This is a genomic window from Pseudoalteromonas sp. KAN5, from assembly GCF_022846535.1.
Lineage (GTDB): Bacteria > Pseudomonadota > Gammaproteobacteria > Enterobacterales > Alteromonadaceae > Pseudoalteromonas > Pseudoalteromonas haloplanktis.
Map to the genome: position 1 here is coordinate 1,326,447 of NZ_AP025589.1, position 230,686 is coordinate 1,557,132.

Annotated in this window: 184 protein-coding genes, 2 tRNA genes and 8 pseudogenes (2 of these 194 only partly in view); 81 read left to right on the forward strand and 113 right to left on the reverse strand. The window is 40.9% G+C overall.

The window, feature by feature from the left end; all coding sequences use genetic code 11:
- From KAN5_RS05840 to KAN5_RS05890, 11 genes are all read left to right on the forward strand, one after another.
- Positions 1-108: the end of a hypothetical protein gene (locus KAN5_RS05840; RefSeq protein WP_244390711.1), read on the forward strand. It extends 219 nt beyond the left edge of the window; the window shows 108 of its 327 coding nt (coding positions 220-327); the start codon falls outside the window, past its left edge; the stop codon is at positions 106-108.
- A gap of 20 nt (positions 109-128) precedes the next feature.
- Positions 129-473, forward strand: coding sequence for a hypothetical protein (locus KAN5_RS05845; protein WP_244390712.1), 345 nt, complete (start codon positions 129-131; stop codon positions 471-473).
- Complete coding sequence (locus KAN5_RS05850; RefSeq protein WP_244390713.1) at positions 433-3,309, forward strand: tape measure protein; 2,877 nt, start codon at positions 433-435, stop codon at positions 3,307-3,309. Before KAN5_RS05845 ends, KAN5_RS05850 begins: the two co-directional genes overlap by 41 nt.
- 54 nt (positions 3,310-3,363) lie before the next feature.
- A complete protein-coding gene (locus KAN5_RS05855; protein WP_244390714.1) occupies positions 3,364-4,155 on the forward strand; it encodes a hypothetical protein in 792 nt (263 codons plus the stop codon).
- An 85-nt stretch (positions 4,156-4,240) separates the two neighbouring features.
- Positions 4,241-4,846, forward strand: a complete 606-nt coding sequence (locus KAN5_RS05860; RefSeq protein ID WP_244390715.1) for a hypothetical protein — start codon at positions 4,241-4,243, stop codon at positions 4,844-4,846.
- Positions 4,846-5,436 carry a hypothetical protein gene (locus KAN5_RS05865; protein ID WP_244390716.1) on the forward strand — a complete coding sequence of 197 codons (591 nt, stop codon included), beginning with the start codon at positions 4,846-4,848 and terminating at the stop codon, positions 5,434-5,436. Before KAN5_RS05860 ends, KAN5_RS05865 begins: the two co-directional genes overlap by 1 nt.
- Positions 5,420-5,830: a hypothetical protein gene (locus KAN5_RS05870; protein WP_016709739.1), complete on the forward strand. Its 411-nt coding sequence runs from the start codon at positions 5,420-5,422 to the stop codon at positions 5,828-5,830. The genes KAN5_RS05865 and KAN5_RS05870 overlap by 17 nt, the downstream gene beginning before the upstream one ends.
- On the forward strand, positions 5,823-14,483 hold the full coding sequence (locus KAN5_RS05875; protein WP_244390717.1) for a hypothetical protein: 8,661 nt from the start codon (positions 5,823-5,825) through the stop codon (positions 14,481-14,483). The genes KAN5_RS05870 and KAN5_RS05875 overlap by 8 nt, the downstream gene beginning before the upstream one ends.
- A 27-nt stretch (positions 14,484-14,510) precedes the next feature.
- Complete coding sequence (locus KAN5_RS05880; RefSeq protein WP_244390718.1) at positions 14,511-17,393, forward strand: hypothetical protein; 2,883 nt, start codon at positions 14,511-14,513, stop codon at positions 17,391-17,393.
- The gene (locus KAN5_RS05885) at positions 17,383-18,033 is read left to right on the forward strand and encodes a hypothetical protein (RefSeq protein ID WP_244390719.1); all 651 of its coding nucleotides are present in this window, start codon (positions 17,383-17,385) and stop codon (positions 18,031-18,033) included. Before KAN5_RS05880 ends, KAN5_RS05885 begins: the two co-directional genes overlap by 11 nt.
- A 38-nt stretch (positions 18,034-18,071) precedes the next feature.
- The gene (locus KAN5_RS05890) at positions 18,072-18,416 is read left to right on the forward strand and encodes a hypothetical protein (protein WP_244390720.1); all 345 of its coding nucleotides are present in this window, start codon (positions 18,072-18,074) and stop codon (positions 18,414-18,416) included.
- Positions 18,417-18,938: 522 nt separating this feature from the next.
- Here the strand turns inward: KAN5_RS05890 and KAN5_RS05895 are convergent.
- From KAN5_RS05895 to KAN5_RS05910, 4 genes are all read right to left on the reverse strand, one after another.
- Positions 18,939-19,313, reverse strand: coding sequence for a hypothetical protein (locus tag KAN5_RS05895; protein WP_244390721.1), 375 nt, complete (start codon positions 19,311-19,313; stop codon positions 18,939-18,941).
- Positions 19,314-19,509: 196 nt separating this feature from the next.
- Positions 19,510-20,082 (reverse strand): tRNA-(ms[2]io[6]A)-hydroxylase, encoded by a 573-nt coding sequence (locus KAN5_RS05900; RefSeq protein WP_016709733.1) that lies wholly within the window; start codon positions 20,080-20,082, stop codon positions 19,510-19,512.
- Positions 20,083-20,204: 122 nt separating this feature from the next.
- Positions 20,205-20,837: a sulfotransferase family protein gene (locus tag KAN5_RS05905; RefSeq protein WP_016709732.1), complete on the reverse strand. Its 633-nt coding sequence runs from the start codon at positions 20,835-20,837 to the stop codon at positions 20,205-20,207.
- A gap of 123 nt (positions 20,838-20,960) precedes the next feature.
- Positions 20,961-21,335 carry an MAPEG family protein gene (locus KAN5_RS05910; RefSeq protein ID WP_016709731.1) on the reverse strand — a complete coding sequence of 125 codons (375 nt, stop codon included), beginning with the start codon at positions 21,333-21,335 and terminating at the stop codon, positions 20,961-20,963.
- Positions 21,336-21,480: 145 nt separating this feature from the next.
- Here KAN5_RS05910 and KAN5_RS05915 point away from each other — a divergent pair, with 145 nt between their 5' ends.
- Positions 21,481-22,839 carry a DUF2254 domain-containing protein gene (locus KAN5_RS05915; protein ID WP_244390722.1) on the forward strand — a complete coding sequence of 453 codons (1,359 nt, stop codon included), beginning with the start codon at positions 21,481-21,483 and terminating at the stop codon, positions 22,837-22,839.
- A gap of 4 nt (positions 22,840-22,843) precedes the next feature.
- On the opposite strand, the gene KAN5_RS05920 is transcribed toward KAN5_RS05915, so the two are convergent.
- From KAN5_RS05920 to ggt, 3 genes are all read right to left on the reverse strand, one after another.
- Entirely contained in the window at positions 22,844-23,557 is a 714-nt protein-coding gene (locus KAN5_RS05920; RefSeq protein ID WP_244390723.1) for an SIMPL domain-containing protein, read from the reverse strand.
- A 107-nt stretch (positions 23,558-23,664) separates the two neighbouring features.
- Complete coding sequence (locus tag KAN5_RS05925; RefSeq protein ID WP_244390724.1) at positions 23,665-25,359, reverse strand: NAD-dependent malic enzyme; 1,695 nt, start codon at positions 25,357-25,359, stop codon at positions 23,665-23,667.
- Between the two features lie 161 nt (positions 25,360-25,520).
- Positions 25,521-27,311, reverse strand: a complete 1,791-nt coding sequence (ggt, locus tag KAN5_RS05930; RefSeq protein ID WP_244390725.1) for a gamma-glutamyltransferase — start codon at positions 27,309-27,311, stop codon at positions 25,521-25,523.
- An 88-nt stretch (positions 27,312-27,399) separates the two neighbouring features.
- Between ggt and rrtA the strand changes: the two genes are divergently transcribed.
- The gene (gene rrtA / locus KAN5_RS05935) at positions 27,400-27,987 is read left to right on the forward strand and encodes a rhombosortase (protein ID WP_016709726.1); all 588 of its coding nucleotides are present in this window, start codon (positions 27,400-27,402) and stop codon (positions 27,985-27,987) included.
- A gap of 23 nt (positions 27,988-28,010) precedes the next feature.
- Here rrtA and KAN5_RS05940 read toward each other — a convergent pair whose 3' ends face one another.
- The 6 genes from KAN5_RS05940 to KAN5_RS05965 all read right to left on the reverse strand — a co-directional run bounded on the left by KAN5_RS05940 (position 28,011) and on the right by KAN5_RS05965 (position 36,326).
- Positions 28,011-30,503 carry a prolyl oligopeptidase family serine peptidase gene (locus tag KAN5_RS05940; protein WP_244390726.1) on the reverse strand — a complete coding sequence of 831 codons (2,493 nt, stop codon included), beginning with the start codon at positions 30,501-30,503 and terminating at the stop codon, positions 28,011-28,013.
- A gap of 105 nt (positions 30,504-30,608) precedes the next feature.
- Entirely contained in the window at positions 30,609-31,742 is a 1,134-nt protein-coding gene (locus KAN5_RS05945; protein ID WP_244390932.1) for an endonuclease/exonuclease/phosphatase family protein, read from the reverse strand.
- 35 nt (positions 31,743-31,777) lie between these two features.
- Positions 31,778-32,713, reverse strand: coding sequence for a putative sulfate exporter family transporter (locus KAN5_RS05950; protein ID WP_244390727.1), 936 nt, complete (start codon positions 32,711-32,713; stop codon positions 31,778-31,780).
- Positions 32,714-32,907: 194 nt separating this feature from the next.
- Positions 32,908-34,056 carry a 5-(carboxyamino)imidazole ribonucleotide synthase gene (locus tag KAN5_RS05955; protein WP_244390728.1) on the reverse strand — a complete coding sequence of 383 codons (1,149 nt, stop codon included), beginning with the start codon at positions 34,054-34,056 and terminating at the stop codon, positions 32,908-32,910.
- A 1-nt stretch (position 34,057) separates the two neighbouring features.
- Positions 34,058-34,540: a 5-(carboxyamino)imidazole ribonucleotide mutase gene (purE, locus tag KAN5_RS05960; protein ID WP_138555726.1), complete on the reverse strand. Its 483-nt coding sequence runs from the start codon at positions 34,538-34,540 to the stop codon at positions 34,058-34,060.
- A gap of 199 nt (positions 34,541-34,739) precedes the next feature.
- Positions 34,740-36,326: an ABC-F family ATPase gene (locus KAN5_RS05965; protein WP_080571550.1), complete on the reverse strand. Its 1,587-nt coding sequence runs from the start codon at positions 36,324-36,326 to the stop codon at positions 34,740-34,742.
- 333 nt (positions 36,327-36,659) lie between these two features.
- Between KAN5_RS05965 and KAN5_RS05970 the strand changes: the two genes are divergently transcribed.
- Complete coding sequence (locus KAN5_RS05970; RefSeq protein ID WP_138555727.1) at positions 36,660-37,871, forward strand: porin; 1,212 nt, start codon at positions 36,660-36,662, stop codon at positions 37,869-37,871.
- A 56-nt stretch (positions 37,872-37,927) separates the two neighbouring features.
- On the opposite strand, the gene KAN5_RS05975 is transcribed toward KAN5_RS05970, so the two are convergent.
- A complete protein-coding gene (locus tag KAN5_RS05975; protein WP_016709717.1) occupies positions 37,928-38,125 on the reverse strand; it encodes a hypothetical protein in 198 nt (65 codons plus the stop codon).
- Positions 38,126-38,234: 109 nt separating this feature from the next.
- Between KAN5_RS05975 and KAN5_RS05980 the strand changes: the two genes are divergently transcribed.
- Positions 38,235-38,756, forward strand: a complete 522-nt coding sequence (locus KAN5_RS05980; protein WP_016709716.1) for a TetR/AcrR family transcriptional regulator — start codon at positions 38,235-38,237, stop codon at positions 38,754-38,756.
- 453 nt (positions 38,757-39,209) lie between these two features.
- Here the strand turns inward: KAN5_RS05980 and KAN5_RS05985 are convergent, their stop codons facing one another.
- Both KAN5_RS05985 and KAN5_RS05990 read right to left on the reverse strand, forming a co-directional pair.
- Positions 39,210-40,085 carry an alpha/beta hydrolase-fold protein gene (locus KAN5_RS05985; RefSeq protein WP_244390729.1) on the reverse strand — a complete coding sequence of 292 codons (876 nt, stop codon included), beginning with the start codon at positions 40,083-40,085 and terminating at the stop codon, positions 39,210-39,212.
- Between the two features lie 81 nt (positions 40,086-40,166).
- The gene (locus KAN5_RS05990; protein WP_158217510.1) at positions 40,167-40,658 is read right to left on the reverse strand and encodes a GNAT family N-acetyltransferase; all 492 of its coding nucleotides are present in this window, start codon (positions 40,656-40,658) and stop codon (positions 40,167-40,169) included.
- 94 nt (positions 40,659-40,752) lie between these two features.
- Here KAN5_RS05990 and KAN5_RS05995 point away from each other — a divergent pair, with 94 nt between their 5' ends.
- Together KAN5_RS05995 and KAN5_RS06000 are read left to right on the forward strand one after the other, a co-directional pair.
- A complete protein-coding gene (locus tag KAN5_RS05995; protein WP_016709713.1) occupies positions 40,753-40,965 on the forward strand; it encodes a hypothetical protein in 213 nt (70 codons plus the stop codon).
- Positions 40,966-41,240: 275 nt separating this feature from the next.
- A complete protein-coding gene (locus KAN5_RS06000; protein ID WP_244390730.1) occupies positions 41,241-42,758 on the forward strand; it encodes a hemolysin in 1,518 nt (505 codons plus the stop codon).
- Between the two features lie 69 nt (positions 42,759-42,827).
- Here KAN5_RS06000 and htpX read toward each other — a convergent pair whose 3' ends face one another.
- The 5 genes from htpX to bioB form a co-directional block, all read right to left on the reverse strand.
- Positions 42,828-43,688: a protease HtpX gene (htpX, locus tag KAN5_RS06005; protein ID WP_244390731.1), complete on the reverse strand. Its 861-nt coding sequence runs from the start codon at positions 43,686-43,688 to the stop codon at positions 42,828-42,830.
- A gap of 180 nt (positions 43,689-43,868) precedes the next feature.
- Positions 43,869-44,552, reverse strand: coding sequence for a dethiobiotin synthase (gene bioD, locus KAN5_RS06010; protein WP_244390732.1), 684 nt, complete (start codon positions 44,550-44,552; stop codon positions 43,869-43,871).
- Positions 44,549-45,352 carry a methyltransferase domain-containing protein gene (locus tag KAN5_RS06015; protein WP_244390733.1) on the reverse strand — a complete coding sequence of 268 codons (804 nt, stop codon included), beginning with the start codon at positions 45,350-45,352 and terminating at the stop codon, positions 44,549-44,551. Before KAN5_RS06015 ends, bioD begins: the two co-directional genes overlap by 4 nt.
- A complete protein-coding gene (locus KAN5_RS06020; protein ID WP_244390734.1) occupies positions 45,349-46,491 on the reverse strand; it encodes an 8-amino-7-oxononanoate synthase in 1,143 nt (380 codons plus the stop codon). Before KAN5_RS06020 ends, KAN5_RS06015 begins: the two co-directional genes overlap by 4 nt.
- Positions 46,491-47,531, reverse strand: coding sequence for a biotin synthase BioB (gene bioB / locus KAN5_RS06025; protein WP_244390735.1), 1,041 nt, complete (start codon positions 47,529-47,531; stop codon positions 46,491-46,493). The genes KAN5_RS06020 and bioB overlap by 1 nt, the downstream gene beginning before the upstream one ends.
- Before the next feature lie 95 nt (positions 47,532-47,626).
- Here bioB and bioA point away from each other — a divergent pair, with 95 nt between their 5' ends.
- Positions 47,627-48,916: an adenosylmethionine--8-amino-7-oxononanoate transaminase gene (bioA, locus tag KAN5_RS06030; RefSeq protein WP_244390736.1), complete on the forward strand. Its 1,290-nt coding sequence runs from the start codon at positions 47,627-47,629 to the stop codon at positions 48,914-48,916.
- Between the two features lie 63 nt (positions 48,917-48,979).
- Here bioA and KAN5_RS06035 read toward each other — a convergent pair whose 3' ends face one another.
- A complete protein-coding gene (locus KAN5_RS06035; RefSeq protein ID WP_244390737.1) occupies positions 48,980-49,414 on the reverse strand; it encodes an AAA family ATPase in 435 nt (144 codons plus the stop codon).
- Between the two features lie 287 nt (positions 49,415-49,701).
- On the opposite strand from KAN5_RS06035, the gene asnS reads away from it, so the two are divergent.
- The 3 genes from asnS (at position 49,702) to KAN5_RS06050 (ending at position 52,950) form a co-directional block, all read left to right on the forward strand.
- On the forward strand, positions 49,702-51,099 hold the full coding sequence (gene asnS, locus KAN5_RS06040) for an asparagine--tRNA ligase (protein ID WP_016709703.1): 1,398 nt from the start codon (positions 49,702-49,704) through the stop codon (positions 51,097-51,099).
- A gap of 296 nt (positions 51,100-51,395) precedes the next feature.
- On the forward strand, positions 51,396-51,869 hold the full coding sequence (locus tag KAN5_RS06045; RefSeq protein WP_244390738.1) for a hypothetical protein: 474 nt from the start codon (positions 51,396-51,398) through the stop codon (positions 51,867-51,869).
- Entirely contained in the window at positions 51,829-52,950 is a 1,122-nt protein-coding gene (locus tag KAN5_RS06050) for a methyl-accepting chemotaxis protein (RefSeq protein WP_244390739.1), read from the forward strand. Before KAN5_RS06045 ends, KAN5_RS06050 begins: the two co-directional genes overlap by 41 nt.
- A gap of 142 nt (positions 52,951-53,092) precedes the next feature.
- On the opposite strand, the pseudogene KAN5_RS06055 reads toward KAN5_RS06050, so the two are convergent.
- From KAN5_RS06055 to KAN5_RS06110, 12 genes and pseudogenes are all read right to left on the reverse strand, one after another.
- Positions 53,093-53,322 (reverse strand): annotated as a pseudogene (locus KAN5_RS06055) (IS3 family transposase); the annotation flags it as partial.
- A 364-nt stretch (positions 53,323-53,686) separates the two neighbouring features.
- On the reverse strand, positions 53,687-55,096 hold the full coding sequence (locus KAN5_RS06060) for an arylsulfatase (protein ID WP_244390740.1): 1,410 nt from the start codon (positions 55,094-55,096) through the stop codon (positions 53,687-53,689).
- A gap of 513 nt (positions 55,097-55,609) precedes the next feature.
- The gene (locus KAN5_RS06065) at positions 55,610-55,924 is read right to left on the reverse strand and encodes a hypothetical protein (RefSeq protein ID WP_244390741.1); all 315 of its coding nucleotides are present in this window, start codon (positions 55,922-55,924) and stop codon (positions 55,610-55,612) included.
- A gap of 411 nt (positions 55,925-56,335) precedes the next feature.
- Positions 56,336-57,412, reverse strand: a pseudogene (locus KAN5_RS06070) (alpha-amylase family glycosyl hydrolase).
- Positions 57,413-57,539: 127 nt separating this feature from the next.
- On the reverse strand, positions 57,540-58,082 hold the full coding sequence (locus KAN5_RS06075; RefSeq protein ID WP_244390742.1) for a hypothetical protein: 543 nt from the start codon (positions 58,080-58,082) through the stop codon (positions 57,540-57,542).
- A 132-nt stretch (positions 58,083-58,214) separates the two neighbouring features.
- Positions 58,215-58,976: an SDR family oxidoreductase gene (locus KAN5_RS06080; RefSeq protein WP_016709697.1), complete on the reverse strand. Its 762-nt coding sequence runs from the start codon at positions 58,974-58,976 to the stop codon at positions 58,215-58,217.
- Positions 58,977-58,979: 3 nt separating this feature from the next.
- The gene (mmsB, locus tag KAN5_RS06085; protein ID WP_016709696.1) at positions 58,980-59,870 is read right to left on the reverse strand and encodes a 3-hydroxyisobutyrate dehydrogenase; all 891 of its coding nucleotides are present in this window, start codon (positions 59,868-59,870) and stop codon (positions 58,980-58,982) included.
- Between the two features lie 4 nt (positions 59,871-59,874).
- Positions 59,875-61,020: an enoyl-CoA hydratase/isomerase family protein gene (locus KAN5_RS06090; protein WP_138555395.1), complete on the reverse strand. Its 1,146-nt coding sequence runs from the start codon at positions 61,018-61,020 to the stop codon at positions 59,875-59,877.
- Positions 61,020-61,799, reverse strand: coding sequence for an enoyl-CoA hydratase (locus KAN5_RS06095; protein ID WP_244390743.1), 780 nt, complete (start codon positions 61,797-61,799; stop codon positions 61,020-61,022). Before KAN5_RS06095 ends, KAN5_RS06090 begins: the two co-directional genes overlap by 1 nt.
- A 10-nt stretch (positions 61,800-61,809) precedes the next feature.
- Entirely contained in the window at positions 61,810-62,967 is a 1,158-nt protein-coding gene (locus KAN5_RS06100) for an acyl-CoA dehydrogenase family protein (RefSeq protein WP_244390744.1), read from the reverse strand.
- A gap of 126 nt (positions 62,968-63,093) precedes the next feature.
- Positions 63,094-64,584 carry a CoA-acylating methylmalonate-semialdehyde dehydrogenase gene (locus KAN5_RS06105; protein ID WP_138555394.1) on the reverse strand — a complete coding sequence of 497 codons (1,491 nt, stop codon included), beginning with the start codon at positions 64,582-64,584 and terminating at the stop codon, positions 63,094-63,096.
- 95 nt (positions 64,585-64,679) lie between these two features.
- Positions 64,680-65,861 carry an acetyl-CoA C-acyltransferase gene (locus KAN5_RS06110; RefSeq protein WP_244390745.1) on the reverse strand — a complete coding sequence of 394 codons (1,182 nt, stop codon included), beginning with the start codon at positions 65,859-65,861 and terminating at the stop codon, positions 64,680-64,682.
- Between the two features lie 329 nt (positions 65,862-66,190).
- On the opposite strand from KAN5_RS06110, the pseudogene KAN5_RS06115 reads away from it, so the two are divergent.
- From KAN5_RS06115 to KAN5_RS06155, 9 genes and pseudogenes are all read left to right on the forward strand, one after another.
- Positions 66,191-66,626: pseudogene (locus KAN5_RS06115) on the forward strand (MerR family DNA-binding transcriptional regulator).
- Between the two features lie 57 nt (positions 66,627-66,683).
- Positions 66,684-67,859, forward strand: a complete 1,176-nt coding sequence (locus KAN5_RS06120) for an isovaleryl-CoA dehydrogenase (protein WP_244390746.1) — start codon at positions 66,684-66,686, stop codon at positions 67,857-67,859.
- 11 nt (positions 67,860-67,870) lie between these two features.
- Positions 67,871-69,484, forward strand: coding sequence for a carboxyl transferase domain-containing protein (locus KAN5_RS06125; RefSeq protein ID WP_244390747.1), 1,614 nt, complete (start codon positions 67,871-67,873; stop codon positions 69,482-69,484).
- 10 nt (positions 69,485-69,494) lie between these two features.
- Positions 69,495-70,265, forward strand: a complete 771-nt coding sequence (locus tag KAN5_RS06130; protein WP_138555391.1) for an enoyl-CoA hydratase/isomerase family protein — start codon at positions 69,495-69,497, stop codon at positions 70,263-70,265.
- Between the two features lie 8 nt (positions 70,266-70,273).
- Positions 70,274-72,250 carry an acetyl/propionyl/methylcrotonyl-CoA carboxylase subunit alpha gene (locus tag KAN5_RS06135; protein ID WP_244390748.1) on the forward strand — a complete coding sequence of 659 codons (1,977 nt, stop codon included), beginning with the start codon at positions 70,274-70,276 and terminating at the stop codon, positions 72,248-72,250.
- Positions 72,225-73,166, forward strand: a complete 942-nt coding sequence (locus KAN5_RS06140; protein WP_244390749.1) for a hydroxymethylglutaryl-CoA lyase — start codon at positions 72,225-72,227, stop codon at positions 73,164-73,166. The genes KAN5_RS06135 and KAN5_RS06140 overlap by 26 nt, the downstream gene beginning before the upstream one ends.
- A 35-nt stretch (positions 73,167-73,201) precedes the next feature.
- Positions 73,202-73,900, forward strand: a complete 699-nt coding sequence (locus KAN5_RS06145) for a CoA transferase subunit A (protein ID WP_016709684.1) — start codon at positions 73,202-73,204, stop codon at positions 73,898-73,900.
- 10 nt (positions 73,901-73,910) lie between these two features.
- On the forward strand, positions 73,911-74,567 hold the full coding sequence (locus tag KAN5_RS06150; protein WP_016709683.1) for a CoA transferase subunit B: 657 nt from the start codon (positions 73,911-73,913) through the stop codon (positions 74,565-74,567).
- Between the two features lie 370 nt (positions 74,568-74,937).
- Positions 74,938-75,817: pseudogene (locus KAN5_RS06155) on the forward strand (LysR family transcriptional regulator).
- Between the two features lie 53 nt (positions 75,818-75,870).
- Here KAN5_RS06155 and msrA read toward each other — a convergent pair.
- Positions 75,871-77,160, reverse strand: coding sequence for a peptide-methionine (S)-S-oxide reductase MsrA (gene msrA, locus KAN5_RS06160; protein ID WP_029216216.1), 1,290 nt, complete (start codon positions 77,158-77,160; stop codon positions 75,871-75,873).
- Positions 77,161-77,332: 172 nt separating this feature from the next.
- Here msrA and KAN5_RS06165 point away from each other — a divergent pair, with 172 nt between their 5' ends.
- From KAN5_RS06165 to KAN5_RS06190, 6 genes are all read left to right on the forward strand, one after another.
- Complete coding sequence (locus KAN5_RS06165) at positions 77,333-78,859, forward strand: leucyl aminopeptidase (RefSeq protein WP_016709680.1); 1,527 nt, start codon at positions 77,333-77,335, stop codon at positions 78,857-78,859.
- Between the two features lie 169 nt (positions 78,860-79,028).
- A complete protein-coding gene (gene pxpB / locus KAN5_RS06170) occupies positions 79,029-79,694 on the forward strand; it encodes a 5-oxoprolinase subunit PxpB (RefSeq protein WP_016709679.1) in 666 nt (221 codons plus the stop codon).
- A complete protein-coding gene (locus KAN5_RS06175; RefSeq protein WP_016709678.1) occupies positions 79,691-80,620 on the forward strand; it encodes a biotin-dependent carboxyltransferase family protein in 930 nt (309 codons plus the stop codon). The genes pxpB and KAN5_RS06175 overlap by 4 nt, the downstream gene beginning before the upstream one ends.
- Before the next feature lie 115 nt (positions 80,621-80,735).
- The gene (pcp, locus tag KAN5_RS06180; RefSeq protein ID WP_016709677.1) at positions 80,736-81,404 is read left to right on the forward strand and encodes a pyroglutamyl-peptidase I; all 669 of its coding nucleotides are present in this window, start codon (positions 80,736-80,738) and stop codon (positions 81,402-81,404) included.
- A 155-nt stretch (positions 81,405-81,559) separates the two neighbouring features.
- Complete coding sequence (asnB, locus tag KAN5_RS06185) at positions 81,560-83,230, forward strand: asparagine synthase B (protein ID WP_244390750.1); 1,671 nt, start codon at positions 81,560-81,562, stop codon at positions 83,228-83,230.
- On the forward strand, positions 83,217-84,062 hold the full coding sequence (locus tag KAN5_RS06190; RefSeq protein WP_244390751.1) for a PhzF family phenazine biosynthesis protein: 846 nt from the start codon (positions 83,217-83,219) through the stop codon (positions 84,060-84,062). The genes asnB and KAN5_RS06190 overlap by 14 nt, the downstream gene beginning before the upstream one ends.
- Before the next feature lie 4 nt (positions 84,063-84,066).
- Here KAN5_RS06190 and egtD read toward each other — a convergent pair whose 3' ends face one another.
- From egtD to KAN5_RS06245, 11 genes and pseudogenes are all read right to left on the reverse strand, one after another.
- A complete protein-coding gene (gene egtD, locus KAN5_RS06195; protein ID WP_244390752.1) occupies positions 84,067-85,038 on the reverse strand; it encodes an L-histidine N(alpha)-methyltransferase in 972 nt (323 codons plus the stop codon).
- 2 nt (positions 85,039-85,040) lie between these two features.
- On the reverse strand, positions 85,041-85,613 hold the full coding sequence (locus tag KAN5_RS06200) for an SUMF1/EgtB/PvdO family nonheme iron enzyme (RefSeq protein WP_244390753.1): 573 nt from the start codon (positions 85,611-85,613) through the stop codon (positions 85,041-85,043).
- Positions 85,549-86,307, reverse strand: coding sequence for a DinB family protein (locus KAN5_RS06205; RefSeq protein ID WP_244390754.1), 759 nt, complete (start codon positions 86,305-86,307; stop codon positions 85,549-85,551). Before KAN5_RS06205 ends, KAN5_RS06200 begins: the two co-directional genes overlap by 65 nt.
- Positions 86,308-86,556: 249 nt before the next feature.
- A pseudogene (locus tag KAN5_RS06210) lies at positions 86,557-89,632 on the reverse strand (efflux RND transporter permease subunit).
- 3 nt (positions 89,633-89,635) lie between these two features.
- The gene (locus KAN5_RS06215) at positions 89,636-90,652 is read right to left on the reverse strand and encodes an efflux RND transporter periplasmic adaptor subunit (protein ID WP_016709671.1); all 1,017 of its coding nucleotides are present in this window, start codon (positions 90,650-90,652) and stop codon (positions 89,636-89,638) included.
- Between the two features lie 373 nt (positions 90,653-91,025).
- The gene (locus KAN5_RS06220) at positions 91,026-91,655 is read right to left on the reverse strand and encodes a hypothetical protein (protein ID WP_244390755.1); all 630 of its coding nucleotides are present in this window, start codon (positions 91,653-91,655) and stop codon (positions 91,026-91,028) included.
- Positions 91,656-92,251: 596 nt separating this feature from the next.
- A complete protein-coding gene (locus KAN5_RS06225) occupies positions 92,252-93,094 on the reverse strand; it encodes a response regulator (protein ID WP_244390756.1) in 843 nt (280 codons plus the stop codon).
- Positions 93,069-95,306, reverse strand: a complete 2,238-nt coding sequence (locus tag KAN5_RS06230; RefSeq protein WP_244390757.1) for an ATP-binding protein — start codon at positions 95,304-95,306, stop codon at positions 93,069-93,071. The genes KAN5_RS06225 and KAN5_RS06230 overlap by 26 nt, the downstream gene beginning before the upstream one ends.
- 226 nt (positions 95,307-95,532) lie before the next feature.
- Positions 95,533-96,741 carry an ABC transporter permease gene (locus tag KAN5_RS06235; RefSeq protein WP_244390758.1) on the reverse strand — a complete coding sequence of 403 codons (1,209 nt, stop codon included), beginning with the start codon at positions 96,739-96,741 and terminating at the stop codon, positions 95,533-95,535.
- Positions 96,734-97,522, reverse strand: coding sequence for an ATP-binding cassette domain-containing protein (locus KAN5_RS06240; protein ID WP_244390759.1), 789 nt, complete (start codon positions 97,520-97,522; stop codon positions 96,734-96,736). Before KAN5_RS06240 ends, KAN5_RS06235 begins: the two co-directional genes overlap by 8 nt.
- Positions 97,519-98,328, reverse strand: coding sequence for a DUF3025 domain-containing protein (locus KAN5_RS06245; protein WP_244390760.1), 810 nt, complete (start codon positions 98,326-98,328; stop codon positions 97,519-97,521). The genes KAN5_RS06240 and KAN5_RS06245 overlap by 4 nt, the downstream gene beginning before the upstream one ends.
- A gap of 108 nt (positions 98,329-98,436) precedes the next feature.
- Between KAN5_RS06245 and KAN5_RS06250 the strand changes: the two genes are divergently transcribed.
- Together KAN5_RS06250 and KAN5_RS06255 are read left to right on the forward strand one after the other, a co-directional pair.
- Positions 98,437-100,062, forward strand: a complete 1,626-nt coding sequence (locus KAN5_RS06250) for a M28 family metallopeptidase (RefSeq protein WP_244390761.1) — start codon at positions 98,437-98,439, stop codon at positions 100,060-100,062.
- A gap of 69 nt (positions 100,063-100,131) precedes the next feature.
- A pseudogene (locus tag KAN5_RS06255) lies at positions 100,132-101,303 on the forward strand (putative manganese transporter).
- Between the two features lie 64 nt (positions 101,304-101,367).
- Here the strand turns inward: KAN5_RS06255 and KAN5_RS06260 are convergent.
- The 7 genes from KAN5_RS06260 to seqA all read right to left on the reverse strand — a co-directional run bounded on the left by KAN5_RS06260 (position 101,368) and on the right by seqA (position 109,233).
- Positions 101,368-101,727, reverse strand: coding sequence for a DUF805 domain-containing protein (locus KAN5_RS06260; RefSeq protein WP_016709663.1), 360 nt, complete (start codon positions 101,725-101,727; stop codon positions 101,368-101,370).
- A gap of 131 nt (positions 101,728-101,858) precedes the next feature.
- Positions 101,859-103,424 carry a dihydrolipoyllysine-residue acetyltransferase gene (locus KAN5_RS06265; protein ID WP_244390762.1) on the reverse strand — a complete coding sequence of 522 codons (1,566 nt, stop codon included), beginning with the start codon at positions 103,422-103,424 and terminating at the stop codon, positions 101,859-101,861.
- A gap of 8 nt (positions 103,425-103,432) precedes the next feature.
- The gene (locus KAN5_RS06270; RefSeq protein ID WP_244390763.1) at positions 103,433-104,410 is read right to left on the reverse strand and encodes an alpha-ketoacid dehydrogenase subunit beta; all 978 of its coding nucleotides are present in this window, start codon (positions 104,408-104,410) and stop codon (positions 103,433-103,435) included.
- Complete coding sequence (locus KAN5_RS06275; protein ID WP_244390764.1) at positions 104,410-105,624, reverse strand: thiamine pyrophosphate-dependent dehydrogenase E1 component subunit alpha; 1,215 nt, start codon at positions 105,622-105,624, stop codon at positions 104,410-104,412. Before KAN5_RS06275 ends, KAN5_RS06270 begins: the two co-directional genes overlap by 1 nt.
- A gap of 247 nt (positions 105,625-105,871) precedes the next feature.
- Positions 105,872-106,924 (reverse strand): succinylglutamate desuccinylase, encoded by a 1,053-nt coding sequence (gene astE / locus KAN5_RS06280; RefSeq protein WP_244390765.1) that lies wholly within the window; start codon positions 106,922-106,924, stop codon positions 105,872-105,874.
- A gap of 73 nt (positions 106,925-106,997) precedes the next feature.
- Positions 106,998-108,635: a phosphoglucomutase (alpha-D-glucose-1,6-bisphosphate-dependent) gene (gene pgm, locus KAN5_RS06285; RefSeq protein ID WP_138555375.1), complete on the reverse strand. Its 1,638-nt coding sequence runs from the start codon at positions 108,633-108,635 to the stop codon at positions 106,998-107,000.
- 10 nt (positions 108,636-108,645) lie between these two features.
- The gene (seqA, locus tag KAN5_RS06290) at positions 108,646-109,233 is read right to left on the reverse strand and encodes a replication initiation negative regulator SeqA (RefSeq protein WP_016709657.1); all 588 of its coding nucleotides are present in this window, start codon (positions 109,231-109,233) and stop codon (positions 108,646-108,648) included.
- A 141-nt stretch (positions 109,234-109,374) separates the two neighbouring features.
- Here seqA and KAN5_RS06295 point away from each other — a divergent pair, with 141 nt between their 5' ends.
- The 5 genes from KAN5_RS06295 to fur all read left to right on the forward strand — a co-directional run bounded on the left by KAN5_RS06295 (position 109,375) and on the right by fur (position 111,911).
- Entirely contained in the window at positions 109,375-110,139 is a 765-nt protein-coding gene (locus tag KAN5_RS06295) for an alpha/beta fold hydrolase (RefSeq protein WP_244390766.1), read from the forward strand.
- 99 nt (positions 110,140-110,238) lie between these two features.
- On the forward strand, positions 110,239-110,460 hold the full coding sequence (locus KAN5_RS06300) for a DUF2788 domain-containing protein (RefSeq protein ID WP_016709655.1): 222 nt from the start codon (positions 110,239-110,241) through the stop codon (positions 110,458-110,460).
- Between the two features lie 2 nt (positions 110,461-110,462).
- Positions 110,463-110,741, forward strand: a complete 279-nt coding sequence (gene ybfE, locus KAN5_RS06305) for a LexA regulated protein (protein WP_016709654.1) — start codon at positions 110,463-110,465, stop codon at positions 110,739-110,741.
- Positions 110,742-110,755: 14 nt separating this feature from the next.
- The gene (fldA, locus tag KAN5_RS06310; protein WP_016709653.1) at positions 110,756-111,283 is read left to right on the forward strand and encodes a flavodoxin FldA; all 528 of its coding nucleotides are present in this window, start codon (positions 110,756-110,758) and stop codon (positions 111,281-111,283) included.
- Positions 111,284-111,470: 187 nt separating this feature from the next.
- Complete coding sequence (gene fur / locus KAN5_RS06315; RefSeq protein ID WP_016709652.1) at positions 111,471-111,911, forward strand: ferric iron uptake transcriptional regulator; 441 nt, start codon at positions 111,471-111,473, stop codon at positions 111,909-111,911.
- An 88-nt stretch (positions 111,912-111,999) separates the two neighbouring features.
- Here the strand turns inward: fur and glnS are convergent, their stop codons facing one another.
- Complete coding sequence (glnS, locus tag KAN5_RS06320) at positions 112,000-113,661, reverse strand: glutamine--tRNA ligase (RefSeq protein ID WP_016709651.1); 1,662 nt, start codon at positions 113,659-113,661, stop codon at positions 112,000-112,002.
- A gap of 414 nt (positions 113,662-114,075) precedes the next feature.
- Between glnS and KAN5_RS06325 the strand changes: the two genes are divergently transcribed.
- A complete protein-coding gene (locus KAN5_RS06325; protein WP_016709650.1) occupies positions 114,076-115,146 on the forward strand; it encodes a DUF3083 family protein in 1,071 nt (356 codons plus the stop codon).
- 4 nt (positions 115,147-115,150) lie between these two features.
- Here the strand turns inward: KAN5_RS06325 and KAN5_RS06330 are convergent, their stop codons facing one another.
- From KAN5_RS06330 to sdhC, 9 genes are all read right to left on the reverse strand, one after another.
- Positions 115,151-117,001, reverse strand: coding sequence for a GGDEF domain-containing protein (locus tag KAN5_RS06330; protein WP_244390767.1), 1,851 nt, complete (start codon positions 116,999-117,001; stop codon positions 115,151-115,153).
- 397 nt (positions 117,002-117,398) lie between these two features.
- Positions 117,399-118,271, reverse strand: a complete 873-nt coding sequence (gene sucD / locus KAN5_RS06335) for a succinate--CoA ligase subunit alpha (RefSeq protein WP_016709648.1) — start codon at positions 118,269-118,271, stop codon at positions 117,399-117,401.
- Positions 118,271-119,437 (reverse strand): ADP-forming succinate--CoA ligase subunit beta, encoded by a 1,167-nt coding sequence (gene sucC, locus KAN5_RS06340; protein WP_016709647.1) that lies wholly within the window; start codon positions 119,435-119,437, stop codon positions 118,271-118,273. The genes sucD and sucC overlap by 1 nt, the downstream gene beginning before the upstream one ends.
- A 177-nt stretch (positions 119,438-119,614) precedes the next feature.
- Positions 119,615-121,135: a 2-oxoglutarate dehydrogenase complex dihydrolipoyllysine-residue succinyltransferase gene (gene odhB, locus KAN5_RS06345; RefSeq protein WP_016709646.1), complete on the reverse strand. Its 1,521-nt coding sequence runs from the start codon at positions 121,133-121,135 to the stop codon at positions 119,615-119,617.
- A gap of 3 nt (positions 121,136-121,138) precedes the next feature.
- The gene (locus KAN5_RS06350) at positions 121,139-123,961 is read right to left on the reverse strand and encodes a 2-oxoglutarate dehydrogenase E1 component (protein ID WP_016709645.1); all 2,823 of its coding nucleotides are present in this window, start codon (positions 123,959-123,961) and stop codon (positions 121,139-121,141) included.
- An 86-nt stretch (positions 123,962-124,047) separates the two neighbouring features.
- Positions 124,048-124,764 (reverse strand): succinate dehydrogenase iron-sulfur subunit, encoded by a 717-nt coding sequence (locus tag KAN5_RS06355; RefSeq protein ID WP_016709644.1) that lies wholly within the window; start codon positions 124,762-124,764, stop codon positions 124,048-124,050.
- A gap of 10 nt (positions 124,765-124,774) precedes the next feature.
- The gene (gene sdhA / locus KAN5_RS06360) at positions 124,775-126,547 is read right to left on the reverse strand and encodes a succinate dehydrogenase flavoprotein subunit (RefSeq protein ID WP_016709643.1); all 1,773 of its coding nucleotides are present in this window, start codon (positions 126,545-126,547) and stop codon (positions 124,775-124,777) included.
- On the reverse strand, positions 126,548-126,895 hold the full coding sequence (sdhD, locus tag KAN5_RS06365) for a succinate dehydrogenase, hydrophobic membrane anchor protein (RefSeq protein ID WP_016709642.1): 348 nt from the start codon (positions 126,893-126,895) through the stop codon (positions 126,548-126,550).
- Complete coding sequence (sdhC, locus tag KAN5_RS06370; protein ID WP_080571547.1) at positions 126,886-127,263, reverse strand: succinate dehydrogenase, cytochrome b556 subunit; 378 nt, start codon at positions 127,261-127,263, stop codon at positions 126,886-126,888. The genes sdhD and sdhC overlap by 10 nt, the downstream gene beginning before the upstream one ends.
- A 411-nt stretch (positions 127,264-127,674) precedes the next feature.
- Between sdhC and KAN5_RS06375 the strand changes: the two genes are divergently transcribed.
- The 3 genes from KAN5_RS06375 to KAN5_RS06385 all read left to right on the forward strand — a co-directional run bounded on the left by KAN5_RS06375 (position 127,675) and on the right by KAN5_RS06385 (position 130,735).
- Positions 127,675-128,961, forward strand: coding sequence for a citrate synthase (locus tag KAN5_RS06375; protein WP_016709640.1), 1,287 nt, complete (start codon positions 127,675-127,677; stop codon positions 128,959-128,961).
- Positions 128,962-129,090: 129 nt separating this feature from the next.
- Positions 129,091-130,305, forward strand: coding sequence for a SufS family cysteine desulfurase (locus KAN5_RS06380; protein WP_138555198.1), 1,215 nt, complete (start codon positions 129,091-129,093; stop codon positions 130,303-130,305).
- Between the two features lie 13 nt (positions 130,306-130,318).
- Entirely contained in the window at positions 130,319-130,735 is a 417-nt protein-coding gene (locus tag KAN5_RS06385) for a SufE family protein (protein ID WP_016709638.1), read from the forward strand.
- Here the strand turns inward: KAN5_RS06385 and tcdA are convergent.
- The 7 genes from tcdA to KAN5_RS06420 are packed head-to-tail and all read right to left on the reverse strand — an operon-like array spanning position 130,732 to position 137,959.
- A complete protein-coding gene (gene tcdA / locus KAN5_RS06390; protein ID WP_244390768.1) occupies positions 130,732-131,532 on the reverse strand; it encodes a tRNA cyclic N6-threonylcarbamoyladenosine(37) synthase TcdA in 801 nt (266 codons plus the stop codon). The genes KAN5_RS06385 and tcdA overlap by 4 nt on opposite strands.
- Positions 131,533-132,204 (reverse strand): TIGR01621 family pseudouridine synthase, encoded by a 672-nt coding sequence (locus tag KAN5_RS06395; RefSeq protein ID WP_016709636.1) that lies wholly within the window; start codon positions 132,202-132,204, stop codon positions 131,533-131,535.
- Positions 132,197-132,970 carry a 3-deoxy-manno-octulosonate cytidylyltransferase gene (kdsB, locus tag KAN5_RS06400; RefSeq protein ID WP_016709635.1) on the reverse strand — a complete coding sequence of 258 codons (774 nt, stop codon included), beginning with the start codon at positions 132,968-132,970 and terminating at the stop codon, positions 132,197-132,199. The genes KAN5_RS06395 and kdsB overlap by 8 nt, the downstream gene beginning before the upstream one ends.
- Positions 132,958-133,155 (reverse strand): Trm112 family protein, encoded by a 198-nt coding sequence (locus tag KAN5_RS06405; protein WP_016709634.1) that lies wholly within the window; start codon positions 133,153-133,155, stop codon positions 132,958-132,960. Before KAN5_RS06405 ends, kdsB begins: the two co-directional genes overlap by 13 nt.
- On the reverse strand, positions 133,145-134,125 hold the full coding sequence (gene lpxK / locus KAN5_RS06410) for a tetraacyldisaccharide 4'-kinase (protein WP_016709633.1): 981 nt from the start codon (positions 134,123-134,125) through the stop codon (positions 133,145-133,147). Before lpxK ends, KAN5_RS06405 begins: the two co-directional genes overlap by 11 nt.
- Positions 134,122-135,867, reverse strand: a complete 1,746-nt coding sequence (msbA, locus tag KAN5_RS06415) for a lipid A export permease/ATP-binding protein MsbA (protein ID WP_016709632.1) — start codon at positions 135,865-135,867, stop codon at positions 134,122-134,124. The genes lpxK and msbA overlap by 4 nt, the downstream gene beginning before the upstream one ends.
- A 58-nt stretch (positions 135,868-135,925) precedes the next feature.
- Positions 135,926-137,959 carry a DNA internalization-related competence protein ComEC/Rec2 gene (locus KAN5_RS06420; RefSeq protein ID WP_244390769.1) on the reverse strand — a complete coding sequence of 678 codons (2,034 nt, stop codon included), beginning with the start codon at positions 137,957-137,959 and terminating at the stop codon, positions 135,926-135,928.
- 225 nt (positions 137,960-138,184) lie between these two features.
- Between KAN5_RS06420 and KAN5_RS06425 the strand changes: the two genes are divergently transcribed.
- The gene (locus tag KAN5_RS06425; protein ID WP_138555201.1) at positions 138,185-138,691 is read left to right on the forward strand and encodes a DUF2062 domain-containing protein; all 507 of its coding nucleotides are present in this window, start codon (positions 138,185-138,187) and stop codon (positions 138,689-138,691) included.
- Between the two features lie 96 nt (positions 138,692-138,787).
- Here KAN5_RS06425 and KAN5_RS06430 read toward each other — a convergent pair whose 3' ends face one another.
- From KAN5_RS06430 to KAN5_RS06535, 21 genes and pseudogenes are all read right to left on the reverse strand, one after another.
- A complete protein-coding gene (locus tag KAN5_RS06430; protein WP_016709629.1) occupies positions 138,788-140,524 on the reverse strand; it encodes a DUF3466 family protein in 1,737 nt (578 codons plus the stop codon).
- 11 nt (positions 140,525-140,535) lie between these two features.
- Positions 140,536-142,450 (reverse strand): annotated as a pseudogene (locus tag KAN5_RS06440) (ABC transporter ATP-binding protein).
- 9 nt (positions 142,451-142,459) lie between these two features.
- Positions 142,460-142,702 (reverse strand): glutaredoxin family protein, encoded by a 243-nt coding sequence (locus tag KAN5_RS06445; protein WP_016709627.1) that lies wholly within the window; start codon positions 142,700-142,702, stop codon positions 142,460-142,462.
- A complete protein-coding gene (gene rlmKL, locus KAN5_RS06450; RefSeq protein ID WP_244390772.1) occupies positions 142,695-144,812 on the reverse strand; it encodes a bifunctional 23S rRNA (guanine(2069)-N(7))-methyltransferase RlmK/23S rRNA (guanine(2445)-N(2))-methyltransferase RlmL in 2,118 nt (705 codons plus the stop codon). Before rlmKL ends, KAN5_RS06445 begins: the two co-directional genes overlap by 8 nt.
- Before the next feature lie 90 nt (positions 144,813-144,902).
- A complete protein-coding gene (locus KAN5_RS06455) occupies positions 144,903-145,433 on the reverse strand; it encodes a cell division protein ZapC domain-containing protein (protein ID WP_016709625.1) in 531 nt (176 codons plus the stop codon).
- Positions 145,434-145,554: 121 nt separating this feature from the next.
- A complete protein-coding gene (gene pyrD / locus KAN5_RS06460; RefSeq protein ID WP_244390773.1) occupies positions 145,555-146,565 on the reverse strand; it encodes a quinone-dependent dihydroorotate dehydrogenase in 1,011 nt (336 codons plus the stop codon).
- A gap of 114 nt (positions 146,566-146,679) precedes the next feature.
- Complete coding sequence (locus KAN5_RS06465) at positions 146,680-151,521, reverse strand: NAD-glutamate dehydrogenase (protein ID WP_016709623.1); 4,842 nt, start codon at positions 151,519-151,521, stop codon at positions 146,680-146,682.
- Positions 151,522-151,731: 210 nt separating this feature from the next.
- Positions 151,732-154,056 carry an MMPL family transporter gene (locus KAN5_RS06470; RefSeq protein WP_244390774.1) on the reverse strand — a complete coding sequence of 775 codons (2,325 nt, stop codon included), beginning with the start codon at positions 154,054-154,056 and terminating at the stop codon, positions 151,732-151,734.
- A complete protein-coding gene (locus KAN5_RS06475; protein WP_016709621.1) occupies positions 154,056-155,057 on the reverse strand; it encodes a YCF48-related protein in 1,002 nt (333 codons plus the stop codon). Before KAN5_RS06475 ends, KAN5_RS06470 begins: the two co-directional genes overlap by 1 nt.
- Positions 155,058-155,188: 131 nt before the next feature.
- A complete protein-coding gene (locus tag KAN5_RS06480) occupies positions 155,189-156,553 on the reverse strand; it encodes a DUF1329 domain-containing protein (RefSeq protein WP_244390775.1) in 1,365 nt (454 codons plus the stop codon).
- 10 nt (positions 156,554-156,563) lie between these two features.
- Positions 156,564-158,665 (reverse strand): annotated as a pseudogene (locus KAN5_RS06485) (DUF1302 domain-containing protein).
- 237 nt (positions 158,666-158,902) lie between these two features.
- Entirely contained in the window at positions 158,903-159,124 is a 222-nt protein-coding gene (locus tag KAN5_RS06490) for a DUF2835 domain-containing protein (protein ID WP_016709618.1), read from the reverse strand.
- Between the two features lie 3 nt (positions 159,125-159,127).
- Complete coding sequence (gene pepN, locus KAN5_RS06495; protein WP_138555208.1) at positions 159,128-161,722, reverse strand: aminopeptidase N; 2,595 nt, start codon at positions 161,720-161,722, stop codon at positions 159,128-159,130.
- A gap of 44 nt (positions 161,723-161,766) precedes the next feature.
- Positions 161,767-163,230, reverse strand: coding sequence for a Na+/H+ antiporter NhaC (nhaC, locus tag KAN5_RS06500; RefSeq protein WP_016709616.1), 1,464 nt, complete (start codon positions 163,228-163,230; stop codon positions 161,767-161,769).
- 337 nt (positions 163,231-163,567) lie between these two features.
- Positions 163,568-165,598 carry a carboxy terminal-processing peptidase gene (gene prc / locus KAN5_RS06505; RefSeq protein ID WP_016709615.1) on the reverse strand — a complete coding sequence of 677 codons (2,031 nt, stop codon included), beginning with the start codon at positions 165,596-165,598 and terminating at the stop codon, positions 163,568-163,570.
- A 27-nt stretch (positions 165,599-165,625) separates the two neighbouring features.
- Positions 165,626-166,276: an RNA chaperone ProQ gene (gene proQ, locus KAN5_RS06510; protein WP_016709614.1), complete on the reverse strand. Its 651-nt coding sequence runs from the start codon at positions 166,274-166,276 to the stop codon at positions 165,626-165,628.
- A 15-nt stretch (positions 166,277-166,291) separates the two neighbouring features.
- Positions 166,292-166,570, reverse strand: a complete 279-nt coding sequence (locus tag KAN5_RS06515; RefSeq protein ID WP_016709613.1) for a hypothetical protein — start codon at positions 166,568-166,570, stop codon at positions 166,292-166,294.
- Positions 166,567-167,028 carry a GAF domain-containing protein gene (locus KAN5_RS06520; RefSeq protein ID WP_016709612.1) on the reverse strand — a complete coding sequence of 154 codons (462 nt, stop codon included), beginning with the start codon at positions 167,026-167,028 and terminating at the stop codon, positions 166,567-166,569. Before KAN5_RS06520 ends, KAN5_RS06515 begins: the two co-directional genes overlap by 4 nt.
- 125 nt (positions 167,029-167,153) lie before the next feature.
- Complete coding sequence (locus KAN5_RS06525; protein ID WP_016709611.1) at positions 167,154-167,549, reverse strand: hypothetical protein; 396 nt, start codon at positions 167,547-167,549, stop codon at positions 167,154-167,156.
- 142 nt (positions 167,550-167,691) lie between these two features.
- Positions 167,692-167,782: transfer RNA gene (locus KAN5_RS06530), tRNA-Ser, on the reverse strand.
- 53 nt (positions 167,783-167,835) lie between these two features.
- A tRNA-Ser gene (locus KAN5_RS06535) sits at positions 167,836-167,926 on the reverse strand.
- A 253-nt stretch (positions 167,927-168,179) separates the two neighbouring features.
- Between KAN5_RS06535 and KAN5_RS06540 the strand changes: the two genes are divergently transcribed.
- The 9 genes from KAN5_RS06540 (at position 168,180) to KAN5_RS06580 (ending at position 173,447) form a co-directional block, all read left to right on the forward strand.
- Entirely contained in the window at positions 168,180-168,845 is a 666-nt protein-coding gene (locus KAN5_RS06540; protein ID WP_016709391.1) for a Bax inhibitor-1/YccA family protein, read from the forward strand.
- A 55-nt stretch (positions 168,846-168,900) separates the two neighbouring features.
- Positions 168,901-169,254, forward strand: coding sequence for a sulfurtransferase complex subunit TusD (tusD, locus tag KAN5_RS06545; RefSeq protein WP_016709390.1), 354 nt, complete (start codon positions 168,901-168,903; stop codon positions 169,252-169,254).
- The gene (tusC, locus tag KAN5_RS06550) at positions 169,251-169,607 is read left to right on the forward strand and encodes a sulfurtransferase complex subunit TusC (protein WP_016709389.1); all 357 of its coding nucleotides are present in this window, start codon (positions 169,251-169,253) and stop codon (positions 169,605-169,607) included. The genes tusD and tusC overlap by 4 nt, the downstream gene beginning before the upstream one ends.
- On the forward strand, positions 169,604-169,870 hold the full coding sequence (locus KAN5_RS06555; RefSeq protein ID WP_016709388.1) for a DsrH/TusB family sulfur metabolism protein: 267 nt from the start codon (positions 169,604-169,606) through the stop codon (positions 169,868-169,870). The genes tusC and KAN5_RS06555 overlap by 4 nt, the downstream gene beginning before the upstream one ends.
- Positions 169,871-169,873: 3 nt before the next feature.
- Positions 169,874-170,203, forward strand: a complete 330-nt coding sequence (locus KAN5_RS06560; RefSeq protein WP_016709387.1) for a TusE/DsrC/DsvC family sulfur relay protein — start codon at positions 169,874-169,876, stop codon at positions 170,201-170,203.
- A gap of 2 nt (positions 170,204-170,205) precedes the next feature.
- Complete coding sequence (locus KAN5_RS06565; RefSeq protein WP_036981173.1) at positions 170,206-170,910, forward strand: pseudouridine synthase; 705 nt, start codon at positions 170,206-170,208, stop codon at positions 170,908-170,910.
- 302 nt (positions 170,911-171,212) lie between these two features.
- Positions 171,213-171,779, forward strand: a complete 567-nt coding sequence (locus KAN5_RS06570; RefSeq protein ID WP_244390776.1) for a hypothetical protein — start codon at positions 171,213-171,215, stop codon at positions 171,777-171,779.
- Positions 171,780-171,880: 101 nt separating this feature from the next.
- Entirely contained in the window at positions 171,881-172,813 is a 933-nt protein-coding gene (locus tag KAN5_RS06575; protein ID WP_016709384.1) for a M14 family metallocarboxypeptidase, read from the forward strand.
- Positions 172,814-173,006: 193 nt separating this feature from the next.
- Positions 173,007-173,447 (forward strand): hypothetical protein, encoded by a 441-nt coding sequence (locus KAN5_RS06580; RefSeq protein ID WP_244390777.1) that lies wholly within the window; start codon positions 173,007-173,009, stop codon positions 173,445-173,447.
- Positions 173,448-173,551: 104 nt separating this feature from the next.
- Here the strand turns inward: KAN5_RS06580 and KAN5_RS06585 are convergent, their stop codons facing one another.
- On the reverse strand, positions 173,552-174,100 hold the full coding sequence (locus tag KAN5_RS06585) for a TIGR00645 family protein (protein ID WP_016709382.1): 549 nt from the start codon (positions 174,098-174,100) through the stop codon (positions 173,552-173,554).
- Positions 174,101-174,315: 215 nt separating this feature from the next.
- Between KAN5_RS06585 and KAN5_RS06590 the strand changes: the two genes are divergently transcribed.
- Entirely contained in the window at positions 174,316-174,558 is a 243-nt protein-coding gene (locus tag KAN5_RS06590) for a hypothetical protein (protein ID WP_016709381.1), read from the forward strand.
- A gap of 128 nt (positions 174,559-174,686) precedes the next feature.
- Here the strand turns inward: KAN5_RS06590 and topA are convergent, their stop codons facing one another.
- Both topA and KAN5_RS06600 read right to left on the reverse strand, forming a co-directional pair.
- On the reverse strand, positions 174,687-177,374 hold the full coding sequence (topA, locus tag KAN5_RS06595) for a type I DNA topoisomerase (RefSeq protein WP_244390778.1): 2,688 nt from the start codon (positions 177,372-177,374) through the stop codon (positions 174,687-174,689).
- Positions 177,375-177,623: 249 nt separating this feature from the next.
- The gene (locus KAN5_RS06600) at positions 177,624-181,604 is read right to left on the reverse strand and encodes an Ig-like domain-containing protein (protein ID WP_244390779.1); all 3,981 of its coding nucleotides are present in this window, start codon (positions 181,602-181,604) and stop codon (positions 177,624-177,626) included.
- 205 nt (positions 181,605-181,809) lie between these two features.
- Here KAN5_RS06600 and KAN5_RS06605 point away from each other — a divergent pair, with 205 nt between their 5' ends.
- Entirely contained in the window at positions 181,810-183,141 is a 1,332-nt protein-coding gene (locus KAN5_RS06605; protein ID WP_016709378.1) for a dicarboxylate/amino acid:cation symporter, read from the forward strand.
- A 76-nt stretch (positions 183,142-183,217) separates the two neighbouring features.
- Here the strand turns inward: KAN5_RS06605 and sohB are convergent, their stop codons facing one another.
- Complete coding sequence (gene sohB, locus KAN5_RS06610) at positions 183,218-184,234, reverse strand: protease SohB (protein WP_244390780.1); 1,017 nt, start codon at positions 184,232-184,234, stop codon at positions 183,218-183,220.
- Positions 184,235-184,328: 94 nt separating this feature from the next.
- Positions 184,329-186,791, reverse strand: a complete 2,463-nt coding sequence (locus KAN5_RS06615; protein WP_244390781.1) for a VolA/Pla-1 family phospholipase — start codon at positions 186,789-186,791, stop codon at positions 184,329-184,331.
- A gap of 229 nt (positions 186,792-187,020) precedes the next feature.
- On the opposite strand from KAN5_RS06615, the gene KAN5_RS06620 reads away from it, so the two are divergent.
- Positions 187,021-187,764: a YciK family oxidoreductase gene (locus tag KAN5_RS06620; RefSeq protein WP_138554531.1), complete on the forward strand. Its 744-nt coding sequence runs from the start codon at positions 187,021-187,023 to the stop codon at positions 187,762-187,764.
- Positions 187,765-188,064: 300 nt separating this feature from the next.
- A complete protein-coding gene (locus KAN5_RS06625; RefSeq protein ID WP_244390933.1) occupies positions 188,065-188,514 on the forward strand; it encodes a hypothetical protein in 450 nt (149 codons plus the stop codon).
- A 1-nt stretch (position 188,515) separates the two neighbouring features.
- Here the strand turns inward: KAN5_RS06625 and icd are convergent, their stop codons facing one another.
- The 7 genes from icd to KAN5_RS06655 form a co-directional block, all read right to left on the reverse strand.
- Positions 188,516-189,775 (reverse strand): NADP-dependent isocitrate dehydrogenase, encoded by a 1,260-nt coding sequence (icd, locus tag KAN5_RS06630; RefSeq protein WP_244390782.1) that lies wholly within the window; start codon positions 189,773-189,775, stop codon positions 188,516-188,518.
- Between the two features lie 176 nt (positions 189,776-189,951).
- On the reverse strand, positions 189,952-192,654 hold the full coding sequence (locus KAN5_RS06635; RefSeq protein WP_244390783.1) for a 7TM diverse intracellular signaling domain-containing protein: 2,703 nt from the start codon (positions 192,652-192,654) through the stop codon (positions 189,952-189,954).
- Positions 192,655-192,684: 30 nt separating this feature from the next.
- Positions 192,685-194,955 carry a TonB-dependent receptor gene (locus tag KAN5_RS06640; RefSeq protein WP_016709371.1) on the reverse strand — a complete coding sequence of 757 codons (2,271 nt, stop codon included), beginning with the start codon at positions 194,953-194,955 and terminating at the stop codon, positions 192,685-192,687.
- A gap of 118 nt (positions 194,956-195,073) precedes the next feature.
- Entirely contained in the window at positions 195,074-197,308 is a 2,235-nt protein-coding gene (locus KAN5_RS06645) for an NAD(P)-binding protein (RefSeq protein WP_244390784.1), read from the reverse strand.
- A 10-nt stretch (positions 197,309-197,318) separates the two neighbouring features.
- Complete coding sequence (locus tag KAN5_RS17555; protein ID WP_347881513.1) at positions 197,319-197,450, reverse strand: hypothetical protein; 132 nt, start codon at positions 197,448-197,450, stop codon at positions 197,319-197,321.
- Positions 197,438-198,274 (reverse strand): acetoacetate decarboxylase, encoded by an 837-nt coding sequence (locus tag KAN5_RS06650; RefSeq protein WP_347881514.1) that lies wholly within the window; start codon positions 198,272-198,274, stop codon positions 197,438-197,440. The genes KAN5_RS17555 and KAN5_RS06650 overlap by 13 nt, the downstream gene beginning before the upstream one ends.
- 76 nt (positions 198,275-198,350) lie before the next feature.
- The gene (locus KAN5_RS06655) at positions 198,351-198,905 is read right to left on the reverse strand and encodes a dienelactone hydrolase family protein (RefSeq protein WP_016709370.1); all 555 of its coding nucleotides are present in this window, start codon (positions 198,903-198,905) and stop codon (positions 198,351-198,353) included.
- A 416-nt stretch (positions 198,906-199,321) separates the two neighbouring features.
- On the opposite strand from KAN5_RS06655, the gene KAN5_RS06660 reads away from it, so the two are divergent.
- Complete coding sequence (locus KAN5_RS06660) at positions 199,322-199,489, forward strand: hypothetical protein (RefSeq protein ID WP_016709369.1); 168 nt, start codon at positions 199,322-199,324, stop codon at positions 199,487-199,489.
- A 128-nt stretch (positions 199,490-199,617) separates the two neighbouring features.
- Positions 199,618-200,475, forward strand: a complete 858-nt coding sequence (locus KAN5_RS06665; RefSeq protein ID WP_244390785.1) for a TIGR02285 family protein — start codon at positions 199,618-199,620, stop codon at positions 200,473-200,475.
- Between the two features lie 36 nt (positions 200,476-200,511).
- On the opposite strand, the gene KAN5_RS06670 is transcribed toward KAN5_RS06665, so the two are convergent.
- The 5 genes from KAN5_RS06670 to KAN5_RS06690 form a co-directional block, all read right to left on the reverse strand.
- A complete protein-coding gene (locus KAN5_RS06670) occupies positions 200,512-201,090 on the reverse strand; it encodes a YceI family protein (RefSeq protein ID WP_016709367.1) in 579 nt (192 codons plus the stop codon).
- Between the two features lie 3 nt (positions 201,091-201,093).
- Complete coding sequence (locus tag KAN5_RS06675) at positions 201,094-201,648, reverse strand: cytochrome b (RefSeq protein ID WP_244390786.1); 555 nt, start codon at positions 201,646-201,648, stop codon at positions 201,094-201,096.
- 143 nt (positions 201,649-201,791) lie between these two features.
- Positions 201,792-202,625 carry a ScpA family protein gene (locus tag KAN5_RS06680; protein WP_244390787.1) on the reverse strand — a complete coding sequence of 278 codons (834 nt, stop codon included), beginning with the start codon at positions 202,623-202,625 and terminating at the stop codon, positions 201,792-201,794.
- 12 nt (positions 202,626-202,637) lie between these two features.
- Positions 202,638-203,258, reverse strand: coding sequence for an L-threonylcarbamoyladenylate synthase (locus tag KAN5_RS06685; protein WP_016709365.1), 621 nt, complete (start codon positions 203,256-203,258; stop codon positions 202,638-202,640).
- Positions 203,251-204,108: a PHP domain-containing protein gene (locus KAN5_RS06690; RefSeq protein WP_244390788.1), complete on the reverse strand. Its 858-nt coding sequence runs from the start codon at positions 204,106-204,108 to the stop codon at positions 203,251-203,253. The genes KAN5_RS06685 and KAN5_RS06690 overlap by 8 nt, the downstream gene beginning before the upstream one ends.
- A 424-nt stretch (positions 204,109-204,532) precedes the next feature.
- Here KAN5_RS06690 and KAN5_RS06695 point away from each other — a divergent pair, with 424 nt between their 5' ends.
- From KAN5_RS06695 to trpA, 6 genes are read left to right on the forward strand one after another with little or no spacing between them, the layout of a single operon-like run.
- A complete protein-coding gene (locus tag KAN5_RS06695) occupies positions 204,533-206,101 on the forward strand; it encodes an anthranilate synthase component 1 (protein ID WP_016709363.1) in 1,569 nt (522 codons plus the stop codon).
- Between the two features lies 1 nt (position 206,102).
- The gene (locus KAN5_RS06700; RefSeq protein WP_244390789.1) at positions 206,103-206,720 is read left to right on the forward strand and encodes an aminodeoxychorismate/anthranilate synthase component II; all 618 of its coding nucleotides are present in this window, start codon (positions 206,103-206,105) and stop codon (positions 206,718-206,720) included.
- Between the two features lie 53 nt (positions 206,721-206,773).
- The gene (gene trpD / locus KAN5_RS06705; RefSeq protein ID WP_244390934.1) at positions 206,774-207,802 is read left to right on the forward strand and encodes an anthranilate phosphoribosyltransferase; all 1,029 of its coding nucleotides are present in this window, start codon (positions 206,774-206,776) and stop codon (positions 207,800-207,802) included.
- Positions 207,795-209,159, forward strand: coding sequence for a bifunctional indole-3-glycerol-phosphate synthase TrpC/phosphoribosylanthranilate isomerase TrpF (gene trpCF / locus KAN5_RS06710; RefSeq protein WP_138554540.1), 1,365 nt, complete (start codon positions 207,795-207,797; stop codon positions 209,157-209,159). Before trpD ends, trpCF begins: the two co-directional genes overlap by 8 nt.
- A 7-nt stretch (positions 209,160-209,166) precedes the next feature.
- Positions 209,167-210,351, forward strand: coding sequence for a tryptophan synthase subunit beta (gene trpB, locus KAN5_RS06715; RefSeq protein WP_029216190.1), 1,185 nt, complete (start codon positions 209,167-209,169; stop codon positions 210,349-210,351).
- Entirely contained in the window at positions 210,348-211,178 is an 831-nt protein-coding gene (gene trpA, locus KAN5_RS06720) for a tryptophan synthase subunit alpha (RefSeq protein WP_016709358.1), read from the forward strand. Before trpB ends, trpA begins: the two co-directional genes overlap by 4 nt.
- 35 nt (positions 211,179-211,213) lie before the next feature.
- Here trpA and KAN5_RS06725 read toward each other — a convergent pair whose 3' ends face one another.
- Positions 211,214-211,792, reverse strand: a complete 579-nt coding sequence (locus KAN5_RS06725) for a type 1 glutamine amidotransferase domain-containing protein (RefSeq protein ID WP_138554541.1) — start codon at positions 211,790-211,792, stop codon at positions 211,214-211,216.
- Between the two features lie 137 nt (positions 211,793-211,929).
- Positions 211,930-212,199: an HU family DNA-binding protein gene (locus KAN5_RS06730; RefSeq protein WP_016709356.1), complete on the reverse strand. Its 270-nt coding sequence runs from the start codon at positions 212,197-212,199 to the stop codon at positions 211,930-211,932.
- A gap of 175 nt (positions 212,200-212,374) precedes the next feature.
- On the opposite strand from KAN5_RS06730, the gene KAN5_RS06735 reads away from it, so the two are divergent.
- Together KAN5_RS06735 and KAN5_RS06740 are read left to right on the forward strand one after the other, a co-directional pair.
- Positions 212,375-212,968, forward strand: coding sequence for an inner membrane-spanning protein YciB (locus tag KAN5_RS06735; protein WP_244390790.1), 594 nt, complete (start codon positions 212,375-212,377; stop codon positions 212,966-212,968).
- 60 nt (positions 212,969-213,028) lie between these two features.
- Positions 213,029-213,670: a CPBP family intramembrane glutamic endopeptidase gene (locus KAN5_RS06740; RefSeq protein WP_244390791.1), complete on the forward strand. Its 642-nt coding sequence runs from the start codon at positions 213,029-213,031 to the stop codon at positions 213,668-213,670.
- 77 nt (positions 213,671-213,747) lie between these two features.
- On the opposite strand, the gene KAN5_RS06745 is transcribed toward KAN5_RS06740, so the two are convergent.
- Complete coding sequence (locus KAN5_RS06745) at positions 213,748-215,172, reverse strand: sodium-dependent transporter (protein WP_016709353.1); 1,425 nt, start codon at positions 215,170-215,172, stop codon at positions 213,748-213,750.
- 213 nt (positions 215,173-215,385) lie between these two features.
- Here KAN5_RS06745 and KAN5_RS06750 point away from each other — a divergent pair, with 213 nt between their 5' ends.
- The 5 genes from KAN5_RS06750 (at position 215,386) to KAN5_RS06770 (ending at position 218,577) form a co-directional block, all read left to right on the forward strand.
- On the forward strand, positions 215,386-215,688 hold the full coding sequence (locus KAN5_RS06750) for a YciI family protein (protein WP_016709352.1): 303 nt from the start codon (positions 215,386-215,388) through the stop codon (positions 215,686-215,688).
- Between the two features lie 216 nt (positions 215,689-215,904).
- Positions 215,905-216,168: a PepSY domain-containing protein gene (locus tag KAN5_RS06755; protein WP_016709351.1), complete on the forward strand. Its 264-nt coding sequence runs from the start codon at positions 215,905-215,907 to the stop codon at positions 216,166-216,168.
- A 3-nt stretch (positions 216,169-216,171) separates the two neighbouring features.
- Positions 216,172-216,846: a response regulator transcription factor gene (locus KAN5_RS06760; protein ID WP_016709350.1), complete on the forward strand. Its 675-nt coding sequence runs from the start codon at positions 216,172-216,174 to the stop codon at positions 216,844-216,846.
- Positions 216,840-218,177 carry an ATP-binding protein gene (locus KAN5_RS06765; RefSeq protein WP_016709349.1) on the forward strand — a complete coding sequence of 446 codons (1,338 nt, stop codon included), beginning with the start codon at positions 216,840-216,842 and terminating at the stop codon, positions 218,175-218,177. The genes KAN5_RS06760 and KAN5_RS06765 overlap by 7 nt, the downstream gene beginning before the upstream one ends.
- On the forward strand, positions 218,164-218,577 hold the full coding sequence (locus KAN5_RS06770) for a hypothetical protein (protein ID WP_244390792.1): 414 nt from the start codon (positions 218,164-218,166) through the stop codon (positions 218,575-218,577). The genes KAN5_RS06765 and KAN5_RS06770 overlap by 14 nt, the downstream gene beginning before the upstream one ends.
- A 44-nt stretch (positions 218,578-218,621) precedes the next feature.
- On the opposite strand, the gene KAN5_RS06775 is transcribed toward KAN5_RS06770, so the two are convergent.
- A complete protein-coding gene (locus KAN5_RS06775) occupies positions 218,622-219,662 on the reverse strand; it encodes an AI-2E family transporter (RefSeq protein ID WP_016709347.1) in 1,041 nt (346 codons plus the stop codon).
- Positions 219,663-219,821: 159 nt separating this feature from the next.
- Between KAN5_RS06775 and KAN5_RS06780 the strand changes: the two genes are divergently transcribed.
- The 5 genes from KAN5_RS06780 (at position 219,822) to KAN5_RS06800 (ending at position 228,335) form a co-directional block, all read left to right on the forward strand.
- A complete protein-coding gene (locus KAN5_RS06780) occupies positions 219,822-220,724 on the forward strand; it encodes a TIGR01777 family oxidoreductase (protein WP_244390793.1) in 903 nt (300 codons plus the stop codon).
- Between the two features lie 104 nt (positions 220,725-220,828).
- Positions 220,829-221,959: a GGDEF domain-containing protein gene (locus KAN5_RS06785; protein ID WP_244390794.1), complete on the forward strand. Its 1,131-nt coding sequence runs from the start codon at positions 220,829-220,831 to the stop codon at positions 221,957-221,959.
- A gap of 279 nt (positions 221,960-222,238) precedes the next feature.
- Positions 222,239-225,211 (forward strand): TonB-dependent receptor, encoded by a 2,973-nt coding sequence (locus KAN5_RS06790; RefSeq protein ID WP_244390795.1) that lies wholly within the window; start codon positions 222,239-222,241, stop codon positions 225,209-225,211.
- A gap of 90 nt (positions 225,212-225,301) precedes the next feature.
- Positions 225,302-226,837: a tryptophan halogenase family protein gene (locus KAN5_RS06795; protein WP_138554545.1), complete on the forward strand. Its 1,536-nt coding sequence runs from the start codon at positions 225,302-225,304 to the stop codon at positions 226,835-226,837.
- Between the two features lie 7 nt (positions 226,838-226,844).
- On the forward strand, positions 226,845-228,335 hold the full coding sequence (locus KAN5_RS06800; RefSeq protein ID WP_244390796.1) for a tryptophan halogenase family protein: 1,491 nt from the start codon (positions 226,845-226,847) through the stop codon (positions 228,333-228,335).
- A 126-nt stretch (positions 228,336-228,461) separates the two neighbouring features.
- Here KAN5_RS06800 and KAN5_RS06805 read toward each other — a convergent pair whose 3' ends face one another.
- A protein-coding gene (locus tag KAN5_RS06805; RefSeq protein ID WP_244390797.1) for an exo 1,3/1,4-beta-D-glucan glucohydrolase crosses the window boundary here: on the reverse strand, positions 228,462-230,686 show its 3' portion. The gene runs 358 nt beyond the window's last position; 2,225 of the gene's 2,583 nt are visible here — the last part of the coding sequence; the start codon falls outside the window, past its right edge — the gene reads right to left on this strand; the stop codon is at positions 228,462-228,464.

The following is a 230,686-nucleotide window of genomic DNA, read 5'->3' on the forward strand; positions in this document are numbered from 1 at the left end:
CCTTTTGATAAAAGCACCCTTGAAGAAATGTTGGCGTACAGCGGCATTACTGCCCGTTTAAGTGTTGAGTGCATTAACGCCCAGTACCGTATTACTGAAAAAAACTAGCCGATGTTGCTAGGTGGTTTTTGGGCGACCTAGCAGCAGACAGTAAAACCCTTGATGATGACGAAGCCCATTTTGGCGCACCTAAACAGGTTGTGCCACAAGTTGAAGAAACATTATTTGTATTACCCCCTAACCACACGGCTGTATTGGCATTAACGACCGCTAGTAGCCAGTGGCAACGGGATAACGACGGGGTTGAAATTGCCCTTGATTATGCCAGGGCTGATATAGCCTGGCGCTATGCAAATATAACCCTTAACCCCGATGATTTTGCAAAACTGCAAACCCTAGAGCGCACCATAATTGGACTAATAAGGCGACCCGATGAGCAACAACTTGAATTTGGCGTTACGCTTAAGTTATGACGGTAAAGCTGTTACCACCGGTGCGCGCCAAAACGTAAATGAACTAAACCGCATTCCGCAAGCGGTACAACGCCAAATAGCCGCTAACCAGCAATTGGGGGCCAGCCAAGCCCGTATTATGCAACAGCAAGGCGCGATGACGCGCCAGCTTGGGTTAATGAATACAGCCTACGGGCAAATAGGTGCAACGCTCACTACCTTGGTGGGTATTGGCACCGCGACCATGTTTGTGCGTGATACGGGCGCTGCCCAGTTGCTAGATACCCGCTTAAAAGGGCTAACTGGCTCAGCTGAAAACTACGCCAAAGTACAAGAATATCTATTTGCCACATCAGACCGGTTAAACACCGGTTACACCACCCTTGCCGATTCTTACAGTAAAATTTTAACCCTACAAGAGGTTGGCGTTGTTACCCAAACCCAAGGTAAAGCCATTTTAGAGGGTATGGCTAACGCGGCCGCTAAAACAGGTGCGAGCAATGTGCAGCTTGGGCAGAGTTTGTTTGGTATGACACAGGGCATGACTGCCGGCGTTTTACGCGCGGAAGAGTTAAACCAAGTAACCGAACCCATGCCAGGGCTTTTACAAAAACTAGATAAAGCAGCAGGTAAAGCCGCCGGTGGTTTTAGGCAAATGGTGAACGATGGCCAAGTAACCAGCCAGATGTTTAAAAACTACCTGATCAAAGCGCTAAACGATTATGCCGGTGCGGCCGAAGCTACCGAAGGTAAAATAAACGCCAGCTTTGCGGAAATGGGGAATGAATACCAACGCTTAATACGTAAATACGAAGAGCCAGTAAACTTTGCTGTTACTAGTGTGGTTGACTCAATCACCGATACCATGGCGTATTTACGCCAAAACGAAGACGCTGTAGATAATTTGGTATTTGCAACCGGTGCTTTGGCTACGGTATTAACGGGGCATTTAGTAGCTGGTTTAAGTGCCAGTGCGGCAGGCTATGTTGCTAATGTGGCCGCTAAGAACCGCGCGTTAATTGCTGATGCAGCGCTTGCAAAACAAAACCAGGCTAATGCTGTTTTAGAGCTACAACGCGCCGCACAAATGAAAGTATATGCACAGCACACGCTTGCTGTGGCTAATACAACCAATTTACGAACTGCTGCAGTTGCCCGCTTGGCTGCTGCGAATACGCGCTATACAGCAACTCAAGCAGCCGCTACTACTGCTACCAATATTTATACTGCCGCCGCTGGGCGGGCAACCTTAGCAGCGCGGGGCCTTAGCACTGTAATGGGATTGCTAGGTGGCCCTGTTGGATTACTGGTTACTGCTGGGCTTGGCCTTGCCTACTTTGCAAGCCAGGGGGATGACGCGACTGATTCAGTAAATAAACTTAAAGAAGCCAGTAAGGATCTAAACCCTTATGCCAATTTAACTGGTAGCCAAGCACAAGGCCTATTGTTAATGGCTCAGGGGCGTATTAAAAACGCGATTCAACTTGCTGATGAAGCACGGGATCGTTTTAACAATCCATTCTTAAAAGGTAAGTTCTCAGACGTTGAGGCCGCTGAAAAGCGCGTTACTGATTTAAAAAATGAAATTGTGGCTCTGCAACAAGTACTCGCAATTAAAGAAACTGAAAAGCCTAAGCCAGTTGTAACAAGTACTGCCCTGCCCGACAACATCAAGCGTTTAGAAGTGAGCTTAATGGGTGAAGAAGCCCGCTTAAAAGATAGCTACGAAAAACGTAAACAAATGGTGATCGTTGCTCGTGAAAACGATGCAGCTAATAAAGTTAAGTACGACGCTATTTTAAAACAGCTAGATGTGGCATACGGTGAAGACTTAAAAACTATTGCGCAAAAGCGTGAAACCGAAAAAACACGGATACAAAACCAAGCTGAAGAAAAGCGCAAAAACGACTTACAGGCTGACTTAGAAAACCGTATTGCTGTTGTTAAGGGCTTTGCTGGGCGTGAAGCACTGGCCGCTTATAATAACGAACTGAGTGTTGAGCAAGCTCGTCAACAAGCACGCGTTGATGCCAAGCGCCGAGCGCAAATAGGCTTAGCCGCCAATGATGATGCGGGCGAACTTGAATACAACACAGATAATCAGATCCGTGATTTAGAACGCCAAACTGAACTAAATTCAGCGGCCGGCTATTACAGCCAACGCGAGGCTGATGAAGCAGCACACCAAGAGCGGCTATTTCAAATAAAAAACCGCTACGCAGGTTCACTGCAAAGTAACATTGTGGCGTTTGCTAACTTTGAGAAGCAAACGGAAGCGGACAAAGCCAGTGCTATTGTTGGTTTAGGTGCAGCCACGTTTAAAACGATGGCAGGCCAAAGTAAAACGGCGTTTAAAGCTTATAAAGCCTTTGCCATTGCACAAGCGGTTATTAACACTTACCAAAGTGCTACTGCCGCGTTTAACTCATTGGCGGGCATTCCTATTGTAGGGCCTGTACTCGGTGGTGTTGCTGCAGCAGCGGCCGTTGGTTTGGGGATGCAGCAAGTTAGGCAAATTAAAGCTCAGCAACCAGCGGGTATTGCGCACGGTGGTTTAGATTATGTGCCGAATGAGTCTACCTATGTATTACAACGTGGTGAGCGCGTATTAAGCCCGAAACAAAACACTGAAATTAGCCAAATGGCACGACGTTACAATGCAGGCGGCGCGGCTAATGATGGTGGTAACAGTGGTGTAAATATACAGATTACTAACCAAATTACCGTGCAAGGTGGCGCTGATGAACAAACCTCGCAAGCAGTTGGCCAAGACATAGCCAGCCAAGTTGTGGGGGTTGTAGTGGCTAACATTCAAGAAAATGGCTCAATTATTCGTGCAGTACGCGGTGCAGCTTAGTTGTTAAGTAGTTGAGATTAGTGTAAAAAGGATTTTTAAAGCGAGGGAATGTAGATGAGTAAAGAGAAAGCCCCATATATTTTATTAGCAGTGTTAGCCATTATTTTGGGAATTATTATTTTTAATTTTTATATTGCGTTCCCTTTCCGCAGTAATAGTCAGGATTCCTGGTTGAATACTGCAGCTATAATTAACGGGCTAGTAACACCAATCCTAACATCGTTCAGTATTATACTTATTTGGATGACCTGGCAAACAAGTAAGAAAGAGCTTAACGCTACTAATGGAATTTTAGAGTTGGATAAAGCCATTAAAATACTTTCTGTGATGATGGAAACTACTAATAAAATATTAAACACAAATATACCGTATAGCCAGTCTCAGTATGCTATACAAATTGTACTTGGTAAATGCCGCAATAAACAATACGGAGTTTTAAATTATTACCAATCAAATGACGATGGAGTGCTATTTAAAGAATCTGTAAAGTTACTTGAAGACATATTAAATATTCCTATGACTCATATGAATTTTATTGAATCAGGTCTAGGTTCATTAACTTACCCCACAAGTCATGAGGAAACTTCTGATTTTTTAAAAAAAGCCGTGATATATGAGCTAAAAGGCATGTACCACAATGAAATTGAATATGAAGATTTACCAAGACCAATAAAAAAACTCTTAAAAATTTTTGACTTTATTAATATGTATAACGATAGAGAAATCATTAAAGACACTCTGATTGATTTGTTTTTATGTAATATTGACGATAAAGTATTAGACAGAATGAAAATTAATCCCTTTATAAAAAATAATGAAATTTTCATAGAAGCCTGTAACCAGTAGGACAATGTAAACCCCTTTCCAGCCGAAAGCTTACTCGCTAAATTTTATACTCGTTACCAGTGTTTTATTACGAAACTTGGTAACGATGCAACCACTCCCCCTACCCAAACGGCCTAAACTCTCTAACTTTACGTTAGTACCTAATAGCCAAATACATTTAAATAAAGCCAATAACGCGACCGAGGTTTACGACCTTGAAGGTGCGTATTGGGAGTTTGAAATAGAGCTTGCCAATGTGCCTGAGCGTGATGCGTTGGCCCTTGATGGTTTTATTGCCAGCCTGCGCGGCCAAGTGGGCACCTTTACTTTAGTTGATTACCGCCGTGAGCAACTTGATAAAGATTTTGTGGGCTATGTACGGGGTGAAAACCAAGACGGTAATATTTTAACTGTTGATGGCCTACCCGCTAACCAAACCTTGCTGGTTGTTGGCGAACGTATGCAAGTAGGTGTTGGCCAAAACACCGAACTCAAAGTATTAACCCAAGACTTAGTGACGGACTCACTTGGCCGCGCCACAGTAATATTTGAATCCCCACTGCGTAAAATACCTGCAGACAACACCCTAATTACTTTTAAACAACCAGTTGGTTTATTCCGCCTTGCTGATAACAAGCAAGGGCTTGCCAGTGCCCAGTATAAAAACGGCATTGTAACCAGCTGGAAAATTAAAGGACGGGAGGCGTTTTAATGGAAAGCCTAAACGCCGCCCTGCTTGCTGATTTAGCCACCAGTGGCCGTGCTCGCTTTTTTGTACGCCTGGCGTTTAAAAGCGGCGATGTACTTTTACACACTGGGGTTGGTGAGCGCCGCTTTGCTAATTTAACCTGGTACGGCGTAGGCATGCTTGGCACCGTGAGTGAAATACCCGCCAACGATAAAAACGACAGCGCCCGTATACGTTTAACCCTGCATACCCAAGACCAGGCTGTATTAGCTGAGGTAGCCGAAAACGACCCCATTAGCCAGGGCTGTGAAATTTACTTGGTAACCGTTGATGAGCATTACCGCGTTAGCCAAAGTCAGCTACTTGAAAGCGGCTACATTGTGGCGTGTGACGTAGAGCGCGGCGATGTATCGCAAATTCAGCTTAGCGTTGCAGGTGAAAGCGAGCGCTGGAAAGAAGCCCGTTTAAATCAACGTTGGAACGACGCCACCCAAAAATCACTTTACCCGGGTGATGTATTTTTTAGTGAACAAACCACCGCGAACAAACAAAACCTACCCGATACACAACCTGGTAACTACATAGGAGGCAACCGCAATGAACGTCGCCGCTAAGCTTGCTGCTTTTATAAACCAACGTAACTGTGAACCGTTTAAATGGGGCAAAAATGATTGTTGCCTTTTAGTCGCTGATTGGGTGTTGTTTGCAACCGGTAACGATGTAGCTGCCGATTTTAGGGGTAAATACCGCACTGAAAGTGGTGCGTTTAAACAACTATTTAAACGTGGTTTAAACGATGTTGAAAGCGTGTTTAAAGAGCGTTTAAACCCAGCGATAGCGCTTAGTTACGCCCGCCGAGGTGATTTGGCGTTAGTTGAATTTAAAGGTGAGCTTGTGGGCGGCATAGTCACTGTTAACGCAGTAGTGTGCGTGGGTGAATACGGTTTAGTTACTTTGCCCATGACTGCTGTAAAAGCGGTGTACCCTTTGGAGCCGCGTAATGTCTAAGGTTGTTGATGCTGTTGTTGATACGGGCGGCGATATATTTGGCCTAGGCCGCAGTGTATTTGATAAAACTGTGGGCGCTTTATGGGATTCACTCTCCCCTGACCTGCCCGAAAATGATTTAGCCACCCTTGGCCAAGGCTTACAAAAAGGCATAGACCAACCCCGCCGTATTACCTTTGGCCGCGACTTAGTGGGCGGTGTTATTGCCCACCAAGCTGAGGTTGAAAAGAACGATAAAAAATGGATGCAGTTAATTGTTTTAATTAACGGCGCGCCCATTGATGCGCTCGAAGAAATCTATATTGCTGATAAAAAGCTAAGCGAATACCCAAGTGAAAGCTGGGATTATGAGTTAAGCGATGGCCGCCAAACTACTGCCAACGCTAAAGCGGTGGCTAAAATGGCGGGCTGGACGAGCGAACACGTTGGCTTTGGCCAAAGTTATATATTTATTGAAATTGAAAATAATCGCGAAGTGTTTGAAGACGGCATTGGCGATATGGGATTTTTAATACGCGGTGCTAGAGTGTGGGACCCACGCGATACAGCCCAAGACCCTGACGATGAAAGTACCTGGCTTTGGACACAAAACGCTGTGTTATGTGCCCTGCACTATGTGCGGTTTTATGGCGCGTATGAGGTGCCGTTTAGCCGTTTGCCAATGCAGTGGTGGATTGCAGCCATTAACGTATGTGATGAAGACGCAGAGTTTACCGACGCTCAGGGCGTTGTTACGACTGAGCCGCGCTACACAACCAATGGCAGCTTTACCTTTAGCACCAAACCAAGTGAGGTGTTAAACCAGTTAGAGGCCTGCTTTGCGGGTAAAATTTTTAGACAAATGGGCCAGTGGTATGTACGTGTTGGTGCCTGGTATGGCAACCCAACGTACACAATTAACCAGGATGATGTACACGGCAATATTAAAATTAAATGGCATGCTGATTTACGCGACCGCGCCAATGTTGTTAGAGCCACATTTACAGACCCTGAGCAAAACTACGACCGTACAGACGCCCCGCCCGTTGTGTCTGCTGGGTATCAAACCATTGATAATCAGGTATTAGAAAAGTCGATTTCTCTGCCATTTGTACGCAGTAGCACCACAGCGCAGCGCTTAGCAACAATCCACTTAGAACAAACCCGCCTTGGTGAGATAGAGCTACCCCTTAAACATAAAGGCTTAGCGGCTGCCGTTGGCCGTACTGTGCTTTTAAACTTACCCCGCGAGTCGATTAACAATAAAATTTACCGTGTAACCGAGCGCCGCTTTAGATTAGACGGCGGCGTGACCTTGATGTGTGTTGAAGATGGCCCCGATTTATGGGCTGATAACATAATTCCTGGTGCGCAAGATTTAACCCCCAACAGTGACTATTTGGTGGGTAAACCTCAGCCTGTTTTTGATGTACGGGTAACAATAGACGGTGACGGTAACGGCATAATCAAATGGAACCACCCGACCCCGCTTGCAGTAAACGAATACGATGTTGAGTTTATTAATACTGCGGCTAACGAGCCGGTATTTAAAACCTCTGTTACGTATACGCAAGTTGTAATACCTAATTTGCAGTTAGGTGAGTACACCGCGCGTATTAGCGCTAAAAACATATTTGGCCAACGCTCACAGCTTGTTGCTGTGCAATTTAGTGTACTCACCCCGACCTTACCGACTGTGTATGTAACGGCGGATTACAACCAAATTACGTTGACCGCTGAGATTGCTGCAGCTGGCATTGGCACCGCGTTTGAGTGGGAGTTTTTGGGCACTGCAGCACAACCGCAAAGCGGCGAACGTGTGCTAGCACAAATTTATAACCGCATTGGTTTAAAAAGCGAAACTGAGTATAAATTTAGAGTGCGCAGCGTTAATCACTTGGGCGCAAGTGACTGGGTTAATGTGTCGGCAACCACCACAACAGTCGATTTAACCGAGTACATTAATGAATTACCGCTCACTAAATTAAGCGAAGACGCCCAAACCCTTATTGCAGACATAAACGCTCAAGTTGATCGCCTGCGCCCTGAAACCGAAAACAACTTACCGTCTTTAATCGCACAAAACATTGATGCTATCACGGGGCTTAGCACTAAAGTTGAAGTACTCGACACAGAGAACCCCAACGGTATACCGTTTAAGATTGATAAGCTTGAAAATATTGTTGAAGTACTCGACGCAGAGAACCCCAACGGTATCCCGATTAAGATTGATCAGCTTGTTGATATTGTGGATGTTATTAACGCTGAAAATCCAAACAACTTACAACAGCAACTAGCTGACTCAAACAGCAAGATAAATGATTTAGAGCGTGTTACCGAGGTATTAAACGAATCAAATCAAAACAGCTTACCCGCACTGATTAAAATCAATAATATTGCGATTGAGCAGCAGCGGTTAGAGCAACAAAACCTCGGCTTAAGTTTATTAAACGTAACCAGTGCATACACAAACTGGCGTAGCGAGTACGAACGCCGCACGTTTAATAACGAGCGTTTAATTGATGCCGCCGTGTATGTTGATCCGGATACGGGCACCATCGTTAACCGCGCCTATGCCATTGCCGAAGAAAGTTTTAATAGCGCCGCGCTAATGATTGAGGGTGTGAATAGTAAAATTACGCTGGCGTCACAACAAATTACTCAGTCTCAAAACCGCATAAGCAAAGCCGAGGCGCAGCTTATTGTACAAGCCGCGCAAATAAATCAAAAAGCCACCTTTGCTGAGGTTGAGGGGCAAATAGCCGGTGCATTAGCGGCACTGCAACCAGCCTATAGCTGGCAATTTAATACAAGTGATGAAGGGTTTGATCCGGATAGCCATAACGCAACCGGCTACATCGTGGCCACCGCCCAGATTAGTAGCCCCATCATTAGCTATAACGCGGATGAAAACCCCATGTTTCGCCTGCGCGTTCGTAAACATGTGGGCACAACCTGGCGCGGCGATATTAAATTTAATGGTGGGTCCACTGCCCTACATTTGCCTGAACCTACAAGTAATGATTTTGAGACCTTAACCCTCGATGCCACAGGCACAGCAGGCTATACAGGCACCATTACCAGCTTAGAGTTTGACTTAGGGCCGTGTGATATTGATTTTATCGAGGTTGGTAAACGCGGCGCAAATGATTTAGCCCTTGCTGATATAACCGCCCGCACCACAGAGCTTGAGCAAGACATTAATGCGGCCACAGGTATTATGGCTCAGTATGCCACAACGGCTTGGGTTAACGCACTGGGCTATCAAACACAAAGCAACGTTCAAACGCTGATTGACTCGTTTAATACTCAGTATAGCATTGCAGCTACTCTGCAAGAGTTTAACGACCAAGACATCATAGTAAAAGCTAACGCAGCGCAAACGTGGATCGACGGTGCAAACGCCACGATTCGCGACCAAGTTACCAGCATTTTAAACAGTGACGATGGCGTAAACCAACGTATTAGCACAGCTGAACAAACAATAGATGCCATTGCAGGTGAAATTAGCCAAAGCGTTACCCAAGTCAGCGGTTTAGAGCTTGATGTAAAAGAGCTGGGCTTAAATGAGGTTATTGCCGCATACAACAAAATGCAGCAAGACCAGGAACTGGCCGAGCAAAGCTTTAGCTTATCTGTAGCTAACCAAAAGCTTACTGCAGTAAGTAACGATGTTGAATCACTGGCAACGCAAACGCTCGAACTTGCTGGCTTATACGGCCAAAACGCCGCGTTTTTAACAAGCCTAAATCAAGCATTTGCAAACGAGCGTACAGCGCGTTCAAGCTCTGAACGTGAATTAAGAGCTGAAATAACCCGCGAAGGTACGCGCTCTGTTGCTCAAGCCAACGAACGGGTTGATGCCATTGTTGGTTACTGCGTAGATGCAGAGGGTAATAAAGTTGATGAAGTTGACGCCCTAGCATGTATTGCCGCTGGCCATGAATGGGTTGATGGCCCCCTTGTACAGTTAATTAACGACTACACCACCGTTTTTGTTAATAGCAAAGCCTATCAAACAGCGGCAAATGTTCAGCAGTTCATTAGCACGTTTGACGGTGAATACAACATAACAGCGACTATCCAGCAGATTAACGATGAGGGCATAATCACCGCCGCCAAAGAGGCGCAGCAGTGGATTAACGCAGCGGATGGCACCATCGAAAACTTGATCACCCAGTTTGTTGATAAACCAAACGGTATTAACGACAACATTTCATTTGCGTATGATTTAATACAAGCCAATGCCGATGATCTAACTGTTACGGCCAACGCACAGCAGCAACTATCATTACGAATGGGCAGCGCTGAGGCTGATTTAAATCGCCTTGATGAATTGGTGATCACCGAGCAGCAAGCCCGTGCAACGCTAGGCAGTCAATTACGCATTGAATTTCAAACGCAAGATTTAGCCATGCTTGCCACAGCGAATGAATTTACTCGGGCAGTAACCGGCTATTGTGTTGATGAAAACGGCGAACGTGTCGATGAAGACGATGCCGTTGCATGTGAGGCGGTAGGACATACCTGGATTGACGGCCCCGCCGTGCAACGCGCCGTTGAAATTGGTGCTGCATGGGTAACGCTGCAGGGCTATCAAACGCAAAGTAACGTTCAAACACTGATAGACACGTTTAATACTCAATACAGCATAACAGCCACGCTGCAAGAGTTTAACGACCAAGACATCATAGTAAAAGCTAACGCAGCGCAAACGTGGATCGACGGTGCAAACGCCACGATTCGCGACCAAGTTACCAGCATTTTAAACAGTGACGATGGCGTAAACCAACGTATTAGCACAGCTGAACAAACAATAGATGCCATTGCAGGTGAAATTAGCCAAAGCGTTACCCAAGTCAGCGGTTTAGAGCTTGATGTAAAAGAGCTGGGCTTAAATGAGGTTATTGCCGCATACAACAAAATGCAGCAAGACCAGGAACTGGCCGAGCAAAGCTTTAGCTTATCTGTAGCTAACCAAAAGCTTACTGCAGTAAGTAACGATGTTGAATCACTGGCAACGCAAACGCTCGAACTTGCTGGCTTATACGGCCAAAACGCCGCGTTTTTAACAAGCCTAAATCAAGCATTTGCAAACGAGCGTACAGCGCGTTCAAGCTCTGAACGTGAGCTGCGAGCCGAAATAACCCGCGAAGGTACGCGCTCTGTTGCTCAAGCCAACGAACGGGTTGATGCCATTGTTGGTTACTGCGTAGATGCAGAGGGTAATAAAGTTGATGAAGTTGACGCCCTAGCATGTATTGCCGCTGGCCATGAATGGGTTGATGGCCCCCTTGTACAGTTAATTAACGATTACACCACCGTTTTTGTTAATAGCAAAGGCTATCAAACCGCCGCCAATGTACAGCAGTTCATTAGCACGTTTGACGGTGAATACAACATAACAGCGACTATCCAGCAGATTAACGATGAGGGCATAATCACCGCCGCTAAAGAAGCGCAGCAGTGGATTAACGCGGCTGAGGGTACCATTGAAAACCTGATCACCCAGTTTGTTGATAAACCCAATGGTATTAACGACAACATTTCATTTGCGTACGATTTAATACAAGCCAATGCAGACGATATAACCGTTACAGCCAACGCACAGCAGCAACTATCATTACGAATGGGCAGCGCTGAGGCTGATTTAAATCGCCTTGATGAATTGGTGATCACCGAGCAGCAAGCCCGTGCAACGCTAGGCAGTCAATTACGCATTGAATTTCAAACGCAAGATTTAGCCATGCTTGCCACAGCGAATGAATTTACTCGGGCAGTAACCGGCTATTGTGTTGATGAAAACGGCGAACGTGTCGATGAAGACGATGCCGTTGCATGTGAGGCGGCAGGACATACCTGGATTGACGGACCAGCCGTGCAACGCGCCGTTGAAATTGGTGCTGCATGGGTAACGCTGCAGGGCTATCAAACGCAAAGTAATGTACAAACGCTGATAGACACGTTTAATACTCAATACAGCATAACAGCCACGCTGCAAGAGTTTGACGACAACGAAACGTTAACTAAAGCCAATAATGCTCAGCAGTTTATTAACGGCGCTGAGCTTTATATTGCCGACCGCATTACAGCCTATAACGCCGCTGAGGGTGGCGTTGATGCCAAATTTACAGATGTGCAGCAACGCTTAGATGCGGCCGAGGGCGCGGTAACAACGAGCATTGTACAAATACAAGGCTTAGAGCTTGAGCAGCAAGCACAGGGCTTAAATGACGTTGTTGCCGCGTATAACAAAATGATGCAAGACCAGGACTTGGCAACGCTCAATGTTAAAGCGTCACTTGCTAACGAAAAGCTGCAAGCACAAACAACAGACCTTGAAAGTTTGGCTCAACAACAGCTTGAGTTAGCAGCCATTTTTAACAACAGCAACGCAATTATTACGTCACTAAACAAGGCGGTAGCTAATCAATATCAATCAAGCGTAGTACGTGATCAGCGTTATCAAGCCACGTTTGATAACGTAACCGCTCGTTTTAGTGATGTAACCACAGCTATTGCCACCATTGATGAAGCCAACACCCTGCGTGATGTTGAGTTTGAATCGTTTGTTGCAGACACAATCGCCAGCTTTGACGAAGTAAGCGAAACATTCGCAAGCCAAAACCAAGCGTTTAGCACGTTACAACAAACGCTTACCAGCAAAATCGAAACGGACACAGAGGCTGCTAAAACAGAGGCTATATCTAAAGCGCAAGAGTACACCCGTACTGCCGTGGGTTACTGCTTAGATGCCCAAGGCCAAATCACCAGCGAAAATGACGCGGTGCAATGTGTTGCCGATGGTGGCTCTTGGGTGAATGGCCCATTGGCTGAATTTATCGCAAACATGCAGATCAGCGACGGTGAAAACAACGCCAGCATTAAACAGCTACGTCAACTGTTTACCACGGTTGATGGCAAGCTCGTTGCTCGCGGTGGCTGGACGTTGGATAACAATGGCCGTGTAACGGGTATTGCGGGCTATAACGACGGTGAAATTGCCAGCCTTGATTTAGTGGGTGATGTTATCCGCCAAGGCGTGATGGTGGGTGACACGTTTGTTCCCACGTCCTATGTTGATAACTCTGATCCGTTAAACCCAGTACACATATTTAAAGGCCGTTTAGTACTTGGTGATGGGCACCAAGTTAGCTCACTAGATGACATTAAAGCCCAAGATGGCGCGGATGGTAGAGACGGTGTTGATGGTCAGGATGGCGTTGACGGTGCCACTGGCCCGCAAGGTATTCAGGGGCCAAAAGGCGATGACGGTTTAACTACGTACACATGGTTAAAATATGCTGATAATGCCAGTGGTGCGGGGCTTAGTAACTCCCCCACCAACAAAGAGTATATTGGCTTTGCTTACAATAAAACCACGGCCACAGAGTCAACCAACCCCGCTGATTACACATGGTCAAAAATTAAAGGTGAAGATGGCGCTAATGGTAACGACGGTGTGCCTGGTGCCAAAGGCGCTGACGGCAAAACGACCTACACTTGGATTGCATACAGCGACAACGCCAACGGTTCTGGCATGTATCAAACCCCTAACAGCAACACTAAATACATAGGTATTGCGGTAAATAAAATCACGGCTACAGAGTCAACCAACCCAGCTAATTACACATGGTCATTATTTAAAGGGGCAGATGGTCAAAACGGTGCGACTGGACCACAAGGCCCAAGAGGATACACAGGGTTAACGGGTGCAAATGGTAGCCGTGGCGCTGGCCGCTACACCATAGGCAATACAAATGGTACATGGTATGACGGTACAGCTAACAGCGCGGTACCAAGTGGTATACCCGTTATTGACGATATTGTTACTATTTATAAAAACAGTGACCCAACGGTTGAAACTACCAAAAAATACAATGGATCAACGTGGGTTGGTTATACGCTGTTAGTCAATGGTAACGCGTTTATCAAAGGCTCTGTGGATGGGGATTCTTTTAAAGCGGGAACTAAAATCACATCACCAATAATTATGGGTGGTGAGGTAGTAATCACAGAGCCGAGTTCAAATTATTTGGATATTGTTGGACGCTCCACACCGTTCGGGCCAAGCACCGATTTAATATCCTGGTACGGGCCAAAAATAAACGGCGTCACTTGGAACGCTACAACACAAGAGCCAATTTACTCAGGCATGAGTAAGAGCAACGCAGTTAGCTATAAAACCAACACCGGCAGCTTTTATTTTGGGGGCACGTTTCAGGCGGGCACGCTATCTATATCTCGACAAGCGACGAATACAACAGGTGCGCTTAGCGTACTAACAGGCCCCTTCACAATACCTGGCGGCACCACATCAATAACTATTGCGGCAAGCGTCTCGGCCACCGGCAGTGGCTTTGGCAGTGGCACCTGCCCTGCAGCGCCATATAAACCCAATTCCGTCATAACTATAGAACGGTTAGTTGGAAGCACGTGGCAATCACTAGCGGGTAATAATGCTGCGGGTACAGCTCATTGTTCGCAAGAAGGACCAGAGATGATTATTACAGTCTCTGCGGGAGCATCTACAAATACGAGTTTGGCCGTCACTGCAGGTCAGCCATTACAGCTTAGGGCAGTAGCGAATACCGTGGCATTTCCGTACGCCGAAGGTAGCACAACAATATCAGGCTCACGCTCTGTATCTATTGTCGTGACAGGTAGTAACTAAATTAATTTAATCAACGAGGACTAAACCATGGCAGCATTTACAGCCAGTCAAGCCAGCGTGACCAACGGCTTTAAAGTGGTCACAATCAACAGCGGTGAAAGTATCGCTAATATTAGACAGGGTGATTTTTTATTCTTAGCAGGGTTTTTAGTTGAGATAAATCGCGGTTATGTTGGTTCATCCAATCAGCAATACATAGAGCTGGTTAAAAACTGGGCTAACAGTAACCAGTCAAGCCAACCCGCCACGGTTATTCCCACCACCGGTGATTTTAGGGCCGCCGTGGATGCTATTAACAACGCCAATAAAAACGTCAATGACAACTTTGTGGCCATGCAAAACTGGCAAACGGATATGGGTACCGTCACGTTCACTAATCAAGACGGCACCACAACAACGGTTAAAACGTTAAAGCAAATTGAAGCTGACAACGCCGCACAGATGGATGCATACCATCCTTATCCGTGGGCAATGCGTAAAGTCGAGTTTGAAGCCCGCCGCGCTGCGAACAATGAAAAGTTTGCTGCAAGTGGGTTTGTGCATTTTGGTAAGCATGGTGGTGGTACTGCTTTCTCTATTGTAAATGAGGGGGTAATGACCAGCGGTTCTTCGGGGATATCTCTGGATGGTCAAATAGGACTAGGGATGGGGAGTGGCTACACAGGGGTAGTTTCAGGCAAGAGTAAAAGTTACCCATCAATAATCCATATTGCTGGGTGTATGACTATCTTGGAGAGCCTAAAAACGGATGCCTATGGTGTTAGGGTGCTACTTCCCGAAGCCGAAGATGGTACACGTACTTATGACAGCGCTACAGGAATTAGTGTTACACATGCCACTGCCGCAATCGCGTTTGCCAGTGAAACTGAAACTAATAAGGTTGTGACTAACCGCGTTGATATGTGTGGCTTTGAAGCGTTCTTGCGTGAGATTAACGATGCTGACCCGTTTGTTTACAAGTACGGATTAATCCAAAGCCAAGCAACGGATATTAATGGCGTTGCTACAGGTTTAATTAGCAGTTTACGCCCTAATTCTTATTTTGCATGGTACGAAGGGGATGCTTCGAGCCGTGGTAGAGGGATTAACTGGCAAACTGCGAGTGAAGCACAGCGCAGAGTAATCGTAAGTGACCCTGAGAATAATATCTACTTTGATGATGCTACGGGTAAATTTTACCAGTGGTGTGTTCGTGGGCGTAGTCTTGCTGGTGCTGGTAATGGGGATTGGCCTTTGATTGATAGTTATCTATTGCATGGGGGGTTTGATACTAAGTCTCGACTAAAGGTGCAAGGTGCAACAGATGATGATACAGCTTTTGAAGGAAACAGCTCCTTTAGCCATTACAGGGGATATTTAGGGACAAGCAATAAACTACCAACTGTAGGTGCTTTTACAGCACATGCAAATACTGCGGGCGCAAAAGCCGTTAACGGCGAATGCTACTTCTATGTTTGTGGTACAGTAAATCGCCTAAATACAGGACTATACCATCCTTCATTCAATCCATTAGGCGCTACTAAGGCTAGTGATGATAAAGACTGGTCACAAACAAGTGTTTCGTTTGTATCTAAAGCGGATTGTTTTGACTCGGCTAAATTACTGGCGGGTTCAGGCTCTATTGCAAGCGGTAAAAATGGTCGTCCTGATGGTCGTTACTACGACGCAATTTACGCCAGCGGCCAAGGCGGTGTATGTCGTGATATGCGTTACTCAGCGTGGGGTTTAACTCAAGAAGATTTTGCAGAGGCCGATTTAGCAATTAAGGCGGGTGAATATCGTGGGTTAGAACTACCCAAAATCAGTAAGGTTATTGATAATGAATATTGGTTAACATCTACCCACACCAACAAAACATCTAAATGGATAAATTATCAAGGGAGTCTTGTTTTATACATGGACACCTCCGATTTTGGAGTTATAAATGGTGATAGTATTATTGTTGTAGATCGTACAAAAGATCTAATCTTTAAATTACAAAAGATGTATGACAGTAACAATTCAACAGTTAAGTGCTTATTAAGTGATACCTTAGTCATTCAAGGTGAGTTTCCAGACGGAAGCGGTGCCCTATCTTCCGAGGTATATCTTATCCATGAGTCAAACTCTACCAGTTCTATAAGTGATGACTATTATCATACTGATGTGCAAGGCCCACCGTCAGAAATATTACTTTGTGATGATTTAAAAGATGGCTGGTGTGGTAGTTGGTTACCCGACTTGCCTGATGGCGCAAAGGGTGAGTTTCAGCTTACTAGACCGTATACGGGAACAGGCACAGATATTACTCGCACACATACGTTAAATAGTGGCGCAACGTGGTCTCAATCCACCACCAACATTGATAAGTCGGCAAAGAACACTATGACTTCTTTTGCAAATATGCCTGCAAATCAAGTAACTATTTGGCAGTATAAAACCAAAGCAAAAACGATGAATAATAGTATGAACTCGGACGTTTACGGGCCGTTAGGGGACATCTATTTTGGATCTCGATGCCTTGATATTGCGGGTCGTTCTTTTGCATTTGATTTAATTTCAAAGATACCCACCGACTCACAAAGTGATTTACTTACGTATGGCTCAATACCTTTATCTGGATTTTCAATATTTGATAATAAATTACTTTCAAGCCGAGGTGGTATGACTCACGACACCCTCCAATTAGTCTCTCCAAATAATGCTAGCCCTGCTTTCAAAGCCCTCAATTATAACGTTGTTGTAAACCAACAAGGCTTTATCAATTACGCTTACACCGAGCTTAAACATGACGGCACTGATTGGGGCGATGATAGCAAAATTCACATCGTAGATAATCAAAGCACAATGCTGGACGAAAACGGTAACACTGTTTTGGTCGGTACTGCGCGTTGTGTTGAACCATTGGGATGGATTAAAAATGACAAATAAACTCGATGCTATTTTAGATTTTATCGTCCTAGATGACGAGCAAGCCCCTGTTCTTAACGAACAGGGTTTACCAACCCTTAAGCAAGGGCCAATAGTAAAAGACTTGGCCCAGCTTATCGCTAAAGGCAAGGTTCAGCACATCGAACGTTTTGCCGAAATTGCAGCGCAAGGCGAACAATGGCAATGGGCGCGTGACTACTACGATTATTTGGTTGAGCTAAACCGAGTTAACGAGTACAACGCTAACGTGCCAGAGCCGGTGGCGAATGAAGATGGGAGTTTAACCGAGGTCGAGCCACGGCCAGAGCCAACAGCACCAGAGCGGCCAGCGCTTAAAACCGCGCTTGAAGTGCTAGAACCGTATGCCATTACTATCTTTAAGTTACGACGCCAAGCGGAGATTGATAACGCAAAAGTTACCACGGCCAGCGGCAAATGTTTTGATGCTGATGAAACCAGTATCACGCGCTTAGCCAATGCTTTAATAAAGCACTGGACGCTAGAACCCACGGACATTATTCCGTGGTCAACTGCGGACGTGGGAACAGGTGTAATGGTTGATTGCACAAAAGCCGAGATAATCGAAGCGCACCAGCTCGCCACAGATAACTTTGCTGCAACGTGGAAAATACCGAATTAACAACAAGGGGCTTTTTAGCCCCTTACTTTTGAGGTTAAATGATGATCACGATACTAAAAACACTAACAACACTACTCGGTTATGTGCTCTGCGGCTTGTTATTTATCGCCCCGTTTATCGTCCTGTCGTTATTTGCGTTATGCGGCAGTAATTGGGCGTTTAACAGTTTGTACAGCATAGATATAACTATCTGCAGCATTTGCCACGGCACACGGCTTGAGTCGATATCGGCGCGAAGTTACAGGCTAAGGGATGATCCACGCTATTACACTCAAATGCTGATCATCGACTGGTTAGCCAAACCGTTTGATGGTGACAACCACTGCAAACGCGCACATAAGTGGGAAAGTAAAGTTATTACAACATTTAATAGCAACGCTTAAATTTAAAAAGGGTTTAAACAGTGTTTAAACCCTTTCATCTTCAAAGCCACATTAAACACCATTCAAACAATGTTTAAATCAAAGCAGATTGACCTTAAACAAAGTAAAACAGCTTCTATTTAACATAATTCATATATTCTAAAATCTACCGTATTTTTTTCTAAATTCCTTCGGCGGCTTACAGTATTGTCGGTATTTCCCCGCTCAATGTTAAGTTGTTTATATCGCTATTAATCAGTTTTCCACTTGTGGCATCACTATTGGAACCCGACAATCAATAAGTAATTCAGAATTGACTACTGAATCTTGGGTGTATGATAACCCGAATGGTGATGGTAAGTTACTACAGTTCAGAATCTACGGCGCTGTGTAAAATCATAAATCGTGGGATGGTTTTTATTTTTGCTATGATGGTTATTTATCTGTGGTCACTACACGCTAAACATGGCTTTCAGCCATCGAGCTAACTCCCTAATTTAGTAAAGGTTAATATCATGAGCGCCCACAGCAAAACACCTTACTTCACTGACTTGCGACCAATTGAAACTCTTCTCGATTCTCTAAGTACTTTTTAAAGGTAATGCGAGCATGCCAAAGCTGTTCTTCAGATTGTGTTAGGTAAATTAATGGCCCTGAGGTTTCTTCTTTTGCTAAGTGCAGCAGCTTGCTGTATTCGCGGGCGTCTATTTTGCCATCGGCAAAATAAGATTCGGCAACATGAATAAACTCATGGTCGTTATAAACGTCCATGTGCCAAATAAGCGAACGATACATATTAGCTGTCACCTCGGCAGATGCTGTGGTTTTGTTAAACAGCTGAACTTCGCTGTAAATTGAATTTCCCGTGATTGCTATACCAACTAAAGATAAAGTTGTGAGTGTCATCATCCATTTCATGCTCAACGCCTCATCATTACGTATGAGTATAAGTATAGAAGATGAATATTACATTTGATGTTTATTTAATCAATTAAGCTGCTAACGGCTATTTTTATAATTAATGGGTCTTGTTTTTACAGGTAATATTATGGAATGAGCTATTTATTGTTCCTGCGTAACTTTTTACAAGAAAAACAATAAATAGCTGATTTTACTAATGAAGTGCAGCGGTAAAGGGAATACTCTGGCAAATCTCGGCTTCCGCTATGAGTATTTCTTCTAAGCGGGTATCTACGTCATTTTTATCAAAATATTCGTAGGCTAATTCAACGAAGAGGTTTTTATGTTTTTCTTCTGATTTAGCAATAGCGACATAAAAATCTTTCTCTTTTCCAGCTGGCAGTGCTTGTGCAACTAAAGAGAAACGTTCATGTCCCCTCGCCTCTATCACTGCGCCAACGAGTAGCCTATCCATTAAAAACTCGTCACGGCCATTTCTAAAAACAGCACGTATTTGTTTTACGTAGGGATCTTTTTGGTCGTTACCTAGGTTAACGTCGCGGTCAAGGAGTAGTTTTAGCACTTGCTTGAAATGAATCATTTCTTCTAGTGCTAAATCGGTCATTGCTTTAACAAGCTTTCGGCGATCAGGGTAATGAGACAGCATAGACATAGCCATGCCAGATGCTTTTTTTTCTGCCGCGGCATGATCCTGTAAAAAGGTATCAAAATCCGCTAGCACGGCTTCGGTCCACGAAAACGGTGTATGGTATTTTAATTCAAACATAATTATTTTACCTAAAAACTAATGGCGCGATTTTAACGTAATTGAATTGCAAAATCTTGTAGTTGAGGCAATTTAACTAGCTATGATGCCTATTATCTACAATGGTTCTGCTACATTTAGTTTTATGGGTATAATTGTTTATCAATTTTACCATTTGCTGTTGATGAAATTTTCAGAGGGTGCTTTATTGCATTCCAAGCTGTGACCTTGCCACCTATATTCATTTTTTCAAACTGAGTGAGTGTTGTGCCTATTTGTAAGAATGCACAAAGTGCTGCAAAGCTATGCTTATCCGCGATATCAATAGACAAAAAGTCTTCCGGACGATTTGAAAAATAACGCTGGGCAGTATCTTTGTGTTCATCATAGCATCGTTGTAAGTAATCATCAGTTTCAAGATCATGGCTCGAAAAGTCACCAAAGGTATTTAAATAACAGCGCTTAATGTGTGGGTTGAACCCCCCATCCTCTCGCGTTAGGTTTTTATGCATGCGCTGCAATAGTTGGCGGATTGACGGCAACCATTTATCAAACGCTCGTTCTAAATAAATAAACTTTGCGTGTGGGTAAAGCTTATCAAGTTGTTGATAGTCATTAAAAATGGGCGTGTCAGCTATCACTTGTGCATCGGAGAAGGTTTTTTGAATGTATGCCGTATGCGCACATCTAAAACCTAACTGTAGAAATGCATGACAAACACTGGTGGTTCCAGTTCGCGGCAAACCAATAATAAAAATTTTAGTTTTTGATTCCATAAGTGCTATTTATTGAGTCGGTTATCTTTTAAGTGTGAACCAAAAAGCCAGTGTGAGTAACAACAGTGGATAGCAATTATTCTGCTCATGCTCTTGTTCTGGCTTAGGATAAATAATTTAGTATTAAAAAAATCGACCTAATAGTAAAGCAAGCGCGCTTAGCGCTAATGTCGCAAACGTAGCTAACATACCAATGACTCTCAGCTTTAGGGTGTTGTCGTAAATGGCAATGCTATGACAAACGCGACCAAACACCAGTAACATCCCTAAAATATGGCAGTAGTGACTGCTTAGCCCTTGAAACTCTGCTAAAAATATTAATATTAGTGCAAAAGGCACGTATTCAATAAAGTTCCCATGCGCGCGTGTAGCCCTTAGTAACTGCGGGTTATCATCTGTGCCGAGTGAAATTTGATTAGATTTTCGCACTTTCACTACATTTATACTTAAATAAATATACATAAAAGCTAATACAGCTGCGTAGAAAGATATGATCACAAGAATAGTCCCCAATAGTTTTTACCATGATAACACAAGATTTATTCACGAATACCCAGCAGTCATGTTGATTTGTATGCTAACGTATTGTTTGTTTAACTTTCTAGGTTAACAGCCCTTAATTCACCAGATAAAAAGGATTGCCATGTTTACACCACGTAAAATTGCAGATAACTACCGAGAAATGATCAATAGTATTGGGTTTTACCCTTCAATGCTGGCTGTTGTATTTTTGTTGTTTGCGGTGTTCACTATGTCGATTGAATACACTGAAATAGTAAAAACGATAAAAAAATACTTGTCGGTTGTATTAGTGGATAGTGAAGAGAATGCGCGGACCATTTTAAGCACTTTGGCTGGCAGTATTATCTCGCTGACGGTGTTTAGCTTCTCTATGGTCATGATTGTATTAAATAGCGCCAGTGCAAGCTTGTCGCCTCGTGTTGTCCCTGGCCTTATTACTCGCAAGTCACATCAAATGGTGCTTGGGTTTTATTTGGGGAGTATAATTTATTCAATTATTATGCTGATCAACATCAAGCAGCTTGACGATAATACAGTGGCTATTCCGGCCCTTGGGGTTTTATTTTCGTTAATTTTTGGGCTGATCTCACTGGCACTGTTTGTGTATTTTATCCACTCAATTTCTAAAGCAATTCAAGTAGATAATGTGTTAAATGATTTATTTAAGCACACTAAAAATGTCATACAGCAAATTATTACGCGCCAGCAGCAACATAAAATTGATAACTTCCCTGATTTTGAGCATTGGTATTCTATCGGCAGTAGTACCGAAGGTTATTTTAAAGGGGCGCACAGCGATAAGTTATGTGCCATTTTGGCGGAACATAAGATTGAGTTATATATTGTGGTTAACCAAGGTTTTTTTACCGTTAAAGGTTACCCATTTTTAAAATGTAATCATGATTTAAGCCAAGATCCTGAACTACTCGAGAAGCTACTTAACTGTTTTATATTTTATATAGAAGAGTATATTAGCGACCATTATCGCTATGGGTTGACACAAATATCTGAAATAGCAGTTAAGGCAATGAGCCCAGGTATTAACGATCCTGGTACTGCGGTTAAAGCAATTGATATGCTGAGTATTTTACTGATTGAACGGTTAAAAATTAGTGATACTAATTACTCACTAAAACACAGTGATGGCTCACCATTATTGTATTTACACGAGACTTCATTTGATGAGCTGCTGCATGATAATTTCACCCCGATTCGTAATTACGCTAAAACCGATGGCTATGTAATGACCAATGTCTTAGAGGCGTTTAAAAACATACTGTTTATTGCCCATACAAATGACTCTGCAACCAAGAGTTTATTTAATTACTTAACGGCAATTGTTGATGATATAAACGAGCATATTAGTAATCAATATGACCGAAAAGAAGTGACTAATATGCTCAAAGCAATCGTTAGGATCAGCCCTGAACAAGGAGAGCAGTTGCTGGTGCGGTTTAAGCACCAGCATGAAAATAGCTAGTCGCTTATTTATCCTCAATTAAGTAAATCGCATAACTAGAAGCGCTAATTACTAACTCACCAGCATGGTAAGCGTCTGGCACAAAACTCCCCGATTCAGCGTCTACCATGTTGGCCATTTTGGCTCGCATATAAGGTTGTACATTCGTCTCTATTGGACTCATTGATGCACTGTATAGACCTTTAATTTTTACATCAAAGTCAGATGCAAACTCTTCGGCAGCACTTTTTGCATCTTTAATTGCCATTTTTTGTGCTTGCTGCTTTAATTCTTGAAATCTGCTAGATACAAATTGAGTTTGATTTATTTCGTTAATACCGCCACTGACCAAGTTTTGTAACAGCTGCGGGTATTTATCAATTTCTTTTAACGTCAAAGATAAACTGCGTGAGACTCTAAAACCAACAAATTCTTGTTTATTGGTTTCGCGATTGTATTGGTTTTCTCGATGAATGCTTATTTGCCCAGCGTTAATATCTTTGTCTAATACACCGGCTTGTTTTGCAAGTTTAATTGCTTTAGCCATGGTTGTATCTGCTTGTTGTTTTGCGGCCATAAGATCTTTATTCACCTCAACAATACCAACATCAAGCATAACATTATCAGCAGCGGTCGTAATTTTTGCTTGGCCTTGAATATAAATGTGTGGGGCATCTGGTGTACTGGCAGCAAATACATTGAAACTAAATGCTGCGGCTAACAATGGTAAATAACGCATAAATATCCTTAATAGTTTTAGTTTAGTTATTAGATACGGTACGCGGTTAATTTAAAATGAACAAGCCTAAAAAAACAGGCCGAAGCCTGTTTTTAATCATTCACACATTAAATGCTACAACGTTTGTAATTACGATATTTTGGTAACCAATAATTTTTATTGATTGCTGCCCATAACATGTCATCACTTATCTCTAGTGCTGCGCCCTCTTCGATGGCTTTTTTAGCAACGCCGAACGCAATGCGCTTACTCAATGTTTCAATTTCGGTGAGTGCTGGTAACAAGCTACCTTTACCTGTGTTTGCGCGTGGCGACGACTCCGCTAATATTTCGCTCGATACCATGAGCATTGCATCGGTAATGCGCGTCGCTTTTGCTGCGATCACACCTAAGCCAATACCAGGGAAAATATAGCTGTTATTACACTGCGGAATGACAAATGTCTCACCATTGTATACAACAGGTGCAAATGGACTGCCGGTAGCAACAATAGCACAGCCCTGAGTCCAATTAATTACGTCTTCAGGCAATGCTTCAACTTGTTTAGATGGGTTACTTAATGGGAAAATGATCGGTTGCGCGCAACTTGTGTGCATAGCACGAATAACTTGCTCAGTGAATAAACCGGGTTGCCCTGACACACCTATTAAAATATCAGGCTCACCGCAGTGCATTACATCAAGTAGTGAGGCGTATTCCCCGCTGTATGTCCAATCAGCTAACTTATCTGCTGGCTGTGCAAGTGCTTGTTGGAAATCACGTAATCCTTCCATACCTTGGGTTAACAAGCCAAAACGGTCAACCATAAATACTTGACTGCGTGCTTGTTCATCTGAAATACCTTCTGAGATCATTTGCGTAATGATTTGTTCAGCAATACCACAACCTGCAGAACCTGCTCCAACAAAAACTACTTTCTGCTCAGACAGCTTTACGTTCTTCACTCGACATGCAGCAAGTAAAGACCCAACCGTCACTGCGGCAGTTCCTTGGATATCATCATTAAAGCTACAAATTTCATCGCGATAGCGTTTTAATAATGGCATTGCATTCGGTTGAGCAAAATCTTCAAATTGTAATAACACATTTGGCCAACGGCGCTTAACGGCTTTAATGAATAGATCTAAAAATTCATCGTATTCATCTTGTGCAATACGTTTATGACGTGCGCCCATATACATAGGATCATTGAGTAATTTTTCGTTATTCGTACCCACATCTAACATCACTGGCAGCGTATACGCAGGGCTGATACCACCACATGCGGTGTACAATGATAATTTACCAATTGGGATCCCCATACCACCAATACCTTGGTCGCCAAGGCCAAGAATACGTTCACCATCGGTAACAACAATCACTTTTACTTTACCTTTGGTGGCATTACGTAAAATATCGTCAATCTGATAGCGATCTTCGTATGAAATAAATAGACCACGGGCACTGCGGTAAATATCTGAGAATTTCTCACAGGCATCCCCCACCGTTGGGGTATATATAATTGGCAACATCTCTTCAAGATGATCGCGTACTAAGCGATAATAAAGCGTTTCATTATTATCTTGAATCGCACGTAGATAAATGTGTTTGTTTAAATTGTCCTGAAAGCTTGAATATTGTTGGTAACAACGTTCAACTTGTTCTTCAATTGTTTCATAGCGAGGAGGCAGTAATCCTGCTAGGTTGAAACTTTCACGCTCTTTTTGTGTAAATGCGCTGCCTTTATTAAGTAGTGGTGTTTCAATCAGACCAGGGCCTGAATGGTGGATATAAAGATAATTTGGGTCTGTATTTGTAGTCATAAGTCCAAGCTTAACGATGTCTTTAAGTTGCGATCTGCCATTATTGCCGTTGCATATTAAAAAGCAATGACATTCAACCTTGTCAGACCATTAAAAGAAAACACTCGATGTGTGCTTAACACACGAATAAGTGGTAATTGTACATTAATTCACGACGTCTATTAAGGCTTATTAGCAGGCATTTCATGCTCTTTAAGCACAAAATTGTGCTCACTTAAAGCCACCCCTTCGCGACGCGGATCAGCAGCACCAAATAAGGTATCGTTAGTTACTTCAACGGCATGAAGTCCAGAGTTTAAATCGACTACTTTCACTGTGTGTCCACGTTTTTGTAGTTCAGGAACAATGGCTTCTAACGCAGTCCCTTTCTCTACGCTGGTGTAGCTATTACGGTTGGTTATTCTTGGTAAGTCGATTGCTTGTTGCGCAGTTAACTGCCAATCTAAGACGCCTATCACTACTTGCGCTACATAATTGATGATACGACTACCACCAGGAGAACCAACGACTAAGCGTAAGCTGCCATCTTGATTAAACACCATCACAGGTGACATGGAACTACGTGGGCGTTTTCCCGCTTCAACACGATTTGCTAATAATTTGCCATTTTTACGTGGTGATAATGCAAAATCGGTTAGTTGGTTATTTAGAATATAGCCGTTTACCATGACAGTTGAGCCAAATGCCATTTCTATTGAGCTGGTCATGGATACTGCATTACCTTCACTATCAACTATCGATACATGAGTGGTCGATGGTAATTCATAGGCGTCATCTTGTGCGTAACTAAGCTGTGGACGTGGTTGACCTGCAACGGCTTTTTCATCCCGTTCAGTGATCAGTTTTGCTCGTTGCTCTACATAGCGTTTATCAAGTAACTCGTGAGTGGGAATATCAGCAAAGTCAGGATCGCCCATATACACATTACGATCAGCAAACGCTAACCGTGACGCTTGGCTAAAGTAATGCAAAGCCTGCGCTGAATTAGGTTTAAACTGCCCCATGTTCTTATCTTCAAGTAGCGCTAGTATTTGTAAAACAGCGACACCACCGCTGCTAGGTGGTGCCATAGAGCACACTTTATAGGCATGATAAGGAGTGCACACGGCATCGCGTTGCTTACTTTGATAGTTGGCCAAATCAGTTAAGGCTAACGTGCCTGGTGCAACGGGTGAATGAGTAACAGCATTAACCATCTGCTTGGCGTTGTCGCCTTTATAAAAAGCATCAATTCCTTCAATGGCTATCCGTTTATATAAATCGGCTAGCGGTTGATTCTGCTTAATTGTACCTATCGCAAGTGGCTTGCCATCTGGAAAAAAATAATCACGGATCACCGGTAATTTAGTCACCCCTGGGTTTATTTGCTTGGCTAGTAACGCATGTAACCGTGGTGAAACTACAAACCCCTGTTCAGCAAGTTCAATGGCCGGTTTAAATAACTCAGCCCACGCAAGTTTGCCATATTGTTTATGAGCTTTAGCAAAGGCATGTAATAAACCAGGTACACCCACTGAGCGCCCCCCGACCACAGCTTCTATCCACGGTGCCGCGTTGCTATTTTTATCTAGAAATAATGTTTCATCAGCATGACTTGGGGCCGTTTCGCGACCATCGAAACTGGTCAGTCTATTGTCCTGTTTGTCATAATGCAGCATAAAAGTACCGCCACCAATTCCTGAGGATTGTGGCTCGACTAAAGTGAGTACAAGTTGCGTTGCTATTGCAGCATCTACAGCGCTACCACCTTGAGCAAGTATTGCTTGCCCTGCTTTTGCTGCATACGGATTTGCCGCAGCAACCATAAACTGTTTACCCGTTACCTGCTGTTTATATTGATGACCGGTTGCCGCTTCTGGTTCGCGAATTTCTCTCGGGGATTGGCTGGCTAAAATGGGTAAAGCAAGCAGCGTTAAACTAAAGGCAACACTACGCTGAAAAGGTAAAGACATAAAAAAGCCTGATTTGCATTGAGATATTTGGCATCTTAAAGTTAAACGGGCACAATATGCAAAATTTTACTATGAAAATAAGAATAAAATGGTCAATTTACCACTGCAACCGCGTTATATTTTACCCCCTTTATGTTTAATGGCATTGAGTGCTTTATTAGCGGCATTGAATTTAAACGATGTTTTAGAGTTTAATCGCCAATTAATTGAGCAAGGCCAAGTTTGGCGCTTGTTGACCAGCCAATACGTTCATGCAAATTGGCCTCACCTAGGGCTAAATTGTGCGGGCATTATATTGATATGGGCGCTGCATGCCGAGCATACAAAACCGACGCAGTATGCACTACACACTGTGTTTTTGGCTGCTTGGTGCGGGATTGGTATTTATTACTTTTGCCCAGACATTCGCATTTATACCGGTTTGAGTGCGCTATTACATGGTGTTATTGTTTGGGGAGCAATTAAAGATATTGATGCGGGTATGAAAACGGGCATATTACTTTTTATTGGTATTTGGCTCAAAATTGCCTACGAACAATTGAATGGCCCAAGTGCGGAAGTTGGAAAACTAATCGCTTCACGGGTAGCCATTGATGCGCACCTGATCGGCGCAATAGGTGGAATTGTGTTAGCACTGCCTCTCGTTATGACTTATTTAAAAAAACGCCAAGCTTAAGCTTGGCGTTTTTATTTAACGGTTTATAAAGTTTCTTTAAATAACTTATAAATACGACGATATTCATCTAACCAACTTGAAGGCTGAACAAAACCATGAGGTTCAACTGGGAAGATAGCCGTTTCAAAGTTTTCTTTTTCAAGCTCAATCAAGCGTTGTACTAAGCGTACTGAGTCTTGGAAAAATACATTATCATCAACCATTGGTGCATTGATCAATAAGCGATTTTTAAGTCCCTCAGCATAATAAATTGGTGAGCTTTTTTCGTACGCAATAGGATCAACATCTGGATGGTTTAAGATGTTTGAAGTGTATGGGCCATTATAATGTGCCCAATCTGTTACAGGGCGCAGTGCAGCACCTGATTGGAATAAATCCGGTTGAGTAAACAAGGCCATAAACGTCATAAAGCCACCGTACGACCCCCCATAAGTGCCAACTGAGCCGGTATCAACATTAGCATTCTCAGCCATCCAGCTGACACCATCGGCTAAATCTTGAATTTCCGGTGTGCCCATTTGACGGTAAATTGCAGTACGCCAGTCACGTCCATAGCCTTTTGAAGCGCGATAATCCATATCCATTACCACATAACCTTCAGAGGCTAATAGAGAATGAAACATAAACTCACGGAAGTAACCAGACCAACCCATGTGCGAGTTTTGCAAATAACCGGCGCCATGATTAAAAATAACGGCTTTACGGTTTTTGCCGCTTTCTCCTTCTACGTAATCAGCAGGATAGTACACTTTCGCGTAGATTGGTTGTTCTGTATGACTTGATGGAACCGCAACAATTTTTGGCGCGATCAATTGCTTTGCTAAAAACTCATCAGATACGGTATGTGTAAGCTGGGTGACTGTTGTATTAGCTTTCGCATCTGCGACATATAACTCTGGAGGCGACATGACCTTTGAGTGCGTTAACAATAACTTACTTTGATCAGGGCTTAACTTATAATCAGTCATGCCGTCTAAATTAGTCACTTGCTCAGACGTTGCATTAGCAGGGTCTACACGATAGATCTCATAAAGGCCTGGATGCTCAACGTTCGCTTTGTAATAAATTGCGCTGTCGTCAGTTGTCAGAGTAAGATTTGATACGACAAACTGACCTTTGGTAAGTTGTGTTGCTTTACCATTAAGTGGTTTTTTATAAATGTGGCTATAACCTGATTCTTCAGATAAATAATACAATGTATCTGAGTTATTTAACCAACCGAAATCATTATACGCATAGTTAACCCATGCATCATCATGTAAACGATGTTGTGAAACAAGTGTTGAGTTTTCAAAATCAACGGTGGCTAACCAGCGATCTTTGTTATCCCAAGCTTCGAGCATAATGGCAACTTGAGTTCCGGCTTTGTTCCAAACAATCGCACTTTGGTTCCACCCCCAATCCATCATCAAGTTAATAGCGCGTGGTGATTTTTTCGATTCGTAGGTTTTGCCTTCACGAGCGAAGTTTTCTTTTTTAACTGCCGCTAACACATCTTCATCAAAGCCAGGTAAAGTATCGTATGCCAGTGTAGATTGCTTTTTCTCAACTAAATCAATATAAATAACTTCCGATGAGATTGGTTTTTCATCAGCAACACGACGACGTACTTTTTCAGCTTTGACACCTGCATCACCGGCAATATAATTTGGCATTATATCGCTTTCATCTCGCCATGCGCGACTTTCTTTAACCACGGCAATTAAGGCTTTGCCATTAGGTGATAGTTGCACATCAGCCAGCTCATTACCTTTGCCTAAATAAAATTGTGCATTTGCAATCGATGAGTTTTGTGCATTAATTTGCTCTTTACGAGCTTGTTTATCTTTTTTGTTTTTGTGCGTCAGCGCAATGTAATCGATGAGTTTATGTTGCTCTTTGGCAATATAAGTTGCAGGCTCAGCAATACCTTGCGGCGCATCACTTAAGTGTAAATTAACAATTTCCGTTTGTTGCCCTGTTGCTAAATCCACTTTATAAAAAGTGTTACCTTGGCGGTACGCTAAATTACCATCGGTTAAAAATTGTGGCTTAGATTGTTTAGCGCTGTCGTGTGTAATTTGTGTAATAACACCCGAATTGATATTTTTAACAAATATGTTGCCTTCAAATACATAAGCTTGAATCGTGCGATCTGCCGAATAAACAGCATTTGCCGCGCCTAATGTATGTAATTTATTTAGCGCGACTTGGCTGGCAGCTTGGCTATTCACTGCTTGAGTGTATAAATCTCTTAGCTCATTACCCTGTTGTTTTTGCGCATACACAACCGTTTTTGAATCTGCGCTCCAAAAAGCACGTTCAGCTTGGCGACCTAACCAATCAGGGTGAGCCATTGCTTGCTCGAGCGTAATTGCTGCAGTGCCGGTATGAGCAGGTGTTGCCACAACCGTTGCGATTGCAGCCTGTGGCTGCTCAATTGGCGTAGATGCGGTTGATTGACAACCCGCTAAGATAAAGCTTGATGCAATACTTAATGCAACTAAGGTTTTTTTAGTAGAAGATTTAAAAATCATAGGGCTTCTGTAAGGTTATTGGAATTGCCTTAATTTAATCAGAAGCACCTATGTAATAGCAATTATTTCAGATAAATCGCCAAACTTTGCTGTTTAATAACAAGCTTACTGCAATGAAATATCTAACCACACCATACGGTGATCTGATGAAGCATTACGATCTTTAATTAATCGGTATAACTCACTACTTTTAACAGGCCAAAATACCCCACCATCGTGCACATCTATTCCATATGTAGAAGGTAATACATAATCTACACGAGCTTGCCAATAAGCAGTATAAGCCGCTGCATATTTTTCACTGTAGCTGGTTTTAGCCCCCTTGCTGGTTGGCACGAATTGACTATTTATCAATGGGTTTTTTAACAATTGGTCTGTTGTATTAGGCCGCTTTTTATCCCCCTCCGGGGCTGCGTTTAAGTCCCCTACAACCACAAACCGTGATTGTGGAGCTAAGCCTCCTTTTACACCGTTGTCATCGTATAAGTAGTCTGCATTAGCAATATAATCTTTAATTAAGCGTACTTCATCATGATTACGTTTGCCGTTTCGGTCTTCATCACCATCAAATACTGGCGGCGTAGGATGTGAAGCCAGAACATGTAAGGTTTTTCCTTTAACTGTAATTGGTAAATCCCAAAATGATTTGGAGCTTAACCGTAATTCTTGCCATTGCTCTTGGTTATACCAATTTTCGCCTGTCTTAGGGTCAATAGGCATTTGGGCATTTGGCATATCTTTATATTTAAATGTTTGTAATGTCCTGACTTTATCGAAATCTATTGGATAACGAGAAAGTATCGCCATGCCATAATGGCCTTCAAAAAAGCCAAAACCAAAGGCATCCCCTTTAGTACCGCTGGCTTGGCCATCGTGGTCTAAATCAAATGGGGTTTTTAAGCCCGTATTTACAGGGGCAATATAGGTATACGGATAATTAATAGCGGGTTGTTTATTTTGGCTTACTGCTAGGTAGTTGGCCTTAAAGTAATCAATACCTTGCGCTTTACTGATGTAATCAAACTCGTTTAATAGCAATATATCAGGGCGAATACGTTGAATGATCTCAGCAATGTTTTTAATTTGTGGATGCTTATTTTGTAGTGCATTTGTCAGTGCATCCGGCTCTACTGCTTGACCTTGCACGGTATAGTTTGTTGCATCCATACTGACATTGAATGTTGCCACTCTCAGTGTATTTGCGGCTTCTGCACTGTTTATCAAACCATTAAAAAGCATGACACTTGTCAGTGCAGCCATACAAAACTTACTGTTCATATTATGAATCCATCTACAATTAATAATAAAATCACACTACTGACCACTATCCATAAAATAATAGCCATTATAAAGGGCTTAAGTCCTGCTTGTTTCAATACCGAAATTGATAAACCACTACCTATTAAGAATAACGTCATAACTAATAATTGTTTTGCCATAGTGTTAATAAGTTGCCATGTGTCGGTAAACTGTGGCAAATAGGTATTGATCAACGCAGCGGCTAAAAAGCCAATAATAAATAAAGGAATACTGGCTTTCTCTTCAGAGCGCCAAAACACCCCAGCAATGCTCGTGTAAGGAATGATCCACATCGCTCTGGTCAGTTTTACCGTTGTGGCAATACTTAGCGCTACTGCACCATACGCGGCTGATGCTCCGACTACACTACTGGTATCATGAATTGCCAATGCAGCCCATAAACCAAATTGTTCTTGGCTTAAATTAAAGTAATGGCCAATTGAAGGAAACAGTAATAAGCCCACGCCATTTAATAAGAACACCACGCCAAGTGCAACAGCCACTTCGTGATCTTTGGCTTTAATTACTGGTGCCATAGCCGCAATGGCACTGCCGCCACATATCGCAGTACCAAAAGAAATTAACACCCCAGTATTACGATTTAACTTAAATACTTGCGTTAATATTTCACCTAAGCCAATAATGGCTGTAATACTGACAATAGTTAATACCAAAGAACTGCGGCCAACTTCAATGACTTGATTAAAATCAACTGCAAAGCCGAGGCCGACAACAGCCGCTTTAAGCATCCATTTACTGGCTTTTTGTGATAATTCAGAAAAGGGGTTACCTAATATAATGGCAAACAAGGCACCAAGAATGAGCGCTGTACCACCGCCTATCATGGGTGTAATACATAAGCCCAATAAAATGAGATAAAAAGGTTTTTTATTGCTGTCTGAGAAAAGCATACTGTTCCTTAGAAACAAACTTTACTGTTAGTGTAACCAAAATGAAAAGCACAGGCTGAAATATAAACTACCAACAGCTAAAAATTGCAGTATCGAATGCGATGCAGCCTGACATAAATAACGCCATAAAAAAAGCAAAGACGATAACGCTGCGAAGATCAATAAAAAGCCGAGATAAACTCGGCTCTTTATGGTTAATTTAAAATCAGCGCAGTACTAGCGGCTAATACTCCGGGGTACTTATCCTCAGGAAGGTACTCTGTAAGCTTCGCTAAACGCTCTCCAAGTTCATGGAGGTTATTTGCTGAGACATTAATATGCCCCATTTTGCGTCCCGGCTTAGCCGTTTTGCCATACCAGTGACTGGTGACACTAGGCACACTCAGTACTTGAACAGGGATAGCTGACTGCCCAAGCACATTGATCATCGCAGTGACCCGCTGAAGTTCAGTGCAACCTAGTGGTAGACCTGCAACTGCGCGCATGTGATTTTCAAACTGACTGCAATGTGCGCCCTGCTGTGTCCAATGACCTGAGTTATGTACACGTGGTGCAATTTCGTTAACTAATAGCTGGCCGTCAACATCAAAAAACTCGATAGCTAACACGCCAACGTAATCAAGTTCGCTGGCAAGCTTATTAAATGCATCTTCAGCTTGTTGTTGAATTGCTGATTTTTCTTTACCAGCCACTGATAGCGTTAAAACACCATTGGTGTGCTGGTTTTCAGTGAGAGGATAAATTGCAGTATTACCACGTTTATCACGTACACCAATGATAGATACTTCACGGTCAAATGGGATCATCTGCTCAGCAATAATTGAGTGCGGAGCTTGCGGTGTTCCTGAGGCAATAAAATCAGCCATTTCAGACCAGATCTGTTCAATTTGATCGTCAGATTTTAAGCGCCACTGCCCTTTACCATCGTAACCTGCTTGACAGGTTTTGATCACTAGAGGCTTACCTAAGGTAGCAACTGCTAGCTCTAGATGCGCTTTTTCAGTAATTAACTGATATGGTGCACATTGAACACCCGTTTTGCTAAGTAACGCTTTTTCCAGAGCGCGATCGCCTCCAGTTTTGATTGCCGCTTTACCTGGATAAAACTTATTACTGGCACAACATTGTGTAAGTACATCATCAGGAATATGTTCAAACTCAGCTGTGATTGCATCCGCGTCCACGATTGCTTGTGCCAAAGTTGTCTCAAACACCTGTCCAGTAAGTGGATGAACAATTTGTTCGCTGCCCACATCATAGGCAACTACATTTAAATTCAGTGGCGCACCAGCCAAGCTCATCATACGAGCTAATTGGCCAGCGCCTAAAATTAAGATAGTCATATTACTCTGCTGGATTAGGATTAGCTAAAATAGTCTCGGTTTGTTCTTTACGGAATGCTTCAACTTTGGCAAAAATTTCAGGTTGCTGACAACCTAAAATTTGTGCCGCAAGTAAACCTGCATTGGCAGCACCTGCATCACCTATCGCTAAAGTGCCAACAGCCACACCTTTTGGCATTTGGCAAATAGACAACAACGAATCAATGCCATTTAATGTTTTAGACTTCACAGGAACACCAAGAACAGGTAAAGAAGTAAATGCAGCAGCCATACCCGGTAAGTGCGCTGCACCACCGGCACCAGCAATAATCACTTTTATACCACGTTCTGCAGCTGAGCTTGCGTAATCAGCTAGAAGTTGAGGAGTACGGTGAGCTGAGACAACTTTAGTTTCGTATGCTATACCAAACTTTTCTAGCATGGTTGCTGCGTGTTCCATCGTTGGCCAATCTGATTTGGAACCCATAATAATGCCAACAGTCATAAATACTCCTCAGTAATAGTTTTAATACTTATAGCGGACTAATGTCCGCATTTATGGTCGGTATTATATACCCAAACCTCCTCAAGATGCGAGGTTCAGTTAGCATTAAAAACCACTTAGACAAGGCAATAATTATGAATTTGCAACCATTAGACAATAAAAAAGCCATGACATGCATGGCTTTATTAATAAATAACTCTTAAGCTTCTTTACTCGCTAAATACTCAGAGTAAGTGCCTCGAAAATCGATGATTTTACCGTCTTTTATTTCCCAGATACGGGTGGCAATTGACGATACAAATTGACGATCATGAGAAACAAATAACAGAGTGCCTTCATAGGCTTCAAGTGCAAGATTGAGCGCTTCGATTGATTCCATATCCATGTGGTTAGTTGGTTCATCCATCAACAAGATATTTGGCTTATGCATCATGATCTTGCCAAACAACATACGACCTTGCTCACCACCAGAAATCACTTTTACAGACTTTTTAATATCATTTTGTGAAAACAACATACGGCCTAAGAAGCTACGAACAACTTGCTCATCATCACCTTCTTGTTGCCATTGTTCCATCCACTGGAATAAATTCATATCTGTTGCAAATTCATCAGCATGATCTTGTGCATAATAACCAATATTATGGTTTTCAGACCATTTATATTCACCTTGCTTTGGTGCTAAACGCCCAGCTAGCGTATTTAATAATGTGGTTTTACCAACACCATTTTCACCAATGATCGCAATGCGCTCACCAACTTCAACTAAGCCTTCAAGACCAGAGAAAAGCATGTCATCAAAGCCTTGTGCTAGATTGGTTAACTCTAGGGCATTACGGAATAATTGCTTTTCTTGTTCAAAACGAATAAACGGCGTTTGGCGAGAAGATGCTTTCACTTCATCCAACTGAATTTTATCAATCTGTTTAGCACGCGATGTCGCTTGTTTCGCTTTTGACGCATTGGCTGAGAAGCGTGATACAAATTGTTGTAGTTCAGCTATTTGGCTTTTCTTCTTCGCATTTTCGCTTAATAAACGTTCACGCGCTTGAGTTGCTGCAAACATATACTCATCGTAGTTTCCTGGGTAAATACGTAGCTCACCATAGTCAATATCTGCCATGTGCGTACAGACAGAGTTTAAAAAGTGACGGTCATGGGAAATGATGATCATAGTGCAATCACGTTGATTCAATACATCTTCAAGCCACTTGATTGTGTAAATATCCAAGTTATTGGTAGGCTCATCGAGTAACATGATGTCAGGATCTGAAAATAGTACCTGAGCAAGCAATACACGTAATTTAAAACCTGGAGCGATTTCAGACATTGGGCCATAATGCTGTGCCGTATCGATACCCACACCCATCAGTAACTCACCAGCTTTAGACTCGGCAGAGTAACCGTCCATTTCAGCAAATTCGGTTTCTAGATCAGCAACACGCATACCATCTTCTTCGCTCATTTCAGGTAAGCTATAGATGCGGTCACGCTCTTGTTTGATCGCCCACAATTCTTTGTGGCCCATGATCACAGTATCAACAACAGAATATTCCTCGTAAGCAAACTGATCTTGATTCAGCTTGGCAACGCGTTCATTAGGATCGGTACTGACATTACCAGCAGAAGGCTCAAGCTCACCGCTTAAGATCTTCATAAATGTTGACTTACCACATCCATTTGCACCAATTAAACCATAACGGTTACCTTCGCCAAATTTAGCAGAAATATTCTCAAATAATGGTTTAGCACCAAATTGCATGGTGATATTAGCTGTACTAATGATAGCGCTACCCTCCAACGGGGAAATCATAAAATAAAATTGGCCGAAGTCTATATGATTATGGTCAATTTTTCCATGTATTATTAGCTGGGCTACAAGTCCACTTCCCCTAACTTGTAATTAAAAAGTAAAGCACTAAACTGATGTCAACGCGCTTTAGTAATCATCATTTTAACCCTTAATTTGTTACACTTGCTTACAGAATAGTCGAAAAGTGGTTTTCAAATTTCCTCTATTGTTTTTTGATGATATTTTTTCACTTTACCCTAAATTTAGCTTTGTTAGGCTGCGCCCATACCTATAAAAGATACGAATTTTAGTACAAGGCAAAACGGAATGAAGAACAAGTTAGCACGGCTGATCCTCACCTCTAGCATCGTAGTAGCTCCAAATGTAAGTGCTGTTGAGCTATACGACGACGGCACAAATAACGTGACCATTGGCGGGTTTATCGACGCCCGAGTCATTCATACTCAGGGACAGACAGAAATAGTTAACGGTGCATCACGGATCAGTTTTGATTTTAGTCGCAAACTTAAAAATCAATGGACTGCACTGGCATTACTTGAATGGGGGGTAAACCCTGTTGGTAGTAGTGATATCCTGTATAACAATCGCTTTGAATCTATTCAAGATGAGTTCTTATACAACCGCTTAGGTTATGTGGGTATTGCCCATGAAAAATATGGTCAAGTAACCGTTGGAAAACAATGGGGCGCATGGTACGACGTTGTGTACAGCACCAATTACAGCTTAGTTTGGGATGGTAATGCCGCCGGTGTTTACACTTATAATAAAGATGATGGCGCAATTAACGGCACCGGACGAGGCGATAAGTTATTGCAGTATCGAAATAATTATGGCGATTTTAGCTTTGTAGCTCAGGTGCAGTTTAAAAATAATGACTTTTACACTTGTGATATTGAGGCTATTTCAGAGTCTGCTTGCCAAACATTGTGGGAAAATGGCAGCAATATTGCCCAACAAGTAGAGTTTAATTCTACCTATGGAGCTGCTGTTACCTACTCTGTAAACACAGACTTGAAACTCACCGCAGGGTTTAACCGCGGCGAGCTAAATGTTAACTACACAAGTGGTCGACTTCAATCAGTCAATGATTTTATTTATGGCGCAGGGGTAACCTGGGGAAACTTTGACAGTAAAGGTATCTATTTTGCGGCTAATATTAATAAAAACGAGAATCACGATACCGATAATTTAGGCCGATTGATCAAAGATGCAGTGGGTTTAGAGTCGTTACTTTCCTATCGATTTGAAAATGACATTCGTACATTTGTCGCTTATAACATATTTGATGCTGGGACAGATTACGTTATACAACCGAACTTTAATGCCGATCCTAATGACAATTTTAAACGTCAATTTAGTGTTTTTGGCATCCACTATTTATTTGATGCAGACACCATAGTGTACATAGAGGCACGTAAAGATTTTAGTGACTTCACAAGTGCAGATAAAGAGCAAGAGTATCAAATGGGTTTATCAGAAGACGATGGTATTGCGATCGGGTTCCATTACACTTTATAAGCTTTAGCAGTTAGGCTGGCTATTATACTAAACCAGCCTAACTGTATAAAACGTGCCTATTTTTTTCGGTTATTTTGATTAAAAAATGCCTGTTTAAACGCCAAACACCCCGCTTTTGGACCAAGTATTAACCACAACAACAGCATGCCACCGGGCAATAAAATTGCTTTCAGTACAGGTCCTAACATGTAAGAATAAAAAATAATAAACGGAACAAATAACAGGTAACCTATGATGAGCTTAATAGTATTCATATGACATCCTTTTAAAATTGAGCGTGCTCACAAATATAATTGAGCGCAGTCATTTTTACAATATATAATCCATTACTATGCTGTATTAAATTTTAAGATGCTGAAATAAATGAATAAAAAAGAAAAGACTTACAATAAAATTTTAACGAGTGCGTGGTTGTTATTTTTAGAACAAGGTTATGAGCAAACATCAACACGAGAAATAGCCAAAGCAGCAAACGTTGCAGTAGGTACGGTATTTAGTCATTTTGAGAATAAGATTGACATACTTAAAGCGGGTATGCAGCAACAAATTAACGTTATTATTCATCAGTCAAGCCTAACAGATACCCAGCATGCCCCGCGTTTAAAACTGCGACATTATGCCTTAGCGTTGTTTGAATTTTATTGCAACAATAAAGAGTTTAGTAAGATATTAATAAGCGATATGATTTGGCAAACTACTTTTTTCGAGCAGCAACTAAATGAGTTCAAACAGCGTTTGTTCAGTGAACAACCTGAGTTTGATGATATTAAAGCAACCGTTATGTTGGATTGTTACTTTATGACGGTAATTTCAGGGTTAAATGAACAAAACCCACAACCGGAAAAAATGTTACGTCAGCTCACTAATAAGCTCTCTGTCATTTGATCAAATACGATGAGTTAGATTCAATAAAGTGATCGTTGCTAACTCTAACGCTACTACTCCTTTATAAATTGCGCGGCGCATAACGTCATACTAATAATTTTATAGCTAACGGTGCTCTACTTATAAATTATTTACCCTCGCCGTTCGCGCTTTTTTACGAAATAGGTTAGTTAATTACTCAGTATTACTTTCATTTCGTTAAGTAAAGACTTGTTAGCGCAGGCTGTTGTAATTTTACAGTACTGCGCTGATACTGAGTATAACTTAATCTGTATGCCGCATTTATAGTAGGAGTTTTGTCAGGGTTGCTGGAAACTTTTACTCTTCTTCCCCTACTCTGATCACTTTAATAATTTAATTACCTTCTTTTGATAACTAACGTCATTATTAGGTTTGTAGTTAAGATTTCAGGTTAGAATATATGGTATGATGTGTTCTTTGAAATAATTCATATCATTGCGAATTATAAACAGCTAACGCTGGTCTTACACTATGTATTGGGTTGGTAGAATGATTCAGGCCTTTATTAACCTTACTATACCAGGAAATGTTCGAAGCATTCATAGTAAGTTTCTCTTGCAGCAAATTAAACGCACTCAACATTAAAGGGTGCTCATCACCACCTACAGTAAGATATAAAAATAAGGGCTGTGTACTAGCTTGTTGAGCTTTACGCTCTAATAAGAACTGGTTGAATTCTGTCACTACAGTCATATCGTCATACCAAGCCGCTGGGCTAAATGCAAAGTAACCATTAAACAACCAAGGCTTAGTGCTCATCGTGTATAAAACAAAACTGCCACCAGCTGAATAACCAGATAATACGCGATTATTAGTTAAATTGTAGTGAGACTCTAAATAAGGTAATAATTCACTATCTATAAAAGTTAAAAACTTATCAGCTTGACCAAATATTTCTGGCGCATTTTCATTTGCAGGTCTCGGCTGGGTATTTACATCTTGGCGTGCATACGGCGGGACTAAATCACGATTTCTCGTATCGGTCCAAAATTGATTAGGGATCGACACTAAAATTGTGTCTTGCTGAGCGGGTAACTCAGCCATTACAGAATCCCATTGCGCTAAATTAAAGTTACCGTCGGTTCTAATAATCAAGGAGTAACGTTTTTTTGGCTCAAAATTACTCGGTAAACGAATAAATACTTTTCTATTTTCGTTCAACACCTGCGAATAAATAGTCACATCTTTGAAATTTGAAGTGTAATGTGCCTTATATTTATAAATAACAACGGCAGCTGCAGTCAGGGTTACTATACACAAAACACGACTAATTAAAGTTCGATTAAATTTTTCCAATAAAGTCATCATAACGCTTAGGTGTAGATTGATTTAAAAAATGTACCCTTTCTGTACTCTGACTTAAACAAAAGTTATGTAACAAAATATGATTTAAAATGTATACATCCAATGCTTACTCTCTATATGTGTGAATTTAAAGCGACGCAGTAATTGCTGACTTTGGCTATTTTCCAGTGCCACTTTTGCATGTAGATTCATGATATTTAAGTTATCGTTGTTTAACAGCCCTGTCACGGTTTTCATATTTGTTAGCATAAATGCTAATGCTTCAGACATAAAGCCATTTCCCCAATATTCTGGAGACAATTCAAAACCTAACCAAGCACTCTCCTGCTCAATATCATATAAACCAATACAGCCAATTAAAGTGGAGGTATTTATTAAATACAATGCAAACCGTAAAGAGCGCCCTTCATACATACCTGTAATATCATCTTGGATCAATTGCTTTACCTCATTTCGTGTAATTGGTACACAATAGTCATTATATTGAGCAACTAGCGGATCAGATAAAATCCCCCAAAGCGCACTACAGTCTTTGTGAGTAATTGGCTTTAATGTAATTCGGGATAGTGCAAACACAGGGTTCATAAATAAAATTAAGTTACAGCTTTAAAGCACACTATTATTGCCTTAAGATACCGTGCATACAAGTTAATAACACAGCAATCAATTTATGAGCGATGAATTTAAAGTAATACAACCTACAACAACTGTTTATTGCCCTGAACGTGGTGAAGGGTGGACTTTAACGGGTATCACCAGCATTGATGAGTTTACATCTGTTATGTTTGATGGTGTGCGTTACACATTATCAGCACGTGAAATAATAGAGCAACTCCTACCTAATCAACTTGCACGCGAACAACACACCACAAAAAACACCTAAATCAGAAACAAAAGCAGTTCTTTAGTCTTAATATCGGTTGCGTTTTTGCCAGCATTTTGTGTCTAAATTGCAACTCATTGAGCGCATCTGTTGATTTTGCAGCCAAGCATTAGGATAATTACTCCATACCTTGAGGTTAATAACGGATGCGCTCGGCTTATAGGAATTAAGCAATACAGTTTTGGGATTAAGGATAGACCAGCTATAAACCATACTGTAATTACCTCAAACTAACTATAGCTGTATCGATGGACGTTAGTTTAAGGCTACACACTATGAAATCAGCACTAAAAATGACGACAGTTGCTGTCGCTCTCCTTTCATCTTTGCAAGTTGCGCAAGCAAATCAATGTACAGGACAACTCTATGGTATAAATGCAGGCCGTGGTGACACCGGTATTGTATTTAAACTCGATGAGTACACACAACAAACTCAAGCACATTCGCGAGCAAAGTACAGTTCTTCTGCACTTGCCCATGTAACAGACACGAATCGCTTGTATTATATTTCTGCTCCACGTCCAATGGAATACCAAGTTGACGTAGAACACCTAAACTTTAACTCTACTGAATTAAAATCATTACCTATTAGTGGCAGTAAATTTAAATATATTAAATTAGCCTATGTTGATTTAGACACCAACGAACATGTTGAAGTTGGTAGAACTAGCAACATGTATCGTTTAGTGTTTGATCAACAAAATAATCGCTTACTCGGTTCGTATAAAAACAAGTTGTATAGCATTGCTCCTGATACCGCAGAAACGGTATTACTAGGCGAAATATCAGGCCTTGAAAATGACCAAGGTATTTGGCGTGGCGATATGGTGTTTAAAAATGGCGAACTAATTTTAGTAACCAGCACGTCTTTATACTCTGTTGATGTTAATAATTTAGCTGCAACAAAATTGTCTGATCACAACTTAACAACCGTAACAGGTGCTGCACTTGATCAACAAGGCGATATTTTATTAAGCCGTACGATCTTAACTGATCTTGGGCACTCTAATAAATCTCAGGTATATAAAGTAAATAAAAACACCGGTAATACCTGCCATGTTGCTGATTTTCCAGTGCGTATCAACGACCTTGCCACAAACTTTAATGAGTCAGTAGCATGTTATGCCGCTCCTGTTTGTACTGTATCTGATATCCCAGATTTTACTTTAACAGCCATTGCAGACTCAGTTGATGAAGGTAACGCACTATCTTATCAACTTAAACTGAGTAATAGTTATGAGCAAGACAGTGAAATCTATGTATCAACAACGGTTGGAACGGCCACTCACAGCGATTACAGTTTTTCAGATCAAACCGTGACTATCCCCGCGGGTGAAACAACTGCCACGATAACAATTCCAACAGTCGATAACGATGAATACAGTGAAACTAAAACATTTACTATCAACACCGTTGCACAGCTTAATGTTACCGGTTCTAACTCATTACCTGCTGAGATTTTAAATGATGACGCTCAATGTGTGCCTGAAGATTACACACGCATCCAGTATACATTTATATCTGAAAATTCAGCTTTTAATAATGATTGGGGTATCAAGGTTAACAACCAGTATATTAAACTATTAGATGAGCGAGGTGCTGCTGGCTATTACGATGTTAAGGCAAGTGACTCAATCACTTATGTGTTAGCCGTTGATGGCAAATCCAACAATCTTAAAACTTCCTATAAAAAATATGGTAATAAACAATATTGGGAAGATCAAAATGGCAAAGACTACAATGACTTTGTTGTGAATGTAACAACACAACCAATTCAAAAAGGCTGTAACTAGATAATAATTAGTAAATTTACATCACAAAAAAAGCCAGCATTTTGCTGGCTTTTTACTACTTTAAGCTGATTAACGTAGCGCGTTAATTCTCTCATCCAGTGGTGGATGCGATGAAAATAACTCAGCAACCCCTTTACCGCTTGCAATACCAAACGCCATCATTGATCCCTCTAACTGTGAAGGGTGATTCTGTTTAAGTCGTTCAAGTGCGGAACGCATTTTTTGTGCACCCACTAAATGTGCGGCACCTGCATCAGCTGCAAATTCACGTTTACGACTATAATAAGCAACAATAACGCTTGCTAATACACCAAATAGAACTTGGAATATCATATCAAACAAGAAATAAGTCCAACTGCTGCCGCCCTCTTCTTCGTCACTATTGATAAAATTGTCAACGATTCCCGCAAGTACTTTTGCGATAAAAATGACAAAAGTATTCACTACACCTTGGATCAATGTAAGCGTCACCATATCACCATTAGCAACATGTGAAACCTCATGGGCCAGCACCGCTTCAGCTTGATCTTGATTCATGTGTTGTAATAAACCAGAGCTTACTGCAACTAATGAATTATTTTTACTTGGCCCTGTTGCAAACGCATTCATTTCAGGGCTGTCGTAGATCGCCACTTCTGGCATGGCAATACCAGCTTTTTTAGCCTGCGCAGCAACTGTATTTACTAACCAATGTTCCGTTTCGTTACGCGGTTGCTCGATAACATACGCACCCGTGGATTTTTTCGCCATCCATTTTGACATAAATAAAGATATAAAAGAGCCACCAAAACCAAATACTGTGGCAATCATTAATATCCCGCCTAAACTGCGATTACTAATGCCAAACACACTCATTAAAATAGATAACACTATGCCTAAAACAAGCATAACGGCTAAGTTAGTAAGTAAAAACAACACAACACGTTTCATAATTTCCTCAGTGTAACTTCAATTGTATTAAGTAACGACCTAGTTAAAAAATAATATTTAAAACCGTTACTTAATAAAATTATAAATCTGAGAATAGTCAGATAGTAAACTGAGCCATTTAAAAAGCAATCATTTTTAGTGAAATAATGACAAACTATGTCAACTATCCATTTTCAATAACTATGGGCGCAGCTTTAAAATATCAAGCAAAGTTTGATAAATTTTTAGTTTAGGTGTGCCAGTACTGTATGGGCTTATCGCTAATAGCGGAAAAGGCAGGCGTTGTTGCAATGATTTAAGATTAGCGTCGTACTCAGCCATGTTAGCATCAACTTCGTTAGCAACCCAGCCTACACAATTAACGCCTAAAGCACGCATATGTGCCGCGGTTAAGAATGCATGGTTTAAGCAACCCAATTTCATACCCACCACTAATATTACAGGTAACTGCTGTGCTTTTACCCAATCATACAAATACTCATCGTCGTTTATTGGTAGTGCCCAGCCACCAGCGCCTTCGGTAAGTATATAGTCAGTGTCTTTTTGCTTTAACTGACTATATGCTTGGCTAATTTTTTCAACTGAAAGTAGCTCATTTACCTTTGCTGCGGCAATATGAGGGGCAATTGGTGGGGCAAAAACAAACGGATTAACTTCTTTATAGAACGCAGAAACACTGGCACTTTCCATTAACGCCAATGCATCCTCATTAACCAATTCGCCAAAGGCATATTCTGCACCTGCGGCTAGGGGCTTAAAGCCTAACGCGCGTTTTTTATGTTGCGCTAATAATTTTAATAATAAACAACTAACGTGAGTTTTACCGGCATCGGTATCAGTGCCTGTGACAAAAAATTCATTCATACTTTGGTTAATTCCATTAAAACAACCTGATAACTCACCACGGCTTGCTTATCTGTTAATGGGTAAGCTGCACACACTTGCTGTAACGCATGACGCGTTAATAACCCTTGACGTTTCTGTGTTCTTAATTGATTAGTTGCTCCAATCGCTTTTAATGAACGCAGTGCAGCCATTGGCGATTGATACGCATCTTGATAACACACCTGATCACAACTATTAATTATGAACCCAGCTTTAGCACTGTATTTTTTTAACTGAGCAACGCTATGAAACGAGTTAACATGACTTTGTTGATCTACTTCTGCAAATGCAGTGGCTATTTCAGCCAGTGAACCATCAACCACGCAACTTAAGTAAACCCGCCCTTTTTGTTTGAGCACTCGGTTAAGCTCTTGTAACAGCTCAGCTAAATTACTCGACCATTGTACGGCAAAATTACTGAATATGACATCGACACTGTTGCTTAGTAATGGTAACGCATCCATATCAGCACATAATGACGCAGTTGAGTTATTCGCTAGTTTGAGCATTTCAAAACTAAGGTCAACAGCATAAACCTGAGCAAAATGTTGCTTAAGTTGGCTGATATTAACACCTGGTCCTGCCCCAATATCTATGCACACTTCACCCATCGTGTGATTACTTTCAACATTAGCTATTTTTTTTAACAGCGCCGTAGCAGCACGTTTTTGCACATTCGCATGTTCTGCGTAAGCAACCACTGCTTTCGAAAATTTATCTGCAGTGTGCTTTTTTTGTTGCTGTTGATTAACAACAACAGGTATCGATACAGCCATCATAGTGCATTCACCAAAGCAGCGAGCAAGCACTCAATATCCGCTTTAGTATGTGCTGCAGTTAAGGTGATACGTAAACGCGAGGTGTTAAATGGCACGGTTGGTGGGCGGATCGCCGTAAGCCAAATTCCCGCCTCCTTAAGTGTGTTTGCGACAGCTAAAGTGTGCTCAGCACAGCCTAGCACAATTGGCTGGATAGCACTGGTTGAAGGCATCACAGCAAGACTATGCTGAGTTGCCAATAATTTAAAGTAGCTAATGTTATCGGCTAATTGTTGGCGCTTCTGCGATCCTGTTTCTGATCTTATTTGCTGTAGCCGTGTTAATGTGAGCTCGGCTACTAATGGCGACATCCCCGTTGAATAAATATAATCACGATTAAATTGTAAAAGGTAATCAATCACCTCTTTGCTGGCTAATACACACGCCCCACTACTTGCAACGGCTTTACCAAAGGTGATCACCAGAAGCTCTGGTTTAATTTGCTCACAACTTCCCAGACCGTTTTCACCTAATACGCCAAAGCCATGCGCATCGTCTATCATAAGCCAGGCATTATAACTGTTCGCTATATCGCGCAGTGTTGCAATGGGTGCATGATCGCCATCCATCGAAAATACCCCTTCGCTGATGATCAACTTATTTTTCGCTGTTGATTTTTCTAAACGTGAGGTTAAATGCCGAGTATCATTATGGCTAAAGCGAACCATGGCGGCCTGAGAGTGTAAAGCACCATCAATTAAACTGGCATGGTTGAGTTTATCTTGAAAAATAGCGCTATTTTGTGCTGTCGCCTTATCTTGAAACAACGCTTTCAGCACGCTGCTATTAGCACTAAAACCACTATTAAACAGCAAGGCACTTTGATAGCCAAGCTGCTCACATAGATAACGCTCTAATTGATGTTGACTCTGTTGATAACCTGTTACAAGCGGCGAGCTATGACTTCCCAATGCTTGTGTATGTAGCAAACTAGACGGTTGTTCAGCAAACCCTAAATAATCATTACTGGCAAAATTTAGATAGTGTTTACCCGCAACCGTGATTTCACGAGCCGTAGCGTGAGTAATTAAATGGCGTTGACGAAGTAACGCATCTTCGCGGCGAGTTTGAAGATGCGCTTGTAAATATGAAAATGCCATTATGCTTCGTAAAACAGCTCTGAAGTTGCTTTATCTGCCACCGCAGACGATAACGATGCTTCATAGGCTTCATCTGAGTAGTCATGACGTTTTTCAGGATTCATGCCTAACTTTTTAATTAAGTTCATATCAGCATCAGCTTCTGGGTTTTCAGTGGTTAGCAATTTATCACCATAGAAAATTGAATTAGCACCAGCAAAAAAACACATTGATTGCATTTGTTCATTCATTGCAGTTCGTCCTGCTGATAAACGAACATAGCTATGTGGCATCATAATACGCGCAACGGCTATAGTACGAATAAACTCAAAGTGATCTAAGTCATCGACATTTTCCAGTGGCGTGCCTTTAACTTTCACTAACATATTTATTGGCACACTTTCAGGTTGTTGCGGTAAATTAGCCAATTGCATTAATAAACCAAAACGGTCGGCTGCTTGCTCACCCATACCAACAATACCGCCCGAGCATACTTTCATACCCGCATCACGTACATTACCAATGGTTTCTAAACGATCTTGAAAGGTACGAGTTGTGATGATTTGTTGATAATATTCTGGCGAGGTATCAAGGTTATGGTTGTAATAGTCAAGCCCGGCCTCTCGAAGTGCATGAGCTTTTTGATTATCCAGCATGCCTAATGTCATACAGGTTTCAAGACCCAGCTCTTTAACTTCTTTAACCATCTGCGAAATATAAGGCATATCTCTGTCTTTAGGATCTGACCACGCAGCCCCCATACAAAAGCGAGTTGCGCCTTTTTGTTTTGCTAAACGCGCTTGTTCAACCACTTTTTCTACTTCAAGGAGACGCTCACGCTCTAGATCTGTTTTATAATGGCCTGATTGCGGACAGTATTTACAGTCTTCAGGGCAAGCGCCTGTTTTAATTGATAGTAACGTAGATATTTGCACTTCGTTAGGATTAAAGTTAGCACGATGCACAGATGCCGCTTTAAACAATAAATCGTTAAACGGCATTTCAAATAAGGCTTTTACTTCTTTATGTGTCCAATCGTGGCGAACAGCTGCAAACTCCATAATTCTCTCTTTTTATTTTTCATGACGGTGATATTGGCTTAGTCTACGACTTGGCGTAACATTGTCAACGAACTCAAACGACATTAAGTTTACCAATGAACAAAAAACACCCAGTAGACCTTGATTTTGATCGCCAACACATCTGGCACCCCTACACATCAATGACTCAGCCTTTGCCTGTGTACCCTGTTAGTCACACACAAGACAATCGTATTTTCTTAGCTACAGGCGAAATACTAATTGATGGAATGGCTTCTTGGTGGAGTGCCATTCATGGCTACGGCCACCCGGTATTAAAAAATGCCGCGATTGAGCAAGTAGATAAAATGAGTCATGTAATGTTTGGCGGACTCACCCACGCACCTGCTGTAGAGCTGTGTAAAAAGCTTATTGCAATCACACCAAGTCAACTTCAAAAAGTGTTTTTAGCAGATAGCGGTTCAGTGTGTGTTGAGGTGGCAATCAAAATGGCGTTGCAGTATTGGCTTAGCCAAGGGATCACGACTAAGCAAAAACTAATGACGCCGTTAAAGGGCTACCATGGTGATACTTTTGCGGCCATGAGTGTTTGTGACCCTATTAACTCAATGCACTCGCTATACCAAGGCTTTTTACCAGAGCATGTGTTTGTACCCGCGCCGCAAAGCCAGTTTGGTGAAACGTTTGATCAACATGAAGCAGATGAGCTTGCTCAGCGCTTTGCGCAGCACCATCAACACATCGCCGCGTTTATTATTGAGCCAATTGTGCAAAATGCCGGTGGCATGAATTTTTATCACCCCGAATATTTAAAAACCGTGCGAGCATTGTGTACGCAATATGATGTTTTATTAATTTGTGACGAAATAGCCACAGGCTTTGGCCGTACTGGTAAATTATTTGCTGTTGAACACGCAGAGATAGAGCCTGATATTTTATGTATAGGCAAAGCGCTGACAGGCGGAATGATGACCTTATCTGCCACCTTAACCACAGATAAAATAGCCATTGGTATTAGTGAAGGTGAAGCCGGTGTATTAATGCATGGCCCGACTTTTATGGGGAACCCTCTCGCCTGTGCAGTGGCCTGTGCAAGTATTGATTTATTAATGGAACAAGATTGGCAAGCGCAAATAGCCCATTTAAATGATGCTCTGCAAGTATTACACCGTTGTAATGAGCTGGAACAGGTTGTTAATGTCAGAACACTTGGTGCAATTGCCGTGGTAGAGCTTGATTGTGTAATCGATGTTGCCAAAATCCAAGCTTTCTTCATTAGTCAAAATGTCTGGATCCGTCCATTTGGTCGGCTTATCTATTTAATGCCACCCTATATTAGCAGCAAAGCGGATATAACCTTGTTGGCAGATGCGATTTATACCGCAATCGCCGCTAAGCATTACTAAAGATGAGTAATATAGCGCGCTTTCAAACTTTGCTGGTTTTTAGCCTACGAGAGTGTGAGCGTGTTACCACTCAAACATGTAAGCCATTTTGCTGATCATTTTGAGTGGTATGTTGTGGCTATTACGTTTGGCGTACAAATGCTGCATTGATTTATCTTTAACCTCACCCACTATTACCTCTTTAACTTGGTAACCCAGAGCTATCGCAGCTTGGCTATAAGCTATGAATTCCCATTTTTTTATATTGGTGTTATCAACAATGACCAGTGGGATATTTTGCGCCAACGCATTTATAAAACGAGCTAAATTCAAGTTGTGGTATTGCGACAATTTAAACTTATCAAATTGATAGTCGCCTTGTTCATTATAAAAATAATCATCAGTCGAACAAATTAAGTATTGGCTTTGATCGCCTGCGACCATTTCATCCGCTAGGCTTTGCGCATAATAAGACTTACCGCACCCTGGTAAACCACGTAAAATAAAGACTTGTTTCATAATACCTATATATTTAGCAAGTTAATTTAAATACCGTAATTTGACATAATGCCACAAAATCCATTTTGATCGCAGTGAAAATCACCTTTAAATTATGATCTCAGTGATTTTTTATCACGAAAATTTAAAGTTACAGGTTTTAAACGACAAAAAATCACAAAAATGCAAAAGAATAAGCAAAGAGTTACCTTTGAATGTTTTTTTATTTTACATTCAAAGGTAAGATACACCGTTCAAGTGCAATGGCGCACATATTAATGTAGGCAACTTATATCATTGGAGTGAAGATGAGCCACTTAGCGATTTCAGAGCTATTAAAAGGCAAGGTTGCGGTAGACAGCCAAGTAACAATTAAAGGCTGGATCCGTACACGCCGCGATTCAAAAGCAGGAATTTCATTTTTAGCCGTTCATGACGGTTCGTGTTTTGATCCTATTCAGGCGGTAGTCCCTAATTCACTTAATAATTATGATGAAGTTACTCGCCTAACCGCTGGTTGCTCGGTGTCAGTTACTGGTGTTTTAGTACAATCAGCAGGTCAAGGTCAATCATATGAAATTCAAGCAAACAGCGTACAAGTGCTTGGCTGGGTAGAAAACCCAGATTCATACCCAATGTCGGCTAAGCGCCACAGCATTGAGTATTTACGTGAACACGCTCACCTTCGCCCACGTACTAACATGATTGGTGCAGTAACACGTGTACGTAACTGTTTAGCGCAAGCTATTCACCGCTTTTACCATGAGCAAGGTTATTACTGGATCAGTACCCCTATTATCACTGCAAGTGACTGTGAAGGTGCAGGTGAAATGTTCCGCGTATCAACGTTAGATATGCAAAACCTACCACGTACAGATAAAGGCGAGATTGATTACAGCGAAGATTTCTTCGGTAAAGAAGCGTTCCTTACTGTATCAGGTCAGTTAAACGGTGAAACTTACGCTTCAGCGATGTCAAAAATTTATACTTTTGGTCCAACTTTCCGTGCTGAAAACTCAAACACATCACGCCACCTAGCTGAATTTTGGATGGTAGAGCCTGAAGTGGCTTTCGCTGATCTAGAAGATATCGCCAAATTAGCTGAAAACATGCTTAAGTACGTATTCAAAGCGGTACTTGAAGAACGCCGTGATGATATGGAATTTTTTGCGCAACGCGTTGAAAAAACGGCTATTACCCGCCTTGAAGAATTTGTTGAGAAAGATTTTGCCCAAGTTGATTACACAGACGCGGTTGAAATTCTTAAAAGCTGTGGTAAGAAATTTGAATACGCCGTTGAATGGGGTGTAGATTTACAATCTGAGCACGAGCGCTATTTAGCTGAAGAACACTTTAAAGCACCAGTAGTTATTAAAAACTATCCGCGCGATATTAAAGCATTCTACATGCGCCAGAATGAAGACGGTAAAACCGTTGCTGCAATGGATGTTGTAGCACCAGGTATTGGCGAAATCATTGGTGGTTCGCAACGTGAAGAACGCCTTGATGTACTTGATGCGCGTTTAGACGAAATGGGCTTAAACAAAGAAGACTACAGCTGGTACCGCGACCTACGTAAATATGGTTCAGTGCCTCATTCTGGTTTTGGCCTAGGTTTCGAACGTTTAGTTGCTTATGTTACTGGTATGGGCAACGTACGTGACGTAATCGCCTTTCCACGTACTAAAGGCAGTGCAACTTACTAAAATCGACTAGAACTCGGTTTATGCAAATAGCCAACCTTAGGGTTGGCTTTTTTAATGGTTGATTTATGACCTTATAAGACCAATCGACTTAAATATTTAACCATTCTAGCGGGCTAAATAAAGTGCTAACTGCGTAATAAATTTTTCATGTAGAACAACTATGCCTTGTTATCACTCCATTTATCTGTAGCTATAAATGGTCAGTAACTTAACACGACTGGTATAAGACCTTTTAATAATTGATTTTGCCGGATTTATGTTCAAGACTGAAATTAAAATAAAAAAAGGCCAATGCCATGAACTTAAACCTAATCTTTTATACATTGTATTGCTGTATTATTGCTGTGCTGTACTTTTTTGCACAATTGACCCTTGTAAGCGCGCTGTTAATAACAGCATTAAGCGCACTGATGGTTTTTAGAAACAAGTTCTCCCCTCAAAACCCCAAAACAGAAGTTGAGATAGATCCACACGCAACAATCACAAACGTTGCAGATAATATTACTAAGGCAACGTCGAAAAACGCCATCGGTGCGGCAGAAGTTGCATTCTATGTTGACAGTTTAGCCAAAGAAATTGATGGCTGTTATAGCGAAAGTGAATCTGTAAACCAAGCAACACAAGCCTTATCTCACAACAGTAGCGAGCTGACAAACAATATAACCACCGTTAACCAAGCAATGATCCAAACGGCAAAAAGCCTCGACCTCTGCAGATCAACGCCTGCAATTGGCCACAGAGCAAATAGACTCGTTATCAAGCTCCATTGATAAAGTTGCAAACCAACTTGACCTACTTTTACAAAGTGCCACAGATATTCAAAGTATTACCCAAGTAATTCAAACCATTGCCGAGCAAACTAACCTACTCGCTCTTAATGCAGCAATTGAGGCGGCTCGCGCTGGCGAGCAAGGCAGAGGTTTTGCTGTTGTTGCTGATGAAGTTAGGAATCTTGCCAATAAAACCAATCAAGCAACGAAACAAATTGCTGATATGCTAACTGAAATAAATACCAATAGCCTGCAAACAAATGACGATATGAAGCAAGTATCAACACGCAGTGAGTCAGTTAAACAAGAACTCGAAAACGTCACTCAATCATTTTTAGCAATCAACCATGATATTAGTGAATCATCTTCAACACTTGAAAACATGCAGCACGCGGTCAGTGCTTTTCAACAAGCAACCGCACAGATCAACACCTCGGTTGGGAGCATTAGCCATCTACTCGCAGAAGTGGCGACAAAAAGTACCTCAATCTCAGATCAAGCGTCTAACTTATCACTCGGATCTGAAACTATTTTTAGAGAGCTTAATAAAGTTGAGCACGATGCATTCTTTAAACCGATTTTAAACGTCGCATTAGCAGCAAGTTCAGCCATTTCGGCGAAATTTGCAGAGTTACTGGCAACATCACAACTGAGTGAACAGCAGCTGTTTTCTCAAGATTATAAAGAAATACCTAATACTAAGCCTACCAAGTACAGTACCGACTACGACAGCTTAACCGATAAAATTTTACCACCAATTCAAGAACCCATTCTTGAAAATAAACAAATCCTGTTTGCTGGCGCCGTTGATAAAAAAGGCTACTTCCCTACTCACAATAAACGTTACAGCCAGCCACTAACCGGTAACTACCAACAAGATTTAGTGAATAACCGCACTAAGCGTATTTTTAACGATGCTACAGGCAGCCGCTGCGGCAGCCACACCGAAAGCTTTTTATTACAGACCTACAAACGAGATACCGGCGAGATTTTACATGACCTATCAGTACCCATTTATGTAAACGGGAAACACTGGGGCGGTTTTAGCCTACAAACGAGATACCGGCGAGATTTTACATGACCTATCAGTACCCATTTATGTAAACGGGAAACACTGGGGCGGTTTTAGAATTGGTTTTAAAAGCAGTTGAAGGCAAAGCTGTAAACGATATGATCTGACCCCGCTAAAAAAGTAGACACGGGGTTTAATTTATTGATTCATATTACATGGGGCTCACATTGCCTAACGCTCCATGCATTCTCACTGATTGCTCATCCATTCTTTTTTATACTGAGCAAAGAAGCTTTCTGAGCACGCATTATCCCAGCAATTTATTTTTCTAGACATGCTAATCGTTACATCTCATTTGTTCAACCACGCTCTCATTTCTTTTGCTAGATATTAACTCCCTTGGTCTGAATGAAACAATAGGCTATTTCCATCTGGTTTACGTGCATGCTACGCTTTGTAATAAACGCTCCACACGACCTTTACTGCAATCAAACCCATTGGCTACGGCGGCTTCCCACAATTTTCTGTAACCAGCTATACAGTGATCTTTACTACTTCTTTTTCAAAAAATGAAGTAATGAGTCGTTTTTATTCACTCTATAAGCCACTCTCTACGGTGATCATAGTTTTTCCCCGTGTGTCGATGTTTTTTGCATGATGTGAAAGCGAATAAGGCAGATTGCTTTTCATTGATATAAAAAATGCGGATTTCTTTGCGACTCTCTACACAAACTCAGTTTAAAATAAAAACGGCCAATCATACAATCAGCCGTTTTATAATTGATTCTATGGCTTTAGCTTCATATTAGCCTTTTGGCTTATATGGATCCGGTGTACCTAGCTTAATAGGCGGCTCTTTAACTAAAGTTTTATTAAACTCTATTACTTTTTTCATGACCACTGGTAATACCCAAGTACTATCTGGAGCAATGTTATAACTCTCTTTTGGATCTTTGGTCAGGTTATAAATATGAGGCACATTTAATTTTTTAGGCGTACCAAACATACTATTTAGCTCTATAAAATGAATTTTCCAATCACGCCATTTGTATGCATACATTTCATCACCGTTGTATACAGGAAAACCTTCTCGAGCACTCTTACCATTTTCGTTAAACAATACTCCAGTTTGAACTACCCCATCAATAATACGATCATCAGGTAATTCAAAGTCCATAATTTTAGCAAATGTTGGTAACAAGTCAGTCATATGAATGATTTCATTACTAACAGTGCCTGACTTTATCTTATTTGGCCAACGAACAATAAATGGCGCACGTAACGACCCTTCAAGCGCTGTAAAGTAGTGACCACGCCAATAACCCGAAGTACCATGATATGCTGCAACTTCTTCTGGCCCATTATCACTAGCAAAAATAACAATGGTGTTATCAGTTACACCAAGCTTTTCAAGCGCTGCGACCATCTCACCAACGTGGTGATCCATTTCAACAACTGAATCTGCAAAGTCACCATTGCCAGTTACACCAATAAAATCAGGGTGTGGTAATGTCGGTAAATGAACTTGTGTTAAAGGAACATAGGCAAAAAATGGTTTGTCAGCCTTAACTTGACGTGTCATAAAGTCGATTGCTTTAGCAGTTAAGTCTGTATCAATTTGTCGACGCATATCTAAGTCATAAGGGGCTATGTCCGTCGGGGTTTTATTACGCTTAGCTTCCTGCACTACAGGCTTAAGGCCCACTTTCCCATCATACTTATATTGAGAACTATATTGCGACTCATCGGTAGTATTTGCAATACCGTACCACTCATCAAAGCCTTGGTTTGTCGGAAAACGGCCATCGGTATCACCCAAATGCCATTTACCAAACATTCCCGTAGAATATCCTTTCTCTGAAAGCAGTTCAGGTAACGTTTGCTCCCATTGAGTTAAACCATATAACATACCCCAAACAACTTTTGTGGTTCCTGAACGGATTGGGTGCCGACCGGTCATCAAAGCTGAACGACTTGGCGTACATTGTGGTTCAACATTAAAATTAGTTAACCTAAGCCCCTGTGCAGCAAGTGTATCTATATTGGGTGTTGGTGCACCACGTAAAGAACCACCGCCATAAACACCCAGCTCGCCATATCCTAAGTTATCAACCATAATCATCAAGACATTCGGCTGAGTTTTAGCAAAAGCAGAACCTATAAACAGAAATAAACAAGTACAACAACTAAATATAAATATTTTAATATTATTCATACATTAATCCTTTTTCTAAGTTATTGTACTTATAGCTTACAGAACCCATTAGCACAAAGTTGATTTTTACTTAGAACTCTCCAGTCGTTATAAACGTATACCGCCGTCTATTTCAATTACACGACCTGTGAAGAAGTCGTTTTGAACAATTTGCTATTCACCGAAAACTTCAAGTGAGTTTTGCAGTAACAACAAAGCTCCAGATAAACCAGAAAAGATTAACAACCAATGTAAAGTAAAGCTTAATAGTCGATCAAACTTTGTTATGTGTTTAAACAAAATGCTTGTAAAAAGTTGAGTAACTTGGAAGGGGTTTTAAGCAACAAATATAATTTAGAGATTTATTTTTTATCAAAGACTTAAGTAAGCTGCCAAATTTGTGTACTGTTGACTAAATTGCTAACAACCTTAGCTATAGCCAAAGTAAACATGTCTGTTTAGAGTTGGCTGGGAGTGAGTAAGACTTTCAAAAGGTATATTAATTCTTGTTGGCAAAGTTAAGACGCATATGTATCAGAGCAACCAACCCCAAACCATACAAACTAACGCTAGTATTAACCCGCTAGATAATACCCCTTGCTGTATTCTAGGATCAACCAATGCCTGAAGTTTAAATGCTGGAGAAAAAATCTGCTTAAACGGAGTAAAATAGATTTTCGGCGCAAGCCCTGTACCGACCAAAATTAAAAATACAGCTATTGTACTAGTAAAGTCTAACCATGAAAGATCATTAAAAATGAAATCATAGATACCGATAATTAAGAATAGAAACCCTATGAGCCAACACACAACTAATACTATTTTTTCTTTAATTAGGGTCCCATCCATTAACTACTACTCCATGTTACTCTAACGAGTTTGCAGAACGGCTCGTTTAATTTATTTTTTTATTGATGCATTAACCATAGCCGAGTTCCTACTTTGATTCAATCGGTTACTTCTATTTCATTGAAATATAGTAAGAAGACTTGGTGTGATTTAATTTTTTTGAAGTGCAGCAAGTAAGAGTAGATAAATGGACGGACTAGATAAATGGACAGGCATATTTTATTTATCGTCTAACATCAAAAACCTCCTAAGGAACGACTAATCCCCCTGCATTTATACACTATCAATTTCTTCATTTGTTGATTTATAAGTTTTACATTTTTGGGTATGGTGTTAAACAGCAGAGTAAAGTTTTGCTAGACGGATACTTTATAGGTGAGATTATTTTTCAATTACTAGATAAACTTAGTGCTAACCTACCCCTTTATACCATTTGACATCGTTGGTTGCCGCATGCTGCTTTAATCGTTGTTTACTGCCAGCAAAATTTGAATATTGATGTCTAAATCGCTTTACGGATTCAAGCCATTGCGCTTCTTCTATATTCAAAGTAAGCAGCGCTTTAGGGACTGTGTGGTTTATATGCCCTTTTTTCTTTGGATCTATGTGACGACCACTCCAGTCCACTAATTCAATGTAATCTAGCAAGGCAAAGGGAATTGTATGTTTGATGTCATTACCACCAAATGGCTTTAGCTGTGCAGGTTGGCTTTCATGTTGGATATTATCCTTTTGCTTGAGGGACTTATTCGCTTTCATTACGTCTGCGGTAAAAGCTTTGAAATGTGCTATACGCTCTTGAATTGAGGTGAAATCACTGTTTTCGAGGGTATCGGCTATATTGGCTCTGATAGGATTTAAATCAACATACGCCATGCAACTTAGCACTGCGGCTTGATCTAATAACGCTTGTGACTTATAGCGCCCTTCCCACAAATTTATAGGGAATAAATTTGAATGCCGTTAGGCAGCCCGAAGGGTGAGTGCCAAGGATGGCAGCGAATAATACTTTCCGGTGCAGTTATCTTCTTTATTGGCCTCGCGGGCTATATATTCATTGAGGTTTTTCATATACCAGCTGATGTCATACAACCTTTCTCGCCATTTTGAGATAATTTCATTGAAGAAAAGTAACCTAGACTTATCTAATTGCTCACCATTTAAGTAACGGTCAACCAGCATGTGACCATTATAGAGTTGATACCAGCGCTTAATTACTTCTTCATCAGACCACTCAAGGGCTTGTTGCCTATTCACATTTACAACGAGATGGTAATGGTTGCTCATAATCGCGTAGGCCGCGATTTCGATGGCAAACACGCTACTTAATAACTTTATTCGCTCTATAAGCCACTCTCTACGGTGATCAAAGTTTTTACCCGTGTGTTTATCATTACCACACAAGTATGCTTGTCTGACACAACGAGCTATTAAGTGGTAATAGGATGTAGATGATAAATCAATCAAGCTTTTTCTTGCACGAGTCATAAAGTATCAGCTCCAGTTAAACTGTATATAATAACAGTAGTTGATATTATGGTTTTTGCAAAAAAATGTACGCCTGTCCTGTTTTGAGAAAAGTGTCAGCCTTAGCTAGACCCATGTACTGTAACTTTCATTGTGTAAGTTCCTCACATGTCCAAACTGGTTTTTCAAATTTGAAAAGGACCAGTGCGACGAGCAATAAAGCACCGCCAAAAGCCAACCACGATGATATGACTTGCGAAGCATAAAACCACCCGATTGCAGCGGCTATTACAGCAATGAGCACGTGTAACATAAGGGGTACTTTGCCTTGGGTACCGTAAGTTAGCTGATACGCTTTAACAACTTTGTCTGCCACCAAGAACTCGCAGGTAGTTATATTTTTTGTCAGCCCTTTAGCTTGTAGCTTGATTTTCGCTGTTTTATTATCCACCCTAAATTCATGGCACGATTTGAACCTATAATTTTTAGATTCACTGACTATCTCGCCATCTATTTTTACGATTTCTTTTCCTGACACTGGCGAGCAATCATAAGTGATCTGCTTATTATTGAAATAAAATTTAAAATGCATCCCTTTACTCGCTGAAACTTGTACATTTTCATTCGCCGTAACCATATTCCCTTGCCCTGTAATATTTTTTAATACTATGTTTTTAGTGATTTTAAACAAGCAGCAAAATAGTAATACTTTGCACGCAAACAGCTGTATTTAATACTAGTTTGTTGACTAATTAAACATTTAAAAATAAAAAACGGCAAGCCTTGGCTTACCGTTTTAATTTTTAATATTCAAAAAATGCGGCTACAAACGAATACCGCCGTCAATCTCAACCACGCGACCAGTGAAAAAGTCATTTTCGATAATATACTGAGCAGTATGCGCAATTTCATCAGCTTCGCCAAAGCGGCCTACTGGGGTGACTGCGAGCATACGCTGCTTAGCTTCTGGCTTCATGGCGTCGGTCATATTAGTGCGGATAACGCCCGGTGCAATAGCACCTACACGAATACCGAAACGGCCAAGCTCTTTTGCCCAACCTGTGGTCATAGCAACCACACCCGCTTTAGAAGCTGCATAATTGGTTTGGCCAATATTCCCCGCCCGCGCAACGCTCGACATATTGACAATTACGCCGCCTTTGCCCGATTCAATCATATGGGATGCTGCTTCTCGGCCCGCTAAAAATACGCCTGTTAGGTTCACATCAATCACAGATTTAAATTGATCTAGGGCCATTTTAGCAACGACTTTACCTTCTTTGGCTTTGATAAACATGCCATCACGTAAAATTCCGGCATTATTAATTAACACGCCAATGTGACCAAAGTCTGTGTTAATGGTATTAAAAGTATCGACCATAGCTTGTTCATCAGTGACGTTCGCCACATAGGCTTTAACCGTAGTGCCTTGCTGACTAAGCTCTGCAACTGCCGCATCTAATAAATCTTGCTGCATATCAATTAACGCCAGATCAGCACCAAGCGACGCAAATTTATGCGCCATTGCAAAGCCTAGGCCTTGTGCACCGCCTGTGATCACCACGGTATTATTTTTAATTTCCACCTGTTACTCCTTCGAGAATAGTTTAAAAATGGCGCTAAAATCGTCGCTACCCGCACCTTGATGTTGCAGCATGGTATAAAGGTTTTTCGCCATTGAGCCCATTGGGGTTGCTGAGTTACTTTGCTGCGCGGCTTCCATTGCCAAACCTAAATCTTTAGCCATTAAATCAACCATAAAACCTGGCTTATAATTATTGCTGGCAGGGGCTGTTTCCATAACACCAGGGCATGGGTTATAGAGTTCAAGCGTCCAGTTACGGCCCGAGCTTGCTGTCATTATATCGCTCAGCACTTTTGCATCTAGGCCATTATTAATACCCATTTGAATTGCTTCACTGGTGCCTGCCATTAAAATGCTCAGTAGCATGTTATTACAGATTTTTGCGACTTGCCCTGCACCAATTGCTCCAGCATGAAAAATATTTTTGCCCATATCTGCAAGCACATGCTGCGCTTGACTAAAGTGGGCATCGTCGCCACCGACAATAAAGGTCAATGTACCCGCAGTTGCCCCTGCAACCCCACCCGATACCGGCGCATCAACAAAAGCAATGCCTTGTTCACCAAGTTCAGCACCCACTTCACGCGCGGATGCAGCATCTATCGTAGAACAATCAATAACCAGTGTATTTTTAGCCAATACATGAATAAGGCCAGTATCACCTAAATAAAGCGATTTAACATGCTTACTAGCAGGTAACATGCTGATCAACACATCAATGTCGGTGGCACAGTGTTTAGCATCTGTCGCTGCTAGTGCGCCGTTACTGGCCAAGTCATTTACGACCGACTGGTTTAAATCAAACACTTTGACTTGATGACCCGCTTTTACCAGATTGGCAGCCATAGGGCCACCCATATTACCTAAACCGATAAAACCAATTGAAAGTGACATAACCTTATCCTTGTGTGAGTTGTTTTAATGGATGCGTATCAGCAGTCCATCGCAGTGTGAAAAAGCTCTCTATTAGCTCTTCAGGCAGTGCTGCTATTGATTTGAACTGCCAGTTAGGCGCGCCATCTTTATCAATTAACAACGCTCTTACCCCCTCTTGGAATTCGCCTACTTCACCACAGCGTACAGACATCCCGAGTTCCATTTGGAAACACTCGCCAAGGCTTTTGCCTTGTGAGTTAGCAAGCTGGCGCTCAACTAAAGCACAACTTAATGGGCAACCATGCTTTAATGATTTTTGTGCTCGTGTAAGCCAAACGTCATCAGTGTCTAGGTTTAGAATGTAATTAACTTTATCTTTTAAATCAGTAAACTCACCGAGTTGTTGAATTGTCGCTAAATTCGCTTTTACATTGCCTTTTGGCATGCGCCCAGAAATGTTATCAAGCTCGGTTAATAATGAAGTGAGTTTATCGTGATTTAACGCAGCCGTTTTTCCCCACTTGATAGCGATAAGTTGCTCAATCATACTGTCGTACTTATCAGCTTTAACAAAATGATCCGCCAGCGATACAAACATCGCATCGTCGCAATTAATAGACGCTGCGGTTAGCCCTAAAAACAAGCCAACCTGCTCAGGCATTTTGTGTAAAAAGTAGCTCCCGCCTACATCAGGGTATAAGCCAATGGTCAGCTCAGGCATAGCAATACGCGATGTTTCGGTGACAACGCGATGACTCGCACCGGCCATTAAACCAAGTCCACCGCCCATCACAATACCGTTACCCCACACCAAGATCGGCTTGTCGTAACAATGGATTAAATGATCAAGGCGATACTCTTGGGTAAAAAAGTCTTCGATTAGATTAGCAGGCTCACCACTTTTCATGGCTGTGTGCAGGCTGACCACATCACCACCGGCGCAAAATGCTTTCTCTCCTGCACCTTTGATAATGACCATAGCAATGTTGCTATCTTCAGCCCATGCTAACAACTGAGGCTCTAATAGTTTGATCATGGCAAAATTCAGTGCGTTTAATGACTTTGGCGCATTAAGGGTGGCAAAACCAATTAATGAGCCGTTTGCAGCGGCCGCGGTTTCAAACACCACTGGCGCATCAGGCGAATTTAATTGTGTTAGTTCAACCATTAGCCGTTCACCCAATTTGCTTTGCGTTTTTCTAAGAAGGCATTGACGCCTTCACGTTGGTCCTCAGAATCAAATAAGCCAACAAATAATTCACGCTCAAGGGGTAATACATGTGCCATTGGCTGAGTACGGCCTTTTTGAATTAATGATTTACATGCAGATACTGCAACAGGACTTTGATCGGCCACTTGATTAGCCAGCTTAAGTGCGGCGGCAAAACTTTCACCTTGTGCAACGACTTCTTCAACTAAGCCGATTAGCAGGGCTTTATCAGCTTTTAGGCGTTCACCGCATAAGATCATCCGTTTTGCCCAGCCTTCACCTACTAACCATGCAAGGTTTTGTGTGCCACCAGCACAGGGTAATAAACCCACTTTTGCTTCAGGTAGTGCCATTTGGGCTTGTTCTTCAGCAATACGAATATCGCACGCTAAAGCGACTTCTAAGCCGCCACCCATGGCATAACCATTAATTGCCGCAATTGATACGCCTCTAAAAGCAGTCAGTGCTTCAAACGCTTCACCAAACACTTGCGACATGGTCGCGGCAACACCTTTATCGCCATCAGCAAATACATTTAAGTCGGCACCGGCACTAAAAAACTTGTCGCCTTCGCCGGTGATCACTAACGAATAGATATTTTTATTATCGTTAAGCTCATTAACGGTAGTTTTTAATGCAATTAACGTGTCTTTAGTCCAGGTATTTGCTGGCGGGTTAGACATAGTTAAAATAGCTACATGACCTTCAATGGTTAAATCAATACTTGGGTTTGACATGACGTGCTCCTTATAAAATATCAGCGGCTGATTCGGCTAAAATACGACGTGCAATGATCACACGCATAATTTCGTTAGTGCCTTCTAAGATTTGGTGTACGCGCACATCTCGAACATGGCGCTCAAGTGGGTATTCTTTAATGTAGCCGTAACCACCATGAATTTGCAGTGCGTCGTTACAGACTGTAAAGCCAACATCAGTGGCAAAACGTTTTGCCATGGCGCAATAAGTGGTTTTTTCACTGTCACCAGAGTCAAGTTTAAACGCAGCTAATCGCACCATTTGTCGTGCTGCCACCAGCTCAGTATTCATATCAGCAATTTTAAATTGCAGCGCCTGAAAAGCAGCCAGAGGCTTACCAAACTGCGTACGCTCCTTTAAATATTCGCGGGCCGTTTCAAGCGCCGCTTGCGCCGTACCAATTGAACAGGTAGCGATATTTATTCGCCCGCCATCTAAGCCTTGCATGGCAAATTTAAAGCCTTCGCCCTCAGCACCTAGTAAGTTGTGCGCAGGAATTCGCACATCTTCAAAACTAATTAAGCGCGTAGGTTGTGCATTCCAGCCCATTTTCTCTTCAGCTTTGCCGTATTCAACGCCTTTAGCATCAGCCGGTACAACAAACGCTGAAATACCCGCTGCGCCTTCGCCGCCAGTACGTGCCATAACCACTAGCACTTCTGTTTCACCGGCACCCGAGATAAACATTTTTGAGCCGTTGATCACGTACTCATCGCCGTCAAGCACAGCTTTGGTTTTTAGTGATGCAGCATCAGAGCCGGAGCCTGGCTCTGTCAAACAATAAGAGGCTAATAACTCGCCCATCACTAATTGTTCACAATACTGCGCTTTAGTTTGCTCAGTGCCAAAGCTTGCGATCATCCAGGTGGCCATATTATGAATGGTCAACATTGCAGTAGTTGCAGTACAGCCCATCGCAAGTTGTTCAAAAATAATGCTTGAATCTAAACGCGATAAGCCTAATCCACCGGCTTCCTCTGGGGTGTATAAACCGCAAAAACCAAGTTCGCCTGCGGCTTTGATAGTCTCTTTTGGGAAAATATGTTCACGGTCCCATTTGGCGGCATGAGGAGCAAGTTCTGACTGCGCAAATTGGCGCGCCGTATCTGCAAATGCTTGCTGATCTTCTGTTAAATTAAAGTCCATTGGCGACCTCTTTATAAAATATGTTGTCAATTTAGATATTCGTGAAGAGCAGCGAAGGCAATGATATTGTGTGTGAAATCGCCTTCGCGCCCCTCTTTTTTATTATGTGGAGTTAGTTTAAATTAATTACTTAAGGTTGATGCTCATATTAGGGCCTGAGGCAATATCGTCTTCAAACCAACGTGAGGTAATGGTTTTGGTTTCTGTATAAAAACGAATGCCTTGCTTACCGTAAGTGTGCGTATCCCCGTAGAACGAACCTTTCCAACCAGTAAATGAGAAAAATGGCAGTGGTACAGGGATTGGTACGTTAATACCTACTTGACCGACTTCGATTTCGTGTTGGAATTTACGGGCAGCTGCACCGCTTGAGGTAAATAATGATGTTCCATTACCATAAGGTGACTCATTGATCAGTGCGATTGCTTCATCCAGAGAATCAACAAACATACACGCCAGTACTGGACCAAAGATCTCTTCTTTGTATAAATCCATGTCGGTGGTTACATCGCTAAACAGGGTTGGTCCAACCCAGTTACCCTTTTCATAACCTGCAACGGTAAAGTCCGAGCCATCAATCAAGCATGTTGCGCCTTGTGCTTTACCGCTTTCAATTAATGAAAGAATACGTGCTTTGGCAGCCGGTGATGTTTGTGGGCCGTATGCAGCCTCTTTGTCATCCCATACACCTGGGCGTACATTAGCAAAACCGGCTTTAATATCGTCAACCCAGTCTTTCGCTTGGCCTACAAATACCGCGACTGAAATACCCATACAACGCTGGCCTGCCGCACCAACAGACGCACCAACAAGGTTATTAACAACGTGCGAGCGACTAGCATCAGGCATGATCACCATGTGATTTTTTGCACCAACACAAGCTTGCACACGTTTTAAATTTGCGGTGCCTTTAGAGTAGATGTATTCACCTACACCACAAGAGCCAACAAACGAAATTGCACGTACTGCAGGTTCTTCTAATAACCGATCAACTTGTGCTTTAGTACCATGCACAACTTGCAGCACGCCCGCTGGTGCACCGGCCTCAATGAAAAGCTCAGCCAAACGCATTGGCGTTAATGGGTCTTGCTCTGACGGTTTTAAAATAAAGGTGTTGCCACATACAATCGCCAGTGGGAACATCCACAATGGGATCATCGCTGGGAAGTTAAACGGCGTGATGCCCGCACACACCCCCAGTGGCTGCATGTATGAGTAAGTGTCGATTTTACGCGCCACGTTTTCCATTGTCTCACCCATCATTAATGACGGTGCATTAGCCGCTTGTTCAACGACTTCAATACCACGCCACACATCGCCTTTGGCATCTTCAAATGTTTTGCCTAATTCGTGGCAAATAATGGTGGCAAGTTCATCATGATGTTCTTTTAAAAGTGCCGCGTACTTCATCATAATGCGCGCACGCTCAGTGATTGGTACGTCTTTCCATGTTTTAAAGGTCTCTTTAGCTGATGCGATCGCGGCATCCATTTCTGCGTCTGTTGCACATGGTACTTGTGCAAGCACTTCTTGGTTTGCAGGATTGATAACGTCAATCAGTTGAGCTGATGTTGATTGAACAAATTCACCGTTGATAAGTAATGGTACTTGGTGCATAACGCACTCCTCCCCAGAGGGTAATTAATTAAGCCGCAGTAGTTATTGTTAAAAGAGCCTGCGGCTGTGAGAGTTTAAATTTGTTTTCTAAAAAACTAGAGTGCTTCTACTGCTAGGGCAACCGCTTCACCGCCACCAATACATAATGATGCTACGCCTTTTTTAAGGCCGCGATTTTTAAGCGCGTGAATAAGCGTCACTAAAATACGCGCACCGCTGGCACCAATAGGGTGACCCAATGCACACGCACCGCCATTAACGTTTACTTTGCTTTCATCAAGCTTTAACTCGTTGATTGCAAGCATAGTGACCATGGCAAAGGCTTCGTTAATTTCCCACAGGTCAACGTCATTCGTTGTCCAGCCCGCTTTAGCAAGTAAGCTATTCATAGCGCCTACCGGAGCAAGCGTAAACTCACTTGGTTTTTGCGAATGGGTGCTGTGGGCAACAATACGACACAGTGGGGTCAGCCCTTGGGCTTTTGCATGTGATTCGCTCATCAAGATAAGTGCAGCGCCACCGTCAGAGATTGACGATGAATTTGCAGCAGTAATAGTGCCGTCTTTTTTGAAAGCGGCGCGCAGGCTCGGTATTTTTTCAGGACGAGCATTACCCGGTTGTTCATCAATGCTGATAGTAACGTCGCCTTTACGGCCACTGATTGTGTGTGGCGCAATCTCGTTGGTAAAACTGCCGTTTTCAATCGCCGCATTGGCTTTACTTAACGAGCTCAGCGCAAACGTATCCATTTGCTCACGACCAATCCCATATTCATCAGCAGTATCTTGTGCAAAACAGCCCATGGCTTTGTTATCGTACGCGTCTTCTAGGCCATCGCTCATCATGTGATCTTTTATTTCACCGTGCCCCATGCGCATGCCACCGCGTGCTTTTGGGATAAAGTACGGCGAATTAGTCATGCTTTCCATGCCACCCGCAACCGCGCTATTAATTGAACCCGCTTTAATTAAGTCGTGTGCAAGCATCGTCGCTTTCAAGCCTGAGCCACACACTTTATTAATTGTTGTTGCGCCGGTTGAACTAGCAAGTCCAGCTTTTAACATGGCTTGGCGCGCAGGTGCTTGACCTAAACCCGCTGGTAATACACAGCCCATGATCACTTCATCAATCGCAGTATCACTTAAACCAATATCGGCTATTGCACTGGCAATGGCGGTTGCACCCAACTCAGTAGCAGATGCATCACTGAGGGATCCCATAAAACCGCCCATCGGGGTACGTTTTGCTGCTACAATAACAACGGCTTCACTAGTCATAAAAAGGCTCCATTTATTATCAGGTGTAATCACAACTGTTCGGGCTACACCAAGTCATTTATAATTTGATTTGTCTATGAGCATACATAATATTTACGTTTACGCCAACGTAAATCTAAAATCAAGATTTTTGCGGTAAGTAAAACTGTAAACTTATCTTTATTTTAGCGTAGCTATTTGCACACACTAGGCCTCTACACCTGTAAATACGGGTAAGCTTGTTGTTTTATACCACAAATGTATAAGTCTAAAGTATAAGTTCTATTATCCACTTTACCTTTACGTAAACTTCACTTATATTGGAGTTATTCGAATGAGGTAACTAGACTATGAATCAAGATAATCAAACAAACTTTGCCAGCTCAGCCGCTGAGCCTGCCAGCCACGAGCAAACCTTTAGCATCAGCGAACTAGCTAAAGAATTTGACATTACTACCCGCTCAATTCGCTTTTATGAAGATCAGGGCTTAATTTCACCTGAGCGTAATGGCCAAACCCGTATTTATTCAAAACGTGACAAAGTACGTTTAAAGCTAATCTTACGTGGTAAACGCTTAGGGTTTACCTTAGCTGAAACCGGCCGTTTGTTTGAACTGTATGATGCTGATAAATCGAGCGCGAAGCAGTTAGTGACTATGCTGGACTTGATCTCAGAAAAAAAAAGCCGACCTCAGCCAACAAATGGATGACATTAAAGTTGTCTTGATGGAGCTGGTAACCGCTGAGCGTCGTTGTCGCGATACCTTAAATCAATTAGATGAATAAACCCTAAACAATTTATAAAAGACTATTCATTAACAGTCTCTCACACAGGAATGAATCATGAGCACTATTTCACTATATAAAGAAATGAACTTTGGCCTTGGCGAAACCGCAGATATGATCCGCGATCATGTTAATAGCTTTGCCAGCCAGGAGATTGCCCCTTTAGCAGAGAAAACCGACCTTGATAATGCGTTTCCTAATCAACTATGGCCCCAGTTAGGCGAGATGGGTGTATTAGGGATGACCGTACCTGAAGAATTAGGCGGGGCGGGTTTAGGTTATTTAGAGCATGTTATCGCGATGGAAGAAATTAGCCGTGCGAGTGCCTCAATTGGTTTAAGTTATGGTGCTCATTCAAACCTCTGTGTGAATCAAATTAACCGCAATGGCACACAAGCACAAAAAGAAAAATACTTACCCAAGCTAATTACTGGTGAGCACATTGGTGCCCTTGCAATGAGTGAGCCAAACGCCGGCTCTGATGTTGTGTCAATGAAACTCAAAGCAGAGAAAAAAGGCGATAAGTACATTCTTAATGGTAATAAAATGTGGATCACCAATGGTCCTGACGCCCATACCTTTGTGATCTATGCAAAAACTGATTTAACGGCCGGTGCTAAAGGTATTACTGCGTTTATTGTTGAGAGCAACTTCCCTGGTTTTTCAACCGCTCAAAAGCTCGATAAACTCGGGATGCGTGGCTCAAACACCTGTGAATTAGTGTTTGAGAACTGTGAAGTACCTGAAGAAAATATTCTTGGTAACTTAAACGAAGGCGTAAAAGTATTAATGAGTGGCCTTGATTACGAGCGTGTCGTACTTGCGGCGGGCCCACTGGGTATTATGCAAGCCTGTATGGACATTGTTGTGCCGTACATTCATGAACGTAAGCAGTTTGATACCCCGATTGGCCAGTTTCAGCTTATTCAAGGCAAAGTGGCCGATATGTACACACAAATGAATGCGGCGCGTTCATACGTGTATACCGTAGCCAAAGCCTGTGACCGTGGTGAAACCACCCGTAAAGATGCCGCTGGCGCGATTTTATATGCGGCGGAGCTGGCAACTAAAATGGCACTGGATGCGATTCAAATTCTCGGTGGTAATGGCTATATCAATGAATACGCAACAGGTCGCCTGCTACGTGATGCTAAGCTGTATGAGATTGGCGCCGGCACCTCTGAAATTCGCCGTATGCTCATTGGTCGTGAACTATTTACTGAAAGCCGTTAAGGATAAGCGCTATGACAATTTTAAAATCAAGCGTTAATCCAAACGATCCACAGTTTTTACAAAATCATGAAAACATGGCGAGTTTAGTTGATGATTTACGCAGCAAAGTAAATGAAATCAGCCAAGGTGGTGGGGCAGCGTTAATCGAGCGCCATCAAAGCCGTGGTAAAATGTTCGTTCGTGAGCGCATTAGTACTTTACTTGACGAAGGCTCACCATTTTTAGAGATTTCGCAATTTGCTGCCTTTGGCGTTTATGAGCAAGCTATTCCATGTGCCGGTGTAGTGGCTGGTATTGGTCGTGTTAAAGGCGTTGAGTGTATGATCATCGCCAATGACGCGACAGTTAAGGGCGGTACTTACTTCCCGCTAACCGTTAAAAAGCATTTACGCGCGCAAGATATCGCCGAACGTTGTCACCTGCCCTGTATTTATTTGGTTGACTCAGGTGGCGCAAACCTACCAGAGCAAGACGATGTGTTTCCAGACAAATTGCATTTCGGTCGTATTTTTTATAACCAAGCGCGTATGTCAGGTAAAAGCATCCCACAAATTGCCGTGGTTATGGGGTTATGTACCGCAGGCGGTGCATACGTGCCTGCAATGGCCGATGAAAGCATTATCGTCAAAGAGCAAGGCACTATCTTTTTAGCGGGCCCACCGCTGGTAAAAGCGGCAACTGGCGAAGAAGTGACAGCTGAAGAGCTCGGTGGTGCCGACGTGCACTGTAAAACATCCGGTGTGGCTGATCACTATGCAGAGAATGACGCACACGCACTATCAATTGCCCGCCAATGCATTGAACGAATTAATTACCAACGCCCTACTTCACCAATACTTGATCAAGAACCTGTAAAAGCACCGCGTTACGACATAAACGAATTATACGGCATTGTCGGCACTGATCTTAAAAAGCCGTTTGATGTGCGTGAAGTTATTGCCCGCACTGTGGACGATTCATCGTTTGATGAGTTTAAGCGTTACTTTGGCGACACCTTAGTGACAGGTTTTGCTAAAATTTATGGTCACCCTGTGGGCATTGTAGCCAATAACGGGATTTTATTTAGTGAGTCTGCGCAAAAAGGCGCGCACTTTATTCAACTATGCGCGCAGCGTAAAATTCCACTGGTATTTTTACAAAACATCACCGGTTTTATGGTGGGTAAAAAGTATGAAGCCGAGGGAATTGCTAAACACGGTGCGAAAATGGTAATGGCAGTATCGTGTGCGGATGTGCCTAAGTTTACAGTACTGATCGGCGGCTCTTATGGCGCTGGCAACTACGGCATGTGTGGCCGTGCGTTTGAACCTACCATGATGTGGATGTGGCCTAACGCCCGTATTTCAGTGATGGGCGGCGAGCAAGCTGCAGGCGTAATGGCACAAGTAAAACAAGATGGTTTAGCCCGTAAAGGTCAAACCATGACTGATGAGCAAATCAGTGAGTTTAAACAGCCTATTATTGACCAGTATGAGCAACAAGGTCACCCTTATTACGCCAGCGCAAGGCTGTGGGATGATGGCATCATCGACCCTGCTGATACCCGCAACGTACTAGGCTTAGCACTAAGTGCTGCAGCTAACGCGCCACAACGTGATTCGCAATTCGGCGTCTTTAGAATGTAAGGAAGTGAGTATGTCAGTAACACTACAAATAACTAAATCAAATGTGGCTGTACTCCTGTTAAGTCGCCCTGAAAAACGCAATGCTTTTAACGAGCAAGTGATTCATGAACTTATTCAATGTATTGAACATGCCAACAGCTTAGATGTACGTGCTTTAGTTCTAAAAACTGAAGGTGAGCACTTTTCTGCAGGGGCTGATCTGAACTGGATGAAATCCATGGCAGATAATGATTTTAGCGAAAACCTCGCCGATTCAAAGCAACTTGCCAAACTAATGCATGTGCTAGCGACGAGTCCATTACCAACCATTTGTGCTGTACAAGGTGCTGCATTTGGTGGCGCACTTGGCTTGATTGCTTGTTGCGATATTGCTATTTGCCAAGACAACGCGCAGTTTTGCTTAAGCGAAGTAAAACTTGGCTTAATACCCGCAGTAATTAGCCCTTATGTGATAAGCGCTATTGGCGAGCGTGCTGCGCGTCGCTATTTTTTAACCGCGGAAATTTTTGATGCTCATACGGCAAAACAGTTAGGTCTTATTCATCAAGTAACCGGAAAACTAGATTGCGCCCTTGATCAATTGCTAGAGAATTTACTTAATAATGGCCCATTAGCCGTGCGTGCTGCTAAGCAATTAATTAACGATGTAGCAGGTCATGAGATTAATGGTCAAATTATTAATTTAACCGCCGAACGAATTGCAGAAATTCGCGTATCAGAAGAAGGCCAAGAAGGCTTATCCGCTTTTTTTGAAAAACGCCCACCAAGTTGGCAGAAATAGGGATCACCATGAGCACACAATCATTACAAAAAATTCTTATTGCTAACCGTGGCGAAATTGCCTGTCGGGTAATGCGCACTGCCAAGCAAATGGGTTTAACCACAGTCGCGGTTTATTCTGACGCCGATAAACACGCTCAACATGTACAGTTAGCCGATGAAGCCTATCATATTGGCGCAGCACCAAGTAAAGACTCTTACTTAGTGGCTGATAAAATCCTCAAAGTGGCACTTGATGCTGGTGTTGATTGTATTCACCCAGGCTATGGTTTTTTATCTGAAAACAGTGAGTTTGCTAAAGCCTGTGAACAAAACAACATTGCATTTATTGGTCCACCAGCGGCAAGCATAGAAGCCATGGGCTCAAAAACACGGGCCAAAGAGATCATGGCAGCTGCCAATGTACCTTTAGTACCGGGTTATTATGGCGATAAACAAGATCCTGTGTTCTTACAGGCTGAAGCTGAAAAGATTGGCTATCCGGTGCTTATCAAAGCGGCCTTTGGTGGTGGCGGTAAAGGCATGCGTATTGTTGAGCAGGCAAAAGACTTTATAAGTGCTCTACAAGGCGCACAGCGTGAAGCTATTGCAGGTTTTGGCAATGACTTAGTGCTACTTGAGCGTTATGTAAACAAACCTCGTCACGTTGAAGTACAAGTGTTTGCTGATAATCACGGTAACTGTGTGTATTTAGGTGACCGAGATTGTTCGTTGCAACGTCGTCATCAAAAGGTCATTGAAGAAGCGCCTGCGCCTGGTTTATCTGATGAACTACGTAAAGAAATGGGAGAAGCGGCTGTACGTTGTGCCCTTGCAATTAACTATCGCGGTGCAGGTACTGTAGAGTTTCTACTATGCGGCGATGAATTCTTCTTTATGGAAATGAACACACGTTTACAAGTAGAGCATCCAGTAACCGAAATGGTTACTGGCGTTGATTTAGTCAATTGGCAAATCAATATTGCAGCGGGTAAGCCATTACCCCTTGTACAAAGCGATATTCAGTTACACGGTCATAGTTTTGAAGCGCGGATTTATGCCGAAGATCCAAGTAATGACTTTATCCCCTGCTCTGGCACTATTAACGGTTTATATACTCCCGTGCAATCTGAATATGTACGCATTGATACCGGTGTTATACAAGGCGATGAAATTAGCCCATTCTACGACCCAATGATTGCAAAACTCATTGTTCACGATGATAACCGTGAACAGGCCTTAGCACGTTTAAGCACGGCACTTGAACAGTTTCATTTGGCAGGGTTTAGCTGTAACGTCAGCTTTTTACATACCCTTGCTAATCACCCCGCATTTAAATTAGGCGTACCAGACACTCACTTTATAGAAGAGCAAGGCGCTGCCTTGATCAAAGTGGATCAAAAGCACCGTGATATTAGCAACGTTATTGCCGCATTTAGCTATTTAACATCGCTTAAGCAACACAATAAATACTCAGCCTGGGATAATTTACCCGGTTTTAAACTAAATAGTGCAACCACCATCACAGTCCCTTTTGCAGAGCAGCAGCTACTTGCTACAGCAACGGCCGATGGGTTTATTATTCACCTTGATGAAGTTGACTATACAACCTCTGGCGACATTGAAAATAACCTTTGTAGTGTATTTATAAATGGTGAGAAACACACATCCCACGTAGATACGTGTGATAACACCGTTACAGTGATGTATAAAGCGCTACAAAGCCGCTATGACATTGTTGATAAGCACTATGTCAGCGAACACGAAAGTGATGCACTGCCACTTGCAGCTCCACTCAATGGCACGGTTGTTAAGCATTTAGTGGCTGTAGGTAGTCAAATTACTAAAGGTGATGCCGTGGTGATCATCGAAGCGATGAAAATGGAATACACTCTCACCGCCCCCCATGATGGGGTACTGCAAAGCTACTGTTTTGCAGAAGGCGAACTGGTGAGTCATGGTGCGCTGTTAGCAATCGTCAATGAAGAGAGCACCACTGATGAGTAATGCTTCAGCAAATCAATTGCCTAGTCACGTTCGCATTGTTGAAGTGGGTGCCCGTGATGGCTTACAAAACGAAAGCGCAGTGAGCACTCAAAGCAAGATTGCGCTTATTAATGCACTTGCCGCTGCCGGTATCAAAGATATTGAAGCTGGTGCCTTTGTCTCGCCCAAATGGGTGCCACAAATGGCCGATTCAAATGAGGTAATTAGCGCACTTGAGTTGCCTGATTGCAATCTAACCGCCCTCACCCCCAATTTAAAAGGGGCAGAAGCAGCACATGCGGTGGGGATTAAAGAATTTGCTATATTCACCGCAGCCAGTGAATCGTTTTGCCAAAAAAACATCAACTGCTCAATTGACGAAAGTATTGCCCGATTTAAAGATGTAATGGCGTTTGCCAAAGCGCATAACATTCGCGTGCGAGGTTATGTAAGCTGCGTGCTAGGTTGCCCGTACGAAGGAGATATTGACCCTCAGGCTGTGCTCACTGTTACAGAAAAGTTATTAGCACTGGGCTGTTATGAAATTAGCCTTGGTGACACGATTGGGGTAGGCACTGCCAAAAAGGTCGATCAGCTACTAGACTTACTCCTGAGCAAAATTGATAAATCGGTGTTAGCTGTTCATTTTCACGACACCTATGGCCAAGCGCTCACAAATATTTACACTGCGCTAAAGCGTGGTATAGCAACGGTTGACAGTGCAGTTGCAGGCCTTGGTGGTTGCCCTTACGCTAAAGGAGCGTCAGGAAATGTTGCCACCGAAGATGTCGTTTACTTACTGCAAGGACTTGGCATTGAGCATGGAATTGATTTAGAAAGACTGGCTGAGGCTGGTTGGGCTATTTGTAGTGCATTAAACAAACAACCTGTAAGCAAGGTATCCCTTGCCCTTAAAAATCAAGCTGCTGAACAATAACAGCAGTTATACACATAATTATAAGGAGTGGGCCCATGGCCGGTTTCGATAAAGTGGTTTCAAGTTATGAAGCTGCAATGGAAGGTTTAAAAGATGGCGATACTATTATCGCTGGTGGCTTTGGTTTATGCGGTATCCCAGAGGGGTTAATTAGCGAGATCAAGCGTAAACAAACAAAAGATCTTACTGTGGTATCAAATAACTGCGGTGTTGATGATTTTGGCTTAGGGATTTTATTACACGACAAACAAATTAAAAAAATCATCGCCTCATATGTGGGCGAAAATGCCCTTTTTGAACAGCAGTTATTAAATGGTGAAATTGACGTTGTGCTAACCCCACAAGGTACATTAGCTGAAAAAATGCGTGCTGGTGGTGCGGGTATTCCTGCGTTTTATACAGCCACAGGTTACGGTACACCCGTTGCTGAAGGTAAAGAAGTTAAAGAGTTTAACGGCCGACCGTATATTTTAGAAGAGTCAATCACCGGTGAGTTTGCAATTGTAAAAGCATGGAAAGCAGACCGCTATGGTAATTTAGTGTTTCGCCACACGGCGATGAACTTCAATCCAATGGCAGCCACAGCAGGTAAAATTACTGTAGCCGAAGTTGAAGAAATAGTAGAGCCGGGTGAACTTGAACCAAGCCAAATTCATACCCCTGGTATTTTTGTAAATCGCGTGATCAAAGGAAGCTTTGAAAAACGCATTGAACGCATCACCACAAGCGATTAGGAGCAACATCATGGCATTATCACGTGAACAAGTCGCAATGCGTGTTGCGCAAGAGCTACAAGACGGTTACTACGTAAACCTCGGTATTGGCATTCCTACCCTAGTTGCTAACTATGTACCTGATGGCATTGAAGTTATGTTACAGTCTGAAAATGGCTTATTAGGCATGGGGCCATACCCTACAAAAGCTGAGCTTGACGCTGATATGATCAATGCGGGTAAAGAAACCGTGACAGCAGCCACAGGTGCAGCCATATTTAATAGTGCAGATAGTTTTGCAATGATCCGTGGAGGTCATGTAGACTTAACAGTCTTAGGTGCATTTGAAGTTGACCAGAACGGAAACATCGCATCGTGGATGATCCCAAAAAAGCTGATCAAAGGCATGGGTGGCGCGATGGACCTTGTTGCTGGTGCTAAGAATATTATTGTTACAATGACCCATGCCAGTAAGCATGGCGACTCTAAATTACTTGAAAGTTGCTCTTTACCCTTAACTGGTGTTAACTGTGTAAAGAAAATAGTAACGGATTTAGCCGTTTTAGAAGTAAAAGACGGCGCATTTCATCTGCTAGAACGCGCACCTGGCGTATCAGTGGACGAAATAATAAGTAAAACGGCAGGAAAATTGCTTGTTGATGGTGAAATACCTGAGATGGTTTTTTAAATTATCTCTTAGTTTCATCTTGTACCGACCTCATTCCCAGTGCCAATGGCGCTGAGTTACCCAAAATCCCTCGCAAGAGGGATTTTTTTTGTCTGTAACTTACTGCACCAAATTATAGCAAAGCATTTTTTTGTGCCCCATATCTGTGATTTGTACTACAATTGGAGAACTCAACGAATTGTTGTTATCTAAAAGAGAAAACAACGATTAACCTGAGAACTACTATCACACAAATTAAATAGCCTTAAATTGGTTGTTTTTTAATTGTAGATGCAGAAAATAGCTATAATGCAAACTAATTTTGCTAACACTTTGCAAGTTGGGATAGTTATTGCTTTACTAACGTTATTGAGAATTACTAACATCGATTATGCAAACACCTATTAGAGGATTACGTTCATTTTGTTTTGCGGCAAGAACGTTAAGCTTTAAAGAAGCCGCAAACTTACTTTATCTTACGCCGTCTGCTGTCAGTCACCAAATCAAACAGCTAGAAGAGCAGTTAGGTATTGAATTGTTTGAACGTCAAACACGCTCTATCAATTTAACCGCTGCGGGTAAAAACTTTTATGACTCAGTGTCACCGCTTATTAAAGCACTTGAAAAAACCATCACTGAATTTAGTCAGTTGCAAGAAAATGTCACCATCAGCATTACCTTACCTGAGTTCTTTGCTAGTGAATTATTGATGCCCAAACTCAGCGAGTGGACCACTGAGCACCCTAAGACTAATTTACAACTTAACACAATGAAAACCCGTAAAGAGTTGGCTATCCATAGTGATTTATCAATCGTGTTGTCTTCTTCAAAACCCATTGAAGGTGTTGTGCACGAATTATTTTCACTGCAATATTCACCTGCGTGTAACAAAGAAAACTGGCAACAATGGCATGAGAATCCACTTGAAGCATTACAACAAGTGCCGCTTATTTTGCATAAAGCTCGCCCTTGGGCATGGCATCAATGGGCTGAACATGCTGGTTTAGATGACTTTTCACCAAAACAAATTATCCAGGTTGATAGTATGTTTGGTGTTGCTCGCGCAGCGCAACAAGGGGATGGGAATTGCACTGATCCCCTTGCCTATCAGTCAAACATGGTTTGATGAAGGCTGGTTGTTTAATTTCACCGAAGAACCATTAGTCACTAAGGATAAATATTACTTAGTGCAGCATGAGCCAAGTGAAACGAATGCCTCACTTGAACTGTTTATTAAGTGGTTACTTGATACCTTTAAGCACCTTAAGTAATACTCATAAATTAAACCCAGCATTAAGCTGGGTTTTCTGTTCAAATGTTTTTATTAGCTTTGATTGCGTGCAACAAACTCAAGTACCGTTGCATTAATGCAATAGCGATCTTGTCCTTTTGGGCCTTCACCCGGAAATAAATGCCCTAAATGAATACCAGAAGATTTTGATTTAATTTCAATACGCTGCATACCATAGCTATTATCTTCATGCAGTGTCACAGTGTCTTTAACTGGATGAGTGAATGACAACCAACCAGTCCCAGATTTAAAGCGATCGCGAGTGTCAAATAACGGCACACCACTGAGTTTATCGATAAAAATACCATCAGGGGTATTTTTGAAAATATCATACTGCTTACAGAATGGGCTATCTGTGCTGGCATTAAATGCAACTGAATAAGCCTCGCTGTTCCCTAACTTGAACGCCCCCAGAGCTTTATAAAATTCGCCCGCAGGCACATACCCCTGACGACCATAAACTTCTTTGCCATCTTCCAAAAATAAAATGGTTGGTGTGGCCCATGTCGGTGTTTTAATTGTTAAGCCATCAAGTTGGTCGGCTTTACGATAAGTTAAATTAATACTGCCTTTGTAATCGTTACTAACCTCTTTTTTAAATTTCTCGCAGTATGGACAATACGCACGAGAATCAATCACCACAATCTGTTTTCCAGTAAGCAATGCCGTGTTATCAATTGCTTCTTCTGTTGGTTTTTCAAACACCACGCCAGTTGAGTGATCGGGGCAATAGCCATTTGGGTTTTTCACCAAATAGTCTTGATGGTATTCCTCAGCCGGAAAAAATTCAGTAAGCGGTTTAATGATTGTTTTAATATCCCCATACCCTGCCGCAGTTAGTTTAGTTTGATACTGCGCTTTTAATTGTGTGGCTAGATTAGCTTGCTCTGCTGTTGTTGTTAAAATAATTGAACGATACTGTGTACCGATATCATTTCCTTGGCGATTTTTCTGTGTTGGATCATGACTTTCAAAATAATTTTTTAACAATGCTTCAGCACTGATAATAGTGCTGTTGAAGGTTACTTGAACAACTTCAGCGTAGTTATTCTCATCAAAACGACGAGATTGTTGTGTAATATTGCGGTAGCTTGCTTTGAACCCTTTACCATCAGCGTAACCTGATTCTGCATCGATCACACCATCTAATGCTTCATAGCGTTTTTCAGCTCCCCAAAAGCAACCAGAGCCTAATACAATCGTTTCTAAATGCATGGTTGCTTGAACATCGCCCGCTTGTTCAGTTTCAAGCGAAAACGCATAATTTGCCACGCTAAACAAAACGCTACAAGTAGCTAATTTAAGCCAATTCTTTGCTGTCATCATTACCCTGCCTCACTCTATAAATAGCTTCAATCTAATAGACCTTAGAGCTGCAATGATTATTTCATTAATTTGCATTATTTTATCGCTCAATATCGCAGCTTTACCGAATTCAACTTAACCTACGAACCTAAATAAGGTAAAAAGGCTTTTATTTAATATAGGTTTGACAATGAAAACGCTTTTCAATTTATCAGCGCTAACACTTGCTGTTACTGTTAGTACGCACACTCTAGCTGCAGAGTTTAATTTTACTAATAAAATAGATAACAATGCCCATGCATTAGTGTTGCTTTATAGCCAAGACGGCAGCAATAAGCAGTTTAAATCGCTTAATAAAACACTAAACAACCAATTACAACGTGCTATTGATAGTAATGACTTTAATGGTAAATACGCCAGTGTCGTTGAAGTATTAGCACCCCATAACAGTGATTTTAACCGTGTACTGATTGTTGGTGCAGGTGAGCAAGATAAACTTGATAAAGCATTAATGGCTAAACTAGGTGGCAATATTCACGCCCAGTTACTTGCTAATAAAACAGTATCTGCCGCAGTCGCCATGGATGAATTAAATGGGGTAAATACTAATAGCGAATTAGCAGCTAACTTTGCCCATGGGGCGAACTTGCGTGATCACCGTTTTGAAAAATACAAACAAAAACCGAATACTCAGACAGTTAATTATAGTTTTGATGTTGATAACGCAAAACAAACAAAGCGTGAATACACACAACTTGAAAGCATCCAGGCAGGCGTATTTTTAGCACGCGACCTTACATCAGAAGTGGCTACAGAAATGACTCCTGAAGATTTTGCTAATGCAGCCAAAGAACTAGAGTCGCTCGGTGTTGAAATCACCATTTTAGAGCCAAAACAATTAAAAGAGCTTGGTATGGGGGCGCTTGAAGCCGTTGGCCGTGGTAGCCAACAAGGAGCTCGTTTAGTGGTCGCTCACTATAAAGGCTCAAACGACACACCTATTGCACTAGTAGGTAAAGGGATCACTTTTGATTCAGGCGGCTATAGTTTAAAAACAGGTGCATCAATTGCACGTATGAAGTCAGATATGGCAGGTGCTGCAGCGGTGCTTGGTACAGTCAAAGCAATGGCATTAGCAAAAGCAGATAAAAATGTCGTGGCTGTAATGGGGATGGCTGCCAACATGGTATCGCAGTTCGCGGTAGCTCCAGGGGATGTAGTACGTACAGCGGAAGGTTTAAGCGTTGAGATTGTTAACACCGATGCAGAGGGCCGTTTGGTGTTAAGTGATGCGATGTGGTACGCCAGAGAGTATTTCAAGCCACAAGTCATGATAGATGTTGCAACACTTACAGGCTCTAAAATTCAAGCTGTAGGTAATGATTATGCTGCGGTTTTTTCTGATGACGATGAACTTGTTGAACAATTAACCTTTGCTGGTAAGCAAGTCAATGAGCTTTTATGGCGCCTACCTTTAGGTTATAAAGAGACCTTATCATCTGAAATAGCTGATCTGAAGAACTTAGGTTCAAGTGGCCCAGGTGCAACCACTGCAGCAAGCTTTTTACAACATTTTGCTGGGGATACGCGATGGGTACATATCGATATCGCTGGTAATGCGTTAGCAAGCAAAGGTAAAGATGAAATCTCTGCCGGTGGCACTGGCTACGGTGTTCGTTTACTAAGCGAATGGCTATTAAGTAATGAAGTTAAGTAACTAAGCTACCTTATACGCATAAGCACATGTTTTGCTTATGCGTTCCCCGCTTAGAGTCAACAGTCATGGCTTGAGTCTTAAAATCCATAAATCTAATCGCATTGCTGTAAACATTTAATACTGAGTGTGCTAGTTTGGAATGATTAAGAATTAATAAAAATAGTCACTCATGAATTCAAACGCCACCGTGTCTGTTGTTATACTCAGTAGCAATAGTGTGCATTTAGATGCAACACACTTAAATGACGACAGTTTAATAATCCAAAAAAGAATTTGGGCATTGGTGAGTCGCTGTAACGACACCAATGCCTTTATTGATGTTGTACCAGCCATGAACTCGCTCACTGTTTATTTGAGCAACCCCGCTGAACTTGAAAAGTGGCAAACCACCTTAGCACAGTGGTGGGATGAGATTGATCCGCAACAACATCAAGGTACACATCATAAAATAATCACCCACTATGGTGGTGACTTTGGCCCCGATCTGAATTTTGTTGCTGATGCACACGGCCTATCACCAAAACAAGTGATTGAATTACATAGCAGTGCTCACTATCAAGTATTGTTCTTAGGCTTTCAACCTGGTTTTGTCTACTTACATGGGTTAAATGAGCAATTACATACACCTCGAAGAGCAACCCCACGTACACATGTAACCAAAGGCTCTGTTGCAATCGGGGCTAGTCAAACGGGTATCTATCCGGCTGACTCTCCCGGCGGTTGGCATATTATTGGCCACACTGATTTTACTTTATTTAACTGCCACGCTAATCCTCCCAGTGTTATTCAACCTGGCGATACACTGCAATTTGTTTGTTTGGAGTCTGCCTTATGATCACGGTATTAAAACCCGGTTTATTAATGACGATTCAAGATAAAGGCCGTGCTGGCTTTCGCCATTTGGGTGTTGCTCAATCAGGAGCCGTGGATCGTTACGCTATGACCATAGCAAACCGTTTACTCGGTAACAATGATAATGATGCCGTTATTGAAATAACGTTAGGGTTGGCACAGTTACAATTTAATTGCGACACCGTTATTGCCTTAATTGGCACTGATATGAAAGCAAAACTTGACGATACGCCTGTTTACCCTGGTTGGACATATACAGTCAAACAAGGTCAAATATTGACGTTTTCTGCAGCTAGAAATGGCTTTAGAGCTTACCTAGCGGTTAAAGGTGGCATAATCTGTGAGCAGGTAATGAATTCACGTGCGACCGATTTAGCTGCAGGCTTTGGAGGAGCCACCGCAGCCGCGCTCAAAGACAACGATACGCTCAGTATTACGCCCTACTCCCAAAGTTGGCCAAAACTGGGGGCACTCTCTCCACCGAAACGTAATGTCATTCGTATTCACCCAAGCATACACGCAAACTTACTTAAGCAATCAGTACTTGACGATTTTTGCGTAAAGACATGGCAAGTAACCCCGCAATCTAATCGAATGGGCGTAAGGCTCCAAACGCAAAGTAATCAATTAACACACTCGCATTCATTACCGTCTTTGCCTGTCAGCCCAGGCTCAATCCAGTTACCCCCCAATGGGGAACCAATTGTATTGCTTAATGATGGTCAAACGACCGGTGGCTACCCATTACTTGGCACCGTAATTAGTGCCGATCTTTATCATTTTGCCCAACTTAAACCGGGTGACAGTATTAACTTTAGCTATGTCGATTTAGCAACGGCAAATGCAGCACAAGCTAAACTTGATGCCCACATGCAGCAACTGTCTATCGCACTTAAAAACAAGTATTAACGACCGTGTTTTGTTTAAAGGTAAAAAATACGCTGTAAAGTACGTTTACCATGCTATAAAGAACAACTACTTCCGCCTTCATCTTGTTGGCGGTTAAATCTATAGGTGGTTTTTAATGACGAAACTGACATCCAGTATGCCCTGTGTTTTGCTCACCGGCTTTGCGCCATTTGCTGGGGAATCGATTAACCCTTCTTGGCAAACTGTCAGTAAGCTAGATGACAGTTTGATAGCAAAACACCGCGTTATCACTTTAGAATTACCCTGTGAATTTCATCGTTCATTGGCAATCCTATATCAAGCGATTGAGCAACATCATCCTGTGTTGGTGCTTTGTGTTGGCCAAGCTGGTGGACGCTGCGAAATTAGTATTGAGCGTATTGCAATTAATATTGATGATGCACGCATTAATGACAATGCAGGCAACCAACCGATTGATACACCTGTGATAGCAAATGCACCTGCTGCATATTTTACAAATCTTCCTATTAAACGTATGTTGCTTGCATTACATCAGGCTGAGATCCCTGCTGCCATCTCAAATACGGCTGGCACCTATGTGTGTAATCACGTGATGTATGGTCTGTTGCACCATATCAATCAACACGAACCTCAAATTAATGGTGGCTTTGTTCATGTACCCTATTTACCTAGTCAAGCGGTGCACCACAATGGCGCACCCAGCATGAGCGAAGACACGTTACTCAGTGCATTAAAAGTCATGATCAACGAAGCGATCAGTGCAAAACAGGATATAAAAGTAGCAGCAGGCACCACTCACTGATCATTTTGGTGCACCACCATTCATTATGGTGCATAAATTATTCTAAAAATATTGTAAAAGCTATGTGACTTAGTTAATTATTTCTGTTAAAACAAGGGTTCGCGTTTAGGAAAAATCTGCCTATGGCGCACACATGATAGGAATGAGGAGTTACTATGTGTTCAATTTTTGGTGTATTAGATATTAAATCTGATCCCGCCCAATTGCGTACCCAAGCAATTGAAATGTCAAAATTATTACGTCACCGTGGTCCCGATTGGTCTGGTGTCTATTCATCTGAAAAAGCGATTTTAGTGCATGAGCGTTTAGCCATTGTTGGTGTTTCAAGCGGTGCACAACCATTATACAACCCTGAAAAAACTAATATTCTAGCTGTTAATGGTGAGATATATAATCATAAAGAATTAGCTGCAAATCTTGAAACCGAGTTTACTTTTCAAACTCAATCAGACTGTGAAGTGATATTAGCGCTATACAAGCAAAAAGGCCCTGAATTTTTAGATGACCTTAATGGCATTTTTGCCTTTTGTTTATACGATGAAGAACACGATGCCTACCTAATTGGCCGTGATCATATTGGTATAATTCCACTTTATACCGGCCATGACGAACATGGTAATTTTTATGTTGCCTCAGAGCTCAAAGCGTTATCACCTATTTGTAAACACATAGAAGAGTTCCCACCAGGGCATTACCTGTGGAGCAAAGACGGTCAGTTACGCCCTTATTATCAACGTGATTGGCAATCTTTCGATGCCGTTAAAGATAATGATGCAAAAGCCGAAGACGTAAAAGATGCCTTGGAAGCTGCCGTTAAACGCCAACTTATGTGTGACGTACCGTATGGTGTATTACTTTCTGGTGGCTTAGATTCTTCTGTTATCTCAGCAATCACCCAGCGCTTTGCCGCTAAGCGTATTGAAGATAATGACGAAAGTGATGCGTGGTGGCCAAAACTGCATTCTTTCTCTGTTGGTCTTGAAGGGTCACCTGATCTAGCAGCAGCTCAAAAAGTAGCTGATATGATTGGTACTGTGCACCACCCTATTCACTTTACTATTCAAGAAGGTATAGATGCACTACGGGAAGTGATCTATCACATTGAAACTTACGATGTAACGACCATTCGAGCTTCAACACCTATGTATCTAATGGCACGTCAAATTAAAGCTATGGGGATTAAAATGGTGCTCTCTGGTGAAGGTGCCGATGAGTTATTTGGTGGTTACTTGTACTTCCATAAAGCACCTAACGCACAAGAGTTCCATGAAGAGCTAAATCGTAAAGTGTCTAAACTACACATGTTTGATTGCCTACGCGCAAATAAATCAATGGCTGCATGGGGGGTTGAAGCACGTGTACCTTTCCTAGATAAAGAGTTTGTTGATGTGGCAATGCGTATTAACCCTGAGGCAAAAATGTGCGGCAATGGTAAAATTGAAAAGCATATTTTACGTGAAGGCTTTGAAGGCTACCTACCAGATGACGTTCTGTGGCGACAAAAAGAACAATTTTCTGATGGCGTTGGCTACAGTTGGATTGATACATTAAAAGAGTACGTGGCTGAACAAGTGAGCGACCAAGATTTAGCCAATGCTAAATTTAAGTATCCAATCAATACACCGGATTCTAAAGAAGCTTATTTCTATCGCAGTATTTTTGAATCTCACTTCCCTGGAGACGCAGCTGCTAAGTGTGTTCCGCACGGTAAGTCTGTGGCGTGCTCTACACCTGAAGCACTTGCATGGGATGCATCATTTCAAAATAATGCCGATCCTTCTGGTCGTGCCGCTGGTATCCATAACGACGCCTATGCGCAAAATTAACAAACGACTGTGCTTATATAACACTCACTTAAAAGCTAATAAGTACACAGCCTTGCGCTGTGTACTTATTGCTGCAGAGCAAACAGTTTTTAGTGATCCTCATTCCCAATGCTATGGCTCATCTGCATTAATTATCATCCACAGAAATGGCTTGACCTCTGCCATGATGCAAAAAATAGCCAGTAGCAGCACGCATCCCGCCACCGTATTTCTAAAACAACAGGATATTAAAAAACGTCACTGCGCTATTCGTTGGTTTAATCACAGCCATGAGATCAGCCGCTGTGGTCACGGCACGTTGGCAGCAGCACTCTTTTTAAAAAAATTTCAAGGTATAAGCCCACAAGGTTTTTATTCTAACAACAAAGAGTTATTTACGATTAAAAGCCAACGTAAGCAAACGCAGTTGCAAATGACAACAATAAAAAGCACACAAGTTGCACCTCTTCCACTACTTAGCAATGCAATAAAAGGCAAAATAATAAAAACATACCAAACTGCAGAGCAACATGGCTACATCACAGTGTTGGTTGATAATCGACAACCTTTAACGTCATATATTGTCGATATCGACGAACTGACTCATGTTGCCAATGCGGTGATCTTATTACAACAAGCGAATATAACAGAGCAACAAGGTGTTTGGTATTTTCGTTATTTTGCTCCTTATTACGGTGTTAATGAAGACCGTGCTACAGGCTCAGCTTTGAGCGTTATAGCACCAATCACAGAACAACTAACACAAAAAAAACAATCTTTGCTGATACAACAGTCAAGTACTAAAGCGGTGATCCACTCCTGCTTATCGGGAAAAAGTGTGATCATTCATTAAAATGCTATAGTGGCCTTAATAAACACAATGCAAAGTAGCCTCGCTGATCTTGCCAAGTATGCTCTAAACGCAAATTAGCTTGAGCACTCAACTGACTAAATGTTGCCAGTGTGTATTTATGAGAATTTTCAGTATGGATGCTTTCACCTTCTACAAAGTGAAATAATTGACCATTGAGCTTAACTGTCTGCTCGCAGTCACTGGACAGGTGCATTTCAATGCGGCTTAGTTTTTCGTTAAACCGTGACTGATGCGTAAATTGCTCTGGATTGAAGTCTGCACCGAGCTCATTATTGATCCGTAATAACAGATTTTTGTTAAATGCAGCTGTGACCCTTTTTTTATCATCATAGGCATCAAGTAGCACTTGCCGATCTTTAACAAGATCAATACCAATGAGGACATAACCGTTAATACCGCACAAGCGATGGAAATTCTTCATGATCTCAATCGCTTTAACCGGTGAAAAATTACCGAGTGTTGAACCTGGAAAATACACCAAGTTAGTTTGTGTCTCCAGCTGTGCTTCGCGACTGAGCTGCTTGACCATTTGGCTATGCGTAAAATCACCGAGCAAAGGCGCTATCGCAAGCTCTGGGAATAACGGCGATAAATGGGCCAGTGAATAGTTAAGCATTTCACTTGAAATCTCAAATGGCACAAAACTCTTCACATTGACTAAATGTGCCAATAAATAAGCAATTTTTTTACCTGAGCCACAACCGGGCTCTATTATTGATAAGTTATCAGGTAGCAACTGTGCAATGGCTTGGCTATATTGACTTAAAATACTTAGCTCCGTGCGGGTCACATAGTACTCATCAAGCTCAGTGATCTGTTCAAATAAAGCAGCCCCTACATCATCATAAAAGTATTTACAGGGTAGGTTTTTTTGTTGTTGCGATAACCCAGTAACAACATCGTTTAAAAACTGTGTATCTACTTTGTTTGTCATTAATTGTGTTATTTGGCTCATAGTCAATCCTTAGCGAGTCTAATGCCACTGCGCATCCACGCTTGATATGGGTAATAAAAATTGCGATAAGTGAGTCTTAAATGATTTTTCGGGGTAAATTTACAGCCACCGCGTAATACCATCTGATTAGCCATAAACTTACCGTTGTACTCCCCTGCGACACCTGCAATTGGCTTAAAGCCCGGATACGCCAAATAAGCACTGTTTGTCCACTGCCAGCAGTATTCAGTAAGCTGCTCAATCACAGGGGGTGTTGAGTTTGCACTGTTGCTTTGTTTAAACTGATCTTCTAATGTATGCGCCGCTGCATATTCCCATTCAAATTCTGTTGGTAAACGCGCGTTACAATAATGAGCGTAGGCAGTTGCTTCATAAAAGCTCACATGAGTTACTGGCTCTGCAAGGGCTAATGGTTGCAGTCCATACAAGGTAAACTCAATCCACTCATTATTAATTTTGTGCCAATAAAGCGGCGCAGTTTGATGCGTTTTATTTATCAGCGCCCAGCCATCACTTAGCCAGTGCTCCGGGTTTTGGTAGCCACCACTTTGTATAAAGGCAAAGATACTCGCCATTAGTTATTAAGCGATTAGAGAATCTGAAAGGCTGACTAAACACTTGATGCTTTGGTCGTTCATTGTCATAACTAAATTCCCCTCCATCTGCGCCAATGTCGATTATTTGCTGCGCAAATGGCACAAAATTAAGTTCGCTCACTTGGCTCTGGCTGACAGCTACAGGATTGTTATTTTTATCGTAGTAACGAGGAAATAGCGGGTTAATCGAGAAGTTGTATTTAATATCCATCAACATCAACTCTTGGTGCTGTTGTTCATGGTTAAGCCCAAGTTCAATAATATCAGTGATCGCTTTACTGATCTGATTTGAGTGGTTAAGAAGTTCTGATACAGCATTATCTACATAACGTCGGTAATCAAGTACCTTAGCTAAAGTGGGCCGCGATAATGCACCTCGATTTGCACGGCTATACTGCTCGCCTATACCATTGTAATAAGAATTAAAAAGCACTTTAAATGCATTATCAAATACTTGGTATTGTGTTTGTTGTTGCGTTAGTAAAAATGTCTCAAAAAACCACGTTGTATGAGCCAAATGCCACTTGCTAGGGCTTACATCAGCCATCGCTTGTAATTGACAGTCTTCTGCTGATAGTTTAGCTATTAAGGTAACACTGTGCTGTCGTATCGCGTGGTAACGGTTTATTAAACTTGCGATCTCCTCATGCTTTGCAGCTGATGTAAAATTCATGGGTTATAAGTATCCTTCTGTTTGCCTTATACTAAAGATAGACCACAGATACGTTAAAACACATTCAGATGACAGCTAGATTAAAGTCAAATTAAATTCACAACACCATTAATGTTTGATTATCTACTGCAACTAAATATTAGACCGATAGGTTTAATACTTGTCAGTCTATCATTTAAAGCAAAAAAATCGGCTAGGTATAAACTAGCCGATCTATAAAAGCGGTTATTTTACTGACCGATTAATTACTTAAACATTCGCTAACTCTTGTTCAAGCTGTTTACTTTCATCCCCTCTGGGTGAAGTAAAACGCGCAAGTCCTAAATAAATCACCGGCGTTAAATACAGAGTAAATAGCACTGCTAATGACAAACCACCAAAGACTACCCAACCAATGGCATTACGCGCTTCAGCACCTGCTCCAGTTGATAATATTAATGGTAATGCGCCAAGTAAGGTTGATATTAAAGTCATAGTAATAGGCCTTAAACGTACTAATGCTGCTTGCTCTACCGCTTTACGAACGGTTAAGCCTTGGTCACGTAATTGGTCGGCAAATTCAACTAATAAAATTGCATTTTTGGCGATCAAACCAATTAACATTACGAGCCCTATTTGCGAATAAATATTCAGCGATGTACCGGTTAAATATAAAGCTAAAATCGCAGACGTTATTCCAAACGGCACAGTGACCATCACAACCACCGCACTATTCACATTTTCAAATTGTGCGGCCAAGACTAAGAAGACAATTAAAAATGCCAATATATACGTAATAAACACTTCATTAGAGGTTTCTTCAAACGTTAACGCTTCGCCTTTGAATGCTAAGCTAATGCCACTTGGTAATGTTTGCTCAGCAATTTCACGTAACTGCGAGACAAGCTCGGCAATACTCATGTCTTCTGGTAATTCCATATCTAATTCAATGGCGCGGCGCTGTGCATGACGTTCAAGTTCTGCTGCAACCCCTTCTTCACTAATTGTGGCCACACTACTCAATGGTACGAGTCTCCCATTTGCAGCACTGACATAAAGATTAGCTAAATCACTCGGATCGTTAATGGTTTGATTTTGTGATTGCAGCATTATCGGTACTGATTGGTCGCCAATATTTAGATCGGCTATGTCATCACCATTGATAGCAGCACGCAAAGTGACTGATATATCACTCAACAAAACACCTAACTCATCAGCGCGGCGTCTATCTATATTAACCCGTAACTGTGGTTGTGAAGGTTGATATGAAATCCTAACATTATCAATTGCAGGAATTTGTTGCTCAACTTGGGCAGCAAATTGCTGCGCCGCTTTATAAATTTGTAAGTAATCTTGCCCTAATAACGCCAGCTCAATTCCGCCTCCTTGGCCACGTAAATTTAAACTATTAGAACCGTTAGGATAGCCAGCAGCACCAGGGACATTACCCAGTGGTGCACGAATTTTATTAATGATCTCTTGCTGAGTAAAATGACGCTCGTCCCAATGCTTTAATGGCACTGTAATGAACACGATATTTGGATCCCATTGCCCTACGACCGTATAAATAGATTCTATTTCACCACTTTCTACGTACGGTAATAAAATGTCTTCCATTTGCATTGCTTGGCGATCCATAAAATTTAAACCAACGCCATCGGGCCCACGGGCAAAGATACGAATTTTACCGCGGTCTTCTGATGGTAATAACTCATTATCTAAATTGACATACAATGCGCCAGAACCGGCTGCAATCAATACGCACGCAGCAAAAGTGAGCCATGCATGATCAAGTACCCAATGAATGGTTTTAGTGTAAATATTAGCAAGCCAATGACCTATTTTTGCAAATGGATGTTTACCTCCTTGCTTTAATTTTAACTTTGAGGTTAATGCAGGAACCAAAGATAACGCGACAAAACTTGAGATGATCACAGCACCTGCAAGTACCCCACCAAACTCCCTAAATAGTCGCCCAGCGGTTGAGGGTAAAAATGCGATAGGGACAAATACTGCTGCCAAAACAGCCGTTGTGGCCACAACGGCAAAAAAGACTTCCCGTGTGCCGATAACTGCAGCTGCACGTCGACCAAGCCCTAAACCACGTTGCCGTTGAATGTTTTCGCTGACCACAATCGCATCATCAACAATCAAGCCCGTTGCAAGTACTAATGCTAAAAGCGTAAGTATATTAATTGAAAAGCCCAGTGCCCAAATCAAGGCTAGTGAACCAACCAAAGCAACCGGAATTGCAAATGCTGGAACTAAAGTCGCGCGCCATGACCCAATAAATACCCACAACGTAATTATCACAAGTAACACGGTTAATACTAACGACGAGATCACTTCATCAACTGAGCTTCTAATAAATTGCGCATCATCTGATGTCAGAGTAAATTCTAGTTCAGGAAAACGCGTTTGCATTTTCGCTAATAAACTTAACACTTCATCTGATATCTCAATGGTGTTTGACTGTGCTTGGCGGATCACTTCCATACCAATCACAGGCTGGCCATTTAAACGTACCATAGAGCGTGGATCCGCAGGGCCAAAATACACAGCTGCAATATCGCCAATACGCGTACCATCACGAATAATAATATCTGCTACCTGCTCTGCTGTAACCGATGTAGCATCTGCACGGACAATAATCTGTTGATCGGCTGACTTTAAACTACCTGCTGGTACGTCAAATGGAGCTTGGCGCAGCACTTGGGCAACATCAGGTACTGTTAAATTAAAACTGGTTAATTTAAGTGGGTCTAATCGTACTCTTAACACTCGTTTGCGGTCACCATTTAGGCGTACATCAGCAACACCTGGAATGGTTAAAAACTGTGGGGCCAAATCCACTTCAACTAATTCAGTCAAAGCCTCAAGCGCTAAAGACTCGCTTGAAACGGTTAACGATACTACAGCTTCGGCATCGTTATCCGCTTTAATAATCGAAACTCGTTCAACCTCTTCTGGTAACTCACGTTGCACTCGCGCTACGGATTCACGCGTTTCATTTGCAGCATCATCAAGATCGACACCAGCACGAAACTCAACCACAATACGTGCGCTGCCTTCTTCACTCTGCGCACGAATGGTTTTAACCCCACTGACTCGTGCAACGGCACCTTCTAACTTGCTAGTTACTTCGGTATCAACGGTCTCCGGTGAGCCGCCCGGAAAAAGAAGCCGATACTGTGATCCTGGGGGTATCAACATCGGGCAATTCACGTACCTCAACACCCGCGATTGCAGCTATCCCTGCAATTATAATTAATAAATTGAGTACGACTATTAATACTGGACGACGAATTGCCATTGAAGGCAAGTCTTGCATCATAGGTGATTGCATTTGCTACTCCTGCACAGTTGCAAGTGGTTGCACAAATTCAAGAGCTTGTGCGGGACGAAGCCGTTGCACACCTTCAACCACCAAAATGTCGTCTTTATATAACGGGCCTGAGACTAATAAACGTCCAGCTAAACGTTGCTGAATTTTAACATCCACACGCGTGGCTTTTTGCTCAACACTTTTCCATACATATGGACCTGTTGCGCCCCAAAGCAAAGCAGCTTCAGGCACTGCCGCAAAGCGCTCACCTTGTATTTCTATATGAACTCTAAAACTCATACCTGGTAAAAATTGTGCGTTTTTATTGTCTAATTTTGCTTTTACCCGCAGCGTTCTGGTTTGAGGATCAATACGTGAATCAAGATAAGCAACCTTAGCATTGACTGCCTTGTTACCCTGCCATGGAATAACGCGCACTTGTCCGCTACTTCTGAGCATACTAATTGCGGATTCTGGTGCATTAAAATTAATGTAGAGTTGTTGGGTATCATCAATACTTGCTATGGCTGTCTGTGTTGTAATGCGGTCGCCGACTTCAACATCAGTCAACCCCATTGTGCCACTAAAAGGGGCACGGACTTGACGGTCTTGTAACTCAGTCTCAGCTTTAGTGACGGCTACTTTTGCTAACTCGTACACGGTTTTAGCATCGTCTAAATCACTTTGCGGTACCGCTCCTTTAGCATGACTTTGTTGCAAACGGGTTTGAATACGCTCGCTATCGGCAAGCTTTATTTTTGCTTCATTCAAGGCAGCAATTTGTCTGCGCGAATCCAGTTCTAAAAGCACCGAACCCGCAGTTACTTTATCACCTGGTTTAAAATGTACCGCCGTCACTTTATCACCCACAGCCGGATAGAGAATAACTGAGCGGATAGCTTCTGCATTGCCAACTGCTTGCACTTGCTCATTGGCATGTTCCATCGCAACACGTTCTACAAGTACATTAGCAGCCAGTGCCGAAGGTACAACCGCAGCACAACTAAAATAAACACAAGTTATAAGCACGCGAAATTTCAAAAGTTCACCTAATTAATTATTATTTCTATTATTATACCCAGTGTATCAGCCTTTTGATCAATAAAAAGTCTAGTTCGATTAACTGGCAAAACAATACGTTGAAATACCTTGGAAGTGGCAAGAATAAAAGATAATTGAAAGCGTTGTATTGAACGCAGCGATTTACACTTGTTATTAGGTGAACATTGTTTGGTGAATAATTATTAGCTGAATAAGCCTTAACTTAAACCGTCAGATTCGATTAACAGGACGTAAACAAGCCTGACCGTTACTAATGCGCTGTGAGCAGACGGTGATAACGCTTAACATATGGGGATTTTAGGAGCATTTTTTTCAGCGAATAAAATTCTGACCATGATGTTTTTTGTGAGGCCTAAACTAGATCCCTTTTAAAATCGTCATACAGCTTTTGAACTATAGGTTCTGAGGCTGCATTTAAAAATTTAACCATTGATTCTTTTGATAAAAACAAGTCCTTTAGCTTTATTGAGTATCCAGGGGCGACAGGAGAAATTGGTATCGCATTATAAGACCACATGATTTTACCCGAGCTATCGAATAGCTGTGCAGCGATATTAAAGCGAGAATTGAACTCGTCAGAAAAACCATGAACCATACCTAAAACTACAACATTAAGTGTAATCACTAACTTATTTTGAGAATTGCTATCAAAGTTAATATTAAGGTTATCAGCTTTTACTTTTTCAATGAATTGATTCTGCACGATCTCATTTAAGCTTATATGATTTTCTTTCATAAATTTTAACGCAAGCTCTCTAACTCCTAAGCCGTCACTAGCAGTTCCAGAATAATAATAACTGACACCTGTCCATTGAACTTCAACCGTACTTATAGCTGTTAGCATTGAATTATCGTTTGGGCTGGCTTCAAGCTTTATAGTTTGTAACTGATCGAAATTTTCTTTTTTCAGTTTTACACTCGGGACTGATGAACATCCACTAACAAAGATTATAAAAAGAAGTATCAAATAATGAAGTTTCAACGAAACTCTCCTATAGACCTAACGAGCCTGTAGAATAACTCGTTTAAAATTTATTTTTATTTATGCATTAACCATAGCCGAGTTCCTATTTTGATTCAATTAGTTACTTTGATTTTACGTAAAATATAAAAAGCGGATTTGCTGTTGCTCTAATGGGGGTTTTGGAAAGTATGACAGGTGTTTGAGTGGCATACTTGAGGTAATAAGGGCTTACTCTAATTAATGCATCATGTTTTACGCATGCTCATATTAGCCTTTAAGTTAATCCTCATTCCCTTCTCTTTGTGCAAAAAAATTTAGTGAATTATTCACAAAGAGGTTAAGAGACGCTGCGCTTTAGAGGAATATCACAAATACTTCGCTAATAACATAAAGGTTATCGCGTAGCATCCCAATATGTGTTTGCCGTAAGCTACTTGCTTAACAGCCGCATCGACAGACGAAATAAACGAATTTGTTTATTGATTTAAAATTGACCTTCCATTTATAAAAACGGTCAAAAAGAATTTTCAATAAATTTCTGTTTAGAAACCCAAAAGTAAGAGTGTTAAATCACTTACTTTGCTTAACTAATGCACTATATAAGTGCCACTCAATTAACGGTTTAACCACATAATTAATTTACTTTTTAATGTGTCGGGTTTTATCGGTTTGGTTATATAGTCGTTCATTCCGGCTGAAATACAGCGCTCTCTATCGCCAGCCATAGCACTGGCTGTCATGGCAATGATGGGAACCTGCTTGTAAGCAGTACCAGCGTGCCCCTTACGAATAGCGGCAGTGGTATCGTAGCCATTTAAGTTTGGCATTTGGCAGTCCATTAAAATCAAATCAAAAGATGTAGTTTGCTGTGATTTTAATGTTTCAATGGCTTCACAACCATCACTTGCACAAGTGATAGCAACTCCTGTCCTTTTTAATATTGCTTTGGCCACTTCAAGGTTGATCATATTATCATCAACAAGAAGTACATTAAATTGTGAGAGGTTTATCTCTACTTCGTCTGTTTTTAATGGCTTTTGCGCGGGCAGTAAAAAACGCTTACTAGTACCAAAAAGACTGGCTAATTTAAAACTCAGCTGATCTTGCGTTAAGGGCTTATTAAGTACATGACAGTTTTCCGGGTAACTTGTTTTAACTTCCTTATTTAATAATAAGTCTCTTAAAATAAGCATGTATTTCTTGTTTAGCTGCTCACATAAGGCGATCAACTTATCAAGTTCAGGGTGTTCATTGTCAATAACGAGAAGGTCCACATTCAGCTCATGATGCTGTAAAAGGTAATCAAAGCGCTGAATATTATTGGCTTTAACGTTACAGTTTTTCACTAGTAGATTACTTAGGTTATTAAACACACTGTCTTTATCAATCAGTACACCAACTTGTATATCATTGATTAACTCTATCGGTGTGTTAAGTTTTTTTTTCTGCTGCGACATGCAACTCAACGAACGCGGTAAAACAACTGCCTTTCCCTTTCTCACTTGTTACCGTTATGTCCCCTCCCATTAACTGAGCTAGCTTCTTACAAATAGATAATCCTAAGCCAGTTCCCCCAAAATGGCGTGTCGTGCTGGTATCTTCTTGGGTAAACAGATCAAATAACTTGTCTTGGTTCGCAGCTTCAATACCAATTCCTGTATCAGTGACTGCAAAGCTCATAATTAATTTATCATCCGTTAGATAATTAACATCTAAACTTAAACTTACCTCGCCTTTATGAGTGAACTTAAACGCATTGTTTAACAGATTTATCAGGATCTGTTTCAGCCTATGGCTATCACCAACCACTAAACGATCAATCACTTTATTGGTATTAAGAATGACTTCTAAGCCTTTACGTTGTCCCTGTAATGCCATCGATGTGATCATGTCACTGCACACGGTGATAATGTCAAAACTATGGTTATCAATATCCAGTTTACCCGCTTCAATTTTAGAAAAGTCCAAAATATCATTAATTAATGTCATCAAAGAATGAGCACTGTTGTTAGCTAACTTTAGATAATGTTGCTGTTCTTCATTAAGGGAATCATCTTTTAGCATGTCTAACATGCCTAACACACCATTCATCGGTGTACGTATTTCATGAGAAATGTTTGCTACAAAGTCACTTTTAGCTTGGCTTGCTGCGAGTGCATCTTCAATTGCAGTTTCTAATTCAACTGTGCGCTGGGCTACCTTTTGTTCCAACGACTCGTTAAGTTTCTTAAGCTCAACCTGTGTTTTTTTAAGTGAATCAATATTCCTCAATATAGCAGCTACTTGTGTTTGCTGGCTAAACACATCAAAAACAGCTGTTAAAGTGATTGAATAGTAATGTTTTTGGTTATCGGCTGCTATATATATGCCTTCAAAAGAAGATTTGTTCCCTTCAATAATCGTGTTTGCAATACACGATGTATCTTTATCTTTTAATTGAAACAACTCGTTAAAAACTACTTTTCCTTCCACTAAGTTAAAATCCGTTTTTGCAGTTTGGTTTGCATGGCAGATCACGCCATTAGCTTTTACAGTAACAATTGCATCCAGTGAATTTTCAATGATTTTGTTATTTTGCTCTTTTAGTGAATGTAACTCTAATTTACGATTTATATAACGCTGGTATAACCACACCAAAAATAACAGCGTTGAAAATAGTCCGATAACTATCAGTATAAAGTTATCTCTGCGCTGTGTTACTTCATTAAGTAAATAGTCTGTGTCTATTGAAACCGCTAATGTAAGTGGCAACATTTCAACTTTCCCCTCAAATGAAATCTCTCTTTTGAGGTAATACTGCGATGGCAGTTCAGTCAGTGGTAATGCTGTATATTGACTCATGAGTTGAGTGGTTGAGAATTCATCAAACCAATTTGTAGTCTGGTCAAATTCAAACGCAAATCGTAAGTTTGGCTCTGGGTGATATAAAAATTGATTATTATTATTCAGTAAATACAGGTTGATCCCATTAGGTGTATTAAACGTTAAGCTGTTAATGAGTGCTTCAGCGAAGTAATTAGCAACAAGAATACCAAAGACTTGCCCATTACTATCAAAAACAGGTTTTGCAACACGGTAGGTACTGACATATGGAACCTGTATTTTGCCGTTTTCGCGATTATAGTTAATCGGAGAAATATACACCGAATTCTCATCAAGCTTACTTGCTTCTATTACATAATCACGTTGCCCCTTTTTTTGCAATTGAGAGTCTGTAAGTCGGATTAGCCCCTCCTCGGTTCTGTCAATGCGGACAATCTCTTGCCCTTGCTCAGCCAGCATAATATAGCGTGATTGGGCTAAGTAACCGTCAGTTTGCATAAATCCGGTAAATATTTCAGCTAAGCGTGTTTGCCACACCTCCATCGGTGTTTTTAACTCAGGATCAACCGAATTATTAGCGGCGGCACGCATAATGCCAGAAACGGGTGGCGTCACATTAAAAAATCTAATTGTCGCTATACTGTTTTGCAGCTGTTCACGTAATGCGTGGCTTTTCGTATCTAATTCTTCTTGCAGATTAGCATGCGCTAACTGGTAGACATCTTTTCGCGTTTTTAACTCAAAAATATAAAGAGTGGGGACCAACAAGATACAAAAAGCTAATAGTGCAATCAGAAAGACTTTATTACCACTTACTAAACGGTTAAAGGAGGTATTATTTGGCATCGAACACGTTCTACTGTATATAAACTAATACATAGTATAGGTAAATTAGAAAAATATTTCTCATACTTATTAGGACGCGTTGAGCTTTTAGGAATAAAGATCCCCCCTTGTCGTAGTATTTTTGGAAGGATTTAAAGGTGGGGTAAAACTGGCTAGCTTTTGTGCTCAATAAGTAAGCCTGTTTATAAAAGAAATGGCGGTAATACCGCCATTTTTAAGCCTCATACTATCTAAACAATACGGCTTCTTTGTTAAACCATTTAACACAAAATGCCAATAGTGCACCAGCGGCAACGACTGTAGCTAAGAAAATTAAGCCTAACAAAGTGTAATCAATAGTACCTTTGATGATTTCTTTGATTGCTAATGCCACATTCGTAACAGGAATAAAAGCTGTTTTAGCATTGAGCTCAATATTAGGTAATAGTGCCACTATGATAGGAAAGATCACCCCCATGCTGAGCGGAGTCATGTAATTTTGTGCCTCTTTAAATGTACGTGCATAAATTGAAATTGCTAATGCAAGGGACGAAAATATAGCGGCAACGGGGAGTAATATTATAAATATTAAAGCAAGATCTAACACCCGCAACGAGCTAAATGCCGTTTTAACAACAGCTAAATCAACAAAAGTGATCGCTATACTGATCCAAATCCCCATACTCAATACGGTGATTGTGGTGGTTGCGATTGACGCTGCCAGCAAAGTTATAAACTTTCCTAAAACTAGTTGCGTACGCGTTATTGGTGTCAGTAGTAACGTTTCTAATGTACCGCGCTCTTTTTCACCCGCGCCTAAGTCTATTGCAGGGTAAGTTGCCCCCATTAACACTAATGGAATAAGTAAATATGGAATAAAGCCACCTATTTTCTCACCTAAATTCTCGCGTTTATCTGCGGTATCAACTTTAACTACCTTAATTGGTGCAATGATGGCTTGTTGCTGCTGCTCATCGATACCATAGCTAAGCAATTTCTGTGCGCGCAAGTTATTACCAAACTCTTCGGCCAACTCTTTTACTCGGTCGAATAAAAAATTGATTGTTTTGGCATCGTTATAAACCACTTGCCACTGGCTTTGCTTCGCATCATCTAGCGTTTGTTTGGCATCCGATGGTAAATAAATCCCCATATCTATAATGCCTGCTTTTACTGCTTCGCTAAGCTCTTCAACGCTTGTAAAGGTCTGTTCACCTTTATAGAGCTCAAAACTTTTATGATAAAACACTTTATCAGTAAATGACTGCGCATATTGACCATTAATTATGGCGTAGGTATGTACTTTTTGCTCTGCCTCAAGGGCTGCTTGTGAGCTAATAAATGCCATAACAGCAAATAGCAGCGGAAAAATTGCAACGGGTAATGCAACGATAAAAATTAAGGTTTTTTTATCTCGCAGTAGTTCTGTTATTTCCTTTTTAAATACTTCAAACATCACTTTTCTCCGTTAGAATGTTCATAAATGCTTGATTCAATTCGTCACTCTTGCCTACTTCTTTAAATTCCTCAAGGCTGCCATCAAAGCAACTTTTCCCTTCGTTGATCACTGCGACACGGTCACACAATAATGCAACTTCGTCTAAGTGATGTGTTGAGAAAATAACGGGGGTGCCCTGCGCTTTTAATCCTTTGATAAAGTTAATCACGGTTTGTGTCGTCATAATGTCTAAACCAGTGGTTGGTTCATCCAGTACCACCACTGCCGGATGATGGACAACAGCACGCGCGATATTCGCTTTTTGCTTCATTCCGGTAGATAAGTTCTCTGCACGTTTATCAATAAAGCTATGCATATCGAGTAAATCAAATAACTCGTCACAGCGAGAGCTAATAGCGGCTTTGCTCATACCATGCAATTTCGCAAAGTATTCAATGTTCTCTTTAACGGTCAAACGGCCATATAAACCGGTACTGCCCGATAAAAAACCGATAGATTTACGGCCAAACAGTGGATTTTTAATGATATTTTCACCACCGATGTGAATGCTTCCAGCATCAGGCTTTAACGCCGTTGAGATCATTCTTAACGTAGTGGTTTTACCTGCCCCATTAGGCCCAAGTAAGCCCAGCACTTCGCCTTGGGCACAGTAGAAGCTAACATCAGTAACTGAATGAAAATAGTCTTTGTCTTCGCGTGGATCAATTTTATCAAACTTATTTTTTTTATGATCTTTAGTCAGCTTAAATTTCTTTTTAAGCCCTGATACTTCTATCATGTTCGTATCCTTCGTTTCGGTCTAAAGTAACCCGTATTACTATAAAATTCGGGGTTATTGTTGTCATACCAACCAGGCACCCCCAGTAAAGGTAACGGTGAAAGCTGGCTGTTGTCCCTTAAACAGTTATCATGCTTAATCATCTCATAAAGCGTTTGATCAATATACTGATACTGCTGGGTTAAATCTTTACAAAATATGTCATTTGGCACTTTTACAAATAATGCTTTTCCCGTTAAACCAATATACGGTTTAGTTAGCATTTCGTAATTTGCATGACCAAACATAAAGGGCGTAATAGTTTTACCCCATAATGCTCTGTGTTTAACGAATGCGTCTTGCCACTGGTGATTTTTAAGTAACTGCGGCCAAACATCATCACACACCGCAAGTACCACACCACATTCATCAAACAAGGTCAGCGCATTACGGTGCTTTGAGCGCTGCTTTGTACCATGAATAGCAATTTCTTCCACATGGCGTTGATTAATTAACGCTTTAGTTTTCGGAAACAAACACCAAATCAAGCCACCAAATAGATCATGCCAATTTTGCTGGCGCGTAGGCACTTTACCGGTATCAAAAATGATTTGCTCATAGTAGCGCTCTTCCTCACTAAAACAGGCATCGTCCACAAAGCGAATAACTTGCTGGTTCGCATTTTTAGCATCTAAAAAGGATGAAAACCACGCACACGCAGGCCAATCAGGTAAACATTGCAAAGCAAACAATGTATTTAAGTGGTTAAATGCGCCACTTTCTAAGCTGGCGCTATGCCATTGTTCGTGGGGAGTAAAACGCTTCATGAGTATCTTTAGCTTTACAGAAATTTTAGGGGGAGTTTACCGCAAAAACTGGTTCTATTTAATAGAAGTTCTTATACTCAGCACACTTAAAACAAAAAAAGAGCGACTATGAAACGTTATTTTTCTCTTACACTCCTTGCAACATCAGTACTTGCAGGATGTGCAACAACAAGTCTTACCTCTGATGATGTTAGCAAAGGTTATGATTCGATAAATGCTCAACAATTAGCTGAGCATATAAAAGTACTCGCCTCAGATGAATTTGGTGGCCGTGCGCCTTCTTCTAAAGGTGAAGAACTGACACTCGCGTATCTAACAACAGAATTTAAAAAACTTGGTTTTCAACCTGGTAACGGTGATAGCTTTTTACAAGAAGTGCCGTTAGTTTCTCTAGAAGCTGATTCAGATATGGTACTTAATATTGGCGGAAAAGATTACCAATATAAGAAAGATATGGTAATGGGCAGCAGCCGCATTAGTGAACAACAAAGTATTAAAGACTCTGAGCTTGTTTTTGTCGGTTATGGTGTAAATGCACCAGAATATAACTGGAACGATTATGAAGGCTTAGATGTGAAAGGCAAAACGGTTGTTATGCTGGTTAACGATCCAGGTTTTGCGACAAAAGATCCTGCGCTTTTTACTGGTGACGCCATGACTTACTACGGCCGCTGGACGTACAAATACGAAGAAGCGAGTCGTCAAGGCGCTGCAGGTGCGATTATTATCCATGAAACTGCGCCAGCATCATACCCTTGGTCTGTAGTAGAAAATTCATGGAGTGGTGAGCAGTTTGGTTTTCAAAAAGAAAATAACAACATGGACAGAGTTGCCGTTGAAGGCTGGGTAACTACAGACGTTGCAAAAGAGTTATTCACTAAGGCGGGGTTAGATTTTGATACAGCTAAAGCCAATGCCGCTAAAGGTGCTTATCATGTTGATATGGGTGATCTAACTGCGTCTGTGGCTGTTAAAAACACCATTAAGAAATCTATTTCGTATAACTTTATTGCCACCTTACCAGGTAGCGAAAAAGCCGATGAGCACATTGTTTATTCAGCTCACTGGGATCACTTAGGCACAGATAAAACCCGCAAAGGTGACCAAATATATAATGGCGCACATGATAACGCCACCGGTACTGCTGGCTTAATTGAAGTTGCAGAAGCGTTTGCAAGCCTACCTAAGCATCCTAGCCGCTCAATGACGTTTTTAGCTGTTACAGCTGAAGAGCAAGGCTTATTAGGCTCGAAGTATTATGCTGCAAACCCTGTAATACCAGCAAATAAAACTGTTGCGAATATCAATATGGACAGCCTAAATTTATTGGGCAAAGTAAAAGATGTCAGTGTTGTCGGCCTTGGTAAATCTGAAATGGACACTCTCTTAGAAGTCGCGGCTAAAGCACAAGGTCGTACAGTGTCAGGTGATCCTAAGCCGTCATCAGGGGGTTACTACCGCTCAGATCACTTTGCATTTGCAAATATGGGTATTCCAGCCATGTATGCGGGCGGCGGCAGTGAAGCACTTGATGAAGAAACGGCGAATTACCGCAAACGTATGAGCTTAGTACTTCGTGGTTGCTATCATCAACCATGTGACAGATACCGTGATGAATGGGATTTATCTGGTGCTGTGCAAGACTTACAATTATTTTATCAAGTTGGTTTTGATATTTCAGAGCAAGCAAATTGGCCTACTTGGAATAAAAATTCTGAATTTCAAAGAAAATAATGTAAATGATATTGATTTTCATTTGATTTAAATCTAAAGTGCAACTTAGATAATTTTTAGGTTGCACTTATGTTTTCACTCTCACTTCCCAAAATAAGTTTACCCACTTCCACACAATTTATTATGAGTAATAAACGGCTTTTATTGCCTCTATTTCTGCTAGTCTGTTTAGCGTACCCCCCTATGAGAACACTCACACTCGCAGCAATGAGTGATGCTTTTTTTCAAGTGAGTGTATTTGTTGCAGCCACCTTGTTTATTTATTACTACGTTATCGATCGGCTTCCCCAACTGGAATTGGGTTACTTAAGTCAAAAATCACCGCTATTAGAGGTCAGCTTTGCGTCATTACTTGGTGCATTACCAGGCTGTGGTGGTGCAATAATAGTCGTCACACAATTTACCAAAGGACAAGCTAGCTTTGGCTCTGTCGTAGCAGTGTTAACTGCAACTATGGGAGATGCCGCATTTTTATTATTAGCAACTAAACCTGTTGAAGGGTTGCTTATCATGTTTATTGGCCTAAGCGTGGGTATCGTTAGTGGCAGCTTAGTTAATGCACTACATAAGCCTGATCACCTACGACCTGCACCAAATGACTATACGGATGACTGCCTTAGCCAGCCAAGTAAAGCGTTAATAATGAGTAAGTCTATCTGGCAAGTTGTGTTGATCCCGAGTGTAATGATTGCAATTATGATCGCTATTAATACTGACTTTAATAGCTTAAATACCCTGTTGGCAGATTCAATTACGCTGTTTGGTGCGGCTATGGCGCTAGTTGCTGTAGCAACGTGGGCATTCTCTTCTAAAGGGCAAAGCTACCAAGAAGTTACATCTGAAGAAGAGACTATCTCCCCCCATCAAAGCTCTATAAAGTGCTGCAGGATGCTCATTTTGTAACAGCTTGGGTGGTCGCATCATTTATGTTATTTGAAATATTAATTACTTTTGCCGGAGTAGATCTAAAAGCCTGGTTTGCCCATTATGCGTATTTAGCCCCTTTAATTGCCGTAGTGATTGGTTTTTTACCTGGTTGTGGCCCGCAAATAGTTGTTACTACTCTTTATATTCAAGGGATCATTCCATTTAGCGCCCTCGCAGCGAATGCCATATCAAATGATGGCGATGCGCTTTTCCCTGCAATAGCCATGGCACCGCGCGCAGCCTTCGTCGCGACGATATATTCTGCAGTGCCAGCAATACTTGTGGGCTATGGTTTATATTTTTATGGCCTTTAAATTTTGGCTATAAAAAAGCTCAGCAATTGCTGAGCTTAAACATTAAATATGGTGCTAAATACTTTTATGAACTTTGCAAATCAAGCTCTTTTGGATTAGCACCGTGATCGTTTTCACCCTCTTGCGAGTCCTGCGCAAGAAAAATAATCAATACAATCCAACCCACTATTGGCACAAGCCAAAGTAACTGCCACCAGCCAGAACGGTTCGTATCATGAAGACGACGAGCACCTGCACTTAGTTGAGGGATCAATAAAGCCAAGCTATAAATTGTTCCAACAATGGCTGTTCCTGTAAAATAATCGACTGCACCTGTTACAATCGAAAAAATAACATTGAATAAAATAAACATCCAATAAGCTTTACGACGAATACGGCCATTAAAATCGGCGTAACGACGCATTGCTTCCATAAAGTATTCCATATTAACTCCTTAATTTTTTTAATTCCCTGACGGGTGTCGCTTTTTAGAGACAACAACATGATAAAGAAAAAGCAACAATATGAAAACAAAAAACCAGCATTAAGCTGGTTTTAAAATAAGTCTATTTAAAGTTAACTCATTGCCATCATCATTTTGGCTGGGTTCTCTAAATACGACTTCCAGAGGTTATTAAAACGTGCAATTGTGCCACCATCAATCACTCGATGATCGCCAGACCAACTGACTTGCATAATAGCCTTACTTACAACCTGACCTTGCTCATCAAAGCGTGGTAAATGCTGTAACTTACCTAATGCTACAATCGCTACTTCTGGCTTGTTGATAATTGGCGTTGCTATCGTGCCACCAATTGCACCAATATTAGAAATGCTAATAGTACCAGCTTTTAAATCATCCGGAGCAACACGCCCTTCTCTTGCTGCATCCGTTAATCGCGTAACTTCATTCGCCACGTCAACAATACTTTTTGTTTGGCATTGCTTTATATTAGGCACTAGCAAACCGATTTTTGAATCAACCGCCATACCAATATTGTGATCAGCAAAATAAGTAAGCTCAGTACACTCGTCATTTACTTTTGAATTTAAGACTGGAAACTCTTTCATTGCAAGAGATAACGCCTTGATAAAAAACGGCATCATAGTCAATTTAACGCCTTGTTGCTGATACTGCTCTTTAAGCTCAGAGCGCAATCTAATCAACGCCGTTAAATCAATTTCGTCACAAAACGTAAAATGAGGAATAGTACTCACAGACGCCACCATCTGCTTAGCCATCGCAGCCTTGATACCTTTGATTGGCTCAACGCGTGTATCACTTTCGATAGAATTGCTTGTATTTACAGCAGCTGTGTCAACTTGCAATGGCGAAGTATCAATACTGTTTGGTACTTCACCTTTAACAAAGCGTTCTATGTCTTCTTTGTAAATACGCCCATTTTTTCCACTGCCAGGAACTGTGGTTAAATCAACATCAAGTTCCCGTGCTTTACGTCGGACTGCAGGTGAAGCAACTGCTTTTTGATTAACTTGTTGCGCGGCTGCTTCTCGCACCGTCGCTTTAGGTTCAACGGCTTTTGTTTGTGCTTTAACGAGTGCGTCACTAACATCAACTTTAGCTGAGTGAGTACCCGCGATCGACATTTGAAAAAGTGGTTTATGTACTTGCGCAACATCCCCTTTAGCATAATAAAGTTTTACAACAGTCCCTGTATATTTTGCAGGGATCTGCACCAATGCTTTATCTGTCATTACATCACAAACGGCTTGATCTTCTTCTATAACATCGCCTTCATTGACTAACCACTCAACAATTTCGCACTCAACAATCCCTTCACCTATATCAGGTAAAATAAAATCTTCGAGTTGCTCAGTTCTGTTGCTGCTAGCTGCTGTTTCACTAGGAGCTACTTGTTGTTCTGGCTCAGCGCTAGTCTCACCCGCCACATCCATTGCAAAAAGCGGCGCATGTACTAAAGCAATATCACCTTTTGCATAATATAGTTTAGTGATAACACCATCATGTACTGCAGGAATTTGCACCAGCGCTTTATCTGTCATTACATCGCAAATAGGTTGATCTTCAGTTACTGTGTCACCTTCGGCGACCAGCCACTCAACCACTTCGCATTCAACGATGCCTTCACCGATATCCGGTAAAATAAAATCTTTTGCCATGATAACTCCTAAAATTCGACCGATTGCTTAATTGCAGCTAGTACTTTTAATGCATCCGGTACATATTCTTTTTCAAGCGCTAAAGGATACGGGGTATCTAAGCCACAGACACGTAAAATAGGTGACTCTAAATGTAAGAAGCATTCTTGCTGAATCGTCGCCACGATTTCAGCACCAAACCCATTGGTAATTGGCGCTTCATGGCTAACAATTAAACGCCCTGTTTTGTTTACAGACTGTGCAATAGTTTCCATATCCCACGGTAAAATGCTGCGTAAATCAATTACTTCACAACTGATACCTTGCTCGCTAGCACGTTTTGCAGCATCTTCGATGATCTCCATCTGTGCGCCCCACGCCAGCAGTGTTACACCTGTCCCCTCAGTCACTACTTCAGCTTTACCGAGTTCAATGCTGTAATCTTCTTCTGGTACTTCACCAGTCGATGCACGGTATAATCGTTTCGGCTCAAAGAAAATAACTGGATTATCATCTTTAATCGCAGCACGTAACAAACCTTTTGCTTGGTATGGGTTACGCGGGACCACAATTTTAAGCCCAGGTGTATGCGCAAAATACGCTTCAGGTGATTGTGAGTGATATAATCCCCCCGCTATACCGCCACCGTAAGGAGTACGAATAGTAAGGTTGCCCACATTAAATTCATTACCACTGCGATAACGGAATTTAGCTGATTCATTCACTATTTGGTCAAATGCTGGAAAGATGTAGTCAGCAAACTGAATTTCAGCAAGTGCCGGTGCACCAAATGCAGCTAAGCCATTGGCAAACCCCATAATACCTTGTTCAGTAAGTGGCGTGTTAAATACTCGGTGTTGGCCATATTTTTCTTGTAAGCCTGAGGTTGCACGAAACACACCACCAAAATAGCCCACGTCTTCACCAAAAATACATGCTTGCGGGTGTTCAGCCATGGTGATATCAAGGGCTGAATTAATTGCATGTAACATATTCATTTTAGCCATTACTTAATTCTCCCTGCTGTCACCGGGTAGGCATCTGGGTGTTGCTTAATGTGATTTTTTAATTGCTCATATTGGCGTTGTAATGAAGGAATTGGTGTATCATAAACATCTGATACCAACTCTTCTAAAGGCGGCTTTGCTATTACTTCTGCGCGCTTTAATGCCGCAAGAATATCTTCACGAATTGTTTCTTTCGCTTTAACGTCTTCTTCTTCATTAAGCCAGTTTTGTTTCACTAACCATTTACGAAAGCGCTCAATTGGACATGCCTGGTAATTCGCTTCTTCATCTTTTGAGCGATAGCCGCTTGGATCATCTGATGTTGAATGCGCACCTAAACGATATGCAATAGATTCAATGAGTGCTGGCTCGCCAGTCGTGGTGGCAATATCTCGTGCTTTTTTTGTGGCTGCATAAACTGCAAGAGCGTCGGCTCCATCAACACGGATCGTTTTAATACCATACCCCACACCGCGAGATGCAATACCATCGCCTTTAAACTGCTCATCTGCCGGAGTAGAAATTGCATAGCCGTTGTTGCGGGCAAAAAATATAACAGGAGATTTGTGTACCGCAGCCATATTTAAGCCTGCATGGAAGTCACCTTCCGATGCGGCACCTTCACCAAAATAACAAATAGTGATGTTATCAATTGCTGAATTTAACTCACCAGTTTGGGGGTCAATATGCTTAATTTTTTGGCCATAAGCATAACCGGTCGCTTGTGGGATTTGCGTACCAAGTGGAGACGAAATGGTCATATAATTAAGCGCAGCACTACCATAATGAATTGGCATTTGGCGGCCTTTACCGAGATCACGCTCATTTGAAAACATTTGATTCATAAACTGATCTAGGGTAAATCCACGATAATGTAACGCAGCTTGCTCACGGTATTGCGCCATGATCATATCATCTTGATCAAGTGCAGCAGCGGATGCAGTAACCGCAGCCTCTTCACCCAAACATTGCATATAAAAGCTTACACGGCCTTGACGTTGAGCTGCCTGCATACGCTCATCAAGCGCACGAATAAATCGCATGGTTTCGTATAATCGCAGCGCAGTGCTTTCATCTATATCAGGGGCTGTTGCACCGTGGTGGATATCGCCATCCTCGTTTAAAATACTCAAGGTCGGAATATTCAGCGCATGACCGTCAATAAATTCAAGATCGTGACTGATATTCAGCGATACGTTATTTGGATTACTCATAACCTACCTTCTTTCGTTGTCAAAACAGTGCAAATCGCTTGTTATTATTGATGAATTCTGCTGGTTAAAGTTTGCAGAAATTACACTGTATTTAAATTAAATCTGTCGACACTTTACGTTAACGTAAGATGTTATTCAACTAATCATAGACGAAACAAACTGAATTGGCGAGATAGGGACTGGAAAGTTAACTATACAATAAAATAAATCCATTACAATCATATAGTTAACTAATTTATGGCGCTATTTAAATAATATTGTCTGTTAAGTGTAATGGGATTACTGTCAATAAGGCACGTTGTCCTAAAGCAACATCTGCGTTAGGAAATATAATTGCTTCCCCCTCAACATCAGCGTAGTAACATAGGTCGCCATCGGTTGCTAACAACTCGCCCTTACTAAAGCCAGTAAAGTTTTCTGCATCATCAGAGAAAGGAAAGGAAAAGTTATGTGCCGTACGATTAATTGACCTGTGGACCTCGAACAGCTCAAAATCATTTGCATTAAAATCTTTATATGAAACTTCATTTTGACTAATTAATGCAGATAACGTGTCGCGAGTTTTAGCAAAGCGGCTCATGTCATTTTCACCAAATGGTTTAACTTGCCCTAACTCTACCGTAAATGAATCAGCATTATGCACGAACGATGAATAATAACTAAATGTTGTTGCTGCGGATTTCATCATCAGCACGGTATTGACACCACAACTTAATAAAAATTGTAGCTGTGATTTTTTCCATGGCTTCCCATGTAAAAATGGATAAACTGCAAATTTGTCATTTTTTGAGCCACGAATGGCAGTGTGTAGATCATAATGACAGCGAATACGATCTTCCCCACCCCGGTTAAAAAAGTCACTTACATAGCCTTCTAACTTTGCGGCACGCTCACGTTCTCTATTCATTTCAATACCATCAACAGTATGATGACCATTAAACAAACGGTTTAAATTTTCTTCGACAAAGCGTTTACCAATATTGATTGATTGCGGGTTGCCATAGATAAACAGCACCCTTTGCATTAACACCAACTCGCCGGTGATTATCTGCTTAATAAGCTCATCACAAATTTCAATAGGGGCAGTCTCATTACCATGAATAGCACTCGACAGTACGATATCTTTCGTGCTCACTGATTGCGGTTGAAACTCTATAACACCTGTATCATGTACATTAACTTGGGTACCGTTCGCTAATGTAAATTCACTAGGCGCTAAGTACCACTCATTAGCACGGCTAAGGGTTAAAAAGTCACCGGTTTGTTTTAAATCATTAATATAGTGTGTTGTGGCTGACATTAAAATCGCCTTTTGTGTGGAGTAAATACAAAAACGGCTGAATAAATCAGCCGTTTCTTTAACAAATTGATGATTAGCTGATCACTGAATCAACTAATTTTTTAGCTTCTTTTTCAAGTAATGCTAAGTGCGCTTCACCTTTGAATGACTCAAGGTAAATTTTATATATATCTTCTGTTCCAGAAGGACGTGCTGCGAACCAGCCATTTTCCGTAACGACTTTTAAACCCCCAATTGCTGCATTGTTACCAGGTGCATGGGTTAGCTTTTGTAAAATTGGCTCACCAGCTAATGTATCAGCAGTAACGTCTTTAGCACTAAGCGCTTTGAGACGATCTTTTTGCACAGCATTTGCTGGCGCATCAATACGTTTATAAATTGGCGCACCAAATTCTTGCTCAAGTTCTTTATAAAGAGCAGAGGGTGTCTTACCAGTCACAGCTAAAATTTCAGCTGCTAATAAGCCCATAATAAAACCATCTTTGTCAGTATCCCACACCGTTCCATCAAAACGTAGGAATGACGCCCCTGCGCTTTCTTCACCACCGAATGCGAGTGTTCCCGTGCTCAAGCCTTCAACAAACCACTTGAAACCGACGGGCACTTCTTGTACTTGGCGATTATTACGAGCAACCACTCTGTCAATCATGGCACTTGAAACAAGCGTCTTACCAATTTGCACATCCTTGGACCAATTACGATGATTTAATAAATAATCAATCGCCACCGCTAAAAAGTGATTCGGATTCATTAAGCCATCCGGGGTTACAATACCATGGCGGTCATAATCAGGGTCATTACCGATACCAAGGTCAAAATCGTCTTTGAGGGCAATAAGATTTGCCATTGCATAAGGAGATGAACAATCCATGCGGATTTTACCGTCTTTATCCAAAGGCATAAAGGCAAAGCGTGGATCAACTTGATTATTTACGACCGTTAAGTCTAAATTAAATTTTTTGGCGATAACTGGCCAAAAGTTAATACCTGAACCACCTAATGGATCAATCCCAATTTTTATTTTTGCTTTGCTTATCGCTGCAACATCGACCACATTTATTAAATCTTCAATGTATGGTGTCATTAAATCTTGGTATTTTATAAAACCAGAGCGCGATGCTTTAGCAAATGGAAACAGTTCAACTTCAACTAAGTCTTCAAGTAATAATTGATTTGCTCTATCTTCAATCCATTTAGTGACATCTGTATCAGCTGGACCGCCATTAGGTGGGTTATATTTAAAGCCACCGTCTTCAGGTGGGTTATGTGAAGGAGTAACAACAATCCCATCGGCAAGTTCATGAGGATGCAATTTGTTATGACAAACAACAGCATGACTAATTACCGGGGTCGGTGTAAAGTCATCATTTTCTTGAGTGATCACTTGCACTTCATTAGCAACCAACACTTCAATAGCTGAATTATACGCGGCTTCACTTAATGCATGGGTATCTTTACCTAAATAAAGCGGGCCAAAAATATTATTTTGCTTTCGGTAGTCACAAATTGCTTGAGTAATGGCGAGGATATGAGATTCATTGAATTTCACATCATACGAACACCCTCGGTGACCTGAGGTACCAAAGGCAACACAATGTTCAGGATTCTGCTCTAAATCGGGTTCATTTAAATAATAAGCCGACACTAATTTTGGTACATTTACTAAATCTGATTGTGTTGCAGGTTTCCCTGCACCGGAATGAATCGCCATTACATTTCCTTTATAAGTAGTCTCGAATTTTTTCAGCTTGTTCAGCGCTATAACCTAAGCCAAGCGCCACTTCATGTAGCATCATTTTCTTACGGGTAGTATTTGAATTAGTCATGACCCAATATTCACTATCCGTGATATTTTTTGGATTCATGCTACTACCACTATTTACCAGTGCTTCTTTACTAGTTGCAAAGTAAACACGATCACGCCCTTGTACATCAAGCACTGCCGAAAAATCGGCTTTATGGGTGCGATGTAACGCAGAAAGGATAAACAAAAAGCGCCCTACGACCCCTTTTTGCATCGCCAGCTCTTCTTTATTCAGTATATTAAAAACATTTGCACGCTGAGGCGTGACAGCTACTGGCTTTTTAGTATCTGTTACCGAAGTCGTATCAGATGACTGTATATTTGAGGCAGCATCAGCTTTCTTTGCTGGTGCTGTAGGGCTCTGTGGTTTTTCTGTTACGACTAAATCATTCTCGTCGTGAATATTTAACAAACGACGTAAAATAGTTGAAGCGCTTTCGCCTATACTTTGTGTATTACTTGCAATGTATTGATATAACTCGTCGTCTATGTCAATTTTTTTCATGTTATTCCTGTCGTTACGGGTCACATTTTTTTATTCCTTTGAGATTATACCCAAACCTGATTTAATTCTCTATGTTTTGCAATTTGTTATTTCACTAGGCAAACTAAGCGCACTTTTGATTAAATATTTTTGGATACGTTGATGTTGTTAAATTACAAACAAACGGGCCAAGGCCCACATGTAATTTTGATCCATGGCCTATTTGGTTCACTGGAAAACCTAAATGTTATTGCTAAATCATTAGCCGAAAATTTTACAATAACCAATATTGATCTACGTAATCATGGTCAGTCACCACACAGTGACGTAATGGACTACCCAAGTATGGCAGCCGACGTACTGAATTTAATGGCCCATTTATCCATCAATAAAGCTCACTTAGTCGGTCACTCTATGGGCGGCAAAGTGGCTATGCAAATTGCACATTTAAACCCCGAAGTAGTCAATAAACTCGTGGTATTAGATATTGCACCTGTGGCATACAAAAGTCGCCACAACGATATTATTGCGGCGTTAAAACGCGTACAACAACACACTGTTAATGACCGTAAACAGGCCGACACACTCATGGAACCGCTCATCCCTGAGTTAGGTGTTCGCCAGTTTTTATTAAAAAGCTACGCAAAAGACCAACATGGCCAATTGCAATGGCGATTTAATTTAGCTGCTTTGAGTGAAAAATATAGTAATATACTAGCAAATATTAAAGCAAATGATTCTTGTTTATGCGATACTTTGTTTATCAAAGGGAACGATTCTGACTATATATTGCCTGAATACCGTGATGCAATTATGGCGCAATTTAAAAATGCCCAAGCAAAAGTTATACATGGTGCGGGCCATTGGTTACATGCACAAAAACCAGCGGCGGTTAATAAGTCAATCAGTGCATTTTTAATGGCATAATAAAGCTAAATTTAATCCACTATTTTTGACTACGCGCACTAAATTATTGCGATTTTATATGCTATAGTACGCGCCGTTTAATTTAAAGGTTATACGTTGATGGTCAGTCAGTTAATTAACGAATTTGATACCCTTGGGTTGTATTTTGGCTTAGCCGGTGTGTTCTTTTTTATTGGTATGGCTATTCAAGATGTACTTAAAAAAGGCAATGTACCTAAGTTTGGCCGCTATATTGTATGGCTTGTACTATTTTTAGGGTGCTCTGGTTTTATCGCTAAAGGACTTATTCAAGTGTTTTGGCAAGGTGCGGGTGTGGGTTAACCATGGCTAAATCTGAAACCGATAGAACAACACTCGATTTATTTGAATACGAAAAGCGCCCCGGCAGACCGAAAACGAATCCCCTTCCGAGGGAAGTTCAGTTAAAGGTAAATAAACGTAATCAAATAAAAAGAGATAAAGCACGTGGTTTAAAGCGTGTGGAATTTAAAGTTTCATCGCAGTTGTATCAAGCGTTAAGCGATATGGCCGATGCACAGAATATTAGCCGTAGTGCGCTGATTGAAACTATTTTACAAGAAAGATTGGCTATTGATAGATAAAAGGTTTTAAATTCATGGCAAGTGTAGGTATTTTTTTCGGAAGTGACACAGGTAACACAGAGCACGTAGCTAAAATGATCCAAAAAGAGTTGGGTAAAAAGCTTGTGGCTGTACATGATATTGCTAAAAGCTCTAAAGAAGAGATAGCAGAATTTGATTTAATCTTATTTGGCATCCCGACTTGGTATTATGGTGAAGCGCAATGTGATTGGGATGATTTTTTCCCAGAACTTGAAGAAATTGATTTTGAAGGCAAACTTGTTGCTATCTTTGGCTGTGGCGATCAAGAAGACTATGCTGAATACTTCCTCGATGCAATGGGAATGATAAATGATATCGTTACAGAGCGTGGTGCAATTGTTGTAGGTCATTGGCCTACCGAAGGTTATGATTTTGAAGCATCTAAAGGCATGGCTGATGATACCCACTTTGTTGGATTAGGTATTGATGAAGACCGTCAACCAGAGCTTACTGAACAACGCGTAAAAGCGTGGTCTGCACAAGTATATGAAGAAATGTGTTTAAGTGAACTTGCTGATTAAATGCACTTTATTGCTAGATTTTGCTTAAAATAGTAGCACTTGATTGCCAAATACACTTTTTATAAGTAATTCTAGCAATTGATCTTTGCACTTAATGACTAGGCACGTTATTCTTATCATTGCTAATGTGTCGTGTGCATCTTTGTAAGGTGTCTAGTATAACCAAATTTAATTGAGACAGATTTTAATGACTGATCATAACTTGGAATTAAAAAAAGCCGGTTTAAAAGTAACTTTACCGCGTATTAAAATTTTAGAGATTTTGCAATCTCCAGATAACCAACACATCAGCGCTGAAGATGTTTACAAAATTCTTTTGGATTTAGGTGAAGAAATTGGCCTTGCTACTGTGTATCGTGTACTTAACCAATTTGATGATGCTGGTATTGTTAGCCGTCACCACTTTGAAGGCGGTAAATCAGTATTTGAACTCTCTGGTAGCACCCATCATGATCACTTAGTGTGTTTAAAATGCGGTAAAGTGATCGAATTTGAAGATGATATCATTGAAAATCGTCAGCTAGAAATTTCAAAAGAAAATGGCATTAAGCTGACCAATCACTCTCTTTACCTATATGGTGAGTGTACTGATACAGCTGCATGTAAAGCGTTTGCTGATAGCCAATAATCTATTAGCTATGAATAAAAAAAACCTGCAATATGCAGGTTTTTTTATGTTTGTTAATTATCCCCTTGGTATAAAAGGATAAAAATAATTATTGTTGAGTTTTAGTCCATGAATCACGTAAACCAACCGTTTGATTAAATACCAGAGTATCTGATTTCGTGTCACGGCTGAAATACCCAGTTCGCTCAAACTGAAAACCTTGTGCCGGTGCTGCGTTAGCAAGTGCAGGCTCAAGTTTAGCATTTGTTAAAACTATCAATGAATCTGGATTCAATGTAGAAGAAAAATCTTCTGCAGCAGCAGGATTTGGTACGTTAAACAAACGGTCATACAAACGAACTTCTGCAGTAATTGACTCACTAGCTGAAACCCAGTGGATAACGCCCTTCACTTTTCGGCCATCACTTGGATTTTTACCTAAAGTCTCAGGATCATAACTACAGAAGATTGTTGCGATTTCACCATGTTCGTCTTTTTCAACACGTTCTGCTTTGATAACATAAGCACCACGTAAACGTACTTCTTTGCCTAGTACCAAACGTTTAAACTTATTATTTGCTTCTTCTTTAAAATCTTCACGTTCAATGTAAATTTCACGGGTAAACGGTACATCGCGTCGGCCCATGCTTTCATCATTAGGATGGTTTGCAACCGATAACGTTTCAACAGTCTCAGCGTCATAGTTTTCAATGATCACTTTAACAGGATCAAGCACAGCCATTGCTCGCGGAGCATGTTCATTTAGATCTTCACGGATACAGGCTTCAAGCATGCCCATTTCAACCATGTTTTCTTGCTTGGTTACACCTATACGAGCACAAAATTCACGTATTGATGCCGGTGTATAACCACGGCGACGTAAACCTGCTATCGTTGGCATGCGCGGATCATCCCAGCCTTCAACATGGCCGTTCACAACTAGGTCGTTTAGCTTGCGCTTAGACATGATAGTGTATTCAAGATTTAAACGCGAAAACTCTATTTGTTGTGGATGACATTCAAGACTGATGTTGTCGAGTACCCAATCATACAAGCGACGGTTGTCTTGAAACTCTAACGTACATAATGAATGCGTAATACCTTCCAGCGCATCAGAAATACAGTGCGTAAAGTCATACATCGGGTATATACACCACTTATCACCTGTTTGGTGATGATGAGCAAAACGAACACGATAGAGAATAGGATCACGCAGCACCATAAATGAGCTGGCCATATCTATTTTTGCACGAAGAACGCACTCACCTTCTTTGAATTCACCAGCACGCATTTTTTCAAATAATGCTAAATTCTCTGAAGGGCTCGTATCACGAGTCGGGCTATTCTTACCAGGCTCCTTTAATGTACCTCGGTACTCTCGTGCTTGATCTGCCGATAAAAAGCAGACATAAGCTAGCCCTTTATTGATAAGCTCAACAGCATATTCATAAAGGGTATCGAAATAATTGGACGAATACTTTATTTCACCATCCCAGTTAAAGCCTAACCACTGAACATCTTCTTTAATAGAGTTAACGTAGTTAATATCTTCTTTTTCAGGGTTAGTATCATCAAAACGTAGATTACATTGACCACTGTAGTCCTGCGCGATACCAAAATTTAAACAAATTGATTTAGCATGTCCAATATGTAAAAAACCATTTGGCTCAGGTGGAAAACGAGTATGTGTAGACGCATGTTTACCTGATGCTAAGTCTTCATCAATACGCGTTCTTATAAAGTTACTTGGGCGATTCTCAATTTCCGCCATAGGAGTATAATCCTCTGAATAGTGCATGGTGACAAAACTATTGCATTATACCCAAACCACCCCAAGATGCGAGTTTCAGTTGGAATTAAAAGCGATTTAGGCAAGGCATTGATCGCAAATAGATAGTGGTTCTAGTGGTAAAATCAATAACGCAGTATAAATCGCTTTTAACCCAACCCGTTGGGCGCTTCGCATATTGAGGTGGCTTGGGCATATTATAAAAACGAACCTTAACATACAGTAATAGATCTGGGCGTATTACATAGAGTGTCGTTGTATAAAATTACAAGTGGATAAATTCGCTGTAGTCACAATAATTTAATGACTTAGCGATGATAAATTGTTCTAGCGCAATAAAATAGTCATGCAATCGAGGTACAGTTCCCGCATTCGACTTATTTTAAGGATAAAGCTATGGTTTCACTTTCACAGCACCGTGTATATATTCCAACAACTGCCCGCGCTAACCAATATATACTAGCTGAATTTATACCCAGCGAGTCATTATATGCGCGCTTTAGTACTCTAGAGCAATGCTATGAACGACTTGCACGGCAGCTATTTTCATCCTGTGATGAATATGAGCTGCATAATGTGCATTTGATAGCAAATGACAAGTTACCTATTGTTCGTTTTCATGAAGAATCTTATTGTTTGCAGACAGCAAAGCAAATTCTATTTTTTTATAACCCTCGTTATCACGAAGCACATAAATGCATTTATGATAGTAACCAACCGAGTAAGAAAATTCGCTTGCTGTTTCTTGCCACAGGGGAGGATCTTCGTGCTAACGCAGCTGTTTTTCATAGCCGTGTAAAAAAAGTACTGGCACATTTACAGGACACTTTACTCGTTGATGAACCTAGTATCAAAATACGTGATCACCAACATTTAACCTATGACTTATTCGCCAAAGCAAAAGGGTGTAAAGAAAGTTATGGCTATAAACTTCGTGGTTTATACCAACGTTATCAAAGTCGCCAATGTTTACTGCCGACAGAGCATAATGAAATAACCTATACGACTTTTTCAGTCCCTATTACTCGCTCCCTTAAAACTCAATTTCATCATCTCTTAAACGGTCCAAACTATAGTGAGTTTTATCAACATTTTTATGACGCGTTTATTGAGCAATGCGCGGCCAAAAACCTCCAACTAGCTGCAATGGTTGCCAACGGTACGATGCCAATTATTCGTAATAGCAAAACAGATAACAATGACGGAAATCAAGAGTTACAAAAATTGAGTTTCGCTACTGATACACAAACAACGCAATACAGTCATTACTGGCATGATGAAAAACTAGTTGAGTCACTACATTTTGTTATTGTGGCGAGTGAAAAAGATGAACAAGGTGTAGGCCATGGCCGTTTTATGAACCAAGTTGAAAGTATGATCCGCACACTAATTGAACCATTAGCAATCAATAAAGAACGCCAAGATATTACCGTGCGATTTTTCCAACATATAAACCATTACTTGTAATAACCTAACTGCAAACCTTATCCCTGCCAGTATTTTTGGCACGGTAAAGGTTTGTATCAGCAACTTTTAATAGCCCGTTCAAGGTCTGCCCTACTGTCATTTGCGCAACCCCTGCACTACTGGTTAAATTAATTTTTTTATCCGTTAAACTTAATGACTTTAAAGTAATGCATAAAGCACTTATAAAATCATGCCCTTGTTGTAACGTTAGATCTGGCATGACAACAATAAATTCTTCACCACCAAACCGTGCAAACTGGTGCTGTGTATTAGCGAGTTGTTGTTCTAAGAACGTGGTAAAACCAATCAGTGCTTGATCGCCAATGGCATGACCATGCAGGTCGTTGACTTGTTTAAAATGATCTATATCTAGAATCGAAACCGAAAAATCCCGTTGTTTATCAATTAACTGCTGAGAAATAAAATCAAGAATATAACGTCGATTATGTGCACCTGTTAACGGATCGGTATTTGCTCTATGTTGGCTTCGCAAGTACGCTCGGCGTTGATTGAGTGCAAAAATAGTTACACTCAATATAACCAATAATCCGATAATAGAGTAAGCTGTTTGTAATTGCCCTTCTTTCGCTAGTTTATCGAGCGTTATTTGTTGCAGCTTTAGCTTCTCTTCAGCCAGCTGAAGCTTAATATCTTGTTGTGTAGATTCAAACCGTGAACGGGCCTCTTGCTCAAGTTTTTGTTGGGTTGATTCTTTCGCTTCATCATTTAACTTAACCAGTAATTTAAGTGCGGCGACAGCATCAGCAAAACGCCCCAATTGCTCTAAACTTTGTGCTTTTAATGTAAGTGTTTGGCGACTATAACGATTATTAAGCGGTCTATCATAGTCCTGTAAAAGTAATTCTGCTTCAAGAATATAGTCTAACGCTTGCTCAGGTTGTTTTAGTGCCAAAAAAGCGGTAGCGAAGTTATTGTTAAGCGCGATGATATGCGCAGGGTTCATAGTCACTCTGTTGACGTAGCTTTTAGCTAGATATAATAACTGCAGAGCTTCATTATAATTTGCTTGTTGTAATGCAACTATCGCTTTACCTGCAGGCGCCCAAAATAAATAACGGGGTACTTTTACTTCAGCAGATAAGCTGATCATGTCATCGTAACAACGTGTTGCTAAAGTAAGTTTTTCAGCTCGAGCGTAGCTTAAACACAAGGTGTGGAGCGCAGGTAAACCATTCACTACATCATTACTTTTATTCGCTATATCTCGCGCCAGCACGGCATATTGTAACCCTTGTTCATATAGTTGCATGTTCGTATAATAGGCAGCTAAACTGGTATAAACATATAACATGGTCGTTGCTGACATATTCGTTGTTTTAGCTTCAATGTACGCATTCTCAATAAGTTGTATCGAACGCGTATACTCCTCTTGCCAGAGTAATAAAGTTCCTTCTATTGTTTTTGCCTGAACTAACATTTGAGGATCATTACTGTCTTGAAAAGCAGCCTGTGCAAAACGAATTTGTTTAAGCGCATCAGGTAACTTAGCTTCTTCTAAAGAAAGGATACTGCGATACATTAACCAATAGCCTAAGATCCAGTTATCTTGTTCAGGAAGCTGTTGGCGAGCAAGCTTGAAACTAGCTTGTGCACGCTTTGTATCACCCTGAAATAAATACAAACGCGCTAGCAAAGTATTATTATAAGCGTGTTCTGTCTGACTAAGGTTATGCTTAGACTGCGCAAGGGTTAGCTGCTCTAGTAACTTATTTGGTTCAGTTAGTGCACGTTGTTCTGTTTCTAAAAATGCGATGCGAATAGAGGAGCTGGCTGCATTTATACTCTGAGAGAGAAAAACACATATTACACAGACTATAAAATTAATTATTCGCATTACTAGTAGTTTCTTAGAATTTAATAAACAGTTGCTCATTATAACGGCAGTTATAATTATTACCAGTAACCTTTATCGAAACATTAACCGGTAATTTGATAACAACCATGTAATGTTGCGTAGCATTTATAATTGCAGGTAAAAAAGTGTTCCGAGTTTCAAATTTTACATTTTTATTCGAACATTATTAACATTGCATGTATTTAATTAAGTGCGCAAGGCTCTTATACTAATCGACTTAAATATTTAACCATTCTAGCGGGCTAAATAAAGCGCTAACTGCGTTATAAATGGTCAGTAACTTAACACGATTGGTATTAAATATTGAAGTCAATTTATGGAAAACTAAATAAAAAAGGCTCACGATGTGAGCCTTTTTTCAAACAAGAGCCAGTTATTACCAGCCAGTTTTTTCTTTAAGTGCTTTACCGATATCAGCAAGTGAACGTACAGTTTTTACGCCCGCAGCTTCTAATGCAGCAAATTTCTCATCAGCAGTACCTTTACCACCGGCGATAATTGCGCCAGCGTGACCCATACGCTTACCTTCTGGTGCAGTAACACCAGCAATGTAAGATACGACAGGTTTAGTAACGTTTGCTTTGATGTACTGTGCAGCTTCTTCTTCTGCAGTACCACCGATTTCACCGATCATCACGATCGCTTCAGTTTGTGGATCTTTTTCGAACATTTCTAAAACGTCGATAAAGTTAGTACCAGGAATTGGGTCGCCACCAATACCTACACACGTAGACTGACCGAAACCAGCATCAGTAGTTTGTTTAACCGCTTCGTACGTTAAAGTACCAGAACGAGAAACGATACCTACTTTACCAGGCTTGTGGATGTGACCAGGCATGATACCAATCTTAGTTTCACCCGGAGTGATAACACCTGGGCAGTTAGGACCGATCATGCGAGTACCCGTTGCGTCAAGCTTAACTTTAACGTCAACCATATCAAGCGTTGGGATACCTTCAGTGATACAAACAATTAGCTCGATGCCAGCATCGATTGCTTCTAAGATCGCATCTTTACAAAAAGGAGCTGGTACGTAGATAACTGATGCAGTTGCGCCAGTTGCTTCTACAGCATCACGTACAGTGTTAAATACTGGAAGACCAAGGTGCGTTTGACCGCCTTTACCAGGGCTTACACCACCAACCATTTGTGTCCCATACTCAAGCGCTTGCTCAGAGTGGAAAGTACCTTGGCCACCGGTGAAACCTTGACAGATAACTTTTGTATCTTTATTGATTAATACAGACATTATTTGCCCTCCGCAGCAGCAACAACTTTTTCAGCCGCGTCTGTTAGTGATTCAGCAGCAATGATATCTAGACCAGAGTTCTTAAGAACTTCACGACCTAGTTCAGCGTTAGTACCTTCTAAACGTACAACTACTGGTACGTTTACGCCAACTTCTTTAACTGCACCAATGATGCCTTCAGCGATCATGTCACAACGAACGATACCACCAAAGATGTTAACTAAAACAGCTTTAACGTTGTCATCTGAAAGAATGATTTTGAATGCTTCAGATACACGCTCTTTAGTCGCGCCGCCACCAACATCTAGGAAGTTAGCTGGCTTGCCACCGTGTAGGTTTACGATGTCCATAGTACCCATCGCAAGGCCTGCACCGTTAACCATACAACCAACGTTACCGTCTAATGCAACATAGTTAAGTTCAAAGCTTGCAGCATGTGCTTCACGCGCATCTTCTTGAGATGGATCGTGGAAATCACGCATTTTAGGTTGACGGTAAAGTGCATTACCATCGATGCCGATTTTGCCATCAAGACAGTGAAGATTACCTTCATCTGTGATCACAAGCGGGTTGATTTCTAGTAATGCGAAATCAAAATCAGTGAACATTTGGCCAAGACCCATGAAGATCTTAACAAATTGCTTCATTTGTGTTGGGTTAAGACCCAATTTGAAGCCTAGTTCACGTGCTTGATAAGCTTGAGGACCTACTAATGGGTCGATCTCAGCTTTGTGGATAAGCTCTGGTGTTTCTTCAGCAACAGTTTCAATTTCAACACCGCCTTCAGTAGACGCCATGAAAACAACTTTGCGAGATGCACGGTCAACAACTGCACCTAAATACAATTCGTTGGCGATATCAGTACAGCTTTCTACTAAAATTTTAGCAACTGGCTGACCATTTTCGTCTGTTTGGTAAGTAACTAGGTTTTTACCTAACCAGTTAGCTGCAAACGCTTTAACTTCGTCGATAGTTTTAACTAGCTTTACACCGCCAGCTTTACCACGTCCACCTGCGTGAACCTGAGTTTTAACAACCCACATATCGCCGCCAATTTTTTCGGCAGCTGCTGCAGCTTCTTCAGGTGTATCGCACGCGAAACCTTGAGAAACTGGTAAACCATATTCGGCAAAAAGTTGTTTTGCCTGATACTCATGCAAATTCATGATGCTTTATCCAATTTTTTATACTAAAAGAGCTGAATATTTATGCAAATAAACAGCTATCCCAAATTGCGCAACTAGTATAGATCCCAAGGCTTAACATGAAAACCCCAGTTAGACTAATAGACGCAAAAAAAAAGCTGTGAATATGACTCACAGCTTAGATTTTATACAACTAGATTAAACATCTAGTAATAAGCGCGTTGGATCTTCAAGCAACTCTTTAATTGTCACTAAGAAACCAACAGATTCTTTACCATCGATTTGGCGATGATCATACGATAAGGCCAAATACATCATTGGTAAAATTTCAACTTTACCATTCACTGCCATTGGACGATCTTGGATTTTGTGCATACCCAAAATAGATGACTGTGGCAAGTTGATGATAGGTGTTGACAATAATGAACCGAACACACCACCATTAGTGATAGTGAAGTTACCACCCGTCATATCGTCAAGCGTAAGCTTACCGTCACGACCTTTCAGTGCTAATTCACGAATTCCTTTTTCGATTTCAGCAACAGAAAGCTTATCGCAATCTTTTAATACTGGCGTCACAAGACCACGTGGCGTAGAAACTGCAATGCTGATATCGAAGTAGTTGTGATAAACAATATCATCACCATCAATTGATGCATTTACATCAGGGAAACGTTTCAGTGCTTCAGTAACAGCTTTCACGTAGAAAGACATGAAACCTAAACGAATACCGTGACGTTTCTCGAACACTTCTTGATACTGCTTACGAAGATCCATGATTGGTTTCATGTTTACTTCGTTGAATGTAGTTAACATTGCAGTTGAGTTCTTCGCTTCAAGAAGGCGGTTAGCAATCGTTTTACGTAAACGTGTCATAGGAACGCGTTTTTGTGTACGGTCGCCCATAGGAGCTGGTGCAGCTGCTTCAGTTGCTTTTGCAGCCGGTGCTGGTGCTTTTAAGAAAGTATCAACGTCTTCTTTAGTAACACGACCGTTTTTACCCGTGCCTTTGATTTTAGACGCATCTAAACCTTTTTCGGCGATTAAACGACGTACAGATGGCGTTAATACATCTGAGCTATCACTTGAATCCGCTGCTGGTGCCGCTTCTTCTTTTGCAGCAGGTGCTGAAGCAGGCTTGCCACCGGCTTGTACTTTACCGATCACTTGATCACCAAGTACTGTTTCACCTTCTGCGTGAATAATCTCACCCATGATGCCGTCTTCTTGAGCAACAACTTCAAGAACAACTTTATCAGTTTCGATGTCAACTAAGTTTTGGTCGCGTGTTACTGCGTCACCTGGTTGCACATGCCAAGTAGCTACTGTCGCGTCTGCGACTGATTCTGGAAGTACAGGTACTTTAATGTCCACTTCTTTACCTTCTGATGCTGGTGCTGATGGCGCCTCTGGCGCGTTTTCTTGTTTAGCAGAAGCCGGTGCAGCTTCGCTCTTAGCGTCTTCACTTGGCGCTGCTGCATCAGCGTCGCCAATAATACCGATCACTTGATCACCAAGCACGGTTGCACCTTCTTCTTGTGAAATTTCAGTGATCACACCGTCATTTGGTGCAACAACCTCTAAAACAACTTTATCTGTTTCGATGTCTACTAAGTTCTGATCACGGCTTACTTTGTCGCCAACACTTACATGCCATGTAGCAACGGAAGCATCAGCAACCGACTCAGGAAGAACAGGAACTTTAATTTCTGTGCTCATTGCTTATCCTTTATTTTCAATAGTAAGCGCGTCTGCGACTAGCGCTTGTTGTTCTTTAGTATGCACTGACATGTAACCACATGCAGGAGACGCTGATGCTTTGCGCCCTGCGTATTTAAGCTTCGCACCTTGTGGAATTGCTTCTACAAAGTGGTGTTGTGAACAATACCAAGCACCTTGATTTTGCGGCTCTTCTTGACACCAAACAAAGTCTTTTACATGTTGATAACGGGCCATAATAGCGTCCATTTCATCATGTGGGAATGGGTATAGTTGTTCAACACGCACAATAGCAATGTTATTAAGTTCAAGTTTACGACGCTCTTGCAGTAACTCGTAGTACACTTTACCACTACAGAAAATCACTCGCTCTACCTTAGCCGCATCAATATCATCGATTTCGTCGATCATATTATGGAACACACCTTCAGATAACTCTTCAAGTGTTGATGTCGCAAGTGGATGACGTAATAACGATTTAGGCGTCATAACAATCAATGGACGACGAAGTGGTCTAACTGATTGGCGGCGTAGCATAGCGTATACTTGAGCTGGTGTTGAAGGCACACATACTTGCATATTGTGATCAGCACAAAGCTGTAAGAAACGCTCTAAACGTGCTGAACTGTGCTCTGGACCTTGTCCTTCATAACCATGTGGTAGCAAGATTGTAAGACCACATAAACGGCCCCATTTTTGCTCACCTGAACTTAAGAATTGGTCAAATACAACTTGCGCACCGTTAGCGAAGTCACCAAATTGTGCTTCCCACAATACCAGTGATGTAGGCTCTGCTGTTGCATAACCATATTCAAACGCGACAACCGCTTCTTCAGATAACACTGAGTCGAATACTTGGAATGTACCCTGCTTTTCGCTTATGTGTTCTAGCGGCGTATACGTTGCACCATCAGATTGGCTGTGAACAACGGCATGACGGTGGAAGAATGTACCACGTCCTGAATCTTGCCCTGTCAGACGAATGTCTGTGCCTTCACTAGCGATTGTTGCATAAGCCAATGTTTCTGCCATACCCCAATCAAGCGGTTTTTCACCCGCTGCCATTAACTTACGATCATCGTAAATCTTTTTAACGCGTGACTGTGCTTTATATTGCGCAGGGTAGCTTGCTACTTTTTCACCAAGTTCTTTCAGTTTTTCAACTGGCACGCTGGCATCATAATCAACACTCCATTCATGGCCTACATATTTAGCCCAATCAGAAGAATGTGATGTTTCTGGCTGAATCTCTTCAACGACACAATGACCATCGTCTAAACCATTACGGTATTCATCAGCAAGTGCTTTAATTTCATCTTCGGTAAACGACCCTTCAGCCATCAGTTGATCAGCATAGATCAAACGTGGTACAGGGTGTTTTTTGATTTTTTGATACATGATCGGTTGAGTCGCATTCGGCTCATCCGCTTCGTTATGACCATGACGGCGATAACAAACAAGGTCAATAACCACATCACGTTTAAATTGATTTCTAAAATCAAGCGCGATTTGCGTTACAAACGCAACTGCTTCAGGATCATCAGAATTTACGTGGAAAATTGGCGATTGCACCATTTTTGCGATGTCGGTACAGTAATCTGTTGAACGCACATCGTCTTGTTTATTAGTAGTAAAGCCAACTTGGTTGTTCACTACGATACGAATACTACCACCACAACTAAACGCATTAGTTTGCGATAAGTTGAAGGTTTCTTGTACTACACCTTGGCCTGCAATTGCCGAGTCACCATGAATCGTGATTGGCAGTGCTTTAATACCAGAACTGTCACCCAAGCGGTCTAAACGAGCACGTACAGAGCCCATTACTACTGGGTTAACAATTTCAAGGTGAGATGGGTTAAAGGCAAGTGCCATATGAACTTTGCCACCTTTTGTAGCAAAATCCGAAGAATAACCCATGTGGTATTTAACATCACCAGAACCTAGCGTGTCTTTATGTTTACCGGCAAACTCATCAAATAACTCTGATGGGTTTTTACCAAGTACATTAACAAGCACATTTAAGCGTCCACGGTGAGCCATACCAATAACCGCTTCTTGTTGGCCACTTTCGCCAGCACGGTGTATTAACTCTTTCAGCATAGGCACTAATGCATCACCGCCTTCGAGCGAGAAACGCTTAGCACCTGGGAACTTAGCCCCTAAATACTTTTCAAGACCATCAGCTGCAGTTAATCCTTTTAGGATACGCAGTTTTTCATCTTTACTGAATGTTGGACGTGATTGCACTGATTCTAAACGCTGTTGTAACCAACGTTTTTCTTCAGTTGATGTGATGTGCATATACTCAGCACCAACAGAACCACAATATGTAGTTTTGAGTGCCTGATATAATTCACCTAAAGGCATGGTATCGCGGCCGACGGCAAACGATCCCACGTTAAATTCACGGTCAAAATCAGCTTCAGATAAGTCGTGGTATTCCAGCTCTAAGTCTCGAACGCGTTCACGCTGCCATATTCCTAATGGATCTAGGTTGGCATTTTGATGACCACGGAAACGGAAAGCATTAATGAGCTGTAGTACTTTAACCTGTTTAGGATCGCCGCTACCACTGCCCTCTGCTACCACTACTTCTCTATGCTTGTTTTTCGCAAGCGCCGCAAACTGTGCTCGAACTTCTGAATGCTTAACTTCAACATCCACACCATCAACTTTTGGTAACTGTTCGAACACTTCTCGCCATTCTTCTGGCACAGAAGTCGCATTGTCTAAATACGCTTCATAAAGCTCTTCTATATAAGCAACGTTTCCGCCGTTTAAATGTGAAGATTCTAGCCATGCCTTCATCACACCTTCGTGCATTTATAAGCCCTTTTCTTTAGCGCAGAAATTAATTGTTATTACAAGATGGCTAATTAACATTAGCCATCTTACTTTTATCAAGATTATTAAACCGAACGGCTTATTAACATTGATTTGATTTGTCCAATTGCCTTAGTAGGATTAAGACCCTTAGGACAAACGCTAACACAGTTCATGATACTGTGACAACGGAACACGCTGAATGCATCGTCTAAGTCTGCTAAACGTTCTTCAGTTGCAGTATCTCGGCTATCAGCCAAGAAACGATATGCATGAAGAAGACCAGCTGGACCTATGAACTTGTCTGGATTCCACCAGAACGAAGGACACGATGTAGAACAACATGCACATAGAATACACTCATACAAACCATCTAGCTTATCACGCTCTTCGATTGATTGAAGGCGCTCACCTGCAGCAGGTGTATCATTAATTAGATAAGGCTTTACTTTTTCGTATTGAGTGTAGAACTGACTCATGTCAATAACAAGGTCACGAACCACTGGTAAACCTGGTAGCGGACGAATTACAATTTTACCTTTGCCATTTTTTTGTAGCGTAGATAAAGGAGTAATACATGCTAGACCATTTTTACCATTCATGTTAACACCGTCAGAACCACATACACCTTCACGGCATGAGCGACGGAATGATAACGTTGGATCTTGCTCTTTTAATAATAAAAGTGCGTCCAATACCATCATGTCGTGGCCTTCTTCCGTTTGCAAAGTATATTCTTGCATACGTGGGGCGTTATCAACATCTGGATTATAACGATAAACAGAAAATTGTACTTGTGCCATCGTCTCGCTCCTAGTATGTACGTGCTTTAGGTGGAAATGCTTCGCGCAATTTAGGCGCGTAGTTAACATCACGTTTGCTCATTTCATCCGTAACCGGATTGAATATTGAGTGGCATAACCAGTTTTCGTCATCGCGATCTGGGTAGTCAAAACGTGAGTGAGCACCACGGCTTTCTGTGCGGAAGTTTGCAGCAACTGCTGTTGAGTACGCTGTTTCCATCAAATTATCTAGCTCTAGACATTCGATACGTGCAGTATTGAAGTCTGATGATTTATCATCAAGACGTGCATGCTGCAAGCGTTCACGAATTTCTTTAAGCTCTTGCAAACCAGCTGCCATAGACTCACCTTCACGGAATACTGAGAAGTTAAGTTGCATACATTTTTGCAAGTCTTTCTTGATTTGCACTGGATCTTCACCTTGACCAGCCGTTGAGTTTTCCCAACGATTGAAACGTGCAAGTGCCGCTTCTAAGTCTGAATCTGATGCGTCTTTTGACACTTCAACATCATTTAGGTAAGTACCTAAGAAGTTACCGGCCGCACGACCAAATACCACTAAGTCAAGTAATGAGTTACCGCCTAAGCGGTTTGCACCGTGTACAGATACACAGGCAATTTCACCAACCGCAAATAAGCCTTCTACTACTTTTTCGTTGCCGTTAGCATCAATTTGTAGGGCTTGACCATTTACGTTAGTTGGTACACCACCCATCATATAGTGACAAGTAGGAATTACTGGAATTGGCTCTTTAGCTGGGTCAACGTGAGCAAATGTTTTAGCAAGGTCACATACACCTGGAAGACGTAGATTAAGCGTTTCTTCACCTAAGTGGTCAAGTTTAAGCTTAATGTGTGGACCCCAAGGGCCATCGCAACCACGACCTTCACGAATTTCTGTCATCATTGAACGGGCAACAACATCACGTGACGCTAAGTCTTTCGCGTTTGGTGCATAACGTTCCATGAAACGTTCGCCATCTTTATTTAAAAGATAACCACCTTCACCACGACAGCCTTCAGTTACAAGTGTACCTGCTCCTGCAATACCTGTTGGGTGGAACTGCCACATTTCCATATCTTGCATAGCAATACCAGCACGAGTCGCCATACCAACACCGTCACCAGTGTTAATGTGTGCATTCGTTGTTGATGCGAAAATACGACCTGCACCACCAGTTGCCAATACCACCGCTTTCGATTTGAAATAAACAACTTCACCACTTTCGATATCGATTGCAGTACAACCTACCACATTACCATCATCGTTTTTAACTAAATCTAATGCATACCACTCAGAGAACACATTGGTTTTGTTTTTAACGTTTTGCTGATAAAGAAGGTGTAATAACGCGTGACCTGTACGGTCAGCAGCTGCTGCTGTACGAGCAGCTTGCTCGCCACCAAAGTTTTTCGATTGACCACCGAAAGGACGTTGGTAAACACGGCCATTTTCAAAACGAGAAAACGGTAGACCCATGTTTTCTAATTCAGTAATTGCTTCTGGGCCTGTTTTACACATGTATTCGATAGCGTCTTGGTCACCGATAAAATCGGAACCTTTTACCGTATCATACATATGCCATTCCCAGTTATCATCATGCGAGTTACCCAGCGCAACCGTAATACCACCTTGTGCAGACACAGTATGAGAACGGGTTGGGAAAACTTTAGAGATAAGCGCACAGGTTTTACCTGATTCAGTGATTGCAAGTGCCGCGCGCATACCCGCACCACCTGCGCCAATCACAACGGCGTCAAATTCACGAACAGAATATTTCACTTAAACACCCCATAAAACGATTAGACCAATTGCTACGTATGCGACGGCCATCAGGTTTAATACAAACCCTAGAACAGCACGTAAAGTTGCGCACTTAACATAGTCAGTCAATACTTGCCAAAGACCAATACGGGTATGAACCATAATACAAACGAGGGTAATAAGTGTGAACCCTTTCATTGCGAGGTTTGAAAACAGGCTTTGCCATGCTTCAAAAGTGACTTCTGGCGTACATAAGAAGTAGCCAATAATAAAAATCGCATACGCGGTAATTACTAGTGCCGTGGTACGTAACGAAACATAATCTTGTACGCCGTCACGTTTTAGAGTTGCTTGATTTAACACCATATCCACACCCCTGCTAATACAGAAGCCACAACGCCAAGTGCCATTGCAATTTTAGCGCTGAGGTTACCTGATTCAAGTTCTTCCCAATGTCCCATATCCATAATGATATGACGGATACCACCAATTAGGTGATACGCCAATACAGAAATGGTGCCCCAAGCTATAAATTTGGCAATGAATCCGCTAAACAGACCCTTGACGAATTCAAAACCTTCAGCTGAAGAAAGAGACTCTGACCAAGCCCAAATGACAAACGTTAAAGCAAAAAATAATGCAACACCGGTGACGCGGTGAAAAATTGATGCTTTAGCCGATGCCGGCATAGATATAGTTGTTAGATCTAGATTTACAGGTCTTTGCTTTTTCACAGTTACTTGCCCATCTTGCCCACATTGGGGCTCATCTACTTGTTTTTCTTAACCCATCAGAAAACGATTTTTCTGATGGAACTATCTAAGCAAAGCTCTTTTTAACAACAAAGTTCACATTTATGCAAAAATTAGCTGCAAAAATAACATTTACCTACAGACAATACGGTATAAAACCTTCGATAGTATATATAGCCCAAGGTCTTTTTACAATTCTTGTTTAGTTAGAGACGTTTGCGAATTAGCCAATGGTATAATATTTAATCCCGTCAGAATATTTATTATACATTTGTGCATAATGTTTATAAAAATTGACTTTAACCCCCTCTTTCACGTTAAAATGAAAAGAATGTGCTTAAACAGATTCAGAACATAACAATCAGAGTTGTTATCTTAATAGGAGATAAATAGATGGCGGATAAGAAAGCCACGGTCCATATTGATGGTCTAGATCCAATCGAACTTCCAATTTACCAAGGCACTGCTGGTCAAGATGTTATTGACGTACGTACGTTAGGTGCTCACGGTCACTTTACCTATGACCCAGGTTTCATGTCGACTGGTTCTTGCGAATCTTCAATCACTTACATTGATGGTGGCAAAGGTATTCTATTGCACCGTGGGTACCCAATTGAGCAATTGGCAGAAGACTCAGATTACGTTGAGCTATGCTATTTACTATTAAATGGTGAATTACCTACAAAAGAGCAATATGCTGAATTTGCATCAGAAATCACGCATAGCACTATGCTTGATGAGAAAATTGCAAACTTTTTCCAAGGTTTCCGTTTTGACGCTCACCCAATGGCAATGCTTTGTGGTGTAGTAGGTGCATTATCGTCTTTTTATCATGAAGATCTTGATATCACGGACCCTACTCAGCGTAAAACTAGTGCAGTGAAACTGATTGCTAAATTACCAACTATCGCGGCGATGGCTTATAAATATAACGTAGGTCAACCATTTGTTTACCCACGTAATGACTTAAGCTATGCAGAAAACTTCTTACACATGATGTTCTCTGTTCCAGCTGAAGAATACAAAGTGAACCCTGTTACAGCTAAAGCGATGGATAAAATCTTTATGCTTCATGCTGATCACGAACAAAACGCATCAACGTCTACTGTACGTCTTGCAGGTTCTTCTGGTGCTAACCCATATGCATGTATTGCAGCGGGTATCGCATCACTTTGGGGCCCTGCTCATGGCGGTGCAAACGAAGCATGTTTAAACATGTTAGAAGAAATTGGTTCAGTAGACCGTATTGACGAATACGTTGCTAAAGCAAAAGATAAAGCGGATCCGTTCCGTCTTATGGGCTTTGGCCATCGTGTTTACAAAAACTTCGACCCACGCGCAACGGTGATGCGTCAAACGTGCCATGAAGTATTAGCTGAACTTAACATTCAAGATCCATTACTTGATATTGCAATGAAGCTTGAGCAAATTGCACTTGAAGATCCGTACTTTGTAGAGAAGAAACTTTACCCTAACGTAGATTTCTACTCAGGTATCATCTTAAAAGCAATCGGTATTCCTACAAGCATGTTCACTGTGATATTCGCAATGGCACGTACTGTAGGTTGGATCACGCACTGGGATGAGATGTTATCTCAACCGGGTCATAAGATCAGCCGTCCACGTCAGCTTTATACTGGTCACACACATCGTGATTACGTATCATCTGATAAGCGTTAACCGTTAGTTAATGCTAAAAAAGGCCGCATTTGCGGCCTTTTTTGTGTCCAGCCCTTGAGAAAAATCATAAAGTGATTACAATTCTCGCTCATTTTAAATTTGGTTTGTCTTATTAGATGTTGAAACGTTATGTTTGATGTAGAAAAAATTCGTGCAGACTTTCCTGCTCTCAAGCAACTTATCAACGAGCAACCACTGGTCTACCTTGACTCAGCTGCGACAACTCAAAAACCGCAAGCTGTCATTGCTGCAACTGAGCAATTTTATGCACGGAACAATGCCAATGTACACCGCGGCCGTCATACACTCAGTGAGCAAGCCACCCTCGCCTATGAACAAGCCAGAGCTACTGTTGCTGCGTTTTTTAATATCACAGCCAATGAATTAGTATGGACGAAAGGCGCAACTGAGGCGATCAACCTTGTTACCAATGGCCTGAGTGAACAACTAGATAACCAGTCTACAATTGTCATTTCTGCGTTAGAACATCACGCTAATATTGTGCCATGGCAACAACTTGCGAAACGCACAGGCGCAACATTGCTGACTTTACCTTTACAGCAAAATGGACGCTTTAACGTTGAACAATGTGTTAATTTTATTGAACAACACAAGCCCACGGTACTTGCAATAACACATGCATCAAACGCACTGGGCAATATCACTCCACTTGAAACAATTTTACACGCAGCAAAGCAGCAACATACCATCACGCTAGTAGATGGTGCGCAGGCAGCCCTACATTTACAGCCTAACTTACAACAACTAGGTTGCGATTTTTACGTATTTTCAGCACATAAAATGCTCGGGCCAACGGGTTTAGGCGGATTATATGGTCGTTATGAGCGCTTAAATAGCTTAGCTGTATATCAAACTGGCGGCGAAATGATTGAAACTGTCACATTAACTGAAACAACTTTTCGCCAAGCGCCCGCAAAATTTGAATCTGGTACTCCCAATATCGCCGCTGTCATCGCTTTTTCTGCTGCAATTAAGTATCTAGTCAGTTTAGATAAGACTAATGTATATACGCATGAACAAGCCATTTTTAATTATGCAGTAGAAAAACTACAACTAATTGATGGAATTACTATTTATAGCGACATTAACAACAACATTGGCACCTTGTGCTTTAACTATAAAGATGAACATCCTTTTGATATAGCCACCCTATTAGATGGCTATGGTGTAGCTGTACGTAGCGGTCACCATTGTGCTCAACCTCTTATGCAACATTTAGGCATAAATGGCAGTGTGCGCGCCAGTTTTGCATTTTATAATAACCACCAAGACGTTGATTTATTCATCGCAGCTTTGCAAGAATGCATTGCGTTATTAGACTAAATTCGGATAAGACATGATTAAAACGTTTAAAGAGATTGCGTTTTCCATTGAAAATGCACCAGCATGGCAGCAAAAATACCGTGAAATAATGCTTTTAGGTAAACAATTGCCGCCAATGCCTGGCGTTTTAAAAACAGATAGCGCCCTTGTACCTGGTTGTGAAAGTAAAGTATGGATATATTTAGACTTTGATCTAGAAGAGAACACTCTCGTTATTGTTGGCGACTCTGATACACGTATAGTCAAAGGTTTATTGGCAATTGTATTAGCTTTATATAATGGCTTGACGCCAGAGCAAGTGATTAAAACCGACGCACTTGCTGAATTTTCACGATTAGGGCTTATTCAACATTTAAGTCCATCACGGGGGAATGGCATTAAAGCCATGGTTGAACGAATTCAATCCATGGCTGCTGATAGATCACTTTAAACCTTTGCTAAACGGTGTTTTTTGTCTAGGTATTTACGCACCGCTTTAGCGGCTACAAAAAAGCCAAAACTGCCAGTGATCATAGTCACAGAGCCAAAGCCATTATTACAATCCATATTCAGTGAGCCATCCGCATTTTGTTTTGTATGGCATACACTACCATCCGTACCAGGATAAACCAGTTGCTCTGTTGAATAGACACAGTCGATATTAAATTTACGTTTAGGGTTGCTACTAAAGTTATACTGCTTACGCAAAATATAACGTACTTTCGCAAGTAAAGGGTCTTGGGTTGATTTAGCAACATCACCAAAGGTTATTTGGCTAGGATCTGTTTGTCCACCAGCTCCACCTGTGGTGATTACCGGTATTTTATTTCGTTTACAATGTGCGATTAACGCTGCTTTTTCTTTTACTGCATCAATACAATCAATTACATAGTCAAAATTCTGGATATGTTCACGAATATTTTCTAACGTAATAAAATCATCAATCACATTAATTTCACACTCTGGGTTAATAAGCTCACAGCGTGTTTTCATTGCCTCCACTTTTGCTTCACCCACAGTGCCAGTTAAGGCATGAATTTGTCGATTGACATTCGTTGCACAAATATCATCAAGGTCAATAAGCGTCAACTTACCAACGCCAGTTCTTGCTAAGGCTTCTGCGGCCCAAGAGCCAACACCACCTATACCAATAACACAAAAGTGTGCCTCTTGCAGCCATGCAAATTGTTGTTGTCCATATAAGCGCTTTATACCGCCAAAACGAATATCGGTTATAGAGTCTGTCATTTACCAATCCAATTGCCATGGCTGTTGCCATGTGTGAAAATTTTCGTGTTCAATTAACTGCCTAAACAGTGTTGTACTATCAGGTTTACACACAAACTGATATTGTTGATTTTGCCAGCTAAAGCAAAGTGCATAAGCATGCAAATAGGTACGCTGTGCGGACGTGCCACCATACAGTGGATCACCTAAAATAGGCGCCGCTAAACTCTTTAAAGCAACCCGTAATTGATGGGTTTTTCCTGAAAATGGCTTTAAAATAAAGCCACGTAAGTTAGCTGCTACACTGAGTGAATAAAAACGGGTGATCGCAGGGTTTTCAATACTTTTTAAAAGCTTAAAACTACTACGACGTGATTTAATCATATCACCTTTCACCCAGCCTTGTTTTTTCTTCGGCTTAGCATCAGATAGCGCGAGATAAAACTTGTCAACCTGATGTGTAGTAAATAAACGAGTGAACTCAGCCGCCGCTGTGCTGTTTCGCGCTAAGATAATTAAACCAGATGTCACCTTATCTAAACGATGTACCGCATAAAGCTTTTCATTTAGCTGCTGCTCTGCAAGTACCACGAAACCTGGGCCATCTTCGCTGTGAAAGTTAAGCCCTGGTGGTTTTTCTATAATATAAAAATCATCATGCCGAGCATGTACGGATAAAATAAGCTTATTCACTCGCAGCTTTACTTTCTAAATAGCTTATCACACGCGCTAAATCTTCAGGTGTATCTACCCCAGCATGGGGGGCTATTTGTGCTTGTTCAATTTTAATTTGATGACCGTGATACAGCACACGAAGTTGCTCTAACGATTCTAATTGTTCAAGTGGTGAAGGCGTCAGTTCAATGTATTGCTTGATAAAGCCCGCACGATAAGCATAGATTCCCACATGTCGCTGATAGTGTGCAGTATTTAATTGATGGTTGTTGGCCGCCTCCATCATATTAGCGCGGTCAAAAGGAATGCTGGCACGGGAAAAATACAAGGCATTTTTATTAATATCACTGACTACTTTAACTGCATTAGGGTTTAATATTTCAGCTATATCGTCAATGGCAACACTTAGCGTTGCCATTGGTGCAGATGAATCGGCAAGCAATGCAGCAACCTGTGCAACATTTTCAGAAGCAAGTAATGGCTCATCACCTTGTACATTTACCACAATAGTATCATCCGCTAATGCGAGTAAATCCATTACTTGTGCTAGACGCTCAGTGCCTGATTGATGATCTTCACTGGTCATTAGTACATTTTTGGTAAACGCACTAACTGCATCGAATACTTTTTGATGATCGGTTGCAATAACTACTTTACTCGCTCCTGCTGCCATTGCTTTTTCATACACATGTTGGATCATCGGTTTGCCACAAATATCCGCTAACGGCTTACCCGGTAACCTGCTAGATGCGTATCGCGCTGGAATAACAACTACGAATTCCACTTTTCAATCTCTTGCTGCGATAACTCACGTGCTTCGTTTTCAAGCAATACTGGAATATCATCACGAATTGGATAAGCCAACTTTGCTGCCGTGCTGATCAACTCATTGTTTTCTTTATCTAAACGTAGCTTGCCTTTACAGACTGGGCAGGCAATTATTTCAAGTAACTTTGTATCAAAGGCCATCGAGGATCCCTTTTTCTTTTAGTAATAAATCTAGTTTAGTAACCACCGCTGCAGATGGCTGCGCGTCTACAGGTAAAAAATACCATGTTGGTTTTGCGAATAATTGACATTTTACCGCATCTTTTTCTGTCATAAACACTATTTCATCATTAAATTTTTCAAAGTCAGCTGAGCTGTACGCATAGTGATCACGATAATGATGACAACTTAATAGCGATATCCCCTGTTCACGTAAACTATTTTCAAAGCGTTGTGGGTTTCCTATTGCACTTACAGCGTGACCTTCAAGTAAGGTTGTTTGTGCTGCTGTTGCATTAGCAACGGTCAATAACTCTGCACTTTTCAGTTGATAGTTAAATGGGTTATCGCCACCATTTTCAATGACTAAATCCACAGAATTTAATCGTGCTTGGGTTTCTCTCAGTGGCCCTGCAGGCATAATAAAACCATTACCAAAGCGACGTTGACTATCGACAATACAACATTCTATGGCCCTAGCCATTTTGTAATGTTGCATGCCATCATCGGAGACAATGACATCGAGTTGATGCTCGCTAAGTAACTGTTTGATGTTTGCTTCTCGGTTTGGACCTACCACCACAGGACAGGCTAATCTTCGCTGTATTAACACCGGTTCATCACCAGCATCAGCAGGACTGGTACTTTCTGTCACAGTCAAAGGGTAATCTTTACTATGGCCACCATAACCACGGCTGATCACCCCTACTTTTAAATTATGCTGTTGTAGATGGCTAACTAACCAGATCACAAAAGGGGTTTTACCATTGCCGCCGACACTTATATTACCAACCACAATAACTGGCACTGGACTCATGTACGCTTTACAGAACCCTATTTCATATGCTGCACGGCGCACTGTACTGATCAACCAAAACACTAAACTCAAAGGTAACAGCAATACAGTGATAACACTGAGCCCTTGATACCAGCTTTGTTCTATTTTACTCACCCGTTTTCACCAAATTGCATTTTGCATAAAGCTGAATACGTGCCGTCTTTTTCAAGTAATGACTGATGATCACCACTTTCGATCACTTGACCATTATCAATAACATAAATCCGATCACTGTTTTCAATCGTTGATAAACGGTGAGCAATCACAATTGAGGTTTTATCCTTCATCAAGTGTTCAAGTGCCTGTTGGATTAACTTTTCTGATTCTGTGTCTAATGCAGATGTTGCTTCATCTAAAATTAAAATTGGTGCATCTTTTAGAATCGCTCGCGCAATTGCGATACGCTGGCGTTGCCCGCCTGATAACATTACGCCATTTTCACCGACCATGGTATCTAGACCATCAGGTAAATCTTTAACAAACTCCCACACATGTGCTTGCTTAGCTACATTTAAGAGTTCATCGCCAGTAAGTTCACGGTTAATGCCATAACTTATGTTGTTAGCAATGGTGTCATTAAAGAGCACAACTTGCTGTGAAACCAAAGCAAATTGCTTACGTAAATCAGTCAACTTATAATCACTGAGCGCAATACCATCTAGTAATATTTCACCCGGTGGTTGTAAGTCATAATAGCGCGGTAATAAGTTAGAAATCGTTGATTTACCAGATCCTGAACGCCCCACTAAGGCAATGCTCTCACCCGCTTTAATGGTCAGTGATAAGTCCTTTAATACTGGCTCATCTTTAGTGGGATAGCTAAAGGTGACGTGTTTAACTTCAATATGCCCTTGTACTTTATCCACGCACACTGTACCGCTATCCTTTTCTACTTCTTCATCAAGAACTAAAAAAATACTCTGCGCGGCTGAAATACCACGTTGTAGATCACTATTAACATTAGCAAGTTGCTTAAGTGGGCGTAGTAACATCATCATAGATGAAATAAGTACCACAAAATCTCCAGAGCTAATGGCATCGATCATCGACGGCATTGCAACCACCCATAAAATAACTGCCATCGCACTGGCAGCTAAAATCTGAATAATAGAAACACTTAACGCTTTGGTGGCGTCCATTTTGATGCGCTGTTGGCGATTATGATTATTAATGTGCGCAAACTGTGATATTTCTTGCTGCTGCCCGCCAAAGCCATGGATCACTTTATGACCACTGAGCATTTGTTCTGAGCTACGGGTTACTTGACCCATTGCTGATTGAATATTTTTAGAGATATAACGAAAACGCTTGGATACGACACTGACAATGACAGCAACAAGCGGAATAATAATTAAGAATATCAGTGATAATTTCCAACTGGTATAAAACATAAGCCCCAGTAAAAAAACAACGAAAGCTCCTTCACGAACAACAACAAGCATCGCTTTAGTAATTGCTTGTTGTACTTGTTCAGTATCAAAGGTTATTTTAGAAATTAAATCACCCGTTGAGTTTTTATCGTGAAATGAAACAGGCAGATGTAAAATATGCTCAAACAATTGCTGACGCAACGCACGCACAACTTGAGACCCAACATAACTGAGGCAGTAAGATGACATATAATTAAAAAAGCCACGACCTATTACTAATGCAATCACCACGAATGGAGCGTATTTTAAAACATCGCTATTGCGTTCATTTAAACCTTGGTCAATAAATGGTTTCATTAATTGAATGAATAAAGCATCCATAGCCGAGTAACCTATCATGCCGATCACAGCTAATATGGCGATACTTTTATAATCACCCACATACGACAATAAGCGCTTATAAATTTGTGATGTAGTTTGATCCATAACACTCTCTTATTCATAGTCTGTGGCTATTGTAGCCTCCAGCTCCATAAAACTAAACTCAATCTTTTAGAAACCAATAACTTTCATCATATCGAGCTAGATTTATCGTGTATTCATGTTGATAAAAGGCAATATTTATCTGTCCATGTGCGGCCGTTGTGTATTGCAATACATTATGATCAGCAAATCGTGCAACAACTTGCCGATGCGGTAATTGCCATTGCCCTTTATAGGCTGTTGAATGGATCACCACTTCTGGGGATACTGCTTTAATAAATAGATCACTCGATGATGTGTTGCTACCGTGATGGGGACTCAGTAAAACAGTACTCTTAAGTCCATTTTGCCGTGCGAGTAATTGCGCTTCTCTTTTAGCTGATATATCTCCTGGTAGTAAAACACTAAAAGTCCCATCACTAATATGAACAACACACGAATTATCATTCTCAGTTTGTAAATACTCTGCAGGTTCGTGTACTGTAATCATCAAGTTATAGAAGCTATATTTACCCGCTTTACAACCTTGCTCCGGCCCATTCGGATGTAGCAAACTAAAGGTATGATGATAGCCGTGCTGCAACCAGTGAGCCAACCCGCCAACATGGTCTTTATCCATATGGCTTATCAAGGTAACTTCGGTTTCAATTCCCTTGCTGGTTAAGTAAGGCACTAAGGTATTGTTTATCCTTGTATATGTATTAAAATACACAGGTCCCAAATCATAAATAAAGCCTTTACCTTGTTTGCTAACTAACACCATTGTGCCATGACCTACGTCAAACACATCAAGCTGCCACACTGGTTTTGGCTGCAAATAGTAGTCAAAAAAACTAACAGCAATAGGAAAACACCCCATTAATCGCCATGGTGTAAAACATACAATGAAAATTGTGAGATAACTACTAATTAGCCATTGCAAACTAAATGTAGCGGTATCAATCCAGCGATACTCAACCGGTAGTAAAGTTAACGACCGATAGGCGTACTGTAACAAATAATCGAACACACCAATCAAGCTACTCATATCAAGTAGCAGACTCATCACTGAAAACAACACTAAGCTTGGCATTATAATAAAACCAAGTATTGGTATCGCCACTAAATTAACAGCTAAACCAATTACACTGACCCCATTAAAATAATAAAGTGATAACGGCAATAAACCTATAAACAAGGCTATTTGTAAAATGATCAAAGTTTTAATGATTGCAACTAAACCTATCGCAGAGAAGGAGATAACACTCAATACCCAGAAAATGATGACTACCGCAGTGAATGAAAAGTAAAGCCCAGGATTAAGTAGACTAAAGGGGTCAATAAGTAATACGCACACCAAAGCAAACAAAATACTACGCCAACGTAATGCTTGTTTGGCATAAAAATAAATAACTAAATAGCAGCCTAGCATAAGCAATGCTCGCGTAGCAGAGACTATAAAACCACTTAAATACACATAACTAAATGCCAGTAAAAACCCACCTAAAGCATAAATCTGTGACAAATTTAACTGCTGTGTCCAAGGTTTAACCATAAAGTTTAAACAGCTCATGATAGTACGAGTAATGAAAAAGCCGATACTAAACATTAAGCCTATGTGCAATCCTGAAATAGCTAATAAATGGCTGATGCCGAATTGCTGCAGCTCTTCTTTTTGTGAAAAACTCATCTCACTGCGATCGCCCGTTAACAGTGGGTAGTACAACCAGTTTAACGTGCTATTTTGGTATATATTGTTGATATATTGGCGATACGATTTAATCAGTTCAGTATCTGTATTTTTGGTTATTTCAATATAATTGCCTACCTGTTTCCCTTTAAAAAAGATTCGTTCACTAAATGCATAGAGCTCTTTATCAAACACAGCATAGTTTTTTTGACTGCGATATTTTGTTAGCTGTAGCCAAGTGTTAATATCATCACCAGCTTCAAGCTGCTGCTCACTTTTTAACGTAACTAGTGCAAAAGGCGGTTTTAGCGCTGACTGACTTTGTTGATTAATCTTGTTAAGCTGAACTTTCACATAGAAGTGATCACGCTGTGAAATAACGTCAACAACAGTGAGCTGACAATAGTACGGTTGATTTTCATGCAAAACTAACGGTGAAATAGTATAGAAGCTAGAAAAATGTCCCCAAACACAGCAAATTCCACAAATAAAACCTAACAATACTGTGTAAAACGGCTTAAAATAAGCGCTCGCAATTAATAGAGATAAAGCGAAAACTGTAAATACAAGGGTCTGATAATAAAAAACGGTTATAATACAACCAACAACAAACCCAACGCTTAACCAAACAGATGTAAATGGTTGCTTTAAATGGCTAAGAAAACGATCCAACGGTTTTTACCCGATCACAATAAAGTTAAACATCATAAATCTTTAAAAATTTTTGGTCGTTTACTCCACGATGCCAATCTCTGGCATTTAAATCGCCGTTCCGCTCGTGGGGCATTTTCTGTCGGTTTATTTTTCGCTTTCATCCCTGTTCCTTTTCAAATGGTGCTTGCCGCCGCTCTGGCTATTCCGTTACGAGTTAATTTACCTATTTCAGTCGCCGTTGTGTGGATCACTAACCCGCTAACAATGCCACCTATCTTTTACTGCTCTTATCTGATCGGCACTATTGCACTAGGTCAGCCCGAGCAACACTTTGCTTTTGAACCTAGCTGGCAATGGTTTTTAGACAGCTTAACCACTATCGGCCCTGCTTTTTTAGTTGGATCCTTGATCTGCGCTACTTTTGCCTCTGCGATAGGCTATTTCGGCGTGGACTTTTTATGGCGTCGTTCAGTACGCAAGGCTTGGGTAAATCGCCATAAATAGTCAACGTTCCTAATTTAGTTAAAGTATAGACAAAAAAAAACCTGCTGAGTAAAGCAGGGTTTTTATTTGTATATTATTAATTGAATGGCTCAGCTGTTATTTACGAAACGCGCGACGTAAGCCAACTAACGGTAACAACAATAAGGTATACCAAGGAAAACTAGCAGATTGACGTTCGTAAGTGTCCGTCTCAGGATCTGAACAACTTTCGATACTGCCATCAATAGGTGTTAACTTAACTGGGACTGCAATACTTTCGTATTCTATTTCACCGTTAATATCTCGTACCACGCCACCTAATGTATCCGTTTTTTCAACTGTCTTCGTTGCAACACCAAAAATTTCATTTTTGTTGTTTATTACTTTTGCTTCTGACACGACATATTTATAACGCGTTTCACCATCAGCTTCGTAACACGGTAATAAATCATTAATGTTGGTGATTGCATCTTCACCAATCTTATACAAGAAACCTTCACGACGACGTGAGCCAACATTAAATACATCAGTTTCACCTTCACCTACGATATAACCGTTATCATTAATATCATTGGCTATTGACGCTGAGCTATTAAAGTAATCCGTAGGGAACACTGTACTGTTACTTGCAATGTCGTGGTAGAAAAATTTAAGTCGGTCTGAACCTTCAATTCTTCTTATGCCATACCCCACGATAACGTCATTCTCATTAATCGCTAATGACTTACCAGCAGTCCAGTCATCTTCTTGATCAAGCATTTCAACCACTTTACCGTCTTTGTAATAAACAGGTAACGAACGAATCGTTGATGAACTATCATGATCACGTACATCAGAAAAACCTGCAACGGTGCCATTACTATTAACAGCCAGTGCATTGCTTATAAAGGCAAAGTCATCATCTTCTTCAGGTGTTAACCCTAAACCTAATAACTCTGTATTGGTAATATTTAAATTACTATCTAAACTCCATCTAACAGCGCGGGTATCAAATAAACGAGACGAAGTACTTCTTTGTAAACCTTCAATACACACAGAAACGGGTTGGTCTTCACCATCGCAAGAATCATCGATATTTTCTTGACGATCAGCTGGTATACCTGTCGACACTTGGCCTACCACCGTATAGCCTGAATTTGTTTTTACAATATCACTGGCACTACTTATTCCGCCGTATTCATCAAACTCAGGGACCAGTGGCACACTCAATCCGTCAGGAGAGACAATAATACCCCGAGAGATAAAATCGCGCACGAAACGGGTTTCTTCTTCAGTTTCACCATCTGGAGTAAACACTGTTTTTTCATAAGGCGCACTGCCCCAGCCCACTGCGATTCCATCTTCTGCTACGGCATTATAAAAATTGCTAACAGAACGCGTTAAACCATCATAATCAACTGAAGCGATATCAAATAATACTTGCTCTTGGGCTTCGCCATTTAAAATATTGTACCCGACAATATTAGCTAGTTTTTGATAATCAGGGTTCGTTGCTTGCGCTGTTAAAAAAGACAGCATAAAACTGTGAGCATCAGGATTAGTTGCCGCTGCATTATTATTTTCAATATCATCAAGCGTAAAGGTAATTTGCTTATCAATTAACTCGAAGTAGTCTTCTTGTTGTTCATAAGCTCTTTCGATTGCGCTATCTGTGAAATCAATATAACTAACATCAATAGGTAAGTTGTATAAGCCGTTAGAAAGGCCAATTATGTGCCCGCTTTCACTAACATCTTTAACATAGTTATGCTTTGTATCGGCTAATACACTCAGCTCAGTTAACTGATACGTTGCACTAAGTGCCGAGGTACTCATGGTAGCTAAAATACTAGCAGCGAGTAATTTATATTTCATTTTAGTCCTTACTACTGATTCTTTAAATCTTCAAGTTCTTCCCAGCGCTCCAAAGCGGCTTCAAGGTCAGACTCAAGTTGTGCTAAATGGTTCAACTCTTTGGTTGTTATGCTGGCATCTTGTTTAAAGAAATTAGCGTCATTAACCACAACTTGCTGTGCTTCTAATGCTTGCTCAAGTTGTTCAAGCTTACTGGGTAATTGCTCTAATTCAAGTTTTAATTTGTAAGAGAGTTTATTCGTTTTATTTTCAGCTTTAATAACAGGAGCTGTAACTACAGCTTGCTTTTTTAGCTGGCGTGCTCTCATGCTTTTTTTGTTGTGCTAAATAGTTTGTATAGGCTTCGTAGTCGCTATAACCACCGACAATATCGGTGATCACGCCATTCCCTTCAAACGCCCAAACACTGGTACAAGTGTTATCAATAAACTCACGGTCATGACTAACAATTAGCACAGTACCTTGATATTGATTAATGATATCTTCCAACAACTCAAGGGTTTCTATATCCAAATCATTGGTTGGCTCATCAAGAACCAGAATATTTGACGGCTTTAAGAAGAGCTTTGCTAATAATAAGCGGTTCTTTTCACCACCAGACAATGCTTTAACCGGCGTACGCGCTCGCGCAGGCGGGAATAAGAAGTCTTGCAAGTAGCCAAGTACATGCCGTGAACGACCATTCATCATTACTTCTTGCTTACCTTCTGCAACATTGTCTTGTACTGTTGCTTCTTCATCTAGCTTCTGGCGGTATTGGTCAAAATATGCAAATTCAAGATTGACGCCTTGTTTAACTATTCCTTCATCCGCTGCAATATCACCAAATAATAATTTTAATAAGGTTGTTTTACCAATCCCGTTAGGCCCAACTAAACCGATGCGATCACCACGCATAACAAGGGTAGAGAAATCACGAGCAATTATTTTGTCTTTATTGAATTGATGATTTAAGTGCTTAGCCTCAAACACTAATTTACCAGAGCGGTCAGCCGTTTCAATGTTAAAGTCAGTTTTACCAACTTGATCCACTCGTTGCTTACGCTCATTACGAAGTTGCTTAAGTTCACGTACCCGACCTTCATTACGCGTACGTCGGGCTTTAACACCTTGGCGGATCCACGCTTCCTCTTCAGCTAGGCGTTTATCAAACAACGCATTTTGTGCTTCTTCGACTTTTAAATCGTGGGCTTTTTGCTCTAAATAAGTTGCATAGTCACCAGGGTAGGAAATTAATTTACCACGGTCTAAATCTAAAATTCGTGTCGCCACAGCGCGAATAAAAGCACGGTCATGAGAAATAAATACGATGCCACCTTTAAACTCTTTCAAAAACTGCTCAAGCCACATCACACTTTCCATGTCTAAGTGGTTGGTAGGCTCATCAAGTAGCAGTAAATCAGGCTCACTGACCAGCGCACGCGCAAGTGCCACTTTTCGTAACCAACCACCTGAAAGCGACTCAAGTTTAGCTTCAGGAGACAATTCCAAACGCGTTAAAACTAATTGAATTCGACTATCAAAGCGCCAGCCATCTGCCGCTTCGAGCTGGTTTGATAAACGCTCTAACTTATTTAATAGTTGATCTGTGCACTGCGTTTGTAGCTGGGTACTAACATGATGATAATCAATGAGTAAATTAGCTATTTCAGGCATGCCTTGTGCGACATAATCAAACACCGAACCGCTGGCACCTTTTGGAGGATCTTGCTCTAAGCGTGAAATTTTAATGCTACCAAGCTGATTTATTTCACCATCATCTAAAATCACTTGGCCATCGAGTACTTTTAATAGTGTTGATTTACCAGCGCCATTTCGGCCAACCACACACACGCGCTCACCACTTTCAATAATTGCATCCGCGTTATCAAGTAATGGGTGCGTGCCGTACGCGAGTTGAGCTTTAGAAATTCTAATTAAGTCCATATGATCTGTTTACTCTTTTTCTGTTTGCGTAAAAAACTGACGCACATCTTGCGCAGTAAAAGGCCAATACAATTGTCTGCCTTGTTCGCTTTTTAAAACTGGGATACTAGTCTGATATTCAGCGATCAATGAATCATCGCTGATAATATCAACAAGCAGTAATGAATCATCACCTAACAATGGACCAATCAAAGACTGCGCTTGCTCGCACAAATGACACCCATCAGTATGATATAGTACCCAATTAGCCATGCGTAATTAACCAGCTATTATGGATCTGTTTATTACGTTTAAAATCAGGCGATAATGTTTGCTCTGAAATATTTTGCGCTTTTAAGCCTAAGCCAATTAAACCCACTTCATCCATGGTAAAACCACGCTTATTATTCGAAAATATCAAAGTACCCGATGGACTGAGAATTTTTTTAACCCACGTTAATAACTTAATGTGATCACGTTGTACATCAAATGCATCTTTCATACGTTTTGAGTTTGAAAATGTCGGTGGATCTAAAAAGATCAAATCATATTGACTAGTTGCATATTCCAGCCACTTCAAACAATCTGCTTGCTCAAAGCGATAACGGGTATTACTGATGTTATTCAGTTCAAAATTATCTTGCCCCCACTTTAAGTAGGTTTTTGATAAATCAACCGTAGTAATCGCTTTGGCACCACCAAGAGCTGCGTGGACAGAGGCTGTGCCCGTGTACGCAAACAAGTTTAAAAAGCGCTTATCTTTGGCGTTTTCTTGAATATAACGACGCGCAAGGCGATGGTCTAAAAACAACCCTGTGTCTAGGTAATCAAATAAGTTTACCTTAAACTTGGCACCAAACTCTTCAACGACTTGAGTCCTGTTTTGTTTGGCCATTGGTGTGTATTGCTCTTCACCTTTTTGTTTTTTACGGACTTTGACAGCAATATTGCCTGGTGCAATATTAAGCTGTTGTGCAGTTAGAGAGATTACGTCTTGTAAACGTTTATGTGCGGTAGCATCATCAATTTCTTTCGGGGCTGCGTATTCAAAAATAACCGCCGAATCGCCATAAACATCCACTGCAACATTGTACTCTGGAATATCAGCGTCATACACACGATAAGCTTGAATTTCATTTTGCTTAAGCCAATTTTTTAACCCTTGCTTATTTTTCTTCACGCGATTAGCAAATGACAACGAGCCTTCAAAATTCAATGCGGGCTTGTCTTCGGTTGTTTGGCTAACTTGTTTATCATCTAACTGGTATAGATTAAGTACCACATCAAGCGGGCCATTTTTAAACTTATAGCGTTTAAGTTTAACCAGTTTTAATAATTTAAATAGGCTTTCATCCATGCCCAATAGAGCAAGTTTCCAGTTATTAAAATGTTTTTTAAAGCCAGTGCCTAACGCACTGTGCAAACTGACTAACTCAGCCATAGAGCCAATACGCTCACCATAAGGCAAGTTTGAAATAACCACACCAGGTAGTTTTGCCACTGAGGTCAGTTTAGTTGCATCACTTTGTTTAAATTTAATTACATCACCAAGTCCAGCTCTGCGCGCATTATCTACTGCTTTGCTTAATACATTGGCATCATAATCATGACCTATAAGCCATAGTTTAGGATCGGTGATCTGAGCAATTAACTGCTCTCTTAATTCTTTGTACTTGGCAATTCTAAAGCTTGGTAGACGTTCAAATGCAAAACCTTCACGGAATAGTCCCGGCGCTTCATTACGTGCCATACCAGCAGCTTCTATTAAAATAGTACCGGCACCACAACAAGGGTCAAATAATGGCTGCTGTACATTCTCGAGCCAACCACTGCGTTTAATAAGTGCCGCTGCTAAATGCTCTTTAATTGGTGCTTTACCTTGGCCTTCACGATAACCACGCTCTGATAACCGCGGACCTGAATAATCAATATACATAGCCACACCTTGACGCGATAAACGTGCAACAACACGAACATTGGCATCTTGTTTATCTACGTTAGGGCGTTGTTCGTATAAATCATTAAAATAGTCAACAATGGCATCTTTAATCACCAAACCTGAAAATTGAGTATTCTTAAGTGCATCATTAGTGCCATTGAAGTCAACTGCGAATGTTTGCGTTGGGCCAAACCATTCTTGCCATGGTTGCAAACGAGCAAACTTGTAGAGGCTTTCTTTATCATTTACGCCTTCTTTCTCTTCAATCAACATAAGTACACGAGTTGCGAAGCGGCTCATCAAACACACTTTTTGTGCTAATGTAGTGTCACCTTCAAAGCGTACAGAGCCCACCGTTTGCTTGGTCACCGTGGCGCCAATGTCAGTAAGTTCTTCAACCAATAAGTTTTCGATTCCGATAGAAGTAAGTGCGATAAAATGCAAAGTAATAACCCTTGATAGCTAATTGCGCAGGATTATAACATAGGTTGGCAGACAAACACGCGATAAAGGCAGGAACGCTAAAAAATATGCTTAAGCAGTTTTACTGTTTTGAACGTGGTTATAAATTGGGTGAACGCGGTTATTAAGCACTCGAATAGCCTCAAACTGATTCAGACTTAAATTTTCATCAAGCTGAAAATGCTCAGCTAAACTAATACATAATGACGCATCTTTACTGTGTTCTACAATTAAAAACTCACCAGCCTGAAGGCGGCTATGCAGTTTTATCACAGCTTCAACACTCGGCTCACTGCCAGTATAAGGGTCAAAAAACCAACTTTTTGCCAACATAGGTTTTAGGTAAAACTTTGCAGCAGTTGCATTGAGTGCAATTTGACACAATTGCGCAGTTTTCCACACATTAAAACCATCAAGGTATTGATAAACTTGCTGATAAAACGCGGCGTCTTCTAAACTAAAACATGGTTGCGTGAGCACTGAATCAGTAAGTTGGCGGAGTTTATAAGGCGTGCACAGTTGCATATCTTGATCTAAGTCGATCAACAAGCGATTTTTTACTGGACAAGCAATCCACTTCCATTGCTTTGATGCTTGTAACATGCGTTTCCTATGCTCCTTATAAATTAATCTTATGAATAGCGAATTATAGCCGCTTTTGACCAATTAATAAACATTTCCTTAGAACATTTATTGAATGATCAAAAGCTTAAATAACTGATCCTTATAAGCCTTGCAGGATCGTTTTTACCAATTGCGGGCCTTTATATATAAATCCTGTGTATACTTGGACAAGATCAGCTCCTGCTGAAAACTTTTCGTTGGCGCTAGCTGAATCATCAATGCCCCCCACCCCAATAATTGGTAACTTTCCTGCAGTTAAACGCTTCAGCTCTTGCACAACTTGGGTTGAACGATGACGCACTGGCTGACCAGACAGGCCGCCCGCTTCATTTGCATACTGTTGACCTTGCACAGCTGCACGCTCTAAGGTTGTATTTGTCGCGATCACACCATCGATCTTATTATTGATCAAAGACTCACTCACTTGGGCAATTTGCACTTCATCAAGATCTGGCGCAATTTTTACCAGCATGGGGACTTGTTTATCATGCTTAGCAATTAAATCTAATTGTTCGTTCTTTAAGCTTTGCAATAAATCGTCCAGTGCAGCACCATATTGCAAATCACGCAAGCCTGGTGTATTGGGTGAAGAGATATTTACAGTGATATATGATGCATGTTCAAACACTTTACGCATACAGTGGATATAATCGTCTTTACCCTGCTCATTTGGGGTATCTTTATTTTTACCAATATTAATACCTAAAATACCGTCATACTTCGCTGCTTTGACGTTATTAATTAGGTTATCCACCCCTTTATTGTTAAAACCCATACGATTAATAATGGCATTTGATTCTGGCAGGCGGAAAATACGTGGTTTATCATTCCCCGCTTGTGGACGTGGTGTGACAGTCCCCACTTCAATAAAACCAAACCCCATTTTTGCAAAAGCATCAATACACTCGGCATTTTTATCAAGGCCTGCAGCAAGTCCAACTGGGTTTTTAAATTGTAAGCCTAAAAATTCTACGGGGCGATCTGCCACTGATTGAGACCATGCGGCACTGAATGGCGTATTATTAAAACGGCGTAAATTATGCAGTGCAAATTCATGGGCCCATTCCGCATCACGGGTGAACATAAAACGGCGAGCTAGATCGTAAAACATCAAATAATCCTCTTTATAAAAAAATACCCCAGACTAGGCTGGGGTATTGTATAACAATTTTAGTGATTAACTCATTATTTTCAGTTGAGAAAATAATGAAGCACTAGTAATCGCTTATTTTGTTGACGAATCACAGTTATGACTCAGTAACATAAGTTCGCGAAGTGCGACTGAGAACTTAGCAAAATCATGGCTTTGTGAAGTTTTAAACTCAGCCAACATTTGCTTCCAGCGTTGCAATAGTAAATCTTGGCTATCCATCCAGTGATCAATTTGACTGTCAACGTCTTTGTCATCACCTGTGAAGTTGTTTAGTACTACTTCTGATAATGTACGTTGTTGCCAATCAAGTTCTTCACGATAAGAAGCACGTGCCAAGGCTTGCCAATGGTTTGCCACTGGTTGATTGGTAATTTGATCTAAGAACCAATGTAGACCCATGCGGGCGCCAAGTTTGAAGTAGGTATTCGACACCATATCAATACTGCGGCCTGAATTCGCAGCTACTTCAGCCAAATCCATTACTGAGAACAGGCTAGATAGCGATACTATACGTGTTGCAAGCTCTGCAGGTACTGCACTATCTATTAGTTTTTCAGCCGCTTTGTTTAAACGTTCACTTTCTTTTTCAACCATATAGCTGGTTAAGTTTGCACTTAAGTCAGCAAACGTTGGTGCGAAGAATGCAATTGTTTGCTCAATATTTTGCGCTTTATTACGGTGACGTAAGAACCAACGTGTTGCACGGCGTACTGTACGACGTAATTGATACAGCATTTCAGTTTGTACTGCAGCTGGGATCTTATTATCCAGCGCCACAATTGCAGACCAGGTGTCACGCATTTGGAACACTTCACTGGCAACTGAGTAACATAATGCAACTTCAGCTTCATTTGCACCTGTTTCTTCATGCATACGCACCATGAAATTAAGGCCCATATCATTAACGATATTGTTAGCAAGTTTAGTTGCAATGATCTCTTTACGCAGTGGGTGATTATCCATTGCTGCGTTGAATTTTTCACGCAGCGGTAATGGGAATGACTTCACTAAAAGCTGACGATAATACGGATTTTCTGTAATTTCGTCTGTCACTAATGACTCTTTCAGTACCATCTTGGCATAAGAAACAAGCACCGATAGCTCTGGGCGAGTGAGGTCTTTACCCGCGGCAGCGCGTTCTGCCAATTCTTCATCACTTGGAATAAATTCAATTGCACGGTTTAACTTGCCTTCTTTTTCAAGCGCATGGATAAAACGTACTTTCTCTTTTAGCGTTGATGAACCTTTAGATTGCGTAATAGACAGCGTATGGGTTTGACGATAACAGTCTTTCAATACTAGTTGTGCTACTTCATCAGTCATTGAGTACAGCAATTCATCACGTTGTTTACGCGTTAAATCACCTGCTGTGACTAAACCATTAAGTAAAATTTTGATATTTACTTCGTTATCAGAACACGCAACACCACCCACATTATCAATAAAGTCAGTGTTTACACGACCACCTTTAGTAGCAAACTCAATACGACCTAGTTGTGTCGCGCCTAAGTTACCACCTTCACCAAATACTTTTGCACCTAACTCGTGGCCATTAATGCGCAGTGCATCATTAGCACGATCACCTACATCAGCATCGCTTTCTTTACTGCTCTTAATGTAAGTTCCGATACCACCATTCCATAATAAATCAAACTCCATCATTAAACTGGCTTTGATCAATTCATTTGGTGTCATGCTGGCTTTTTTAGTGCCCAACATTTTCTTCATTTCTGGCGTTAAAGTGATTGATTTAGCAGCGCGAGAGAATACCCCACCGCCCGCTGAAATTAACTCTTTATTATAATCTTCCCATGAAGAACGTGGTAAATTAAACAAGCGTTCACGCTCTGGGTAAGACGTTGCTGAATCTGGGTTTGGATCAACAAAAATGTGTAAATGGTTAAATGCCACTTGCAGACGAATATGCTTCGATAACAACATACCATTACCGAATACATCCCCTGCCATGTCACCAATTGCAACCACAGTAAAGTCTGTAGTTTGCGTATCAATATCCATTTCACGGAAGTGACGCTTAACAGATTCCCAACCACCTTTCGCAGTAATACCCATTTTCTTATGGTCATAACCCACAGAGCCACCCGATGCAAATGCATCACCTAGCCAGAAGTTATATTCATTCGCGATACCATTGGCAATATCTGAGAACGTCGCCGTGCCCTTATCCGCTGCAACAACTAAGTATGCATCATCTTCATCATGACGTGTCACATCAACAGGTGGCACAATCTCGCCTTGGATGATGTTATCTGTAATGTCTAATAAACCGCGAATAAAGATTTTGTAGCACTCTTGGCCTTCTTTGAAAAACGCATCACGATCCGTAGGCAGTTGTTTACATACAAAGCCACCTTTAGACCCTACCGGGACGATCACCGTGTTCTTAACCTGTTGTGCTTTAACTAAGCCCAATACTTCAGTGCGGAAATCTTCACGACGATCAGACCAACGCAGACCACCACGAGCCACTTTACCACCGCGTAAATGCACACCTTCAACGCGCGGTGAATAAACAAATATCTCAAATGCCGGTAACGGCAATGGCATATCTGGAATTAAACTCGGGTTAACTTTAAATGACACATACGATTTGAACTGGCCAGTGTCATCTTTTTGAAAGTAGTTAGTACGTAACGTAGCAATGATCATATCCACGTACAAACGGATGATACGGTCATCATCTAAGTTAGCAACGTTTTCAAGCTCAAGGTAAATTTGCGCAATTAGCTTATCAAGTGTTTTAACACTTGCTGGACTTTTCACTGAGAATTTTTTAGCGAATAAATTGACAATTTGTGAGCCAATATGAGGGTAGTTCGCTAAGGTGCTTTCGATGTAACTTTGCGAGAAAGTAACCCCAACTTGACGCATATACTTTGCATAAGCACGAAGAATTGATGCTTCACGGCCAGTTAAGCCACCCATTAGCACTAAACGATTAAAACCATCGTTTTCTAAACGATTACTCCATACACTGGTCAGTGCAGCACGAAAACGCGCGGATACTTTATCAAAATCAGCGATCCCTTTACTATCAAGTAACATAGAGAAATCCATGATCCAGTTAACACTGCCATCACTGGTTTTAACTGAATATGGCGTTTCACCAATGACACGTAAGCCAAAGTTTTCAAGCATTGGCATAACATCAGATAGATGAATTGGTACGTCTTTATGGAATAGGCTCAAACGAACAATATTACTGTTTGCTTCTTCTTGCGGACGATAAAACAACATTTCGAGTTTATTATCATCGTTAAGCAATTCAAGCTTTTCAATATCAACAACGGCCGCACTTGGCAATACTTCATCTTTGTATGAACGGGCAAATGCATTGCAGTATTTACGATTAAGTTCATTACCACGCGCTTCACCAGCTGATTCTAATAATGCTGACTGTAGTTTATCTTCCCAAGTACGAGCGGCTTCTACTAAATTATTTTCGATGTCTTTCACGTTATATTCGATATTGTTGTCAGTCACACGCACGGTATAGTGAGTACGCGCTAGTGTTGACTCTGAGAAAAAGGTAGTAAATTCGACTTTATCGTCAGAATTAAATGCGTTTGCTAAGATACATTGCGTTTCGCGGCGTAGTGCTGTGTTATAACGCTCACGTGGTACATAAACCATGCAAGAGAAGAAACGGCCATAAGCATCTTTACGAACAAATAAGCGACACATATCACGTTCTTGTATTTGCAATACACCCATTGCAACTTCAAGTAACTCACTTTCGCGTGCTTGTACTAACTCATCGCGCGGATAAGTCTCAAGAATATTTAATACCGCTTTGTACGCATGTGTGCCTTTGGCAAAATCACACATTTCCATGATGCGATTAATTTTGCTTTTTAATACAGGCACATCAGCGGCACTGTTGTTATAGAAACTTGATGAGAATAAACCGATAAAACGGTCTTCACCAATTACATTACCTTCGTCATCAAAACGTTTAATACCAACATAATCTATGTATGCTGGGCGATGAACTCGTGATAATGAGTTAGTTTTAGTCAAGATCAGTAAGTTATTATTACGCGCTTCTTGGCGTGCAACTTCTGGTAAATCAGATAACAATCGAGAATGTTCTTCGGTTGAATTTTTCATCAAACCTAAACTGCCCTCGATCTTACCTTTGAGTTGATAGTCACCTTGAACAGGTATCAAATCATATTGACGATAACCCATTAAAGTAAAATTATCTTTCGCTAACCAATCTAAAAATTCAACTGTTTCAGCCACTTCACTGGCATTGTTGTTGTGGTGACGCTTAGGTAACTCTTTGGTGACCGCAACTAACTTTTTACGGATCGGCTGCCAATCTTCTACCGCAGTAGAGACATCGTTGAGCACTGACTCAAGTTCTTTTTTGAACGAGTCGATCACTGAAGAATCTGTTTGACGATCGATTTCGATAAAAAATACCGTTTTTGTCGAGCTGGATTCTTGTTCCGCTTTTAAATTAGAAACGGCTGAAATCTTCCCGTTCTTATCGCGTTGAATTTTAAGTGGGCTATGCAGTAGCAAGTGAGAGGCGATATTTTCACGGGTCATCGCCATACGCACCGAATCAACTAGAAATGGCATATCTTTAGTGATAATTTCTACGATTGTATGCGATGACTGCCAGCCATCTTTTGCTACTTCAGGATTGAAAACACGGATAACCGCGTCATCAGAGGTATTTTTTTCTAGCGAGTTCCATAGGCTAAGTGCAGCGCCATATAAGTCACTATCATTGCGATGTGCCAAATCTTCTTTAGACATATTGCTGTACAAGGATTTGGCGAATTTCTCAACGAGTAACACATTATCAGCGTGAACTTTTTTCTGGATCAGCTTACAGACATTATCTAAGATAACCGAGGCTTGCCCTTCATTTCGTGTCATTACATGTTCCTTAAATCTATACCACCGACTTAGGTGGAAAATTTGTACAGCAATTTATTGTGTGGAGTCAGGCAAATTCTAACCCTTTTAAAATTAATAAACAGCCCTTTCGATGAAAACATTTTAAGCATTTCAGCTATTTGGTCATCTATTCACAAATTATAGATATAAATGGCCAATACAGGCCATTTAGGAGCAAAATTATTCACATTATTTTTTCTGGTCAGTCCAGAGTAAACTGCCGATTGCCGGTAAAAGTAACACCGCACCGAGCATATTGACCAAAAACATGAAGGTTAACAATATCCCCATGTCTACTTGAAACTTCAGATCAGAGAAAATCCAAGTACTGACACCGATGGCCAAGGTAATTCCGGTGAATAATACCGCACTGCCACGTTCAATTAGCGCATTTCGATACGCAACAGGTAATGCCACACCTTGCTTTAGTTGCCCCATCATAGATGACAAAATATAAATTCCGTAATCAACACCAATTCCCACCCCTAATGCAATAACAGGCAAGGTTGAAACTGTTAGCCCTATTTCAAGCTGCACCATCAAAGCCTGAGCCAACGTGGACACTATGTATAGAGGTAGCACGACAGCAATGGTTGCTTTTACGCTCTTAAAGCTAATTAAGCATAAAATAATCACCGCCCCATAGACATAAAGCATCATTGGCAATTGCGCCGCTGAGACTGACTCATTGGTTGCAGCCATTACGCCTACAGGTCCTGATGCCAACTTAAAGTGTAATGTGTCGGTTTGCTCTTCGATAGCAAATTGCTTAACACTTGCAATGATATGCTCAATGGTTTGCGCTTTATGATCGTCTAAAAAGATGATCACTGGCATGACTGAACAATCACCATTGAGTAACCCGGTACTGGTTTCAACTCTTGCCGTTGACTGCACTAAACTTGCGGTATTACGTGGCAAGCTTTGCCATTTCAAATTACCTTCGTTGTAGCCTGCATTTACTGATTGCGCAACTGAGCTTAGCGTTACAGCAGACTGCACTCCGGCAAGGTTTTCAACTTTATATTGAAAGCGGCTGATCCGCTCCATTACATCGTGCTCTGTACAAGCTGCTGGATACGCTTCTACAATCACTTTAAGAATATCCGAAGAAATGGTGTATTTGTCCGATATTAAAAATGTATCTTGGTTATAACGCGCATCTTGATGCAATGACGGTGCACCCGCGTGTAAATCTCCAATATGCATTTTTCCTGCTTGCCAATAGCCCAAAGCAAATAGCACTAGAGTACTGGCTATAATGACTTTAGCCCATTTAGGATCGGTGGTTTTCACTAATAAGTCACGCAAAGTATCAAGCATATTTGGCTTGTCACTATTTCCTGATTGGATATGCACTGTGCTGTCAAAATGCATATAAGATGCCCACACAGGTAATAACACTAAGTTAGTGAAAATAATAACCGCGACACCTAAACTTGCTGTAATAGCCAACTCACGAATTATACCAATATCAATTGTCAGTAAGGTTAAAAAGCCAACGGTGTCAGATAACAATGCAATGCCACCTGGGATCAATAGCGCTCTAAAACTTGCCTGACAACAAAGACGGGTATCACTGTCTTGCTCTGCAACTTTTTTCCCAATCGCATTGATCATTTGTACACCATGGCTTACACCAATCGCAAACACTAAAAATGGCACTAAAATTGACATCGGATCTAAGCCAAATCCTAGGCTCGATAATAATCCTAACTGCCAAACCACGGCGATAATAGAACAAGTAATTGGCAAAATAGTCAGCTTTAAACTGCCACAAAATAACCACACCATCACGAAGGTAAACGCAATTGCGATAGCAAAAAATAACACGACGCCCTTCGCGCCTTCAGCAATATCACCAGCCATCTTGGCAAAACCAATGATATGGATGCTGACTTTATCCGTACTTAATGGCTCTCTAATTTCACTTTCTAGTTTTTGAGCAAACGCTAAGGTATCCAGTTTGTCTTGGGTTTGTGGATCCGTTTCCATTAACTGCGCTGTTACCATGGCGCATGAATAATCGGATGCTATCATGCGACCAACTACTTTGGCCTTTTCAATATTTTCTTTTACAACCGCTAAACCACGTTTGTCTGCTGTAAAATTAGCTGGGATAATTGGTCCGCCGGCAAACCCATCTTCAACGACTTCGACAAAACGTGCGCTTGGGGCAAAAATTGAATTCACTAAGGGCCGGTTTACTCCAGGTATAAAATACAGCTGATCGTGGACCGCTTTTAATTGTGTAAAAAATTCAGGATTAAAAATATCGCCGCTATCATCACATACGGAGATTAAAATACTATTTGCCCCACCAAATTGTTTTTCATGCTTTAAATACACTTTCATGTAATCATGATTAAGTGGAATATTTTTATTAAATGAGGCATCTAGTTGGATTTGCGTGGCTTTAAACCCTAAAAAACACGTAATTACAATAAAGCTCATTACCATCAATAATCGATGACGAAAAACAGCTTTTTCTAAGAATTCTACGATTGCATGCATTATTCAGCCATCTCCTTCACTTTAATGCCATTTTCTGAAGCCATAACCAACTGATTATCAAAAATAACCGCATCTAAAATAGCTTTACCATCGGGTAACTGCTCAACTGTTAATTGATTATTTATGTAATGAAAAATCACCCCGCTATTAGCAAGTAACAGCCAATGGTTTTCACCTGCTTTAATAATACTGTTTACTGTGGCTGTTTTATCATTGTTTATTGGTCGCCACTGCTGTTCTTGTTGACGGCTGAAAATATTGCCGCGTAATCCCGCTACAACTTCCTCGCCATGATCGTCACTGGCGTATGCAAAGAAAGAGCCCATATAAATTTCTTCATCACGTTGCCAGCTTTTGCCATTATCTGTACTGTGAGCAAGTAACCCCATTTCACCAACCAGCATAAGTTTATTACCCGTTGCAACAATACGATTGAAGTGCGGCAGTATTGAGGCTGTTTCAGCTTCATAGGCTTCAGGATCAGAATCTTTTAAATCATTTAAGTATTCTTGGTCTTCTGCAAATAGCAATGAATCTAAAAAGCGTTTTTGCCAGTTTTCTCCACCATCTGTGGTTTCATAAAACATACCATAAGCACCAACGGCAAAACCGTGTTGCTCAGTAATAAATAAGATGTCTAAGCAGGGTTTATCCAATTGTGTATTTACTTGTTGTAATTGCCAATTCGCCCCACCGTCCGTTGTGTTAATGATTGTTGCATCATGGCCACACGCCCAACCGCGCTCACTACCATTAAAGGTGACCGCTGTTAATAACACTTGGCTTGGCACAGCAGCTTGTTGCCAGTCTTTTGCATCAACACTTGTAATTATAGTGCCGTGCTTCCCTACAGCGACCAATTGCTTTCCTGTAAATTCAATATCAGTCAACAACGTTTTATCTGCTTTTGTTGCAGTAATAGCCGCAAGCGGTTCAGACGCTATTGATTGTGTTGAAAGGCTTGCAGTAATAGCAAGGCCTGCATAAAGCATGTACTTCATATTTTTAAATCGCCTTGAAAGAGTGTGTTTGTCGGTATATAACGAGCAATCGGGGGACCCCATACGTGTCAGAATGACAAACGCGATTTGGAACAAAAAAGCACCTGGCTTAGGCCAGGTGCTTGAATGAATTAACGACCTTCGCGGCGCAGTGCGCTCGAGGTAAATTCATTATCGTTAAACGATTGTGAAAAATCGTACATTTTCTCTTGGTTATCTAAACCGATTGCAAGGTAGCGGCGTGAATTCAAATCATGATACACATCGAGCGTACTCCAATTAGTCAACGCATCGTAGTAGTTGATCGTATGCGCCATCGCAACTCGATACATTTGATCACGGTTATCATAGATATCTGTTACTTGAACTTGCCAGCTATCTTCATCTATATAAAACACGCGCTTTTTATAGATATGACGAGTATCGCCTTTTAGGTTCGCTTCAACGACCCAAACACGGTGCTTTTCATAACGCACATGCTCAGGATTAATGTGCCCCGCCATTAAAATATCATCATATTCAAGCTTGTCGCTATGCAATTTGTAGCTATTGTAAGGAACATAAAGCTCTTGCTTACCCTTTAGTGTCCACGTATAGCGATTTGGTGAACCATTGAACATATCAAAATCATCTGTGGTACGAAGGCTATCAGCCGCAGTTCCAGGTGCATCATAGGCTACGTTAGGGGCACGGCGAACACGACGCTGACCGGTATTGTAAGTCCATGCTTGGCGAGGGGTAAGTATTTGGTCCATCGTCTCATGAACTAATAACGCCGTTCCTGCAAGTCGTGCAGGCTCTGTCACTTTTTGTTTAAATTTAAATAAAATATTTGACTCTTGCAGCTCCGATGGAGTCGCTTTTGGGTCTGAATATTTAACTAACAATTGCTCATCAAAGCCAACCATGTTGTATGAGCCTGACGCCGTCGGTGCAGCTTGGCCACCAAAACGTTCAATCGAGAGACCACGATAACGTAATAAGTGATTCCAAATCGCTTCTAAGCCATTTTTAGGAATTGGAAAAGGAATACCAATGGCGGTATTTTTTATGCCGTTCCCTTCTTCAATCAACTCTGCGGTAGGTGCATATTGCTTCGTTGCATCATAAACAAACTGCGGATTAGAAGCGCTACGATGGGTTGTATAGATATTCATTTTAAAGGTATCTGGGTACGCTTCAAAAAGTGCAACTTGGCCTGGGCTTAAGTTAGCCTTGTATTTATCAACATTTGATTTATCAATGGTGAAAAGTACTTTGTCATTGGCATATGGGTCTGGGTGATGCATACCTGGCGTATACCCTGCAGGTGGAGTGGTAATACCACCCGTCCAAGCTGGAATCGAGCCATCTGCATTGGCTGCTTTTTCAGCACCTACTGGTGTTAAATCCGCACCTAAACGTGCTACTTCTTCGCTAGTCATTTTAGCAACTACAGCCGTTGTAGAAAACAAACTACATAGCGTTAGTGCAATGAGGGTAGGTTTTTTTATCATGATGATACCCTTAAATTGAATATTTAATATTAAAAGAAACAAAATCGCGGTCAGAGAATGTATTAGTTTGACCACCACCCCAGAATGAGTTGTAGCTAAAGTCAAACGACCACGCGTTTTGGTAATTAAAGTTTGCTGTAACACCTAGTGATTTACGGTCTTCAATAAATAAGAACATTGGATCAGGTGTAATACCATTTACATCGTGAGAAAAAACAAATCGAGGTGAAAAGTTAACCCCCTTAAAGAAGTTAAAATAATCACCTTTAGCAATTAAGCGGTAACCCCATGCTGATGCGCTCGGGAAAGGGTTCGTTTCAGGCCCATTTGATAAACCAAGATGCAGCGTTGAATAATCATCAGTGCCAGGACCTGTGATAACACCACTGCGACCAGTACCTGAGACATTTAAACGTAACTCGTCGTACTCTGGCATATCATTAATACGCACCCCCCAACTTCACCGACCACAGCCCAACTATCTGCACCAAGTGATGGTCCAAATAAATGTGTAGCAGTAAACTGTAGTTGTGCAGTATTACGTTCAATATAACCTTGTGCTGTTTCGCCAGGTCCTACAACGCTAATTGCATCGCCTTGGCTCATTTGCGAAATACCCGCAAAATCAGGACGAATACCTGCAACAGCTAACTGCTCAGGCATACCTGCATAAAGTAGTTCAACGTCATCAATTTGCAGAGGCTCGTCTTCACGAAATGCAAACTCCCCCGCAAACGCCGTCTCACCAATTGAAGTATTAAAGCTAACACCATAGAGCTTAATATCTTCAGGGTAGACTAACTTACCTTGTGTAAATGCGTTCAGTTGAGTGATATTGTCTTCAGTGATCTGTGTATCCGGCGAGAGGATCATCGCCAAATCTTTAGCAATCGCTTCATTTGTAAAGTTAGATACTTGACCTGAAATAAGTGGACGACGACTATGATAGTTAATGTGGTATAACGCCACTTCAGTATCATTTAATTCAGGTAAAAACATCCCTAAACGTAAACCGTATTGGCCGCCATTTTTTGGCTCACTCTTACCTGCATCTCCCTTACCTTTAAGTGCTACTTTAGTTGGGTAAGCTAAATACATATTAGCAAGTAATGCTTGACCTTCAGCACTGGTTGGGTCGATACCTTGTGCAGCAGCTGCAGCACCAAACGATGCTTGTAAATTATTTAAGCTCTGTGTTAAAAACGCCAGATCAATATCTGGGTTAGACGTGAAGCCAAGCTGAATGTTTTGCTGATAACCGTTTTCAGATGCAAAGTCATTGGTCGAAAAATAACTCCCCGCTGCTGGTAGTCGTGTTTCATGCCAATCATACTGATAAAACGCTTCAAGGTTGATGTTGTCGGTAATACCTAATGATGCCCATAGCATGCCCACAGGAATAAAGGCTTCTTTTAGCTCAGCACCAGGCGCTTTTAAACGGTCTATATCAACAGGGTTAACATTGATACCGTGTGAAATAAGCGTACTTTCACCCCAGTTGACAACTTGCTGACCTAACCGCACTGATAATGGATTTTTACCATCATTTAAATCAAAATCTGCCCATACAAAGGCATCGAGTAAGCGAATGTCCGCGCACACTTGCTCTTTAGTATCTGGATCATCACATGGGTCAACGCCACCACCTGATACAGGGTTAACATAAGCCCGATCGCCATCCATTAACTCAAAATCATAAAAATACATAAAGCGAGTAAACAAGCCATAGTTATCTTTATTGATCGATAAATCGTGTGTGCCTTTTAATAGTTTCGAAAAGGATTCGCCACTGTCAAAATTTAAATCCCCAGCATCACCATTATTTGAGTAGGCGCCAGGCTGTGCCCACACATCTTGTGCTGTGTATATTGGATTAAGGGATGGATCATAGCCTGTCCAATTAAAAGCAGGATTATTACTTTTACCAATCAAAGAAAAGTCGCGGTCTTCTACGCGGATACTTTGACCATAGGAAAAGTTTGAATCAAATGTTACATCAAAGCCACCAACTTCAAAGTTAGCAGCGTGTGACGCACCTGTTGATAAACCTAATGTTGCAGCAGCTAGGCCTAAAAATATTTTGTTTTTAACAAAAAGCGATCTTCTTATCATTGTGTGTTCCCCCTGTCGCGGGTAATTTTGTGATCAAGTTATTGTTTTTAGTGTAGTCGTAACGATAGAAGCGAAATAAAGAAATTACAAATAGAACGCGTTCAATCAGTCATAATTTTTCTGTTTAGTTGGCGTTTACGTAATGGTAAGACGTCCTACCAGATAATTTATACACGTAAATTAACAATAGGACAAATTGAATTAACAAAAAAAACAATATTATAAGAAAATACTGTTCTAACCTATTCGCTCCAAGCGTAAGAATTTGTGTTCAGGTGTAAGTAAAAGTCGAAAGCGTCCTCTCACTCCTAACGAAGAAATAAAAGGACGTAAATGGCTTGCGGCAAAACGAACTTTCTTGCCGCCATCTTCAATTACTTGTACCGACGTGTACTTGCCTTCGTAATAATCCATACATTGTTTGTAGGTAAGATTAAGTAGAAAATAATATTCAACCATAATTTATTGCAATGCTTTATCAACTTTTTCAAATAAATCATCGCTTAAATTGTCCAGCTCTGCAAGACGCTGTAACTGGGCTTTCATCGCCATCGAGCGTACTTCGTCATAACGACGCCACGACATAAATGGTGTAAGCATGCGTGATGCATTTTGCGGATTAATAGCGTTTAATTTGACTAACAAGTCCCCTAATAACTGATAACCTGCACCATCTTTACGATGGAATTGCGCTGTATTAAAGTGACTAAAACTCCCCACTAATGCCCTTACGCGATTTGGGTTAGAAAAATCAAAACAAGGATGTTCATAGAGCTTATTGATATTAACAATTGCGTTATCGCCACCTTGCATTGCTTGTAATGCAAACCATTTGTCCATCACTAACACATCATGACGCCATTGGCTGTCAAATTGATTTAATAATTCAACAGATAAAGGACTGTCGGCCTTAACAACAGCACTCAGGGCTGCCAATACGTTGGTCATATTATGAGAGTTCGCGGCATCGCAAAGTAGTTGCGCATGCTCAGGTTCATCAATTTTTGCTAAATAATGTAAACATATTCCTTTTAATGCACGTACTGCAACGGCATCGGCGCTAACAGAACCATCATCAACCAAGCTTTGATAACATGCGATAAACTCGCACTGCAATTGTTTCGCTATTTGCAGTTCAAATTGCTGGGTGATAGCAACAATTTCATCGACCGGGATCACTGCAAATTCTGCGGCTAAAGTGTCAAAACTAGGTAATTTTAACAGCTCAGCGATCAACGCTAAATCACCCTTTCTCTCAATAACTAAGCTACGTAACGCGTTTATAACTTCCTTGGCAAGTGAATGCTCTCTAGGGTTTTCTATCGCGGCTTTCACAGCATTAATAAGCAGTTGTTGCTGCGCATCCCAACGCGAAAAATCACTACGAGCAAAACGCATTATATGTAATAAATCAGCCTCAGTTGTGTGTTGCTCGACAATACATGGCGCTGAAAAATCTTCTAATAACACTGCCACAGGCTTTGTTGCTAAACCATCAAAACTAAAGCGCTGATACGTGTTGGTTACATCTAGAACATGGTCAATAGGTTTACCTGCAAAGCTCAATGGTACAGGTTGGCCCTGCCTATCAAGTAACTCAATAGCAAATGGTATATGTAACGGCGCATTATCCGGTTGATTAACTGGCGCGAGTTGCTCAATACTCAATGTAAAGATACCCTCCTCAGTATTATATTCTTGCTCAACAATCAGACGTGGTGTCCCAGCTTGACTATACCAACGTTTAAACTGAGTTAAATCAATACCAGAGGCATCACTCATGGCTGCAACAAAGTCATCGCAAGTAACAGCTTGCCCATCATGACGTTGAAAATAAAGAGCCATACCAAGTTGAAATTTTTCTTCACCCAACAATGTATGCATCATACGAATAACTTCAGCACCTTTATCGTACACTGTCACCGTGTAGAAATTATTCATTTCTATCACTTGTTCAGGACGAATCGGGTGCGCCATAGGACCTGCATCTTCACTGAACTGATGGGTACGCATCACTTTTACTGCATCAATACGGTTAAGTGCTCGTGAACCTAGATCACTGCTGAATTCTTGATCACGAAAAACCGTTAGGCCTTCTTTTAATGATAGCTGAAACCAGTCGCGGCAAGTAACTCGGTTGCCTGTCCAATTATGAAAATACTCATGTCCGACGATTGACTCTATAGTATGATAATCTTTATCAGTCGCGGTCTCTTGATTCGCTAGTACGCACTTAGAATTAAAGATGTTCAATCCTTTATTTTCCATCGCGCCCATATTGAAAAAATCCACGGCAACAATCATGTAGATATCTAAATCATACTCGAGGTTAAAACGTTGCTCATCCCACTGCATTGATTTTTTAAGTGAGGTCATGGCATGGGGGGTTTTCGCTAAGTTACCTTTATCAACAAACAACGCTAATTCAATATTACGTCCACTTTTTGTGACAAAAGTGTCTTCAAGTACATCAAAATCCCCTGCTACCAGTGCAAATAAGTAACTAGGCTTTTTAAATGGATCTTGCCATTTTGCAAAGTGGCGACCGTCATCTAATTGTCCTTGCGTTAATTTATTACCATTTGACAAAAGGTGACGATAGCTTTGATCTGCGATAATTGTAACATCAAAGCTTGCAAGCACATCAGGGCGATCTAAATAGTAGGTTATTTTTCTAAAGCCTTGTGCTTCACACTGTGTGCAATACGCTCCCCCTGAAAGATATAAACCTTCTAAGGAAGTATTCGTTTTTGGTGAAATATCATTGACGATTGTGACCTGACACTCTGTGGGTAAATTATGGATCACCAGCTGTTCATCTAACAGCGTATAATCACTATAAGCGACGTCGTCTACAGCCACTGAAATTAAAGTTAACTCAATGCCATCCAACGCTAAATCAGCTTCACCAGCTACCGCTTTTTTTAGCGTTATCACACTTGTTACCCGGGTATTTAAGGGAGCCAGATCAAAGGTTAAATCAACATGTTCAATAAAATATGGGGGAGCTTGATAATCTTTAAGATACTGGGCTTGGGGTTTTTTTGTTGCAGTCATGGAGAACTCCAAAAAGGGCTCCCCTTGAGCGGGGAGCAACTAATTTATGCCTGTTGTTTAGGCTTAATACGTAAAATTTTAATACCTAGGTAAGCATACACAACAGCTAATAAAGGGTTGATAAGGTTAAAAAATGCATACAATGCATAATCAAATGGATTAATCAAAAGCACACTTTGCATGTACGCACCGCACGTATTCCATGGGATTAATGGGCTCGTTATCGTACCGCCATCTTCTAGGGTTCGTGATAAATTAACCGGCTTTAACCCCCGCTTTTTATATTCTTCTTTAAACATGCGCCCTGGCACAACAATAGCAATGTACTGATCCGCAGCAATGACATTAGTGCCGATACAAGTTGCGATTGTCGCGCTAATCAACGAACCGGTGCTTTTAGCAATTTTAAGAATGCTTTTTACAAAAATATCAAGTAACCCCGTTTTTTCCATAATGGCACCAAACATCAAGGCAGTCATGATAAGCCAAGTGGTTGTAAGCATACCGGACATACCACCACCACTAAGTAATGAGTTCATTTTTTCATCGCCGGTAGCAATCGTAAAACCATCAAAAAAAGTGGTCCAAATTAACTTAAAATATCCAACAAGCTCTCCTTTCGAGCTATCTATTTGGGAGGCAATTAAGTCTGACTGAAATAGCATAGCCCAAACAGCCCCTATCACCGCTCCAATCGAAATAGCAGGAAAAGCAGGCATTTTTTTAATCGCTAACACTAATAAAACCAATAATGGCACCAACATTTCGAAACCAATATTAAAGTTTTGCTGCAAAATCGCCGTGATCTCATCAATACGTCCAGCTTCACTAGAAGCCGTGGCATTAAACCCCATAAAAACAAAGATTATCAAAGCGATAACAAAGCTAGGCACGGTAGTCCACAGCATGTGGTGAATATGCTCAAATAAGTCAGCGCCCACAACAGCTGGCGCTAAATTTGTTGTCTCAGAGAGTGGGCTCAGCTTATCACCAAAATAAGCACCTGATATTACCGCTCCTGCAGTGACTGTTTGCTCTAAACCAAGTCCAGTGGCCACCCCTAGCAATGCGACACCTATTGTTGCAGCTGTGGTCCAAGAGCTACCTATACTCATTGCAACTATGCCGCAAATTAAACAGCTCGCGGCATAAAACCAGCTAGGGTTGATGACTTGTAAACCATAATAAATTAGCGTCGGCACTGTGCCAGAGAGTAACCAAGTACCAATCAGTGCGCCAACCATCAATAAAATGAGTATAGCCCCTAATGATAACGTGATCCCTTCAATCATTGCTTGTTCAAGTTTTTTCCAACTGTAGCCATTTTTCAGACCAATCAATGCTGCTGTAAATGTTGCAAACAACAATGCAATTTGGTTAGGTCCAGATGATGAACTATCACCAAATAAGTAGACCGCTGCACCGAGTAAACAGATTAGTACAGTAATGGGGATCAAGGCATCAAGAAAGCTGGCCTGTGGAATAGGTTTTTCATCTAATGACTTCAAAATAGAGGCTCCTACGCGTATTTTATATACGCATTTAATTATTATTTTTCGGCACGAACGCGATATTGAGCGTAACTAATGATCTACGTTTAATCGGTTTTTATACCAATCGTGTTGAGTTACTGACCATTTATAGCGACAGATAAATGGCGTGATAACAAGGCATAAATTTTGACATGTAGTTGTTCTACATGAAAAATTTATAACGCAGTTAGCGCTTTATTTAGCCCGCTAGAATGATTAAATATTTAAGTCGATTGGTATTATACCCAAACCAAAAGTTTTAGGCAGTAAAAAAGGCGCAAAAGCGCCTTTTAAATTAATCTAATTAACAAGCCTATTTCTTAGCTACACGACCAAATTTAATGTAGTCCTGCGTAATTAATGCAGCTTCTTCTAAGAATGGGTCTAAATCGTCTAAAACGTCAGGCACATCATCAAGATTTTCCACAGGCTTTTCACCTAAGCGAAGCAGTCTTTCATTAGTACGCACTAACGCACGTGCCTCACCTTCGTCTTTCTCTTTAATGCGCTGGGCTTCAACAAGTGAAATCGTTTTCCGATCTTTTTCTTCTTTATAGCGTGTAATATCCTCAAGCACATAATTAAACTCAGGTTCAGATTTTATGCGTTCATCATGTGCTTTCGTTAAATACGCTATTGCAGCATGTAAGTCATCAACTGAATTATACTTTGCACGCACAATGCTATCCCAAGGTAATGCGTTATCTTCTTGGCTTTCGCCCCACTCTGCAGGATCGATTGCTGATGGGAATGAAATGTCAGGGATCACGCCTTTATGTTGGGTACTACCACCATTAATTCGATAAAACTTTGCAATGGTATACTGCACACTGCCAAGAGGATTATCATATAAATCATAAGCACGGCCTAAACCTTTATGCTGTTGCACTGTGCCCTTACCAAATGTTTGTTCACCAATAACAATGGCTCGCCCATAGTCTTGCATTGCTGCTGCAAAGATCTCAGAGGCAGACGCACTATAGCGATCAACTAATACGGTAAGTGGGCCGTCGTAAAATGTCACACCATCACGATCTTTTTGCTCTTCAATACGATTATTTAGAGTGTGTATTTGCACCACAGGACCTTGGTCGAAAAACAAACCAGATAATTGTGTTGCTTCATATAACGAGCCGCCACCGTTTTGACGTAAGTCAATGATAATGCCATCAACCTTGGCTTCTTTTAACTTAGCAAGTTCAACTTTTACATCTTTAGATAGATTATTGTAAAAACCGGGGATTTCAATTACCCCAATTTTGCTGGTTAAATCAGAGTATTTTGCTTCAAAAACTTCTGATTTTGCGGCACGGTCTTCTAAACGAATTTTATCACGTGTTATTTCCACTACTTTTGGAGCACCGTGATCATCCGCACCTTTTAAGTATTGTAGTCGTACTTTTGTGCCTTTAGGGCCTTTGATTAAATCAACGACATCATCTAGACGCCAGCCAATTACATCAACAAATTCTTCTTTATCTTGCGCGACACCAATGATACGATCATCAGCCTTAATTTGCTCCGACTTATCTGCAGGACCACCTGGGACTAAACTGCGAATGACGGTGTAATCTTCGTCATAGCTTAGTACCGCACCAATCCCTTCAAGCTCAAGATCCATGTCCATCTTAAACTGTTCAGCCCTACGTGGCGATAAATACGATGTATGTGCTTCAATGCTACGTGCAAATGAATTCATGACTATCTGAAATGCATCTTCACTATTAGTTTGCACTAAACGTTTTTGTGCATTGTGATAGCGTTTTGTTAGTACTTTTTTGATCCCGGCCCAATCTTTGCCAGTCATTTTTAAACGTAGTGCGTCATATTTAACACGTTCACGCCAAAGCTCATCCAGTTCGGCTTGTGTTTGTGCCCAATCAACGTCTTCACGATCAAAATAATACTCATCGGCCTCGTCAAACGACATTTCTTTTTCAAGTAAACTCAATGAATACTCATACCGCTCAAAACGACGTTGCATACTCAGATTGAAAATATCGAAGGTAAAGTCGAGTTTGCCGGTAGTCAACGCATTATCAAATTGGTTGCGGTATTGCTCGAATGAAGCAATATCCGCAGCCAAAAAGACGCTTTTATTGAAATCAAGGGATTCGATATAACGGTCATACACTTTACTTGAAAGAGCGTCATCAAAACGAATTGGTTTATAATGTGCACGAGTAAATAAGTTCGTCACCCGTTTGCTAGCCGTACTATGTTGACTTTCTTGCGCAAGGACAGGTAAGTCTTTTACCGTAACAACATCAGCAACATCTGCTGCAAATAATAAGCCCGAATAGAGGGCCGCAACTAACGGAATGAGCGTAAACTTCTGACTCATACACAACTCCTTAATTTAAATACAGCTTTAGATAATGTACAGGCTGTCTGCTTTCGTTTTAACTTGCATGCCCGTTACCAATTCAACATGAACATCATCTTTGTTCACTTCAGTGATAACTGCATTAACAAGGGCTTGGCCAAGCTTAACTTTCACTTTGTTATTAACCTTGACCTCACTTGCTGGTAAAGGTTCAATTTTTCCTGAACGTTTAGCCGGTGCAGCTTTCGCTGGTGCAGAATTAACTTTAGCGTTTTTATCCGCTGATTTGTTAAATTGACCAGGTTTCTTTTTGTAAGATTTTGTGTCTGAATCATTACGTGGGCGCTGAGCTTTTTTACGCTTAGCCATTTTCGCACGGCTTTCTTCAAGGGCTTTTTGAGCATGATCTATATGTTCTTGCTCAACTTTAGCGCCGTGATTACCATCCAAATCAATACGAAACTCAGACTTAGTCACAGCTTCTAAATAACGCCAATTTGACGTGTATTTTCTTAGTGCTTGACGAACCTGCGTTTTGCTTACCTTTTCAGAGCCTTCAATTCGCTCAGCGATATCTTTAAAGATACCAACTTTCAGCGGCTTGATGCCGTCTTTTTGTTTAAAACATTGTGGAAATTCTTGATATAAAAATTCCAGCACTTCATTAATATCTTTTAGCTTGTTTGTGGTTTCCATTTTAGAACCTATGTTTCACATCTTTTCATCAAGGGACGAATCGACGTAGTGTGTTACCCAGTCGACCAACTCTTCAAAGTCGGCTTCAATTACAGCCATATCACCTCGAAGGTGTTCCCAAATACCATTAATTATTTCATCAATTAATTCACATTCCGTATCATCAGGAAGACGATCCCAAGCAATATGAATTAAATCATTGAGCGTTTCCGCTACATGTTCTTCATCTCCTTCCCAGTCACCCACATCAGTGACGGCAAACAGATAATCCTGTACATTGACTAAGTCTTTCATGCAATTGTTGCCTCAAAACACGCTACCAGTGCTTCTAGACCTAGCTTATCATCTGCATCAAACCGAGCAATACTTGGACTGTCTATATCTAACACTGCAAATACTTCACCATTTTTATGGATAGGTATTACGATCTCAGAATTAGACGCAGCATCACAGGCAATATGTCCTGCAAATGCATGTACATCTTCAACAAGTTGAGTTTGTGCAGTTGCAGCAGCAGTGCCACAGACCCCTTTTCCTAGTGGAATACGGATACATGCAGGGTTGCCTTGAAACGGACCAAGCACTAATTCAGTGGGTGAGTCCATTAAGTAAAACCCAGCCCAATTAACATCATCAAGTGACGTAAATAACAATGCGCTGATATTCGCCATATTGGCAATAATATTCGGCTCACCAGTAATTAGCGCTTCAGTTTGTTTAACTAATGACTGGTAAAATTCTTGCTTTTGCATACCAAACTACTTCTTATCAAACATACAGTAGCTAAAGGTACTCTTTGTCGCCAATAATTGAAACCTTTTCAAAGCAAAAAAAAACAATTTGCCCTAAATTTCAGCAAGCTTGGTTAATAATTCTGCTATTGAGGTGATTGTTGTTTTACTGCACCTTGTCTCAAGCCATATAAAAATAGCCCAGCTGCGAGTGCCGACATTGTGGTATTGATCAAAAAGACCATTCCCCCAGTGGCGCTAAGTAAATAGCTAAATATTGCACCACCGAGTAAGCCTAAAGTTAGAACTCCTGAGTAATTCACTTTTGCATACTTATACATTAACAAATAACCAGGCACGACAAATGCCGCCATAGTCAAACCAACAATATGCGCGTTGGCAATGGCACTCATGAGTAAATTGAAGAAAATCGTCATTGGGTCGCCACTTAATGTGAGCGCATAATAAATTCCGAGCGCAGTGCCAATAATCACAGGTGACAGCAAAGATAAACCTACACTTTTCGCAAGCCGATGTTTCATAATACGTCCTTAAAATCTGGCTAAGAGATAAGTGCTAAGGATGCATGATGTTTTACAACATCGAAATAGAGACTATGGTCGTAATTTTCTATAAAAATTGTAGAGATAAAAAAACCCGCTTAATTAAGCGGGTTTTAATATATGGTGGAGAGATAGGGATTTGAACCCTAGAGGGGCTACAAACCCCTGCCGGTTTTCAAGACCGGTGCATTCGGCCACTCTGCCATCTCTCCGAAACTTTTATAAGTCACGAGCAAGAGTGTACTCATAACTATTTTGAATTAGGTGGTGGAGAGATAGGGATTTGAACCCTAGAGGGGCTATAAACCCCTGCCGGTTTTCAAGACCGGTGCATTCGACCACTCTGCCATCTCTCCGCACGGCCTGCATAATAGAGAAGGCAGTGGTCTTTGTGAAGCTTTTTTTTCAAAAAAAAGTTTAAGTGCTTAAAAAACAATTAATTTGCATACTCTTCACACAGGCCAGCTGAATAATTGTACAAACTGGAACTTTTATATTTATTTAATGGTCTATTGAACTACAAACATTTGCCCAAATATACAAGTCTTGATAGTCTAACTCTAGTTAATTATCGGAACTACAACAAGTTTCACTTAAAGGAGCTCTAAAATGGCATTTAATCACTCGTACAATACCGCTAAACCGGTTATGTCGACCATTGAAACAAACAAGGTATTAAAAAATACTTATTTTTTATTGGCTATGACATTAGCATTTAGTGCTGTGACGGCTGGTATTTCAATGGCATTACAACTTCCTTATTTTATGGGATTAGTTTTCACGCTTATTTCTTTTGGCCTATTGTTTGTTGTAAACAAAAAAGCTGACAGTGCATCGGGCGTTGCGTGGGTATTCGCTTTCACTGGTTTAATGGGTGCAGGCCTTGGTCCATTGCTTAACCATTACGCTGCAATGGCTAATGGCCCAATGCTTATTATGCAAGCGTTAGGCTCTACTGCATTAATATTCTTTGGTTTATCTGCTTACGCACTTAATACTAAAAAAGACTTCTCATTCATGGGTGGTTTTTTAACTGTCGGTCTTATCGTTGTGATCATCGCCAGCATCGTCAATATCTTCCTTGGCAGCTCATTAATGTTTATGGTGCTAAATGCAGCTGTTGTATTAATCATGTCGGGGCTTATCTTATTCGATACAAGCCGCATCATTAACGGTGGCGAAACGAACTACATTCGTGCAACTGTTTCTTTATACTTAAGCGTTTATAACTTATTTACTTCATTACTTGCTCTTCTTGGCGCAAATAATGACTAATTAAATAGTTCTGCTAAAATAGCCCCTCTTTAGGGGCTTTTTTATTGGAAAAATTTTGGCACGATTTGTACTTTCTTTGCACAGCGCACCATCCGATCATGACGCCACACAGCGATTAATTAAATTTGCTCATGCTTGTTTAAATCTAGGTCATCAAATTGATGCGCTATTTTTATATCAACACGGGGTGTTTCATGCCAGCGAGCAGTTAAACCTAGCATCTGATGAATTACCAATCAATTCACTCTGGCAACAATTACATAAGCAGGGTGTCAATTTAATGCTGTGTGTAACTGCCGCTGAAAAGCGTGGTTTAGATATAAACAATACGGGTGTCTTTACAGTCGCTGGCCTGGCAGAATTTGCCATGTTAGCAAGTGATGCAGACAAATGGGTGCAATTTAAATGATCAACGTTCTGGTATTAAGTCAACATAGTCCTTTTGATGACTTACATATTCGTGATGCACTTGATATGACCTTAATTTTTGCAGCTGTAGAGCAAAATATTAGTTGGTTATTCACAGGTCCTGCAGTGCTTGCATTAAAAAAACAGCAGCAACCTGAGCATATTGGTTTAAAAAACTATTTTAAAACCATCAAAACATTAGAAATATACGATGTTGAAAATATTTATGTATGTGAAAAATCATTACTTGAATATGGGCTTGAAAAGAGTCACTTACTCATTGAGGTAAAAGCGCTTAATTATCAGCAGCAACACCACCTTATTAGCCAACAACAACAAATAGTGACCCTATGAGTACTTTGCATATATTCTCTAAGCCACTTAGCTATTACAATACTGATCAATTAGTTAATCTTATTCAAGTAACTGATCAGGTGCTTTTGCTAAGTGACGCCTGTTTTGCCATTCGCCAATTTAGGCAACTTTCAACACACTTATTAATACTTGCTGATGATGCGCAATCTCGAGGTATTACTATCTCTGAACCAGATCACTCACTGAATTATGACGACTTTGTCGCATTAACATTAGCAACTTCTCACTCTATTACGTGGTAACACATGCTTGAATTTAATAATAAAATTATCGACACTGATAAACAGGGCTACCTACTTGATCATCTATTATGGAGTGAAGAATTAGCCCCAATTATTGCTGCCCAGGAAAGTATCGAATTAACCAGCCAACATTGGGAAGTGATCCACTTTGTACGTAATTTTTATTTAGAGTACAACACTAGCCCTGCAATAAGAATGTTAGTAAAAGCAATGGCAAAAGCCTTGGGAGAAGATAAAGGCAATAGTATTTACCTTTATAAATTATTTCCCAAAGGACCTGCAAAGCAAGCAACTAAAATCGCCGGTTTGCCAAAACCTGCGCGGTGTATTTAATCATGACTGTTACTAAAAACAACGGACCTAAAAAAAACACGCCGAAAAATAATACAACTAAACGTCGTAACAGTGGCCGTAGTTATAATCGCAGCGGCGTTACCACAAAAAAAATCAATAGCTCAGTAAAACGTGAAATAAAACCAGCAATTGCCGCTAGTGAACGTAAAGTGGTGTTATTCAATAAGCCCTTTGATGTGCTGTGCCAGTTTACTGACGAGCAAAACCGACAAACCTTGGCTGACTTTATTACCATCAAAGATGTCTACGCTGCTGGACGATTAGACCGAGACAGTGAAGGTCTCTTATTACTGACTAATTGTGGCAAGTTACAAAACACCTTAACCGCACCAAATAAAAAAACCAGCAAGACTTACTGGGTGCAAGTGGAAGGTGAGCCTTCTGATGAAGCTATTAAACGCCTATGCCAAGGTGTTGAACTTAAAGATGGTCTTACCCTACCCGCTGAAGTGAAGCGTATTACTGAGCCAACTATATGGCCGCGTATACCAGCTGTCAGAGAGCGAAAAAACATTCCAACTAGTTGGCTAAGTATTACCCTCACTGAAGGGAGAAATCGCCAAGTAAGGCGAATGACAGCACATGTTGGCCACCCCACCTTGCGGTTGATACGGTATCGTATTGGTGACTACACATTAGAAGGGATAAAAAATGGGCAATATAAAATCATAACTGATACACCATGAGCTGAAATAATATACACCAAAACTTGAGGGCTTCTAAGCTAAGTAACAGATACACTTTTTCTTAAGCAGCCCCCTTCAGAACATTAAAAGCGCAATACTCATAATAATGTCATAAGGGTAACGAAGTCATATTAAATTATTAAAGATTTGTGTAAACTGGCCGTTATATGGAATGGGAGTAGCGGGCTTTTTATATAAATTAATAGTCCATGCTTTACTGGATTATTTTCAATAAGGTCAAACAACAAGGGATAAGCCTTGCTTGTTTTATGTACAAAAACCACTTTAATGGATTAAGGTATATGGATATTTCGAAGGAAGAACTCAGTTATATAGTGGACTTATATCAAACAGACAGTCCTGCGCAATTAAATTGTGAACATACGCTCACTTTACACAGTGAGATCCCCTCCGGTATCGCCCATTTACTAAGCCAAGCTAAATTGACGCTACTCGCAGAGGTCGCTCATTATCAGCTATGGTTCCCACTTGAACTTAAAGTAAATGAATTAGGCACATTAACACCCTATTTAAATGCCCCTGAAGTGATTGATACCCAAGGGATCAAACGTTGCTGGCGCTGGGATAATTTGGAAATTCAAAACCACGATTTCAAAATAGAGTCCATCTCAAGCACTGGACTATTTTTAAAGCCACTGTCAAAAAAGCAGCTAAGAAAAACTTCCCAACAGTTAAAGTTTATTTTACCAAATAAGAAAAAAATCAGCATAGAGATTGAACCTGTTCGGGTCAGTGATCAGGGTATTGCAGCAAAAATTACGCAGATACATCAAGGGCGAGAGCAGCTCAGGGCTTACTTATTTGAGGCCCATAAGCGTAAACATGCAAGCTTATATGAGTACGTATGACCCTGTTTATCTCAATGATGGCAATTAAATTATATCCCTGCGGTTGCAGCTAAGTCAGCACAAAGCTAAGCTAAGCCTTTATTGAAAAATATGAAGGTTCTATGAGCGAAAGTAACTACCCAATTGGCACTCAAGGCACTCCATGGAATGCTGAAAACAAACAACAGTGGCTTAGTAAACAAACGATTAAACGGTGCTATCAGTCTCAAGTGCTCACCTTAGTCGACGAACTTAAACAGCAATTTGACATTGAGCAATATGGCGCGCTTGATGTTGATCCACAGCGTTACCCTCTTTATGTTATCAAATCTAAATGTTGGCAAGAAACTAAACCCACAGTGTTAGTAACGGGTGGAGTGCATGGCTATGAAACCAGCGGTGTGCATGGCGCATTACGGTTTGTAAAAACAAAAGCTGCACAGTATGCGGAGCATTTTAACCTGATTATTGCTCCTTGTATCAGTCCATGGGGTTATGAAACGATTAATCGCTGGGATCCGGCAGCTATAGACCCAAATCGCTCTTTTCATGCTGACAGCCCTGCCCCTGAATCTGCAGCGCTGATTCAGTATATGAACGACCATGATATAAAACCACATGTTCATATTGACTTACATGAGACAACCGATTCCGATAACAGTGAGTTTCGTCCAGCTTTAGCCGCCCGTGATGGTAAAACCAATACAAACTGGAATATTCCTGATGGTTTTTACCTTGTCGCTGATAGCACGAAACCAATGCCTGAGTTTCAAAAAGCGATCATTGATAGCGTTGCTCAAGTAACACACATCGCGCCAAGTGATGAGAATAACCAATTAATTGGTGTACCACTTGAACAGTTTGGAGTGATCAATTATTCAGCTAGAGAGCTTGGTTTATGCATGGGCTTTACTGACGCGCAGTATGTTACCACGACAGAAGTCTACCCAGACAGTCCAACAGCAACTGATGAAGAATGTATTTTAGCGCAAGTTGCAGCCATTACAGGGGGATTAGATCACTTACTTAGCATTGACATTGCTAATAATCTGTAATGGTCTAATGACCTAGAAACAAATTTTTGGCCTGTGTAATAACAGAGCAGGCCAGAAAATACACATAATCAAGTCAAATTTCACTCTAAAAGAAACTGTTCAATGCAAATTTATAAAATATAAATAAAAAACTAGACTTCATGTTTTAATTGTATAAAATTCGCGCTCTTAAATTTTCTCACAAGGAAGCACGTTGAAATTTATCAATAAACATGGCCAGGTTAGTTTACAATGTGAACAAAATATCATCATTGCTGATTTCTCTGGTAATGTTAATGCCAGTTTAGTCTCTGCATTTGCTAATAGCTTACTCACACAGGTAGCGCAGTTTGCAAATAAACCATGGGGATACATTAGCAATTCACAAACGCTTTTAGCTGCCACACCACAAGCAGAGCAACAACTTACCTTGCTTACGTCTGCCATGGTACATAAAGGCTGCATTGCCAGCGCCTATATTTTTGACTCATCAATCGTAATCAATCAAATGCAACGCATTCTCGATAATGCGGGGCTAAATATGGATATTCGTCCGTGCCTTTTTAACAGCTTAGCTCAAGCTAAAGCATTTGTTAATAAAACGATGACCGAGAAAGCGATGCAATTACTATGTATGCAAAAAAGCCAAGCCTAAAAGTGATGTGGCAAAGTATATGTAATTCTAAGGCCGGATAATTAATCGCCGCACCTACGTTTTAACAACTTAAACAAGCAGCGAGCCTTTGTCTCGCTGCCTATTTAGTGATTGTGCGTTTTGCTATTAATAAAATCAGTTAACGCAAACAGTACACCTGATATTACAAAAGTAACATGGATGACCACCTTCCACATTAACTCATCGCTGGTGTGACTAGGTGAGCTAATAAATACTTTTAACAGCTCTACCGCAGATATTGCAACTATCGCACTGATCAATTTCATTTTTAAACCAGAAAACCCCACTTTCCCCATCCATGCTGGGCGATCTTCATGATTACCGATATTCAGCTTTGAAACAAAATTCTCATAACCACTAAAAATTATGATCAACAATAAACCAGCGAGCAGAGCCGTATCAACCAAGGTTAAAATCCCTACTAATAACTGCTCATTAGTGGCACTGAATGTATTAAGCGCCATGTGATACAAATATTTAAAAAACTTTAACAACAACAGGATTATCGCAACTAACAACCCTATAAAAAAAGGTGCCAGTAACCAGCGGGCACGAAAAATAAAGCTTTCTACAAATTTTTCTAATTTAGATGCAACACGCGGTGCAATTTCTGGTGGTTGGCTTTGAGACATATAAGTTCCTAATATAGTTATCCTACTAAGATAACATTAATAAAATTGAGTTCATTATTTTTATTACACTTTATTTGTCTTTACGATAAAAATATTTCGTTATCTTTTATTATCAATTCGTTTAAAAATCCACTTACCAACAGCGTATTGCTGATTGGATCACTCTTGTTTTAATTATCAAAAACAATTGTTATTACTTTTTTAGGAATGAACGAATGAAAAAAGCATTGCTAACACTTATCGTCGCACCTCTATTTGCTGTTTATACAACATTTGCAGTTGCAGATGATGCTGTTGACGCTTCAGCTGAAACAATTAAAGAATACACAGAAATGTGTTTAAACTGGGCTAAAGACGACGACATCAGCAATGAAGAGCTTAAGCCATACGTTTTAAAGTGCGTTAATGATGAGCTTGAGTCTGAAGGCTACAAAAAAGTTACTGACGTAAAAATTTAAAATTAAATTTGCCACTGCGAAATTTATAAAAAACCGGAACGACACAATGATGTGCGTTCCGGTTTTTTTGACTAAGGCAAGCGACTAATACTTAAGCGCCTATCCATGTAAAATAGTTACGATTAATTTTACTCAGCGTCCTTTTTCGCCTTAGCTGCTTTTTTAGGTGCCGCTTTCTTTTTCGGTGCGGCTTTTTTCTTCTCCTCTTCAACCCATTTACCAGCATTGTAATGTGCAGTCCAACCCGTTGCTTTGCCGTCAACCTCGGTCATTACATACTGTTCTTTATTCTTACGGCTATAACGGACAACCGCTAAGTTGCCATCAGGGTCTTTTGCTGGCGCATCCGCAAGATAATAGAATTTAGGAGAAATACGATCTCGAAAACGCTGTAACTCTTCAACTTTGGGAGCGCGAGTTTCACGTGATTTAGGGAACGTATTGGCTGCTAAGAAAATACCCGCAGCACCATCACGGAGCACGAAGTATGCATCAGATTTCTCACATTCAAGCTCAGGTAACTGCACAGGATCTTCTTTTGGCGGCGCAGCTTCACCACTACGTAGTAATTTTCTAGTATTTTTACATTCCTCATTACTACAGCCAAAATATTTACCAAAACGTCCAGACTTTAATTGCATATCTGCTGAACATTTATCGCACTCAATGATAGGGCCATCATACCCTTTTATTTTAAATGTACCCTCATCGACGACATAGCCTTTACATGCGGGATTATTACCGCAAACATGAAGTTTTCTAGTTTCATCAATCAGGTATGAATCCATCGCTGTTTCACAGATTGGGCAACGCTTCATTTGCATTAATGTTTCTGTTTCAACATCTTCAACATCGGCAGCCACTGCTTCGTCGCCAGCCACTAGATTCATCGTAGTCGTGCAGCGCTCTTTAGGAGGTAAATTATAACCAGTACAACCTAGAAACACCCCTGTCGACGCAGTACGAATCCCCATTTTTCTACCGCATGTTGGGCAATCAATGTCTGTTTCAACCATTTCATTTTTACGCATTCCTCCTTCATCTTCTTCACCACTGGCTATTGTCAGTTGAGTAGAGAAATCAGCGTAAAACTTATCGAGCACTTGAGTCCAAACACGTTCGCCTTCTGCGATATCATCTAAACGACCTTCCATTTTTGCAGTGAAGTCAAAGTTCATCAGATCAGTGAAGTTCTCAACTAATCGATCGGTAACAATTTCACCCATTTTTTCTGCAAAGAAGCGACGGTTTTCAACGCGTACATAGCCGCGATCTTGGATCGTTGAGATAATAGAAGCATAAGTAGAGGGACGACCAATACCACGTTTTTCAAGCTCTTTTACTAAACTGGCTTCACTAAAACGCGCAGGCGGCTTAGTAAAGTGCTGTTTAGGTTCAAGCTCAATCAGGCTTAATACCTCACCTTCTTTTATTGCTGGTAATGATTGATCTTCTTCATTCTTTTTACGCACAGCAGGTTGTACTCTTGTCCAACCATCAAAGCGTAGCACACGCCCTTTTGCCTTTAATTGAAAATCATCAGCTGTTACAGTCAAAGTTGTTAAGTCATATTCTGCAGCAACCATTTGACATGCAACAAATTGACGCCAAATTAATTCATAAAGTTTCTTAGCATCCGGATCTACACCTTCTAAATGACCAGACAATACACTCACACTAGAAGGACGAATTGCTTCATGCGCCTCTTGTGCATTTCCTTTCGAGCTATAATTAACAGCCTCTTTTGGTAAATACTTATTGCCATATTGTTCACTTACGTAGTCACGGCACATTGCAACAGCATCTTTGGACAAATTTGTCGAATCTGTACGCATATAAGTTATGTAACCAGCTTCATACAATCGTTGTGCTAACATCATGGTCTTCTTAACACCATAACCTAAGCGTGTACTGGCAGCTTGTTGCATGGTTGAAGTAATAAAAGGCGCACTTGGACGGCTCTTACTCGGTTTTTCTTCAACACTAACAACTTTATATTCAGCATTCTCTAAGACTGCAGTTGCAGCCATAGCTTGTGTTTTATTAACTGGTTTAAACGCTTTATCGTTTTGCTTAACCACTTCTAGGCGTAAGGTAGACTCACTATTTTTAACGTCTGCATGAATATCCCAGAACTCTTCCGGAATGAATGCTTTGATCTCGCGCTCGCGTTCTACCAATAAACGCACAGCTACTGACTGTACGCGCCCTGCTGATAAACCACGGGCAACTTTAGCCCAAAGTAACGGTGAAACCATAAAGCCAACCACACGGTCTAAAAAGCGACGGGTCTGTTGGGCATAGACCATGTCGGTATTTAGCTCTCCTGGCGCTTCAAAAGCTGCCTGAATGGCATTTTTAGTGATCTCGTTGAATACTACGCGCTTGTACTTCTCAGGCTCTCCACCAATGATTTCTTGCAGATGCCACGCGATTGCTTCTCCCTCTCTATCCAAATCCGTTGCGAGGTAGATTTGGTCAGCATTTTCAGCAAGCTTTTGTAATTCTTGAACAACCTTTTCTTTACCTGGCAATATTTCATAATGAGGTTCCCAGCCTTTTTCTGGATCAATCCCCATTCGAGCAACTAAGTTCGTATAATCACGCTGTTTTTTGTATGCAGCCTTTTCTTCTGGTGCCATTTTACGCACTTCTGCAGGCGTTTTTACAGCAGCCGTTTTGGTTTTGCCTGAACCGGAGGTAGGAAGATCTCGTACATGCCCAATAGAGGACTTGACGATAAAATCGTTTCCTAAATATTTATTAATTGTTTTAGCCTTAGCAGGAGACTCTACAATTACTAGCGATTTGCCCATAGTTGCCTATTTCTAACCAAGTATTTTAAATGTGTTTTGCTCATTTACGAGCGCGAATATTTATAGGTATATCTACAAACACCAATTGTTACAAGCTTTTAATACAAACTTTTCTATTTTTAATGATTAATTAAACAATTATTGCCGTTAATTTAGACAAAACGATGTTTTTTGGTATTTGCAGTGGAATATATAGAATAGCAACAAAAATGCCAACCTTATGGTTGGCATTTTTAATACAAAATTAAATTAGGGTGCTGGATCATCCAGTACCGAAATGGATGTCGTGCTAATTAACCCATTAGGAGCTGCAACTTTAACTGTAATTGCACCTTGTGTTTTATCATTTCGAGAGTCATCTTGTTCATCTAAAATAACAAATGATAAAGAAATAGGCACAATCGAAGTCGTATTTGGAAAAATATAATCTTCATCAGCGCCTGATAGCACTCCATTATCTGTCGAAATAGATACTACAGTACCTACTGGCATTGGGTTATTATAAATATCTGCAATATAAACAGTTAAATCAACCGCTTCTGTTGTTCCGCCTCTAAAATCAACACTATCCACCTGACACATCAAATCACTGGTTGCATCGCTTTGATTCTTTCTAAGTAGAGGGCTCAATGAATTACTATTTAAACGCACTTCTGAAGCGTTAACACCTGGAATTAATGAGCAATCTGGAGCAAATGTTACTACCCGGAAAGCGGCATCATCATTAGACATCACGATTTCAGAGTTATTAAATATATGTATTAAACCTCGCTTACAGATACCTGCTGTATCATCAGCTTCAGTACAGAGTAAACCATCGTAAACACCATTTCCAGTAGTCCATGTTCCATCGCTATTGTAATCAATGAATTCTTCAAACTCATCGCCATCAGAGTTTTCAGCTGAACAAGGACCTGAACCAATGGCGCAATCTTCGCCACCGTATGTATTATCGCTGTTATTATCTATAAACGCTTCTGGCCTATCATTTATTTCAGCAAAAAAATCGGTCGAGTCAAATAAACCATTACCATTCTTATCATTATAAGACTCTTCACCAAGCGCATAAGATAAAATAGTTGCACGTCCACCTAACGGTAGATCAATACTATAATCGTCATTTAAAATTCCCATCGGACATGGAAGCCCTCTATCACACTTTTCCATAATGGTATTTTGGTAATAACTATTAGTGAAAGGTCGTGGGTTACTACTTTCCCAGGTCACTGAACAATTACCGTTACTTGTCTGACAGTTAGGCGCAATCATCCCTCCTTCAGCGATAAAACTTACCACCGTACCATCAGGCACAGGATTACCGAAATGATCTGCTAAACGAGCTGTCACTTCAACTTGAGTTCCATCCAAATCAAGTGCATGAACGTTATGAGCACTTAAAGCTGTACTAAAACTATTCTGATCAGCTACACCTGTACTAATAGCAAGTTCATCAGATTGTTTTATAACTTTTAAAGTTTGCCCTTCAAACACTTCTTCGCTTGATGCAATAACTTTAACAGGCTGTGGGTATACGCCAGATTGGACCACTGTTTGTACTATGCCTTCAGCATTGGTAAAACCGGAGCTTTGACTCAGTTTTACACCTCCAACAGTTGTTGATAGTTCAAAGTTGACGGTTTTCGATGGGATTGGATTACCATTATTATCAACAAGCTTAAACCGCAAAGTGGATGTCTCTTTACGATTTGCACCACCAGTTCCTTTTAAAGCAATAACTGATTCCGATGAATCCAAAAACTCAATAGAACCAATATTAGATTTAGATACATTTACAACAATATTATCAGAGACTGTAGTGCCACCGGTGATTACCGATGCGGTAATTTGGTCAGCGCCTACGCAGCCTGTAGCTCGGTATGTAGATTGTGCCACGCCACCAATACTGGTAACTCTTGCATCAATCACTGCTAGACCAGCATCAACACAACCCGAGCTAAACTCAACGAGTAATGGTGAAGTAAACAATGCCCCCTCTTTGTTGATTTCAACTGAGATCAGAGCCGTTGAACCAGCAGATAATAGATCTGAGTCAGCCAAATTAGAAGAAATCTCAATCTCTACATCAACGGCAGCGATTTGGAATGCCTTTGTTAAACTACTGGTTAAAACAGAAACAGTAACTTCACCGGCTCCAACATCTCGACCCGGTATAATGTCTAATAATGCAACACCATTAGCATCTGTTATGGCTGTTCCCGTAGTAGGCGATATCGAACCAATTGTTGTGGTCGCTGTTACTAATACTTGCTCTAGAGGTGTATTAGAACCGTTCTTGAGTGCTTGTACATATAACACACCGGATTCTTCACTTGAGAAGCTTGTTACTTCATCACATAAAGTAGCATCTCTACTATTTGTAAAACCATCTAAGCAATTTTTTAATAACTTAAATGATATATCAGCTGTATTTTGAGTCGAATCAGCTACATCACCACGGGTATAAAAACCAATAGTCGCTTGCTGATTATCAAACTGTGCCGTGACAATACCGGCCCCTTCAATAGAGCCTGCCGTCAAATTTAATGTTGCAATACCCGAGGTGTCAGTTAAAGCAGTTCCAAGACTTGGCAGTAAACGTCCTAACGTAGAAGAGAAGTTGACAACTTGATTTGTAACAGGGTTACCTTCACTATCTAATACTAAGGCTTTTACTTGCGCACTATTATCTGCACTCACAGAATTCGTTTCAGTCAATGTCTGTGTTGATATTAAGCTAATTGAAAGCGCATAATCAGTATCACCATTTTGCGCAGGTGAATCCCCTGCTGTTTCATATACAAACTCCGTAGAGGTAGTTGATATTTTTTTGTCATTAACATAAGTTGCGGTAATACTCCCAGCCCCCTGAGTTGTACCAGTTAATAAATCAATTTCAGCAATTCCTTGCTCATTCGTCATGGCTGTGCCATTTGAAGGGTTAAGTATCCCAAAACCTGTAAGGTTAAATGTAACAAACTTAAATGCAGCAGGTTGGCCGTTTACAGTAACCGTGGCTTGCGCGCGTGCTGGGTTCAAATAATCTATACTTCTAGTTACTAGATCATTACTAGCTAAAACATTTACATTCACTTCTGTGACTACTTCACTTTGCACTTGAGCTTCAAATGTGAAAGGTGCAGAGACATATGTATCATCGTCAACAGTATAGCTAAACACAACTTCACCTGCGCCTTCTACATCGCCAGCGAGTAATGAAATTGAAGCAATTCCTTGAGAATTCGTTAATGCAGTGCCAGAAGGGGGATCAAGTTCACCAATGCTATCAGATAAAGTAAACGTCACTTTTTCACCACTTAGGGGCTCACCATTATGCTGTAAATTGGCTTGAAGGGTTATAGGATCATTTGGGGTAACTAGATTAGATGGTGCCCCCGTATTTGTAGAAACTCCATTTAATATCAAGATGTATTCATTTGACACATTATCTTGACCTCCTGTTGACTGAAAGTCAAAAGTACCAGAATAAGAGACACCTTCAATGGTGTATACGGCACTAACTTGACCAGCCCCCGCATCTGAACCTGCAGATAATTCCACAGTAGCTATCCCATCATTCTGAGTAAGTGCAGAAGATGGCGACAACAGACCTATATTATCGGCTAATTGAAAAGTTATACGCTTACCAGCAACAATCTCTCCATTACGCTTTAACGTAGCCCTTAAATCAAGTGCTGCTGAATTTGTTACTGTATTCGATGCAACGCCTGTATCTTGTGCATAGCCTTGTAAAGTAATAGAGTAATCACCTTGTGATGTACTATCCAGCTCACCTGTCGATGTAAATGTAAAAGGTTCAGCACTTGCGACACTTGTGCCGTCGAGTGTGACTGAAGCACTTACTGTTCCAGCACCAGCCGTGCTACCAACACTAAGAAATACTCTTGCTATACCATCAGCATCCGTCTCAGCGGTGCCAGATACAGGATTAAATACACCATAATCTCCATCTGTAGTAAACGTTACTCTACTTCCAGGGACTGCTGCACCATCTTTTAATAGTTTAGCTGCTAACTCTAAACGCTGGTTTGCTGAAACGTTATTAGCTGCTTCACCTGTGACTTCAGAAATTGCGCTAATCGTTAAGGTATAAGTTGCAACATCAGTGTCGCCACCCAGTTCACCACCTTCCTTTTCAAGTGTTCCACCGCCACCACACGCCGTGATTAAAAAACTTAACATTATGACACTGAGCCATCGCATTAAAGGCATTGCCCTCTCCCTAGCGTTTGTTATTAATAATGTAAATCTAAAATTTACTCAATATTAACCTATAACAAGCTTTAAAATCACAACTTTTATTACTTTTTTATGGTTTTTTTATTTACGATTTTTTTTTCATATTTATCGTTTTTTTCTGTATAAAAATCTGCATGCTGGTAGGCTATGGCAAATTTATAAAAAATAGATTGTTACTATGTCGAAAATCCGTTCAATGAGTTTAACCACCCGTATCATGATTGGTATGTTTTTGGGTGTTGCAGTAGGCTTTATTTTCCAAGCAATATTAGCTGGCGAAGACGATTATCTAATCCCACTTGGATTATTCTCTTTGCCAATTAAAGGCTTTTTTGTTGATGGTTTATTTCATATTGGTGGACAAATATTTATCGCCAGTTTGAAAATGCTAGTTGTACCATTAGTCTTTGTTTCACTTGTTTGTGGTACTTGTAGTTTAAGTGACCCAAAAAAGTTAGGACGATTAGGTGGTAAATCAATCTGCCTTTACCTCATTACGACTGCTATTGCGATAACAGTTGCAATTACTTTAGCCTTACTAGTGAACCCAGGTGAAGGTATTAATTTACCAAGTGATGCCGCATATAACGCAAAAGAAGCGCCAACGCTTGCACAAGTCATTATTGATATGTTTCCAACCAATCCAATCGATGCAATGGCCAGTGGTAACATGTTGCAGGTGATAGTATTTTCCTTATTATTTGGTATCGCCATGGCACTGAGCGGTAGCGCAGGTAAACGTGTTGCTGTCGTTTTTGAAGATTTAAATACCGTGATCTTAAAATTAGTGACGCTATTAATGAACGTTGCCCCTTATGGCGTGTTCTTTTTAATGGCTAAACTATTTACCACTATAGAAGTCGATCTGATTGTTAGCCTTGCAAAGTACTTTGGCGTAGTAATGGCTGCGCTAGCTATTCATGCATTTGTGAACTACACCATTTTGTTAAAGTTACTAACAGGCTTAAACCCGATTATATTTTTAAAGAAAATGAAGCATGCATGCCTGTTTGGCTTTAGTACTTCCAGCTCAAGTGCAACTATGCCTATCACATTAGAAACTGCCACCAAAAAATTAGGTGCAAAAAACTCAGTTGCTTCATTTACAATACCGCTAGGTGCGACCATCAATATGGACGGCACTGCAATCATGCAAGGTGTTGCGACGGTGTTTATTGCCCAAGTGTTCAGTGTTGATTTAACAATTTCTGATTACTTGATGGTCATTTTAACTGCAACGCTTGCCTCTGTTGGCACTGCCGGAGTTCCAGGCGTAGGCTTGATCATGCTTGCTATGGTACTTAATCAAGTTGGTTTACCTGTTGAAGGGATTGCAATTATTATCGGGGTTGACAGATTACTTGATATGACGCGTACTGCAGTTAATGTAACAGGTGACTGTATGGTTACATGTGTCGTTGCTAAATCTGAAGGTCAATTGGATGAGGATGTATTTAACGACCCTGATGCAGCGAAAGATTTAGAGGACTACCATAAATCAACTGACTAGTATTGCTTGTGTATCTTTGTAATAAAAAACCCGCACATTTGCGGGTTTTTTATTACTTAAAAGTGCGAGCTAACCTTTATGGGTTTAATCCTTTAAAACGAGAAAGTAATGAGATGCCTGTTTGGTTCATCGTATTACTCAAGCCCAAAGCAAATTTATCACTTAGGCTCTTCTTAACTTTATATTTTACTTTATAGATTTGCCGCTCGTCTTGATGGCTTAATAATGTGTCATCGCTGGTTTGAATTTTATCAACGAGCCCTTTCCCAATTGCTTGAGTTGCAAACCAATGCTCACCTGTTGCAACTAGATCGATGTCCAAACTAGGTCGTTGACTACTAACAAACTGTTTAAATAAATCATGAGTTTGTTCTATTTCATCCCTAAATTTCTCACGCGCTTTATCAGTGTTTTCACCAAATAGTGTTAATGTGCGTTTAAACTCACCTGCGGTGATCTGTTCAAAATCAACATCATTTTTCTTAAGAATTTTATTAAAGTTTGGAATTTGCGCTATCACACCAATTGAGCCCACAATTGCAAACGGGGCAGCAACGATTTCGTCCGCTACACATGCCATCATGTAACCCCCACTGGCTGCCACTTTATCTATTGAAACGCTAAGGTAAATCCCCTTATCTTTCAAACGTTGCAGTTGTGATGCAGCCAGACCGTAACCATGAACCACACCGCCACCGCTTTCTAATCTAACCAGCACTTTATCTTGCTTAGGATCAGCAATTGAGATGATTGCAGTGATCTCTTCGCGCAAGCTGTCAACTTCATGCGCATCCACACTGCCATTAAAGTCGATAACATATAACCGCGGTTTGCTATCAGTTTCAGCTGTTTTTTTAGCCAAGTTTTTTTGTGATTTATGATGCTCTTTTAATGCTTTTTTAGATAACGTACTTTCGATAAAATTATTTTTTAAATCATCAAGTTGCTCTGATATATCATCAATCTGAATTTCCCCTTTTTTACTTTTAGGCTTTGCCGCTGCAGCTACACTGATTAAAATAATAGCAGCAACAGCAATCACAAAAGTCACCGCTTTGGCAAAAAACAGGCCGTACTCATATAAAAATTCCAATTGTATTCTCCAAATAAAAATTTAACCTAATTTACCATTCAAACAAAAAAAAGCCACTTTTCAGTGGCTTTGTATTTTTTAACAGGTTGGAAAATTAGTCCGTCACAATATCTGTGTTATTAATTGATAATGCTAGACCCCGGGTTGCTAAGTAACTGGCAATTTGTAATTGCATTTCACTCGTCGCAGCGGCGCTACCTTGCACAGTCGATCCTGCATCAGCATTGGGTGCTGGTGTTAGCACCGAACTATGATGCCCTTTAGTAAACTTCACTAAATAGCTCATAGCCTCTCCAGTTGGTGCTTGTGATTGTGTTACCGTTGTTAAGCCCATTAAGTTAGCTAATGGTAATGAACCTGCAATAGGATTATTAACAGTCATCGGCGGAATTACTTGATCAGGTTTATTACCTTCACCATCACCAACTACAACATTCATATATACAGGCGTAGCAAGTGCTTTAACAGCAGCCGCGTAATTAGTTGGGTCACCACTATCAAGTACCGTTTGTGCCGCAAATGAGAACTGAGTCATCACCCCTTGGATATTTGCTATTTTTGCTGTTTCTCCTGCCATCGTAAGCGAGGCAATGTATTCTGGGTATGCACAGCTTACATACGCTTGTTGGTTTGCTGCGAACACTCCACAGTTAGAAACTGCATCAGTTTGTAAATAAGTCGCGAATTCAGCAGACTCAGTTGTTCCAGCAGCCAATAGTACTGAACCTTGTACGAATGGACCAAAAGACGCAGACTCTAATAAGAAACTAGCAATACCTCCGCCACCACTTGCAAGGGCCACTGTATTAACTTTAAATAGGCCATCCACTTGCTCATCAAGCGGATTATTAGCTTGCGCAATAAAAGCTGGGGCAACAATTGAACCTAAAGAATGACCGATAAACGACACATCTTGTGTATTTAAAGACGTATCATTAGTCAGGTTTAAACCTAAACGAAGACCGAGTAAATCAGCAGAAGATTGTCTTAAATTATCCCGTGCTACAAGCAGTGATTGCAAATTCATATACGCTAAAACAGACCCAGTTGACGCATTGAAATCATCAACCCCATCATCATCAACATCAATACCACGCTCACCGTGTACAGGGTGGTCAATTGCTACTGTTGCAAACCCTTGTATAGCTAAACTTGCCGTTAATGCTAACATGTCTTCTTTTTTAGACGTAATACCGTGTTGCATAATCACAACTGGCCAGCCACCCGCTGGCATTTCTATTGCCGGCATTTCTAATTGCGCTCTTACGTTATTGATCACAGCTAGAATCGGTTTAGTAACTTGTACAGGCACAGGCTCTAAGCTTTGTACTTTAGGAATTGAGTTATATTTAGTTAAATGCTTGGTTGTATCTAACCCTAAGTCACGCAGACGCCCATCACTGAGTGCGGCACAAGTTGCATCGTTAATGCTAACGGGTTCAGATGGAAAATTCTCACCCTCTGATGCCTTATAAGCTAACACCGCCGCAGCGTTATCGCACATACCTTGCCAATAAGTATCCGCCAAATCTGAAACTTCTTTCCCTTTTGGTTGAGATAAGTACATAGGTAACGTGACACTGCCTTTTTGATACTGCACGCCTGAAAATGCAGGAGATAAACCCGTCATTCCTTGCGATTCGAAAACTTGCGCTACCGTTAACATCGGTTGTTCCGGAATTTGAACCATAGGTGTTGGTAGAGCTGGATTTTGTAGGCTCGCCGCTAGCAGTGATTTTATGGTGCCTAGCACTGGGCCAACAGATTGAATCGTCATTGCTGCTGAGAATATAATTTCATCTTTAGCGATTGCTCCACTTGAAGTAATTACATTTTCGTAGCTATTTATCACCCCTTGCAAAGCAAGTTGAGATTCCGTAATTAATGGCGCTTCTTGTTTCACCAATGCATAAGTTGATGACGGCTCGATAGAGCGCCCGACTGAATCTTTTAAACTAGTCGTTAATACATTTATATAAGAGCTACCAGCTTTAAACGGTTTTAACGGAATAATTGCAATAGCATCACCACTACCTTTGGTTATAAAGTCAACACCAAAGGTAAGTTCGCCGAGTAACTTACAAGCCACGCCTGCAGGAACTTGCGAGCAATCTGCATCGGTTAAACTTGCGCCCATTACTACTTCAAAAATACGTACAGCACCCGGTGCTGAAGCAGACGCTTCATCTAAACTCAATTTAGGTTGCGGCGTTGCAGTTGAACTGACATCGGTAGGAAATGTTAAATCGATTTTGTAGGGTACTTGGCTTGACCAGCCATCAAGTGCTCCTAACGCCATTGATGGATCAGCATAGGCAGCTCGTGGCACTGAGGTACCATTGGCATCTAATTCACCAGGTATATTAATAGTGCCATCTTTTGTGCCGCTCATTAATAAATCATTTGGCACCGAAATAACCCCATTTGCAGGGTCAAATTTCACTGTCGCAGCGGGTATAACCGGTGGTGTGTCATTTTTAACATCTTCTAACGTTTCACCGCCGCCGCAACCAGCAAGAGCCGCTGTAATTGCGAGTGAGAGTAGCATTTTTTTCATGTTGTTTGCTCCGCACGTAATCTTTTTTTATGTGTGTGTTTAATTAAGTTCTTTTAAGTTATAGCGTAATTTTTGGTTAAAATATTGTAATTAGATTATTAATAAGACATTAGACCAGTTAAAGTTAACGTAAACTTTCAAATTTCGCCACCTTATTTTGCAATAAATTCGATAACTTGGTGTTTTGCTATGTTAAAATCATTGAAATTGATTATTTTGGACCTTTATTATGCAAACTTATAAAGCGGCTGAAAATGCCCTACAAGACAAAGTTATCCTGATCACAGGGGCTGGCGATGGCATTGGCCGTGTTGCGGCAATAACGTATGCAAAACATGGCGCAACCGTTATCTTACTTGGTAAAACCACCAGCAAACTCGAAGCCGTTTATGATGAAATAGTGGCATTAGGCGGTCCAAAACCGGCCATAGTACCGATGGATTTAAAAGGTGCTAGCAAGCAGAATTATCGTGATCTTGGGGCTACTATTGAACAACAGTTCGGTAAACTTGATGGATTACTTAACAATGCCGGAATTATTGGTGCATTAGGGCCACTAGAGCATTTTTGTTCATCAACGTTTGATAACATCATGAAAGTAAATGTGACAGCTCAAGCAATGCTTACAAAGTACATGTTTCCTGTGTTACGAAAATCACCTTCTGCATCAATTATCTTTACGTCTTCTGGTGTCGGTCGACAAGGCCGTGAATTCTGGGGAGCATATGCTATTTCCAAATTTGCCGTTGAAGGTATGATGCAAACATGGGCGTGTGAAGTAGGTAAAACGAATATTCGCATAAATTGTATCAACCCAGGAGCTACCCACACGGCAATGCGTGCAAGTGTATACCCTGGCGAAGACCGTGACAAATTAGCCTGTCCTGAAGATTTAATGCCAACTTATTTATATTTAATGAGTGACGATTCTAAAGATGTGAATGGTCAGTCATTAGATGCACAAACAAAATAAACAAATTTTTTAGTTTAATCACTCATTCAACAATGCCAGTTTTTAGACACTCACTGGCATTGCCGTTCACTCGAACAGTCATCGCTCGTAAACGTTTCATGCAAGCAGACTTCATACTGAGCGGCGCTTTGTTGCACACATCCAATACAAAATAGCAGTGTAAGGATCAGCCTCTTTATTTTATTATTGATTAAATCAATATCAGTTATTGAAAACAACAATTTCATAAATAGTGAGCTTAGTACTAAAGTGAATTCATACTAAATGAATCAATCACAACAATTAAGAGGCAACACTATGATGCAAACTACAGCTCGCTTTACCCAACAAGACGGACTATTCATCGATGGTCATTTACACATTTTTATTGAACAGCAACTTTGTCAAAAAACAACGCTTGATTGCGATGATGTTTATCAAGCATTAGCAACATTAGTTGACGAGTTTGGCTGTCAATGTCGTAAAAACAAACACCTTGAGGATGATAGCTTGGATGTTCAAACACTACTGTATGCCTACCAAGTTGAGCACAATCATCCGCATTGCCATGTTGATGCGCAAACAACAACCGCAGTACTAGATGAATATTGCTGTCAAGTTCCTGCAATTATTGTTGTGGCTTTGATGGATACTTTAAGCGGAACACCCAGTGATGAAGAAGGTGCAAAAGCGATTTATCAACGTGCTGCTGAACTAACTAATCGCCCTTGTACGTACCGCAGTGCGCTTAAAAACGCTAATGCAGCATAAATTATGAATAACTTAAACACTCGATTATCCTTTGTGTAAAATCACTACAACTGAGGATAGTCGAGTTTTGCAGCTCCTGCTGTAAATCAAACGTCACTTCACCCGCACCTAATGTCTGTGCTAACGCATTGTCAATTGCTTGTGCAGCTTCGTGCCAATCCATAAAACGCAGCATCATCACAGCGCTTAAGATACTACTGGTGGGGTTTGCACTATTTTGTCCTGCGATCCGTGCAAACGTACCATGCGTGGGTTCAAAAAAAGCCACTTCATTATTCAAGTTTGCTGCTGGCATAATACCAATACCGCCCACTTGTGCAGTCAGCATATCCGCTAAATAATCACCATTTTGATTTGTCGTAACAACAACATCAAATTGTTCTGGCGTCATGAGTGCTTGCTGTAACATGTTATCAGCAATCACTTCTTTTATAATAAGTGGTGATTGGCCTGTGCGAGGTATTTCTAACCAACGTCCATTACTATGTGCTTGCGCCGCGAATTCTCGTTCAGCCAAGGCAAACCCCCACCGTTTAAATGCACCGTCAGTAAATTTCAAGACATTACCTTTATGAACTAAAGTAACTGAACGACTATTTTGCTCAATTGCATAGTTTAACGCATACCGAACTAGTCGCTCTGAACCTTCTTTGGAAATATTTTTTATCCCTATTCCACAATGCTGATCAAATCGTAATCGCGTCACTCCCATCTCATGACATAAAAAGTCCAACATTTTTTCAGCTTCCACACTGCCCGCTTGCCATTCTATCCCTGAATAGACATCCTCAGAGCTATCACGAATGACAACAATATCAGTGTTTTCTGGATGTTTTAACGGCGAAGGCAGTGCTTTGTAACCCTTGATTGGGCGCATATTAACAAACAAATCCATTTCATGACGTAAAGCAACATTCAGTGAGCGAAAACCACCTCCTATAGGCGTTGTTAGCGGCCCTTTGATTGCGATTTTAAATTGACGAACGGCATGAATTGTCTCCTGAGGAAACCAATCACCATCATATAACTGCGCGGCTTTTTCCCCATTAAACACTTCCATCCAATGAATTTTACGCTGGCCTTGATAACATATGTGCACTGCTTGATTAACAACGTTACGCATGCATGGTGAAATATCCTGGCCTACTCCATCACCATCAATATAAGCGATGATGGGTTGCTTTGGTATCTGCCAAACACCTTTGTTATCAATCGTTATTTGCTCACCCTGTGGTGGAATTTCAATATGTTGATAACTCATACTTGTGCCATATTCTGTTATTGAGTATTTAGCACGATTAAAGCATGGTTACACTGTGATGTCGTGCTTGTAGCAGTTATAGTTATTATTCAACAATAAAATAATGGATGCATTACTCCTTTTGTGCATAACCTTACTCGGTGTATTGGCAAGTGATTTACGCTGAACAATGCTGCTTATGAAGGGGTATGACATAATATATCATCGATTTCAGTTAGCACATTAGAGACCAATTGACTGTCAAGCGTAATACTGTCTGCTTTCAAGGCTTTATCTAACTTCAAAGCGTGTTGATATAAAGCATCGCAATCAAACATACCTGCGGTCCCTTTTAACATGTGTACGCTTTGTGTAAAACCATCAATATTACCTTGTGCGTACTGCTCACTCAGTGTATCTCGCTGTGCTTTTAAACCACCAATATAGACTCGTTTGAGTGCTTCAAATTCATGTTCCGGAAGCTTTACTTCTTCATGCATCTCAATATCTAAATAACTCGCAATTTTTTGACTAAACTCACTGCGGTCAATGGGTTTGCCTATGTGATCAATAAAACCCTGTTTTAAATAGCGCTCAATTTCATGTTGCATGGTATTAGCTGTTAACGCCACAATCGGGGTTGTTATACCCGTTGCCTGCATAATATGTATAGCTTGTTCGCCATCCATTATTGGCATTTGAATATCGAGTAATATTAAATCAAATTGATGATCTAAAGTCGCTTGCACTGCATCTTGGCCGTTTTCGACTGCAGTAACCGTTAACCCCATTCGTTCCAAAATACGCTTAATAAGTTCACGATTTTCTGGGTGATCCTCGGCAACCAGAACTTCACCCACTAAGTTTCGTTGGCACTGGCTCGGTAACTCTTTTACTGTACTAACACATATTTCTTCAAAACTCGTGATCCAACGTACACGCTCCGGTGTGTACAATGCCATATTAAGACTAAATTCACTGCCACTACCAACATGAGAATGAACGGTAATATTGCCATCTAACTTTTCAGCTAAACTTTTTGAAATATTTAAGCCAAGCCCGGTTCCGCCATATTTTCGAGAAATCGATGAATCTGCCTGATAAAATGGCGTAAACAGATCTGCCTGCTCAGCATCTGTCATACCAATGCCGGTATCTTTGACTTTAATCACTAGCTGCTCTTCGGTACAGCTGACCAACAATTGAATATGTCCTACAGTCGTAAACTTTAACGCGTTGGCTGTTAAGTTAAGGAGTATTTGCCGTAATCGTGTTGGATCAGACACTATCCAGTCAGGAAGTGGGAATTGATAATCGACTTTAAATTTAAGGCCTTTATCACGTATTTGCTTGCCTAATAATGATTCAATATGGGCAATTGTTGCAAATAGATCAGTCTCAACTAAGTCTATTTCAAGACGATTTGCTTCAATTTTTGACATATCTAATATGTCATTAATTAAACCCAATACATGACGACTATTTTGTAAAATAACCCGTATACCATGATTGCGCTCATGCGGTTTAATATCGCCAAGTATAATACCATCTGCATAACCAATAATTGAGGTCATTGGGGTGCGAATTTCATGGCTCATGTTCGCTAAAAACCGGCTTTTAGCTTCACTTGCATCGCGCAATTCTTCAGCTAGTTGTTGTAACTCTTGAGTACGTAATTGAACTTTATGCTCTAGATTTTTTGTCAGCTCAACATTTTCGTCGTGCAATATACTAAATTTATTCGCGACGGCAAAAGCCAATAACATGGCGTCCAGGGCTGTACCGATCAAACCAAGCAAGTATAAATCAATCGTAATTTGTGGAAATACACCTAAATTAGTGAGGTTACCAACCATATTAGGAATAGCCATTGCAAGGTAGGCAAACACAAAAAAGCGTGCCGGCTTAAAACCACTCATCCAACTGCGTATGCCTATGTATAAACCAAAGCATAAAGTCGCTCCGGTGACTATGGTGGCCCAAACAAAGCCAAAGCCAGGCCATATGATCGCAACAGGCACACCAGCGGTTGATATCGCAGCTAATATAAAAGAAGCGTATGATAAGTGCGGAAAACTTTCTTTGAGTTTAAGCAGGCTATTAAAAAATAGAATGTTCGTAAGTGGAATTAAAACAAAGCCAACCCAATGTAAATGGGCGCTGTAATAACCAAAAATTTGATCTGGTATATGAAAAAACTGACTCCAGCCAAACACCCAACAGGCTGTAAACAACGCATAATAAAGATGGGTAACATCACGAGCACCGAAGTAAATTAAAAGGTTATACAAGCCCAGTGCGATGCCAACACCAAAGCACAGCATCATCACCATGTTTTCTACGGTGATCTGTGAAAAAAAGTCTGTATAGGGTTTTAGCACTAGTTTTGGTGGCGTATAAAAATAGTCGCTTTCATATTTAGTGATCATAAAATAACGCTTGTTGGGGCTGAGTGTTATTTTATTTCCGTAATGAAAGGCGAATTCGTTTTTTTCAACACCGCCACTCAAATAGCGAGCAAAAGCCGTTGTGGGCTCAGTCATATCATAGACGCGGGTTTCAATCCGAGACACTAGCGTGTTGTATGGAAACAGCACTAGTTCATCTAACTGAGTTTGGTTCTCAAGCTCTATCACTAACCAATAGCTGCCACCAAAGTAAGTGGTATCAGATTGTGGCTGCTGATTAGCAAGCCAACTGGTTATCTGCGCACTTGAGCGAGGAAACCCATCATTACTTGCAGCGAGTAATGTGCCCACTTGAAACAGATTAACATCTTGCTGTTGTTCAGTATAAATAAATACGTCAGGTACTGTTGCTGCTCGCGCTTCAAAACCAAAAGTTGTTAATAGGCTAAGAAAAATGACACTCCATAAACTATATACCACCTTTAACAACATAAAGTAGACCTTTGCTTTGCAAGCACGTTTCTAAAACTGATAGCTAACATCAAGACCATAACGGCGACCTTCCCCTTTAAAGTCTTCTAGCATGCCAAGAAATGAACTTAAATCAAATTTTAAATTACTGTACTCTGTATCAAATAAATTTTTCCCCCAAACTACAAAGCTAAAATTATCAACTTGATAGCGAATATTCCCATTTACGATACTATACCCATCTTGCATAGCATACGGGTTTTGATTTTGATCAAAATAATATTCGGACTGGTAATCAACAAGTAATTGGGTAGTTAAAGGGTTACCAGCTAGCTCTAACTGATACTCAACGCCCACACTGGCATTCCATTTTGAAGTAAAGGGTAAGCGGTTATCAGTTAAACTGTTACCTAATGGATCTTCAAATTCTTCAAATTCAGCATGAGGAATATAACCCAGTGCAAGCCGCATCGACAACGTATCCGTTGCTTGATAATCAAATTCAGCTTCTAAACCATAAATTATTGAGTCACCAACATTTTCAAGAAGTTGTACAGGTGGTTTTTGCGCCGATTTAGAAGGTTGATTCATAAATACTTGCTGATCATTATAATCATAATAAAAAGCAGCCCAATTAAACCGTATACCTTGCTCTGGCCACCATGATTTAGTGCCAACTTCATGGGCATTGAGACGCTCTTTACCATAATCGGCTAGTTCCGCTTGCTCAGGAGACGATAAAAACCCCCCATTATAACCACCACTTTTGGCGCCATTGGCAAAACGATAATAACTGTGAGTTGAATCACTAATGAGGTAGTTAATTGCAATTTGACCCGAGAAGCCATTGTCGGATTGCTGTCCTTGTACATGATAAAACGGCACTAAACTGCCCGCTAAATCCGCAGTATCTATGACAACATTTAAGTGTGCAACTGAATCATAATCAAGTGATTCGTACGAATACCGTAAGCCCGCACTAATCATCCAGTCAGCATTAAGTTGGTAATCTAACTGGCTAAAAGCAGCTATATTTTGCGTATCAATTTGATTATCGTAAAAGAAAGTAGCAGTTAAGTCAGAAGCGAGTATACCCCGCAGATCACGAAGAATATCATTTATATTATTTTGTTGGATAGATTCGTCCGCAAAGTACAGGCCACTGGTTAAAGTATGTCCATCCCATTGTGTTTGCAGGCGAAGTTCTTGGCTAAACAAATCAGTATCAAGCCCTAAACTACCCTCACACAACTGTGCTGGCGAACCATCACAATTAAACGCATGGGAGCGCTCTAGCTGGTTATAACTGCTAATAGAGACAACTTCATTACGATCATTAACTTGCCAAGTGAGGTGTGCGCTGACCCCTTTACCATCCGTTTTGTGAGGGGAGTCATTATTGACCTTAACAGTATAAAAATCATCACTTGCGTCATTAAAACCAAAATTGTCAAAACACTTTGTTGAACCCGCTTGGCTCGCACTACAACGCTCACCAGTTAAAGGATCTGCAATGATACCAATATTACCCACCGGCTGGACAATACCTTGCCAATCTTCTATATGACCTTGCAATAACAATTGCAGGTTATCAAAATCACTTAAAAGTGATAACCGGGCACTGGTTTGTTCCATTCCCGCAGTCGGTGCTTGGTCAAAAGCGTTGCGAGTTGAGTATTGATAATCTTGATGATTGATAGCAACACGAAATGCAGTAGAATCACTTAATTGATTGTTATACATCGCATCAATGTTAAATGCATGGTTATTTGCTACCCCTGCAGTTAGGTAACCCGTCTCAGTGAATTCGGGGCGCTTGGTACGGATCAAAATAGCGCCGCCTGTTGCATTACGGCCAAATATAGTCCCCTGCGGGCCACGTAGAATATCAACCTGCTCAATATCAAAAAAGTTCACGATTTGGTTACTTGCTGAACCTACAGCGACATCATCGACATAAATCGCCACCGGCGACGTATTAGCAGTGTTGTAATCAACTAAGCCAACCCCGCGAATATTAACCGCCGGTGGTGTGCCTTCAGCAGCATTTTGGCTAATTTTTAAATTTGGTGCAAAAACAGATAACTCAGTTGAATCCTTGTAGTGTTGATTTTTTAGGGTATCTCCTTTTACCTGACTGACTGCAATACTGACGTCTTCAATCGCTTGTGCACGCTTTTGGGCATACACCTCAATCACTTCGAGGCTACTTTGCGTAATCGTTGCTTCATCATTTTGTGCCTGCACAACTGAAGATAAAACAAAGCTCGATGAGCACAGTAATAAAATACTATTTGAAAAAGCATGAGTGTGGCTTTTCATAAGAGAATGGACCTTAACACTGAACATATGTAAACATACTGTAATTATTTGTGATTATAGACTAATTTATTGATTAAAGTCGCCTAAATAGCGAATCCAATCTATTGTTTCACGACAACTAAAACGCATCTTCCCCACTAATATGCTGTGGATATCCACACAGTGTTCGTGCGGTTTGCATGCCTGCCATTACTGCCGCTTCTACACAACCTGCATTAACACCTGTTTTTATCCAATCACCGGTGATCAACAAATTACTAAACTGCGTACCATCCGTTGCTAAACGGTATTGGCTTGAACCTGTGACCGACAGCACATAGCGCTCACTTGGGTCAACATTTACCCGCCAATATTGTTGATCTAAGCGAGCGTGACCAGTGGTATTATCCGCATACAAAACAGACCAATCAAAAGCATTATTGTTATAGGCTAACGGCCATAACGGCTGCATATTAGTAGTCACCAATTGGGTTAAATTTTCTTTAACTTGTGCTTTAGCGGTTGCAGGAAAGGTGTACTCACTTTGTGGCGGGTATTCCTTGCATGGAAACGCGCTGCAAAAATAGGCTATATTCTGCGGCGCATTATTTAGTGGCCACTGCTCTTTTTCGACTAAATTTTGCATTGCAGCCCAGGTATCAAATGGTTCACTAAAGCTACTCAAAATTGGCCCTTCCTCACTTGGCGGCATGTATTGCCAGCCTAATTGCTGATCTGTTTTAGTTAACCAAAGTTGACTCGCCTGTGTAGCAACGGTTCGTACTTTTTCTGCTTGTGCAGCAAAGTTTGCGTCGATCGCTAAAAGCTGCGGGCAGACATGCTCAAGAGATGCAACTGACACCCCGAGAATCAGCCGGTCAAAGTCTTCATTAAACTGCAGTGTTTTAGTCTCAAGTTCTGTACCAAAATGTGCTTTATAACGCGCAGGCCAATCACTCCAAAATGATTCTAAGTTTATATTATGTTGTTGCAATAATTCAGCTTCTGCTGAGTTTATTTGTTGGTAAAGCGGCTCGCTGGGCCAACAGGGTAAGTTTTTAACATCAACCAGTGGCTGGTATTCTGCACATGTATTTAGGCTCACTTGCTGCTGTAATAGCACCGATTCAACACAGTGTTGACCTTTACTATCAACCCCTGGGGTGAGTTGTTGCAGTTGATGAAAGAACTCAAACTTTACGCCTCTTTGTTTTAACAACTCATACAATGGCGCAAAAATAACGTCTCCCATACCCGCTTGCATTTTCCACATTACGCCGCCACGGTAGCACAATGCAATTCTCAGCATTGCAAGCGCCGCCACTCCCGCTTCTACATTCGGCTTCGTAAAATCCCCTTGCGGATAAGCAAAGACTAAATCATAAAAGCCTCGTACAGGTGCAGAATCCACACTATATTGTTTATTTGCACCATTTTTTAATAACCATTGACGAAAGTCATACTTGTTAATTACGGCAAAACCATCTCGGTACACTTTATCTTTGATCAGGCCAACAAGCATTGCTATTGCAAGATCAGCACAAATATAAATGCGCCTCAGCTGTGCGTTATCGTCCAATAATTCGATGATTTCTTGACTGAGCCAGCGTTTTAGTTTTCTAACAATATACCAAATAACTAAGCTGTCTTTTTTCTCTGTCAACTGCGGCAGCAGTGTATTACTGCTTTGTACAAAGTGGTTAAGTTTCTCAACCAATAAACTGGGTGTAGAAGTAATATCCTGATTTAGATTTTGTATATCATCTGTAAAGGTTCGCCACGCAGCACTATTATCTGCAACCAATGCGTGAATTTGCCGGTGAAAATGCTGTAATAAAAACTTATCGCGCGGTTTTTTTGTGGTTAATTGCGTGTTTTTAGCGTGCACACCAGCCGCTAATTCAACTTGTGGGATCCACTCTTTTAACCAAGCAAGGGTCATTTTCACAAAATCCCAAACAGTAATATCGAGACTTCCGTTAGCAGGATCACCCGCTAACACAGGAAAATTTATGGGCCAAGTTTGCCACTGTTGATCTATATGCTCTTGCAGAGCAATAAAACTATGAGGTGTAAATGCTTGCTGCCAGGTACTCAACGCACATGTTGGTGGGCGCTGTAACTTATCATAAACGGTTTCAATGGTTTTAAAGCTATTCACATAAGCGCCAAACCATACATGTAAACCATGCTCTTCAATACGCTGTCCCTTTTCAGCATTGCGGCCGCTGGCCCCTTTTCCACCTAAACGCCACCCCTGCTGATAAATCGTTATTTGCCGCTGTTGCTGCCAATTAGCTTGCTCTGTAAGGTATAACGCAGCGGTCATAGCCGCAACGCCACCACCAATAATGGCTATTTTTTCTTGTGTCATACCGATGCCTTTACGCTGGGAGTAATTGTGTTGCCTGCAGTTGATCAAAGTCCATTTTGATATAAAACGGTAAATGCACGGCTTGAGAACCTAGCTGTAAGCCAAACATCTGTGCTAAAGGGAAGCTATCTAATTGCTGCAAATATAACTGATAATCACCACTGAGCAATTTGAACTGATGGATTTTTTTATCTCGGAAGGAGAATGTAACACAGCTTGGTAAACGGCTTTATCAGCATTACCATCAGGAAACTGTTTAAAGAGTATTTGATCCATTTGTGGATTTACAAAACCATTTAACAACTGTTTTAGCAATGAAAAATCAATTCCCAGATGATCACCATCAAGTAGATTTGCGACCTGCTCACCAAAATCTTCTAACGCAGCTAACATACTTTCAGGCTGCGTAGCCGCGTTTTTAGTCACAGAAAACAATTGATATGATTGTAATTTTGAAGTCGTCGAAAAATGCTTAAAACACTCAAGTGATACTGAGAAATCAGTGGGCTTATCAACTGAGCTAGGCATTTGGTAATCACATAAATATTTGTTGTATCCCCATGTTTCTCGCCCATTTATCAATGCATAAACATTATTTACGCAAATAAATGCAGGGTACCAATAAAGGTGCGAAATACTTTCGTCATTGTCTTGCTTTTCAACTTGCGCAATCGGCAACCAAATAATGATATCGGTTTCTTGCATCCACCCCTGTTCACTAAAAGGCGGAGTTAACGAGGCTATTTTTTCTATATCGGTAAACGTCAGTAAAGCGTATTCACCGAGTCCTTGAAAATATAACTCATCAGTTGCAACAAGATTAAGTGTTGAATCAATAAAGTGCTGCACTTTTAGTGGCTCAATTTTTACAAAAAAACCGTACATGTTTGCATTACTCATGCGACAAGGTGGTTTAGCTACCGGGTTAGATAAAAAGTGACTATAAAACGGGTGTTGTGATGCCATAATTTATAATTATTTTATAAGCTTAAAATGTAATTATAGCCAAGTTTTATTACATGGTAGGAAATTCAGTAATTAATTAACGATTATTTTCGACACTTAAATATTTACTATATTGTTGATATGCAACGCTATCGAAACATTTTGACAGTGGATTCATAAAACCATGACCGTGTTCGACTAACTGACATGTCACATTTGCTTGTTGTGCTAAGCGAGTTGCAATTGGATCGACATCAAAGTGAGCTTCTTGCTTTGCAAAAATAAATTCACATGGCACATTCGCAACTAAATCTAAGTGATGACGAACTTGATTAGGATAAAAAGCGATTAATTTTTTTATATGGGGATTTTTTACTGCAGCTTGACTTCGCCATGCGGCAGCTCCCCCAGCACTAAAACCTATTATTGTGGTCGGCTTTGCAATACGGGAAACAATAATATTAAGTTTTTTATGATAGTGATCATGTCCACACTTTGTCATAAACACATCATATTGTTGTTGCTCACTCATTACCGCTTGCAATTGCCCTTGATAAGGGTCCACCATCGTACTGGCGCCCTGCAATTGTCGCGTGAAGTGACTTAAATGTGCTGTTTTACCAAAAATATCACTCGCAACTATATACTGCATAACAACTTCTTATTATTTCTAGGTAACGGTAGCCAATAAGGAACGTAGCCACCTCGATTATTTACCTAAATAAAATACAACAGTTAAATGCACATGACTAGAAATAAATTTTAAAAATGCTTGCTTAAACAAAAGCGCTGGGGTAAAGTCGCTTCTTGGTCCTAAAAAAGCCTCGCGGTTAACCTCTTTACCCTGATCCAGTAAGCCCCGCAAAACGTATATTATAGAGCTAAGTTATTGTACGGCGAGAACCCCAATTCAGACTACGGCATATTTTTTAATAGTCGCATAAATGTCATAAAGATCGTCAACACTGTAATGAAGCTAAACACAACATGGTCTATCTAATTGTGCTTTAAAAGCTAATAAAGAAGTTAGCGCACATTAAAGATAACAAGAAAAAAGTGAGTTTTATTATGTCTTATAGTTACAATGGGTCGATGATCCAAATCGCACATCCTGTGCAATCAATTTCAGTAAATAAACAACGTGTTATTTTTTCTGATACGCAAGGTTTAAAAAACACCTTGTTCACAAAAGCAAGTGACGCACGTCAATTTGTTAAATGGCTAAAAGCCAACTAAGCAAATAGTGTTTTGCATGATTGCAATTAAGTGACGCCAGCAGATGCTGGCGTTTTGCATTTTTACTCCCCCTTTATATAACAACTGCTACACTTAACCTTATTATTCATTTATATGCGGTTGATTTAATGCAGTCTGCTCTTATTTTTACGGTTTCATTATTGTTGATCAGTAGTCCTGTATACACCAAAACAATCAACTGGGTTGTCGCTGATTTTGCCCCATACTATATTTTTAATGATCAATACGCCGGTACTGGCCGTGATGAAAGTATTGTTACTTTACTTGAGCAACAACTGCCAGCTTATACTTTCAAGCGCACTATTTTACCTTCGAGTCGAACTATCCAAGAACTGGCAAACCCGAATTATACTTACTGCATGTTGTCACTCTATCAAAGCCCACACCGTAGGCAACATATCCAATTTAGTCAGCAAACGTCCACTGTTGGACTTTCCCCCTCTGTTGCGATCCATAAAGAACTTGCGCAGCAACTCAAGTTAGATCTTAATCAACCGGTATCACTCGACGCCTTGCTGAATCAATATAAACTAGCATTGGGGATTTCGATGAGCCGCTCATACGGGGATGCAATTGATGCGATAATCAATAATAGCGCCGATGCGTCAATTATTATTCGTCCTGGGCGAGATACTTTAGCCAGCTTAACTTATATGCTGAAGAAAAAACGGATTGATATTTTATTAGGTTACCCAAGTGAACATTACTATTTAGCAAAATCAATGGGCTTTGATGATGAGTTAATACAATTGCCCCTAACAGAGGCTCCTGAGCTAAGTTATGGTTATATAGGTTGTACTAATAATAAACAAGGTATTGAGCAAGTAAAGATATTGAATACAGCACTTGAGCAAGTAAAGCAGCAGGCAGCTTATCAGGAGATATTATTGCGTTGGTTGCCGGACAACCTCAAACCATTACTCGAACAACGGCTGAAAATAAGCAAAAACGCCTCAACTCAGTGAGGCGTTTTATCAATGTATAATAACTAACAAAGCGTACTACTTACGTATACCTTCAATGTATAAACCAATATCAACATGGGTAGACGCCGGACCTAGGTTATAATCAATACCAAAGTCAGCTAATTTCAAGCTAGTTTCGCCTTCAAAACCAACACGGTAGCCCCCCCATGGATCTTTACCTTCACCAATTTTATCAATTTCAAAGGTAATTGTTTTTGTAACGCCATGTAGAGTAAATTCACCTGTCACGTCAGCTTCATCGCCATCATCATCAAATTTGATTGACGTACTTTTAAAGGTCGCTGTAGGAAACTTATCAACATTTAAAAAGTCACCACCGCGTAAATGTTTATCACGCTCGGCGTGGTTAGAATCAATACTTTTAGTATCAATGGTTACCATGATTTGTGACGCATTCGGGTTGGCTGAATCATAACTAAAACTGCCATCAAAGGTATTAAAACGGCCATGCAGCCAGCTGTAGCCTAAATGTTTAATTTTAAAGTTCACAAATGCATGTGCACCTTGGGTATCAATAACATACTCTGCAGCGTGTGTAGCCGAAGCTGCAAACATTGTTGCTGTAACAGCTGCTGATAAAAGTAATTTTTTCATTTTTTAATCATCCTTTTGTGGTTTGATCATTCTAATTAAGGTTTTATCTTTATCGATAAAATGATGTTTTAACGCCCCAAGTGCATGTAATACCACAAGGCCTATTAAGCTACACGCCACATAGTAGTGAATTTTACCTGCAATATCTGCTTGATTAGCTACTGATAAATCAATTGCGGGAATACTAAATAGCGTAAACACCTCAATCGAACGACCATCCGCAGTAGAAATCAAATACCCTGAAACAACAATGATACAAAGCAACACATATAGTAATAAATGTGCTGCATGCGCCACTTTATTTAACAGCGGATCACTGTTTGATAAAGGTTCCGGTTGCGTGCCCAGCGCACGCCAAGCGAAGCGAAATATTAATAACGCTACCAGCGTAATTCCGACGCTTTTATGTAAATCTAATGAACCTTTGTACCAACTATCATAGTAAGTCAGTTCAACCATGTACAAACCAAGACCAAACAAACCTATTACCATTGCAGCCATTAACCAATGTAATGCTATGGCGACAATACCGTACGAAGATTTTGTGTTTCTAAACATACCTACTAACTCCGCTATTCATTAACAACAGCATAGCCCCTCCCTAAATAAAAGAAAACAGCAATAAATAAACAAGTTTTGTGCGTATACGCACAACTGTGCTAAAAGTTAGTCAGGAAAAACAGATTTGAGTAGATACGTGTTTAGTTATTTTCTACTAAAGCTATGTATATTTGCGTTGTTGGATCAACTTGCAAACAGGTGATCAGGTTTTCTTTAATCAGTTCTAGCATGGCGATGAAACTAACAACAACACCACTGCGTCCTTCTTCTAAGGTAAAAAGCTCACTAAAAACTAATTGTGTACCCGCGCTAGAGAGTTTGGCTAAAATAAGGCTCATACGCTCTCTAGTTGACAACGCTTCTGCGGTTATTTGATGGTGTTCAAAGGTTTTTGCCCGTGCCATTACATCACTAAGAGCAAATAATAAGTCTTTTAAATCAACATCAGGTAACAATTGCGCTTGCTCATCCTGCTCTGGTACCAGCGCCTGTGCAATAAATATATCACGAGCAACACGGGGAATATCGTCAAGGTTTTCTGCGGCCAGCTTAAATTGTTCATACTCTTGTAAGCGGCGTATTAACTCAGCCCGAGGGTCCTCTTCTTCTTCAAGCTCTTCATGCTTAGGAAGCAGCAAGCGTGATTTAATTTGCGCCAATAAGGCAGCCATCACTAAATATTCACCAGCCAGTTCTAACTGAAACTCACTCATCATTTCCACATAATGAACATATTGCTCGGTAATGCTAAAAATAGACAGCTCTAAAATATCAAGCTTATGTTTTTTAATTAAATAAAGTAATAGATCAAGTGGGCCTTCGAAGGTTTCTAAAATAACTTCCAGCGCATCAGGTGGGATATATAGATCTTCAGGTGTATCGATGACTTCCTTACCATGCAAAAAAGCCAGCGGCAGCTTTTGCTGCGCCAGCTCTTGGGTTTGAGCTACCTGTTTAGTTTGGTGCTCACTCATGGTTTAATACGATTATTCAAATGGGGTGGTATCGCCACAGCCTACGCGAAGCACTTCAACAGTATCTTCAGATAAATCAATAACTGTGGTTGCTTGCTCAGCTAAATAGCCACCATGGATAATTAAATCCACCAAAGGGCCTATGCGATCGCGAATTTCATCGGGATCCGATTCAGTGAACTGCTCACCCGGTAAAATTAATGAACACGACATCAGTGGCTCGCCTAATTCCGCTAACAAGGCGCACGTGATTGGGTGCTCAATAACACGAATACCAATGGTCTTTTTCTTGTCGTTTAATAACCGTTTCGGTACTTCTTTAGTGCCTTTGAATATAAAGGTATATGGCCCAGGTGTATTATTTTTAATTAATCTAAACAATTGGTTGTCTACGCGAGCGTAAGTAGAAAGCTCAGATAGATCACGGCACACAAGGGTAAAGTTGTGGTGCTTTTCAATACCACGAATACGTTCTATGCGCTCTTTTGCTTGTTTGTTACCTAAATTGCAGCCTATTGCATAGCCTGAATCGGTAGGATAAACCACCACACCACCTTGTTTGATGATATCCACCGCTTGTTTGATCAATCGCGGTTGCGGGTTATCCGGATGAATATGAAAAAAATCACTCATGTGTGTCTCCTGTCTGCCCTTCCCAAGTTTGCCAAACGCCTTGGCAATCTTTTGGCAGGTATAAGTTTTTTCCTAATTCTAGCCAACTAGTAGGAAAATGAAAATCAGATCCTTGCGAACATAATAAATCGTATTCGCGGCTCAATTCGCCTAAAAACTGGCGCTCACTCGGCGCTTGTTGTGGCTGGGCAACTTCCATTGCATCCCCTCCCGCCGCTTTAAATTGACTTAATAATTTACGTAGCCATTTATTCGACATTTGATAACGGCCAGGGTGAGCAATAACGGCAACCCCGCCTGCAGCATGGATAGCGGCAATTGCGGTTTGCATATCACACCAGTCACTTGGCACATAGCCTGTTTTTGCCCGTCCAAGGTATTTTTTAAATACCCCAGGAATTGTCGTAGCCACACCGCGAGCAATGAGTGCCCGAGCATAATGAGCACGCGTTATTTGTGCATCTTGTGCAAGTTCTTGCGCTTGCTGATAAATGCCATCAAAGCCGTTTTTCTCTAAACGACGACCTATTTCTATTGCTCTGTCTGCTCGTTTTTGTTGTTGTATAGTTAATAAATCAGCCAAGGTTGGCTCATCAATATCTACGTTCAGTGCTACTATATGGATCTCAAAACTTTCCCACTTAGTGGAGATCTCCACTCCGTTGATCAGTTTAAGCGGCAATGCTTGGCTTTGGATATAAGCATGAGCAGGTTTGATTGCTGCAGTAGTGTCATGATCGGTGATCGCAAACACATCGATGTTTTTTTCAACTGCACGCAATAATAATTGCTCAACAGTGAGCTGCCCGTCAGAATGCGTAGTGTGGCTATGTAAATCATATTTTATCAAAAGAGAAGACTGCTCATATTAAATGTGCGAAAGTTGTTATTAAGTATAACAAAATTTTTTAATAAATTGTTTTAAATAAATACTTGACACTAACGCCGTTGATACGGTTTACTGTAACCACTTAAGACACATAAAGAATAAAAACAATGATAAATTCAATCCAAAACACTATCTGGTGGTGGCACTCTTAAATTAAGGGTGGCGAATTGTCGTGTCTAACACATTCAAAACCCGCTTATGGCGGGTTTTTTTATATTTAAATTTTAGGGTAACAAACATGAATAACTTAGTAACTATTACACATCATTGGTGGTGGCGCCTGGTATAGCGGGACAGTAATGGTCTATCTTAATTTTATTAAGTATCGTTATTCAAACCCCGCACAGCATTGCTTGCGGGGTTTATTTTTTTGAGGGAATGAGGTTTGATTTTTAGTCATATAACAACAACACCAGGTGAAGTTACCAGCATCACCGAAGTGCGAGAATACATCCACAGCCCACTAGCATTATATGGGCTACTTGATAAAGACAATTCACTGCTTTTAGAATCAGCAGAGATCGACTCTAAAGACAGTGTTAAAAGTTTGATTTTGGTCGATTGTGCCCTGAAAATTATCTGTACAGGTAAAACCGTCACAGTAACGGCGCAGTCTAACAATGGCTTACAGTTACTGCCCTACTTGCAAACTAAACTCGACAATTGCCATACGCAATTAGACGGTTTAACCCTAAGTATTGAATACCAAGGTACTGACAGCAACATTGACGAAGCATCAAAACTCATTGCCGATAATGCCTTTAGTGCACTGCGTTGCTGTATCAATAATATTAGCAGTACCACCGAAAACCCGTTTTCGCTATTTTTAGGCGGGGTTTTTGCTTATGACATGGTGGCTAATTTTGAGCAGTTAAGCGAGGTGCCTGATGGTGAAAACAGTTGCCCTGATTATGTATTCTACTTAGCTGAAACTTTAGTCGTGATTGATCATCAAGCCAAAACGACCGAATTAATTGGCAATGTATTTAATGGTCCAGATGTACATGCAAACTGTTTTGAAGTAGGTAAAAAGCTCGAACGTTTAAATGCATTATGTGATGAGGCGGATAGCTTTACAGCAAACCAAAGCACAGGCAGCAGCGAAGTAACTGTGGATATTAGTGATGAAGACTATTGTCAGCAAGTTAATACCTTGAAAAAGCATATTGTTGACGGTGATATTTTTCAGGTCGTGCCATCACGGACATTTTCTTTAGCGTGTGCAAACCCACTTCATGCATACAGCCAACTTAAAAAACAAAATCCAAGTCCGTATATGTTTTATATGCGTGATAGCGAGTTTGCATTATTTGGCGCATCGCCTGAATCAGCGTTAAAGTTTTGCGCTGATTCGCAGCAAGTTGAAGTCTATCCAATTGCAGGCACCCGCCCTCGTGGTAAATTTGCTAATGGTCAGATCAATCCTGATTTAGACAGCCGAATTGAACTTGAATTGCGTAACGATCAAAAAGAGCGTGCAGAACATTTAATGCTGGTTGATCTAGCCCGTAACGACGTTGCTCGTATTAGCGTACCCGGTACTCGTCACGCTAAAGAGTTATTAAAAGTAGACCGTTATTCGCAAGTAATGCATTTAGTGTCACGTGTTGTTGGCACATTAAAGCCAGAACTGGATGCCCTGCACGCTTATCAAGCATGTATGAATATGGGAACATTAGTCGGTGCCCCCAAAGTCAGTGCCGCAGAGTTGGTACGTCAAACCGAAGGTAAACGCCGTGGCAGTTACGGTGGCGCTGTTGGTTATTTAACCGGTGATGGTGCAATGGATAGCTGCATTGTGATCCGCTCAGCCTTTGTCAAAAATAACATCGCTTATGTACAAGCCGGTGCCGGAGTTGTGTATGACTCAGATCCACAATCTGAAGCAAACGAAACCCGCGCTAAAGCACAAGCGGTGATCACAGCCATTCAATCGACGTATCAAGGACACTAAAATGAGCGTAACTAACACTAAGCTAACGGACGTTAAAATTTACTTTTTAGATAATTTTGATTCATTTAGTTATAACTTAGTCGATGAACTTTCTATGTTAGGCAGCGATTTAGTGGTATATCGTAACAACATAGATGCACAGGTTATTTTTGACAAAATGTGTGGTGAAACTAAGCCGGTCATTTTAGTACTTTCACCAGGTCCTGGCACACCCTCTGCGGCAGGCTGTTTAATGGCCTTGATTGAATTATGTAAAGGCCGCTTCCCAATGCTGGGAATTTGCCTTGGTCAGCAAGCGTTAACACAAAGCTACGGCGGAATTATCGGTCATGCGGGTGAGACAGTTCATGGTAAGTCATCCATTATTGAATTGGGTGATCATCCAGTATTTGCTGGCATGGGCGAACGTATGCCAGTGGCACGTTATCACTCTTTAATGGCCACTAAAGTGCCTGACAGTGTTAGCGTGATTGCCCATTATGAAGCGATCCCGATGGCGATTTATAACCACGATGATAAAGCGCTTGGGTATCAATTTCATCCTGAGTCTATTTTGACGCCAAATGGCGCCGCGCTACTTCAACAAAGTATGCAATTTTTAGCCAATGCACAGCAGTAGAGGACAGTATGCCAGTAAACCAACAATCAGCCAGTGAGGCGAGCATTGGCTCAATGATTGATGTGTTATTAACGCAAACATCATTAAGCTTTAGTCAAAGCCGGCAATTATTCGATGCCATTATGCAAGGTAATGTTAATGATATCGAACTTGCCGCCATTTTAGTCGCATTAAAAATAAAAGGCGAAGTGAGCGATGAGATCGCCGGCGCCGCGGCATCAATGCGTGCCAATGCCGTGCCTTTTGTTACCAACTTAACACAACTTGTCGATAGTTGTGGCACCGGAGGCGATGGGTCTAACACCATAAATATAAGCACCACTGCAGCCATTGTTGCCGCAGCATGCGGTATTAATGTGGTCAAACATGGTAACCGCAGTGTATCGAGTAATTCTGGTTCAGCCGATTTACTCAAAGCACTGGGGATCAATATCGATATGACCCCAGAACATGCCACACACTGTTTAGAGCAAACGGGGTTTACCTTTTTATTTGCACCGCACTACCACAGTGGTGTCCGTCATGCGATGGGAGTACGTACCACCTTAAAAACACGTACTATTTTTAACATATTAGGACCACTGGCCAATCCAGCGGCACCACATGTGCAACTGCTGGGTGTTTACGATGAAAGTTTATGCCTGCCGATGGCAGAAACATTAAAAACATTAGGTACAAAGCGTGCAATGGTGGTACATGGCTCAGGCACTGATGAAATAGCCCTGCACGGCTTAACCACAGTTGCAGAGCTTAATAACGGGGAGATCCGTCAATATACAATCAGCCCAGCAGATTTTGGTCTTGCAAACTATTCACTTGAACAACTTGCCGGTGAAGGGCCAGAATATAACGCAAATGCAAGTCGCGCTATTTTAGCGGGTACGGGCACTGACGCACATAATGCTGCAATTATCGTTAACGTAGCCGCATTACTTTATTTAACCAATAAAGCTGATGATTTAAAAAGTGCCGCCACGCAAGTTAAAGAGGTTTTACAAAGTGGCCGTGCATTAAATACTTTAAATGCCATTGTCACTAGTAGTAACAAAGAACAAGCTAACACCGAGGTAAGTAATGGCTAATGTATTAGACAAAATAGTCGCTGATAAAAAAGTAGAACTCGTTGAGCGTAAAGCCAAACGCCCGCTTGAGAGCTTTAAACATCAAGCAGTACCGACAAATCGTGATTTTTATCAAGCCCTTGCAGCACCTGGTACACAATTTATTTTAGAGTGTAAAAAAGCCTCACCGTCAAAGGGGCTTATTCGTGAGCCGTTTGATTTAGCTGAGATCACCGGCGTATATAAAAACTACGCTAGTTGCATTAGTGTATTAACCGACGAAAAATACTTCCAAGGCAGCTTTGATTATCTTGAGTTTGTTCGTAGCCAAGTTGAGCAGCCATTGATCTGTAAAGATTTCTTTATTGATGAATACCAAATTTATATGGCACGTATTTATGGTGGCGATGCCATTTTATTAATGCTGTCGGTACTTGATGACAGCCAATACCAATCGCTTGCGAACGTTGCTAAAAGCTTAAATATGGCCATTCTAACCGAAGTAAGTAATGAGCAAGAAGTACACCGTGCTCTGGCCCTTGATGCTCAGATCATTGGTATTAATAACCGTGACTTACGTGACTTAAGTACTAACTTAGCCACTACTGAGAAGCTTCGTAAGCTTATTCCTGATGATAAAGTAGTGATTTCAGAATCAGGTATTTATACCCATCAAGATGTAAAACGCTTAGCTCCTTTGTGTAACGGCTTTTTAATTGGCAGCTCGCTAATGGCCGAACGTGATTTAGAGCGCGCCTGCCGTAGTGTTATTTTGGGCGAGAACAAGGTCTGTGGATTAACTCGTAGTCAAGACGCTATTGCCGCTTATGAAAGTGGTGCTGTGTTCGGCGGTTTAATATTCGCCCCAAAATCGCCACGTTATGTTGATCTTGATTGTGCTTTACAAATCACCCAAAGCGCCCCACTTGCTTATGTCGGTGTATTTGTAAATGAGAGCATTGCTAATGTCGCAGAGCATGCAACAAGCTTAAAGCTAGCTGCGGTACAATTACACGGTCAAGAAGACGAAACTTATATAAACCAACTACGGCCGCTATTACCAAACAACTGTCAAATTTGGAAAGCACAAGCAATTAAAGACAGCTTGCCAGAGCCTATGAGTGGTATTGATCGTCATTTATACGACACCCACAGCGACACCCAAGCAGGCGGCACAGGTAAAACCTTTGATTGGGCCATTCTCAAAGAAGCGAAGCAACCATTTATGCTCGCCGGTGGCTTAAACGCAGACAATATTCAAGGTGCATTATACCAAGGCGCGCATGGACTTGACCTAAATTCTGGGGTTGAGCAAAGCGCCGGTAAAAAATGCCCAAACAAATTAAATGATGCATTTATTAGCATCCGTAAATATTGAGGTTACTATGAATAATCCAGCTTATTTCGGCGAATTTGGCGGCATGTTTGTCCCAGAATTGCTCGTACCAGCACTAAAACAACTAGAAAACGAATTTAATAAATCGCAAACAGATCCTGCTTTTCAAGCTGAGTTTGAAAAGTTACTTAATGAATATGCTGGCCGCCCTACGCCACTGACATTAACCCGTAATTTGATTAAAAACCCAAAAGTAAAATTATACTTAAAGCGTGAAGATTTACTGCACGGCGGCGCTCATAAAACAAACCAAGTGTTAGGCCAAGCTTTGTTAACCAAACGTATGGGTAAGAAAGAAGTTATCGCTGAAACTGGCGCAGGCCAACACGGTGTAGCAACCGCACTTGCATGTGCACTACTTGGCTTGAAATGTCGTATTTACATGGGGGCTAAAGATGTCGAACGTCAGCAGCCAAATGTGTTCAGAATGAAATTAATGGGGGCGACTGTTATACCTGTTACCGCAGGCTCAGGCACACTTAAAGATGCCGTAAATGAAGCACTACGTGATTGGTCTGCAAATTATAAAGAAGCACATTATCTACTCGGTACAGCAGCAGGTCCGCACCCTTTCCCAACCATGGTACGTGAGTTCCAAAAAATGATTGGTGAAGAAGCCAAACAACAAGTATTAAAAGCGGAAGGTCGCCTACCTGATGCGGTACTTGCCTGTGTGGGTGGTGGCTCCAATGCCATTGGTATGTTTACTGACTTTATTGACGAGCCAAGTGTGAAGCTCATTGGTGTAGAGCCTGCTGGTAAAGGCCTTGATACCCATGAGCATGGTGCAACCATCTGTAAGGGCACAAAAGGTATCTTACACGGTACTTATACGTACATTATGCAAAATGATGATGGCCAAATAGAAGAGTCATACTCTGTTTCAGCGGGTCTTGATTACCCTGCTGTAGGTCCGCAGCATGCCTTTTTACATGAAACAGGCCGCGCACAGTATGTTGGTATTACTGACACTGAAGCACTCGAAGCTTTCCAGTTATTAGCTAAAAACGAAGGTATTATACCTGCGCTTGAATCAAGCCATGCCCTTGCCTACGCCTTAAAATATGCTGAGCAGCAAACTGAAGACACCATCTTAGTGGTGAACTTAAGTGGTCGTGGTGACAAAGATTTAGCCCACGTGATGGATGTACTTTCTAAGGAGGAGCAGTTATGAGCCAAGCAACTACTCAAAAAACAGACCGCTACGGTAAAATGTTTGCCAGTTTGAGCGAGCAAAACCAAGGCTCATTTGTACCCTTTGTGACAATTGGTGATCCAAATAAAGAATTGAGCGTTGAGATCATTAAAAGCTTAATAGATGGCGGTGCTGACGCATTAGAACTCGGCATTCCATTTTCAGATCCAATCGCTGATGGTCCCGTTATTCAAGCGGCTAATATTCGCGCTCTAGATGTCAATATTAATACCCAAGATTGCTTTGATATTATTAAGCAAGTACGTGAATATAACGCCGATATTCCAATTGGTTTACTACTGTATTCAAACTTAGTGTTTAAACGTGGCCTAGAGACGTTTTACAAAGATGCAAAAGCGGTTGGTGTTGATTCTATTTTAGTCGCAGACGTACCACTGCATGAATCAAAAATGTTTCGTCAAGCGGCTATGAATAACGGCATCGACCCTATTTTCATCGCCACACCAAACGCCCCTGATGACACCTTACGTGAATGTGCCTCTTACGGCCGCGGTTACACCTATTTACTTTCACGAGCTGGCGTTACTGGCACTGAAACTAAAGCACAGATGCCGGCATCTTCAATTGTTACTAAATTAAAAGAGTACCACAGCGCACCTGCGTTACTGGGCTTTGGTATTTCGACTCCAGAAGATGTAAAAGCCGCGCTCAATGCGGGCGCTGCGGGTGCCATCTCAGGCTCTGCTGTGGTTAAAATCATTGAAACTCATCTGGAAAACCCACAAGCAATGTTGAATGGTTTAAAAGAATTTGTAGCCGCAATGAAGGCAGCTACAGCTCTCTAAGCACAACTAAAGGGCGCTCAATGCGCCCTTTTCAGCTAATGTGCTTGGTGTTTACCTTCAATAATTTCTTCTATGAATTTACGATTAAAAGCAGCTAGATCCGCAGGGCTTCTGCTCGTAACTAAACCTCTATCAACACTCACTTCTTTGTCGACCCACGTAGCACCAGCATTAATCAAATCAGTTTTAATACTTGGGAAAGAGGTTACTGTACGATCTCGCAATTTATTAATTTCTGCTAATAACCATGGTCCATGGCAAATCGCTGCGACGGGTTTGTTTTTATCGGCTCCAAAAAAGCCATCAACAAATGCTTTTGCATCTTTGTCAATCCGCAAACTATCCGGGTTAAATAAACCGCCAGGTAAGAGCAATGCATCATAATCATCACTACTGGCCTCACTGGCGAGTTTATCCACGGCCACTTTATCGCCCCATACATCTTCATCCCAACCAGTAATTTCACCTTCTTTGATTGAAATAACCTCAACAGTTGCGCCTGCGTCTAATAAAGCATCTCGCGGTGAAAACAGCTCACTTTGCTCAAAGCCGTCAGTTGCTAAAATTGCTATTTTTTTGCCTTTAAGTTGGCTACCAGTTTGTAATGTAGACATGATATCTCCTTATTTTATTAAGCTTAAGGATATAAAAGCAGACACCATGCCAAATATAAGATGTTGAAATTAAAGGGGGTATAGCTAGGAAATGACAAGCACTCTGTAATTGAGTAACAAAGTGCGAAGATTCTACATTATAAGGCGTCTTTCAATGCTTTCGCTGCTTTAAACACTGGCTTATTGGCTCCTTCTATTTCAATTGCTGCGCCTGTTTGTGGGTTGCGTCCTGTACGCGCCGGGTAATAACTCAAGGCAAATGTGCCAAAACCATTTATTTGTACTTGATCGCCTTCAGAAAGTGACTTGGTGATCACAGCTAACATGCTTGATAAAGCTGCTTGGGAATCTTTCTTGGTTAATTCACTGCGCGCCGACATGGTACTGATAAGCTCTGATTTATTCATAAAAATGCTCCTAAAAACCCCACTTATTCGATAACTGTTCAGTGGATTTTGGTAATGATTGAATACAAAGGCACGCAGGCTAAGGGTTAGTAAGCACTAAGTCAACCTTGTAAACAACACAATAAGTTGATACAACCTGTGCAATTATTTTTTGTTCTCACATTTTGAGCTATCTATGCATGCATTAATCGAGTTTATTCCGCTAGTATTATTTTTTACGGTCTTTAAGTTAGTTGATATTTATTGGGCAACAGCGCTATTGATGGGCACCACGCTTATTCAAGTTGCCTATTCTTATTTTAAAAAAAGCAAAGTACCAGCGCGTCAGTGGTTATTTTTTGCCATCGCCGTCATTTTAGGCACGCTCACACTCGTTTTTCATGATGAGCAGTTTGTGAAATGGAAGGCCACAATTATTTATGCGGTGTTGTCTGTAACTTTATTGAGCAGCCGCTACTTGATGGGCAAGAACCTCGTCAAGCAAGCACTGAGTTCAGTGTTAAATAATGCCTTTGAAGCAGAGCAAGCCATTAGCGTACCTGAACCACTGTGGGACAAACTCAACTTACTATGGGTTGCCATTACAGCCGCTATTGCAGCACTCAATATTTATATTGCTTATAGTTTCTCTCTTGATTTTTGGGTTAACTTTAAAGTGTTTGGACTGATGGCTATTACCTTTGTCAGTATTTTTGTCAGTATCATCATGCTCTATAAATATTTACCTGATGAAGACCAGCCTAAAACCGACGATAGCAAACTTACATAATGTCATAAATCTGTCGTCTTAGCTTGATAGGCTATTAAACAAAATCATGCTGAGACGACCTTGAACGCCAATCAATACCGCTGGTTTGAATTTACCCTGATATTTGTTTGCCTGCCCTTACTGGGTTTTTATCTTCGCGCTCACCTTGCTAATTGGTTGATCCCCGCACTTATTGTACTGATGAGTGTTTGCTCCATGCTACTACTTAGCGATCCCCACTTTAAACGCTTTAGGCTCACCAGCTTTGGTGAATTTTCTGCGGTCAAACGCCGACTATTTAGCTTCTTTTTTATAGGCGCGCTCTTCTCAGGGGTATTTTACGGCATCATCAATCAAGGTAATTGGTTTTTGCTACCGCGTAATTCATTCCACGATTGGCTGCTGCTTCTGCTTTTGTATCCGTTATTATCTGTAGTGCCTCAAGAATTAATATTTCGCACCTATTTTTTTCATCGCTATAAACGCATCATGCCAAAAAAAAGCCTACGCATCGTGATCAGCGCCACAGTGTTTGCATTAGCGCATATTGTTTACGCTAACTGGGTAGCAGTACTGCTAGCGTTTATTGGTGGCTTATTGTTTTCATTTACCTACGCACAAAGCCGTTCTACTTTTGTATGTGTAATTGAACACAGCTTATGGGGGTTATGGATGTTTACCTTAGGCATTGGGCAGTACTTAGATTCGTCGAACGTCGCCTAGATAAATGAAAAGCCGTGCTAAATACTACACAGGTAAACTTAGCACGGCTTTATTATGGGAAGCTCAATAAAGCGTGATTAAAAGCCGAAGATACTCATCGCAAAAAACTTAGTTGCAACGGTATTTACAAATATCAGCAGTAAAATCACAGGAATGAAGGTTGAGAGTGATAAATTCACGTATTTTTCAGTAAAACTTCCCGTATAACCCGGACACCCTTGGCTGAGCTCTTCACTTAATCGCACTTTTTTCCAGCGATACATTACAAATAAACACACCATTAAACCATTCAGCGGTAATATCGTGTCGTAAAAAACATCGTAAACAATATCAAACAAACTTTTTGAACCGCTGCCATAATGAGTGAATGACGTTAAGCCCTCGACCATACCAAATGACATGGTACATAGTATCGTCAACAGGCCAATGCTGCCGGTTAAAATTAACAAAGCCATTTTACGGCTGATGCCTTTTCGGTCGCTGAGCGTGGCTGTTGGTACTTCAACAATCGAGACTAACGACGTGATAGCAGCAAAAAAGACTAATAAGAAAAATATAAATGCTACAATTGATGCGCCTATGTAGCCGATATCAGCCTGTAACGCGAGTAAGATTTTCGGCAAAAATTCAAAAATCATCGACACGGAAGAATCTGATAATTTACTTGGATCAGTCTCTGGATTGAAACTAAAAATAGCTGGCAGCACCATAAGACCTGCGATAAATGCCACCAATGAATCTGTTAGGGCGACCATTTTAGCACTGCCCACGATGTCATCTTTTTTCGAGATATAAGATGCGTATGTCATCAAAATCCCCATACCGAGTGATAATGAGAAAAACGCTTGTGCAAGTGCACCGTTTAATACACTGGCATTCATTTTAGTAAAGTCAGGAATAATATAATACTTCACACCCGCTATCGCATTATCCAGTGTTAACACATAAACCACTAACGCAATTAACAACACAAACAACGCAGGCATTAAAAACTTCGCGGCTTTTTCAATACCTTGCTTAACACCGCCGACTAAAATTAAGTTAACGATAATCGCCACTGCAGCCATATAGCCAAATACGCTAGAGCTATTAATAAATACCCCAAAGCTACTCGGATCGGCTAGTACATCTAAGTTACCAACGGCGACTTGGCTTAAATAACCAAAAATCCATACTGTTATGACCATGTAAAACACAGCAATCATAAAAGGCGTTAGTACCGCTAAAAAACCTGCAAAACTCCATTTACTATCATTTCCTGATAATAATTTATATGAACCAAGAGGATCTTTTTGCGCTTGGCGACCCATCGCCATTTCAGCCATCATTACGGGTAAGCAAATAAACACGACAAATAATGCATAAACGAGTAAAAATGCACCGCCGCCATTTTTTGTAGCCGAAACAGGAAACCCAACCAAGTTACCAATACCGACCGCTGAACCTGCAGCCGCTAATATGAATCCGAGGCGGGAGCTAAAATGCTCACGTGTATCGCTCATTTAAAAAACCTTATTATTATTTTGTATCATTCAAGCGACTCTACCAGTGTTACAGTAAGCTTTTCAAGCAGATTCAGTTTAAAAATAGTTTAGTGCTGTAAACCCGCTTATTGATTGACCACACGGCGAAAACTAATCGTAATTTACTCGCCAATTAAATCTGCTGTGCTAGTATCAGGACAATTTCATACTATTAATATTAGAGAATACGCCATGTTGTATATGATTTACTCAACTGATGTTGAAAATAGTTTAGAACACAGAAAAGCGGCGCGCCCGGCTCATTTAGCACGCTTACAGGAATTAGATGAACAAGGACGATTATTTACCGCTGGCCCGTTACCAGCAATTGATAGCGCTGACCCCGCTGAAGCTGGTTTTACCGGTTCTTTAGTGATTGCTGAATTTGATTCATTAGAAGCGGCACGAGAGTGGGCTGCAGCAGATCCTTATGTCAGCGGCGGCGTTTATGATAATTCAGTCGTTAAACCGTTTAAACAAGTATTCCCTAGTTAAGAAAACCAGCAATCACAAGAGTTTAAATATTTATTCGATCAAGATGTTAATTCAATTGATATAATCACTTTGCATTTAAAGCACAATAATTCAGTGTTTGTTCACGGGTTGTTGAATAAGATCCGTTGTATTGAATCATAGAATTTAGTGGTTTTACTTGAATTTTAGCTACTTGGTTCATTAAACTATCCAGATCTGGTTTAGGAGTTTCCCATCATGCGTACAGTGTTAGCTTTGAGCATCGCCATTCTTGTGTTAGCTTCGAGTGTTTTTTCGACGAATAGCCAAGCTGCATCTCAAGTTAATAAAACTGAGATAAATAAAAAGCAAGCTGTGGAGCTTGCTAAAAAAGTCGAAGATGGTAAAACTCTTAAAATTACCGTACTTAACGATATCTATACCGTAAGAATATTAAAATCGGACGGCCATGTCGTCGACGTGCATGTCAATAAAAAAACCGGCGAAGTGAAAAAGGATTAATAAATGCGAATTTTAGTAATTGAAGACGATTTACACTTAGCAGATAACCTGCGTAATGCATTAGAAAAAGAACGCTACAGTGTTGATCTTTGTCATGATGGTGAAGCAGGCTTATTCCACATCACAGAATATCCGCTAGACATGGCTGTGGTTGATTTAGGTTTACCAAAAATAGACGGTATCGAGCTTATTAATAAAGCAAGAGCCCAAGGGATCACCATTCCAATTCTTATTTTAACAGCACGTGATCGTTGGCAAGATAAAGTCGAAGGACTTGATGCTGGTGCTGATGATTATTTAACAAAACCCTTTCATGTTGAAGAATTAATCGCCCGTTGTAATGCTCTGATCCGTCGCAGTGCAGGCAAAGCAAACCCAGAAATGACCGCAGGGCCAATTAAAATTCATACTCGTTCACAGCAAGTATGGGTTGATGATAGAGAGCTTAGCCTTACCGCTTACGAATACAAAGTGCTTGAGTATTTAATGGTTAACCCGCAAAAAGTGATCTCTAAATCAGAGCTAACAGAGCACATCTACGACCAAGATTTTGATCTCGACTCAAATGTAATCGAAGTATTCGTACTGCGTTTGCGGAAAAAGCTGGACCCTGATGGCACACTCAACCCTGTTGAGACCCTGCGCGGACGTGGTTACAGGCTTAAAAGTCAGTGGTAGCATCGCAAATACCGTTAAAAGTAAGGCAAGGATTTATCCTTGTCTTTGTTTTATTAGTCGCCTTACCTATTTTGTTTTTCTCGATTGGTAAGGCGTACTATGCATCATTAGTCGAAGCCACCGAGAAAACCCTCGAAGCCCATTTATATTCACTCATTTCAGAAGTCGATTTTACCGAGCGCGGTATTATTATGCCAAGCACAATCTTAGCTCCAGAGCTAAATCGTTTAAATTCTGATACCTATGCGATGATTTACCGTGATGAGCAGCCAGTTTGGCACTCAGAGTCTGCGGTAAACGTAAACTTTGTGCCTGATGAAATAGAAACCAAAGCCGGCGCTGCTGATTTTCGGCGAGTGGAATACAAAAATAATGTGTACTGGCAATTAAGCTTAACTGTTATTTTGAATAATATTGACCAATCCGAACACGCCCGTTTTATTTTATTAAAACGCAATGATGCGCTGCTGCGGTTAATGGATGGTTTTAAACAAACCCTTGTAAACTGGATGTATGTGATGGGTGTTGCCATTGCAGCATTAATGGCCATCGGTTTTGTGTGGAGTGCACGACCACTGCAACGCCTTGATAAAGAAATAAAAGCGATTGAATCCGGCGATATTCAAGAAATTAAAGGGCTCTACCCTGTTGAGCTACAAACAATAAAAGCCGATTTAAATTTATTGCTTGAAACACAACAGCGTCAAAAAGAACGCTACCGCGCTTCACTCAGTGACTTAGCTCATGCCTTAAAAACGCCTCTTGCCGTACTTAAGTCAAGCCCATTAGCAAATGACGCCGATGCACAAGAGCAGCTAGATCGAATTAATGTGATGATCGAGCATCAATTAAAGCGCGCAGCAACCGGTGCTTCCGATACGTGGAAAAAGCAAACGACTATCAAACCTGTGCTCGATTCAATTCTTAATGCAATGGGTAAGGTATACCGCGATAAAGATATTATATTCAGCTGTAACGTAAAAGAAAAAAATTACTTCTTAGGGGATAAGACAGATCTACTCGAGCTGTTGGGTAATTTAATTGATAATGCTTGTAAAGCCTGTCGTTCACAGGTCGATATACAAGTTATCCAAAACCGCACCCTTACAATTACAATCAGTGATGATGGCCCTGGTGTCCCCGTTGATAAACGCGAGTCATTACTCACCCGCGGTACACGCTTAGATACTTACGAAAGTGGTCATGGAGTGGGAATGGCAATTGTGTCTGACTTAGTTAAGTCGTATCACGGCACATTGACTATTTTAGATGCTGATACGCTAGGTGGTGCAAAATTTATTTTAGAGTTTAATTATAATGACAAAAAATAAACTAGTATTAACAAGCATGGCATTACTTTTAATGTTCAATGCAGCTAAAACGTTAGCAGCTGAGCCGTGTAGTCTCGTTGATCAAGCAACCCCTGATGAAGCGAAAAATTATATCCAATGCTTAGATAAACAATTAGAGACCTTAACGCGTATCCAGCAAACGTGGATCAATAAAATCACATTAGATTTAAATAAGATTGAAGAAGACACCGGTAACACACAGCTACTACCGATTTTCAAACGCAGTATAACAAGCCAAAAGAAATACTTAGAAGACAGTTGCAAATGGCGTTATTTACAAAAAGTCCCGAACGCAACCCAAGCTGCTATTGTCTATAAACGTTGCGAGCTACAGATTTTAGAGCAGCATATAACGGTTTTAAAACGACCTTTAAAGTAATTCATGTTAAAAGCCACGTAAACTAACGTGGCTTTTAATTATCATTAACTTTTTTCTTCTTCTAGGTTTTCACCATTACCCAGTAATGTAGCCAACCAGCGCCCTTCTTCGCTAGTTTCAAGCGCTATTTTAACAATCATAGTCAAAGGTACTGATAACAACATACCAACAGTGCCCATCAGCCACCCCCAAAAGATTAATGATAAAAATACCACTAATGTTGAAAGCCCTAAACCTTTACCCATGTATTTAGGTTCGACAATATTACCCATTACAGTATTAATAGTGAGGTAACCTACTCCCACCATACTTGCAACAAATGGGCCTTGCGTGATCAACGCCAATAATACTGCGGGAATTGCGGCAATAATAGAACCAATATTAGGTATGTAATTAAACATAAACGCCATCACAGCCCACAATACAAAATAATCAATATCTAACAGCCATAGTAAGATGCCAGCCAGCACACCCGTGCCTAAGCTAACAACAGTTTTAATTGCTAGATAGGAATTAATTGATTCTAAAAAACGGTCAATTTGTTGCATCTTGCGGTCAGGATCATCAAGTGCCATGTGTATTTTGTGACTGAGCATTGGGCCTTCAAATAACATAAACACCACAGTTAAAATAATTAAAAATAGGTTGGCCATTACGCCACCTAGCCCTGTCAGCATTCCAGTTGCCATATCAATGATCTTACCCGGATCAAACATCGCAATTATTTGTTCTTTATTAATCAAAATATTGTACTTTGCAGCCATATCGACCAGTAAAATAAACTGCTCTTTAAGCTGGGCTTTATAGTGAGGTAATTGCTGTGAGAAATCAGTTAAGGATTGCCCCACCAAACCGGCTAAACTAACGCCAATGCCAACCACCATCAGCATTACCAACATGATAGCCAAACCTTTGGGGATTTTATAACGGCCAAAAAAACTCAATAATGGGTTGCAAATAATGGCAATAAATGCTGCCAAGACAAACGGAATAACGATCACACTCGCGGCCTTTACTCCAGCTAAAACAATAACTAACGCTGCAAAAATAACTAAACTTCGGTTTACCCCAGTTAAACTAGCCAAACTACGATCCTTGAAAATATAAACTGTACTTAGTGTATACCTAAACGGCCTCAAGATGCGAGTGTCGTTGAAATTAAAAAGGATTACTCTTGTGGCAAAGTGATCAAAGCCGTCTACAGTACGTATAACATACACACAGTCTCTAACAAGGTCACTATCATGCATATATTAATAACTGGCGCCACCGGTTTAATAGGCAGCCATTTATGCCCGCTGTTACTTATAAATCATCAGCTAACGGTATTATCGCGAAGTCCTGATAAAGCAAACCAATTACTCGGTGCAAACATTTTAGCAGTAGACTCACTTGCTAACGTCGATTTTAACACAGTTGATTGCGTGATTAACCTAGCTGGTGAGCCAATTGTCAATAAACGCTGGAGCGACAAACAAAAGCAGCAACTTCTAGATAGTCGTATTCAGTTAACTCATCAAATAAGCGCAGCAATAAACCAGTGCAACACCCCACCCCATACGTTTATCTCAGGTAGTGCAATAGGCTTTTATGGCCGTCAAGATGACACCCCGATAGATGAAAGTTTTACCGCTATAAACCCTGAGTTTAGCCATCAGCTATGTGATGCTTGGGAGCACGCTGCATTGTCAGCTCAATCAACAAGTACTCGCGTCTGCACACTGCGCACAGGGATTGTATTAGCTAAACAAGCAGGTGCATTAGCAAAAATGTTGCCGCCATTTAAATTAGGCTTAGGCGGAGCCATTGGCAGTGGTGAGCAAGGTATGTCATGGATCCATATTGACGACATGGTTAGACTTATCTTGTTCGTATTAGAGACTAAAACCCTTAGCGGTGCAGTTAATGCCACCGCGCCTCACCCTGTCAGTAATAAAGAGTTTAGCCGTCAATTAGGCAAAGCGCTCGCACGCCCGGCATTTATACCTATGCCTAGTTTATTACTTAAATTAGTAATGGGGGAAATGGCTGATTTATTGCTTTATGGGCAATTTGTTGTGCCTAAAAAAGTACTACTCCAGCAATTTAGCTTTACTTATCCAACATTGCCACAAGCACTCAAGCAACTCGTAAACCAAAGTGCGTAGTTAACTCTTTTTCATTATCATGCTATTGTTTATGTAGTAAATAATAATTAGTGCAGCAATAAACCATAAAGGCAATTAAATTTGATGGATAAGATAAACCAACCATGATGCATTTACCTACAATCATCATACTTTCTATAATACTTAATACCCTCATTGATTCATTTTTGTTGTCTTTGTATCGGCTCAAAAAACAAAAAACCTACTTGTACTGGTGCTGCTCTTGTTTTATTTTTGTGCTTGCTCAAGTCACAGCCTCATTAAGGGCGTATAGTGATTTAAATCTGATTTCTCATTACCTAGCCGACCTATTAATTATCATCGCGCCTTTGGCTGCAATACTCGGTATACATGCATACAACAACACAGAGAAAAGCAAATTTACAGCCTGTATTAGCGTGCTGCTGGTATCTGTCATAATTTTAATGCCTTTTTATAGTACGTCCTTTGCTCAACTTTATACCACGTTAGTCATTGCGTGCAGCTTTTGTTATGCCGCTTATGCGCTAAATAAGTTACATGTGGGACGTGTTAGCCATTTTTTACTGCTACAAATTTGTTTTGTGATACATGCCCTATTAATGTTTTGCCAAGCCGCACTTTTAGTTTCTGCACCAACATCAGTGATCGATACGCAGCAAGCGCTGGCAGTAATCTTAATTAGTCATATTGTGATCTCCACTTGCACCGCGTTAGTCTGGCCGGTTTTAATGTTTTTAGAATCAGAGCAAGTTTTAACCGATTTAGCTAATTTAGACCCACTGACAGGATTACTTAACCGACGCGCATTTTTAAACCTCAGCGCCACGCATTTAGAACAAGCCAATAGTTACCAAAAAGAATTGTGTGCTTTGATGATTGATATTGATTTTTTCAAAAAAGTGAATGATCAATTTGGCCATGAGACTGGCGATGAGGCTTTAAAATGGGTTGCCACAAAGATTCAAGCACAGTTACGTGAGCATGACATTGTAGCTAGGATTGGCGGTGAAGAATTTGCAATTTTACTCCCTAATACTTCTGAAAAAAATGCACAGGCATTATCAGAGCGGATCAGGCTTGCTATCAAAAACCAACCGTTTATATATAAGCAACACAGTATCTCTTTGTCACTCAGTATTGGTGTTATCAAACGTACAGGAGACAGTAATATCAATGATTTACTAGCTAAAGCAGATAAAGGCTTATATCAAGCAAAACACAATGGCCGCAATCAGGTGGTTGTGGCTATTTAGATGCTGATCGGCTGTTAAACTTCGTTTCCCATATTTATGACACCCTGCCAATTTTTATAAATTATTAATAATTAAATAAATCATTAAGATACATTTTAGACACAATTTTATTCCAATTAATTAAATACACTTGTTGACGTAACATGAAAATTGCACTAGATTTCTCTGGAAGCGCTTTCACAAATTGTCACACCACTTTCTGGAAGCGCTTCCACACACAATAATATCGCTTTTGATAAAAGTGGTTAATAATAATGATAACTGTACGAGGGAAACCTAATGTCGAGTCATATTTTAAAGAAAACAAAGTTAGCGACCAGCTTATCTTTGATTTTAGGTGCAGCAACTACGCTATCGGCCTATGCAGCAGAGGTTGAGCAGCAAGAGGATCTTGAAGTAATTCAAATCACTGGTTTTAAAGGCAGTATTAAAGAATCTACTCAATTAAAACGCTATTCTTCAGGCGTTGTAGATGCAATATCTTCAGAAGACATAGGTAAATTCCCTGATACTAACCTTGCAGAATCTTTACAGCGGATCACGGGGGTATCAATTGACCGCAGCAATGGCGAAGGCTCTAAGGTAACAGTACGTGGTTTTGGTCCTGATTATAATATGGTGACATTAAACGGTCGTACTATGCCAGCCGCTTCCCTGCCAGCAGGTGGTGGAGCACCAAATTCGCGCGCTTATGATTTTGCCAACCTTGCATCCGAAAGTGTTAAGTCTGTAGAGGTATATAAAACCGGTAAAGCCAGTATTGCATCAGGGGGGATTGGTGCAACAATCAATATCAATACTGCTCGTCCACTTGATAACCCTGGCCTCGTTGCCAATGTTGGTGTTAAAGCACAACACGATACAACGAATCGTGTAGGTGACGATATAACGCCAGAAATTTCAGGGATATTTAGTTGGACAGACGAAGAAGCAAAATTTGGTGTATCCCTCACAGCCAGCATGCAAGAACGAGATAGCTCAGCAACAGGGGCTTTTGTAAATGAGTGGCGTACTACTGAATATGACGGCACAATTCCTCAAGCTGCAGATGACATAGTGTTAGAAAATGTCCCAGCAATGGGTCAATACTATTCAATGCCTTCGGACTTACGTTACACCATCGCCGACCGTGAACGTACTCGCACCAATGCCCAATTAACATTCCAGTACAGCCCTATCGACTCACTGACCGCCACGCTTGATTACACCTACTCACAGCAAGAGTTATTTGAAGCCCGTGCAGAACAATCAATTTGGATGGATAACTATAAAACCCATTTAATCTTTGATGATAACGAAGTTAAAACCCCAATTTATTACCGCGAAGAGCGACGTGATTTATCAACTCGTGATTTAGGTTTAGCGTTACAAGAACAAAACCAAGTAAATGAGAATAATTCGATTGGTTTAAATATTGAGTACTATTTTAGTGACCAACTTAGTTTTATGTTTGATGCACATAGCTCAAAAGCGACCAGTAAACCTGATGCCCCATACGGTAGTTGGGTAAATGCAGGTTTAGGGGCTAATGTAGTTGCTGCTCAAGAAGTTGATTTCAGCCGTGATTTACCCTCAATGATGATTGATTTTGATGACTGCAGCCGTGCAAATCTTAATTGCAGCGGTGCACTAGAACAAGCTGATGTAGGTACTTCGATTCTTGATGCCAACTTCGCCAGTCAAGAATCAACTGTGGATGAATTCCGCCTACATGGTAATTATGTAATGGATAACGGCAGCATAGATTTTGGTATTGAATCACGCTCAATGGAAAGCCATTCACTACAATCACTTACTCGTAATACCATGGGTAACTGGGGCATTGAAAACCCTGGTGAATTACCCGATGGCTATTTAGATCCGACGAATTTCTTAGCTGAGTTTGATGATTACGATACCAGTGGCTCATTTGATCAAGGCTTTACTGGCAGCGCTTCACAAATTGGTTATTGGGCGGCAGAGCAGTATGGGTTCAATTTTGCAGCTGATGGTGCATACGCAACCAATCGTACAATTGAAGAAGATATCAAAGCAGCATTTGTGCAGTACAATTACACAAATGAAATTAGTGGTATGCCATTTAACTTAGTTATAGGTGCGCGCTACGAAACAACCGATATCACCTCAACCGCGAATATTGATTTACCTGATGCAGTAGCATGGGAAGGTAATAATGACTTTAATGTGCGTTACGGCACGAATAAAGAAGATTATTCACTAAGCTCAAGTTATAACCACTTTTTACCTAGCTTAGATTTTGATATCAATGTTCATGATGATGTAACGCTACGTGCCTCTTACAGCACAACTATCGCCCGCCCGACTTATGACAATTTAAGTTCAGCGGCCACGGTTGGCGTACCAACAGGCCCCACGATTATTCCAGGGACCACTAATGCGCCGGCTTCAACGGGTAATCCTGCCCTCGTACCACTTGAATCAGATAACTTTGATGTCTCTGCTGAATGGTACTTTACTGATGTAAGCTATGTATCCGTGGGTTACTTTAATAAAAAAGTAGACAATTTTATTGGCCTGTCACCTATGACACAAAACTACTATGGTTTACGTGATGTATCCGCAGGCCCTCGCGCCGAAGCTGCAAAAGCAGAGCTAGAAGCACAAGGCTTAGCATTTACAGATTCAAACCTATTCCAAATGGTTGCGGCCATGGAAAATGGGGTAGCTTTTGATTCGATGAGTTATGAAGAATTTGAAGCCGCTTATGATGTTTTACCTAACGCAGATGATCCATTGATGGACTTTACTGCTCAAGTACCAACCAACAATAAAGATGCTAAAATTGATGGTTATGAGTTCGCAGTTCAACACTTTTTTGATGACACTGGTTTTGGTTTACAAGCTAACTACACCATAGTAAATGGTGACATTGATTTTAATGTCGCAGCAGATCCCACAACCACTCAGTTTGCACTGGTGGGCTTAAGTGATACTGCCAACTTGATTGCTATGTACGAAAACGACAAGTTTCAAGCACGTATTGCTTATAACTGGCGTGATAAATTCTTAAACAGCGCGGCACGTTATGTTAATGAGCCAAGCTTCACTGAAGAGTATTATCAAATTGATTTTAATATTGCCTACAACTACAGTGAAAAAATGTCATTCTTTATTGAAGGACTTAATATCACTGAGCAAAATATGCGTCAGCATGGCCGATATCAAGCTCAATTATGGAACTTAGAACAAAGTGGCGCCCGTTATAATATAGGTATGCGTTATAACTTTTAAGTAAGAGGTGCTACTCATTAATTTAATGAGTATCAAGCCGCTAGCTATTAGCGGCTTTTGTCGTTTTAATTAGACAATAGAAGACACACAATGAATAACAAAATACAACACATTGTGGTACTTGGCGGCGGCGCTGCAGGCTGGCTAAGTGCAGGACTGCTAAGCGCGGAACACCCTGATAAACACATTACTTTAATTGAATCCGCTCACATTGCAATTTCCGGTGTTGGTGAAGGTACTTGGCCATCGATGCGTAATACGCTAAAACGTATCGGAATTAAAGAAGTCGACTTTTTAAAGTATTGTGATGCGTCATTCAAGCAAGGCTCAAAGTTTATCAACTGGCGCAATTTAACCCCAGGCGATAACTACTACCACCCTTTTATGACGCCCGCAGGGTATTTAGAGACTGATTTGCACGCCTACTGGCAACATCATGCTGCTAGTCAAAAATACGCCGATGCCATTAATATGCAAAGCTTTGTCTGCCAAGCAGGTCTTGCTCCTAAACAAGCTAGCACACCAGAATACGCAGCAGTGACAAACTACGGTTATCATCTTGATGCTGGTAAATTTGCAAGCTTCTTAAAAAACCATTGCGAAAATAAGCTTGGCGTAATTCATATTATGGATGATGTCGTGGCGGTAAATAACGATAATCAAGGCTATATTCGCTCATTAACAACAAAACAGCACGGTGAAATAAAGGGCGACTTGTTTATTGACTGTTCCGGTGCCCGAGCTCGCCTAATTGCAGAACATTATAACGCAGCGTTTATTAATCAAGAGCAGACATTGTTTAATAACAGTGCGATTGCTGCGCACCTTCCCTATAATAATCAGCAACAAGACATAGCCAGCGCAACGATATCAACAGCTCAATCCCATGGTTGGATCTGGGATATCGGCTTACCAAGTCGTCGTGGTATTGGCTACACCTATTGTGATAAATATTGCGATGAACACACCGCTGTTAAGACCTTAAAAAACTACGCTACACAATCAGTAGGCGCTGAAGCTGCTGAACAAATACAAACCAGAAAGCTGAGTTTTACCCCTGGCTACCGAAAACACTTTTGGATCAAAAACTGTATTGCTGTGGGAATGTCACAAGGTTTTATTGAGCCGTTAGAAGCCTCTGCCCTTGCTATGGTCGAGTTATCGTTAAATATGCTAAGTGAGCAAATGCCACATGATCGTGTGCATATGCAATTGCTAGCAACTCGATTTAACCAGCGCTTTAGTTATCGCTGGCAGCGTGTAATCGACTTTTTAAAGCTGCACTATATTTTAAGTGAACGAGATGACAGCCAATATTGGCTGGATATAAAAAGTCCAGCAAGTATTCCGGCCCGCTTAACTGAGTTATTGGCACTGTGGCAATACCAGCCACCAAGTCGCTTTGATTTGATTGAAAATGAAGAAATATTTCCTTCAGCCAGTTATCAATATGTACTTTATGGTATGGGCTTTCACAGCCAAGCTGCAACAGCAGAAAATGCCTTTTATAACCCCAAAGCGGGGCATTATTTTTACCAGCAAAACCGTGCCAAGATTGCTCAATGCTTGCAAGCTTTACCAACAAATCGCACGTTATTAAATCAACTTTTAAATAATAAGGCGTGATCAAAGTATGACACACACTAAACAGATAAAAAATGTGGTGATCGCAGGAGGCGGCACTGCAGGCTGGATGGCTGCTGCGGCCCTTGGCAAACTCGTCGGAAAAAATATCAACGTCACGCTTGTTGAGTCTGATGACATAGCCACAATAGGCGTTGGCGAGGCAACTATCCCGCCCATTCGTACTTTCCATAAATTACTGGGGATCGACGAGCAAGCATTTATGAAAGCCACGCAAGCCAGCTTTAAGTTAGGGATCAGCTTTGAAAATTGGGGACAAAAAAACACTGATTATATTCACTCATTTGGCATGACGGGCAAAGAGTGTTGGGCCGGTGAGTTTCATCACTTTTGGCTGCATAGCTTATCGTTAGGGCTTAAATCAGAATTTGCGGATTACTGTTATGAGCTACAAGCCGCTAAACAAGGCAAATGTGCATTTAATCAACAAAACCCTATAAACTATGCATTTCATCTAGACGCCAGTCGCTACGCATTATTTTTACGTGATTTTTCGCACGATTTCGGGGTTAAACGTGTGGAAGGGAAAATTACACGAGTCAATAAATGTGCTGAAACCGGTAATATAAAAAGTTTAACCCTTAGTGACGAAAGCACCCTAGACGGTGACTTTTTTATTGATTGCACCGGCTTTCGTGGACTACTGATTGAGCAGGCCTTGCATACTGGTTACGAAGATTGGTCTCATTTACTACCATGCGACAGCGCTATTGCTGTACAAACCAAAGCCATTAGTGATGAGATCCCCCCTTATACTCGCTCAATTGCCCACGATGCGGGCTGGCAATGGCAAATTCCTCTGCAACAACGTGTTGGTAATGGCCTCGTTTTTTGTAGTCGCTATCTAAGTGATGAAGACGCAAAGCAACTACTGCTTGATAATATTCAAGGTGAAACTTTAACTGAACCCAGAGTTATTAAGTTTAAAACCGGTCGCCGCCGCAAAGGCTGGAATAAAAACTGTTTGGCGCTGGGCCTTGCCAGTGGTTTTGTCGAGCCGCTTGAATCCACCAGCATTCACTTGATCATGTCAGGTGTAATTCGCTTTATGCGACTATTTCCGTTTAATGGGATCACTGAGCAAGCGATTAGTGAATACAATAAACAATTAAAAAGTGAAATCGAAAATATCCGCGACTTCATTGTCTTACATTATAAAGTCACTGAACGTAACGACAGTGAATTTTGGCGTCATTGTCAAAACATGGAAGTACCCGATACCCTCGCCCATAAAATTAGTTTGTTCAAAGAAACTGGCCGGGTATTTTTAGATGACGGTGATATTTTTAGAGTTGATTCTTGGGTGCAAGTAATGCTTGGTCAAGGTATTAAACCTAAACAGTACCATCTCATTGCCAGTTTAATGAGTGATGAAGAATTAACGCGCTTTCTAAGCAGTATCAAACAGCAAATTAGCCAGCGCGTCGCACAGCTGCCAGCCCATGAAGCATTTTTACAACAATATTGCCCAGCTAACTAACTTGAGCCAAATTTACTAAATACAGTAAAAACGTTAAATAATTACTTTAAAAAGATAAAAAGCCCTTTAAAATTAAAGGGCTTTGGACAACACAACAAAATACGTTAAAAATTTATTATTTATAGCTTACTCACTTGCTGGGCAAGTGAGCGCACCTTGCTTTACACCTTCTGGTACAAAATTAATATTCGCTACAGATATCTCAGCCTGACCTTCACTCTGTAATGAAAATGGACTAGTTACCCTTGCAAAATCAACACCTTTATCTGCAAAGCACTTCAAATCAATACTGAGCGTTTGCCATGTATTTAGTGCTGAATTATTTAACACCTGGCTTATATCAATTCGACCACCGCAGCCCTGTTCACACGTCATGGCAATGTAAAGCGCGGAGCTAGGTGTACTTTTGACTTTATAATCAAAGCTTAATGTTGAATTTGCTTCAATATAAGCAACCTTGTCTTCAGTGAAGTTACTGTTTATCTCAGCGATTGCTAATTCGTTACCCTTAAAAACAAACGACAGCGCATCTTCTTGAATATCTTTATCTTCTGTTCGATATTCAATACCAGCAAACGCCACACTGTTACTAACCACCTGATGTTGCTGCTCGCCTGACTTTAAGAATAATCGCCATGGGTTGGTCAATGAACCATTAAAAATGCCAAGCGGAGCCAAGTCAGCGATATCAACACCGGAGTCTTCACTTAGATCATCAGAAAGAGTACTCGTATCGCCATAAGTTAAACCAAAACCATAAGGTAATAGCGGTGAATACTCTTTATCACCTTTATTAACGCTCGTTTGTAATGGTGAGTTAGGCCATGAAAAAGACAGTTTGCCTTTGAAGTCGTATTGGCTTCGTCCATCAGGACCTCTAAGTAATACATCAGCAACGCCCTGCCCTTCAGTGCCAGGTAACCAGGCTGCAACAAATGCATCCGATGCATTTAACTCAGCATTGACCCACATTGGTCGCCCTGAAATAAACACTGACACAACTGGAATACCTTTTGATTTAAGTGTTTTTAATAACGCCAACGACTTTTTATTATTGCGCTCAAATTCAAGATTGTCTCGATCGCCATGACCTTCTGCATAAGGCTCTTCGCCAAACACCACAATAGCCACATCAGGCTGCTGCTCAAAAGACCCATCAATACTTAAGATTGCTTCACCACCGGCAGCATCAATTTGTGCTTTTAAACCTGCGTAAATTGATGTGGCGCCTGGAAAATCAGCATTTTCGTTATTCGTGCCTTGCCAAGTAATACTCCAACCACCCGATTGTTTACCAATGTTATCAGCGCCATCTCCGGCGATTAAAATTCGTGAGTTAGCAGCTAATGGTAAAATATTTTGTTTATTTTTTAATAAAACCAGTGATTCACGCACAGCTTGTCTTGCAATAGCACGGTGTTCCTGAGCACCAATCAATTGTGTTTTACCAGAAAATTGGCGGTTAGCCGGGCTTGGTTTATCAAATAGTCCTGCTCTAAGTTTCACCCTTAAAATACGTGCAACGGCATCATCAATGCGGCTCATGGCGATTTCACCCGCGTTAACTTGCGCAATGGTATTTTCATACAATGGCTTCCACGCACCTGTTGGCACCATGAATATATCAAGGCCGGCATTCACTGCTTGCGGGCAGCTTTCGTTAGTACAACCTGCCACTTGTCCGTGGCCATTCCAGTCGCCAACGACAAAACCATCAAACCCCATTTGAGTTTTTAATACATCGGTTAACAGGTATTTATTCCCATGATTTTTCTTTCCATGCCAGCTATTAAACGACGCCATCACAGATTGACTGCCTGCAGCAAGGCCGCCTATATAGCCTTGTGCATGAATATCAAACAGCGCTTGTTCAGAGTCAATATTATCTCCTTGATCGTCACCATCAACAGTGCCACCATCACCTAAAAAATGCTTAACCGTGCTGATCACCCGCTTATCACTTAAAAAATCACCATTTGCATGACCTTGCAGACCATTAACGATTGCCGCAGAGTATTCACGTACAATTTCTGGATCTTCAGAATAGCCTTCATAAGTACGTCCCCACCTATCATCACGCACAACAGCAACGGTTGGGGCAAATACCCAATCAATGCCCGTTGTCATCACTTCGATTGCCGTTGCAGCGGCTATTTTTTCAATTAAAGCGGGATTATTCGCAGCGCCTAACCCTATATTGTGAGGGAACAACGTCGCGCCAATAACGTTATTATGACCATGTACGGCATCAGTGCCCCACATAGTAGGAATACGACTGCCATCCAACGAGTCATCAATTGAGGCCTGATACATAGCTTCAGCTAAGGCTATCCAATCTTGGGGAGTGGCGT

Excerpts from the sequence above, each read along its gene's own strand:
- KAN5_RS06600 (WP_244390779.1), bottom strand. The coding sequence starts at position 181,604 with ATGCCTTTAATGCGATGGCTCAGTGTCATAATGTTAAGTTTTTTAATC.
- trpB (WP_029216190.1), top strand. The coding sequence starts at position 209,167 with ATGAATAATCCAGCTTATTTCGGCGAATTTGGCGGCATGTTTGTCCCA.
- KAN5_RS06270 (WP_244390763.1), bottom strand. The coding sequence starts at position 104,410 with ATGGCTAAAATGAATATGTTACATGCAATTAATTCAGCCCTTGATATC.
- KAN5_RS06120 (WP_244390746.1), top strand. The coding sequence starts at position 66,684 with ATGAGCACTATTTCACTATATAAAGAAATGAACTTTGGCCTTGGCGAA.
- KAN5_RS05970 (WP_138555727.1), top strand. The coding sequence starts at position 36,660 with ATGAAGAACAAGTTAGCACGGCTGATCCTCACCTCTAGCATCGTAGTA.
- KAN5_RS05880 (WP_244390718.1), top strand. The coding sequence starts at position 14,511 with ATGGCAGCATTTACAGCCAGTCAAGCCAGCGTGACCAACGGCTTTAAA.
- KAN5_RS06235 (WP_244390758.1), bottom strand. The coding sequence starts at position 96,741 with ATGTTTGAAGTATTTAAAAAGGAAATAACAGAACTACTGCGAGATAAA.
- KAN5_RS06260 (WP_016709663.1), bottom strand. The coding sequence starts at position 101,727 with ATGGAATACTTTATGGAAGCAATGCGTCGTTACGCCGATTTTAATGGC.
- KAN5_RS06675 (WP_244390786.1), bottom strand. The coding sequence starts at position 201,648 with ATGTTTAGAAACACAAAATCTTCGTACGGTATTGTCGCCATAGCATTA.
- KAN5_RS05980 (WP_016709716.1), top strand. The coding sequence starts at position 38,235 with ATGAATAAAAAAGAAAAGACTTACAATAAAATTTTAACGAGTGCGTGG.
- KAN5_RS06625 (WP_244390933.1), top strand. The coding sequence starts at position 188,065 with ATGCAAACTACAGCTCGCTTTACCCAACAAGACGGACTATTCATCGAT.
- KAN5_RS06465 (WP_016709623.1), bottom strand. The coding sequence starts at position 151,521 with ATGACACGAAATGAAGGGCAAGCCTCGGTTATCTTAGATAATGTCTGT.
- KAN5_RS06770 (WP_244390792.1), top strand. The coding sequence starts at position 218,164 with ATGACAAAAAATAAACTAGTATTAACAAGCATGGCATTACTTTTAATG.
- KAN5_RS06620 (WP_138554531.1), top strand. The coding sequence starts at position 187,021 with ATGCAAACTTATAAAGCGGCTGAAAATGCCCTACAAGACAAAGTTATC.
- KAN5_RS06635 (WP_244390783.1), bottom strand. The coding sequence starts at position 192,654 with ATGTTGTTAAAGGTGGTATATAGTTTATGGAGTGTCATTTTTCTTAGC.
- KAN5_RS06385 (WP_016709638.1), top strand. The coding sequence starts at position 130,319 with ATGATTAAAACGTTTAAAGAGATTGCGTTTTCCATTGAAAATGCACCA.
- KAN5_RS06645 (WP_244390784.1), bottom strand. The coding sequence starts at position 197,308 with ATGACACAAGAAAAAATAGCCATTATTGGTGGTGGCGTTGCGGCTATG.
- KAN5_RS05855 (WP_244390714.1), top strand. The coding sequence starts at position 3,364 with ATGAGTAAAGAGAAAGCCCCATATATTTTATTAGCAGTGTTAGCCATT.
- KAN5_RS06565 (WP_036981173.1), top strand. The coding sequence starts at position 170,206 with ATGACTGTTACTAAAAACAACGGACCTAAAAAAAACACGCCGAAAAAT.
- KAN5_RS06575 (WP_016709384.1), top strand. The coding sequence starts at position 171,881 with ATGAGCGAAAGTAACTACCCAATTGGCACTCAAGGCACTCCATGGAAT.
- purE (WP_138555726.1), bottom strand. The coding sequence starts at position 34,540 with ATGACTGTTGGCATTATTATGGGTTCCAAATCAGATTGGCCAACGATG.
- KAN5_RS06355 (WP_016709644.1), bottom strand. The coding sequence starts at position 124,764 with ATGGCACAAGTACAATTTTCTGTTTATCGTTATAATCCAGATGTTGAT.
- KAN5_RS05905 (WP_016709732.1), bottom strand. The coding sequence starts at position 20,837 with ATGGAATCAAAAACTAAAATTTTTATTATTGGTTTGCCGCGAACTGGA.
- KAN5_RS06405 (WP_016709634.1), bottom strand. The coding sequence starts at position 133,155 with ATGGCCTTTGATACAAAGTTACTTGAAATAATTGCCTGCCCAGTCTGT.
- KAN5_RS06145 (WP_016709684.1), top strand. The coding sequence starts at position 73,202 with ATGGCCGGTTTCGATAAAGTGGTTTCAAGTTATGAAGCTGCAATGGAA.
- KAN5_RS06350 (WP_016709645.1), bottom strand. The coding sequence starts at position 123,961 with ATGCACGAAGGTGTGATGAAGGCATGGCTAGAATCTTCACATTTAAAC.
- KAN5_RS06555 (WP_016709388.1), top strand. The coding sequence starts at position 169,604 with ATGAGTACTTTGCATATATTCTCTAAGCCACTTAGCTATTACAATACT.
- sdhD (WP_016709642.1), bottom strand. The coding sequence starts at position 126,895 with ATGGTGTTAAATCAAGCAACTCTAAAACGTGACGGCGTACAAGATTAT.
- KAN5_RS06470 (WP_244390774.1), bottom strand. The coding sequence starts at position 154,056 with ATGCATGCAATCGTAGAATTCTTAGAAAAAGCTGTTTTTCGTCATCGA.
- KAN5_RS06525 (WP_016709611.1), bottom strand. The coding sequence starts at position 167,549 with ATGAAACATCGGCTTGCGAAAAGTGTAGGTTTATCTTTGCTGTCACCT.
- KAN5_RS06745 (WP_016709353.1), bottom strand. The coding sequence starts at position 215,172 with ATGAGCGATACACGTGAGCATTTTAGCTCCCGCCTCGGATTCATATTA.
- KAN5_RS05890 (WP_244390720.1), top strand. The coding sequence starts at position 18,072 with ATGATGATCACGATACTAAAAACACTAACAACACTACTCGGTTATGTG.
- KAN5_RS06095 (WP_244390743.1), bottom strand. The coding sequence starts at position 61,799 with ATGTCAAACCCAAGTATTGATTTAACCATTGAAGGTCATGTAGCTATT.
- KAN5_RS06670 (WP_016709367.1), bottom strand. The coding sequence starts at position 201,090 with ATGAAAAAATTACTTTTATCAGCAGCTGTTACAGCAACAATGTTTGCA.
- KAN5_RS05860 (WP_244390715.1), top strand. The coding sequence starts at position 4,241 with ATGCAACCACTCCCCCTACCCAAACGGCCTAAACTCTCTAACTTTACG.
- KAN5_RS06615 (WP_244390781.1), bottom strand. The coding sequence starts at position 186,791 with ATGAAAAAAATGCTACTCTCACTCGCAATTACAGCGGCTCTTGCTGGT.
- KAN5_RS06680 (WP_244390787.1), bottom strand. The coding sequence starts at position 202,625 with ATGAGTGAGCACCAAACTAAACAGGTAGCTCAAACCCAAGAGCTGGCG.
- KAN5_RS05925 (WP_244390724.1), bottom strand. The coding sequence starts at position 25,359 with ATGACTACAAATACAGACCCAAATTATCTTTATATCCACCATTCAGGC.
- KAN5_RS06150 (WP_016709683.1), top strand. The coding sequence starts at position 73,911 with ATGGCATTATCACGTGAACAAGTCGCAATGCGTGTTGCGCAAGAGCTA.
- KAN5_RS06090 (WP_138555395.1), bottom strand. The coding sequence starts at position 61,020 with ATGGTTGAACTAACACAATTAAATTCGCCTGATGCGCCAGTGGTGTTT.
- astE (WP_244390765.1), bottom strand. The coding sequence starts at position 106,924 with ATGTCAGCCACAACACACTATATTAATGATTTAAAACAAACCGGTGAC.
- bioA (WP_244390736.1), top strand. The coding sequence starts at position 47,627 with ATGAACAAAAAACACCCAGTAGACCTTGATTTTGATCGCCAACACATC.
- bioD (WP_244390732.1), bottom strand. The coding sequence starts at position 44,552 with ATGAATGAATTTTTTGTCACAGGCACTGATACCGATGCCGGTAAAACT.
- fur (WP_016709652.1), top strand. The coding sequence starts at position 111,471 with ATGACTGATCATAACTTGGAATTAAAAAAAGCCGGTTTAAAAGTAACT.
- KAN5_RS06685 (WP_016709365.1), bottom strand. The coding sequence starts at position 203,258 with ATGAGTGATTTTTTTCATATTCATCCGGATAACCCGCAACCGCGATTG.
- KAN5_RS06135 (WP_244390748.1), top strand. The coding sequence starts at position 70,274 with ATGAGCACACAATCATTACAAAAAATTCTTATTGCTAACCGTGGCGAA.
- KAN5_RS06455 (WP_016709625.1), bottom strand. The coding sequence starts at position 145,433 with ATGTTACAAGCATCAAAGCAATGGAAGTGGATTGCTTGTCCAGTAAAA.
- KAN5_RS05895 (WP_244390721.1), bottom strand. The coding sequence starts at position 19,313 with ATGAAATGGATGATGACACTCACAACTTTATCTTTAGTTGGTATAGCA.
- KAN5_RS06750 (WP_016709352.1), top strand. The coding sequence starts at position 215,386 with ATGTTGTATATGATTTACTCAACTGATGTTGAAAATAGTTTAGAACAC.
- trpA (WP_016709358.1), top strand. The coding sequence starts at position 210,348 with ATGAGCCAAGCAACTACTCAAAAAACAGACCGCTACGGTAAAATGTTT.
- ggt (WP_244390725.1), bottom strand. The coding sequence starts at position 27,311 with ATGTCTTTACCTTTTCAGCGTAGTGTTGCCTTTAGTTTAACGCTGCTT.
- pgm (WP_138555375.1), bottom strand. The coding sequence starts at position 108,635 with ATGGCGATTCATTCCGGTGCAGGGAAACCTGCAACACAATCAGATTTA.
- trpCF (WP_138554540.1), top strand. The coding sequence starts at position 207,795 with ATGGCTAATGTATTAGACAAAATAGTCGCTGATAAAAAAGTAGAACTC.
- KAN5_RS06730 (WP_016709356.1), bottom strand. The coding sequence starts at position 212,199 with ATGAATAAATCAGAGCTTATCAGTACCATGTCGGCGCGCAGTGAATTA.
- sucD (WP_016709648.1), bottom strand. The coding sequence starts at position 118,271 with ATGTCTGTATTAATCAATAAAGATACAAAAGTTATCTGTCAAGGTTTC.
- KAN5_RS06230 (WP_244390757.1), bottom strand. The coding sequence starts at position 95,306 with ATGCCAAATAATACCTCCTTTAACCGTTTAGTAAGTGGTAATAAAGTC.
- KAN5_RS05865 (WP_244390716.1), top strand. The coding sequence starts at position 4,846 with ATGGAAAGCCTAAACGCCGCCCTGCTTGCTGATTTAGCCACCAGTGGC.
- KAN5_RS06035 (WP_244390737.1), bottom strand. The coding sequence starts at position 49,414 with ATGAAACAAGTCTTTATTTTACGTGGTTTACCAGGGTGCGGTAAGTCT.
- KAN5_RS06700 (WP_244390789.1), top strand. The coding sequence starts at position 206,103 with ATGAGCGTAACTAACACTAAGCTAACGGACGTTAAAATTTACTTTTTA.
- KAN5_RS06735 (WP_244390790.1), top strand. The coding sequence starts at position 212,375 with ATGCATGCATTAATCGAGTTTATTCCGCTAGTATTATTTTTTACGGTC.
- KAN5_RS06275 (WP_244390764.1), bottom strand. The coding sequence starts at position 105,624 with ATGAGTAATCCAAATAACGTATCGCTGAATATCAGTCACGATCTTGAA.
- KAN5_RS06140 (WP_244390749.1), top strand. The coding sequence starts at position 72,225 with ATGAAGAGAGCACCACTGATGAGTAATGCTTCAGCAAATCAATTGCCT.
- KAN5_RS06590 (WP_016709381.1), top strand. The coding sequence starts at position 174,316 with ATGAAAAAAGCATTGCTAACACTTATCGTCGCACCTCTATTTGCTGTT.
- KAN5_RS06200 (WP_244390753.1), bottom strand. The coding sequence starts at position 85,613 with ATGGCGAGTATCTTTGCCTTTATACAAAGTGGTGGCTACCAAAACCCG.
- KAN5_RS06790 (WP_244390795.1), top strand. The coding sequence starts at position 222,239 with ATGTCGAGTCATATTTTAAAGAAAACAAAGTTAGCGACCAGCTTATCT.
- KAN5_RS06640 (WP_016709371.1), bottom strand. The coding sequence starts at position 194,955 with ATGAAAAGCCACACTCATGCTTTTTCAAATAGTATTTTATTACTGTGC.
- KAN5_RS05870 (WP_016709739.1), top strand. The coding sequence starts at position 5,420 with ATGAACGTCGCCGCTAAGCTTGCTGCTTTTATAAACCAACGTAACTGT.
- KAN5_RS06265 (WP_244390762.1), bottom strand. The coding sequence starts at position 103,424 with ATGGCAAAAGATTTTATTTTACCGGATATCGGTGAAGGCATCGTTGAA.
- KAN5_RS06175 (WP_016709678.1), top strand. The coding sequence starts at position 79,691 with ATGATCACGGTATTAAAACCCGGTTTATTAATGACGATTCAAGATAAA.
- KAN5_RS06325 (WP_016709650.1), top strand. The coding sequence starts at position 114,076 with ATGGTTTCACTTTCACAGCACCGTGTATATATTCCAACAACTGCCCGC.
- prc (WP_016709615.1), bottom strand. The coding sequence starts at position 165,598 with ATGAGTCAGAAGTTTACGCTCATTCCGTTAGTTGCGGCCCTCTATTCG.
- KAN5_RS05940 (WP_244390726.1), bottom strand. The coding sequence starts at position 30,503 with ATGATTTTTAAATCTTCTACTAAAAAAACCTTAGTTGCATTAAGTATT.
- fldA (WP_016709653.1), top strand. The coding sequence starts at position 110,756 with ATGGCAAGTGTAGGTATTTTTTTCGGAAGTGACACAGGTAACACAGAG.
- KAN5_RS06605 (WP_016709378.1), top strand. The coding sequence starts at position 181,810 with ATGTCGAAAATCCGTTCAATGAGTTTAACCACCCGTATCATGATTGGT.
- pyrD (WP_244390773.1), bottom strand. The coding sequence starts at position 146,565 with ATGTTTTACGATCTAGCTCGCCGTTTTATGTTCACCCGTGATGCGGAA.
- KAN5_RS06000 (WP_244390730.1), top strand. The coding sequence starts at position 41,241 with ATGAAATCAGCACTAAAAATGACGACAGTTGCTGTCGCTCTCCTTTCA.
- KAN5_RS06560 (WP_016709387.1), top strand. The coding sequence starts at position 169,874 with ATGCTTGAATTTAATAATAAAATTATCGACACTGATAAACAGGGCTAC.
- msrA (WP_029216216.1), bottom strand. The coding sequence starts at position 77,160 with ATGACAGCAAAGAATTGGCTTAAATTAGCTACTTGTAGCGTTTTGTTT.
- KAN5_RS06380 (WP_138555198.1), top strand. The coding sequence starts at position 129,091 with ATGTTTGATGTAGAAAAAATTCGTGCAGACTTTCCTGCTCTCAAGCAA.
- KAN5_RS06110 (WP_244390745.1), bottom strand. The coding sequence starts at position 65,861 with ATGACTAGTGAAGCCGTTGTTATTGTAGCAGCAAAACGTACCCCGATG.
- KAN5_RS05950 (WP_244390727.1), bottom strand. The coding sequence starts at position 32,713 with ATGCTTTTCTCAGACAGCAATAAAAAACCTTTTTATCTCATTTTATTG.
- topA (WP_244390778.1), bottom strand. The coding sequence starts at position 177,374 with ATGGGCAAATCGCTAGTAATTGTAGAGTCTCCTGCTAAGGCTAAAACA.
- asnS (WP_016709703.1), top strand. The coding sequence starts at position 49,702 with ATGAGCCACTTAGCGATTTCAGAGCTATTAAAAGGCAAGGTTGCGGTA.
- KAN5_RS06650 (WP_347881514.1), bottom strand. The coding sequence starts at position 198,274 with ATGGCATCACAACACCCGTTTTATAGTCACTTTTTATCTAACCCGGTA.
- KAN5_RS06020 (WP_244390734.1), bottom strand. The coding sequence starts at position 46,491 with ATGGCATTTTCATATTTACAAGCGCATCTTCAAACTCGCCGCGAAGAT.
- KAN5_RS06480 (WP_244390775.1), bottom strand. The coding sequence starts at position 156,553 with ATGATAAAAAAACCTACCCTCATTGCACTAACGCTATGTAGTTTGTTT.
- KAN5_RS05915 (WP_244390722.1), top strand. The coding sequence starts at position 21,481 with ATGTTTACACCACGTAAAATTGCAGATAACTACCGAGAAATGATCAAT.
- trpD (WP_244390934.1), top strand. The coding sequence starts at position 206,774 with ATGATTGATGTGTTATTAACGCAAACATCATTAAGCTTTAGTCAAAGC.
- KAN5_RS06585 (WP_016709382.1), bottom strand. The coding sequence starts at position 174,100 with ATGTCTCAAAGCCAACCACCAGAAATTGCACCGCGTGTTGCATCTAAA.
- KAN5_RS06250 (WP_244390761.1), top strand. The coding sequence starts at position 98,437 with ATGAAACGTTATTTTTCTCTTACACTCCTTGCAACATCAGTACTTGCA.
- KAN5_RS06015 (WP_244390733.1), bottom strand. The coding sequence starts at position 45,352 with ATGATGGCTGTATCGATACCTGTTGTTGTTAATCAACAGCAACAAAAA.
- rrtA (WP_016709726.1), top strand. The coding sequence starts at position 27,400 with ATGGTCAATTTACCACTGCAACCGCGTTATATTTTACCCCCTTTATGT.
- KAN5_RS05885 (WP_244390719.1), top strand. The coding sequence starts at position 17,383 with ATGACAAATAAACTCGATGCTATTTTAGATTTTATCGTCCTAGATGAC.
- KAN5_RS05875 (WP_244390717.1), top strand. The coding sequence starts at position 5,823 with ATGTCTAAGGTTGTTGATGCTGTTGTTGATACGGGCGGCGATATATTT.
- htpX (WP_244390731.1), bottom strand. The coding sequence starts at position 43,688 with ATGAAACGTGTTGTGTTGTTTTTACTTACTAACTTAGCCGTTATGCTT.
- KAN5_RS06060 (WP_244390740.1), bottom strand. The coding sequence starts at position 55,096 with ATGAATAATATTAAAATATTTATATTTAGTTGTTGTACTTGTTTATTT.
- sucC (WP_016709647.1), bottom strand. The coding sequence starts at position 119,437 with ATGAATTTGCATGAGTATCAGGCAAAACAACTTTTTGCCGAATATGGT.
- KAN5_RS06760 (WP_016709350.1), top strand. The coding sequence starts at position 216,172 with ATGCGAATTTTAGTAATTGAAGACGATTTACACTTAGCAGATAACCTG.
- KAN5_RS06225 (WP_244390756.1), bottom strand. The coding sequence starts at position 93,094 with ATGTCGCAGCAGAAAAAAAAACTTAACACACCGATAGAGTTAATCAAT.
- KAN5_RS06475 (WP_016709621.1), bottom strand. The coding sequence starts at position 155,057 with ATGAAGTACATGCTTTATGCAGGCCTTGCTATTACTGCAAGCCTTTCA.
- seqA (WP_016709657.1), bottom strand. The coding sequence starts at position 109,233 with ATGAAAAAAATTGACATAGACGACGAGTTATATCAATACATTGCAAGT.
- KAN5_RS06490 (WP_016709618.1), bottom strand. The coding sequence starts at position 159,124 with ATGGTTGAATATTATTTTCTACTTAATCTTACCTACAAACAATGTATG.
- KAN5_RS06190 (WP_244390751.1), top strand. The coding sequence starts at position 83,217 with ATGCGCAAAATTAACAAACGACTGTGCTTATATAACACTCACTTAAAA.
- KAN5_RS06515 (WP_016709613.1), bottom strand. The coding sequence starts at position 166,570 with ATGAAAGACTTAGTCAATGTACAGGATTATCTGTTTGCCGTCACTGAT.
- KAN5_RS06725 (WP_138554541.1), bottom strand. The coding sequence starts at position 211,792 with ATGTCTACATTACAAACTGGTAGCCAACTTAAAGGCAAAAAAATAGCA.
- glnS (WP_016709651.1), bottom strand. The coding sequence starts at position 113,661 with ATGGCGGAAATTGAGAATCGCCCAAGTAACTTTATAAGAACGCGTATT.
- KAN5_RS06375 (WP_016709640.1), top strand. The coding sequence starts at position 127,675 with ATGGCGGATAAGAAAGCCACGGTCCATATTGATGGTCTAGATCCAATC.
- KAN5_RS06665 (WP_244390785.1), top strand. The coding sequence starts at position 199,618 with ATGCAGTCTGCTCTTATTTTTACGGTTTCATTATTGTTGATCAGTAGT.
- KAN5_RS06205 (WP_244390754.1), bottom strand. The coding sequence starts at position 86,307 with ATGAATTTTACATCAGCTGCAAAGCATGAGGAGATCGCAAGTTTAATA.
- KAN5_RS06430 (WP_016709629.1), bottom strand. The coding sequence starts at position 140,524 with ATGAAATATAAATTACTCGCTGCTAGTATTTTAGCTACCATGAGTACC.
- ybfE (WP_016709654.1), top strand. The coding sequence starts at position 110,463 with ATGGCTAAATCTGAAACCGATAGAACAACACTCGATTTATTTGAATAC.
- KAN5_RS06520 (WP_016709612.1), bottom strand. The coding sequence starts at position 167,028 with ATGCAAAAGCAAGAATTTTACCAGTCATTAGTTAAACAAACTGAAGCG.
- KAN5_RS05920 (WP_244390723.1), bottom strand. The coding sequence starts at position 23,557 with ATGCGTTATTTACCATTGTTAGCCGCAGCATTTAGTTTCAATGTATTT.
- KAN5_RS06300 (WP_016709655.1), top strand. The coding sequence starts at position 110,239 with ATGGTCAGTCAGTTAATTAACGAATTTGATACCCTTGGGTTGTATTTT.
- KAN5_RS06445 (WP_016709627.1), bottom strand. The coding sequence starts at position 142,702 with ATGGCTAATTGGGTACTATATCATACTGATGGGTGTCATTTGTGCGAG.
- KAN5_RS06105 (WP_138555394.1), bottom strand. The coding sequence starts at position 64,584 with ATGCACCAAGTACCATTACTTATCAACGGTGAATTTGTTCAATCAACA.
- KAN5_RS06065 (WP_244390741.1), bottom strand. The coding sequence starts at position 55,924 with ATGGATGGGACCCTAATTAAAGAAAAAATAGTATTAGTTGTGTGTTGG.
- KAN5_RS05900 (WP_016709733.1), bottom strand. The coding sequence starts at position 20,082 with ATGTTTGAATTAAAATACCATACACCGTTTTCGTGGACCGAAGCCGTG.
- KAN5_RS06570 (WP_244390776.1), top strand. The coding sequence starts at position 171,213 with ATGGATATTTCGAAGGAAGAACTCAGTTATATAGTGGACTTATATCAA.
- bioB (WP_244390735.1), bottom strand. The coding sequence starts at position 47,531 with ATGGAGTTTGCAGCTGTTCGCCACGATTGGACACATAAAGAAGTAAAA.
- KAN5_RS05850 (WP_244390713.1), top strand. The coding sequence starts at position 433 with ATGAGCAACAACTTGAATTTGGCGTTACGCTTAAGTTATGACGGTAAA.
- pepN (WP_138555208.1), bottom strand. The coding sequence starts at position 161,722 with ATGACTGCAACAAAAAAACCCCAAGCCCAGTATCTTAAAGATTATCAA.
- KAN5_RS06295 (WP_244390766.1), top strand. The coding sequence starts at position 109,375 with ATGTTGTTAAATTACAAACAAACGGGCCAAGGCCCACATGTAATTTTG.
- tcdA (WP_244390768.1), bottom strand. The coding sequence starts at position 131,532 with ATGACAGACTCTATAACCGATATTCGTTTTGGCGGTATAAAGCGCTTA.
- KAN5_RS06045 (WP_244390738.1), top strand. The coding sequence starts at position 51,396 with ATGAACTTAAACCTAATCTTTTATACATTGTATTGCTGTATTATTGCT.
- KAN5_RS06125 (WP_244390747.1), top strand. The coding sequence starts at position 67,871 with ATGACAATTTTAAAATCAAGCGTTAATCCAAACGATCCACAGTTTTTA.
- tusC (WP_016709389.1), top strand. The coding sequence starts at position 169,251 with ATGATCAACGTTCTGGTATTAAGTCAACATAGTCCTTTTGATGACTTA.
- pxpB (WP_016709679.1), top strand. The coding sequence starts at position 79,029 with ATGAATTCAAACGCCACCGTGTCTGTTGTTATACTCAGTAGCAATAGT.
- odhB (WP_016709646.1), bottom strand. The coding sequence starts at position 121,135 with ATGAGCACAGAAATTAAAGTTCCTGTTCTTCCTGAGTCGGTTGCTGAT.
- KAN5_RS06795 (WP_138554545.1), top strand. The coding sequence starts at position 225,302 with ATGAATAACAAAATACAACACATTGTGGTACTTGGCGGCGGCGCTGCA.
- KAN5_RS06540 (WP_016709391.1), top strand. The coding sequence starts at position 168,180 with ATGGCATTTAATCACTCGTACAATACCGCTAAACCGGTTATGTCGACC.
- KAN5_RS06100 (WP_244390744.1), bottom strand. The coding sequence starts at position 62,967 with ATGGACTTTAATTTAACAGAAGATCAGCAAGCATTTGCAGATACGGCG.
- KAN5_RS06245 (WP_244390760.1), bottom strand. The coding sequence starts at position 98,328 with ATGAAGCGTTTTACTCCCCACGAACAATGGCATAGCGCCAGCTTAGAA.
- msbA (WP_016709632.1), bottom strand. The coding sequence starts at position 135,867 with ATGGATCAAACTACATCACAAATTTATAAGCGCTTATTGTCGTATGTG.
- KAN5_RS05945 (WP_244390932.1), bottom strand. The coding sequence starts at position 31,742 with ATGCTTTTTAATGGTTTGATAAACAGTGCAGAAGCCGCAAATACACTG.
- asnB (WP_244390750.1), top strand. The coding sequence starts at position 81,560 with ATGTGTTCAATTTTTGGTGTATTAGATATTAAATCTGATCCCGCCCAA.
- KAN5_RS06655 (WP_016709370.1), bottom strand. The coding sequence starts at position 198,905 with ATGCAGTATATAGTTGCGAGTGATATTTTTGGTAAAACAGCACATTTA.
- KAN5_RS05985 (WP_244390729.1), bottom strand. The coding sequence starts at position 40,085 with ATGATGACTTTATTGGAAAAATTTAATCGAACTTTAATTAGTCGTGTT.
- KAN5_RS06660 (WP_016709369.1), top strand. The coding sequence starts at position 199,322 with ATGTCTTATAGTTACAATGGGTCGATGATCCAAATCGCACATCCTGTG.
- KAN5_RS06330 (WP_244390767.1), bottom strand. The coding sequence starts at position 117,001 with ATGCGAATAATTAATTTTATAGTCTGTGTAATATGTGTTTTTCTCTCT.
- pcp (WP_016709677.1), top strand. The coding sequence starts at position 80,736 with ATGACGAAACTGACATCCAGTATGCCCTGTGTTTTGCTCACCGGCTTT.
- KAN5_RS05995 (WP_016709713.1), top strand. The coding sequence starts at position 40,753 with ATGAGCGATGAATTTAAAGTAATACAACCTACAACAACTGTTTATTGC.
- KAN5_RS06240 (WP_244390759.1), bottom strand. The coding sequence starts at position 97,522 with ATGATAGAAGTATCAGGGCTTAAAAAGAAATTTAAGCTGACTAAAGAT.
- KAN5_RS06425 (WP_138555201.1), top strand. The coding sequence starts at position 138,185 with ATGGCTAAGAAAACGATCCAACGGTTTTTACCCGATCACAATAAAGTT.
- KAN5_RS06755 (WP_016709351.1), top strand. The coding sequence starts at position 215,905 with ATGCGTACAGTGTTAGCTTTGAGCATCGCCATTCTTGTGTTAGCTTCG.
- KAN5_RS06785 (WP_244390794.1), top strand. The coding sequence starts at position 220,829 with ATGATGCATTTACCTACAATCATCATACTTTCTATAATACTTAATACC.
- KAN5_RS05975 (WP_016709717.1), bottom strand. The coding sequence starts at position 38,125 with ATGAATACTATTAAGCTCATCATAGGTTACCTGTTATTTGTTCCGTTT.
- proQ (WP_016709614.1), bottom strand. The coding sequence starts at position 166,276 with ATGGAAACCACAAACAAGCTAAAAGATATTAATGAAGTGCTGGAATTT.
- egtD (WP_244390752.1), bottom strand. The coding sequence starts at position 85,038 with ATGAGCCAAATAACACAATTAATGACAAACAAAGTAGATACACAGTTT.
- KAN5_RS06130 (WP_138555391.1), top strand. The coding sequence starts at position 69,495 with ATGTCAGTAACACTACAAATAACTAAATCAAATGTGGCTGTACTCCTG.
- KAN5_RS05955 (WP_244390728.1), bottom strand. The coding sequence starts at position 34,056 with ATGACTATCTTAATTTTAGGCGCTGGCCAATTAGCTCGTATGATGAGC.
- KAN5_RS06165 (WP_016709680.1), top strand. The coding sequence starts at position 77,333 with ATGAAAACGCTTTTCAATTTATCAGCGCTAACACTTGCTGTTACTGTT.
- icd (WP_244390782.1), bottom strand. The coding sequence starts at position 189,775 with ATGAGTTATCAACATATTGAAATTCCACCACAGGGTGAGCAAATAACG.
- mmsB (WP_016709696.1), bottom strand. The coding sequence starts at position 59,870 with ATGTCACTTTCAATTGGTTTTATCGGTTTAGGTAATATGGGTGGCCCT.
- KAN5_RS06780 (WP_244390793.1), top strand. The coding sequence starts at position 219,822 with ATGCATATATTAATAACTGGCGCCACCGGTTTAATAGGCAGCCATTTA.
- KAN5_RS06800 (WP_244390796.1), top strand. The coding sequence starts at position 226,845 with ATGACACACACTAAACAGATAAAAAATGTGGTGATCGCAGGAGGCGGC.